Raw genomic sequence first — 212,054 nt, 5'->3', positions numbered from 1 at the left:
ACGGCCCAAACCCACCCAGAACTGCCCGAAAAGAATTCCCTACAGACGGACGAACTGGCTTGATACGCGGATCGGGATTGCATCAACTGTCCTCGACAGTTCGCCTCCGGCGGACCAACTCGAACCGACCTTGTTTTACGGTCCACCCGTATTGCCACCAGCCCGCCGACACTCCGGCCTGCCAGCGCAACACCCCGCCGACTCCCGGCCAGCTGGTCCTGATCCGTCCGCCGCAGGCGAACTCCTCCATCAACAGGTGGCAAGCCAGTTGGTGCATCCCAGGCGGGATCCTTGCCCGTGATCCACACCCGGGTTGGTCCGCCGACGGGTGGGGTCATTTTCGCGGTCTCGTCTGTCCGCCGAAGGCGAACCCCGAACCACAGGTGACGCAAGCCCGTCCGCTGCACACGGCGGTCGACAGCAATCCTGTTGGCAGAGTTCTATCCGCCGCGCACAACAAGGTAACTACAGGGAAAAGTATTGGTGCAAGCCTGTGTGGGTTTGGGCTGTCTCGATTTTGGACTGAGCGGAGCGTGCGTCGGACGGGGGAGCGAAGCAGAGGAGCTCCGGCGTGCGCGGAGGGAGGGAAAAATCGAGACTTCAGGGGCCCAAACCCCGCCCGGAGCGAAGCGGAGGGCAAATTAAACACAGCACGAGCGATTCTTGGAGGAATTGCTCTTGATACCGTTCGCACATCCAGGGTCTTGGCAGTTCGCCTGCGGCGGACTGGCGGGGACGTTGGTCAGCGGGTGTTCCTGTATGGCAGGGACACCCGCTGAGAGGGAGTATGTGGGGAGGGGTTAGCCCGCGCGGTGGGGTTCTATGGCTTTGGGGGCTCCTCGGCGGCGGGCGAAGGCTGGGGATTTTTCCCAGCTGTCGTTCAGGAGGCTGGGGACGTTGTGGTGTTCCATGTTGTCTCGGTGGATGGTTGTTCCGAGGACTGTGACACCGAACAGTACGGTTGCTGCGCAGATGATTCCTGCGAGCATTGCGTACTGTGTGTGGCCGGAGCCGGCGGCCGTCAGGGCCATTGCCAGCGTTGCGAAGGCAACCAGTATGCAAAAGTATCCTGACCAGGCGGCGAACCTGTTCCGCCTGACCCAACCCGGGGTGTTCGGCATACGGAGAGCGTACGCCTGGGGGTGGGTTCGAGACAGGTCTGCGGAGCAGCCTTTGCCGCACTGTGATGCGGTCGCGATAGCATCCAACAGCTTGTCGAATGGAAGAAGCCGGTGGAATTCCGGTGCGGTCGCGCCACTGTGACAGTCAGACCTTCCCGGCAGGCGCCAACCCGTGCTGGGCGCGTAACCCTAGGAAGGCTCGAACCCTGTGATTCTGCTGCTGTCCACGTCCGATACCGATCTGTTGAGTGCTCGCGCGAGCGGGGCTGCCTATCGGCTTGCCAATCCGGCGCGGATCCTCACCGAGGATCTTCCCGGCCTGCTCGAGGACGTCGACCTGATGATCGTGCGTATCCTCGGCGGCAAGCGGGCCTGGGAGGACGGCCTGGAGGCTCTGCGCGCCAGCGGAATCCCGCTGGTGGCTCTGGGGGGTGAGATCGCCCCGGATGCCGAGTTGATGGAATCCTCGACTGTTCCCGGCGGGGTGGCGGCCGACGCCCACAATTATCTGGCCGCGGGCGGGCCCGGGAACCTGCTGCAGTTGCACAACTTTCTGTCCGACACTGTGCTGCTGACCGGGCACGGCTTCGAGCCGCCGGTGGAGATGCCGAGCTGGGGTGAGCTGGAACGCGATTCCCGCCATGGCGCGCGGGCGGCCACTTCGAGCGCGAACAGTGCGGTTGCCGGGGATGTGCCGACGGTGGCGGTCGTGTACTACCGCGCGCAGCATCTGGCGGGGAACACGGGCTATATCGATGCGCTGTGTGCCGCCATCGAGGACAAGGGCGCACGGGCGATTCCGCTGTACTGTGCCTCCCTGCGCACCGCCGAACCCGAACTCCTCGCCAAGCTTCGTGAGGCCGACGCGCTGGTGGTGACCGTGCTCGCCGCGGGCGGCACCAAACCCGCCACCGCCTCGGCGGGTGGCGACGACGAGGCTTGGGATGTGGGCGCTCTCGCCGATCTGGATGTCCCCATCCTGCAAGGGCTCTGCCTGACCAGCGGCCGCGCCCAGTGGGAAGCCAACGACGATGGTCTCTCGCCGCTCGATGTGGCCACTCAGGTCGCTGTTCCGGAGTTCGACGGCCGGATCATCACGGTTCCGTTCTCCTTCAAGGAGTTCGACGCCGACGGGCTGTCCACTTATGTCCCGGATCCCGAACGTGCCGCTCGTGTCGCGGGAATCGCGGTGCGCTACGCCAAACTCCGCCATATTCCGGCCGCCGACAAGCGCATTGCCATCGTTCTGTCGGCGTACCCGACCAAGCACGCGCGCATCGGTAATGCCGTCGGCCTGGACACCCCTGCCAGCGCCATCAAGCTGCTGACCGAAATGCGTGCCGCCGGTTACGATCTCGGTGCCGAGGGTGAGATCCCGGGCTTGGAGCAGGCCGACGGTGACGCGCTCATCCACGCGCTCATCGCGGCAGGTGGCCAGGATCCGGACTGGCTGACCGCCGAACAGTTGGAGGGCAATCCGATACGCATCGGGGCGGACCTGTACTCGGCGTGGTTCGACACCCTGCCCGAGGATCTGCGCGAGGCCGTCGTCGAGGCGTGGGGCCCACCGCCCGGCGAGATGTATGTGGACCGGTCGCAGGACCCCAAGGGCGAAATCGTCATCGCCGCCTTGCGTTTCGGGAATGTCGTGCTCATCGTGCAGCCCCCGCGCGGGTTCGGCGAGAACCCGGTCGCCATCTACCACGACCCGGATCTGCCGCCCTCGCACCACTATCTGGCCGCTTACCGCTGGCTGGCCGCCCCGGAGGGGTTCGCCGCCGACGCCATGGTCCATCTGGGTAAGCACGGCAATCTGGAATGGCTGCCGGGCAAGACGCTCGGCATGTCCGCCTCCTGCGGGACCGACGCCGCCCTCGGCGACCTGCCGCTCATCTACCCGTTCCTGGTGAACGATCCCGGCGAGGGCACCCAGGCCAAGCGCCGCGCCCACGCCACCCTGGTCGACCACCTCATCCCGCCCATGGCGCGCGCCGAAACCTATGGCGACATCTCGCGTCTGGAGCAGTTGCTCGACGAGCACTCGAACATCTCCGCCCTGGACCCGGCCAAGCTGCCCGCCATCCGCCAGCAGATCTGGACGCTCATGCGCGCCGCCAAGATGGACCACGACCTGGGCCTGTCCGAGCGCCCGGAAGAGGACGTCTTCGACGATATGCTCCTGCACGTCGACGGCTGGCTCTGCGAGATCAAGGACGTCCAGATCCGTGATGGCCTGCACATCCTCGGCCAGGCTCCCGCCGGTGAGGCCGAAGTCGACCTCGTGCTGGCCATGCTCCGCGCCCGCCAGCTCTGGGGCGGTGAAACCAACGTTCCCGGCCTGCGAGAAGCCCTCGGTCTCAGCGAATCCGGCGACGAATCCCGCGGCCGCGTCGACGAATTCGAAGCACGCGCCCGCGAACTGGTCGCAGCCATGCAAGAGGTCGACTGGGATGTCCAGTCGATCGACCCGATCACCGAGGCGCTGGTCGGCGGCGCGATGAGCACGTCGAAGAGTTCGGTCGCTGCGAGCGTCACCGGCGACGCGCCGAGCGCCACTGCGGAAAAGACTTCGCCGGAAGCTCTTTCGTCGGCCTCCGCCTCGATGGGGGGCGGCGATGCCACGACAGCGGAGTCCGCTCTGGTCGGGGCCGCCGCCGCTTCCAGCGCCGACGCGAGTACGTCCGAGGCCGAGGCGGCCGCGCAGGCGCCGGAATCCCTCAAGCGTGCGGGCGAGCAGGACTCGGCGCGGCAGGCGCGCCTTACCGCGGTGCGGCAGGTGCTGGGCTTCGCTGCGACCGAGGTGGTGCCGCGGTTGCGGCAGACGGGAGTGGAGGTCGCGCGGATTCTGCATGCGCTCGATGGCGGATTCATTCCGGCGGGGCCGAGTGGGTCGCCGTTGCGCGGGCTGATCAATGTGCTGCCGACGGGGCGCAACTTCTACTCGGTGGATCCGAAGGCGGTGCCGTCGCGGCTGGCGTGGGAAACCGGTCAGGCCATGGCGGATTCGCTGCTGGAGCGGTATCTCGCCGATCACGGGGAGTATCCGCGTTCGGTGGGGTTGTCGGTGTGGGGCACCTCGGCCATGCGGACCTCCGGTGACGATATCGCCGAGGTGTTCGCGCTGCTGGGTGTGCGGCCGGTGTGGGACGAGGCCAGCCGCCGCGTCACGAAGCTGGAGGCCATCGGGCTGGAGGAGCTCGGGCGGCCGCGTATCGATGTGACCGTGCGCATTTCGGGATTCTTCCGGGATGCCTTCCCGCATGTGCTGGCGCTGCTCGACGGTGCGGTGCGGCTGGTCGCGGGGCTCGACGAGCCTGCCGAGTCGAATTACGTTCGCGCGCACACGAATGCGGATCTGGCCGAGCACGGCGACGAACGTCGCGCCACCACACGCATTTTCGGCTCCAAGCCGGGCACCTACGGCGCGGGTCTGTTGCAGCTCATCGATTCCAAGAGCTGGCGCACCGACGACGATCTCGCGCAGGTGTACACCACCTGGGGCAGGTACGCCTACGGCCGCGATCTCGACGGTGCACCGGCGGCCGACGACATGCGCACCGCGTACAAGCGAATCGCGGTGGCGGCCAAGAACACCGACACCCGCGAGCACGATATCGCCGACTCCGACGACTACTTCCAGTACCACGGCGGCATGGTGGCCGCGGTGCGCGCGCTGACCGGCAAGAATCCGGAGGCCTACATCGGCGACAGCACGCGCCCGGACGCCGTGCGCACCCGCACCCTCTCGGAGGAGACCACTCGCGTCTTCCGTGCGCGCGTGGTGAATCCGCGCTGGCTCGAGGCCATGCGCCGACACGGCTACAAGGGCGCGTTCGAAATGGCCGCCACCGTCGACTATCTCTTCGGCTACGACGCCACCACCAATGTGGTCGCCGACTGGATGTACGAGAAGCTCGCCGAGAGCTACGTTTTCGACGATATCAACCGCAAGTTCATGGAGCAGTCGAATCCCTGGGCCCTGCACGGTATTGCGGAACGTTTGCTGGAGGCGGCCGAGCGTAAACTCTGGGAGCAGCCGGAGATCGAAACCCTGGATCGGCTGCGTGAGGTCTACCTGGAGACCGAAGGCGAACTGGAATAAGGGAATTCCTCATTCGGAGCGGGTTCGAGTTGGGTGCGCAGGGGCGTCGCTGACGGTCTTGATCAGGACAAGGGCGGACAACCCCGGTTCAGGGGGCTTCCCTGCGCGCCAACTTAAGAGCATCATAAGAATGGTTCGGCGTCATACTCGGGGAGGCGCCGGGCAAACCCAATCTTGTTATTGGGCCGGAATATTGGAACCCGCATCTCCCCGGTTCGCCGAATAATCGAGTCGTCGCCATTCGACGGATTCGATCGGATACGCCTACTCGTTTTCGGGTGGACCGGCGCTTCGATTGAAGGTAATCGTCATGGGTATCAAGAAGTTTGCGATAGCCGCATTGCTGGTGGCCGCGGGCCTCGGCATTACCACGGCCACGGCGCAGGGTCAGGCCGCGAACGCCGTGCGCGGAATTGATCAAGGGGTCGTCTACACCGCCGGGTGGGCGTCCGATTACAGCAGCGTGAGCACCACGCTCGACAATGGCATCTTCCGGATCACACCGGATGCGGTCGAAGTCGCCGCCCCGAGCGGCGCCGTGATCGCCTCCATCCCCATGGTTCTCGGTGAAGTGCGGCTGGATCCGCGCGTCGACGCCGCCGGGACCACCCTCACCATCGACCGGCCGGCCACCGCACCCGCGGCGACCTCGCCGGAGGCGGTGGTGCTGAAGGATATCGCCTCGGCCGGTCAGATCATTGCCGGCATCGCCATCGGATGCGTGGTCGGCGCCCTCATCGGGCTGATCTTCTTCCTGGTCGGCGCGATTCCTGGTTGCATCATCGGCGCGGTCATCGGCGGCATCATCGCGGCCGAGCAGCGGTAGCGGCGTCGGGCAGTCGATGCGGTCGCGGCGCACCCCGGCGCCGCGGCCGTACGACTGCGGACGTACGCGCGGGCGCGATCGCGGACGGATGTGGGTCCCCGGGCCCCGGCCATACCGTTTTCCGCATGACGTGGAACGACGTGGCGCAGACCACCTTCGCAGCCCTGACCACCTACAAGAAGGACGGCACGGCCGTCGCCACCCCCGTGTGGGTGGCGCCCGACGGCGACCGCATCGTCATCTGGACCATGACCGGCACCTGGAAGGTCAAGCGCATCGCGCGCAATCCGGCGGTGACGCTGCAGGCCTGTGACGGGCGCGGCCGCATCCGCGGAGAGGAGGTGATCACCGGCGCCGCGCGCATCCTCGACGCGGACGGCATCGAGCACGTCCGCGGCGTGGTCGGCCGTAAGTACGGCCTGATCGGCACGCTGGCCATCAAGGCGCACAAGCTCTTTCGCTGAGCGCATCGTTCGGTCGGCATTGCCGTCGTGCCCGATGCGCCCGTATAGCCGCTACGCCGGGGCGATCTCGATGCCGATGGTGCCGCTCTTGCCCCGGCGCAGCACGCTGCCCGTCACCACGAGCAGCCCCTGCAATCCGTAGCGCTTCTTGACCAGCGCGCGCACCCGATCGCTGCCCGCACCGTCGAGGACGGTGGCGGTGCCCTTGACCACCTCACCGTGCGCCTTGCCCCGTACATCGCACGGTTGCAGGGTCACCTGCGGATTGCGGCGAATGCGCTTCACCTTCCAGCTGTCGGTGACCGTCCAGACGTAGAGCCGCCCGGCGTCCAGCGCGGCCCACACGGCGGTCGCGACCGGGGTGCCGTCCTTCTTGAACGTGGTCAGCAGAACGTAATTGGCGGTGCCCACCGGCCCGAAGGGATTGTCCACGCCCGCAGCCTAGCGGTCCCGGCCCGCATCCGCCCACAACGAGTTATGTGCATGTGCGGGTCGAGTCTGGATAGCGCTTCGATTGCCGAAGGCAACCACGAGGAGGCACGCAATGGCCGCTGTATCGATCCCGACCATGTGGGGCGGGAACCTGGCCGAGACGCTCGACTTCTACAAGACGCTCGGTTACACCGTCACCTACGAGCAGACCCGCCCCTACACCTACGGCGCGGTGACTCGTGACGGCTACGACCTTCATTTCGGTCCCACCCCGAAGGACCTGACCGCCGAACAGGCCTATATCGGCTGCCTGGTCCTGCTGGACGAGGTGGAAACCCTGCACGCCGAATTCACCGCCGCCCTGCGCGCGAAGTACGGCCGGATCCCCGCCCGCGGCATTCCCCGCATCACCCGCTTCCGGCCCGGCCAGACCCGATTCACCGTGGTCGACCCGGTCGGCAACTCCGTCATCTACATCCGGCGCGACGAACCGGACCCCGAATACGGCGGCTCGAAGTCCCTGAAGGGCCTGGCCAAGGTTCTCGACAACGCCCGCATCCTGCGCGACTCCAAGAACGACGACAAGGCCGCCGCCCGGGCCGTCGAAGCAGGTCTGCGCCGCCACGGCGCCACCTCCACGCCGGTCCTGCGCGGCCGCGCCCTGGCCGTGCTCGCCGAAATCGCCGCCGCCGCGGAAGACTCCGCCCGCGTCGCCGAAATGATCGGCGAGATAGCGCAACTGGACCTCTCCGCCGAAGATCGCGCCGCCGTCGCCGCCGAACTCCAACTCGTGACCGACCTCCAGCATTGGCTCACCGACATTTGATCCCGCGCGGATGTGAAGCATCGACGACCGGGAACTGGTGGCGGCATTTCGCGAGTAGCCGCCGCCACCAGTTCCCGGTCGTCGCCGTTTCGGATTGGGGGAGGGCGACGCTCCGGGGAGTGGCGGCGGCTCGGATATGGGTGGCGGGCGCTGGATGGGGCGAATGTGGCGTGTTCGAGGGAGTTCGGTGTGCCGCGGTCGCCGCCGTGGCCTTCGGCTGACTGCTGCGGGCGCGCGCCGAGGAGGCCGACGGGCGGGCCGAGCCGTTGGCGCCTATGCGCGTGGCGAAGGGGGCGTTTCGGGTTGCGGGGGCGCGCCCACGATGCGGAGGGCGACGGTGGCGTAGTCGGCGGCGATCTGGTCGGGGGTGCGGTGGTGGGTGGGGTGGTGGGTGGGGTGGTACCAGCGGGCGGTGTCGACGCAGAGGGAGAACAGGGCGATCGCGGTGGTGGTGGGATCGGCTGGGGCCAGGGCGAATTCGCCGGATTCCGCGCCTGCGGCGACCAGATCGCGCAGGATGCGGTGGATATCGTCCTGGATGGCGAGGACCTCGCTGCGGTGGTCGGGGGTGAGGGCCGTCAGGTGGTGCAGGACCACGCGGACTTCGGCGTGGTGGCGGGCATGCCAGGCGGCGAGGTCGGCGATGGTGGCGGACAAGCGGGCGGCGGCGGTGTCGGGGGTGCTGGCCGCGGTTCGGGCGACCTAGTGGGTCGTGCGGATGGACGACTGGGAGATGCGGTGCAGCACTTCCTCTTTGGAGTTGAAGTGCACGTAGAGGCCCGCGGGGGAGAGACCGGCGCGGGCCGCGATATCGCGGGTGGTGGTGGCATGGAAGCCGTATTCGGCGAAGGCGGATACGGCGGCGTGCAGGATGCGATTGCGGCCATCGGGGAAGCGGCGCGGATTCCGCTCCAGGTTCGCCGACGCGGAGAACGGTGCGCCGGTGCCGGTTCCGGGCGTTATGTCGTCGTTTCCCATCGAATCATTATCGCGGGGAGGGGTTTTCGGGCGCGCGACCGGGCCGGGCGGTCGCGCGGACCCCGTGGTGAGCGGCTCAGGCGCGGGTGAGGACCTGCGGGCCGTCGGCGGTGACGGCGACGGTGTGCTCGGAGTGGGCGGTGCGGGAACCGTCGGCGGAGCGGATGGTCCAGCCGTCCGCATCGGTGACGACCCGATCGGTGGTGCGCGCGAACCACGGTTCGATGGCAATGGTCAGGCCGGGCTTCAAGCGGAAAGCGCGGCCCGCCACACCGTCATTGGAGATGTGCGGATCCTCGTGCATGGTGCGGCCCAGGCCGTGGCCGCCGAATTCGGTGTTCACCGGGTAGCCGTGCTCGCGCGCCACGGCGGCGATGGCGGCGGAGATATCGCCGATGCGATTGCCGGGTTGGGCGGCCTCGATGGCGGCGTCGAGGGCGAGTTCGGTGGCGCGCACCAGGCGGACGTCCTCGGGAGCGGCCTCGCCGACGATGACGGTGGTGGCGGAGTCGGCGACCCAGCCGTCGATGCTCACCGCCAGGTCCATGCTCAGCACGTCGCCGTCGCGGAGGTCGTAATCGAACGGAAGTCCGTGCAGCACCGCATCGTTCACCGACAGGCAGATGGTGTTGCGGAAGGGGCCGCGCCCGAAGGAGGGGGAGTAGTCCCAGTAGCACGACACCGCGCCGCGTTCGCGAATCCGTTCGCGCACAAAGGCTTCCAGTTCCAGCAGATTCACCCCGATCTGCGCCTTCGCTCGCAGTTCCGCCAGCACCCCGGCAATGAACCGCCCCGTCACCCGCATGCGCTCGATCCCCGCCGCGGTCTTGAGTTCCACCATTACAACAACCTCCAGTTCGGTATTTTAATACCGACCCTAGCGCCTTGCGGTATTTAAATACCAACCGTAGGCTGACCGCCATGGTTCGCCTCCCCCTGACCCCGGCCCAACTCGAAGCCGGTCGCCGCCTGGGCCGAGCCCTGCGCACCGCCCGTGCCGACCGCGACCTCGCCGAGGTCGCGGCCAGCGCCGGAATCTCCCCCGAAACCCTGCGCAAAATCGAATCGGGCCGCATGCCCACCCCCGCCTTCGGCACCGTCGTAGCCCTCAGCCGCACCCTCGCCATCCCCCTCGACAACCTCGCCGACCACTGGCAGCCCGCCACCCCCGAGGCCCACCGCACCGCCTCCTGAGATCCTCGACCTGCGCGCCACAGCGCTCGGGTCAGTCCACGGTGAGTTCGACCGGGACGGCGATGACATCGACCATTGCGCCGTTGCGGAGCACTGTCACGGGGAGTGAGCGGCCTATGGCGTCGCCGAAGAGTTGGCGTTGGATGCCTTGGGCGTCGCGGACTTCGGTGCGGGCGACGCTCAGGACGAGGTCGCCGCGGCGGAGTCCGGCGCGTTCGGCGGGGCCGCCGCGGACTACTTCGACAATGCGCAGTCCGGCGTCCTGGCCGTGGCGGGCGGCGACGGCGGCGGGCAGGGGAGCGGGGACGCCGACCACGCCGAGATAGGCGCGGCGGACGCGGCCTTCGTTGAGCAGCGTGGTGATGATGCGGCGGGTCGTGGCATTGATGGGAATGGCCAGGCCGAGGCCGATTCCGGCGACGGCGGTATTGATGCCGACCACGCGGCCGCCGGAATCGGCGAGTGCGCCACCGGAATTGCCGGGGTTGAGGGCCGCGTCGGTCTGGATCACGTCCTCGATCACGCGGGTGGTGCGGCGGCTGCCGACCGGAACCGACCGGCCCAGCGCGCTCACCACCCCGGCGGTGACCGACCCGGCCAAGCCGAGCGGACTCCCGACGGCGACCACCAACTGTCCGACGGCGAGGCGATCGGCGTCGCCGAGGACGGCGGCCGCCGGGGCTCCGCCGCGCGCCCGCAGCACCGCCAGATCCGAGAGCGGGTCCACCCCCACCACGTCGAATCGTGACTCCGCACCGTCGGCGAACACCACGACCCCATTGCCGGAGGACCCCACCACGTGCGCATTGGTCAGCAGGAACCCGTCATCGGTGAACACCACCGCAGATCCGCCACCCCGCCGCTGGCCACATGCGGCGTCACCGACCGCGCCACCGCGATCACCGTGCGCGAATACGCATCCAGCGCAGCCGAATCCGGTGGCCCGCCCAGGATCTCCGGCGGCAAGGCATCCGCGGCCCGGCTGTCGGCGCCACTCGCACTCGGGTGCGCACCCATTCCGGCGCGCCCACTCGCATCGTCGGCTCCGGCCGTGCCGCGGGGTCCGGTCGTACCGCCGTTCCCGGCCGGGGAACCTGTCGCGCGGGCCCGTGAATCCGTGGCGTCAGGGGTTTCCCGCCATGCTTCTGCTCTTCGTGAATCTCCGTCGCGCCCGGCATTGTTGCCCGGATTCGGCCGCCGTGCGGCGTCTTCGGGTTGCGCCGTCGACGAGGAGGTTGCGTCGTCGGTCACGACGATCACCCTCCCGATTACATGATTACGTCTGTGAGTCCAGGATGCGCGCGTTCCGGCGTGCCGACAACTGGTTCGCCGACAGCGAAAGGGGTTGGCAGGCGGCGGAAATTCAGGTGAATCGGTAGTGGAGGTGGGTTACTCGGTTGCCGGGGACGATTTCGGGGCCGTCCAGGAGGACGGGGGCATTGTCGAAGTGGCCGAACATGGGGACGCCGTCGCCGAGGAGAACGGGGGCGAGGTCGATGAGCAGTTCGTCGAGGAGTCCGGCTTCCAGGCATTGGCGGGCCATGGCGCCGCCGTTGACGGCGATGGTCTTGTCCCCGGCGATCTGGCGTGCGGTGTCGATGGCCTCTTTGATGCCGCCGGTGGCGAAGGTGAAGGGCGCGTCCGGATGCTCGGCGATCCACTGCTCGGGGATTCGATGCGTCACGACGACGATGGGCTTGTCGAGGGGGTGGATGCCGTTCCATCCGTTGGTGATGTCGAACAGACGGCGGCCGACCACGAGCACGCCCGATGAGTCGACGAGTGCGCGCAGGTAGGCGGCGTCGTCGGCGGTCATGCGGAAGGGCACGTCCGGGTTGGCGCTCGGGTAGTCGACGTCACCGGTCGAGTACCAGGCGAAGAGGTGCTCGAAACCGGTTTCGCCGGGCCCGGCGATATTGCCGTCGAGGGACATGGTGGCGTTCGCGATGACCTTGCTCACGGTGCGCTCCTCCAGGATTCGATGGTCCGCTGGGAGTTGAGACGTGCCGAAGCCGTGAAACTGTTCGCCGCCGATTCGTGTTGTGCCGCTTCCGGCCGAATCAGGTTGCCTGGCTGACCGAGGACATGTGGAAGTCGGGGATGCGAAGTGGGGGCATGGAGGTTCGGGTGAACCAGTCTTTCCATTCGCGGGGGAGGGTGATCTCGCTGCGGCCTGCTTCCGAGACGCGGTGGAGGAGGTCGAGGGGGCTTTCGTTGAAGCGGAAGTTGTTGACGGCGCCTGTTACTTCGCCGTTCTCGACCAGGTACACGCCGTCGCGGGTGAGACCGGTGAGGAGCAGGGTGGCCGGGTCGACTTCGCGGATGTACCAGAGGCAGGTGAGTAGCAGGCCGCGTTCGGTGTTCGCGATCATGTCGGGCAGTGTGGCGTCGGTGCCGCCCGTCATGAGCAGGTTTTCGCCGGGAAGGGTGACGGGGGCGTCGAATTCGGCGGCGGTGGCGCGGGGGTAGACGAGGGATTCGATGACGCCGTCGCGGATCCAGTCGCTGCGTTTGGCGCTCAGGCCGTTGTCGAAGACCGACAGCGCTTCGGAGGAGGACGGGGTGGCCACGAACGGCCGGTACTCCAGGCCGGTCGCGCTCGGATCGGAATAGAGGGTGAGTGGAATATCGGTGAGCCGCTCGCCGATTCGGGTGCCGCCCGCACGGGAGAACGCGGTGTGCCCTTCGTGGGCGCCGCGGCCCTCCATGGTCCAGGCCATGTAGATCATGAGGTCGGCGACGGCCGAGGGCGGCAGCAGCGTTTCGTAGCGTCCGGCGGGCAGTTCGACGCGCCGTTTGCTCCAGTCCAGGCGGCGCGAGAGCTCCGCCAGCAGGCCGGGCACGTCGACATCGGTGAAATCGTAGGTGCCGGTGCCCACCCACGCGCTGGCCAGTTCCGCACCGCTGCCGCGCTTGCCATTGATCTCCACCGATCCGGTGGGCTGCACCCAGCGCCGCCGGATCCCGGTGGAGGTGCCGAGCCAGGTGGAATGCATCTGATGGTGCGCGAACCCGTACAGCTTGTCCGCGCCGTCGAAACCCGGGGCGAGATCGCGGGCCAGATCGGTGAACACAGCGATATCGGTGGTCCCGGGCGCGCCGTCCCAGTCGAGCGCCCAATCCAGGCTGTCCTTGTCGAGGCTGTCCGGATCCAGCAGCGGCATGGCGTCTTTGGCGGGTTCGGCGGTGCGCGCGGCCTCTTCGCTGGCGCGCACCACGGCCTCGATATCGGCCGGATCCACACTGGTGGAGCTGACGCTGCCGACGCGCGCGGCCTGCGGCCCATCCCGGAAGATGGAGACGACCGCCCAGTCCCGGGCCACCGAGGACCCGTTGGTGGTCATGGAATTTCCGGCCCAGCGCAGCGACGCCTCGTGCACGTCGGTGACGATCACCATGGCCTCGTCGGCGCGCGAGGCGGCCAGGGCGGCCGCGACGACCTCGGGGGCGGGGAGCACACTCACCTGTAGTCCTTCCTCACTGCCCGGCTTCGGCGCGGGTATTGAGAACATTGATGCCGCGCACCAGGATCGGCGGGCAGCCGTGCGAGACCGCCGCGACCTGTCCGGGCTGGGCCTTACCGCAGTTGAACGCGCCACCGAGCACCCAGGTGGACGGGCCGCCGACGGCCTCCATGGATCCCCAGAAGTCGGTGGTGGTGGCCTGATAGGCGACATCGCGCAGCTGCCCGGCGAGTTCGCCATTGCGGATGCGGAAGAAGCGCTGGCCGGTGAACTGGAAGTTGTAGCGCTGCATATCGATCGACCAGGACTTGTCGCCGACGATGTAGATGCCGTTCTCCACCCGCGAGATGAGTTCCGCGGTGGAGGTGTCATTGTCCGGATCCGCTTGCAACGACACATTGGCCATGCGCTGGATCGGCACGTGATGCGCGGAGTCGGCGTAGGAGCAGCCATTGGAGCGTTCCAGCCCCAGCCGCGGCGCGAACACGCGATCGAGCTGATAGCCGACGAGGATGCCGTCGCGCACCAGATCCCACTGCTGCCCGGCCACGCCGTCGTCGTCGTAGCCGACGCTGGCCAGGCCGTGCCGCTGGGTGCGGTCACCGGTGACGTGCATGATCGGCGTGCCGTACTTCAGTTTGCCCAGCAGATCCGGGGTGGCGAAGGAGGTTCCGGCATACGCGGATTCATACCCGATGGCGCGGTCGTATTCGGTGGCGTGCCCGATGGATTCGTGAATGGTCAGCCACAGATTGCTCGGATCGATGACCAGGTCCGTCGGCCCCGCCTGCACGCTCGGCGCCTTGACCTTCTCGGCCAGGAATTCCGGCAGCTGCCCGAGTTCGCCCGCCCAGTCCCAGGTTCCGTCCGCTCCGGTGACGTACTCCCAGCCGCGTCCCGCCGGAGCGGCCAGGGTGCGCATGGTCTCGAACACGCCCGCGGACGGATCGACTGCGATGGCCTCCAGCTGCGGATGCAACCGCACCCGCTGCTGGGTGATCCGCGACCCGAACGAGTCGGCGTAGTAGGTCTGCTCCTTGACCTGCAGGACGCTCGCCGTCACATGGTCCACGCCGTCGGCGGCCCGCAGCCGGTCCGAATACTCCAGCAGCAGCGCCACTTTGTCCGGCGTCGGCACCGTGAACGGATCGACCTCGTAGGCCGACACCCACTCCGCACCGTCGTAGCGCGGTTCCGCCGCCAGTTCGACCCGCTCGCGATTCAGGCCCCGCAGCGTCGTCGCCACCGTAACGGCGCGCCGCGCGACCTCGGCCGCCACGTCGGTGGTGAGGTCGGCATGGGAGGCGAATCCCCAGGTGCCGTCGACGATCACGCGCACCGCGAACCCGAGATCGGTACTGTCGCGCACCGATTCGACCCGCCCGTCGCGCAAGCGGATGGACTGTTGCAGCAGTCGATGCACGCGCAGATCGGCATACTCGGCCCCGGCCGCCTTGGCCGCGTTCAAGGCGGCGTCGGCGAGCGCGGCCAGCGGCAGTGCGCGGAACTCGGCGTCCACGACCTTGGTTGTGATGCTCACCCGCTCCACGTTAGGGGGCGATCCACCGAAGGTTCAAGAACACACTCGAGCGGAGTGAAATACATCCCGTGCAATCGCGCACGCGATGCAATATTGCACGAAGTGTGAACCGGCACACCATGAAACGGCGCGCGAGAAGTGCTGGATATGCCGCGTTTCGCCGGGCGGACGCCGTAGGGTCTGCCCGCGTGCCGCCATCCGCTCTCCGCGACCGCAAACGCGAACGTACCCGCCGGGCTCTGCTCGAGGCCGCCGTCGAGATGTTCGAGGACCGAGGCTATGAGGCGACGACCGTCGCCGATATCGCCGCGACCGCCGAGGTCGGCACCAGAACGTTCTTCAACTACTTCGCCTCCAAAGAGGAACTGCTGTTTCCGGAACCGGACGAGCGGGTGACCTCGGCGGTGCGCGCCATCGACTCGCGCCGCCCGGGGGAGCGCCCGGTGGAGGTGCTGCTGCGGGCGCTGCGCGCCGCGGGCGACAATCCCGGAGATCATCTGGGCGACACCCTGGCCGCGCGGATCGCCGTGGTGCGCGCGCAGGTGTCGCGCACCGTGCCCGCGGTGAGGGGACGCGCCGCGCACGCCCAGCTGGCCGCGCAGCAGGAGATCGCCAAGCAGTTGCGCGTGGCCTTTCCCGAGGAACTCGACGAGGTCGGTTCGGCCGCCCTGGTGGGTGCTGTCGTCGGCGCGGTATCGGGTGCGCTGACCGTGCTGTTCCAGGACCCCAAGTGCGTCGAGGATCCGGCAACGTTGCAGCGCCGCATCCAGGAGACGACCAACAAGGTACTGGCGCCGTGGCTTTCGCAGCCGCGGCCGAGCGTGGACGCGGCCCGCGAGGCCGCCCTCGAGGCGCGCCGTCCCGCCGAGCTGCCGGGCCGTCCCGCCACCGAACTGCTCAACCGTCCCGCCGCCGAACTGTCCCGGCGCATGGGCGGCGAGAGCATTCGCCCGATTCAGATCCACCATCTGTCGACCGCGGAACAGCCCCAGCACCGGCACCGGGAGACCGACCACGAGCTAGGCAGGCCCGAAGACGCCCTGGTGTAACCGGATTCGCGGCCGGTCTAGCCGAACTGCTGCCAGCCCAACCGGATCACCATGGCCACCACCACGACCAGCAGCACGATGCGCACGAATCCGGCGCCGCGCGCCAGCGCCATGCGCGAACCCACAATGGATCCGGCGATATTGGCCACCGCCATGGCCAGGCCGAGCGCCCACAGCACATGCCCGGTCGCACCGAGGAAGATCAGCGATCCGAGATTGGATCCGCAGTTGATCACCTTGGCCATGGCTGCCGCCCGCACGAACTCGGTGCCCAGCAGGGTCGCGAAGGTAATGATGAGAAAGGTGCCGGTCCCCGGCCCCAACAGCCCGTCGTACAGGCCGATGACCCCGGCCGCAATACCGATCACATAGATCGTCTTGCGTCGCGTCGGCGGATGCGTGGCCATGGTGACCCCGATGGCGGGCCGCATGGTCACGAAGATCGCCACCCCGACCAGCACCACCATGACGATCGGAATGAACAACTCGCGATCGATGAGCGATACCGCCGCCGACCCGCACCCGGCAACCACCGCCGCGATCAGCGCGGCGGGCAGTAACGCCTTCCACCGCATCGGCACCTTGCGCGCGAATGTCATCACGGCCGCACTCGTCCCCGAGAACGCCGCCAGCTTGTTGGTCCCCAGCGCCGTCGCGGGCGCGACTCCCGGCAACACCACGAACAAGGTCGGCAGAATGATCAACCCGCCCCCGCCGACCACCGCATCGACCCACCCGGCCGCCGTCGCCGCCGTCAACAACACCGCCCAGTCCGCAACGCCCACCACGCGACCCAACCAGACCGCGCACACCCGGAGCAACTCGGTGGTGAGGTCCTCGCGCCCGCACCGCGATTGCGTGATTAGGGTGGTCGTGTGCGCCGGTTCAGTTTGTGGCTGCGGGACAGGCCGCTGGTCTCCGATTCGATGCTGGCGCTGGCCTTGTTCGCCGTCGATGTGCTCGCCATGGGCGAAAGCAAGTCGAAGATCACCTATCTGGTGTTCAGCATTCTGCTGCCGATGCCGATCATCTTCCGGCGCACCTATCCCCGGGCCGCCGCGCTGGCGCTGTTCCTCATCTCCACGGCCGCGACCGTCGTGCACTGGGGGTTCTTCGACGAATCGGTGCATCCGGCGCTGCTGGGGCTGGGGATCATGCTCTACACCCTGGTCGCCTATGTGGGGCGGCGCGAAGGGCTCATCTATTTGGGCGCGCTGTTCATCGACGGGGTGCTGGCGCGGTGGCTGGTCGGTACGCCCGACGGCAACGACATCGCCTTCACCGTACTGTACTACGCGCTGTGCTGGACGCTGGCCGAGTTCATCGGCGCGCGGCACGCCTACGACACCGAGGTGGCGGCGCGACTGGCGGTCGCCGACTACGACCGGGAACGCAGCGCCCATGACGCCGTCGCCGCCGAACGCACCCGCATCGCGCGCGAACTGCACGATGTGGTCGCGCACGCGGTGAGCGTCATCATCGTGCAGGCCGACGGGGCGCGGTACGCGCTGCGGCACGATCCCGATACCGCCGAGAAGGCCATGACCACCATTGCGGGCACCGGCCGCGAAGCGCTGCGCGAGCTGTGCCGCACCGTCGAGCTGCTGCGCAGCGAACACGCACCCGAGGAGCTGCCGCAGCACGGCACCGCGGGCATCGCCAAGCTGATCGACATGATGCGCAGCGCCGGATTGCAGGTGTCGCTCGAACTCAGCGGCGAAATCGATGCCGTCACACCCGAAGTCAGTCTCGGCATTCACCGCATCGTGCAGGAGTCGCTCACCAACACCCTGCGCCACGCCGGTCCCGACCCGCGCGCCGAAGTGCGTGTCGCCCGCCGGGATGCGGACATTCTCATCGAGGTCGTGGATTCCGGCGCAGCCGGTGCGCATCTCCCCGCCGTGCCCGCCGGTCCGGGCAGCCGTATCCCCGGCAGTGGTCTCGGCCTGGTCGGCATGCGCGAGCGCATGGCGGTGCTGGGCGGCACCCTGACCACCGGCCGCCGCCCCGAGGGCGGCTGGTCGGTGCGCGCCACCATCCCGTTGCAGCGAATTCCCGACGAATAACCACTGGACGCGGGCCGATAGGGTGTGGGCTGTGCCGATCACCGTTCTCGTAGTCGACGACCAGGAACTCATGCGCGCCGGATTGAAGATGGTGCTCGGCGCGCATCCGGACATCGAGGTGATCGGCGAGGCCGACAATGGCGCCACCGCCATTACCCGTACCACCGAACTGCGGCCCGATGTGGTCCTCATGGATGTCCGCATGCCCGTCACCGACGGCGTCACCGCCACCGCGGCCATTATCGAATCCGGTTGCGGCAGCCGCGTTCTCGTCATGACCACCTTCGACCTCGACGAACACGCCCTGGGCGCGCTGCGCGCGGGCGCGAGTGGGTTCCTGCTCAAGGACACCCCGCCCGAAGACCTCATCTCCGCTATCCGCAGCGTCGCCGCCGGTGATGCCGTGGTCTCCCCGAAGGTCACCAAGCGCCTGCTCGCTCGCCTCATTGCCGACGATCCCGCCGAGGGCCGCGATCCGTCGGTGCTGGAGGTCCTCACCGCCCGCGAACGCGAGGTCCTCGACCACATTGCGGCGGGCCGATCCAATGCCGAGATCGCGGGCGAGCTGTACCTGTCCGAGGCGACGGTCAAAACCCACGTGGGCCGCGTCCTCACCAAACTGGGTCTGCGCGACCGGGTGCAAGCCGTGGTCCTGGCCTACGAAACCGGCCTGGTCCGCCCCGGCAGCGCCTGAGTTTTGTGTGAGAGATCCCGCATCCGGGAGAAATTCCGCCGCCCGCGGCGTTACCCAGGTAGATCGATCGAAAGGATCGTGTAATGCCTGCCCTGTTGTTCGTCGCCTACTTCGTCGCGGAAATCGCCACCCTGGTGCTGGTCGGCAATGTGATCGGCGTCTTCCCGACCATTCTGCTGCTCATCGCGGGCTCGGCCGCCGGACTGATGCTGGTGCGGTCGCAGGGTCGTCGCGTCTTCGAAGGCTTCCGCAAGGCGGCCCGCGGCGAGATCGAACCGACCACCGACGTCGCCGACGGCGCGTTGGTGACCATCGGCGCGGTCCTCATGTTCGTCCCGGGCCTGCTCACCTCGTCCCTGGGCCTGCTGGCCCTGGCTCCGCCCACCCGCTTCCTGCTGCGCCCGGCCGTCGCCGCCTTCGCGGCCCGCCGCCTCAACCGCGTGGCTACCGCCGTGGGCCCCTTCGGCGCCCGCACTGCCGTCATCGACCCGGACGGCGACATCATCGACGCCACCGTCGTGACGGAGTACTACGACGACGGCCAGGGCACCGCCCATCGCATGATCGACCCGAAGTGATTCCGGCGTAAGTTCTTTCGACGCCGAGGGGCCGGGCACCGCGCAGGTGCCCGGTCCCTCGGCGTTCGGCTAGTCGGCGAGGCGGCGGTAGCGGTGCACGGACAGCGGCAGGAAGATCGCGATCAGCAGCAGGGGCCAGACGACGGCCATGAGCAGTGCGTGCTCGGCGATCCAGGACGGGTCCTCGCCGGTGGGGTTGCCGAACAGTTCGCGGGTGGCGGTGACCGTGGCCGACAAACGATTCCAGGCCGCGATGGCGCCGAGCCAGAGCGGCATGGTGGCGGTGGCGACGAACGGGTTGGCGAGGAAGCCGAGCGGAAATTCGAAGGTGCGCACGGCGGTGACCGCTTCGGGGTTCGAATAGGTGAGCAGGCCGAGGTAGACGCCGATCCACAGGAAGGCGAAGCGGAGCAGTAGGAGCAGGCCCACCGCCGCGAGGGCCGGTCCCGAGCCGCGGTGCGGCTGCCAGCCGACGGCCAGGCCGCAGCCGATGAGCACGAGCAATGTGATGGCGGCGGTGAGCATATCGGCGATGGCCCGGCCCGCCAGGACCGCCGATGCGGCCATCGGCATGGAGCGGAAGCGGTCGGTAATGCCGCGGGCGGCATCGGAGCTCACCGCGACCATGGTGGTGCCGATGCCGAAGACCATGGTCATGGCGAACATGCCGGGCAGCAGGAACTCTCGGTAATCACCGCCGCCGGGGACCGTCATGGCGCCGCCGAGCAGATACCCGAACATGAGCACGATCATGATCGGGAAGAGCAGCGTGTTGGCGATGACGACGCCCGGTTGCCGCCGCCAGTGCGCGAACTCGCGTCCCGCGATGGTGAGCGCGTCGTAGGCGGCCCACGCTGCGCGGCGCGAGCGGGACGGTACTGCGGAATCGATGGTGGCGGTGGCGATCATGCGTGGGCCTCCTCGGCAATGGTCTCGGTCGATGCGCCGGTCAGATGCAGGAAGACCTCGTCGAGCGTCGGTCTGCGCAAGGCGATGTCCTCGACGGGAATCCGGGCATCCCGCAGCGCGTAGGCGATATCGGCCAGCGCGGTCACCGGATCGTCGACCGCCGCGCTGACCCGCCGGGCCGCGAGATCGACCACCGGCTCGCCGCGAAGGTGTTCGCGCAGTAGGGAAGTGGCCGCGCCCAGATCGGCGGCATCGTGGGTCACGAGGTCGATGCGGTCCCCGCCCATCCGCGATTTCAGTTGTGCCGGACTGCCCGTCGCGATCACCCGCCCGTGGTTCATGACCGAGATCCGCGCCGCGAGCTGATCGGCCTCCTCCAGATATTGCGTGGTCAGCAGCACCGTCGTGCCCGTGGCGACGAGATTGCGCACCGCCTGCCACACCTGATTGCGATTGTGCGGATCCAGCCCGGTCGTCGGCTCGTCCAGGAACAGAACCGCAGGAGCCACAAGGAAACTCGCCGCCAGGTCGAGCCGCCGCCGCATGCCGCCGGAGTACTGCTTCACGGGCTTGTCCCCGGTATCGGCCAGCCCGAACCAGTCCAGGAGTTCCCCGGCCCGCCCCCGCGGCCCCGAGGTGACGCGGCCGTCCGAACATCTCCAGGTTCTGCCGTCCCGACAGCACCTCGTCCAATGCCGCGTGCTGCCCCACCAGCCCGATCCGCCCCCGCACCCGCGCGGCCTCGGTGATCGCGTCGAACCCGGCCACTTCCACCCGCCCGGAATCCGGCCGCGCCAGCGTCGCGAGTACCCGCACGGCCGTGGTCTTCCCCGCCCCGTTCGGGCCCAGCAGCCCGTACACCATCCCCTCGGGAACCTCGAGGTCGAACCCGTCCAAGGCCGCGGTCTCGCCGTACCGCTTCCGCACCTGCTCGCACCTGATCACGCTGGTCATCCCCGACTCCAAACTCTGTACTCTGTACGCCAATGGCAATTAGAGTACAAAGTACAGAGTTCTCTCGCCAGTGTGAATGTGTCCCGGAGAGTGCCGTCAGGCAGACTGGGTTGCCGTGAGTACCCAGTTGCTGGTCGGCGGCCGTATCTACAGTTCGAGTAACCCCGATGCCACTGCCATGGCGGTGACCGACGGGACCGTGGTGTGGGTCGGGTTGGAGCGACCGGGACGGGCACTGCATCCGGACGCGGAAGTCATCGACTTGAACGGGGCCTTCGTCGCACCGGCCTTCGTGGATCCGCACGTGCACGTCACCGCGCTGGGGTTGAAACTCACCGGACTCGATCTGGCGCAGGCTCGTTCACTGGGGGAGTGCCTGGAGATGCTGCGCGCGCACGCGGCGAAGCAGCCGGACGGCGCGATTCTGGGCGACGGCTGGGACGAGACCGCCTGGCCGGAGGGACGCTCGCCGACGCTCGCGGAGATCGATGCCGCCGCGCCCGGGCGGATTGTGTATCTGGCTCGCGTGGACGCGCATTCGGCGGTGGTGTCCACCCCTCTGCTGGACGCCGTGCCGGGAATCACGGCGGCACACGGCTTCACGCGCGGCGAACCGGTGCGGGCCGAGGCGCATCACCGGGTGCGGGCGGCGGCCCTGGGGGCCTTGGATTTCACCCAGCGGGAGCGGGCGCGGCAGGCCGCTCTCGATCACGCGGCCGCGAACGGCATTGCCGCCGTGCACGAATGCGCGGGCCCGGAGATCTCCGGCGAGACCGATGTGCGTGAGCTGCTGGAGTTCTCCCACGGCGTGGAGGTGCGCGCCTACTGGGGTCAGGCGGTGCGCACCGCCGACGAGGCCCGCGGCCTGGTGAAGGAACTCGGCGTGCACGCCCTCGGCGGCGACCTGTTCGTGGACGGCTCCATCGGCTCGCGCACCGCCTGGCTGCGCGCGCCCTACGCCGACCGCGACACCACCGGCAATTCCTATATCGATGCCGACACCGTCGCCGCCCACGTCCTCGCCTGCACCGAAGCGGGCATTCAGACCGGCTTCCACGTCATCGGCGACGCCGCCATGGACGCGGTCGTCACCGGCTTCGAACGCGTCGTCGCCGAGGTCGGCGGTCCGGCCTTCGCCGCCCGCGGCCACCGCCTCGAACACGCCGAAATGGTCGATGCCGACCAGATCGCCAAACTCGCCGCATGGGGCGTGATCGCCAGCGTCCAACCCGGTTTCGACGCCACCTGGGGCGGCTCGGACGGCATGTACGCCACCCGCCTGGGCCCCGACCGCGCCGCCACTCTCAACCCCTTCGCCGCGCTCGCCGCGGCCGGGGTCTCCCTGGCCATCGGCTCCGACGCCCCGGTCACCCCCCTCGACCCTTGGGAAGCCGTGCGCGCCGCCGCCAACCATCGCACCCCGGGCCATCAGATCTCCCCCCGCGCCGCCTTCACCGCCGCCACCCGTGGCGCCTGGCGCGCGGGCGGGCTGCGCGACGGTGTGACCGGCACCCTCGTCCCCGGCGCACCCGCCACCTACGCCGTCTGGGAGGCCGACACCCTCGTCGTCGCGGCCGCCGCCGACACCGTCCAGCGCGGGTCCACCGACCCCCGCTCGCGCCTCCCCGGCCTTCCGCCGCTGACCCCGGAGGCCACCCTCCCGCGCTGCCTGCGCACCGTGCATCGTGGGGCCACCATCCATGAAGCCTGAGCCCCTACCCGAAAACCCCGCTCCCGCAACATCGTTGGATTCCCCGACCGAGAACTCCGCTCCCGTGACCCTGCGGGACCGGGTGGCCGGGCATCCGGTGGTCGCGCGTCTGCTGGCGGCGGTTGTCGCGGGGCTGTTGTTGTTCGCGAGTTTTCCGCCGCGGACACTGTGGTTTCTCGCACCGGTCGGGATTGCGATTCTCACGCTCGTGGTGCGTGGAAGTGGGCGGGTGCGTGGGGGATTCGGGTACGGAATTATCGCGGGGCTGGGGTTCTTTCTGCCTTTGCTGCCGTGGACGGGCATTTATGTGGGGTCGGTGCCGTGGCTGGCTTTGTCGGCCGTTTGTGCGGTGTATGTCGGGATTTTCGGGGGGCTGGCGCGGCTGGTGAGCGGACTGCCCGGATGGCCACTGTGGGTGGCGGCGTGCTGGTCGCTGACCGAGTGGATCCGGGCGAGCTTTCCGTTCGGGGGATTCCCTTGGGGGAAGCTGGCTTTCGGACAGTCGGACGGTTGGTATCTGCCCTACGCCATGCTGGGGGGAGCGCCCCTGGTGAGTTTCGTGGTGGCGCTGACCGGGACCGGGCTGGCCGCGCTCGCGGTGTGGTTGCTGGCGATCTTGCGGAGGGAAACCCCCAGATCGGAAGCGCGACATCTCACATCGTGGTACCGGATTGTTGCTGCGGCAATGCTTGTGGCTATAGTTCCCCTCACCGGAGTGATCCTCCGGACCGCGCTGCCCGGCCCGGAGGACGGCAACCGGCCGATCACGGTCGCCGCGATCCAGGGCAGCGTGCCGCGCCTGGGATTGGACTTCAATGCCCAGCGCCGCGCGGTTCTCGACAATCACGTCAAGCGCACCGAGGAACTGGCCGCCGAGGTCGCGGCCGGGCGGGCCCCGCAGCCGGATGTGGTCATCTGGCCGGAGAATTCCTCCGATATCGATCCGCTGCGCAACTCCGACGCCGCCGCGCTCATCACCAAGGCGTCCCGAGACATCAAGGCGCCCATCCTGGTCGGGGCCGTGCTCGTCAACGACGATCGCACCACCACCAACTCCGTCATCGTGTGGAACGGCGCGGACGGGCCGGGGGAGCGGCACGACAAGAAGATCATCCAGCCCTTCGCCGAATATCTGCCGATGCGTTCGTTCTTCCGGCTGTTCTCCGAATACGCCGACCGGGCAGGTTATTTCGTCCCCGGCAATGACGACGGCGTGGTGCACGTCCAGCCCGCCACCGGCGGGGCGGCGGTGCCGATCGGCGTCGCCACCTGTTACGAGGTGGCCTTCGACCGCGCCTTCGAGGACGCCCTGCGCGCGGGCGCGCAGATTCTCACCGTCCCCTCCAATAACGCCACCTTCGGCGATTCGGAGATGACCTTCCAGCAGCTGGCCATGTCGCGGGTGCGCGCGGTGGAGCACGGCCGCGCCGTGGTGGTCTCGGTGACCACCGGCGTGAGCGCCATCATCACCGCCGACGGCGTCATTCAACAACAGACTGAACAGTTTGTTCCGGCGGCCCTGGTCGCGCAGTTGCCGCTGCGGACGGATACGACACTCGCGACACGGATAGGCCCCGCGCCCGAAGCCGTCTTGTGTATTCTTGCCGCGGCTGCCGCTGTGGCGGCGGCGATTCAGCGGCGGGCACGTGTGACGAGGGCCGTCCCGCTCGGGCGACAGTAATTCGCCAGAACGTAGCCGACTCTCCGCTACGTGTCCCGAATGTCCGAGTTTACTGCGGTTCTCTATGCGAATTAAGCGAACATCGTGAAGTTTGCTTTGAAGTAGCTACCTAATACTGCGCTCCGCCAACGTCGTTCGTTGCGGACAACTCGAGATCACCACCGATCCAGTCGGCGGGGTGCTCCGAATCATAGGACGTGGGTCACGTCCTACGGCTCGCGCGTGCGCGAAAGCCGGAGTGGTCCTTCGAAAAGACCACAGTGGTCGGGGTATTTGGGGCTCGGGGAGTTGCGTCAACAGCGGCAGAACGGAGTGATTGATGAGTTCATTGGCCACGGACCGTGTCGACCAATGTTCTTCGGGTGAATTTTCGGCTCAACCTTTCGCGCTCTCGCCCGCGCAATCGGCACTCTGGTACGCCCAACGCATCAGGCCCGACATTCCGCTCACCATCGCGCAGTACGTGGAGATCCACGGTGATCTGGATGTCGGCCGATTGCTGTATGCCATCGAGCGTTTCGGCTCGGAGACCGGGGTCGGGCATGTGCGATTGCTGGAGATCGACGGGGTGCCGCATCAGGTGGTAGATCCGGCCTGGCGGCCCGGCTGGGCGCGCATCGACCTGCGCGACGAGCCGGATCCGCGCGCGGCCGCCCTGGCGTGGATGAACGATCACGCCAGTTCACCCATCGATATGGAGCACGATCCGCTCACCATCAATGTGGTGCTGCGCACCGGGGATTCGGACTACCTCTGGTACATCCGCGGCCACCACATCGTCATCGACGGCTACGGCGCCATGAACGGCACCACCCGCGCGGCCGAGATCTACACGGCCCTGGAGAACCAGACCGAACCCGTTGTCTCCCGCGCCACGCCGCTGGCCACCATCTACGCCGACGAGAACCGCTACGGCGAGACCAGTCGCTGCCGCGCCGACCGCGAATACTGGACCGAACAGCTCGTCGACGTGGCCGAACCGCTGACCCTCTCCAGTGTCGGGGCCATCACCTCCGGTTCGGACGCGGGCCGCCGCAGCGCCACCGCCGTGCTCGGCGAACAGGTCGAGGCCGCCCTCGCGGCGGCCGCGACCACCAACGGCTCCAATACTTCCGCGCTGGTCGTAGCGGCCTTGGCCTGCTACGTCCGCGCGGTCACCGGCACTCAGGACGTGGTGCTGAGCCTGCCGGTCTCGGCGCGCACCACCGTGGCCCTGCGCCGCTCCGCGGGCGTGGTGTCGAATGTGGTGCCCATCCGCGTACGGTTCGGCGGCGCGGCCACCGTCGCCGACACCGTGCGCGCGGTGAAATTGCAGATCACCGGCGCCCTGCGCCATCAGCGCTACCGCAGCGACGACATCCGCCGCGACTCCGGCTACTCCCGCGACGCCCGCGGCGTCTTCGGGCCCATGGTCAATCTCATGCTGTTCCACAGCGAATTGAAGTTCGGCAGCCTGGTCGGCTCGCTCAATGTGCTCTCCACCGGCCCGGTCGAGGACCTGTCCATCAACCTCTACAACGGCGTCGGCAATCGCATTCACATCGACTTCGAGGCCAATCCGCGCCTGTACGGCGATGCCGAGCTGGCCATGCATCACGGCCGGTTCCTCGACTTCCTGGAGCGGTTCCTGCGAGCCTCCCCGCAGGACGTGGTCGGCGATCTGCCGGTGCTCACCGATCTGGAACGCGAACGCGTCCTGCACGAATGGAATTCGACCCAGGTCGCCCGCCAGGAGGGCACCCTGGCCGGTCTGTTCGCCGACCGCGCCGCCATGTGCCCGAGCCGCATCGCGCTCGACTTCGAGGGGCAGACCCTCACCTACGCCGCCTTCGACGAACGCGCCAATCGCCTGGCCCGCGAACTCATCGACCGCGGCGCGGGCCCGGACGCCATTGTCGGCCTGGCCATCCGCCGCAGCCTGGACCTGCTCGTCGGCATGTACGCCATCATGAAGTCGGGCGCGGCCTACCTCCCCATCGATCCGGACCATCCGGCCGATCGCATCGAGGCCATTCTGGAGCAGGCCCGGCCGCTGTGCGTCCTCACCGCGAGCCGCGACCGGCTCGAACTGCCCCGTGCGGCACGCCGATTCGATATCGACACCGCCGAGCTGTCCGAGCGCTCCCGCCGTCCCGTCACCGATGCCGACCGCACCGCCCCGCTGCGCGCCGATCACCTCGCCTACGTCATCTTCACCTCCGGCTCCACCGGCCGCCCCAAGGGCGTCGGCGTCACCCACGCCGCCATTGTCAACCGGCTGCGTTGGATGCAGCACGCCTACCCCCTCGACGGCGGCGATATCGTCCTGCAGAAGACCCCCGCCACCTTCGACGTCTCGGTGTGGGAGTTCTTCTGGCCCTTGCAGATCGGCGCCCGACTGGTCATCGCCACCCCCGACGGGCACCGCGATCCCGGCTACCTGGCCCGGGTCATTGCCGAGAAGGGCTTCACCACCGCGCATTTCGTGCCGTCCATGCTCTCGGTCTTCCTCACCGACACCGATGTCGCGGGCTGCACCGGCCTGTCGCGGGTGTTCTGCTCCGGTGAGGCGCTGCCCGCCGCCACCGTGGCCGAATTCCACGCCGCCCTCGGCAATGGCCCGGACGCACCGCAATTGCACAATCTCTACGGCCCCACCGAGGCCGCCGTCGACGTCACCGCCTGGCACTGCACGCCCGGCGCGACGGATGTACCCATCGGCGCGCCCGTGTGGAACACCCGCACCTATGTCCTCGACGCCCGGCTGCAACCCGTCGCCCCCGGTGTGGTGGGTGAGCTCTATCTCGCGGGCGTCCAGCTGGCCCGCGGCTATCTGGGCCGTCCCGGCCTGAGCGCCGATCGGTTCGTCGCCAACCCCTTCACCCCCGGCACCCGCATGTACCGCACCGGCGATCTGGTGCGCTGGCGCGGCGGCCGCTCCGGCGTCCTGGAATACCTGGGCCGCAGCGATTTCCAGGTCAAGATCCGCGGTCTGCGCATCGAGCTCGGCGAGATCGAGAACGCCCTGCTGTCCGATAAGCGCGTCGCCCGCGCCGTCTGCGTGGCCCGCCGCGGCCGCGGCGGGGACGAGCTCATCGGCTATGCCGTGGCCGCCCCCGGCGCGGGACCCCTGGACACCGCCGAATTGGCCGCCGGGCTGCGTCGCATGCTGCCCGGCTACATGGTCCCGGCCACGCTCATGATGCTCGACGAACTACCGCTGAGCGCCAATGGCAAGGTGGACCGCAAGGCCCTGCCCGATCCCGGCACCGCCGCGCGTCGCCCCGCCCGCCCCGCCGCGGGCCCGCGTACCGAGGCCGAACAGCAGCTCACCGCCATCTTCGCCGAAGTCCTCGGCCTCGACGAGGTCGGCGTCACCGACAGCTTCTTCGACCTCGGCGACAATTCGCTGACCGCCGCCCGCGCCATTGCCCGGGTCAATGCCAGCCTCGGTGTCGCACTCACCATTCGCGACCTGTTCGAATCCACGACCGTCACGGCCCTGGCCGCGCGCGTCGCCAATCCGCTGGCCGAGGCCGCCTCGCCGAAACTCGGTGCGGCACAGCGGCCCGCACACCTGCCGCTGTCGCTGGCACAGCAGCGGCTGTGGATCCTCAACCGCTTCGCCGAGCACGCCGCCGCCTACAACATGCCCCTGGCGGTGGAATTGACTGGGCACCTGGACATTCCGGCGCTGCGGGCCGGTCTGGTGGACGTGCTGGACCTCCACGAGAGCCTGCGCACCACCTTCCCCGACACCCCGGTCGGGCCGGGCCAGGTCGTGCATCCGGCCGCGGAGATCCCGCTCACTCTCGACCCCATCGACGCCACCGACGCCGACGTGCTCGCGCTCGCCGGTGAATTCGCCGGGTACGGTTTCGATCTGCGCAGCCAGGCCCCGATCCGGGTGGCCCTGTACGCCACCGCGCCGGACAAGCACGTCTTCCTGGTGGTGCTGCACCACATCAGCGGCGACGGCTGGTCCATCGCCCCGCTCACCCGCGACATCATGACCGCCGTCGCCGCCCGCGCCGAGGGCCGCGCACCGCGGTGGACGCCGCTGCCGGTGCAGTACGCGGACTTCGCGCTCTGGCAGCGCGAACTGCTCGGCGACGAGGCCGATCCCGCCAGCGCCCTGTCCCGCCAGCTCGCCTACTGGCGCGCCGCCCTGGCCGACCTGCCCGATCAGCTCGACCTCCCGCTGGACCGGCCCCGCCCGCGCCAGCGCTCCACCGACGGCGGCCGCGTCGAGTTCACCATTACCGCCGACACCCGCCGCGCCCTGGCCGCGGTGGCGGCCGACCGCGGCGTCAGCACCTTCATGGTGCTGCACGCGGCGCTCGCGGCCGTCCTTGCGCGCCTGTGCAATACGACCTATATCGCCATCGGCACGCCCATTGCCGGGCGCAGCGATCCGGATCTGGACGATCTGGTCGGCATGTTCGTCAACACCCTCGTACTGCGCACCCGCGTCGATCCGGCCGCCGGATTCGACCGCATACTCGCCGAGGTCCGCGATACCGACCCCAATGCCTTCGCCAATGCCGACGTCCCCTTCGAACGTCTCGTCGAGGTCGTCAACCCGGAACGCTCCGCGGCGCGCCACCCGTTGTTCCAGGTCGTGCTGTCCTACGACAGCACCCCCGAACTGCGCGTGGACCTGCCCGGCGTGCACACCCGCGTCCTGCCCATGGCCGTGGACGTCGCCAAGTTCGACCTGCAACTCACCGTGCACGAACCGGCCGCCGCCGACGACGGTGGGCTGACCGCCGAATTCGGCTATGCCGCCGATGTTTTCGACCACGGCACGGTCGAGGCCATTGCCCGCCGCTTCGGCGCGGTGCTGGCCGCCGCCGTGGCCGACCCCACCGTCCCGGTCGGCGACCTGCCCATCCTGGACACGCGCGAGACCGCCAAACTGGTGCCCATCATGGGCTCGCCCGCCGAGCCCGCCAGCACCCTCGCCCGCCTGCTCACCGATACCGCCGAACGCGTCCCCGATGCCGCGGCCGTGCGCTATCTCGGCCACGACACCAGCTACCGGGAGCTCGACGAACGCTCGAATCGCCTGGCGCGCGTGCTCATCGAGCACGGCGCGGGTCCCGAGGTGGTCGTCGCGGTCGCCCTGCCGCGCAGCCTGGACTCCATCCTGGCCGTGTGGTCGGTCGCCAAGACCGGCGCCGCCTACGTGCCCATCGATCCGGACTACCCGGCCGACCGCATTGCCCACATGCTCGCCGACTCCGGCGCCATGCTCGGTCTCACCACCCCCGAATGCCGTGCGGACCTGCCGGATTGGCCCGGCAACCGGGGACGGCACCGCAGGTCCTATGTGGACTGGCTGCTGCTCGGCTCCACCGAACTGGCCGCGGAATGCGCGCAGTTCCCCGACACCCCGCTGACCGATGCCGACCGGCACCACCCGCTGCGCACCGCCGGACCGGCCTATCTCATCTACACCTCCGGCTCCACCGGCAAACCCAAGGCCGTGGTCGTCACCAATGCGGGCCTGGCCTCGCTGGCGCACGAGCAGATGCACCTGTTCCACGTCACCGATTCCGCACGCACCCTGCACTTCTCGTCCCCGAGCTTCGACGCCTCGGTGCTCGAACTGCTGCTCGGCTTCGCGGCCGGGGCCACCATCGTGGTCGCGCCCGCAGGGATCTTCGGCGGCGCGGAACTGGCCACGCTGCTGCGCGCGGAACAGGTGACCCACGCCTTCGTCACCCTCGCCGCCCTGGCCACCGTGCCGCCGCAGGACCTGCCCGCCCTCGAGGCCGTCATCGTCGGCGGCGAAGCCTGCCCGGAGGATCTGGTCCGGGTATGGACCGATCCGGAATCGCGGCCCGCCCCGGCGGTTCCGCGCCGCATGCACAATATGTACGGCCCGTCCGAGGCCACCGTCGCCGCCACCGCCACCGGACCCATGCTGGCCGGGCAGCCCGTCCCCATCGGCCTGCCCGTGCGCGGTATGCGACTGTTCGTCCTCGACCCGCGCCTGCATCCGGTCCCGCCGGGCGTGGCGGGGGAGCTGTACCTGTCCGGACCCGGTCTGGCCCGCGGCTGCCTGGGCCGCCACGGCCTCACCGCCCAGGCCTTCCCGGCCAATCCACACGGCCGCCGCGGCGAACGCATGTACCGCACCGGCGATCTCGTGGTCGCCGACGGCGCGGGCCAGCTGCGCTTCCTGGGCCGTGCCGACGATCAGATCAAGATCCGCGGCTTCCGCATCGAACTGCGCGAGATCGACCACGTGCTGAAATCGCATCCGGGAGTCACCTTCGCGCTCACCGTCGTCCACAATGACGAACGCGGAATCCCGCGCCTGGTCTCCTATCTCACCGCCGACACCGAGCTCGATATCGCCGCCGTGCTCGATACCGCGCGCGGCCGCCTGCCCGGCTATATGGTGCCCTCGGCGCTGAAGGTGCTCGAGAACCTGCCCGTCACCTCGTCGGGCAAGCTGGACCGCAAGGCCCTGCCCGAACCGGATTTCGTGGCCGTGGCCCCCTCGCGCGCCCCCGAATCAGAGCTGGAACAGCAGGTCGCACAGTTCTTCGGCACCGTGCTGGGCACCCCCGTGCACGGTGCGGAGGACAACTTCTTCCAGATCGGCGGCAATTCGCTGCTCGCAACCCGGCTCACCGCGGCCCTGCACGGGGAATTCTGGGTGGAGCTGCCGGTGCGCGCCGTCTTCGAGGCGCCCACGGTGGCCGGGGTGGCGGCCCGGCTGGCGGAAGCGCCCCGGACGCGACGGGCGGCGCTGGCTGTGCATGCCCCGTGTCCGGAGCGCATCCCACTGTCGCTGCCGCAGCAGCGCCTGTGGTTCCTCAATAGATACTCCCCCGAATCCAGCGCCTACAACATTGCTTTCGTACTTCGGATCGACGGCGATCCGGATGTGGCCGCCTTGCAGGCCGCTCTTGCCGATGTGGTGGAGCGGCACGAGGTGCTGCGCAGCGTCTTCCCCGAGGACGCGCACGGCGCCCGGCAGGTGGTGCTCGAGACCGCCCGCTGCCTGCCGGTGCTGGAGGCCGTGGAAACCGACGATGTCGGCGCCCGCACCACCCTGCGCTCGCTGGCGCGCCGCGGCTTCGACCTGACCCGCGACATTCCGCTGCGAATGACCTTGCTGCGCACCGGGAACCGCCGCCATCTGCTCGGCATCGCACTGCATCACATTGCCGCCGACGGCTGGTCGCTCGGCCCGCTCACCCGCGATCTGGCCGTCGCCTACGCCGCCCGCCTCGGCGGCGTCGCCCCGGCCTGGACGCCACTGCCGGTGCAGTACGCCGACTTTAGCCTGTGGCAGCGCGAGATCGTGGGCCAGGAATCGGATCCGGGCAGCGCCGCCGCCACCCAGATCGCCTACTGGCGCCACGCGCTGGCGGATCTGCCCGAGGAAATGCCGCTGCCCTACGACCGGCCCCGCCCGGCCGAACCCACCCAGCGCGCCGGAACCGTCCGCTTCGAGGTGCCGGAGGAGTTGCAGCGCAAGCTCGACGATATTGGCCGCGCGCACGGCGTCAGCCTGTTCATGATGCTGCGCTCCACCCTGGCCGTCCTGCTGCGCGTGGTCACCGGCGGCCGCGATATCGTCATCGGCACCGCCGTGGCCGGGCGCAGCGACACCCGCCTCGACGAACTGGTCGGCATGTTCGTCAATACGCTGGTACTGCGCTCCGATGTGGACCCCGACCGCAGCTTCGCCGAACTGCTGCAGGCCGACCGCGATACCGAACTCGCCGCCATGGCCAATGCCGAGGTGCCGTTCGAACGCGTGGTGGAGGAATTCGGCAGTGGTACGGGCGGATTGCGGCCCACCCTGCAGGTGGCGCTCACCGTGCAGGACACCCCGCTGCCCGCACTGCAACTTCCCGGATTGGCCCTGCAGGCCGAGGAACTCGATATCGCGCTGGCGAAATTCGACCTCGAACTGCGGGTGCTGCCCGCCGACCGTCATGCCGGGCCCGGCGAGACGGGCGACCGGGTCTTCGAATTCGTCTACGCCGCGGAGCTTTTCGACCAGGACACGGTGCAGACCCTGGCCGAGCGCCTGCTGCTGGTATTCGAGGCGGTGACCGCCGACCCGCGGATGCGCGTCCGCGATATCGACGCCCGCACCGCACACGAACGCGAACTGCTCACCCCCGCCTGGGGTCCCGCCCCGGAACCGCAGTGCAGCCTGGCCGCCTACTTCGCCGCCACCGCGCACCTCAATCCGGAACGGGTCTTCCTGCGCGGCGGCGAGACCGAGCTCAGCTACGAGGCCGCCGACATCTACTCCAACCGGGTGGCCCGCGCGCTCATCGCGCGCGGCCTGGGCCCGGGCGATCGGGTCGCGCTGGGCCTGACCCGGTCGGTGGAATCGGTGCTCGCCATGCTGGCGGTGGCCAAATCCGGCGCTGCGTTCGTACCCATCGATCCGAACTATCCGGCGGATCGGGTGCGGCACATGCTCACCGACTCCGGCTGCCGGGTCGGGGTGAGCATGAGCGAATACGTCGACCGGCTCTACACCGCCGCCGGGGACCACATTATCGAATGGCTGCCCCTCGATAATCCGTCCCTGCTCGACGAATTGGAGGTGCTCGAAGAGGGCCCGATCACCGACGCCGACCGCACCGCCACACTGTGGACCGCGGATCTGGCCTACGTGATCTACACCTCCGGCTCCACCGGCAAGCCCAAGGGCGTCGCCGTCTCGCACGCCGGGCTGTCCAACTTCGCCGACGAGATCCGCGAACGCATGCGGGTGGACCGGGATTCGGTCACCATGCACTTCTCCTCGCCGAGTTTCGACGCCGCCATCTTCGACCTGCTGCTCGCGGTGGGCTCCGGGGCCACCATGGTCATCGTCCCGCCCGATGTCTACGGCGGCGACGAACTGGCCGCGCTCATGGAGAGCGAACAGATCAGCCACACCTTCATGACCCCGGCGGCGCTGGGCACCATCGACCGCGATCAGTGGGCCCTGCCGCACCTGCGCGCCATTACGGTGGGCGGCGAGGCGTGCGGGCCGGAACTGGTGGCGCGCTGGGCGCCCGGGCGCACCATGCTCAATGGCTATGGGCCCACCGAGACCACCGTCGTCATCACCATGGCCCCGCTCACGCCGGGGGAGCCGGTCACCATCGGCACCCTGGCGCGCGGCGCGCGTGCGCTGGTGCTCGACGAGCGGCTGCGGCCGGTCCCGGTCGGGGTGCCCGGCGAACTGTATGTGGGCGGACAGGGTTCGGCGCGCGGCTATTTCGATCGCCTCGGCCTCACCGCGGCCCGCTTCGTCGCCGATCCGTAGGGTCCCGAAGGCGCGCGCATGTACCGCACCGGCGATGTGGTGCGCTGGACCGCGGGTGGGGAACTGGTGTACCTGGGCCGCAGCGACCATCAGGTGAAGGTGCGCGGCTTCCGCATCGAACTCGGCGAGATCGATGCCGTGCTCACCGCGCACCGGTCGATCCGCTTCGCGCACACCGAGGTTCGCGAGATCGCGGGCACCCCGCGCATCGTGTCCTATGTGCAGCTCGCCGACGTGCCCCTGCACGGCATGGTGGGGGAGGCGGCCACCGTGGCCTTCGATCCCGAGGAGCTGCGGGCGCACTGCGCGCAGCACCTGCCCGCGCACATGGTGCCCGGCAGCTTCACCCTGCTCGACCACATTCCGCTCACCCCGGTCGGCAAGCTCGACCGCGATGCACTGCCGCAACCGCAGGCGGTGGTCGCCGTGGTCTCCCGCGATCCGGAGACCGATACCGAGCGCCTGGTCGCCGAGGTCATGGGCGATCTGGTCGGCGCGGGCGCTCTCGGCGCGGACGACAGCTTCTTCGAGGTCGGCGGAAACTCGCTGCTCGCCACCCAATTGGTGGCGCGCCTGGCGGCGGCCACCGGCGTCCGCCTGGAGGTGCGCGCGGTCTTCGCCGCGCCCACCGTCGCCGGGCTCGCGGCCGCCCTCGATACCGGCACCGGCTCGGCCGATCTGCGGCCCGAACCGCGCCGCCGCACCCGCACGCAGCGCATCCCGCTGTCGGTGGCCCAGCGCAGGCTCTGGTTCCTGGAGAAGTTCAATGCCTCCGGCGATACCGGAGAAGCCTTGGGCGCCTACAACATTCCCGTCGCGCTGCGCCTCACCGGGCAGCTCGACGTGGCGGCTCTGCGTGCCGCCCTGCACGCCGTGCAGGCCCGGCACGATACGCTGCGCACCGTCTTCCCCGAGATCGACGGCGAGCCCTGTCAGCACGTCCTGGATCCGAGCGAGGCCGCCGCCTCGCTGCCGCTGCGGACGGTCAGCGCCGCGGATGTGAATATCGAGATCCGCCGGTTGGCCGCGGCCGCTTTCGATCTCAGCTCCATGGCTCCGCTGCGCGCCGCTCTGCTGCGGGTCACCGGAGCCGCCGCCGACGAGCACATCCTCGTGCTCGTGGTGTACCACATCGCCATGGACGGCTGGTCGCTGCAACCCCTGGCGGCAGACGTGGCCGCCGCCTACCGCGCCCACACCGGCGGTGAGGCCCCGCAGTGGCCCGAATTGCCCATCCAGTACGCCGATTACACGATGTGGCAGCAGGACGTCCTCGGCCGCGAGGACGATCCGGAATCGGTCATCAGCCGCCAGCTCGACTACTGGCGGCGCGCCCTCGACGGCATTCCGGAACTCCTCGCGGTGCCCGCCGACCGGCCGCGGCCGCCGGTGCCGAGCTATCGCGGCGGCATCGTCGAATGCGATATCGATTCCTTCACCCACCGCGAACTGCGCAGCCTCGCGGCCGATCACGGCGTCACCATGTTCATGGTGCTGCACGCCGCCCTGGTGGCGCTGCTGCACCGGCTCACCGCCAGCGACGATGTCACCGTCGGCACGCCCATCGCCGGTCGCGGGCATCCGGCCCTGGACCGCATGGTGGGCATGTTCGTCGGAACCCTGGTGCTGCGCACCGAGATCGAGAGCGGCGCCGCCTTCGGCGATCTGCTGCGCACCGTGCGCGATACCGACCTGGAAGCCTTCGCCCACGCCGACGTTCCGTTCGAGCGGCTCGTGGAGGTGCTCAACCCGGTGCGCTCGCAAGCGCACCACCCCATGTTCCAGGTCATGCTGTCGGTGCAGAACCAGCCGCTGCGCGTGCTCGAACTGCCCGGCCTGCGCATCGAGGCCGACGATGCCGATCCGGGCATCGCCAAATTCGATCTGCAGTTCACTTTGACCGAATCCTGGACGCGCAACCGCGAACCCGATGGCATCACCGTCGCCGTCAACTACGCCGCCGACCTGTTCGACGAGGCGACGGCGCAGCGGCTGGCGCGGCGATTCGTACGGCTGCTCGGCGCGGCCGCCGCGAGCCCGGCCACCGCCGTGGGCGATCTGGAACTCCTGGATTCCGTCGAATGGTCGGCCCTGGCGCCCGTGCGCTGCGCCGAGGCCGGGCTGCCCATCACCTTCCCGGAGGTGTTCGAGGCCGCCGCCAACCTCAACCGCCAGGCCGTGGCGGTGCGGGCCGCGGGCACCCAGATCTCCTACGACGCCCTCGACCGCTGGACCAACCGCCTCGCTTGCGTCCTCATCGGCTACGGCGTGGGCCCGGAAACCCTGGTGGCCATGGGCATTCCGCGCTCGGCGGAATCGGTGGCGGTCATGCTGGCCATTGCCAAGGCCGGTGCGGCGTTCGTGCCCGTCGACCTTACCTATCCGGAACAGCGCATCAGCCATATGCTGCTGGATTCCGGTGCGGCCGTGGGTATCACGCTGTCCACGCATCGCGAGCGCATGCCCGACGGCACCAACTGGACCGTGCTGGACGCGCCCTCGTTCCGGCGGCGCGTGCTCACCACCTCCGATGCCCCGATCACCGATGCCGAGCGCATTTCGCCACTGCGCATGGACAATCCGGCCTACGTGATCTACACCTCCGGCTCCACCGGCATCCCCAAGGGCGTGGTCGTCACCCACGGCGGCCTGTCCAACTTCGCCGCCGAAACCGCGCAGCGCTTCGACGTCGGGCCCGGATGCCGCGTCCTGCACTTCGCCACACCGAGTTTCGACGCCGTCATGCTCGACCTGCTCTTCGCGCTCGGCGGCGCGGCCACCCTGGTCATCACCCCGCCCGGCGTGGTGGGCGGCGCGGAACTCGGGCAGGTGTTCATCGAGGAGGGCATCACCCACGCCTTCATCACCACCGCCGCGCTCGGCACCGTCGATCCGACCGGTGTCACCGCGCTGCGGCACATCCTGGTCGGCGGTGAGGCGCTGCCACCGGATCTGGTCACCCGCTGGGCGCCGGGGCGCAAGTTCTACAACGTGTACAGGCCCACCGAAACCACCATCGTCACGGTGATCTCGCAGCCCATGACGCCCGGCTGCCACATAACCATCGGCGGACCCATCCGCGGTGTGGGCGCATCCGTGCTCGACGGGCGGCTGCATCCGGCCCCGGCCGGTGTCACGGGCGAGCTGCACCTGGCCGGTGCGGCCCTGGCCCGCGGTTATCTGCGGCGGCCCGGGCTCACGGCGCAGAAGTTCGTGGCCAATCCGTTCGGCAAGCCCGGCGAACGCATGTACCGCACCGGGGATCTCGTGCGCTGGGTCGAGAAATACGGCCGCACAAGGGATCTGGAGTACGCTGGCCGCACCGACCACCAGGTCAAGATCCGCGGCTTCCGCATCGAGCTGGGCGAGATCGACGCGGCCCTGTCGAAGCACCCGTCGGTGGAGTTCGCCACCACCATCGGACATCGCACCGCCGCCGGATCCACGGCGCTGGTGTCGTATGTGAAACCGCGCACCGGGGCCGCGCCCACCCCGCTGCAGCTGACCACGCACGTGGCGCAGCTGGTGCCCAATTACATGGTCCCGCAATCGATCATGCTGCTGGACCGGGTGCCGCTGTCGCCGGTCGGCAAGGTGGACCGCAAGGCCCTGCCCGAACCGGTCTTCGCGGCCCGCGAGGGCTACCGGGCGCCGTCCGGGCCCATCGAGGAGGCGCTGTGCCGGGCCTTCGCCGATGTCCTCGGCGTCGAACAGGTCGGCGCGGACGACGGATTATTCGAACTGGGCGGCAATTCGCTGCTGGCCACCAAGGTGGTCGCGCACGTGCGCACCGAGGGCATCGACGTGCCCGTGCAGGCCATGTTCGGCGAATCCACCCCGGCCGCCATCGCGGGGCGGCTCGCCGATGTGCACGGGGACGCCGACGCCGCGCTCGCCGCGGCGCTGGGACCGGTGCTGCCGCTGCGGCCCATCCACGAACCCGGGATGCCGCCGCTGTTCTGCATCCACCCGGCCATCGGCCTGTCCTGGTGCTTCGCCGGACTGCTCGCGCAACTGCCGCCCGAGCAGCCGGTGTACGGCTTGCAGGCGCCGCACGTGCACGGCGAGGAAGGTCATCGATCCATTGCCGAAGCCGCGAAATACTATGTGGCACAAATGAAATCGGTGCAGCCGTCGGGACCCTACCATGTGCTCGGCTGGTCGCTGGGCGGGCTCATCGCCCACGAGGTGGCCGTGCAGTTGCAGGAGGCTGGTGACGAGGTGGCACTGCTCGCGCTCATGGACAGCTTCCGGCTGTCGGATGAATGGCTCGACCGCGCCCGCCCCGGAATCGCCGATATCGTCGGCGAATTCGGCAGCGATCTGCTCGGCGACGCCGCCGATATCGACCCGCGCATCAATCTGCACGAAGCCGTGGAGCTGCTGCGCAACCGGCCCGGCGCGTTCGCGGCGCTCACCGCCGAGCACCTCGAGCGCATCTACAGCGGGTTCATCGACGGCGCCATGCTGGCCAATGCCTTCCACCCGCGCATCTTCGACGGCGATCTGCTGTTCTTCACCGCCGCCGAGGACGAGGTGAACCGCGCCGATCCGGAACGCTGTGCGTCCGCCTGGGAACCGCACGTCACCGGCGTCGTGCACGATCAGCTGGTGCGCTGTCGGCACTCGGACATGACCACGCCCGAATCGCTGTCGGTCATCGGCCCGGTGCTGCGAGAGTTCTTGCAGCACAGTGCCGCCCGCGTCGCGCGGGAGGAGGCCCGATGAGCCTCGCGGTGGAGGTCACCGGCCTGGTCAAGTACTACGGCAAGGTGCGGGTGCTGGACGGCATCGACCTGGAGATACCGTCCGGCACCGTCATGGGGCTGCTCGGCCCCAACGGGGCGGGCAAGACCACCACGGTCCGCATTGTCACCACCCTGCTACGCCCGAGCGCGGGCGAGGTCCGGGTCGCGGGCATCGACGTGCTCGAGCATCCGTCGCGCGCCCGCACGCGGCTCGGCCTGTCCGGGCAGTACGCGGCCGTCGACGCCAATCTCACCGGTTTCGAGAATCTGCGCATGGTGGCCCGACTCTACGGCATGAATCAGAAACAGGCCGCCGACCGGGCCTGGGAACTGCTCACCGTCCTCGGCCTCGACCACGCGGCCGGGCGGCGGGCGGGCACCTATTCCGGCGGTATGGCCCGCCGACTGGATCTGGCGGGCGCGCTCGTCTGCCGTCCGCCGGTGGTGGTGCTCGACGAGCCGACCACCGGGCTCGACCCGCGCGGGCGGCTCGATATGTGGCGCGTCATCGGCGAACTCGTCGACGACGGCACCACCGTCCTGCTCACCACGCAATACCTGGAGGAGGCCGACCTCCTCGCCGACCGCATTACCGTCATCGACCGCGGCCGAGTCATCGCGCGCGGCTCCGCCGACGAACTCAAGACCTCCATCGGCGGTGACAAGCTCACCGTCACCCTGGCCGCCGGGCAGGATCCCAAGCCCGCCATGCAGGTCCTATCCGAGGTCGGTATCGGCGAACCCGGGCACGATCCGGGCGCGGACGCGGTGAGCATCGTGGTCGGTGATTCCACCCGCACCATGGTCGAGGCGCTGCGGCGACTGGACGACGCGGGCGTCTGCGTGCTGGACGCCGCGGTGCACCGCCCCAGTCTCGACGACGTATTCCTGTCCCTCACCGGCAAATCCGCCGACTGCAAGTCACCGATGCGCACCACCGATACCGTGCAAGAGGAGATCCTGTCGTGACGACCCTGTCCGCCGAGCCCGCGGCCAGACCGGACCGGACCGCGCGCTCGCGCGCCGAGTCCGCCCTGCTGTTCCCCCGTGTCTTCCGCGACAGCGCCATTGTCGCCTACCGCAATCTGCTCACCATCCTGCGCGTGCCCACCCTGCTGGTGACCGCCACCATCCAGCCCCTCATGTTCGTCTTCCTGTTCGCCTACATCTTCGGCGCCTCCCTGGGCGGCGGCCAGTACCGCGAATTCCTGTTCGCCGGAATCTTCACCCAGACAGTCGCTTTCAATGCCGCCTTCACCACTGTCGGCCTCGCCAACGACTTGCACAAGGACATGATCGACCGCATGCGCACGCTGCCCATGTCGCGCCTGGCCGTCCTCATGGGCCGCACTCTGTCCGACCTGGTGGTGAACATTCTCGCCCTGGCCGTCATGGTCGGCTGCGGCTACGTCGTCGGCTGGCGCATCAATGGCGGAATAGCTGACGCCGCACTGGCATTCGGCGTCATCCTGCTCTTCGCCTTCGCCATGTCCTGGGTGGGCGCCCTCACCGGCCTCATGTCCCCCAGCGTCGAAGTGGCCCAAAGCGCCGGTCTCATCTGGCTCTTCCCCCTCACTTTCATCTCCTCCGCCTTCATCTCCGGCGAGTCGCTGCCCGGCCCCCTGCGCACCATCGCGGAATGGAACCCCATCACCGCCGTCTCGGCCGCAGGCCGCAAACTCTTCGAGAACGGTTCCCCGCCGACCTTCAACCCGGCCCAGGGCTGGCCCGCGGATCACTGCGTGGAGTACCGCGACCATGTGCTCGGTGGGCATCCTGCTCATCGCCGTGCCCTTGGCGCTGCTGCAATACCGCAAGGTCGCCAGCCACTGACCATGCGAATACCGTGCGGCAGCGGCCTTTTCCGGCCGCTGCCGTCCTGCGCTATTCGATCGTTCGGCTCTGTTGCGGAGCCGGGATTTCGGTGCCCGGACGGCTCGGTTGATGTTCGGCGATCCACCTGAGGTTCTCACTCGAGACGATGTGCTCGATGCGCTCGGCCAGGACGGCACGGCGGTCGGCGGTCGAATAGGGATCACCGCCCGCGAGATATCGGGCTTTCTCGGTCTTGAGCGCTTCCGCGGTGGACCGATACAGCAGCCAGTCGGTATGCCACTGGAACAACTGCTGAACTCCCTCCGCGATCACGACGATCGCGGCCAGCCCGGCGGTGAGGACCGGTGGGGCGGACAAGGCGGCGACGGGGACTATTGCTCCCACCGCTATCTGACCGATCTTGGTCCGTTTGTAGAGATGTTGTGCGGCAAGGCTTTTCGTGCTGTACCAAGTGATCTGCTCGAGGAGACGCGCCCAGATCGGGTCGTTCTCGTCCGGGTATCCGGCTCGTTCGGGGTTCATTGTGACCATGCCTCCGCGTCGCACCCAGTGTAGGCACCCTGTGCGGACGCCGACCGGTCTTCCATGAAGGGGAGGGTGCTTCGATAATCTGGGGGTGAACGTTCGGGCGAAGCTGGCGATCGGTGCGGTCGTCGTGACCGCCGCGCTCGCTGTCGTGGTGGGTACGCAGTGGCCGAGGGCGTAGCCTCACGAGGAGGCGTCGATCGGGTGGGAGGCCCAGATCGATCTGCCGATGCCGGTATTCGGTCCCCGGGGAATCGCGATCGCCGCGAATGGCGACGTGTATGTGGCCGAGTACGGTCACATGCAGAAACCTCCCGCGGGCGGGTACACCCCGGAGCGGGTGTCGATCACGGGCCTCGAGCATCCGTACGGTATAGCCGTCGATTCGCAGGGCGGCCTGTACGCCACGGACTACGGAAACGGGCGAATTCTGAAAATGTCTGCGGGCGTTGTGGATCCGGTTGTTCTTACCTTCGCGGACATTGGTGATCGCGATCCGAACGACTCGTCGATTTCGATCTCGGCAGGCGTCGCGGTCGACCGTTCCGGCACTGTGTTCGTCACCGACCCGGAGAGTTCGCGGGTTCTGAAGCTGCCCAGCGGATCCGATACGGCGATCGAGTTGCTGACCGTCGACGGCCTGGGCGCGGCCATCGCGGTGTCGAGCGCGGGGGAGCTGGCCGTCATTTCGCACGGCTCGCCGTCCAGGATTCTGACGTTGCCGGTAGGAGCGACCACCCCGTTCATCACGGTGGTGCCGGAGTCGTTGTCGTTCGGCGCTCTGGCGTTCGATCTCGACGGAAATCTGTTGCTGGCGGATAACACCTGGCTCGACCTCCCGGCGGACGCGGACAATGTCTCGGATTACGACGGCAGGCTCTGGAAGCTGGTGAAAGGCGCGACCGAGCCGGTCCGGCTGCCCTACACCGACCTCGGCGAGATCACCGGTATCGCCGTGGATCCGACCGGCTCGGTGGTCGTCATCGACGGGGACGGAGGCCGCGTGCTGCGGCTGTTGCCCGCACCATGACGGGAGGTCACGGGCAGGTTCGGCGATGGGGGATGCCCTGTATGTACTGCCGCCACTCGGCGGGATCGAGCCCGGACCCGATAGCGGCGCATGCCTGATCGACCGGCCGCCGCAATAGATCGCGCAAGAGAGTCAGATCCCAGGCGATGGCATCGCCCTGGCTGTACCCGACCATGAGTCTGGTGCCATCGGCGGTGAACTGCCCGGCACTCGCGGCATCCACGTCTGCCTCGGCCTCGACCGGCTGACCGAGGAGCGCGGGATGAGCAGGATCGGTGATGTCCCAGATCGCAATTCGGCCGTCGATCCCGAGCCCGGCCAGCAGGCCGCCGGTGGAATCGAAGAACGCCCGAAAGGTTCCGATCCCAGGCCGCAGCAGACCACCGATACGCTGCACATGCGCTGGATCCCGTGCGTCCCACAGCTGTCCGGTCTCATCTCGGGCGGTGGTCACGAGCACACCGGCGGCCGGGGAGTAGGCGATCGCCGCCGAATCGCCAACCTGCGCTTCGCCCAGGCGTACCGGCTTGTCCGGGTCGGTCATATCCCAGGCCACAAGGGTTTGTTGCCCGGCGAACGCGAGTAGTCGGCCGTCCGGATGGAACGCCACGTCCCACACCTGCTGACGGTAGAGGCCGCGTCCCACCCGACGCGGAGCGGTGCGGTCGGCGATATCCCACACCAGCAGTTTGCCGTCGCTGCCCACGGCGAGACGTTCGCCGTCCGGTGAGAATTCGATTGCGCGCACCGCGCCGTTCAACCCGGCCAGGGGCGGGGCAAGTCGGCGCGGGCTGCGCCGATCACCGATATCCCACAGGGAGACGGTGTCGTCCGCGCCGCCGGTCACCAGCGTCCTGCCGTCCGGTGACAGCGCGAGGCAGCTGATCCGGAGGTCGTTCATGAAATCGATGTGCTCGGTGTTCCAGGTCGCGGTTCGGCTGGGCGCGCGATCCGGTCGCACGTCCCACAGATCGACATTGCCGTTGGTACCGCCTACGGCCAGGACCGAACCGTCCGTCGCGACGCCGCAATCACCCGCGACGGCCTCCCCGGTTCCGGCCAACGGTGGCAACTCCATTCGAGGTTGTGCACGAATGCCGTTCGCCCACAAGGTGATTAGGCCATCATCGCTGCCGACGGCGAGTTGCCCGTTCGGCGCGAATTCGAGCACGGCGGCCGCGCCCTCCGGTCCGAAAAGCGGTTCGCCGATGTCGACGGGAGCGCTCGGGTCGGTCAAATCGTAGAGAAAGACCCGGTTGTCGGATTCCGGTGCGGTCGCGAGGGTGCTGCCGTTCCTGGTGAAAGCAATCTGGTCGTACCCCCAGGAATCGTCGATGATCGGTGCGCCCAGGCTGCGCGGGCGCGCCGGATCGCTGATGTCCCAGCGCAGGATGCCCACGGCGAACACATCGATGGCCAGCGTCCGGCCGTCGGCGGAAAAGGCCATCCGCGGCGGAAATCCGACCCTTTCCAAGGTGAGCCCGCCGACTTGCCGGGGTGCACCCGGATCCGTGATATCCCAGAGCGCAACACTTTCCGCAACGGCGGTGATCGCCATCCTGCCATCTTGCGAGAAGGCGACGGTTGGCTGCCGCTCCGCCGCGGGCAGCAATGTCGCTGTCACCCCGGGGCTCGGCGATGTCGCCGAAGCTCCACAGCAGCGTCGCTTGCCCGTCGCCCTTGGTTATCCCGATGGCGGCACCGGGAGCGAACGCCAGCCAGGCATCTTCCGGGACGCCCGGCAGCGCGTACGTCGCGATGGTGCGCTTCTCGGGTTCGCCGAGGTCCCAGGCGAGTAGGCCGCCGAGACCCGTCGCATTCGGCGGACGTCCCGCGCCGGCCAGCAGGGTCCGGCCGTCGGCGGTGAAAGCCGGTGGCGCGCTGTCGCTCACGCCATCGATCGGATCTCCGATGCGGCGCGGACCGGCCGCGCCGGACAGGTCCCACAGCGCGATCGTCCCGCCCTCGTGCTGCACCGCCAGCAAGTGCCCGTCGGGCGAGTGGACCACCCGCCGTACCGAACCCGACCCGTCCAATGTCGCGAGGTATCGCGTCGCCGACAGCGCGTCGATGAGCCAGCGGCGCGCTTCCTCGCTCGGATCGATGCTGTTGGCGGCCACACCCAGCCGCAGCGCCGTGCGCGGATCCGCCTCGCGCAGCCGATCCGCCTGCGCGAGCAACTGTCGTGCGACGGCGCGGTGCTGCTGGGCCACCGCCGTGCACTGCTGGACGACGGCAATGGCGGCGGCGATCAATGCGGCCGTCAGCAGCGTGGACAGCACGACGACGGCCGTGGTGCGGCGACGGCGATCGTGACGGTAGCTCGATTCGAGAAATTGCTGTGCGCGCGTGCTGATCTCGACTCGTTCGGCGACGAGGCGCCGGAATCGGGGCGGCCAGGTCCAGCGCGCGAAGGGAATCGCGCGCATCCGCGCGCCGAGATCGTGCATGGCGGCTTCGAGTCGGAGACCCTCCCAGCGGCGTGCCTTGGGCCGTGGGTCCTCTGCCCATCCGGCCGCGGCGCTCTCGACCTCACGGCGAGCGCGCAGTGCGACCGCGGTCCTCTCGATTTCCGCGTGCAAGGGCGGCCAGTGTTCGAGAAACGCCTCGTGCGCCACGGAAACAACGACCCGCTCGTCCTCGACATCGGTCGTCAGCAGGCGGTGCTCGATGAAGGCATCGATGACGACCGTTGCCGCCGCGGAGAATTCGTCACGGTGCACTTGGCCTCGAACCGGTGTTTTCCCCTCATCGACGGTCACCAATTGCAGCAACGTCGAGATGACCTGTTCCCGCGACAGCCCGGACCCGGCGCTCGCCTCCGCCAGGGCGGCCTCGGCCTGACGCACCAAAGCGCCACGCAAACCACCGATTTCGTGATACCGCTTGCGGGACAGGACGCCACCCCGGGCCACCCCGTCGGCCAGCTGTTCCAACGTGTACGCGAGCAGTGGGAGGCCCGCACCGCCGCCGGTACCGGTGAGCAGGTCCGAGACGAGGCCGTCGTCGAGCCGCAGTCCGGCGACCCGCGCCGGGCCTTCGATCGCGGCCCGGAGTCCGTCGGAGTTCAGCGCGCGCAGCACCTAGGTGTGGCACCGCAGGTCTGAGAACTCGGGGGCGCCGGTGATCTGAGCGAGAAACTCCGGGCGCACGGTGGCGAGCACCTGCACGGGCCCACCGATAGCGGGCGTGAGCAGCGCGGCGAAATCGGCACGGCGCGTAGCGGCCTCCGGCGCGAGCAGCTCCTCGAACTGATCGAGAACCAGCAGCAGTTTGCGATGTGGACTCGGGTCTACCGCGAGGAGCAGTTCGTTCGCCACATCCCCGAGACCGAAGCGCACCAGCCGATCTCGCAGGGTGTCGAGCTGCCACGACAGCCCCACCCGCCGGGCCGTGGCGAGCAGTGTGCGATGCAGTGCTCCGACCGGATCGCGACCCGGCTCGAGGGGTTCGAGTGGCAACCACAGCGGGTCGTCGGCGACGAGCGGAATCACGCCCGCCCGTACCAGGGACGACTTACCGTATCCGGACGGGCCGATGACGAAGAGTATCGACCGCTCCGATCGATGGTTCGGCTGCCGCAGCCGTTCCGCGATTTCGGTGGCCTCCACGGTGCGCCCGAAGAACACACGATGCTGATCGGTGTCGAAGCGCAGCAATCCGGGATAGGGCGACCGATCGTCCGGCCAGCCCCGGCCCCCGCCCACATCGACGGTCCGTAACAGCAGCGTCAGCTTCTCCCGCGCCATCGGCGCATCGGCAGCCGCGTCGGCGTGCTGCACTGCTTTCAGCAGTGGATGGGTGACGCCCTTCGCGACCCGCACCGGCAGCAATCGGCTGCTCCGCTCCTTGGCGATGCTGAGTTCGGCTGCGCACCAAACGGATTGCAGAAAGGCCGGGGTGATGACGCAGACGACAGCGTCCGCCCAGCGCAGTCGTTCGTGGAGCCGCGGCTCCCATTCCTCGCCGACCACGAGCCCGTCCACCGGGTGCAGATCGAGAAATACCTCGTGACCTTCGGCGATCAGCCACCGGCGAATCTCTTGTGCCCATTCCCGATCGGCGCTGGAATGGCTGATGAACACCCTGGCCAACGGTGCCCCCGCGTGAAAGATGAGTTGTGAGGCAACAGTAATACCGCATCAACCCGTGCACGCGAAAGAGGCCCCGCACCGTTCGGTGCGAGGCCCCTGTCCGTCGTTCGCTCTTATCCGCGGCGGCGGTTCTTGAGCAGTTCCATGCGCTCCTGGAGGAGCTCCTCGAGCTCTTCCTTGCTGCGGCGCTCGAGCAGCATGTCCCAATGCGTGCGCGGCGGCTTGACCTTCTTGGGCTCCTGGGTGGTGCCCTCGATCAGTACGCCCTCCTGGCCGTTGCGGCACAGCCAGGTCGGGGGGATCTCGGCGTCATCGGCGAAGGGAACGTCGAATTCCTCGCCATTGTCCGTCCGGTACCGCGCCACCCGACGCGGCGCCAGGTCGTGGTCGCGGTCGGTCTCGTAGCTCACCGCTCCGAGCCGACTGCCCCGGAGTACGCGATCTGCCATGAGTGCGGTCCCTTCTCACCTGTCGGCAACGTCTAGTTCAGTTCAGCGCTTCCGCATCCATCAACGCGCGAGCGCCAGCTGTGGTTCCCGTGGGGAGAACCCTGCCATTCTACCGGCTGGCGGTGAATGGCCTCGTCCGGCGTGCCCCGCCCCCGCAAATCCGAGCAAACGGCTAAGGTCTCCGGTCATGTCGCGACGCCAATCCTGCATGTGGTGCGGGAGGGAGATCACCGAATCCGAGATGGGGCGTCGCCGACGATATTGCCGGCAATCCTGTCGCCAGCGCGCTTACGAACATCGAAACAGCGTGAAGGGCACCGGTATTCCCGAGGACTCGGTGGTACTCAGCGCCCAGGAGGTTGCCGACCTGTCCGATCGCTGGTTCGCCGCCCGCTGCGCGGCCGAGGATGTGGCCACGGCCGTCGCAGAGGGCGCGGACTCCATCGAGCTGGCAGATCTCACCGCGATACTGGTGAAACTGGCGCGCGATGCGGAGCGGCTGCGCTGAGGACGGTCGCACGGTCCCGGCGCGCATAGACCAGGCCGACGCCTGCGGCGGTGACGGCGGCGAGCACCCCGAACGCCATGAGGGTGAGGCCGTCCGGCGCGGTCACCGGCTGACCGCGCAGCGCCTGCCACAGCAGCACGCCCATGAGCCCGGCGACGCCGACGGCGAGGACGGCGATCAGGTCGGCGCGGGTGCGCTCGCTGCGCAGCCACGGCACCCGGGGCGCGAACCGGGCGAGCAGGATGGCCGCCACGATCAGCAGCTGGATGCCGTGAATGCCGAGGAAGTGGGCGATGCGGATATCGCCGCCCGCGGTGCTCCAATGCGTGACCGGCATCCCGGCGACACCGTCGCGCACCAGCGGTTGACCCTCCATGACGGTGTGCCCGGCGGCCAGGGTCACCGGATTGCCGTAGGCGTCGGTGACCTCCTGCTTACCGGTGCCCGGTACCACGATGTAGCCGAAGGCCATGCCCACCACGGCGATACCGAGTCCGGCCTTGATGGCGCGGGCGGTCGGCAGATCGGTGACGCGCTGCCACGAAAGCATCACGGCGATGACGAGATTCGCGCCGAACAACCCCAGCACGCCGGACATGAAGACGTTCTGCCCGATGGTGTTGACCGCATCGGTCTGCATATTGAAATGGCTGAAGGTGCCCCGCACGGCCTGCACGGTGATGAACCCGACGTCCACGATCGCGGTGAGCGCGAACAGGGTGCCCATCCACCAGGTGACCCGCTGCCCGCGGTGCGGGAACGACAGCAGCCAGGCCAGGGTGGCGGTGTAGAGGGTGAAGGCGATGGCGAACTTGAACGGTTTGAGCCACACCGATTCCTGCAACAGCAGGCGATCGTCCACGGCCATGGCGGCCAGGCAGACCACGGTCAGCACGGCCATGGCGGCCGTGGCGGCGAGCAATGGGCGATGCAGCCGTCGGGCGGCGGGAACCAGGGGAGCGGTGGTCATGATCGCGACGCTATGACCGGGTGATCAGACGCCACGTCCCCCGGCGGTGGGGTTCGCACGTAGTACTCGGGTATCAGTCGAGTTGCACGCGGTACCCGGGTCCGGGGGACGTGGCGGTATTCAGTTGATCAGGGTCGCATTCCGGGAACCCCTCATCGATTCCCGGTGCGTGGCAATGGCATCGGTGTCAGTCGACGGGTGCGCCGACATCGACGCCGCGACCGGCCAGCCAGGGCATGGGGTCGATGGGGCCGCCCTCGGTGTGCACCTCGTAGTGCAGGTGCGGACCGGTGGAGTAGCCGCGGCTGCCGACGGTGGCGATGTGATCGCCCGCGCGCACCTGCTGGCCGACCTGCACCAGGATGTCCTGCATGCGGCCGTAGACGCCGATGGTGCCGTCGTCCTGCTGCACGCGCACCCACAGGCCGAATCCCGAGGCCGGGCCCGCTTCGATGACGGTACCGTCGGTGGCGGCCAGGATGGGCGCGCCGAAGCCGTCGGCGAAGTCCAGACCGGCGTGCATGGCGCCCCAGCGCATGCCGAAGCCGGAGCTGAGCGGTCCGGCGACCGGGCGCACGGTCTTGGGGCGGGCCTGCTCGTGCTGCAGGCCGTTGAGGATGTTCAGCACCTCCGGCGGCACGATCTGCGGGATCTGCGCTTCCGGCGGGGTGAAGGCGACGGGCAGCGCGGCGGTGGTGACGGACGGCTCGGCCGGCGCGCCCTGGGCACGCTGATCGGCGGCCGCGAGCACGCTCAGGGAGGCGCTCACGACGGCGGTAACGGCCACAGCACGGGTAGCGGCCGTTCGATACTTACCGCACTTACCGCCGACCTTGAGGTGGCGAGATAACGGAACGGTTACGGGCATGCACCGAATGTATGGGAGCGTGATGGTCGTTTCGAAACCGTTTTGTTACCGTCACAGCGGTACAAAAGCCCAGGTGAAGTATTACAGCTAGATAACGACACGCCGGTAATTTTGTGATGAACTTGGGAAATGCTGAGAAAGGTTGTATTGACCGACATGCCGCCTTGGGGGCACTCTATTTAAGTGCCGACTAACGGAGTGAAGGTGCTGACCGCGCTCGCGGACCCCACCCGCCGCGCGATCTTCGAGGCGCTACCGCAAGGTCCCAGGTCAGTGGGTGATTTGGCGGCCGCGGCGGGCGTGAGCAGCTCGGCGGTCTCGCAACATCTGAAGGTTTTGCGCGGGGCCAAGCTCGTCATGGTGCAACCGTCGGGCAACCACCGGCTCTACTCCCTGGACCCCCGCGGGCTGGCCGACGCCCGCGACTACCTCGAGCAGTTCTGGCCCAGCGCCATTGCCGCCTACTCGGCCGCACTGTTCAGTGCCCGCGCCGATCTCGCGGATATGTAGGACATATATAAGGACGCTCAGCCGACCCGGAGATACGCCTGCTGGGAGCGGCGATCCAATCCCGTACCGGGCCATGGGCGTTTGCGCAGTTGCTTGTCGACCGCGTTGACGACCTCGGGCACGCCGATCTTGAGTAGTCCCGGATCGGGGGCCGCGCCGTCCGGGTCGCCGGTCTGCCCGGCCCACAGCACCGCATGCCGTCCGAGCAGATGCGGGGGCGGCCCGCTGCGGCTGGGCGGGGTCGGGCCGAACAGCAGGACGGTGCGGGTGCCGAAGGCCGTCGCCAGATGCGCGACCCCGGTATCTCCGGACACCACCAGCGCAGCCTCGGCCACCGTCGCGGCCAGTTCGATGAGGTTCTGCTGACCCGCCAGCACCCGATTCGGCGACAGCCCGGCGCGGGCGGCCACCCCGAGCGCGATATCGCGTTCGCTCTCGTCCCCGGTCAGCACCACTTCGCGCCCCAGCACCAGCAGATGCCGCACCACCGCGGCGAACCGATCCGGCGGCCAGCGCCGCGCCGGAGCCCCGGCCCCGATGTGCACGACCACGCAATCGCGGTGACTGGTGGTGGCGACCGGCGGCACCAGCCCGAGATTGCGGCGATCGGCGGTCATACCGTCGGTCTCAAGCAGATGGCACCAGCGGTCCACATCGTGCATATCCGCCTCCCACTCCGGCCCGTCCAGATCCGGGAAGGCGGGATTGCGGTAGGTGAGAATGCGTTCGGGCCGCGTCTTGACCAGCTCCACGATCCCTTCCGCGCCCCCGCTGTGCAGATTGACCGCGAGCGCGGGCGGTACGCCGTCCCAGCGCATGACAATGGGATCGTAGGTGGGCACCATCTCGTCGACCGACGCGATCAGATCCACAATGGGTTTCAGCCGATGCGGCGCGGTAAGCGCGATGTGATCCTCGGGCCGCGCCCTACGCAGCGCACGCAGGGCGGGGACCGCGGTGAGCAGATCACCCAGTCCACGTGCTCGTAGCACGAGTACAACCGCCACCTTGAGATCTCCTAGCCGGTCACACTGCCCACAACGGGACGACCCTCCAAAACCAACAATGGAGGGCCATTGGATGGTGACTACCCGGTGCGCGCACCCACGAAACACGATCTCGGCCCGTCACCGCCGTCCCGGCCCGGCCGTCGGGGCGCCCGGCGGCCGATCTTGGGCGACTCGCCGGAGAAAGTTGTACTACCGGCTGTCGTACGACCGGGGTGATCAACTACGGCGTGCCTCATGGACTTCGTCTACAACCTGATGGTCGTGGCGCATCTGCTCGGTATGGCGGCGGTGGTCGGCGGATATGCCGCCTCCCAGCCGCGGGTGTCGGAACTGATGGTGTGGGGCGCGCGGGCCCAGCTAATCACCGGCATCGTCCTGGTGGGTCTGGCCGAGTCGATCGATTCGCTCGGCAAGGATCCGAATATGACGAAGATCGGCGTGAAACTCGTTGTGTCCGTGGCCGTCGCGGCCTTCGCGGAGATGGGACGGGCCGACGCCAAGCGCGGCAAGGCGGTGCCGTGGATGACCCACGCCGCCGGTGGGCTGGCCATTCTCAACGTGTTCATCGCCGCGCTGTGGACGTGACCGCCGCATAGGTTTTCGCCATTTCGGCGGCGACCGCCGCCTGCCCGGCCATGGTCAGGTGGATGCGGTCGGCTCTGAGCCAGTCGGGGCGCAGGCGCGCCGGATGGTACCAGAATTCGGTGAGGATGGCGTCGTGGCGGGCGGCGACCCGGCGCACGCTGCCGGTGAAGGCCTCGAACAGCGGGCGCAGCGGGAGCAGCGGGCCGGTGGAGGCGTCGGCGAGGGTGAACAGCGACAGCCGCGCACCGGTGGCGGCGACCGCGGCGCACAGCTCGTCGAGGTCGCGTTCGACCAGGGCCAGATCGGCATTCTTGCGGAACAGGTCGTTGCCGCCGCAGGTGACGTGCACCAGATCCGGCTGGAAATCGACCAGGGGCGCGAACTGTTCGGCGGCCACCTCCGGGATGGTCGCCCCCATGCGCCCGGTGTTGTGGTACACCGCATCCGGATGGGCGGCGGTGAGCCAGCGCGCCAGGCGGTGCCCCCACGGGATGGTCTCGTAACCGGGCACCGGATCGCCGATGCCCGCGGCGGTGGAGCCGCCGATAATGGCGAAGCGCCGCCACGGCGCCCCGGCGAGCAGGGCCGCGCCCTCCGAATCCGACAGGCACAGTGGATCATTGGCCTCGGTGCGCGCACCGGTATCGGTCAGCACATCGGTGTCGGTGTGAATATCGTTGTGGCTCATGCGTTGATCTCCTCGCTTCGAACGGGCAGGGCCGCCAGCACGGCGGCCGCGGCCGCGATGCCCGCGCAGACGGCGAACAGGGTGTGGAAGGCGGTGAGCCCGTCGTCCGGATTCGCCGCGAACACCGCGGCCAGAATCGCGACGCCGAGCGCGCCGCCGGATTGGCGGGCGGTGAGGTTCATGCCGATGCCCGCGGCGAACTGCCGCGGCGGCAGCGAGCGCGCGGCCATGGTGGCGAGCACGGTAATGAGAATGCCGATGCCGCTGCCGCCCAGGATTCCGGCGGGCACCCAGGCCGACCAGAACGCCGGGGTGGCGCTCCAGGCGCCGGTGCTCATATAGAGGGTGGAGGCCGCGAACAGCAGTGCGCCCGCCACGGCGAGCCACCGGTGCCAGTGCTCGGGCGCGCGTCCGGCGAGCACGGCCGTCACCATGGCCGCGATGGCGCCGACGGTCATGGCGCCCGCCGAGGTCAGCACCGAATACCCCCAGACCGCGTCGAGCCAGATCGGCCCGGCCAGCAGCCACGCGAACATGGTGGCGCCGAATACGAATGCGACGGCATTGACCAGCGCGTAGCGGTGATGCCGCCACAGTCCGACCGCAATGGCTGGGCGCGGATGCCGCCGCGACCGCCACAGCGCCAGGCCCAGCAGGGCGAGCCCGCCGATCCCGCACGCCAGCGTGCGCCACGAGCCCCAGCCCCACTGCTGCCCCTGGGTGACCGCGGCGACGACCGCGCCGATGCCGAGCCCGGTGGCGGCGGTCCCGATCAGGTCGGGCAGGCCGTCACCGTGGCGCACGTCCTTGCTCGTCAGGCGCCATCCGACCGCGAGCAGCGCGGCCGTGACGGGCACGTTGACCACGAAAACCGAACGCCACCCGAACCATTCGACCAGCGCGCCACCGGCGGCCGGTCCCACGGTGGCGGCGAATCCGCCCGCCGCGGTCCAGGCGGCCATGGCCACGCCGATGTGTTCGGCGGGCGTCACGCTCAGCACCACGCCCAGTCCGGCGGGAATCAGGAAGGCGGCGGTCGCGCCCTGCAGGAAGCGCCCGGCAATGAGCCATTCGGCGCCGGGCGCGAGTCCGCACAGCAGTGAGGTGAGCGCGAATCCGGCCAGGGCATAGAGGAATACGCGGGCGCGACCGAGCGCGTCGGCCAGTTGCCCGGCCGGGGTGAGGAATGCGGCGAAGGCGACGGCGTACCCGCTGACCACCCAGGTGAGGCTGGTCGCGGAGGTGTCCGGGAAGTCGCGGGTGATTTCCGGGAAAGCGATATTGACGACGGACAGATCGAGGAAGGCGACGAAGGCCGCGCCGCAGGCGACCAGCAGTGCGCGCCGGGCGGCGGGGGAGGTGTCGGACGGTGGGACTGCGTCGGTCGCGGCATGCTGCCGCGGCGTCAACTCGGTCATGAAGCGACTTTCGAGCGAAGGATCAGCGAGGCGGAATCAAACTGTACGTACGATCGTTCGTATTGTTGAAAAGTGCGACCGATCGTGCTTTTTTGCAAGGGTCTGGTGCCAAGATGGAGGAGTGACCGAGCCGATGCCTCCCGCCGACGCGCAGATTTCCGATCAGCGCCTGCTCAAGGGCGCCCGCGCTCGCGCCACCATTGCCCGTCACGCCGCCGAGGTCGCCTCCGCCGAGGGGCTGACCGGCCTGAGCCTGCGCCGCCTCGCCGCCGATCTGGGCGTGAGCAAGAGCGGTGTAGCCACGCTCTTCGGCACCAAGGAGAAACTTCAGCTCGCGGCCGTCGAATCAGCCCGCGAGGTCTTCATTCAGCACGTCATCGTCCCCGCCCTGAGCGTGGACAAGGGCATGCCCCGCCTGCGCGCCCTGCTCGACAACTGGTTCGCCTTGCTGGAGAAGGAAATCCGCCGCGCCCAGGACCAGGGCTTCCTCACCGGCCGCGACCCGCACGCCCTGGCCTTCCAATTCGACGCCGTCGTGGCCGCCGCCAATACCGCGGCGCGGATGGGGGAGGACTCCGCCATCGCCACCGCGCGCGGCATTATCGACGCGCTGATCGGGGCGGATGCGTAATCGCTTCGCCGAGTGCAAGTTCGCACTCCGCGCGAGTCTGCATTTTGCGTGGAATGCATGAATGCACGCTGTTCACAGGTGGTTTCACGTGGATCGGGGCGCGTACATGATGAGGGCGACGCCCGCCAGGCAGACGAGGGCGCCGAGGACGTCCCAGCGGTCGGGGCGGAAGCCGTCGACGGCCATGCCCCACAGCAGGGATCCGGCGACGAAGACGCCGCCGTAGGCGGCGAGGATACGGCCGAAGTTGGCATCGGGCTGGAGGGTGGCCACGAAGCCGTAGAGGCCCAGGGCGATGACCCCGGCGCCCATCCAGATCCAGCCGCGGTGTTCGCGGACGCCCTGCCAGACCAGCCAGGCGCCGCCGATCTCGGCGACGGCGGCCAGGGCGAACAGCACGATCGAACGTAGGACCATGATCGATAATCTAGGACCCGGCCGGGCCGCCCCTCGTACGCGACCCGGCCGGATGCCGTCAGCTACCGGCGGAACCGGCTTCGAACAGTTGCTGTCCGAGATATCCGCCCGGCGCGGGGACGCCGGGCGGGATGGCGTACACGGCCGAACCGACCGGTACCGTCCACTGGTTGAGCGCGTCGAACTCGTTGAGCCGCACCTGAACCGGTAGATACTGCGCATCGATATCGCGCTGGAACGCGGCGAACAACAGGCCCGAATTCGACACCTGACCGGGTGGCGGCGGGTCGTCGTAGTTGAAGCCGCGGCGCAGGAACCGCTCACCGTCGTGCTGATGGTGAGCGCGCGCGATATGCGAGGACGGCGGGATGACCGGGATGCCGTACTTGTCGACCGCGGTGAAATCCGGATCGTCGAATTCTCGCTCGCCGCCCAGGGGTGCGCCATTGTCGACGCGGCGGCCGACGGTAATGGCGCGGGCATCGGCGTCGAGCTCGTCCCAGGTATCGAGAATCATCTCGATACGCCGCAACACCATGGAGGTGCCGCCCGCCAGCCACGGCCGGTAGGAGCCGTCGTCCCACACCAGTCGATCGAAATCGATTGTGCCCGGGGCGATATTGACGGTGCCGTCCACCGAGCCCATGAGGTTGCGCATGGTCTGGTCCTTGGACGCATTGCGGAATCCCTGCTGCACCCAGCGCGCCGTGACCAGCGATTTCACATGTTTGGACAGCACGCGCACCGCATGCGAGACGGTGGTCGCCTCGTCCGCGCAGATCTGCAGCATCAGATCGGTGCCGCCGTAGGCCGGATCGAGGCGATCGATCTTCTCGAAGGCGGGCAGCGGTTTCAGCCAATGCGGGCGCTGATTGCTCAGCCCCGCCTTGGCGAACAGCTCCGGCCCGAACCCGACGGTCACCGTGAGCCGGGCCGGGCGCACGGCCAGTTCCGGTTCGGTATCGGCGAGGGCGGGCTTGCCCTGGGTGAGCCGCGCCGCATCATCGGTCCAGATTTTGAGCACGCCGACGATATCGTTCCGGTCGGCGCCGTCGACCAGGTCGTAGCCGACGAAGGCCACATGATCCTGCGGTTCGGTGTCGACGCCCGCCTGATGGTCGCCGTAGAACGCGACGGTCTCGACCGCCGGATCCCGATCGTGCTCGCGATGGGTGAGAGTGGCCGCACCCCAGCCGATTCCGGCCGCCCCGGCCGCGCCCGCCACGGCGGCGCCGGTACCGAGCAGACGCCGCCGGGAGAGCCCCTTGGGATGCGGAGTGACCGGCTCAGCCACCGTGCGCGGCATTGTCGGCGCTGGGCTCGTAATTCTCCTTACCGCCTGCGAAGTCGCGCACCTGCGCGGTCACGGCGGTGGTGGAGCCATCGGAGAAGGTCAGCGTGATAGGCGTTTCCGCGCCCGTGCGCAGCGGCTCCTTCAGTTCCATGAACATGAGATGGTCGGCGCCCGGCTTGAGCGTGGCGGACCCGTGCGCCGGAATGGTGAGCCCACCCTCCTTGGGGCGCATGGTCTTGTCACCGGTGGCCGAATCGGCCACCACCTCATGGATTTCCACGCGCGCCGACACCGGGCTGGACGCCGCGACCAACTGCACGGGGGAGTCGCTGGAGTTCTTCAACTCCCCGAACGCCGCCGACATCCCGCTGTCGGCGGCCTTGATCCACTGATCGTTCATGCTGACGCTGTCGGCCGCCTTGGCGGCATTGGTAGACGAACCGGAATCCGACGAACAGGCGACGGGAAACACGGCGACGGCGGCGAGCGCGGCGACAGCGCCGAGACGGCGGGCGGTGGTGGCCGAACGCAGGCGGCCGAGAACAGACTTGGACACGAATGACTCCGAATCATCGAGAGAGATAGGGAATTCGCTCCGGCCGCGCGACGCAGACGCGCCGCCAGCTAGGCCGGAGTGAGGTGAAGAAAGAGATTCGTGTCCACAGGTGGCCCCCGCCGTCCGATCCCGGGACTCACCAACAGGCGGCGCACCACCGCCCGCTCATCGGTGACCCGGGTGCGCATGGTTCGCGCGGGCGGCAGCGGCGCCAACCCCAGCGCCACGATGAACCGCCGCACGCTGGTGATCGCGCGCCGCATCCCCGCCTCGGCGGCCGAGATGAGCATCGCGCCCACCGGTATCGCCACCAGATGCGCCGCCAGCATGACCGGCGTCACCGCATGATGGTGATGAGTAGGCCCCACCGACAGCGCGCCGTGCCCGATGGCCTGCCCCACCGTCAGCATCCCCATGATCGCGGCGAGCCCGCCCCGCGGCCGCACCCCGGCCACCACCACCCCGATCAACGCGCACGCCGCGAGCAACAGCGCCACCGAAGCCCCACCCGGCGCAGCGGTACCCCCACCCAGCGCATGCGCGAATATAGCGACCGCCCCCGAAGCCGCCCCGACGGCAGCGCCGCGCAGGCGCGCGGTGTGATCCGTCGATGAGCGCACCCGAACATGCTACGACCGCCCGTAGTCGACGCCGCGCCCAGGTCGTATGACTTGCGTAACGCACGATGCGCGCAGTCACGGCCCGGGCCCTGAACAGCGATGTATGCACACGGCCATATGCGCATTAAAGCATGTATTGCTGATGTGTTCACGTTCATCTCACGCGGTGTGCTGGGGTTCGGCTGTTCAGGATGGCGGAAATTCATTGACTCGCAGTGGCATTGCGCTGGGATACTGCCCGGATTTCTCGATGTCGATGTGCTGAGGCCAGCGGTGGCGGAACTGGGCTTGATGTTTCCGTCGGCGCAGGGGTTCCATGACGGCAGCGATCCGCGTCGGGGCCGCTACCTTGGTGACGAGTTCGCCGGGATCGACTGTTTTCCGTTCGCCAGTACCGAGGTCAGCCTGTTGGCGGTGCACGACTCCTTGATCTCGCTTGCTCGGACTCTGCTGGGTGGTGACGAGGTGCGGTTGTCTTCGGCTGAGGCGTGGGCGAAATTCGCGGGGGCGGCCGGTTACGAGCAGGATTTGCATCGGGATTATCTGAATCACACGGTGTTGGTGCCGAATGATGCGGTCGGGTGCCGACAGGTCGAGATGTTCGTGTATCTGGTTGACGTGCCCGAGGATCTGGGGCCGCCGCATCTGGTTTCCAGGACGCACACCGCTCGTGCCGCCGCGGCGCCGAATTGGTTCCCTCGCAAGGATTTCACCGGGTCGGCGGTGGAGGGGGAGGAGAGCAGGTTTCGCGGGGCGGGGCGGCCGGAGTGGTATGAGCACGAGGTTTCCGCGGCTGGGCCTGCGGGCACGGTGGTGGCCTTCGAGGTGGGTACGTTTCATCGCGGTACCGGTATGACTCGGGTCGGCGGAGCTCGTTACACGATGCATCTCGCTTATCGGCCGGTGCACGCCGAGTGGGGTCAACGTCAGGCGTGGGCGGCACGCAGTCATGAGCCTGCGTGGTATCGGTTCGTCGAGCGCGCTGGTCCGCGACAACTCGAGTTGTTCGGGTTCCCGCCTCGCGGGCATCCTTTCTGGACCGCTGACGCGCTGGCCGGGCTGGCATTGCGATATCCGGGTCTGGACCTGACGCCGTGGCGCTCCCGGACCGATACCGATATCGCGCAGGAATGAGCGCGCTGAGCGGCTTACGTTGTCGTTCCGAGCGCTGCCAGCGCGGCTTCGACCGCGGCCGGGCGTAGTTGGTCGTGTGCGGTGTCGGCGAGTTGGAGGCAGCAGTCCTGGATTCCGCCGAATGCCATGATCGCTCGGGCCGATTGGTCGAGGGTGGGGTTCGGTCCGAACACGAGGGTGACCAATCGGCGGCGCCAGTTCAGTGCCGCGTCGATGGGTTCGGGGTCGCCCAGGATCCGCAGCTCGGCGAGGACGAGCATGAGTTTGTCGCGGTGGCGGTAGTGGAAGTCGAAGTAGTCCGCCAGGAGTTCGGGCACGTCCACGCTGTCTCGGCGCTCGTGGCTCGCCACCAGTTCCTCGCCCTCCCGAATCACCGGTTGCACGATGCTGCGCACCAGGTCCTCCCGTGACGAGAAGTGGTAGTAGAGCGCCGGTTTCGTGATTCCGAGACGATTCGCGATCTGTTGCAGGCTGGTGCGCTGCACACCCTGCCGCGCGAACATCTCGAGCGCCACCTCTTGTATGCGCTCGCGAGTGGAAGGTGTTGATCGGGCCACCTGACCACAGTAGCTGACTTACCGGAAGGTAAGTGCTAGGCTTACCTTCCGGTAAGTCAGTTCGCGGCGGAGGCGTCGCCGGCGAACTGAACCGAGCGACCATAGGGGGGCCTGTGGACTCACACGACTTGGCAATCTTCTGGGGCCTGATCACCGTGGGCACCTATCTGCCCGCGCTCACGAGCAGGCAGTTCTACGACGCGTTGTTGCGGGTCAAGGAGAACGAGCAGTTCGTGATCCTGTCCGGGCTGATCAGCCTTGTCACCGGGGCGGCCTCGCTCGCGGTGGAACACCGATGGGAGTGGGGGCTGGTCGGTGTGCTGACCGCGATGGGATGGGTCAATGTGATCAAGGGCTTCGTGCGGTTCTACGAGCTCGGCTTCGCGCGCACCGCGGTCCGCAAGACGAATGATCATGCGGTGGTCGTCTACGTCTATATGGCGCTGGCCTCGGCGTTCGGCTTCTACCTGCTGTACCGCGGTTTCTGGACGTGAGAAGGCGGGTCTCCACACGATCTCCACAATCGGTGCAACCCATCTCCACGCCCACCTCGTAGGGTCACCTGCATGGAACACAGCCAGCAGCGCACCGCGCGGCGGATTCTGGTGGTGGAGGACGAACCCACCATCGCGGAGTCGGTTGCCGCGCGTCTGCGTGCGGAAGGGTTCACGGTGGATCTGGCGCACGACGGGCCCGCGGGGGTGGCGGCGGCCGAGAGTCTGGATCCGGATCTGGTGGTGCTCGATGTCATGCTGCCCGGGTTCGACGGGCTCGAGGTGTGCCGTCGTATTCAGGCTCGGCGTCCGGTGCCGGTGCTCATGTTGACGGCGCGGACCGATGAGACCGATATGCTGGTCGGGCTGGGGGTGGGGGCGGACGACTATCTGACCAAGCCGTTCTCCATGCGGGTGCTGGCCGCCCGGGTGCATGCGCTGCTGCGCCGGGTCGAGCGCACCGCCGAACCGGGTGCGGCGCTGGTCGTGGGTGATCTGCGGATAGATATCGATCAACGGCGGGTGTGGCGCGCGGATGCCGAAACACAGCTCACGCCACTGGAATTCGAGCTGCTCGTGCATCTGGCGCGGCGGCCGCGCACGGTGCTGGCGCGCGAGCGATTACTCAGCGAGGTGTGGGGGTGGGCCGACGCGTCGGGGACCCGCGCGGTCGACTCGCACATCAAAGCGCTGCGCCGCAAACTGGGCGCGGACCTGATCTGCACCGTGCACGGTGTCGGTTACGCCTTGGAGACTCGATGAGGCCGCAACCGGGACGGCGCGCGGTGTGCGAGAACCCGCAGCGGACACGATATCCCGGTGATCGTCGCGCGACGGCCCGGAGCGCGGATCCCGGCGGGCGCGGTTGTGCCACACCGGTCTCGCCGCTGGGCCCGCGCCGTCGCGGTCGCGGAGACGAACGATGAGCGGGCCCGAGCTGATTCCCGCCGACTCGCGGCTGCGCACGCTGGCCGACCGGCTCTCCGCGTGGCTGCCCCGGCCATTGGACCGGGTTCGGTCGATCAAACTGAAGCTGGCCATTCTCATGGTGGGTTCCGGCGCCGCCGCGTTCGGCTATTTCGGCTGGGTCATCGGCTGGCTGCCGCAGCGAACCACCGTCTACGCCATGCTCATCGCGCTGCTGCTGTCGCAGATTCTCGCCCACGGCATGACCCTGCCGCTGCGGCAGATGACCGCCGCCGCCAAACGCATGGCCCAGGGCGATTATTCGCATCGCGTGCGCGCCACCTCCCGTGACGAGGTCGGTCAGCTCGCGGAGGCGTTCAACCAGATGGCCGCCGATCTCGCCGCGGCCGACCAGCAGCGGCGCGACTTCATCGCCAATGTGTCCCATGAATTGCGCACGCCCATCACGGCATTGGGCGCGGTGCTGGAGAACCTGGTCGACGGTGTCGCCGAACCCGATCCGGCAACGCTGCGCACCGCGCTCGCGCAGACCGAGCGCCTGAGCCTGCTGGTGTCGGAACTGCTGGCGCTGTCGAGCATCGAAGCCGGGGCCGTGCGCCTGGACTTGGAAACCACCCCGCTGGAGCCCCTGCTGAAGGAGGTCGTCGCCGAAGCCGAGGTCATGGCCGCCGCCGTCGACCGCCCCGTCCGGTTCACCATTCACCTCGCCGATCCCGGGCTGCTGGTCCGCGCCGACAGCGCCCGCCTGCACCAGGTCCTGCTCAACCTCCTGGACAATGCCACCCGTCACGGTCTGGCCCACGGCGAAGTCCGGATCGAAGCCCACACCCGCCCCGGTCAGGTCGTCATCGAAGTCCAGGACGAAGGCCCCGGCATCCCGCTCGCCGAACGCGCCCGCGTCTTCGAACGGTTCGCCCGCGGCCGCACCACCAATGGCGGCACCGGCCTCGGCCTGGCCATTGCTCGCTGGATAGTCGAACTCCACGGCGGCACCATCGCCGTCGCCGACCCGGGTTCCCGCATCCGAGTAACCCTCCCCACCACCTGAACCGAAGTACAGGCAACCACCTCTCGGCCCATCCGGTCGCCGGGACGGTCCCGCACACCCAAAACGGAGTACCCATGCCCGACACCACGAACCCATCCGAACCCGATAATCCGGCCCCGGCCGCTCGGCCCAAGCGAAAACGCCCGCCGGTCATGCCGATCCAGCGCCTCACGCCCCGTGGCGCGGCCGAGGACGCCGCCGCACCGGCTGCGGCGAATCCGCAAGTCGCGGTGGCCGTCTCGGAGAAGCGCCCGGCACCCTCGGCGACATCGCACGATACCGAAGTACCGGCTGCCAGCGGCAACGGAAACGTCTCCCAGGACCTGTTCGGCCCCGCGCCTTACCCGAGAGCCCCACTGCCACCGCGCGTCCCGCCCCGATCGACGCGTGTGCCCATGCCCCGCGGTGCTCTGCTCGCCACCGTCTTCACAGGCACAGCCGCGGCCGTGTTCATCCCGCTCGACCGCCCCGGCATCGGCTGGGTCCTCGCGGGCCTGGCAACGGTCGGCGCGATATACACGGTGGACCGCATCGCGCGCCGCGCCGCCCGCCCGGCGGCCGAGGCGGACGATGTCATCTCCGCTGAAGCGGTGGGAGGGGCTGCGGCGCCGCCGGTCTCGGAGTCGGGTGTCGAGCCCGTATCGAGGGCGTCGGCCACAGGGGTGGGTGTGACTGGGGCAGGCGGGGATTCGACGTTCTCGGTGCGGCGGTGGGCGCCGGTGTGGTGGACCGTGATCGCGGTGGGGCTGTTGGCGGTGGGCGCCTTCCGGGCGGAGGAGTGGTTGGTCGCGTCGTGCCTGGTGGGGGCTGCCGTGGCCGGATCGCTGGCGGTGGTGCGGCGGTCGGTGTACGGGGTGGTGTTCGACATGGTGGCGGTGCCGGTGTCGGCGGTGCTGGCGGTGCTGGCGGTGCCGTGGGTGTATCGGGGGATGCAGCGGGTGCGGGGGTGGCGGGTGTCGTCGACGCAGCGGGTGGGGTGGTCGGTGCTGGCGACGGTGATCGTGCTGGCGGTGTTCGTGCCATTGCTCGCGGGGGCCGATGCGGTGTTCGCGCGGCTGGTCGAGAGTGTGATTCCGGAGTTCGACGCGGATTCGGTGGTGCGGTGGGGGTTCGTGTTCACCGTGGCGGGGTTGGGCGCGGCGGGGGCGCTGTATCTGCTGGCGGGGCCGCCGCCGGTGGCGGGGGAGACGGAATCGGTTGCGGGGCGGCTGGTTCGGAAGCGCTGGTCGCGGCTGGAGTGGGGGCTGCCGCTGGGCGTGTTGACCGTGGTGTTCGCGGTGTTCGTGGCCACGCAGCTGGCGGTGTTGTTCGGGGGGAACGGGTATGTACAGCGGACGGCGGAGCTGACGTATGCGGAGTACGCCCGGAGCGGGTTCTGGCAGCTGTCGATCGTGAGCATGTTGACGCTGGGCGTGATCGCGGTGGTGCAGGCGTGGGCGGCGCAGGAATCGGCGGGGGATCGGCGGTGGCTGCGGATCGTGGTGGCGGCGGTGAGCGTGCTGACGCTGGTGATCGTGGCCTCGGCACTGCATCGGATGTGGACCTATCAGCAGGCGTACGGGTTCACGGTGCTGCGGCTGCTGGTGGAGGTGTTCGAGGTGTGGATCGGGCTGGTCTATCTGCTGGTGCTGGCCAGTCTGGTGCGGCTGCGCCGGGATTGGGTGCCGCGCGCCGCGGTGGGCGAGGGTGCGGCGACCCTGCTGGGGCTGGCCCTGGTGAATCCGGAGGGGCTCATCGCCGACCGGAATATCGATCGCTGGCTCTCGGGCACGACCGTGGAGGTGGGCACCGGCAGCGGCAGCCGGGAGATCACGCAGGACCTCGATATCGATTACCTGGGTGAGTTGTCCGCCGATGCGCTGCCCGCCGTCGACCGCTTGCCCGAACCGCAGCGCGGGCTGATCGCCGCGGCGATTCGCGACGGCATGTTCGACTCGGACACCTGGCAGGGCTGGAACTGGTCGCGCACGGCCGCGCGCTGAGTTCGGTGGCCGCGCTGCCGTGCGAGCGGCGCGGCCACCGTGCCGAGGCGGGCCCGTCAGCGGCGCAGGCGTTCCAGCAGCCCGAGCGCGGTCGCCAAGGTCGCGTAGACCGAATCGCAGACGTACATGAGGTCGATGAAGAAATCGTCGAATCCGGTGTCGGCGGCGACCTGTTCGATGGTGTCGGCAACCAGGCTCATGTCGGTGCCCGCCGCGACATTCACGCGCACGATCGTGGAGATGGCCTGTGGATCGCGCCCGGCCGTCACGGCGGCTTGGTCGATGACGGCCCGCAGCTGCAGCAACTGCTTGCCCCATCCGGGCGGGCCGGGCACCGGCACCACCGGCAGCCAGCCGTCGCCGCGCCGCCCGATGCGCGCCAGGCCCTCGGCGCTGAACGCGCCCAAGTGAATCGGCGGCCGCGGCCGCTGCACCGGCTTCAATTCGCTGCGATGCTCCGGCACCGTCACGAACCGTCCCCGATATCCGGCCGGATCGGTGGTCCTGATGGCTTCCAGGGCGTCGAGGGTCTCGTCCAGGCGCGCCCCGCGGTGCGTGAACGGCACCCCGGCCGCCTCATACTCCTCCGGCGACCACCCGATCCCGAAGCCCGGCACCAGTCGGCCATTGCTGGCCACATCCAGGGTGGTCAGCGACCGTGCCAGCAGGGCGGGCGGGTGCAGCGGCGCGATCAGCACATTGGTGCCCAGCCGCACCCGCTCGGTGTTCGCCGCGGCCAGCCCGAGCACCAGGAACGGATCCAGCACGAGATTGAACTCGTCGGGAATGGTGTCCTTGCCCGCGTAGCCGACCTTCGGATTGGTGGCCGCGATCAGCCGCTCACCCACCCAGAGGCTGTCCGCACCCGCGCGTTCGAGTTCGCCCGCCAACCGCGCGATCTTCGCGCCTTCGCGTGCCTGCGGACCGTGCTGGGAGAGAGAAGCCGATTTTCACGTCTTCCTGGATACCAGAGGATGTCCCGCGCCCCCGCGGCGGCGGAGCGCGCGGTGATGCACGCATGATGGGATCGTGAGCGAACATAAAGACCGCATGCTGGCTGGCGAGCTCTACCGCGACAACGATCCCGTCCTCGTCGCCGAGCGGCAGCGGTGTCAGCAGCTGCTGGACAAATTCCATGCGACCGGCGCGGGGGAGGACGCGCAACGCCGCACCATCCTGGAGGATCTGCTCGGCGCGATCGGGGAGGGTTCGTGGATCATGCCGCGTTTCCAATGCGACTACGGGTATCTGATTCGCCTGGGCGACAACAGCTTCCTCAACTACGACGCCATTCTCATGGACTGCGCGCCCATCACCATCGGCAATGATGTCTCCATCGGCCCGCGCGCCCAACTGCTGACCGCCTTGCACCCGATGGAGGACCACGAGCTGCGTCGCCAACGCTGGGAAACCGCCGCGCCCATCACGATCGGTGACAATGTGTGGCTGGGTGGCGGAGTGATCGTATGCCCCGGCGTGACCATCGGCGCGAACACCGTTGTGGGCGCGGGCAGCGTCGTCACCAAGGACCTGCCCGAAAAGGTGTTCGCCGCTGGCAATCCCGCCCGCGTCATCCGCACCCTGTGAGTCTCGCGAAAGTCACTGTCCGGCAACGGATCAACGACTGTCACGCTGCACAAGAGCGCGATCCGTTCTCGAGCGCATTGCCGTAGTGACAGGATGCCCGGCGGCCCGCTACCGTCTCAGACAACGCGCCCGCGTGGTGGCGGGCCGCATCGGCAAAGGAGCCGAATCATGGCGCATCCGCACGACTTGTCGTCGACCTCGCCCGCCGCGCGCGGCATTGCCCTCCCGCCGAATGCGCGGTTCCCGCTGCAACCGGTCCGGTATCCGCGTATCCATCTGCATCGCGGCGCCGGAATCGAGTTGAGCGACGGCACGATTCTCTCCGCCGACATCACCCGCCCCGCCGACCGGCACGGCGCACCGGTCACCGATCCGTTGCCCGCCGTCATTACCCTCACGCCGTACAACAAGACGCTGATGACCCGCGCCAATCCGCTCATCAATGTGGTGTCGGCATTCGGGCCGCTGGTCTACCGCGTCGTCCCGCCCTCCTCCCACGGCCGCGCGGGCGGCCGGGAAATGCTGCGCGCCCTCGGCGGCGGTGCGCTGGAATCGGTGCGCGCCAGCCGAACTCTGGTCTCGCGCGGCTATGTGCACGTCGCCGTGGACGTGCACGGCACCGGAACCTCCACCGGTCGTATGGAGATCATGTCCGAGCGCGAGCAGCGCGACCATCTCGAAGTCCTCAACTGGGTGCGTGAGCAGCCGTGGTGCGACGGCGATCTGGCCATGACCGGCATCTCCTACCTGGCCATCACCGCGCTGCAGACCGCCGGGCATCGCCCGCCCGGCCTGAAGGCCGTCTTCGCGCTCGCCGGCTCCGAGGACCCCACCCGCGACATCATTCCCACCGGCGGAGCCCAATCCACGTTCACCCTGGCCTGGTTCGCCGCCGTCAATGGCATGAAGTGGCTGCCGTCGGTGCCCGGCCTGTTGAAATCCGGTGCCGCCCCGCGCTATCTGCGTGATCGCCTGGCCAGTCCTTTCACCCGCCTGTCCGATATCGCCGGAGCCATGGTCGACGACCGGCATCGCGAGCACTACTACAACGACGACGCGCGCGCCCGCCGTCCCGATCTGGAGAACTTCACCGCCGCCACCTGGATCCACGCGGGTTGGCACGATGTGTTCGCCCGCTCCGCGCCAGCCCTGCACCGGCGTCTCCAACTGCCTTCCGGCGCAGCCCAACTCGTGGTCGAGGACAGCTATCACGTCGGCCCCGGCACCGGTTTCGGCAGTCCGGATCACCCGCAGCGCCTCGACGAGCTGCAATGCGCCTTCTTCGACCGCTGGGTGAAGGGCATCGACAATGGCATCGACGCCTATGGGCCGGTCACCGTGCGCCAGCTCGGCGGCGACTGGGTCAGCCGCGACGACTACCCGCATCCCGCCGCCCGCGTGCACACCTGGCAGCTCTCGGCGCACTCCAGCGGGACCGCCCCGCACGCCGCCTCCGACGGCTCTCTCGGCGCGCACCCGGACCGGTACACGCATCGAATTCGCCTGCCCCGCAAGCGCCCCACCATCGCCTCGCAGACCAGCAGCTGGATCCTCATGGGCCTGCCCACCCTGCTCGGCCGCGACTGGTCGGTCGACGACCGCGCCCACGAGGCCGCGGCCGCCACCTTCACCAGCGAGCCCATGCTCGCCGACCTGCTCGTCTCCGGCCCGCTCAACTTGCACCTGCGGGTGGTCACCGGCGGCGCCGACGCCTTCTGGGCCGTCACCGTCTGCGATGTCGGCCCCGACGGCGCCTCCACCGTCATTGCCCGCGGCGCCCTGCGCTCCACCCGCCGCGCCATCAACGAAACCACCAGCGACTACCGCGACGGTGAACTGCTCGTCCCCGACCACCCGCTGACCGCCGAGTCCGTCCTCCCGGTGAAACCCGGTCTCCCACACGATCTCGATATCGACCTCACACCCACCGAAGCGGTCCTGCGCACCGGCCACCGGCTGCGGGTGGCGGTCACGCGTACCAGCTGGCCTCGCTATTTCCTGACCCCGGCCGTCTCCCGCCACATCGAGGACCAGACCATCGTCCTCGACCCCCGCCACCCCAGCCGCCTCACCTTCCTCGCCACGCCGCTGGCCACCGAAATCCCTGGCGAATCCGCCTGATTCGCTATTTCAGGTCGGCGAGGAGATCATCGAGCGCCGTCTCGAGGGCTTCGGCATTGGCGGGCGTGAACCAGGTCGTGCGGATGCGCTCATTGCTGCCGTTGGGCGTCTTGTGATCGGCCGCTAGCCGGTGCAACGACCGGGTCTCGTCGCTCAGCGACCGGCCGACGCCCTGAAAGAGGCTGCGCACGTAGCCATCCGCGTCGTCGGCGGCGATGCCGTGCCCTGCCGCCCAGGAGGCGAGGGTGGCGAGATAGGAGTAATGGGTGGTCAGGGTTCCGGTCAGTGCGGAGAGCACGTTGAAGGCCGCCTCATCCGCCACCGGAAGCGCCCCGCCGAGTCCGTCGAACAGCGAATCCACCACCGGATGCGACGGATAGGTCACCGTGACCGAGCGCCGGTCCCGGATGGCGGGCAAGGGAATCGCCCGCACCAGCGGCGCGTCGGTGCCCAATGTCGCACGCAGGTCGTCGTTCCCGACGCCCGCCATCACATTGATCACGATCTTGTCCGCGCCCACCCGCAGTCCCGCGAGCGCCTCGTGCCGGTCCGCACGCCGCACGGCAATCAACACCAGCTCCGAACGGTCCACCACCTCTTGGTTATCGGCGCACACCCGGACGGCTTCGTATCGCCCGGCCAGTTCCGCGGCCGCCCGGGCACCGCGCGGGGAGAGGAACACCTCCGGCGCGTCGTCGTCTCCACCCAGGAGCCCGTCCACGATCGCCCGCCCGATCTCGCCGACCCCGATAATGCCGATCCGCTTCACTCTCGTGTCCCTCCGTACTGCTCGGTTGTCACGTGCCTCCAGTAGTGTGACTGCCCGGCGCCGGATGCGAAAAGGCCCGCCGCGAATCGCGGCGGGCCTTTCGGGGATGCGGGTCAGCGGGTGAGGGTGGCGGCCTTGTCGGCGAGGTCCAGCAGGGGCTGGGGGAAGATGCCGAGCACCAGGGTGGCCGCCGCGGTCAAGGCGATGACCGTGGTGGTGAGGGTCGGATACACGAGAGTCGGTGGGGTGGTGGGGGGATCGGTGAAGAACATGAGGACGATGACGCGGATGTAGAAGAAGGCGGCAATGGCGCTGGTGACGACGCCGACGATCACCAGGGGTACCGCGCCGCCCGAGGACGCGGCCTCGAAGACCGCGAACTTCGCGATGAAGCCGCTGGTCAGCGGGATGCCCGCCATGGACAGCAGGAACAGGGAGAAGATGCAGGCGAGCCAGGGGGAGCGGCGGCCCATGCCCGCCCAGGCGCGCAGCGCCGTCGCCTCGTCGCCGTTCTCGTCGCGGACGAGGCTCACCACGGCGAAGGCGCCGAGCGTGCCGAGGCCGTAGACCGCCAGATAGAACAGGGTGGAGGACACGCCCGCGTCATTGGCGGCGACCAGGGCGGTGAGAATGAAACCCGCATGCGCGACAGAGGAATACGCCAGCATGCGCTTCATATCGGTCTGCGTGATGGCCAGCACCGCGCCGACCACCATGGTGGCGATGGCGACGGCCGCGAGAATGGGCCGCCAGTCGTCGCGCAGGCCGGGTACCGCGATGTAGAGGATGCGCAGCAGCGCCCCGACCGCCGCGATCTTGGTGGCCGCGGCCATGAAGGCCGTCACCGCGGTGGGCGCGCCCTGGTACACATCGGGCACCCAGGACTGGAACGGCACCGCGCCGATCTTGAAGAGCAGGCCGACCGCCAGCATCGCCACACCGAGAATGGCCAGGGTGTGCGAGTCGGTGGTGTCGCGGGCGACCGCGTCGGCGATACCGGAGAACCGGACGGTCTCGGCATAGCCGTAGAGCAGGGCCATGCCGTAGAGGAAGAACGCCGACGAGAACGCGCCCAGCAGGAAGTATTTCAGCGCCGCTTCCTGGGACAGCAACCGGCGGCGCCGTGCCAGCCCGCACAGCAGATACAGCGGCAGCGAGAGCACCTCGAGCGCGATGAACATGGTCAGCAGGTCGTTGGACGCCGGGAAGAGCATGAGCCCGGCGACCGCGAACAGCATGAGCGGGAAGACCTCGGTGGTGGCGACTCCCGCTCGGGTGGCGGCGATTTCGTCGGAGCTGCCCGGCGTGGCGGCCGCCTGCGGGGTGAACGCGTCCACCCCGCGTGAGGCCGTCAGACTCCAGGTGCCCGGACCTTCCCGGCGAATCGGCATCCGATCCGCGCGGCGTTCGGCGATGAACAGAACACCGAGGATGGAAACCACCAGAATGGCGCCCTGCAGGAACAGGGTCACCCCGTCGATGGCCACCGCGCCGACCGCCGCGGTCGAATTGGTGCCGCGCAATCCGATGACCGCGCCGAGCGCCACACCCATACCGCCCAGCGCCAGAATCACCTGCACCAGATAGCGGGATCGCCTGGGCGCGAACGCTTCCACCAGCACCGCGGCGACCGCGACCCCAAAGACGATGAGCATGGGGGAGAGCTCACGGTATTCGATGGGCGGCGCGGGTACCGCTGCGGCGAGCCGCATATCCGGCGCTGCTGCGGTGAGGATCAGGGGTGCACTCATTTGTGTCCGCCTCCTGGTTGCGTCTGGGCGGCCTCCGGTTGCACCGCGGGCGCCGGATCGTGCTGGCCGATGGTGGTGAGGGTGTGGGCCACGGCCGGATCGATGGTGTCCAGTACGGGTTTCGGATAGAAGCCGAGGAACAGCAGCGCGCCGATGAGCGGCACCACCACCACGAGTTCGCGGGGGAGCAGGTCGTAGAGGCGTTCGTTGCCGGGCTTGACCGGACCGGTCATCATCTGCTGGCACATCCACAGCACGTACAGCGCGGCCAGCACCAGCGCCGACTCGGCGAAGACGGCGGCGACCGGGTAGCGGGTGAATGTGCCGATGAGGACCAGGAATTCACTCACGAACGGCGCCAGCCCGGGCAGCGACAGCGTGGCCAGACCGGCGATGAAGAAGGTTCCGGCCAGCACCGGCGCCACCTTCTGCACCCCGCCGTATTCGGCGATGAGCCGGGTTCCCCTGCGCGACACCAGGAATCCGGCGATGAGGAACAGCGCCGCCGTGGAGATGCCGTGGTTGACCATGTACAGCGTCGCCCCGGTCCCGCCCTGGGTGGTGAGCGCGAAGATGCCCAGAATGATGAACCCGAAGTGCGAGATCGAGGTGTAGGCGATGAGCCGCATGACATCGGTCTGCCCGATGGCCAGCAGCGCGCCGTAGATGATGCCGATCACCGCGAGCACGCTGATCACCGGCGCGTAGTAGGAGGACGAATCCGGGAACAGCAGCAGGCAGTAGCGCAGCATGCCGAAGGTGCCGACCTTGTCCACGATGGCCATCATGAGCACCGCGCTGGCCGGGGTGGCGGCCACGGCGGCATCGGGCAGCCAGGTGTGCAGCGGCCACAGCGGCGCTTTCACCGCGAACGCGAACATGAATCCGAGGAACAGGGCGTTGAGCACCACCGGCCCGGCGCCCAGCTGCCCGGAGTTGGCGGCCTCCATGACGGCCCGGAAATCGAAGGTCCCGTTGCCGTCCTTGCCGAGTCCCTCGCGCGCGGTGAGCACATACAGCCCGATGACCGCCGCCAGCATGATGAGCCCGCCGAACAGGTTGTACAGCAGGAACTTCACCGCCGCCCGCGAGCGCTGCGCTCGGATGGCCGCATCCTCGGCGCGCGGCCCGAAGCCGCCGATGAGGAAGTACATCGGGATGAGCATGACCTCGAAGAACACGTAGAACAGCAGAATGTCCAAGGCCACGAAGGAGATCAGCACCATGGCCTCGACGACCAGGGTGAGCGCCATGTAGTAGTGCGCGACCCGCCGCCCGGAGCCGACCTCCCGCTCGTCCTGCCATCCGGCGAGTATGAGCAACGGCACCAGTCCGGCGGTGAGCAGCACCAGCACCAGCGCGATGCCGTCGAGCCCGAGGGTGTATCCGGCCCCGGAAGCCGGTATCCACTGGTGGGATTCGACGAACTGGTAGTGCTCCCCGCCGGGTTGGAATTCGACGGCGAGTCAGATCCCGACCCCGAGCGTGCCCAGCGAGACCGCCAGCGCGAACGACCGCGCCGCCGTCCGCCACGCGACGGGGAACAGCAGTACCAGCGCGGCTCCGGCCAGCGGAACCACCCACAGCGTTGTCAGCCAGGGAAAGTCACTCAAAACAACCTCACCGCCAGCAGGGCGGCGGCCACCAGGGCCGCGCCGGTGAACATGGACAGGGCGTAGGAGCGCACGAAACCGGTTTGGACACGGCGGATTCGGCCGGACAGTCCGCCGATGACGGCGGCGGTGGTGTTGACCAGTCCGTCGATGCCGCGATTGTCGACGAACACCAGCGAGCGGGTTAGATGCTGGCCCGGCCGCATGAAGGCGGCTTCGTTGAAGTCGTCGCCGTAGAGGTCCTTGCGCGCGGCCTCGGTGAGCGGCGTGCCCGCCAGGGCGACCTTCGGGATCTCGTGGTGCGCGTACTGGTCGTAGGCCACCCACACGCCCGCGGCCACGACGGCCAGGGCGAAGAAGGTGATGGCCCACACCGGGATGATGGGTTCGCCGTGATGGGAGCCGACCACCGGTTCCAGCCAATTCTGCAGTGCCGAACCGTAAGCCAGCAGCCCGCCGGAGGCGACGGACCCGATCGCGAGGAGGATCATGGGCCCGGTCATGGAGGCGGGCGCCTCGTGCGGATGGGTGCCTTCCTTCCAGCGCCGTTCGCCGAAGAAGGTGAACAGCATGACGCGGGTCATGTAGAAGGCAGTGATGCCCGCACCGGCGAGGGCCGCCAATCCGGTGACGATGCCGCCGAATCCGCCGTGCGCGAAGGCCGCTTCGATAATCCGGTCCTTGGAGAAGAAGCCCGCGAAGGGCGGCACTCCGAGGATGGCGAGATAGCCGAATCCGAAGGTGACATAGGTGATCGGCAGCAGCTTGCGCAGTCCGCCGTAGCGCCGCATATCGGTTTCGTCGTCCATGGCGTGCATGACCGAGCCCGCGCCGAGGAACAGTCCGGCCTTGAAGAATCCGTGCGTGAGCAGATGCATGATGGCCGCGGCATAGCCGACCGGTCCGAGACCGGCGGCCAGGATCATGTACCCGATCTGGCTCATGGTCGAGGCGGCGAGGGCCTTCTTGATGTCGTCCTTGGCGCAGCCGATGATCGCGCCGTAGAGCAGCGTGACCGCACCGACCGCCATGACCGCCGCCTGCGCGCCGGGCGCGAGATCGAAGATCGGCCCGGAGCGTGCGATGAGGTACACACCGGCGGTGACCATGGTGGCCGCGTGGATGAGCGCCGACACCGGGGTCGGACCCTCCATGGCGTCGCCGAGCCAGGATTGCAGCGGCACCTGCGCGGACTTGCCGCACGCGCCGAGCAGCAGCAGAAGTCCGATAGCCGTGAGGGTTCCGCTCCCCGCTTGATCGGCCGCCCCGAACACCGTCTGGAAGTCGACGGAACCGAAGGTCGCGAACATGACCATGAGGGCGATGGCGAGTCCCATATCGCCGACGCGGTTGACGATGAACGCCTTCTTGGCCGCCGTGGCGGCCGAGGGCTTGCGGTACCAGAACCCGATGAGCAGGTACGAGGCGAGACCCACGCCCTCCCAGCCCAGGTACAGCACCAGGAAGTTGTCGGCCAGGACGAGCACGAGCATGGCCGACAGGAACAGGTTGAGGTAGGCGAAGAATCGCCGCCGTTCCGGATCATCGGACATGTACCCGATGGAGTAGATGTGGATGAGCGAGCCGACCCCGGTGATCAGCAGCGCGAAGCACATCGACAGCTGATCCAGTTGCAGCGCGAAATCCACCTCGAGCCCGGTCACCGGCACCCAGCTGAACAGGTTGTAGTGCACGGCCCGTTCGGGATCGGCGCGCCCGAGCATCTCGGTGAACGCCCACGCCGCCACCCCGAAGGACGCCAGCGCAATCACGCACCCGAGCAGATGCCCCCACTTGTCGCTGTATTTGCCGAGCAGCAGCAGGAGGACGGCCCCGGCCAGGGGCAGTGCGGGCAGCAGCCACAGCATCATCTGTGCGGTATCCATGTCAGTACCGCAGCAGGTTGGCGTCGTCGACCGAGGTCGAGCGGCGGGCGCGGAAGATGGTCATGATGATGGCCAGGCCGACCACGACCTCGGCGGCGGCGACCACCATGGTGAAGAAGGCGAACACCTGCCCGTCGAGGTTGCCGTGCAGCCGGGCGAAGGTGACGAAGGCCAGGTTCACGGCGTTGAGCATGAGCTCGATGCACATGAATACGACGATCGCATTGCGCCGCACCAGCACCCCGGCCGCGCCGATGGTGAAGAGCAGGGCGGAGAGATACAGATAGTTGTCCGGGTTCACCGCAAGCCTTCCTCGTGGGAGTCGTCGCCGTCCGCGTCATCGCCGGAGTCGTTGTGGCCATTGCCGTTGCCGACCGAGAGCATGGCGGCTTCCTCGTGCGCGCGGTCGCGGCGATGCCGCAGGATGGTGCTGACCGAGAGCTCTTCGAAGGAGCTGTCCGGCAGCCGGGCGGGCGCGTCGACGGCATTGTGGCGGGCGCGTGGGCAGCGGCGTGACCCGCTTGCCCTCGCGGAAGCGCTGTTTGGACAGTTCGCGCTGATCGGTGCGCGGCCCGAACCGTTCGCGGTGGGCGAGCACCATGGCCCCGATGGTGGCGGTGATGAGCAGCGCGCCGGTCAGCTCGAAGGCCCAGATGTATTGCAGGAAGATCAGTTCCGCGAGCGCCCCGATGGTGTTGTCGCCGCCCAGGCCCGGCCCGGTATCGGCGACGTTCGGTGCGGACATGCCGCGCGCGATGGCGGCGATGAGCAGCATGCCGAATCCGACGCCGACAATGAGCACCGCCAGCCGATGCCCGCGCAGCGTCTCCTTGAGCGATTCCGAGGAATCCACGCCGACGAGCATGAGCACGAACAGGAACAGCATCATGACCGCGCCGGTGTAGACGACGATCTGCACGACGCCCAGGAACAGCGCGCTCTGGGCGATGTAGAACACCGACAGCGTGATCATGGTGGCGGCCAGGCACAGTGCCGAGTGCACGGCCTTGCGCGCGCTCACCATGCCCAGCGCCCCGACCACGGCGATGACGGCGAGAATCCAGAACATGACGGCCTCGCCGGTGCCGGTGTGGGTGACCAGTTCCTGCGCCGGTTGCGCCTGATTCGCGAGCGAGTGGACCGTGCTCATGCCTTGGTCCCCCCTTCGGCTCCGGCGAGTTCGCTTGCCGCGCCGGGGACTTCACCGCGGTAGTAGGAGCCCTCGTCCGCACCCGGGTACATGGCGTGCGGCGGCGCGACCATGCCCGGCTCCATGGGGGCGAGGAGGTTCTTCTTCTCGAGAATGAGGTCGGCGCGATTGTCGTCGGCCATCTCGTACTCGTTGGTCATGGTGAGCGCCCGGGTCGGGCAGGCCTCGATGCACAGGCCGCAGCCGATGCAGCGCAGATAGTTGATCTGGTAGACCCGTCCGTACCGCTCACCGGGGGAGAAGCGTTCGGTCTCGGTATTGTCCGCGCCTTCGACATAGATGGCGTCGGCCGGGCAGGCCCACGCGCACAGCTCGCAGCCGATGCACTTCTCGAGTCCGTCGGGATGCCGGTTGAGCTGATGCCGTCCGTGATAGCGCGGCGCGGTCGGCGTCTTCACCTCTGGATACAGCTCGGTGTTCGGCTTCTTGAACATGGTGGCCGCGGTGACCGCGAAGCCGCCCAAGGGTTCCAGCAGACCGGGTTTGGGTCCCTTGGCCGGTGGCTCGGACGGCATGGGCGGCACCGGGAAATCGGAGTACATGGCGGTCGCGTCCGCATCGGGTGCGGCCGCGGTGCGGTCGTCGCCCGCGTGCCCGGACCGCAGCACCAGGCCGATGAGCAAGAGCGCCAACACGATGCCGCCGATGACCATGCCCGGCGTCTGCACGTTCATGCCCTCGTTCTGCAGCACCCGCAGCGTGGCCACGAACATGACCCAGGCCAGGGAGACCGGAATGAGCAGCTTCCAGCCCAGGTTCATGAACTGGTCGTAGCGCATGCGCGGCAGCGTGCCGCGCAGCCAGATGAACACGAACAGGAACGCCCACACCTTGGCGGTGAACCACAGCATGGGCCACCAGCCGGAGTTGGCGCCCGCCCACAGGCTGATCGGGAACGGCGCGTGCCAGCCGCCGAAGAACAGCGTGGTGGCCAGCGCGGAAACCGTTGCCATATTGATGTATTCGGCCATCATGAACATGGCGAACTTGAGCGAGGAGTACTCGGTGTGGAAGCCGCCGACCAGTTCGCCCTCGGACTCGGGCAGGTCGAAGGGCGCGCGGTTGGTCTCGCCGACCATGGACACCGCGTAGATGAGGAACGAGGGCAGCAGCAGGAAGACGTACCAGGTCCCGGACTGTGCGTCCACGATGCCGGAGGTGGACATGGTGCCCGAGAGCAGGAACACCGCCGCGAAGCACAGCGCCATGGCGATCTCGTAGGAGATGACCTGCGCGGTGGAGCGCAGCCCGCCCAGCAGCGGATAGGTGGAGCCCGACGCCCAGCCCGCCAGCACGATGCCGTACACGCCGACCGAGGCCATGGCCAGGATGTAGAGCACGCCGACCGGCATATCGGTGAGCTGCAAGGGCGTGTTCACCCCGAAGATGGACACCTCGGGCCCGAACGGAATGACCGCGAACGCCATGACGGCCGGGATCAGCGAGATCACCGGCGCCAGAATGAAGATCGGCTTGTCCACGATGGCCGGGACGATGTCCTCCTTGAGGAGCATCTTCACGCCGTCGGCAATGGATTGCAGCGACCCGCGCGGGCCGACCCGGTTGGGTCCGACGCGCATCTGCATGTACGCCACGATCTTTCGTTCGGCGTACACCGCGAGCATCGGAATCAGCAGCAGGAAGATGAAGATGCCGATGGATTTGACCACCACCAGCCACCACGGATCGTGGCCGAACATACTCAGATCACTCACGGTGGTCCTCCCGTCGGATGCGCACGAGGTGTCCGGGTGTGGTGCCGAGCTGCACCAGCACGTCGGAGCCAGGGGAATTCATGGGCAGCCACACCACCCGCTGGGGCATCTCGGTAATGACCAAGGGGAGGGTGATCTGGCCGTGATCGTTGCTGACCGTCACCGGATCGCCTGTGGCGGCGCCGATTTCGGCGGCGGTGGCGGGGGACAGGCGCACCACCGGCGGGCGCGCGGTGCCCGCGAGATTGGGTTCGCCGTCCTGCATCTTGCCGCGGTCGAGCAGCATGCGCCACGACGCGAGCAGCGCGGTGCCCGAGGAGGGCAGGGCAATGGGATGCGGCCGGTGTACCGGGGTGGCGGCGGCCGGTCCGTTCCAGGCGCTCAGATCCGCGAGTTCGGCACGGGCGCTGGCCGCATCGGGCAGGCCGAGCGCAATGCCCATCTCCTGCGCGATGGCGTCGAGCACCCGGTACTCGGGCATGGGCGCGGCCTCGCGGCGCACGGTGGCGTCGCGCAGCGCGGCATCGAATTGGCGGTGACGGCCCTCCCAGGTGAGGAAGGTGCCGGTCTTCTCCATGGCGGAGGCGACCGGGAACACCACATCGGCGCGATCGCTGATATCGCTGCGCCGCAACTCCATGCTGACCACGAAACTGGCGGCGTCGATGGCCTGCAAAGCGGCATGCGGATCGGGCATATCGCCGACCTCGACCCCGGCGATGAGCAGTGCGCCCAGCGTCGGCGCGGCGGCCAGAATGGCTCCGGTGTCGCGACCGGGGACGGCCGGGAGGTCCTCGACGCCCCAGGCGTCGCGCACCTGCTGGCGCGCATCGGCATCGGCGACCGGACGGCCGCCGGGCAGCAGCACGGGCAGGGCTCCGGCTTCGAGGGCTCCGCGTTCCCCGGCGCGACGCGGGACCCAGGCCAGCCCGGCCCCGCTCTCGTCGGCGAGGCGCGCGGCGGCCGCGAGCCCGCCGGGAATGCCGCCGAGCCGTTCGCCGACCAGGATGACGGCGTCGGGCTGCCGCAGCATGGCGGCGACGAGTTTGATGTCCTCGTAAGCCAGTGTGCTGGAATCGGTTTCGCCGGTGCGCAGCGCCTCGATGTGATGCGGTTCGGTGCCCGGCGCGGTGGGCAGCAGGGTGCCGGACATGCGCTGCAGACCCCGCGTGGAGTACGGGGCCAGGGAGTAGACGGCGGTCGATCCCTTGCGGGCCGCCTTGCGCAGCCGCAGGTACACCATCGGCGATTCCTCTTCGGGCTCGAACCCGACGAGCAAGACGATGGGCGCGCGTTCCAGGGCCGCGTAATCGACGGTCACGCCCCGGCCCGCGATCTTGGCGGCCAGGAAGTCGGCTTCCTCGGCGGAGTGCTCGCGCGCGCGGAAGTCGATGTCATTGGTGCCCAGGGCGACTCGAGCGAACTTCGAGTACGCGTAGGCGTCCTCGAGGGTGATCCGCCCGCCCAGCAGCACACCGGCATTGCCGTGCGCCGAGGCGAGCCCGCGCGCGGCCGCGGCAATGGCCTCCGACCAGGAGGCGGGTTGCAGGCTGCCGTCCGAGGACCGCACCAGGGGCGTGGTCAGCCGGTCCCGCTCGGTGGCGTAGGTGAAGGCGAATCGCCCCTTGTCGCAGTTCCATTCCTCATTGACCTGCGGATCGTCACCGGCGAGGCGGCGCATGACCTTCCCGCGCCGGTGATCGGTGCGCTGGGCGCAGCCGGAGGCGCAGTGCTCGCACACCGCCGGGCTCGACACCAGGTCGAACGGCCGCGCCCGGAAGCGGTAGGTGCTGCCGGTGAGCGCGCCCACCGGGCACACCTGCACGGTATTGCCGGAGAAGTAGGAGTCGAACGGCTCCCCGTTCGCGATGCCGACCTGTTCGAGCGCGCCGCGATCCATGAGCTCGATGAACGGGTCACCGGCGATCTGCTGGGAGAACCGGGTGCAGCGCGCGCACAGCACGCAGCGTTCCCGATCGAGCAGAATGGCCGAGGACAGCGGAATCGGTTTGGGATAGGTGCGTTTCACCCCGTCGAACGGTGATTCGGCGCGCCCGTTGGACATGGCCTGGTTCTGCAGCGGGCATTCGCCGCCCTTGTCGCACACCGGGCAGTCCAGGGGGTGGTTGATGAGCAGCAGCTCCATCACGCCCTCTTGCGCCTTCTCGGCCACGGGGGAGGTGAGCTGGGTGTGCACCACCATGCCGTCGGCGACCGCCATGGTGCAGGACGCCACCGGCTTGCGCTGGCCTTCCACCTCGACGATGAACTGGCGGCACGCGCCCACCGGATCGAGCAGCGGATGGTCGCAGAAGCGGGGGATCTGAATGCCGACGAGTTCGGCGGCCCGGATCACCAGTGTGCCCGCGGGCACGGAAATCGTTGTGCCGTCGATGATTACGCTCACCATATCGGTGGGCGTGACGCCGCCGCCGGTGGTGGAGTTGGCTGTGGCTGTCATCGCACTCCTTCAGCCCAGGCGGTGGACCGGGCCGGGTCGAACGGGCAGGCGCCGAGGCGGATGTGCTCGGCATACTCGTCGCGGAAGTACTTCAGGGAGGAGAAGATCGGGCTGGCCGCGCCGTCGCCGAGGGCGCAGAAGGATTTGCCGTTGATGTTGTCGGCGATATCGAGCAGCTTGTCCAGATCGGTCTCGTCGCCGTGGCCGTTCTCCAGGCGTTCGAGGAGCTGGACCAGCCAGTAGGTGCCCTCGCGGCAGGGGGTGCACTTGCCGCAGGATTCGTGGGCGTAGAACTCGGTCCAGCGCAGCACCGCGCGCACCACACAGGTGGTGTCGTCGAAGATCTGAAGCGCCTTGGTGCCCAGCATGGATCCGGCGGCGGCCACACCCTCGTAGTCGAGGGCGACGTCGAGATGTTCGGCGGTGAAGATGGGCGTGGAGGAACCGCCCGGGGTCCAGAACTTGAGGGTGTGCCCGGAGCGGACGCCGCCCGCGTATGTCAGCAACTCCCGCAGGGTGATTCCGAGGGGCGCCTCGTATTGTCCGGGTCTCGTCACGTGACCGGAGAGCGAGTACAGGGTGAAGCCCGGCGACTTCTCGGTGCCGAAGGAGCGGAACCAATCCACGCCATTGGCGATGATCGCCGGAACCGACGCAATGGATTCCACATTGTTGACCACGGTCGGGTAGGCGTACAGGCCCGCCACGGCCGGGAACGGGGGACGCAGGCGCGGCTGGCCGCGGCGGCCCTCGAGGGAATCCAGCAGCGCGGTCTCCTCACCGCAGATGTAGGCGCCCGCACCGGCGCGCACCACGATTTCCAGGTTGTAGCCCGAACCCTGGATATTGCGGCCGACATAGTCTGCGGCATACGCCTGTTCGACCGCGGCCTGCAGGCGCCGCAGCACCGGGACGACCTCGCCGCGCACATAGATGAAGGCGTGCGAGGCGCGAATGGCGAAGGCCGCGATGATCACTCCCTCGATGAGGGTGTGCGGGGCGGCCAGCATGAGCGGAATGTCCTTGCAGGTAACGGGTTCCGACTCATCGGCATTGACCACCAGATAGTGCGGCTTCACGGTGCCGTCCGGGCCGGGGCCCTGCGGAATGAAACCCCACTTCATACCGGTCGGGAAGCCCGCGCCGCCGCGACCGCGCAGACCGGAGTCCTTGACGGTGGCGATCACCTCGTCGGGATTCATCTTCAGCGCCTTGGGCAGCGCCCGGTAGCCGCCCTGGCGGCGGTACGCCGCCAGGGTCCAGCCGTCGGGATCGGCCCAGTGCTTGGACAGGACGGGGGTGAGGGCAGTGCTCACTGGGCGCCTCCGTCGGTGGAATCCTGTTCGGCCACATGCAGACCGGCGAGGGTGGCGGGTCCGGCTGCGCCCTCGGTGGCGCCCGGGCGGGCATCCGGGAATCCGGCCAGAATGCGGGCGGTCTCGCGGAAGGTGCACAGTGGAATCCCGCTGCGCGAGCCGGTCACCTGCTCGCCGCGGCGCAGGTCGTCGACCAGTTTGCGCGCGGATTCCGGAGTCTGGTTGTCGAAGAACTCCCAGTTCACCATCATGACCGGCGCGTAGTCGCAGGCGGCGTTGCATTCGATGTGCTCGAGGGTGACCGCGCCGTCGGCGGTCGTCTCCCCGTGCCGAATGCCCAGGTGCTCCTTCAGTTCCGCGAAGATCTGGTCCCCGCCCATGACCGCGCACAGCGTATTGGTGCACACCCCGACGTGGAAGTCGCCGGTGCGGTTGCGCCGGTACATGGAGTAGAAGGTCGCGACCGCGGTCACCTCGGCATTGGTCAATCCGAGCTGCTCGGCGCAGAATTCGATGCCGGTGCCCGACACATAGCCCTCCACCGACTGCACCAGGTGCAGTAGCGGCAGCAGCGCCGAGCGCGAATGCGGATAGCGCTCGATGATCTCGGTGGCTTCGAGCTGCAGCCGGTCGTGCACCTCCTGCGGGTACGGGATCGGCCGGGTCGTCAGGTTCAGCAGAATCTCTGTCATCGGTCGACACCGCCCATCACCGGATCGATACTGGCCACCGCGGCAATGACGTCGGCGACCATGCCGCCCTCGCACATGGCCGCCACCGCTTGCAGATTCGTGAACGACGGGTCGCGGTAGTGCACCCGGTAGGGCCGGGTGCCGCCGTCGCTGATCATGTGCACGCCCAGTTCGCCGCGCGGGGATTCCACCGCCACGTACACCTGGCCGGGCGGCACCCGCAGGCCCTCGGTCACCAGCTTGAAGTGGTGGATGAGGGCTTCCATGGAGGTGCCCATGATCTTGGAGATGTGCTTGGGGGAGTTGCCGAGACCGTCGGGGCCCAGTTCCAGGTCGGCGGGCCAGGCGATCTTCTTGTCCTCCACCATGATCGGGCCGGGGCGCAGCCGGTCCAGGCACTGCTCGACGATCTTGAGCGATTCCTTCATCTCGTTGACGCGAATGAGATAGCGGCCGTAGCAGTCACAGCCGGTATCGGTCATGACGTCGAACTCGTAGGTCTCGTAGCCGCAGTAGGGCTGGGCCTTGCGCAGATCGTGGGGCAGCCCCGTGGAGCGCAGCACCGGGCCGGTGATGCCCAGCGCCATGCAGCCGGTGAGGTCCAGGTACCCGACATTGCGGGTGCGGGCCTTCCAGATGGGGTTCTCGTTGAGCAGCAGCTCCAGATCGCGCAGTCGTTTGGGCATGAGCGCCAACAGGTCCCGGACCTTCTGTTCGCCGTCGTCGGGCAGATCCTGGGAGACGCCGCCGGGGCGGATGTAGGCGTGGTTCATGCGCAGACCGGTAATGGTCTCGAACACGTCGAGGATGAGTTCGCGCTCACGGAAGCCGAACAGCATGGGCGTCAGCGCGCCCAGCTCCATACCGCCGGTGGCCAGGGCCACCAGATGCGAGGAGATGCGGCTGAGTTCCATGAGCATCACGCGAATCACCGTGGCGCGCTCGGGAATATCGTCGGTGATGCCGAGCAGCTTCTCCACGCCCAGGCAGTACGCCGTCTCGTTGAAGAACGGCGAGAGGTAGTCCATGCGGGTGACGAAGGTGGTGCCCTGCACCCAGCTGCGGTATTCGAGATTCTTCTCGATACCGGTGTGCAGATAGCCGATGCCGCAGCGGGCCTCGGTGACGGTCTCGCCCTCGATCTCGAGAATCAGGCGCAGCACCCCGTGCGTGGAGGGGTGCTGGGGGCCCATGTTCACGACGATGCGTTCCTCGGCGACCCCGTCCAGGGTCGCGGAGATCTCGTCCCAGTCGTTGCCGACCAGGGTGACCGTGCGCTCCGGCCGTTCCGAGGTCTCCGACGGGGACTGAATGTCGGTGCCGTTCATTAGGAGTAAGCCCTCCGCTCGTCGTGCGGCGGGATGCGCGCGCCCTTGTACTCGACCGGGATCCCGCCGAGCGGGTAGTCCTTGCGCTGCGGATGCCCGCGCCAGTCGTCGGGCATGGCGATGCGGGTCAGCGAGGGGTGACCGTCGAAGAGGATGCCGAAGAAGTCGTAGGTCTCCCGCTCGTGCCAATCGCAGGTCGGGTACACCGAATACAGCGACGGCAGATGCGGATCGGCATCGGGGACCGACACCTCGAGGCGCACCCGGCGGTTGTGGGTGATGGAGTTCAGGTGATACACCGCGTGCAGTTCACGGCCGGTGTCGTCGGGGTAGTGCGCGCCGCTCACGCCCAGGCACAGCTCGAAGCGCAGGGCCTCGTTGTCGCGCAGCGTCTTCGCCACCAGCGGCAGGTGTTCGCGGCGCACGTGCAGGGTGAGCTCGTCGCGGAAGACCACGATCTTCTCGACGGCGTCGGTGAACCGCACGCCGCCGGTGCTCTCCAGCACGCGGTGCAGGACCGCGACCAGTTCGTCGAAGTAGCCGCCGTACGGGGGCGGGGTGCCGCCGGGCAGGCTGATGGTGCGCACCAGGCGGCCGTAGCCGGAGGTGTCGCCGGTGCCGGAGACGCCGAACATGCCCGTGCGCACGCCGATCACCTCGTCGGCTGGGGCATCGGCTTCCGTTGCGCCGGATGGGTTCTCGGCGGCTTCGGGATCGACCGGCCGATCCCCGTGTTGGTCGTTCACCGTGTCCTCCGGGGGGCTCTCCGTGCCTGCCGGTGTATCGAAGGTCATCGCAGCAGCCCCTTCATCTGAATGGTGGTGGGGCTGGCGAGCGCGGCGGCCTCGGCGGCGTGAACGGCTTCCTCGCGATTGACGCCGAGCGGCATTTCCTGAATCTTCTCGTGCAGCTTGAGAATCGCGTTCAACAGCATCTCCGGCCGCGGCGGGCAGCCGGGCAGGTAGATGTCGACCGGGACGACATGGTCGACGCCCTGCACGATGGCGTAGTTGTTGAACATGCCGCCCGAGGAAGCGCAGACGCCTATGGCCAGCACCCATTTCGGTTCGGTCATCTGGTCGTAGACCTGGCGCAGCACCGGGTCCATCTTCTGGCTCACCCGGCCCGCCACGATCATGAGATCGGCCTGGCGCGGGGAGGCGCGGAACGCCTCCATGCCGAAGCGGGCGATATCGAATCGCCCGCCGCCGGTGGCCATCATCTCGATCGCGCAGCACGCCAAGCCGAATGTGGCGGGCCACAGCGAACTCTTGCGCAGATACCCGGCCAGATCTTCCACCGTGCTCAGCAGGAACCCGCTGGGCAGTTTCTCCTCGAGACCCATATCGGACTACATCTCCCGTGGCTCATCCCCGCCTGCGGGCGGGGAGCTGTATCGAATCCCCTGAGCGCCAATCAGTCCCAGCTGAGTCCGCCTCGTTTCCACTCGTAGGCGTAGGCGACCGAGACATTGAAGATGAACAACGCCATGGCGACCAGCCCGAACACCCCGAGCGAGTCGAAATGCACCGCCCACGGGTAGAGGAACACGATCTCGATGTCGAAGATGATGAACAACATCGCGGTGAGGTAGTACTTCACCGGAAAGCGTTGCCCGGCAGCATTTTCCGGGCCGCCCGCCACGGCGTGCGGGGTCGGCTCGATACCGCATTCGTAGGGCTCGAGCTTGGCCCGGTTGTAGCGCCTGGGGCCGATGAGGGCCGCTAGCCCCACCGAGAACAACCCGAACGCGGCGGCTACCGCGCCGAGCACAAGCGTCGGCACCTCGATATTCACTGCGACAACCCCTCCTGCGAACTGGACGCGTACGGACGGCAGCTGCCGAGGCGGGCCGACATCGTCGTCTGCCGTGCCAGTCACACCCCAGGGCGCCGCTCATCGACGACACGGGACTTCGGGGACTGACGCGGCGGCTCCACTGATACCGATCCCGCGCTCGTGTGAGCTACGGCACAGCCTACAACTCGGACGACAACATACATGACGTTTCGCGGGGGGTGTTTGATCGAATTCGGAACGGTCTTTTATGACCGATTGGACGGAATCGCGAATGTCACGTGACGTCGAATGCCCGTTCCGCGGGCATGTTTACGGCCGGGACCCATGAGGGATCCCGGCCGGAAGAAGAGCGCCTCGGCCGCGGCTCACGCCGCCGAGCGACTCCGGAGCACACCGAGCACCGCATCGGTGAGCCGGATCGGATCGATGGGATGCGAGACCGCCGCATCCGCGCGCGACCAATTGGCCAGCCAGACATCGTCGGGACGGCCGGTGAGCACCACGATGGGCGGGCAGTAGGCGATCTCGTCCTTGAGCTGCTTGGCCAGCCCGAGACCGCCGGTGGGGGCGGATTCGCCGTCCAGGATCAGCAGATCCGGATCGTGCGCGTCCAGGCGCTCGACCACGACCGGACCGGTGGCCACCTCGAGGTATTCGATGGGCGGCAGGTCCGGATGCGGGCGTCTGCCCAGGGCCAGCATGACCTGGCTCCGGGTATCGGCGTCATTGCTGTAGACGAGAACCCGCACCGCGGCGGGACGTTTCGCATCGGCCACGTTCCGCATGCTACGTGCCCGGGTGGTCCCCGCGTGGCAGCTTCGCCCGAACCGGTGCGCGCGTCGCGGCGTCTGCCCGGTGAAACGAGAGGTTCGCGGGCTGCCTCACAAGTTGACGGCAATCGAATACCAAGTCGCGACCGGTACCATCCGGCGAATGAGGGGAGATCTCACGCAACGGCTCATTGCGACCGATGTGTGGACCGATGAGATGGTGGGGGAGGCCGGAATTCCGGTGATCGACGTTCCGCTGGTGAGCGTTGGGAGCGGGATCGGGTCGTTCGCGCTGTTCGACAGGTTGCGCATCTACGGGGTGCCCGCCGCGGCCATGGCGGTGCTGGGGCCGCAGTAGGTGCCGTGGGGGTTCTATGAATATCTGACGCGGGTATCGCAGATTCCGCGCAGGGAAAGGCTGCGCAGCGATTCCACGGGGACGCCGGACAATATCTGGGGATTTCCCAGTTATGCGGTGCGCGAGGCGATTGCCGAGAAGACGCTGAAGCCTTTGTGGAATGTGTTGGTGGAGCCCGTTTTCGCCACCTACTTCACGCCGCGGGCGGGGCAGGTGTTCGTGGCGATGGAGCGCGAATACCATCGCGTGGACTATGCGCGGTCGCTGTACAAGGGGCAGGTGCGGATGGTGCGCAAGCGTCACGGCGGGGGGTACTTCACCATTCTCACACCGCCGGAGGGGGCGGCCGCCACGAAGCGAATCGCGTTCCGCAGCAACTATGTTCACGTCGCCGTCGGGTATCCCGGGCTGCGGCTGCTGCCGGATCTACAGGACTATCGGGAGAAGTACCGGGATCCGACGCGGGTGGTGAACGCCTACGAGCCGCACGAGTACGTGTATCAGGCGCTGCAACGGCGGCCGGGGACCGTCATGGTGCGCGGGGGCGGCATTGTTGCCAGCCGGGTGCTGCAACGGCTCATCGACGATCGGGATCGGCTGCGGCTCAATACCCAGATCCTGCACCTGTTCCGGACCTATGTGGCCGGGGCGCACGGGCCGAGCATCTTCATGCGCCGCCGCGGCGGGCACGGGTGGGCGTATCAGGGCTTCAACTGGCCCAAGGAGACCTGGGGCGGGCAATACAAGCAGCGGCTGCGCAAACTGGAGGGCCGCGAGCGCGCCAACATGCTCAACATCATGGGCGGCACCAATACTCCGATCCGGAAGAACTGGCAGGAACAGCTGAAGCGGGGGCGCACCCAGGGCTGGTATCAGATCATGGTCGGCACCGTGCGCGAGCTGAAACCCGACCGCACCCGCCCGGGGGTGCTGACCACCGTGCTGCCGGACAATCACGCGCCCTTGCCCTTCCAGCAGCCGGACCGCCCCACCGATGTGCACGCCGACTACATCATCGACTGCACCGGTCTGGAAGCCGATATCCGTGAACACCGCCTGCTCGCCGATCTGCTCGATCACACCGGGGCCGGGCGCAATCCGCTGGGGCGCCTCGATGTGGACCGCACCTTCGAACTCATCGGCACCCGCAGCGGGACCGGACGCATCTACGCCGCGGGCAGCGCCACTCTCTGCGGCTACTACGCCGGTGTCGACACCTTCCTCGGACTGCAATACGCCGCTCTGGAAATCTCCGACGATCTGGCCGCCCAGGGTTTCTGCCCGCGTTTCGGCCCGCTGCGTTCGTTGCGCCAGTGGCGCCTGTGGGTGATGAACAAGAAGATCGGTTCCTGACTTCGGCTCACCCGGGCTGCCGAATCCGGCGAGGATTCTGGTGAGCCTCACGCAAGGATGTGCATGACCCCGACACTGAACGGCCGCATACAGACCCGCATCGTGCTCCTCGGCGCCATCGGGCTGCTGGTCGCGTTGCTGATCACGCCCGTGCTGCCCACCGGATCGCTGTCCCTGACCCAGTCCTACCGCGTCACGCTGTCGATCCTGCTCGCGGTCGTCGTGGTCGGGGTAGCGTGGGAACTGCTGTATCACTTCCTGCAGCAATTCCGATGGGAAAAGGACTGGCCCACCCTGTTCGGGCTGGTGACCATCGTCAACGAGGGTCTGCTCATGTGGGTGCTGGTTCGCCACACGACGATCGTGCTACCGCAGCACTTGCGACCATCCCTGTCCGCCTTCGCCATTCATTTCACGGTGACCTGGCTGGCGTTCTGGTTCTTCGTCAACGGTCCGGTCCGGGCGCTGCTGCCGCGCTGGCGCTACAACGGGGGACGCGTCGTATGAGCGCCCGCGCGGAGGTCGTCCCGGGCACCCACCTGGTGGCCCGGGTCGACGGCGTCGTGGTGGTCGTCGCGCACCGGGATGCGGATCCGGTCACCGCGGAGTCGACCTCGATCACGGTGCTGGAGACCCTGCTGCGACTGGTGCGCGAAGCGGCCTCCCGCGAAACCCGGCGCACCGGACGCACTTTCGCCCGCCTGGTCAGCACCTGGCTGATGAGCCGCGACGACGAGGAGCAAGTCGAATTCGGCGTGCTGACTCCCGGCCAGCGCGGCCTGGCCGTCTTCCTGCACGGTCGCGTCACCGCCGTCCTCGACCACGCCGACCGCACCAAGATCCTGCACGGCCGCGACGCCGGTTTCAGCGTGGACCGTGTGGTCACCCCCCATGCCAGCGCGCGCCGCCGCGGTCTTCATCGACGAGGATACCGCGCGCGAGACCCTCCCCGATCCGGGTGTCTGCTCCCTGCGCGACGGCCGCATCCCCGGCGCGGGCGCCGTCCTGTGGCTGCACGAGGCGGACGAAACCCCGCCCGCCGCAGCAACTCCCAAACTCCGCAAACCCCCCCCCCGCCCCGCCGATCCGGCTCCCGCCGCCGATCCCGAAACCGACCAACTCGACAGGCCCCACCAGGTCAACGGCGCGAAGGTCGCCTCCAAAGCCGCGAGCGCCGGTGCCGCCGCGGCCAAAGCCTCCCGCGCGGCCGCCAATCCCGCAGTCCCGCAACGACACCCCACTCCCACCCCCGCCGCGCCCCACGGTGTCACCGTCCGCGGCTTCAAATGCGCCCACCACCACCTCAACGACCCCCGCGTCTCCTTCTGCGCCGTCTGCGGCATCCGCATGGACCAACTCACCTGCGTCCTCACCGAAGGCATCCGCCCACCCCTGGGCGTCCTGCTCCTCGACGACGGCACCTCCTACGTCCTCGACACCGACATCGTCATCGGCCGTGAGCCGGACCGCTCCACCCAGGTCCGCCAAGGCGCCCACCCCATCCGCATCGAAGACGCCTCCGGCGGCATGTCCCGAGTCCACGCCGAAATCCGCCTGATGGACTGGGACGTCACGGTCATCGACCGAGGCTCCGCCAACGGCACCCACATCCGCCCCCCCGAACCACCCCCACTGGATCCGAGCCACCCCCGGCCAACCCGTAATCCTCGACCCCGGCACCCAAATCCTCCTCGGCGGCCGCACCTTCACCTTCGACTCCCAGCACGGCCAGATCGGCTGACCTCAGGGAGAAACGGCACGAGCTCGGGGAAGTAGCTTCGGGATTGCGGGGGAATGGAGGAGGAGGGGACTCGACTCCTTGCCCCTTTAAACATATAGCGCATACCTGGGGTTGCGGCAAGGGGCGGGTCATGCTGCACAATCGCTGGCCGTAGCTGGTTGTGGCTGTGGGAAAGGTGAGGGCGACGTGACCGTACGAGGGTATGACGACGAATTGCAGTCGGAGCGTGAGTACGTGGCCGGGCTCTACACGCGGCTCGATGGCGAGCGGGGGCGGGCGCGGGGGCGGTACAGCGCGGCATTGCGCGGCAGCGACGGGTCGATGCTGCATCGGGATGCCGAGGTGCGGGCGCTGGGCAAAGAGGTGAAGCGGCTGGATGTGGCCGACAACGGGCTGTGCTTCGGGCGGTTGGACAGCGATGCGGGGGAGCGGCTGTATATCGGGCGGATCGGGATCTACGACGATGCGAACGAGTTCGAGCCGTTGCTGCTGGATTGGCGGGCGCCTGCGGCGCGGGCGTTCTACGTGGCCACGGGGGCGTCGCCGGAGGGGATGCATCGGCGGCGGCAATTCCATACGCGGGGGCGGCAATTGGTGGATTTCACCGATGAGATGCTGGGGCGGCCGGGTGGCGACGCGAGCGGGGACGCGGCGCTGCTGGCGGCGGTGAACGCGCCGCGCGGGGAGGGGATGCGCGACATCGTGGCCACGGTGCAGGCCGAGCAGGACGAGATCATCCGGCTCGATCACGCGGGCGTGCTGGTCATCGAGGGCGGGCCCGGCACCGGGAAAACCGTGGTGGCGCTGCACCGGGTGGCGTATCTGATGTACACGCAGCGCGAGCAGATCGAGCGGCACGGGGTGCTGGTGGTGGGGCCGAATCCGGCGTTCATCAGGCATATCAGCCGGGTGCTGCCGTCGCTGGGCGAGTCCGATGTGGTGTTCATGACCACCGGTGACTTCGTGCCGGGGCTGAGCGTGACCGCGGAGGACGCGCCGGAGGCCGCGCGGTTCAAGGGGTCGCTGCGGATTCTGGACGTGCTGAAGGCGGCGGTGGGGGATCGGCAACGGCTGCCGGAGTACCCCCTGGCCATCGAACTGGCGGATGTGACCGCGCGCATCGATGCCGAGATCGCGGAGTGGGCGCGCGACGAGGCGCGGGCAAGTGGGCTGGCGCACAACGACGCTCGCTCGGTATTCGTGGAGGTGCTCACCTGGGCGCTGACCGAACGCGCCATCGCCAAGATCGGGCAGGGCTGGTTGACCCGCTCCGACCGCGACGCCTGGGAGCAGCTGCGCGGCGATCTGCGCGAGGAGCTCGCGGACAATGACGCGTTCACCGCCGCGCTCGACGAACTGTGGCCGATCCTGACACCGCAGACCCTGCTGGCCGATCTGTACACCTCCACCGAACGCCTCGCCGCGGCGGGCGCGGGCGAGGCGCTGTACCGCGCCGACGGCGAGGCCTGGACGGTCTCGGACGTCCCGCTGCTCGACGAGCTGGTCGATCTGCTCGGCCGCGACAAGCCCGTCGACCGCACCGCCGATCAGGAACGCCAGGCCGAGGCCGCCTACGCCGCGGGCGTGCTCGACCTCATGGTCGGCCGCGAAGACCATATGGACGACGAGGACCACCTCTTCGCCACCGACCTGCTCTACGCCGAGGATCTGGCCGAGCGCTTCCTCGAACGCGACACCCGCGAACTCGTGGAACGCGCCACCGCCGACCGTGATTGGACCTACCGCCACGTCGTGGTCGACGAGGCGCAGGAACTGTCGGCCATGGACTGGCGTGTGCTCATGCGCCGCTGCCCAGGCCGCTCCTTCACCATTGTCGGCGATCTCGCCCAGCGCCGTTCCGCGGCGGGCGCGACCGCGTGGGGCGACATGCTCGACACCTACGTCCCCGGCCGCTGGCTCTACCGCGCCCTGACGGTCAACTACCGCACGCCCGCGGAGATCATGGCCGTCGCGGGCCGCGTGCTCACCGAGTTCGCGCCCGGCACCCGGCCGCCGGAATCGGTGCGCTCCTGCGGCGTGCAGCCCTGGTCCCGGCAGGTCACCGAGAGTGAACTGCCCACCGCCATCGAGGAATTCGTCCGAGACGAAGCCGGACGTGAAGGCACCAGCATCGTGATCGGACCGCACGGCGTCCCGGGCACGGTCCCCGCCTCGGAGACCAAGGGCCTCGAATTCGACGCCGTCCTCGTCGTCGATCCGGACCGGATCCTCGCGGACGGCCCGCGCGGCGCGGCCGAACTCTATGTCGCGCTGACCCGAGCCACCCAGCGCCTGGGCGTCCTGCACCGCGGCCCGCTCCCGCAGGCGCTGTCCGGGCTCTCGGACATCGGTGAACCTCGCCCTCGACACCCGCGACTACCAGGCCGCCGTCATCGACTGGCTCGGCACGATCTGACGCTCAGTGCGCCGACCGGGAACTGATGGCGGGGGCTACTCGGGCGATGCCGACACCATTTCCCGGTGATCATCTGCCCAGTTCGGCTTCGGAGCGGCGAGTGCGCTCCTCGCGGTGGAAAGGCTTATGGGACAGGGTGCGGTGCACCATTTCGGTGAGGCTCACGATGTCGAAGACCGGGAGCCCGAGGCGCTGCTGGATGGCATGGCCGTACGGCACCAGGTCGGTGCACTCGATGACCAAGGCGCCCAGGTCCGGGTTGCTTGCGGCCAGTTTCTCCACTGCGCCGAGTACCTCGCTGCCCAGGCGGTCGGCATTCAGGTCCGGACGGCGGCCTTCCAGGATGACCTCCCGGAATTCCGGATAGCCGGACATCCCCGCGACGCAGATCGGAACGGACTCGCCGCCGATTGCCGCGAGATGGCGTGGGGTGAGCGCGGTTTCGTCCGCAACGAGCAGACCGACCCTTTGGTTCGCTGCGAGCATGCGATGCACCATCGGGAGCTGGATCAGGCTCGAGCTGTAGAGGGGGATTCGCACGGCGTCGGCGAGCCGCTGCTGGAACAGCACCAGGAAGCCGCAGGCAGCGGTAATGGCCGCAACGCCTGCGGCTTCCAGTTCGCGCGCCGCATCGATGAACGGGTCGAGCAGTGTGGGATCGGCCTCGGTCACCACCCGGCGCGGAGTAGCACCTCGAACCACCCGGTAGCGCACCGGAAAGCCGAACGTCACCGGATTCCGAATGTGGCCCGGAATCTTGGTGAAAGCCGTGTCGAGGCACAGCACACCGATCGTGATATCCACCGGCCTGCGCCTGTCGCTCTCCGCGGCCATGTCATCCCGCCCGGCCAGGTTGTCCCGCCCGGCCAGGTTGTCCCGCGTGGGGAGGTTGTCTCGCGTGGCCGGGTTGTGCTGCGCGGTCGGGTTGTTTCGGTTGGTCATGTCGTGCCGTCTCAGGTGGGTGTGCCGAAACGGTCCGGCCGCAGGGGATTCGGGTCGGTGGTCGGCTGCTCTCCGGCGAGGAGCTGGGCGGCGAGTTCGCCGGTCGCGGGGGCGAGGCCCATGCCGATATGGCCGTGACCGGCGGCCACGAGGATATTGGCGAGTGCGGCGGCGCGGCCGATGAGCGGGAGGCCGTCGGGGGTGCACGGGCGCAGCCCGCTCCACGTCGCCACGGTCGCCGTATCCTCCAGCGCCGGAAGGTATTCGCGGGCCGCCCCCAGCACGGCCCGCACCCGGTCTGCGGAGGTCTCGGTACTCATTCCGGCCAGTTTGAGCTGGCCGCCGATGCGCAGGCGATCACCGAGCGGCACCATGGCCACGCGGGCTTCGCTCAGTAGCACCGGGCGGGTCGGCGCACTCGGCGGCCGGTCGACGGTGACGGTGTGCCCCTTCACGGGTTGCACCAGCAGGTCCATGCCCGCCATGCGTGCGCATTCGCCCGACCACGCCCCCGCCGCGATAACCACCTGCCCGGGCCGGAGGTCACCGTGAGTAGTGCTGAGCCGCAACACCTTCCGATCCCGCACGGTGAACCCGGTGACCTCGGTGTGCTCGCCGATCTCGACCCCCTCGGCCCTCAGCAACCGGCCGAACTCGAGGAGGAAATCGGGGACATGCAGATAAGCGCCCTCCGGGTTGTAGAGCGCCCCGTGAATGTCGAACCGTGTCTTGGGCTCGAGTTCGTCGAGTTCTCCCGGACCCAGGACCCGCAGCGGCACCCCACCGGCCACCGTGCGCGCCACCGCGCGGCTCGCCTCGGCGAACCCCTCCGCCGATTTGAAAGCCAGCACGATGCCGGGGGATTCGAAGGTCGCGGCAGTGCAGTCCGTGGCACACAGCTCAAGCAGAATCTCCAGGCTGCGCTTCTTCAGCGCGATGAGCGTCCGGAAGCCCGCCGCCGCAGCCTCGGCGGTGCAACTGCGCCGGAAATGCTCCAGCCAGTGCCGCAGCCCGGCATCGGCATCCGGTGTGACACGCCAGGATTCGTCCGCATCGACCGCGCCGGGCACGGCGAGTTCCGCCATGCCCGGGACGGCCAGCGGCGCCGCGCCGTGCGTCCCGACGAAACCGGTGTTTCCGGTCGAACACGACTGCGGGCCGCCCAGCGCGCCGCGCTCGAGCACCGTGACCGTGGCCCCGCGGCAGCGTAGTGCGCGGGCGCACCACAAACCCGCGACCCCGCCGCCGATGACCACGACATCCGGATCCGCCCGCCCGAAGGCGGCCTCCTGGCTCGTCACGATGGCCTAGATGCTGACGAGGAAGAAATTGGTGGGCAGATTCGCCACGACCCGCTCGTAGATCTCGGCCTGCAGGGCGATTCCGGGTTCGGTGAAGGTCCCGGCGGGCGGTTCGGCGAAGCGGATGACCGAGCGTCCGGCGTCGAAAAGCTGTGCGCCGTGCCCGAAGTCGCCGACCAGGGAGGTGCCCGGATCGACCAGCCGGGTGCGGACGATGAAGACGCCGTTGCGTTCGAGATCGTCCATCAGGGTGCCCGCGCCCATGGCCAGGTAGTAGTCGACCGGGTTGATGATCATGCCGTCGGCGGTGCCGCCCATCTGCTCGATCTCATTGCAGGCCCGCAGAATGGTGGAGGCGTACGGTCCGGGCGAGGTCATGCGTTCGATGCCCGGCATGTTCAGGATGCCGCCCTCGCCGCGCAGGATCGTGTGGTTCTCGGCGGTGCACAATCGCACGATCAAGCGGTAGTTGACGAAGGTCTCGGAGGTTTCCGGATCCTCCTACAGCCCATCGGGCACCTGCACCCACGCGGTGGTGGGTAGGAGGTCCGGAATCGGCGATTTGTGGAAGCGGCTGGCCAGCTCACGTCGCACGTCCGCCCCGGCAATGGGCGTGTCCTCCGGGGTGGGCGGGGTTTCGTGCCAATAGAATTGGCGCGGATCCCGGGACAGATCGACGGTGCGCAACATGTTCCGCGCCGGATTGCGGGGTTTGCGCCGGGAACTGGTCAGCGAATCGGTAATGGTGACGTCGTAGTCGACCACCGCGTCCAATCCGTCGCGCACACAGGTTTCCACGAACACGCGTCCGGGCGAGAGTTCCTGTTTGCGGTCCGCGACGACCTGCGCCAGCGTCGATTTGATGGCGTCCGTGTGCAGCATGTCTACTCCTGGGAAACGTAATGCGATGAGGAGGCCCCGAGCACGCTCGAGCCGCCGTCGATGAGCTGGACGGTGCCGGTGATGTACCCGGCCCGGGCGCTGGCCAGAAACGCTGCCGCGGCGGCGATCTCGTCGGGCCGCGCAATGCGCCCGACCGCGGTGTGCGCGCCCACGGCCGCCAGCGCCGCGGCCACGCCCGCGGCCCCGGAGCGCTGTGCCACCACGCGTTCCAGCAGCGGCGTATGCGTGGCGGCGGGGGCGAGGACATTGACGGTCACGCCGTCCCGCCCGGTCTCGGCGGCCAGCGCCTGGGCGAACCGCACGATGGCCGCGCGCGTCACACCCGAAAGCGCCAGCCCGCCAATGGGAACGGCGGCGGTCTCCGAGGCCACGAACAACACCCGCCCCCACCCGGCCGCGCGCAGATGCGGCAGCGCCGTGAGGGCCAGGCCGACCGCGGGCATGAGCACCGTGTCGACGGCCGCCCGGTAGTCCTCGGGCCCGAAGGCCGCGGCCGTACCGGTCGGCGGCGTGCCACCGCCGACGACCACGATGTGCACGGCCCCGAACTCCGCCGCCACCTCCTCGACCCAGCGGGCCGTCGCCGCGGCATCGGTGATATCCACGCCGGTGGCGTGCACGCGGGCGCGCGCCACCTCCTTGACGAGGCGTTCGGCCTCGGCGAGCCGCCCCGGATCACGCGCGCCGAGGGCCACGTGCGCGCCCTCGGCGGCCAGTTCGCGGGCAATGGCCAGGCCGATGCCGCTCGAACCGCCCGCGATCAGCGCGACCTTGTTGGTCAGTCCCAGATCCACTCTCGCTCGGCCCTTTCCATTGCGTCCGAGATAGCCGTAGCGCCAGGCGAGCGGCCAGGACAGCGCGTTGACCGTGCGCTGCGCGGGCATGGGAAGCCCGGTGCGCCAGGAGTCGTCAGTGGGACGGATGAGGGTCTCACCGGTACGGAATCGGTCCGGATTTCCGGTGACCGTGTGATTGGCATGCAACTCGACCGTCCGGCCGCGCATGGGATTGGCCGCCGGATCCGTCCCGCACAATCGCAGCAGCGCGTCGATCGTCCCGGCGGGATCGGCGATGAAGTCCTCGTACCTGACGAAGGTCGACCGCTCGCGATGCCGCCGGGTCAGGGCATGCGCCGCCAGATTGAATCCGGTCCAGTACCCGGTGCTCTTCCCCGGCGGCAGGGCGTAGACGTATTCCTTGGGCTTGCTCCAGGATTGGGCCGTCGCGCGGGCATCGCGCACCAGGTGGACGTAATACGGTGTGATGCCGTCCATATGGTGCAGCAGCGCCGACTCGCCCGGCATCTTCGAGGTGTCCACGATGACGCGGGAATCGCTGCGCTCGGCAATGCCGTGATAGACTCCGGTCATGAGATCGGTGTGCGCCCGCAGATCCGCGTTGTACACGCCGCTGCGCAGCACCCGCCAGGTGTGCCGGGTGCGGACGGCGGCGAGTTGACGCCGGATCACGGTGTCGGCGTGATCTTCCAGGGTCGCGCCCGGCGGTCTGCCGATGGTCAGGATGTGCGACCAGTACGGGCAGTCGACGAGTTTGTGCCCGCAGCCGCACTGTTCGTTCACGCCGCGCCCGGCGGCGTTCTTCCACAGGAAATGCAGTTCGCCGACATGGAAGAATCCGGGAATCTCATTGAGGATATTGCCGATGATGGTGCTGCCGTTGCGGCACCAGCCGGTGATGCACAGGACCGTGATCTGCGGTGTGGCCGTCATCTGCAGACTCCTTTCTCCGCCGGTCGTGAGACCGATTGCTGACCGATCGTGAAGGCCAGTGCCGCGGCGGCCAGCGCACAGCCCGCGGCGGCGAAGAAGACGGCCCGATAGCCGAATCCGGTCGCAATCGCTCCGGTGGCCGGGCCCCACACGAACAGGCCCAGATCCCAGAACGAGGTGTAAGCCCCCAGCGCCGCACCCTGTTTCGCGCCGTCGGTGCGGTTCATGACCATGAGCGCCAGCGACGGATGCAGCAGCGAGAACCCGGCTCCCATGACGATGACGCCGACAATCGCCACGGGCAGATTCGGGGCCCCGGCGATGATCAGCAGCCCGGCCGCCTCACCGATACCGGAGACCGTGGCCACCCGGCGCGGGCTGAGCTTGTCGGGCAGATGGCCGATGAACAGCCGGGTGCCCGCGTAGACCGCGCTGAAGATGCTCAATTGGGCAGCGCCGCGGCGACCTTGCGGACGGCCGCGACGAGATCATCGCAATCGGCGCGGGTGAGGGTGGAGGACAGCGGAATGTCCACCGCCTCACGCAGATACCGGGTGCACCGGGGCAGAAGCTGCTGGACCGCAATGGTTTCCATACCCCGGAACAGTAACCGCCAATTCCAGAACGCCCGGATATTGTGGTCGGAGTCCGAGCCCAGATTGCGCGCCTCGATACCCTCGGCGCGCAGCGCCCGCGTGAACCAGGCCGCCCGCCCGCCGCCGACCCGGAAGATGAACGCCTCGCCGAGATAGGCCCCGGGCGCGACCGGCTGCCGGATGTGGATGCCGTCGACGTCGGCGAGCGCGGCGGCGACGAAGTCGTAATTGGTGTGGAACGCGGCCAGGCGCAAGGGCAGTCGCGCCAGCTCCGAGCGCAACAGGGCCGCGCGGATCTCGTCCATGCGGAAGCTGAGCAGCGGCAGATCCAGATCGGTGGCCAGGGGCGGATCACCGTCGGGGAAATGCCGCCGCAGCCGCCCCTCGTAGGCCCCGGACAGCACTGTGGCGCGCGCGAACAGCGCGCTGTCGTCGGTGACCAGGAACCCGCCCTCACCGCTGTTGAGCGATTTATCCGACTGGGTGCTGAAGGCTCCCGCCAGCCCGAAGGTACCCAGCTTGCGGCCGTCCAGCTCCGCGCCCAGCGCCGGGACGGCGTCCTCGAACACCGGCACGCCCTGCTCGTCGGCGAAGCGCAGCAGTGCCGTCATATCCCCGGCGAAGCCGCGCATGTGCACCACGACGATCGCCTTGATCCGGGGCGTCCACCGGCGGTGCAGATCGGCCACGTCGAGATGCAGATTCTCGTCGACATCGACCAGGAATGGGGTGCATCCGGCCAGCAGAATGGAACTCGGGGTGGCCGCGAAAGTGAATCCGGGACAAGCGATCAGGCTGCCCGTCTCAATTCCGGCGGCCATGATGGCCAATGCCAGCGCCGTGGTGCCGCTCGAGGTCGCCAGCGCGTGCCGGGACCCGAAATACTCGCACAGTTCCGCCTCGAACTGCGCGCACTCCGTTTCCTGCGGCGCCCGGTAGTCGTACCGGAAGTAGAGGTGACTGCGAATGGCGCGTTGGGCGGCCTCCTCGTCTTCGGGGTACACGCACACCGCCCCGCGGTCATAGGTCGGCCACGGTGTTCGCCGTACCGGATCACCACGGTCGATGGCCAAACAACAATCGTCAATCCTACTGTCCGCCATAGCATTTCCTGCCTGACTGCCGATTCGAGACCGGTGCTGCCGCTTGATTTCCGGCAAGGGTGCGCCCCAATTAGTCGCTTGCACAGACGATCTCGACAATTCGGACACGAAAGCGGCACTATTCAAAGCTGTTTCGCAAACGACCGCACATTGGTTGCCGGATTGCCCACAAACACCGTCGTAATACCGGTACCCCGCCTCATCGGGCGCGCGCATTACGGTGGACCAAACGCCGACGAGCGAAAAGGAGCGGTCATGCCTGCTGAAACCGTGGATGCGGTGGTCATCGGAATGGGGCCGGGTGGTGAGCACGCGGCGACGCGGCTGGCCGGGGCCGGACTGTCGGTGGTCGCGGTGGAGGGGCGGCTCGTCGGCGGGGAGTGCCCGTATTTCGCGTGCGTGCCGACCAAGGCCATGGTCCGGGCGGCGGGGGTGCTGGCCGAGGCGCGGCGCGTGGGCGGGCTGGCGGGATCGGCGACGGTGACACCGGAGTGGGGCGTGGTGGCGACGCGCATCCGGGAGGAGATCACCGCCAACTGGGACGATACGGCCGCGGTCGAACGGTTCGAGAAGGCGGGCGGCCGGGTCGTGCGCGGCTGGGGCCGGATCTCCGCACCCGGCGAGGTGACCGTGGCGACGGATGCGGGGGAGCGGGTGTTGCGGGCCGGGCGGGCCATTGTGCTGAATCCCGGTACCGCACCGCTGGTTCCGCCGCTGCCCGGGCTCGCGGACACGCCCTACTGGACGAATCGGGAGGCCGTCGCGGTGCCCGAATCGCTGATCGTGCTGGGCGGCGGGCCGGTGGGCGTGGAGTTCGCCCAGATCTTCGCCCGCTTCGGGGCGCGAGTCACGATCGTCGCCAATCGGCTGGTGCCACAGGACGAACCCGAGGCCGGACGGCTGCTGGCCGAGGTGTTCGCGGCGGAAGGGATCACCGTGCGCGGCGGGCGGGGGACCGCGGTCGCACACGACGGGCAGCGGTTCACCGTCGAACTCGACTCGGGCGAACCGGTGCGCGCACAGCAGGTGCTGGTGGCGACCGGACGGCGAACCAATATCGCGGGCTTGGGAATCGGCGTCCTCGGACTCGACGAGAACGCGAAAACCATTCCCGTCGATGCGCGCATGCGTGTCGCCGACGGCGTATGGGCAGTGGGCGACGTCGCTGGTCAGGGGGCCTTTACGCATGTGTCGATGTATCAGGGCCGGATCGCCGCGCAGGACATCCTGGGCGAACTGGGTGAGCCCGCGCAGTACCGGGCCGTGCCGCGGGTGACGTTCACCGACCCGGAAGTCGGGTCGGTGGGGCTCACCGAGGCCCAGGCCCGGGCCGCCGGTCTGACCGTCCGAACCGCCAGTTTCGACATCCCCGCCTCGACCCGCGGCTGGCTGCACAAATCCGGCAATGCGGGATTCATCAAGCTCGTCGAGGACGCTGACCGGGGCGTTCTGGTCGGCGCCACCTCCATGGGCCCCGACGGCGGCGAAGTGCTCGGCGCGCTGGCCGTCGCGGTGCACGCCCAGGTCCCGACCAGCTCATTGCGCGAGATGATCTTCGCCTACCCCACCTTCCACCGCGCCATCGAGCCTGCTCTCGACGCCCTCGTTTCCGGTTAGACATCGCCGCGTAATCGTTGCTGTTCACCGGCTCGTAAACGGTCCATGCTGATAGGCAGCGGTGATCGGAATCACACAGGTGGTGGACATATGCGAATCTCGGAAATCCTGCGTCGTAAGGCGACCGGCGTCATCACGATCGCACCGGATGCGACGGTGCGCGAACTGCTAAGGGTGCTGGCCACGCACAATGTCGGCGCGGTGGTGGTGTCGCCGGACGGGGTGGAGATGTCGGGCATCGTGTCGGAGCGCGATATCGTGCGCAATCTGCACAGTGACGGGGCGGCGCTGCTGGATGTGCCGGTTTCGGAGATCATGACGGCGACCCTGCACACCTGTTCGCCCGAGGATCGGGTGGAGACGCTCAATCACACGATGACCCGGCACCGGATCCGGCATCTGCCGGTCATGGAGGACGGGCGGATGGTCGGCATCGTCAGCATCGGCGATGTGGTGAAGAGTCAGATCTCCGAACTCGAGACCGATCGCGAGCATCTGGTGCGGTACCTACAGGGCTGAAATGTCGCGGCGGGCCGGTCGGCTCGCGCGGTCCTCGAGCGCATCGGCGAGGGTGTCTGAGCCGGTGGCGATATCGGTCGCGCGCTCGAGGTCCAGGTGCAGGACGAGGTCGGCGCTCGCGGCCGGGCCGTCGTGATGGGTGATGCCGGTGCCGGTGATGACGTAGTGGAATACGCTCTCGCCGATGTGCACGGTGACGGTGCCGGTCGGGACCACCTCGGCGACCGCGCGTCCAAGCGGCAGGGCGAACCAGTGCGCGCGCACCGCATCGGTGGCGCGGCGCTCACCCAGCAGCGGAGTTCCCCAGTCGGACAGGGCATCGAGCACCGCGCGCAATCGTGCACCGGCTGCCGTGAGCTCGTAGACCGCCGTGGAGGCGCGCGGCCCGACCTTGCGGCGGGTCAGAATCCCGTCCCGCTCCAGGTCTTTCAAGCGCGCCGCCAGCATATCGGTGCTGATGCCGGGTAGGTCGGCGAACAGATCGCTGTATCGGCGTGGCCCGGAACACAATTCGCGGACCATCAGCAGGCTCCAGCGGTCGCCGACGAGGTCGAGAGCTCGGCTGACGGCGCAGTAGTGGTCATAGCTTCGGCGTGGCACGCTCCCACTGTAGCCAAGAACTTGGAAATCAAAAGTACAAACTTTGAAAAACAAAGTAGAGTGTCCGGCAACGACTTCGAGAAGAGGATGTTCATGCAGGTCAAGCAGTCGAGCAAGCTGGCGGGAGTGTCGTACGAGATCCGCGGACCGGTGGCCGAGCACACCGCCCGGCTGGAGGCCGAGGGGCATCACGTGGTGAAGCTCAATACCGGCAATCCGCTGACCTTCGGATTCGAGGCGCCAGCGGAAGTCCTGCAGGACATCGTGCGCAACCTGCCCGCCTCGGCCGGATACGTCACCTCCAAGGGCCTGCTGTCCGCGCGCCGCGCCGTGGTGCAGTACTACCAGACCCTGGGCGTGGACGGTGTCGACGTCGAGGATGTCTTCCTGGGCAACGGCGTCTCCGAACTGATCATGATGGCCATGACGGCGCTGTTGGAGAACGGTGACGAAGTACTGGTTCCCGCACCGGATTTCCCGCTGTGGACCGCGGCGACCACCCTCAATGGCGGCCGTGCCGTGCACTATGTGTGTGACGAGGGCTCCGACTGGTTCCCGGATGTGGCCGATATCGAGTCGAAGGTCACCGACCGCACCCGCGCCATCGTGCTCATCAACCCGAACAATCCCACCGGCGCGGTGTATTCGCCCGAGGTGGTGCGCGAGGTTCTCGAAGTGGCGCGCCGCCACAACCTGGTCGTGTTCTCCGACGAGATCTACGACAAGATCCTCTACGACGACCTCGCCCACACCGCGACCGCGGCGCTCGCGCCCGACCTGCTGGTGCTGACCTTCTCCGGACTGTCGAAGTCCTACCGCGCCGCGGGATTCCGTTCCGGCTGGCTGGTCGTCTCCGGGCCGACCCAGCACGCCGAGAACTATCTCGAGGGGCTCACCATGCTCGCGGGTCTGCGGCTGTGCGCGAATGTGCCCGCCCAGCAGGCGATTCAGGCCGCCCTCGGCGGGCATCAGAGCATCTTCGACCTCACCCTGCCCGGCGGGCGGCTGCGCGAACAGCGCGACCGCGCCTTCGAAGCGCTCAATGCACTGCCCGGTATCTCCTGCGTGAAGCCCAAGGGCGCGCTCTACGCGTTCCCGCGCATCGATCTGGACATGTACCCGATCCACAGCGATGAGCAGTTCGTGCTCGATCTGCTGCTCCAGGAGAAGATCCACATCGTCCAGGGCACCGGCTTCAACTGGCCCCGCCCCGACCACTTCCGCATCGTCACCCTCCCGCACGCCGACGATCTGGAAGCCATCATCGAACGCATCGGACGCTTCCTGTCGACCTACCGGCAGTAGGTCAGGGCCGTAATTCCTGGGCCTTGGTCTTGGCACCCTGCACCATGACGTGCCAGGCCTCCGGATCGCCGCGCAGCAGGGCCAGGCCCATATCCTTGATCTGCTCGTAGGTGGCGTGCGGCGGGATCGGCGGGACCTCCGGATCGCAGTGCACGTCGAGCAGGACGGGACCCTCGGCGGCCAGGGCCTGGTTCCAGGCGGGCGCGAGGGCTTCGGGGTCGTCGATCACCAGCGCCGCGAAGCCCGCGCAACGCGCCAGGTCGGCATAGGAGACATCCGGAAGAGTTTGCGACTCTTCGAATTTGGGTGCGCCGCCCATGGCGCGCAGCTCCCAGGTGACCTGGTTCAGGTCGTTGTTGTGGAAGACACACACGATCAGGCGTGGATCCGGCCAGCAGTGCCGGTAGCGGGCGATGGTGAGCAGTTCGGCGAGCCCGTTCATCTGCATCGCTCCGTCGCCGACCAGGGCGACCACCGGCCGGTCCGGATGGGCGAACTTGGCGCCGACGGCGTACGGGACGCCCGGGCCCATGGTCGCCAGGGTGCCCGAAGGCGAGCCGCGCATATCGCCGCGGAAACGCAGGCAGCGGGCGTACCAGTTGGTCGACGAACCCGAATCGGCGGTGACGATGGCATTATCGGGAATGCGCCGGGACAGCTCCCACACCACGCGCATGGGGTTGACCGGTTTCGCGTCCAGCATGGCCTGGTGCTCGACTGCTTCCCACCAGCGGGTGACGTGGCGCTCCACGTCCTCGCGCCACTCCAGATCCCGTTGCGAGCGCAGCAGCGGAATCAGTTCCCGCAGGGTCGCTTTCGCATCGCCGACGAGATTGACCTCGGTCGGGTAGCGGATGCCGATCATGGTGCCATCGAGGTCGATCTGCACGGCGCGGGCCTGGTCCAGATCCGGAAGGAATTGGGTGTAGGGGAAATTGGAGCCGATGATCAGCAGGGTGTCACAGTCGCGCATCAGCTCGTAGCTGGGCCGGCTGCCGAGCAGACCGATGGGTCCGGTGACGAACGGCAGATCGTCGGGCAGCACATCCTTGCCGAGCAGCGCCTTGGCCACCCCGGCGCCGGTGATGTCGGCGACCTGCACGACCTCCTCGCGCGCGCCGCGGGCGCCCTGACCGATGAGTATGGCCACCCGCTTCCCGGCATTGATCACCTCGGCCGCGCGTTCGATCTCGGCGCGCGGCGGGACGGTCGTGGCCGGGAGCGCGCTGGGCGCGCTCGACGGAGCTTGTTTGAACTCGTGCCGGGGCGGCTCGAAGGTCTCCTCCTGTAGATCGGAGGGGATGATCACCGTCGTGGGCGCCCGACGCGTCAGCGCCGTGCGGAAGGCCCGGTCGAGGGCGTTGGGCAACTGGCTGGACACGTTGACCTCGACGAGATAGTCCGAGGCGACATCCTTGAACAGCGCCTGCAGGTCCACCTCCTGCTGATAGCTGCTCCCCATCGCGCTGCTCGCCGTCTGCCCGACAATGGCCACCACCGGCACATGGTCGAGCTTGGCGTCATAGAGACCGTTGAGCAGATGGATCGCGCCCGGACCCGAGGTGGCCAGGCAAACGCCTGCGCGCCCACTGAATTTCGCATACCCGACCGCGGCCAGCGCGGCCGTCTCCTCGTGCCGGGCCTGCACGAACCGCGGCCGATTGTCCGATCGCCCCAGCGCGCCGATCAGACCGTTGATCCCATCGCCGGGATACCCGAAGATCTGCTCGACCCCCCATTCCTGCAACCGCTGCACCACATGATCCGAAACATCCATGGACATTCGCGTCTCCGTTCGCCGCTCGCCAATCCCCTCCCGAGCGGCCTACCCGGTTTCGGAACGATCAACCGCCGCGTAGATGGCCGCCGGACCGGCCTCGAAGAAATCTTTCGAGAAATGTGCGCGGATACGTCGAAGGGATGTGATCGGCTCCGACCAGAGGGTAAAAGCAGCTCACCCACTCGTTAGGAGCAGATCATGTCCACCACCGTCACCACCTACTTCTGGTTCGACGATCAGGCCGAGGAGGCCGCGAATTTCTACACCGCGCTGGTGCCCGATTCGAAGATCACCGACATCACCCGGCTGCCGGACGGGTCGGTCTTCGTCGTATCGCTGGAACTGGCCGGGCATTCGGTGACGCTGCTCAACGGCGGGCCGGGGCACCAGTTCACCGATGCGGCCTCGGTGCAGGTCATCGTCGAGACCCAGGAGGAGGTCGACCGGCTGTGGGCGGCCTTCACCGCGGACGGCGAACCCGGTCCGTGCGGGTGGCTGACCGATAAGTTCGGCGTCAGCTGGCAGATCGTTCCGGCCGGTATGCCCGCCCTCATGAGCGGACGGCCCGAGCAGATCGCGGCGGTCGACGCGGCCTTGCGCACCATGCAGAAGGTCGATCTGACAACGCTGTGGGATGCCTACGAGCGGGCCTGATCGCTCTCGTCGAGCGCATCGATGAGCGTCTCCAAGGACGACAGCAGGTTCTGCCGCTGTCGTCCGTCGAGGCGTTCCATGGCGGCCGCGAAACGCTGGATGCGCGCCGAGGTCAGGCCGGTGACCAGGTCTTTCGCGCTCGGGGTCGCGGAGAGCAGTTGGGCGCGACCGTCTTCCGGGTCGGCGTCGCGGACGATGTAGCCGCCCTTTTCGAGGCTGGTCACCACCCGCGACATGGTCGGGGCGCTGACGCGTTCGATATTCGCCAGATCGCCCAGGCGCATGGGACCCGAGCGGGCCAGGGAGGCCAGGGCCGAGGCCGCGCCCGGGCTGAGCGCACCCAGATCGCCCGAGTGCCGCAACAGGCGCAGCAGGCGGCCGATCGTGTGATACAGCTCGGCGGCCTCGCTGAGCTGGTCGGTGTCGGCGACGCTCACGGTCTGGTCGGCGACGCTCGCGGCCTTCGAGCTCATCGGGTGCACGGCCTCCTGGTCATCGGTCAGATCCCCGCGCGGTCGGCGGCGCGCAGTTCGGCGGTTTCGCCGTGCGCGGGGCCGCTACCGGCGAACCACGAGGCCACCGCGCCGATGAGCATCATAATCGCGGCGCCCAGGAAGACGACCACCAGTCCGGAGTGGAAGGGGCCGGAGATCAAGTGCGGGAAGAACTCCTGCCCGGTCAGGGTTTCGGTGTTCACGCCCGGATGGTCGAGGGTGCCGCTGGGGCCGAGCAGCTCCTCGATCGGGTTGTAACCGAGGAAGGCCGCGAACAAGCTGCCGACCGGAGGCAGCCCCGCCGCCTGTTCGGCGACCGCCGCGGGCACGCCCTCGGTCCGCAGGCCGGAGTTCATGGCCTCGGGCAGCGGGGTGGACAGGCCGACCACCATGAGCGAGAAGAAGATTCCCATGGACAGGGCCATACCGCCATTGAGCAGGGTGGCGCGGATGCCCGAGGCCACACCGCGCTGGGCGGCGGGGACGCTGTTCATCACCTCGGCGGTATTGGGGGAGGTGAACATGCCCGAGCCGAGACCGTTCACCAGCACGATGAGCGCGAAGACCCAGTAGTCGAAGTCGACCGGGATCACCACCAGCAGAACGAAAGTGATCGCCACGATGAGCATGCCCGCCGTGGCGAACGAGCGCGCGCCGTAGCGATCCGACAGCCAGCCCGACGCCGGTCCCGCCGCCAGGAATCCGATCGTCAAGGGCAGCAGATAGATTCCCGCCCACAGCGGCGTGACCTCATAGTCGTAGCCGTGCAGCGGCAGCCAAATGCCCTGCAACCACACGATCAGCATGAATTGCAGCCCGCCGCGTCCGATCGAGGCCATCAATCCCGCGAGATTGCCCAGCCCGAACGCGCGCCGCCGGAACAGCGACAGCTGGAACATCGGCGCCGCCACCCGCGTCTCGATCCAGCAGAACAGGGCGAGCACAGCGAATCCGCCTGCGACGGAACCGATCACCCATGGATTCGTCCACCCCGTATTCGCATCCCCGTACGGCTGAATCCCATAGGTGATCCCCGTGAGCAGCGCGGTGAGCCCCAGCGCGAAGGTGATCGTCCCCGGCCAGTCCAGCTTCCCGGGCGTCCGCGTCCCCACATCGTGCAGCGACCGATACGACCAGACCGCCCCGAGCACCGCGAACGGCACGGTCACCCAGAACACCGCCTTCCAATGCCATTCCGACAGCACCCCGCCGATCACCAGCCCCAGGAACGTACCCGCCACGGCCGCCACCTGATTGATGCCCAGCGCGAACCCGCGCCGTTCGATGGGAAACGCATCGGTGAGGATGGCCGCCGCATTGGCCATCAACATGGACCCGCCGATGCCCTGCACCAGCCGCCACCCGATCAACCACAGCGCCCCGCCGCCCTCGTCGAACGGCACGAACGACAGCGCCACCGCCGACACCGCGAACACCACGAACCCGAGGTTGTAGATCCGCACCCGCCCGTACATGTCCCCGAGCCGCCCGAACAGCACCACCAGCACCGCCGACACCAGCAGGAACCCCATGAGCAGCCACAGCAGATATCCCACGTTCCCGGGCGAGAGCGGATTCAGATGAATCCCCCGGAAGATCGCGGGCAGTGAGATGATCACGATCGACGAGTTGATCGTCACCATGAGCATCCCCAACGTGGTGTTGGACAACGCAATCCACTTGTACCGCGGATGATCATGATCCACCCGCAGTCGGCGGCGAATCGTCTGAACATCCCCGGCATCGAGGTCGGTGGTGACAGTCGAGGCCATGGCGCCTCCCGGAATCGAACAGAAGGAACAGCGCCTCAATATAGTTGCATGTTGCTAACTAACCAACTGGGGGGGTGATCCGAGCGATGAGTTCTGCGCGTCCGGGGCGTCTACACGTCATGAGGAAACTGATCTATACGTTCACCGTGTCCGTCGACGGCTTCATCAACGATCGCCACGGCAGTATCGACTGGACGAATCCGGATGACGAACTGCACCAGTTCCACAACGACAGGTTCCGCGAGATCGACATCTCGCTGCACGGACGTCGGCTCTACGAACTGATGGCCGACTACTGGCCGAAGGTGACGGAGGATGCGCCGCCCATCGAGCGGGAGTTCGCCCGGCTCTGGACGGAGAAGCCCAAGGTCGTGTTCTCCCGGACGCTCACCGAGGTCGGGTGGAACAGCACTCTGGTTCGCAAGAATGCGGTCGAGGAGGTGCGCAGGCTCAAGGAGGCGGGGGACGGCGTGATGGAGGTGGGCGGAGCGGAGCTCGCGAGCTCGCTGCTGCCGCACGGGCTCGTCGACGAGTACTGGCTGTTCAGGTATCCCGTGGTTCTCGGTGGCGGCACGCCGATGTTCCCATTGCTCGACAAGCGAATCCAGCTCCGGCTGGCCGAGAGGAAGCACTTCGACACGGTTGTGCTGGAGCGCTACGTGACCGACTGACTCGGGTTTCGCTGCCTTCCCGTGAATGCGGCGATCGGCACCACCGCTATGGCCAGGACGCCTCCGGCGAGCGCCAGGGCGGGATAGCTGGTGGCGGCGACCATGAGGCCGGAGCCCATACCGCCGGTGGCTCCGGCAATGGCGATGGAGACATCCACCGCGCCTTGGGTTTTGGCGCGGGTGGCGAGGGGGACGGTGTCGGTGATGATGGCGGTTCCAGCGACCAGGCCGAGGTTCCAGCCCAGACCGAGCAGGGCCAAGGCCAGGGAGAGGAGGGCGACCGAATCGTCGGGTGCGGTGGCGGCGAGGATTCCGGCGGCGAGCAGGGTAATGCCGGAGGTGGAGGCCACGGGGAGGCGGCCGTAGCGGTCGGCCAGCCATCCGGTCAGCGGGGAGGGTAGATACATGGCGGCGACGTGGATGGCGATCACCAGGCCGGTGGCCGCGGTGCCGTGGCCGTGGGCGTGCATGTGGATCGGGGTCATGGTCATGATCGCGGCCATGACCAACTGGGTCACAGCCATGACCGAACCGCCCACCAGGACGCCCTTTTCGGAGCCGTTCGACGGCGCGGGCGTCGTCTCGGTGGAGTCGGGTGCCGTGGCGGTATCGCCCAGCCGACGGGCCAGGAGCAGCGGGTCCGGGCGCAGCCACACCGCCAGCACGAGCGCCGCCATCGCATAGGCGACCGCGGCGAGCATGAACGGTCCGGCCAGGTGCGGAATCCCGACGGCCTCGGCGAGCGCGCCGGTCGGGGCCGCCAGGTTCGGGACGACGACGCCACCGAGCGTGGTGGCGACCATGACCGTCGAGACGGCACGCCCACGGTGCGAGGCGGTGGCGAGATCGGCTCCGGCGTAACGGGCTTGGAGGTTGGTCGCGGTGCCTGCGCCGTAGACGAACAGGGACAGGAACAACAGGATCGGATTGTCGAGCACGGCGGCGACCAGCACGCCGATGCTGCCGATCGCGCCGGTGAGATACCCGGCGGCCAGCCCCGGGCGGCGGCCCCGCGACTGCGAGATCCGGCGGTGAACAGCGCGCTCGGCAGTCCGGCCAGCCCCGTGGAGCCGAGCATGTCCTGCGCCAGCAGTGCGCCGACGGTAATGCCCGCCGCCAGCCCCGCGCCGCTGAGAATCTGTGCGGAGACAAGAACTCGCAGGATCCGGCGCTGCGCGTCGGCGGTATCGGGTCCGGTCTCGGAGGCGATGCTGTTTGCGGTGCGGGACACAGGGATTCTTTCGCTGAAACGGCCAACTCTGTGAGGCGAACACGACCCTCATGTTCTACGCTATTCCAAAGAACTTTGGAACAAGCTATTCCAAGACCCATCGGAGAAGCAAGCGTGCATCAGCCGCCGGCCGCAAGGCTGCCCTCTTCGACGAGATCGCCCGCGTCGGCAAGGCTTTGGGCAATGGCCGCTGCCTCCAGATCCTCGACCTCCTGGCCCAGGGCGAACGCACCGTCGAATCCATCGCCACCGCCACCGGAACGAACCTGACCACCGCCTCCGCCAACCTGCAAACCCTCAAATCCAGCGGCCTGGTCGAATCCCGCCGCGACCGCACCCGCCAGTACTACCGCCTCGCAGGCCCCGACGTAGCCCACCTCGCCGACCTCCCCACCACCCACGACATAGTCGCCTACTGCCGCGGCGCCTTCTGCGTCCTGGCCCCCGACGCCATCCGCATCGCCGAAGAGGCGGGCCGCGAGCTCAAACGCCTGGACGAGGGAATGCTCGAGTGGTCCCTGGCCGGTCTCCCTGTCGAAAGCTCCGCTTCCAGCGGCGGCTGACGCGGTCAGTACGAGGTGACGATGTGGCCCGGCGTCCACGTGCCCGAGCGCCGTACCTCTTCGATGGTGAGCTGCGCCGGTCGGGCGTTCGGGTCGAGCGGGATGAACTGCTCGATCGAGCCCCAGTCGCGGTCCCAGTCGTTGTTCAGGTAGGCGGGCAGGGTGCGGGCGGTGAACAGGAGCTGGGTCCAGCCGAGCGGGCCGCCGCCATCGTGGCCTTGCCAGAGGTTGGTGATGGTGGCGTTGTCGCGGTCGGGGAGGATCCGGTAGCGCGGGAGTTCGGCTACGCCCGCGCGGGTGGCGAGGGGATTCTGGCACGGGAAATGCAGTGCCACAGTCCAGTCGAGGAGTACGGGGGTGCGCGAGCCGACCACGGTGTTGAGGGATTTCGTGTGCGGGACCCGCGGCGGCGTCACGGCGAGCCACTGGTCCTTGCCGAGGTCCTTGTCCTCGGCGACGAGTCGCACGACATCGGCGTCCGGCGGGAGCTGATCGAGTGGGACGCGCAGGTTGCGCCAGCTGGGGGAGGGGCCGATATCGATGGGGAGAACGCTGCCCGTCGCCGTCACGGTTCCGTCGGATCGGGTTGTGCCGTATTCGAGTTCGAGGTGCTGGCCGGGATGCGCGATGCCGTCGGAGTCGATGGAGCGGATCCGGCCCGCGACGGCGATCGCAATGATCTGCCCGCGGCTGCCGCCGACCAGTTCCGGCAGCCGGTACCAGCCGGTGGTCAGGGCGGCCGGTGTCTGATCGCCCTCGCGGTAGCTGCCGAGTACGGGTGTGGTCGCCGGATCGAGGCCGAACGGCAGCGCGACCTTGCCGGACCCCGATCCCGCGGACTCGGTGGCGTCGCGGAGTTCGTCCCGGTCGTCGGAGACGGAATTCGCGCGGCCGGTGGTGGATTCGATCTCGTCGGAGGTGAGGACGGGCGCGACGCCGTTCGAGCCGAACCCGAAGGATTCGGTACCGGCGAGCGCTGTACCGGCGGTACCGGTGAGCGGCGGCAGCATCGAGGCGTTGGGGTCGGTCTCGACGAGGACGTCATCGGCCAAACCGCAGCCGCCGCCCCACACGCTGGACAGGTTCGATTCGGCGATCGAGTACGAGGGGTATTGCGTGACTGCGGCTTTGACGAACGATACGACCAGGAACAGCACCATGAGGGCCGCGGTGACCGTCAGCACGGGAATGCGTGCCAGCCGCCCGAATATCGAATCGTCGCGCAGCCGGTAGTGCGGGCGGATATGGAACCACGCCGCAATGCCGAGGGCCAGGACGGACAGACCCGCCGCCACGGTCGACAACCCCGTGCCCGCAATGGTGGGCGGCTTGTCCCACCAGGAGATGCCCCAGGCGGATACGTACCAATATCCGTTGGCCCCGACGCAAGTCAGCGCCAATGCGAAGAACAGCCCGGCGGCGAACAGGGCCCGGTTGCGAACCGGCCGCATGACCCGGGACCCCACCGCCACGGCGGTCAAGGCCGCGACACAGGTGGCCAGCCCGGCGAACACTCCGAACTGATGAGTCCACTTCGTCGGTGAGAACATCATCAATGCCATGGCGGCGACGGTGATACCGACAATGCGGCGCGATGGCCCGGCGGCCGTTCCGGGGATATGCCCGCCGCGGCGCAGCATGGTGACCACGCAGACGGCCAGGCCCAGCAACATGACGAACATGCCGAACCGGCGCGTGAGCCAGCCATCGGAATTGATCTGCAGCAGATACTGATAGCGCAGGAACTCGAAGAACCAGGATTCGCCGGGCGGGATCTGCCCGTGGACATACATGATTTCCCGCACCGACGCGAGCGTCCGATCCGCGAAGACAACCGTCAGGACCACCGTTCCGGCGGCGAGCAGCGGAAGCAATTGCGGCAGATATCCGTCCGTTCGAGCGCGCCGCACGATCATGGCGGTCAGGCTGCGCGCTCCGGCCAGCAGCGCGCCGAGGCAGATCAGGCCCGACGGCGCGGCGATCAGCGTCAGCGCGGCAATGATGACGGCCGCGGCGGCGGGCAGCAAGCGCCTGGTCGCGATGGCGCGCTCGACCGAAACCCAGGTGAGCACAACGCCCATCGCGACGAATGGCTCGGCGCGCAGCCCATTGTTGTACGGCAGACAGAAGGCCAGGAAGATCAGCGCCGCCGTCCATGCGGCCACCGCGTCGTTGCGGACCACGACACCCAATCGGGGAATGATCTCACGACTGACTACCCACCACGTGATGACGGCCGCGGCCAAGGTCGGCAACCGCACCCAGGCGCTCGCGGCGGACACCTGCGTCATCCACGCGATCACGTCGGTGTACGGCGTGTAGAAGGGGCCCTCGTCGACGCTGAACCAGCGGTAGTAGTTCGACATGAAGCCCGAACTTCGTGACCCGCGGGCCATTCCGATGATGTAGCCGTCATCGGAGGTATTGGCCCCGATGACATGCCACACCGCGAGAACGGCGAACACCGTCACATCGGTCGGACGCAGCCGCCACCACCCCGCGGGCAGGAACCGTCGCGCCGTCCGGCCGTCGCGCCGGTCGAGCCGATGCAATGCCGCCAACGAGAGCGCGGTGGCGACCAGACAGAGCGCGATCGCCATCGATTTCAGCGCGGTGGGTGAGGTTGAGAACCGGGAATCGACATCGATGTCCACCCGCAGACTCGCCGGTGCGACACCGGCTCCATCACTGAAGATTCCGACCACCTGGGGACGCACATCCGCGCCGACCGTACTGGTGGAACCGCTGAGCCCGATGGTCGAAACCGTCGCGGCGGTCGATGAGATATCAACGGCGAGTGCACAATCCCGCCCGCGGATCGACTCCAGTGCTGCCGACCACAGCAAGGTGTTGCGCGAGACCACATCGACCCGCCCTGCCTTGTCGGCGGCGTCGGGCACGACCTTGACGGCGAACCCGTAGCGCTCCATCTCGGCCGACTGCCGTGGAATGGTGGAAAAAGCGATTCCGCCCGCACCGGCGAGCTCATCGAGCACCGTGCAGGGCACCTGCGCCGACAACCGCGTCGGCGCATACGTGATCAGCGGCGCCTCAACACTATTCAGCGTTCCATCCTGCGGCCACGCGATCGCCGCGGCCTCTTGTCGCACCGCCAGGAACGGAATAGCCACCGCCAGCACCGCACCCAGCAGCCCGCTGAGTACAGCGATCAGCCGCACCCGATCTCGTCTGTTCCCAGGCCCGATCTCACCCTCGACGGAACGCCGCCCCGCCCACACCACCGTGTCAGCCACGGAGCCCGATCGTAGCCGAATAGTTAGCTCAGGCAATGTGCCTGCGAAACCCTCACTGCCACAATCAGTCCCAACCTGGACCTCGAGGTTGTGCTAGGACGGTGCCGAAGCGTCCGCGTAGGGGAGCCAGGTGTTGCCTGGGGCATGAAAAGGTTCTCGGCAGTATCGATCGGCTGGAATCGCCGCGCTGAGGGTCAGTGTAAGCGAGCGTGGCGGAAGCCCGATCCGGTCAACCCCAGCGCCGCCCCGCACAGCCCGATCACCGCGACCCACACCGCCGGGCGCACCCCGATTCGATCGGCGAGCACCCCGCCCGCCAGGGCGCCGATCACCAGCGCGCCGCGGTTCATGGATCGGATGGTGGCGCTCATCCGGCCGAGCAGCCGATCGGGTGTGACCAGCTGGCGATAGGCCATCTCCAACGGGCTGTCGGTCGCCACGGACAACCAGAACACGAACTGCGCCGCACACAGGAGCACGAATCCGCCGATTCCATTGCGCGCCAATGGCAGCAGCGCATATCCGGCCGGTGCGAGCCAGAGGCACCCGATGACCACGGGGCCGACCTCGAACCGCCGCCCGAGGGGCACCGAGACGAACGACCCGGCGACGGCGCCGAGGCCGCCCACGGCGAGGGTCGATCCGTAGGCGGCGGCGTCGAATCCGAGTTCGCGCACGACGAGGAACGGATAGATCGTGGAGACCATCGAGGTGCAGAAGAACCATGCGTGCGACGACAGGGCCAGCGGCCCGAGCGCGGGGTGCCGGTAGACCCAGCGCACGCCCTCCATGAGCTCGATGCGCAGGTTGCGTCCGGCGGGATCCGGTGGTGGCGTCCGCTCCGTGACACGCAATCGCGCCAGGATGACGCCGGATACGAGATAGGACGACGCGTCGACCAGGATGGCCGTCGGCGGACACAGCAGCTTGATCAGGACACCGGCCACGGCCTGGCCACCGACCTGCGCCACGGCCGCGGACTGTTCGAGGCGCGCATTGGCCTGGGTGAGCAGGCGTGCCGGAACGAGATTCGGGAGGAACGACTGATAGGCGGCGTCGTAGAGGACCGAGATGGTCCCGTAGCCGAGCATCAGCGCGATGAGTAGGGGCATGCCCAGGATGTCGAACGCGGCGGCCAACGGAATCAATGCGAGCAGGACGGCACGCGCCAAGTCGGCGGTCACCAGAATCGGTTGGCGGCGAAGGCGATCCGCGAGTACCCCGGCGATCAATCCGAACAGCAGATAGGGCGCCCACTGTGCGGCACGCAGCGCTCCGAGTTCGACGGTGGTGGCGCTCAAGAGGAGAACCGCCAGCAGTTGCAGGGCCTGCGTGGTGACATAGGTGCCGAACAGCGACACCGTGTCGGCGGTCCAGAACCAGGCGAAATTCCGATTCCCGAGCAGCGGATACCGGGTGGGCCGGTCTACCGATGCCGCCACGCGATACTCCGGTCAGGCCGCGCGGAAGGCTTTGTCGCCGACATGGGCCGGGTCGGTGATGTGGGAGAGGAACAGGCGGGCGGCCGGTGCGGGAGTGCGGGTGGTGACGGCGTGCCAGGGGCGATTGAGGGGAGTGCCTTCGAGGGTGAGGACTTCGAGGTGGTTGTCGGCGAGGTCGGTTTCGATGGCGTCGGAGTGGATGAGGGTGATGCCCAAGCCCTCGCGGGCGGCGGCCAGGGCGGCGCCGTGGGTGCCGAGAGTCAGTGTGGGCGGGCGGATTTGGAGGCGGTCAAAGAGGGACAGGGTGGTGTCGCGGGTGCCGGAGCCCTTGCCGCGCAGGAGCCAGGTGGCCTCGGTGGGGTCGGGCCAGTGGCCGGGGCGCCGACGACGACGAGCTGGCTGGGGCGGCGAGCCCGGGTGACCAGGCCCGCGTCGCGGGGTGGGCGGCCCGCGATGACGAGATCCGTTTCGTGGTGCGTCAATTCGACGAAGAGGACGTCGCGGGGCTGGATGGACAGGCCCAGTTCGATATCGGGATAGCGATTGCGGAAGGAGGCGAGCAGGCGGAGCAGGACGAATTCGCCCGCGGTGGCCACGACGCCGATACGCAACCGACCGGTTTCGGCCGCGCGCACGGCGGCGTGCGCCTCCTTCATGAGCCCGAGTATGCTGCGGCAGTAGTCGGCATAGACACGACCGGCTTCGGTGAGGGCGATGCCGCGACCGGATTTGGCAATGAGTTTGGCGCCCAGTTGTTTTTCGATGTGCGCCACGGCCGCGGAGGCGGCCGCCTCGGTGATGTGGAGTTGAGCGGCGGCGCGGCGGATGCTGCTGTGGCGGGCGACGGCCAGGAAAGTTTCCATGCGGACCGCACTCACGCTACCCATCCAATGACGGTAGCAAACCCGACTAAATGGTTGAGCGAGTCCAGGAACAATCGAATTGTTTGTCGTTAACGCGCCCGTTATCCTGGGAATCGCAAGTGGCCCAACCGGTTCGCAGGAGGAATGATGGCCGATCAGAACGGTGGACGCGGTCGCTGGGATCCGGGCGTGCAGTCGTATGCGTCGATGGGATACTACGCCCCGGACTATCAGTCGAAGGACACCGATGTGCTGGCTGTTTTCCGCGTGACCCCGCAACAGGGCGTGGATCCGGTGGAAGCCTCGGCCGCGGTGGCGGGCGAATCCTCCACGGCCACCTGGACGGTGGTGTGGACCGACCGGTTGACCGCCCACGACCTCTACCAGGGCAAGTGCTATCGCGTGGACGAGGTCCCGGGACGGCCGGGGGAGTACTTCGCCTATGTGGCCTACGATCTCGATCTCTTCGAAGAGGGCTCCATCACCAATCTGACCTCCTCGGTCATCGGCAATGTATTCGGGTTCAAACCATTGAAGGCATTGCGGCTGGAGGATATGCGGATTCCGGTGGCGTATGTCAAGACCTTTCAGGGTCCGGCCCACGGAATCGTTATGGAAAGGGAATATCTCAACAAATACGGTCGGCCGTTCCTGGGCGCCACGGTGAAACCGAAACTGGGGTTGTCGGCCCGCAACTACGGGCGCGTGGTCTACGAAGCCTGTAAGGGTGGACTGGATTTCACCAAGGACGACGAGAACATCAACTCCCAGCCGTTCATGCGCTGGCGTGATCGATACCTGTTCGCCATGGAGGGCGTCAACCGCGCTATCGCCGATACCGGAGAACTGAAGGGCTATTATCTCAATGTCACGGCCGCCGACATGGAGGACATGTACGAGCGCGCCGAGTTCGCCAAATCGCTGGGCAGCGTGATCATCATGATGGACCTGACGGTGGGCTACACCGCCATGCAGTCCATGGCGAAGTGGGCCCGGCGCAACGGCATGCTGCTGCACCTGCACCGCGCGGGACATTCCACCTATACCCGGCAGAAGACGCACGGCGTGAGCTTCCGGGTGCTGGCCAAATGGTGCCGGTTGATCGGCGTGGATCACGTGCACGCCGGTACCGTCATCGGCAAGCTCGAGGGTGGCCCGTACACGGTGAAGGGCTTCTACGACACGTTGCGCGACAACCACATTCCCATGAACCCGCGCAATGGCATCTTCTTCGACCAGGACTGGGCGAGCCTGCCGGGCGTGCTGCCGGTCGCTTCCGGCGGCATCCACGCCGGGCAGATGCATCAACTGCTGGACCTGTTCGCCGACGACGTCTGCCTGCAGTTCGGCGGCGGCACCATCGGCCATCCCATGGGCATCGCCGCGGGCGCGGAAGCCAATCGCGTCGCTCTCGAAGCAGTCGTGAAGGCCCGCAACGAAGGCCGCGATCTGCTCAAGGAAGGCCCGGACGTGCTGCGCCGCGCAGCCGAGCTCTGCCGCCCGCTCGAGGTCGCCCTGAAGGTGTGGGGTGATGTCACCTTCGAGTACACCTCCACCGACGCCCCCGACGCCGTGCCCACCGTCACGCGCTGAGCGCACCGAAATACCAGGAGTACCAATGCATCTGCGCCAGGGCACCTTCTCGCACCTGCCGGAACTCACCGACGCCGATATCGCCGCGCAGGTCCGCTACGCGCTACTGAACAACTGGCCGGTCTCCATCGAGTACACCGACGACCCGCACCCGCGCAATGTCTACTGGGAGATGTGGGGCCTGCCCCTATTCGATCTGGACGAGCCTGACGGCGTGCTCGCCGAGATCGACGCCTGCCGGGCGACGTTCCCGCGCCACTACATTCGCGTCAATGCCTACGACGCCTCCTACGGGCGGCAGTCCACGGCGCTGAGCTTCATCGTGCAGCGCCCGCCCGCCGAACCCGGCTTCCGGATCGACCGCACCGAGTCCGACGACCGGCGGCAGCGCTACGGCTTCCACTCCTACGCACTGGATGACCGTTCAGGTCACCGATACGGCGGCTGAATGGCGTCGAATGTGAGAGGTTTATTGTGAGCACGGAATTCCCCGCGATGCCGGGTGCCCGGGCGCCTGCAACCGGACACTCCGCGAACGGGTTCCATATGCATCGGCCCGGGGCCACGAACCCCGCGCCGGCGCGCGGTACGGCCGCCGACGGTCCCCGACCGGAGGACGCGGCGGCCGACCACCAGGCTCCACTCGCCGAAGACGCGCTGCTCGAGCTGTCCACGGATATCGCCGGTAAGGACGTCGAGGACACGCTCACCCGCCTCGATGCCGAACTGGTCGGTCTGGCCAATGTCAAACGCCGCGTACGGGAAATCGCCGCCCTGCTGCTCATCGACCGCGCCCGTCAGCGCTTCGGCCTGCAAGCCACCCGCCCGACCATGCACATGAGCTTCACCGGCGGCCCGGGCACCGGCAAGACCACCGTCGCCCTGCGCATGGCCGAAATGCTGCACGCCCTCGGCTATATCCGTAAACCCAAGGTGCACACCGTCACCCGCGACGATCTGGTCGGCCAGTTCATCGGCCACACCGCGCCCAAGACCAAGGAAGCCCTCGCCAAAGCCGCCGGGGGCGTCCTGTTCATCGACGAGGCCTACTACCTGTTCCGCCCCGAGAACGAGCGCGACTACGGCCAGGAGGTCATCGAAATCCTGCTCCCGGAAATGGAGAACGACCGCACCAGCCTGGTGGTCATCTTCGCGGGCTATCCCGATCTGATGGAGACCTTCTTCTCCGCCAATCCGGGCCTGTCCTCCCGCGTCGCCCACCATATCGAGTTCCCGGACTACACCCACGCCGAACTCATGGCCATAGCCGAACTCATGGTGCGCCAGGAGAACTTCCGCTTCGACGACGAGGCCGCGCGCGCCTTCTGGGAGTATCTGACGCTGCGCATGACCCGCCCGCGCTTCGCCAATGCCCGCAGTGTGCGCAATGCCCTGGACCGCTGCCGATTGCGCCAGGCCAAACGCCTCGTCGAACTGCACCGCCGGGTGAGCCGGACCGATCTGATCACCCTCACCGACGGCGACGTGTACGGCAGCAGTGTGTTCGCGGATGCCCCGATCGAAGGGGCCTCACCATGAGGAAATGAGAGGGCATATGCCCGAAGGACTGAAGACCCTAACCCGCTACACCATCGAGTCCGAGCATCGCCATCCCGGATCCTCGGGCGAGTTCTCCGCGCTGCTCAACGTGCTCGCCACCGCCACCAAAATCATTGCCAATCAGGTGACCCGGGGCGCCATCGTGGGCTCGCTGGGCGCGGCCGAGGCGGACAATCTGCCGGTCACCGTGCACCGCAAGATGGATGCCATCGCGCACGACATCATGGTGGCCGAAAGCCAGTGGACGGGGCTGCTTTCCGCGCTGGTGTCGGAACAGATGAGCGGATTCCACGCGGTGCCCGCCGAATACCGGCGCGGGAAGTACCTGCTCGCCTTCGATCCGCTGGACGGCTCGAGCAATATCGACGTGAATCTGCCTGTCGGAACGATATTCAGCGTGCTGCGCGCCCCCGAGGACGGGCGCGAATCCTCGGCCGCGGATTTCCTGCAGCCGGGCGTGCAGCAGGTGTGCGCCGGATTCACCCTCTACGGTCCCGCGACCATGCTCGTCATCACCGTGGGCAATGGCGTCGACGGATTCACCCTCGATCGCGAGGTCGGCGCGTTCGTGCTCACCCATCCCCGCATGCGCATTCCGGAGAACACCTCGGGATTCGCCATCAATGCCGCCAACGAGCGCTTCTGGGAACGCTCGGTGCGCCGCTACGTCCACGAATGCCTCGAAGGCGTGGACGGCCCCTGGGAACGGGATTTCAATATGCGCTGGGTCGCCTCCCTGGTGGCCGACACCTTCCACATCCTCACCCGCGGCGGCATGTACCTCTACCCGCGTGACACCCGGCATCCGGGCCGCCCCGGCCGGGTATCGCTGCTGTACGGCGCGAATCCCATCGCCTTCATCGTCGAACAGGCGGGCGGCGCGGCCACCACGGGTCACGCGCGCGTGCTGGAGGCGCATCCGGAGGAACTGCACCAGAAGGTGCCGTTCATCTTCGGCTCCCGCAACGAGGTCGAGCGCATCGTGCGCTATCACGCCGAACCCGACGAAGGCCCGAGTTTCGATGCCTCGCTGTTCGGCTCGCGATCGCTGTTCCGCTCGGCGGGGCGCTGATTCGCGGCGCGTATTCCGTTGTCCGGCAATCGAGGAGGTGCCATGTCGGTCAAAAATCCCGTGGTCGCGATCACCGGGTCGTCCGGTGCGGGGACGACCAGCGTCACGCGGACCTTCCAGGAGATATTCCGCCGCGAGGGAATCAATGCGGTGATCGTGGAAGGGGATTCGTTCCATCGCTACGACCGCAACGAGATGCAACTGGCCATGGCCGAAGCCGAACATACACGGAACCTGCACTTCTCGCACTTCGGGCCGGAGGCGATCCTGCTGAGCGAACTGGAGGCGCTGTTCCGCGACTACGGCGAGACCGGGGTGGGGTCGGTGCGCCGGTACCTGCACGACGAGCAGGAGGCGAAACCCTATGGGCAGCAGCCGGGTACGTTCGCGCCGTGGGAGGAGCTCGCACCGGGCAGTGATCTGCTGTTCTACGAGGGGCTGCACGGTGCGGCGGTGAGCGGGAGCATCGATGTGGCGCGGTACACCGATCTGCTGGTCGGCGTCGTGCCCATCGTCAACCTCGAATGGATTCAGAAGGTGCACCGCGACAAGACCGAACGCGGATACTCCAGCGAGGCGATCATCGACACCATCCCGCGGCGCATGCCCGACTACGTGAAGCACATCTGCCCGCAGTTCTCCCGCACCTACGTCAACTTCCAGCGGGTACCCACCGTCGACACCTCGAATCCGTTCACCGCCAGGACGATTCCCACCGCGGACGAATCCTTCGTGGTCACCCGCTTCGCCGATCCGAAGGTCATCGACTTCCCGTATCTGCTGTCCATGCTGCACGATTCGTTCATGTCGCGGCCCAACAGCATCGTGGTGCCGGGCGGCAAGATGGATCTGGCCATGCAGCTCATCTTCACCCCGCTCATCCTGCGGTTGATGGACAAACGGCCGAAACGCCTGCGCTGAAACGAATCCGGCGGCCGCCCCGAGGGACGGCCGCCGGATCACGGTGCGGGAGTCAGAGCTCCTGCGGCACCTTCTTCGTGCTGCTCTTGACCTGGAAGGCGCTGATGATCTCCATAATGCCGATGAAGATCAGCCACCAGCCCGCGACCAGGGTCAGGGCCACGATCGAGGAGAACGGCACAGCGATCAGCCAGCCGCCGCCGATGATGAGCACGATGCCGAAGAAGATCATCCAGCCCCGGCCCGGCAGGCCGTCCGCCGAGACGCCGGTGATCAGCGAGGCGACACCGCGGAAGATCCAGCTGATGCCGATCCAGATGGCCAGCAGCAGAACCGCGGTGGCCTCGCCGCTGTCGCGCCAATCGTGGAAGCACAGGAAGCCCAGGATCAGCGACAGAATGCCGCTGACGAAGGACAGGATGCGCATTCCCGCGCTGATATGGACGCCGAATGCGGCGATGAGCTGAAAGACACCGGAAACGATGAGATAGACGCCGAACAGCACGCCCGCCACCAGAATGGTCTTCCCGGGCCAGGCCAGGAGCAGGATGCCCAGCACCACCGCGAGGATGCCGGTGAGCAGGATCGACTGCCATGCGCCGCGGGCCAGTGCATGCAGCGGCCCTTCGGTAACTTCCTCTTTGCTGGTTGTCATGAGCGTGAGGATATGCCCAGATAGTGTCGGTTTCGCTTAATTTGCCCGGTGTGGTGCCGAGCTGTGACGGTCCTCAACCGGCATCGGCCTGCCGCCGCTCCTGGCGGCGGACCCAGCGAATATCGGCGCGCCACGTGTAGGCCGCGACCAGGGCCGAGCCCACGACGGCGGCATCGAGCATGAACGGGCCGTCCACCACCAGGCTGACCAGCCCGCCGATCACCGCGCCGAGCGCGAACGAACCGTACTGCACGGCATAGCCGATCCAATCGCGCCAGCTGCCGCCGGACATGTGCCGCTCGATGCCCTGGGCGAGCTTGACCAGGGTGCCGGTCACATACGACACCGGAATCGACACCTCGCCGTTCTTCACGAACGAGGTATTGAGCGCGCCCATGCCGAAGGCCACCAATAGGATTGGCCCCAAACCGATTCCGACGCCCTGCTTCTCCTGGACGAAATCCACGATCACGGCGCAGATGAGCGCGAGGGTGGTGAGCACGGTCGCGCCGTGCGGATGATTGGTCCACAGATGCCTGCGGCAGACCGACGCGATGATCACGCCCGCCACGAAGCAGAGAATGAGCAGCGCGGCGCTGCGGGCCAGGGTGTAGTCGCCGAGGAAGGCGCCGACGGTGGCGCGCTCGGTATTGCCGGTCATGAAGGTGACGAAGTATCCCGCGGAGTGCGCGTAGGCGGCGGCGCCGACGAATCCGGCGAGCATCGACAGGGCGGCGGACAGGCGCGTCTCGAGATCCCAGAAGGGCTCGGTGGGCTCGGTGCCGGTCGATGTCATGGCCCCCAGGCTAGCAATCAATTGGCAAACATTCCGTGTGAGCAATATCCACCCGCCGACCGGGCGCGTATGGGTGCGGTACAGTGCTGATGTTAACCGGAATTCACATCCGATCCGGTAGGCACGAAGAAGGAGCAGCCATGACCTCCGCCGTCATCGTCGACGCCGTCCGCACGCCATCGGGTAAAGGGAAAGCCGGTGTTGGACTGTCGGAAGTGCACCCGGTGACGCTGCTGTCCGGGGTGCTGCAAACCCTCGTCGAGCGCACCGGCATCGACCCTGCCCTGATCGATGATGTGATCGGCGGTTGCGTCACACAGAGCGGTGAGCAGGCGTTCAATATCTCCCGCACCGCGGCCCTGGCCGCCGGATTCCCGGAATCCGTGCCCGCCACCACCGTCGACCGCCAGTGCGGCTCCAGCCAGCAGGCCGCCCACTTCGCCGCCCAGGGCGTTCTCGCCGGGGCCTACGACATCGCCATTGCCTGCGGCGTGGAATCCATGTCCCGCGCGCCCATGTTCTCCAATGCCCAGGGCAAGGACGCCAATCGCGGGCCGCTGGCCCATCGCTACCCGAACGGCCTTGTCCAGCAGGGCATTGCGGCCGAGGTGATCGCCGCCCGCTGGAAGTGCGACCGCGCCGCCCTCGACGAGTTCTCCGCCCGCTCGCACCGCCTGGCCGCCGGCACCGCCGCCGCGGGCGGATTCGACGATGAACTCGTGCCCGCGGGAACCCTGGCCGCCGATGAAACCATCCGGCCCACCACCACGGCCGCGGGCCTGGCCGGTTTGCAGCCCGCCTTCGCCGACGCCGAATTCAAGGCCCGTTTCCCCGAAATCGAATGGTCCATCACCCCCGGCAACTCCTCCCCGCTCACCGACGGCGCCTCGGCCGCGCTCATCATGAGCGAGGAGAAGGCGGCTCAGCTGGGCCTGCGCCCCCGCGCCCGCTTCCATTCCTTCGCCGTGCTCGGCGACGACCCGCTGCTCATGCTCACCGCCGTCATCCCCGCCACCCGCAAGGCGCTCTCGCGCGTCGGCCTCACCATCGATGACATCGACGTCTATGAGGTCAACGAGGCCTTCGCCCCCGTGCCCCTGGTCTGGGCCCACGAATTGGGCGCGGATCCGGCCAAGCTCAACCCGCGCGGCGGCGCGATCGCCCTCGGCCACCCCCTCGGCGCGTCCGGCGGCCGCATCCTGACCACCATGCTCAATCACCTGGAGCAGACCGGCGGGCGCTACGGCCTCATGACCATGTGCGAGGCGGGCGGCCTCGCCAACGCCACCATTATCGAACGGCTCTGACGAAACCGTCGGCCGCACAATCGCTCCGGGCGGTGTGCGGCCGACGGGAAGCCGGGTCGCGCAGCCTGTCGGGGCCACCTCGTAGGGTGAAGCCATGGCACGGGCTACCTGGGACCAGGTCTTCACTTGGCGCATGCGGCAGCAACTCGTCGACCCGCGCGGTGGCGCGAACCCCGTCGAGATCGTGCGGCAGATGTGCGGGGTGCAGGCCCAGGTCACCTCGGCGGCCGAAACCGCTGTGGCGCTGCGGCGCACGAAGGGCGGTCCGGGCGCGGTCGTGAAGGCGCTCGCGGACCGAAAGCTGGTCAAGACCTGGGCGATGCGCGGCACGCTGCACGCCATGACCCCCGATCTGTGGGCGGGCGTGCTGTCACTCATGGCTTCGGCACGCACCTGGGAAAAACCGGTCTGGACCAAGAACTTCGGCGCAACGCCGGACGATATCGCCGCGCTCGTCGCCGCGCTCGGCGATATTCTCGGCAAGGACGCTCTCACCCGCGACGAACTGGTCACCGCGATCGTCGCCGAGCGGCGCTTCCATCACCTCGAGGAACAACTCCGCTCCGGCTGGGGCGCGGTCCTGAAGCCCCTCGCCTGGCAAGGCGCGCTATGCCACGGCCCCGCCCAGGGCAGCACCGTCACCTTCGCCAACCCGGCCCATCTGATCCCCGACTGGCCCGGCACGCCGGATCCCGACGCGGCGGCCCCCACGGTCATCACCGCCTATCTCGCCGCCTACGGCCCGGCCACCCCGGAATCCTTCGACGCCTGGCTCACCCGGAACAGCCTGCGCAAGACCACCATCCGCCGCTGGTTCGCCGAACTGGGCGACCGCATCACCGAAATCGAGATCGAGGGCCGCACCGGCTACCTGCTCACCGAGAACCTCGAGGCGCTCACCGCGACCAAACCCGTTCCCTCGGTGCACCTCCTGGGCCCCTTCGACCAGTACGTCCTTGGCCCCGGCACCGGCGACGAGGCGCTCCTCCCGAAGGTTCACCGCAGCAAGGTGAGCCGGACCGCCGGTTGGATCTCAACCCTGGTCCTCGTGAACGGCCGCATCGCGGGCACCTGGGAAGCCGAAGTCGACGACCTTGTCGTCACTATGTTCGACAGTGCCAAACCCCCACTGGCCCAGCTGAAAACAGAGACGGTGCAGGTAGCCCGCGCCCTCGGTCAACCGGGCCTCGCGCTGCGAACTGCATAAGGTCCGCGATATCAGCGCCTCGCGCAGCCCGTGGCGTGCGTGGAATCAGGCCGGGAGGTGGGGGAGTAGGTCGGGGGTGCGGGCGCCGGGGCCGAGGACGGGGTGGATATCGCGCCCGGCGAGGTGGTCGCCGCACGCGGAGCAGACCGGTTCGATGGTCATGGTGTGGCCGCAGGTGTCGTGGACGGCTTCGACGGGCGGGCCGTCGGGAGCGGCCCAGTCATCGCCCCATTGGCGCATGGCGGTCAGGACCAGCCAGAGGGAACGGCCCTTCCGGGTGAGCTTGTAGTCGTAGCGGACGGGGTTCTCCTGGTACGGGACCTTGTCCATGATGCCTTGGGCGACGAGGTGTTCCAGGCGCTGGGTCAGTACGTTCCTGGCTATGTCCAGGCGGGAGCGGAAGTCGTCGAAGCGGGTCACGCCGAAGAGGGCGTCGCGGACGATCAGCAGGGTCCACCATTCGCCGACCACCTCCAGGCATTGGGCGATGGAGCAGTTCATGTCCTCGAAGCTGGTTCGCCGCATGCCGTTGAGCATAGTCAGTTGCTTCAAAAGACTCACTCGCCTATGGTCCGTTTCATGATGCAACTCACTGGGCGGTCGGTGCGGACGGAGTTCGCACTCGATGCGGTCGGGCCACGGACATGGACGGCGACGGTCGATCCGAGCTGGCGGGGATGGACCGGCCCGCACGGCGGGGTGATCACCGGGCTGCTCGTCGACGTCGCACGGGCGGCGGCGGGTGCGGTGCGGGCGGTCGATATGCGGTTTCTGGGGCGGCCCAGGGATGGGGCGTTCGTCTTCGAACCCTGTGTGCACACCGTCGGGCGGAGTACCACGATCGTCGATGTGACGGCTTATCAGAATCGTGAAGCCGTGGCCGCCGGATCGATCACGCTGGGGCGCACCACTGTCAGCGGTGTCGCGGAGCGTAGTGCCGGTGCGGGCGGTCCCGGCGCGAGCGGCGGGCATGCGCGGGCCGATGGCGCCGGGCTGGACGTCGCGCCGCCCGAGGACTGCGACCTGTTCGCGCTGCCGCCCGAGATCGTGCCCGTGGGAGCGCATTTCGAGATTCGGCCCGCGGCCGGTCCCTTGCCGCTGAGCGGATCCGACCGGGCGTGGATGTGCGCGTGGATCGCGCTGGTGCCGGAACTGGTGACCGATGCGGCGAGTCTCGCGGTGCTGGCCGATGCGCTGCCGCCCACCATCTTTCCGACTCTGACCGTGCCGCTGGCGGTTCCGACCGTCGCCATGTCGCTGTACGCGCACACCGATCTCGCCGTCGCCCCGGCGCAACCGGTGCTGGTCACCGCATCGAACGTATCGACCGGCGGTGGCTGGTCGGTGGACGACGTCGATATCCGCGACCGCGCGGGCAGGCTGCTCGTCCAGGCCCGGCAGACGCGCCGGGTCGTCGGCTGAACTGGGAGAAATCAGTGAATAGCGTTGTTGTGGAAAAGAATCCGCGCACGGTCTCACCTCGCGCGGTACTCGGCATTGTGGCGATCGGGGTGCTGCTGTCGAGTCTGGATCTGTTCATCGTGAATGTCGCGCTGCCGGAGATCGCGGCCGACTTCAGCGGGTCCGAGATCGCCGGACTGTCCTGGGTGCTCAATGCCTACGCCATCGTGTCCGCGGCCCTGCTCGTCCCGGCTGGACGGCTGGGGGACCGGAGCGGGAATCGCACGACGTTTCTGATCGGGCTCGGGGTCTTCGTGCTCGGCTCGGCGCTGTGCGCGCTGGCCTGGAATACCGGTGCGCTGGTGGCGTTCCGGGTGCTCCAGGCGGTGGGCGCAGCCATGCTCACTCCGGCCTCGCTCGCGCTCGTCATGGCCGCGACGCCGCCGGAGCGGCGGGCCATGGCGGTCCGGCTGTGGGTGGCCTTCGGTGGGCTCGGGGCCGCGCTGGGGCCGGTGCTCGGCGGTCTCCTGGTCTAATTGCATTGGCGCTGGGTGTTTCTGGTGAATGTGCCGATCGGGCTGGCGGCGTTGATCGTCGGACTGCGGTTGCTGCCCAATCCGGCGGGTGACGGCGGCAGCCTGCCCGACCTGTTCGGCGCGCTCATGCTGATCGGTTCGGTGGCCGCGTTCATCCTGGCGCTGGTGAAGGGGGAGGACTGGGGGTGGAGCTCGGCGGGCGTGCTCGGCGGATTCGCCGTGGCGGTGGTCCTGGCCGGGGCCTTTATCGTGTCCTCGCGCCGCCATGCCAGCCCGGTGGTCGATCCGGCTCTGCTGCGGCTGCCGAACTTCGCGCTCATGATCGGGAATGCGCTGCTGTTCAATATCGCCTTCGCCGGGATGCTGCTCTCGGGGGTGCTCTGGTCGCAGAACGTGTGGGGATGGTCGGCGCTGCAAACCGGCCTGGCGATCGCCCCCGGTCCGCTGGTGGTGCCGATCGTGGCGGTGCTGGCCGGGCGGCTCATCGGCCGGGCCGGTGCTCGCGGCGGGCGGTCTGGTGTTCGCGGCCGGAATCGTTTGGTGGGCAACGGCTGTCACGCTCACGCCCGACTATGTGGGCGGGCTGCTCGGCGGCATGCTCGTGACCGGGCTCGGCGTCGGGCTCACCATGCCGACCAGCTTCGCGGCCGGGTCGGAGGGGTTGCCGCCGCAGCGATTCGCGACCGGTTCGGCGGTGCCGAGCATGGCGCGGCAGATCGGATTGGCCGTCGGCGTCGCGGTGCTGGTGGCGGTACTGGGCTCGCCCGCGGGACCGGACGCGACTCTCGAAGCATTCCAACGCGGTTGGTATGTGATCGCGGGCGCCGCGGTCCTGGCCGGTGTGGTCGGACTGGCGGCGCGGCTGCCGCGACCGGCCACTGCCGCATGAGTCTCGCGGACCGCACGCCGTCGTCCTGTGACAGGGCGGCGGCGTCCGCACATCCGACTGCGGGTGGGTTCGAGCCCTCGGCGTTCTCAGGGGCGGACTCAGGGGTTGTCCGGATGTCCGGGTCCTCGTGCTGCACCTACCGTCTAAGGATGTGAACTGTACCGGTGCTGATCGTGCTGGCTCTCCTCGCCGCGGCGGGATGTTCGACCACGCCGAGCAGCCCGCCGACGGCCGTGACGACCAGTCCGACCACGGTGTCCGCGAGCACGGTCGACCGGGTGCGCGACGATATCGACGGCCTGACGCGTTCCGGTGTCGCGGGAGCCATCGCGACCATTACCGAGAACGGGCAGACCGTCACCCTCACCTCGGGTGTCGCCGATCGCGCGACGGGAGCGCCGATTCCGCTGTCGCCGCCGCAGGAGGTGCGGGTCGGCAGCATTTCGAAATCGTTCACCGCCGCGATCATCATGCAGCTGGTCGCCGAGGGCCGGGTCCGCTTGGACGAGCCGGTCGACACCTATCTGCCGGGACTGCTGACCGGCGACGGCATCGACGGCCGCAAGATCACTGTGCGCCAGCTGCTTCAGCATCGCAGCGGGCTGCCGGAGTTCAGCGATCTGCCCGAGATCGACGAATACCGCGCCGGAATCGAGGGGCGCACATTCACACCCGGCGAGCTGGTCGCGCTCGCGCTGAGCCGCCCCGCCCAGTTCGCGCCGGGGGAGCGGTACAAGTACACCAACACCAACTACACCGTGGCCGGGATGCTGGTCGAAAAGGTCACCGGCAGACCGTATACCGAGGAACTCGCCGGTCGTATCCTCACCCCGAACCAGCTGACGGGCACCTACCTCCCCGCCGCCGGTGAGCTGGACTTCCGCGGCCCGCACCCATTGGGCTACGCGACCATCGACGGTGTGCGCGTCGATGTGTCCCGCACCGAACCCTCGGTCCCGTGGGCCGCGGGCGCGCTCATCTCGACCGGCAACGACCTCAACCGCTTCTATCTGGCCCTGGTCGCAGGTCGGGTGGTGGCCGAGGCGCAGCTGAAGGAGATGATGACGGCCGAGTCCGAGATCGCGCCCGACAGCCCGCTGCGCTACGGCATGGGCCTGATCACCGGCGAACTATCCTGCGGGGCAGAGTATTTCGGCCACTCCGGCGGAATCTACGGCTACCTCACCCTCTCCGGGGCGACCCGGGACGGCCGCGCGGCCACCATTGCCATGACCGAGAGCCCCGAGGGCGAGCTGGACATGGACGACCTGCTCGGCCACGCACTCTGCCCGTAACCCGGCGTAGCTCTTGCCGTCCACCGGACCTGTTTACTACGTTACGTAGTAATAGGATCGATTGACGGAAATGGAGTGAACGCAATGGATTCCACGCAATGCTGCGTGATCGGCGGCGGCCCCGCCGGGATGATGGCGGGCCTGCTGCTGGCCCGCGCCGGAGTACACGTCACCGTCCTGGAAAAGCATGCCGACTTCCTGCGCGACTTCCGCGGCGACACCGTCCATCCCGCCACCCTCCGCCTGCTAGACCAGCTCGGCCTGGGTGAGCGCTTCGCCCAGCTCCCGCAACGCAAACTCGAGCATATGCAAATGCGGATCGCCGACCGCACCATCACCGTCGCCGATTTCCGCCGCATCCCCGGCCCGCACCGCTACATCGCCATGGTCCCGCAATGGGATTTCCTCGACCTGCTCGCGACCGCCGCCCTCGAACAACCCACCTTCACCCTCCGCCTCTCCGCCGAATTCACCGGCCTGCGACAAGAATCCGGCCGCGTCACCGGCGTCGAATTCCGCAATGCGGACGGCGAAACGGAAGCTCTCTCCACTGATCTCGTCCTAGCCTGCGACGGCCGCGGCTCCGCCGCCGCAGCTGCCGCGGGCCTGCACTAGGAACTCGACGACATGCCCATGGACGTCTGGTGGCTCCGCATCCCGACGACAGGTGCCCCCGCCCGAAACAGCCAGGTCTACGCCCGCTTCGACGCGGGCCGCGCCGCCGTAACCCTGGACCGCGGCGACTACTACCAGACCTCCTACCTGATCCCGAAAGGCTCCGACAAACGCCTGCGCGCCAGAGGAATCGACTGGCTCCGCAACGACCTGGCCACCCTCTTCGACTGGCCCGACGAAACCCTCGCCGCAATCCGCACCTGGGACGACGTCAAACTCCTGAACGTCACAGTAGGCCGCCTCCCCTGCTGGTACACCAACGGCCTCCTCTGCCTGGGCGACGCCGCCCACACCATGTCCCCGGTCGGCGGCGTAGGCGTCAACCTAGCCATCCAAGACGCCGTAGCCGCCGCCCGAATCCTCGCCACCCCCTTGCTATCCGGCGCGGTAACAACCGCCGCCCTAGCAAAAGTCCAACGCCGCCGCCTCCCCACCGCCCTCACCCAACAATCCCAACGCGGCGACCACGACATCCTCCGCCGCTCCCTGAACGGCACCCTGACCAAAGTCCCCACCCCCCTCCGCCTCCTCAACCGAATCCCCGCCCTCTCAGCCCTAACCGCCTACCTAGGCGCCATAGGCCTCCGCCCAGAACCCGCCCCCACCTTCGCCCGCCCCCAACCGTCGCGCAGGTAATGGTGCAGGCAAACGTCGAGTAGCGGGCCGCACCATTACCTTCTCCGCGCTATTGGGGGTGCGAGGTTGGGGAATTGGGGTGGGAGGGAGCGGGATAGTTCGTAAGGCGGCTCGGCTCGATGCATGTGCGCGGGCGCTCGCTGCTCAATGCTGGGCGAATGGTTCGGTTGTCTGCGGGTTCTCCGCGGCTGCGTTGCACGGTGTGCGGTGGTTCGACGAGGAACCCGCCGAGGTGATCGACCGGAATCTGACTCGTCCGCCGCATGGAATCCGGGTGTGGCAGCACGAAATCGATCCCGAGGAGGTGGAATGGCTGCGCGGGATGCGTGTGACGAACCCGGCTCGAACGGCATATGACCTCGGTCGGCGGCTCCCCTTCGGTACGGCGGTCGAGGTGGTCGATGCGATTCGGAATACGACAGGCGTGCCAGCCGATCGGATTGCCGAGATCGCGGACCGGCACAGCCGCGCGCGGCAACCCGGCGCTTCGCGCGGTTCTCGCGGCCTCCGATCCAGGTGCCGAATCTCCCCGCGAGTCCAGAACTCGGCTACTTCTCGTCGCGGCCGGTTTCCCGCGCCCGAAGACCCAGATCCGAGTACGAGGCAATCCCGGGGGCAGGTACTGGTGCAGGGAAATCGCGAGAAGAGCCCTGCACCAGTACCTGCTCGTCGGGTGGTTAGGGTGCGGGGATGCGGATGGAGCGGCGGTTGATCGATACTGTGGCCTGGGTTCGGATTGAAGGTGGGCGGATTCTTTGTGCTCGGCCTGCGGGGAAGGGTGTTTTCTATATCCCGGGTGGGAAGCGGGAAGGGGGCGAATCCGATCTCGAGACGCTTGTGCGGGAGATCAAGGAAGAGCTCACGGTGGCGCTCGTCGAGGAGACTGTCGAGCATGTCGGGACGTATGAGGCGGATATCCCGGGGGCGGTTGTTCGGATGGCCTGTTACAGCGCGGACTACAGCGGGACGCTCGCGGTCAGCAGTGAGATCGAGGAGATCGCCTGGTTCACGTATGCGGATCGGCCGCATGTGCCGCCTGTCGATCAGCTCTTGTTCGATGATCTCGTGGCGGGCGGGATGCTGGCCGAGTAGCGGGAAACCCCAGCGTGCGAGGCTTTTGTTAACGCTTGTAACTAGAACGGGTTGCCCCATCTGATCGATGGCTGGCGTCGATAGTCTGGTTTGAATGTATAACATGTTCTAAAGTGGTGGGCACAAGGTTTCCAGTGCCGGGAATTAGTTAGAGGAGCCCACCACATATGCGTACCGAGATCTGCGACCGCCTCGGCATCGATGTCCCCATCTTCGCCTTCACCCATTGCCGCGATGTCGCGGCCGCGGTCAGCAATGCGGGCGGGCTGGGTGTGCTCGGCGCGGTCGGGTTCACCGCCGAACAGCTCGAGGTCGAGCTCACCTGGCTGGATGAGCACGTGCACGGGGTTTACGGTGTGGACCTGGTCATTCCGTCGAAGTACGAAGGTAAGGGCGTCGACGGGCTGAGCCCGGAGGAGCTGGAAGCCAAACTGGCCGAACTGGTTCCGCAGGGGCATCGCGATTTCGCGGAGAAGCTGCTGAACGACCATAACGTGCCGCATCTGCCGCCGGAGGAGCACCACAATCAGCTGCTCGGCTGGACCGCGACGACGGTCGCCCCGCAGATCGAGGTCATCCTGAAGCATCCGAAGGCGAAGCTGGTCGCGAATGCCCTCGGCACCCCGCCGGATGACGTCATCAAGCAGATCCAGGACTCCGGCCGCCTCATCGGCGCGCTCTGCGGTTCGGTCAAGCACGCGCTGAACCATAAGCGCGCCGGGCTCGACTTCGTCGTCATGCAGGGCACCGAAGGCGGCGGCCACTGCGGGGAGATCTCCTCACTCGTGCTGTGGCCGCAGGTGATCGACGCGATCGGCGATATGCCCGCGCTCGCGGCAGGCGGTATCGGCAATGGCCGTCAGGTCGCGGCTGCCATGGCCATGGGCGCGGCGGGCGCCTGGACCGGATCGCTCTGGCTGACGGTCGAAGAGGCGAATGTGCCTCCGGCACAGATGCAGACCTATATCGATGCGACGAGCCACGACACCGTGCGCTCCCGCTCCTGGACCGGCAAGCCCTGCCGCATGCTCAAGAACGACTGGACCGAGGCCTGGGAGCAGACCGACACCCCGGACCCGCTGCCCATGCCGCTGCAGATGATGGTGGCCCTCGACGACGTCAAGCGCGGCCACCGCTATCCGGAAGCCGCAAAAGACCTGAACTTCAATCCGGTCGGCCAGGTCGTCGGCCTGATGAACAAGGTCGAGCGTTCCGCCGACGTCGTCCAGCGCCTGATCGCCGAATACCTGGAATCCTGCGATCGCCTGAACAAGCTGAACAACGCCTGACCTCTCGCACGGATCGCCACGCCGAACAGCACTGTCGGCGTGGCGATCCTGCGTCGGTGCAGTTCAAAGACCTCAGCAGAGCGGGTATTTGGACCCGGTGAAGCCGCCCTTCAGCAGGCATACCAGGAACTCGACGCCTTCTGCGGAGTAGGTGGCCGACCCGCTCGCGGATCCGCTCTCGTCGATCTGCTCGGCTTCGACCAGCGCGAGGGGTTCCACGTAGGCGGGTGCGGCGAGCACCGCCGCGGGGGCGAACAGGGCTGTCGAAACAGTGAGCGCGGCTAGCAATTTTTGCGAATTTATCGGGCCCTCCATTGTTCTCGATCTTGGCGGGCCTCAGTATGGAGATTGCGTCGCGTTCGCCGACAGACCTGTATTCTCGGGGCCTCGGTGTGAGACCCGTCTCCGAACCGACCGTGCGGCTTGCTGTTTGAGGTAGTGGATTGTGATGGTGGTCGGGATATGTTGCAGAAGAAGCCGTCACGCCGAGGACTGTCCACCATTGCCGGGGTGGTCCTGACCCTGGTCTTGATCGTCGTCTACGTCATTCTCGAACAGCGGGGCGGCGGCGACAGCCGGCAGACCGCCCCGGCCCCCGCCGGAACGCCCGCCGCGGTCGGCAGCGAAGTCACCGCGTCGCTGTCGAAACTGGTTGTCGCACAAGAATTGGCGATGACCGGATACTCCCGCGAAAAGTTCCCGCACTGGGACACGAATAAGGCCGAACACGGATTCGGCCCGGAATACGTGCAGTACGCCAAGTGCACCACCCGCGAGGTGATGATGCTGCGCGACGCCACCGGCCCGGTCGCCCTCGACGCCAAGACCTGCGATCTGAAGGTCGGCAAGGACGGCGGCTGGCTCGACCAGTACGGTGTGCTCGACTCGAAGACCGGGCAACTCAAGCCGTACAAGTTCATTACCGACCCGTCGAGCGTGGACGCCGAGCACATCGTCGCACTCGCCGAGGCCTGGCGCTCCGGCGCAGCCAAGATGGACGAGGACACCCGCCGCCGCATTGCCAACGACGCGGTCAACCTCGTCGCCTCCGATCCGACGCCCAACCGTTCCAAGGGCGATCAGGACGCGGCACACTACTTGCCGCCCGGCGCTTTCCGGTGTGGCTATATCGATCGATACATCAAAATCAAGATAAAATACGGGTTGTCCGTTGATTCCGATGAGCAAACCGCACTGCGTACCGCGGTCAATGACTGTATCGCGCAAGGAGGGTTCAAATAATCGACGTCATCGAGCTCCTCACCGCAACCGCCGTCATGACCCGCGAGGAAGGGACGGTGTCGGGCGAGCTTGATATCGCGGTCGGCGACGATGGCACCGGCCTGGTGCGCTACCGCGATACCGACACCCGGTACACCATAGGCAATCTCGAGGATCGGCCGCCGCTGCTGTGGACCTCGGTCGAGGACCTGGCGGCGGCGATCGCCGCCGCCCAGGGGCTGCGAGACGCCGCCGGAAACCGGATTCCCTTCGAGGCCTGACGCGCGATCAGTGCGCCGAGGCGCGCAGCGATTCCGCGCGCTGCTTGACCGCGGTGGTCATCCCGTCGAAGCCGCGGCTCAGCGCGGCGCCGAGCACTGTGCTCACGACAATGCTGAGCGGTCCCTCCAGCTGGAAGTGCGAGTCGTAGCGAGTCCGCCCGTCGCTCAATGGCGTCAGGGTGTGCGAGCGTTCGCTGCGCAGCACGCCCGGCACCGGTTTCATGCGATAGCTGAATTCCTTGCCCGGCGTGTGCGAGTGGATGAACTCCCGCTGCGTCTTGGGCTTGGAACCGATCAGCCGCACCTGCATATCGATGGGCGCACCCGGTTCCAGCGTGGACGAGCAGGAGGCCACGAAGGGGTTCCACTCCCCGTAGCTGCCGAGGTCGGTGAGCACCTGCCACACCAGCTCCGCGGGTGCGTCGATATCGACGCGGTAATCGAGAACGAAAGCCATGGCGGTCACAATACTGAAACGCGTTCTACGTCCGCACCTGTGACCTAGTTGTCATCCCAAAACGAACGGACGTTCTTGACAGTCGATGAATGAGCGGTGAACATCGAAGTTACGCGGAGGAAATCTCTCCAGTTAGGGAAATCGCTTCTGTAAGGCAGTGTTTCAATGACGCTCACCGCCACTCAGCAACCCGGAGTCGTCTCCCTGCGTGATCCGCGGGCCCACGATTCCGCCCTCACCGGCGCGAAAGCGGCCGCCCTCGCCCGGGCCGCCGCACACGGCATCCCGGTCCTCGACGGCTTCGTACTCACCACGGCCTGGCCCGATCTCGGCAAACCGCCCGAATCCGAATGGCTGCGCCTGACCCGGCACGGACTCAGACCGCTCGTGGTGCGCTCGTCCTCGGTCGCCGAGGATGGCGCCGAGCATTCCATGGCCGGACTGTTCACCTCCGTGCTCGGCGTGCGCGGCTGGGAGAACTTCCGCAGCGCGGTCGCGCAAGTGCGGGCGTCGGCCCTGCACGCGGTGGCCTCCACCGCCGGTTCCGGGCTCGACGGCCCGCTCGCGCTGACCGGCGCTCCCGAGGACATGCCGGGCACGCTCGTACCGCACGGCGCGGCGAATATGGCGGTGCTGGTGCAGCCGTTCCTCCGGGCCGCTTGGGGCGGAGTGCTTTTCACCGCGGACCCGGTCAGCGGGCGGCGGGATCGCATGGTGCTCACCGCGGTCCAGGGCGGGCCCGCCGCAGTGGTCGGCGGGATCGACGCGGGCTGGACCGCGACCCTCACGCGCGGCGCTCGCGTCCGCCGTGTCCTCACCGCGGACGGCGACGAACTCCCGAAGCAGCTGCGCCGCCGAATCGTTCGCATGGCGATCCGCGCCGAGGCGGTCTTCGGCGGGCCACTCGATATCGAATGGGCCATCGATACCGCAGGTCACCCGATCCTGTTGCAAGCGCGCCCCGTCACCGCGCTGCACGGTCCGGGCGAAGGCCCGATCCTCGGCCCCGGCCCCCTCGCCGAAACGTTCCCAGACCCGCTTTCCCCGCTGGAACAAGACCTCTGGCTGACCCCGCTCGACGCGGGGCTTCGCACCGCCCTGTCGCTCTCCGGCACGGCCGCGCCCCAACCCGATCGCCCGCCCGGTCGCCGGTTTCGCGGTAGCGGATCTGCACGCCCTCGGCGCAATCCGCCGCTCCGGCCCGCTGCGCTGGCTCGATCCGCGCCCCGGCGCGCGCCGCCTGGCCGCGGCCGTCCGAGTGGGCCGCCTCACCGCCGCCCTCCCCGAACTGAGCCGCCGCATCTGCGAGCGAGTGGACACCGACCTCGCGGAAGTTCCACGCCTCGAGGACCTCTCGAACGACACCCTCCTGGACCTGCCGCACCACAGCACAACCGCCCTCACCAGCCTGCACGGGTACGAGGCGCTCGCTGGAGTGCTCGACCACGACCGCCGCCCGGCCCCGACGGCGGCGGCCATGGCCCTGACCGCACTGGCCGAGGCCCGCGCGGCCGGTGTGCCGGTCGGCCGGATGATCGAGGAGTATCCGGTCCTGCTCGCCCTGACTCCACCGCGCATCGGCGGAGGAACAACAGAAACACTGACGGCCGCAGCCGATCACGACATCACCGCGCGCACGTCCGGGACACCCGAGATTGCCGCGAGATCCGCTACCGCGCCCGGGGTTCCGATAGGCCAACCGTCGTGGCATCGGCGACTCGACGCCGACCGGGTGACGGCGGAAATCACCGGCGATACGGCCGCAGGACTCGCTGACCAGAACGATTCGGCAGATGAGCGACCCGACGGCAAGGGATCGCGCCCTCGCAACGGGGAAGCGGCCGCGGCGATCACGCCCTCGGAGGACAAGACGACCGACGCAGCGGCAAGCCGTGAAATCGATACTGCGGGAGGTCGATCGCGAGACGGCGACCGGCAGCCGCTCGACGGCAGGTCCTGGCTGATCGCTGCGCGGATGTCGAGCGCGGAAGCGAACGAGGCGTCGCCGGACAATGCGCTGCTCAACGGGAATCACGACAGCCTTGCGGCTCCCGAACGCACGTCGCTCGCCGCTGGTGACGCCGGAATCGTCGGCGGGCAGGTGGATGCGGCTGCTCCGGCAAGCGCGAGGCCGCAGATGCAGCAGTCGCGTTTCGGATTGTCGCGGATGGGTTTTGCCGAGGCGGTGGATCAGGAGGGGTACGGCGAACTCGCGGTGCTCCGGGAGGCGCTGCGCTTGCGGGCGCGGTGGGTGCAGGAACTGAGCGCCCGCGCTGCGGCGGAACTGGGGCGGCGGCTGGCCGATCGCGGGGTGCTCGAGGATGCGACGGATGTGACGTTGCTGCGGTTCGCGGAACTGCGGGCGGCGGTTGTCCGGTGGGTCCTACCCGCCGACCTCGGGGATCGTCGGGGGATCGAAGCGGTTTCGCTGCCGACGATGTTCCGGCTCAGCGCCGAAGGGGTGCCGGTGGCGGCCCTGCGGTCGGGTGGGGCGATGACGCAGGGGGTCGGGGCCGGTGGGGGTACCGGGCGCGGGATCGTGCACATGGGTGATCGGCCGCCGATGGGGTCGGTGCTGGTGGTGCGGCATCTGGATCCGCGGCTGGCGGCGGTGGTGCCGGGGCTCGGCGGGCTCGTCGCCGAGACCGGGAGCCCGCTCAGTCATCTCGCGATTCTGGCGCGCGAGCACGGGGTGCCGACCGTGGTCGGATTCCCGGAGGCGACGCGGCGGCTGCCCGACGGGGCGATGGTGGAGGTCGATGGGCGCACGGGTGAGGTGCGGGTCGTGCCCGAGAGCGAAGGAGGGTTGTCATGATGGCTCGCCGGATCGGGGTGCTGCTGGCGGTCGGTACTGTGATCGCCACGGGGGCATATGTTTTCGTGTACCTGTATCGGTGGGAGTGGAATCGGGCGATTCTCTCGGCGACGCTGTTCATCGCGGCGGAGGTGGCGCTGGCGGCGATGCTGCTCACCAATCGGCTGCGGACCGTGCAGGCCCGCTTGGACGAGAGCGGGGGCGAACGGCATTCGACCGCACGGATTGTGCGGGCGGCCTCGCCGCAACCCCGCGTGACCTTCGACTGGCTGGCGGGACGGCCGGATCGGATGACCGTCTTCGTGCCCGTGCTGCTGGCGGGCGGAGTGCTGCTGACGGGCATCGCGTGTGGGTGGTCGAGCGAGTGGCGCGCGTGACCGCGGGACCTGCGGTGGATCAACGCATTATTTCGGGCCTGGATCGATTGCAGTTGCCCGCCAACGGGTTTCTCGCCCCCGTCGACGATGGAACGCGACTGCTCCGCGGGCCGCTGGTGCGATAGGGGTGATCCGGATGCGCGCGGCGCTGCTGGCGGTGGTGCTCGCGGTCGTCGCGGTCGCGGGCGTGACGGCCATGTCGGATGCCATGAAGTTCCATACCGACAGCGGTGGTCCCGGCAGCCGCAGCGTGATCACCTTCGACGCGAAGGCTCGCACCGGATCACCCGACCAGGACCCCGCATTGCTGCTGTGGCGCGCATGCCGTAGTCACGTCAATAATGTGCGCATCACCGACGGCCCGGTAGAGCACGACGGACTCTGGTCCGTGACAGTCGAACCCGCCCTCGGTACACATACCGAACGCCGCCTGGTCGGATGCCTGCGCGACCTCACCGCCGACGGCATCAGCGGACACCTGGTCGGCGTCGAACGCACCGACTGAGAGCACCGCACCCTCCTCCGGGGCAACCCCCAGCGGAGCGATCCCGCGATCATTCCGCAGACCGATTCCCTTCGCGCGCGGCCCGCCTATCGTCGACCCATGGTGGACGCCGCCCGAATCACGGTGCCCCGCCTGGTGGAACTCGACGCGCTGCGCGGATTCGCCCTCGGCGGAATACTTGTCGTGAACATCACCGTCATGTCCGACCCGGGCGGCTTCCCGGACGGCGCCGCCACCCTCGTCGACGCGGTGTTCCACAACAAGTTCTACGTCCTGTTCTCCTTCCTGTTCGGCTACTCGCTGACCATGCAATTCCGCTCCGCCGCCCGCGACGGCGTCAGCGCGCGTGCCCGCACGGTCCGCCGCTGTCTGGCCCTGATGGCCATCGGCACGGTGCACGCGGTGTTCTTCTTCACCGGCGATGTCCTCTTCGGCTACGGCGTGATCGGCCTGGTTCTCCTGCTGCTCAGCCGATTACGCCCTCGCGCGGCCCTCTGGGTCGCCGGGGTGACGTTCGCTTTCGGCGTCGCCGCCGTCACGATCCTGAGCCTCCTCGACTCGAATACCGGATCGCCCGAACCGGCACGCCGCGACGAACTGCTCGACATCATGCGGGCAGGCTGGGGCCCGGCACTGACCTGGCGCTGGGATCTCTTCGTCGAAAAACTGCCCCTGTACCTGCTCTTCGGCATCGTCAATATCCTGCCCCTTTTCCTGGTCGGTCTGGCCGCCGGAAAAGCCCGCGCACTCGAAGATCCAGCCAGGTACCTGCCATGACTACCCCGTATCCAGTGGCTCGGATTCGCGCTGGGAGCTCCGATTTCCCTCCTGTCCGCCCTGACCCATTGGCCCCTGCTCGCAGGCCCGAGCACCCTGACCGCCCCATTACTGTCCGCGGCCTACGCCGCCACCTTCCTGCGCATCATTCACGGTGATCCGCGGATAGCAGCCGTATTCGCCCCCGCCGGAAAGATCGCCGCAACCACCTACATCACCCAGTCGGTCATCGCGTCCATCATCTTCACCGGCTACGGCTTCGCCTTAGCGGGACGCCTTTCCGACTGGACCGTCCTGTCCATGGCGGCTGTCCTCTACGCGGCCCAACTCGCAGCAGCGCGCACGTGGCTCCGCACCCACCGCCAAGGCCCCATCGAATACCTCCTCCGCCAAGCCACCTACCTCCCCCAGCCGCGGGGTGGGAGGGGTTAGTCCTCTACTGCCAGGGCCTGACGCATGGTCAGGCGGCCTTGGGTTTGCATGAGGGAGCGGCGGTAGATCTTTTCGGCTAGGACGACGATCGCGTAGGTGGTGATCGCCATGATGGTTAGGGAGAGTAGGGGTTCCCACCAGGTGGCTGTGCCGTCGGCTAGGCGGGCGGGCATGGAGACGATCGAGACTATGGGGATGTAGGAGGCGATTACGCGGGCCGTGCCGGAGAGGAAGACGCCTGCGAACAGGACCAGCATGATGAACATCGACAGGGGAGTGGCGGTTGATTGCAGGTCTTCGTTGCGGGTGGAGAGGGCGCCTGCTACGGCCCAGAGGCTGGCTAGGGCTAGGAAGCCTACAACGAAGAAGACTATGAACCAGCCTGCGGCGCCTGCGATTTGGTCGATCTGGTCGGCGCGGCCGGTGGCGGCCAGGCCGATGAGGCCCGCGGCTACGAAGAGGACGAGTTGGGCGAAGGCCATGACGGTGTTGCCGATGACCTTGCCGATGAGGAGTTGGCGCAATGGGATTGCGCTGGCGAGGATTTCGACTATGCGGTTCTGCTTTTCCTCGATGACGCTCTGGGCTATGGACATGCCGAAGAGGACCGAGGCGAGGTAGAAGAGGAAGGCGAAGACTATGGCGACCACCTTGGCCAGGCCGGGGTCCACGGTGGCCTTGTCGAGGAGGTCGTAGGTGACCGTGCCGCCGCGGACGAGTTGTTCGAGGGAGGTGCCCGCGGCGAGCGCATTGTGTTGTAGGGCGAGTTGCTGGGCGGCGGCGGTGATGTAGGTGGCGGCTTCGGTGTTCTTGGCGGACTTGCCCAGCAGGCGCCAGCCGGAATCGGCGGGGAGGAGGCCGATATCGACGGTTTCGTCGCGGACCTGCTGTTCGACAGTTGCCGGATCGGCGACGACATGGGTGGTGAAATCGATGTTCTTGTCGGCGGTGTCGGCGAGCGCACCGGCGGTGTCGATGACCTGACCGGCGGGCGCACCGGGGACCGCGACGTCGATGGTTTCGGTGCGGCCGCTGATGAAACCGCTCAGTGCGAGGGACGCGACGATGGCGATGATGGTGACCAGGGTGGAGATGAGGAAGTTGCGGTCGTGCACCTTCACGGCGATCTCGCGGGCGGCGACTATGCGCCAGACGCCGCCGGGGGCGGATTCCGTTGCGGTGGAAGTCGGCTCGGTCATGCCGTCACCTCTCGATAGATCTCCGCCACGGAGGGGCGCACTTCCGCGAGTTCGCGCACCGAACCGTGTTCGAGTGCGGCGCGCAGCAATTCGTCGGTGGTCGCGCCGTCCAGCTCCAGCAGGGCACGCGCGCCATTGGTTTCGAGCACCCGTATGCCCGCGAACCCGGCGAGCCAGGCCGGATCGCTGCCGAGCACCAGTCGATAGCGCGTCGAATTCGCGGCCCGCAGCTCCTCGACCGAGCCCTGGCCGACCACCGTGCCGCTCGCGAGAATCACCAGTTGATCGCAGAGCCGCTCGACCAGGTCGAGCTGGTGCGAGGAGAACAGCACCGGAACCCCTTGCGCCGCATACTCGCGCAGCAATTCCGCCATCGAGTCGACCGCCACCGGATCCAGCCCGGAGAACGGTTCGTCGAGGATGAGCGCCGCGGGCTCGGCGATCATGGCGGCCGCGATCTGCACGCGCTGCTGATTGCCGAGTGACAGCGACTCCAGCTTGTCCTTGCCGCGCTCGGTGAGATCGAACCGCCGCAACAGCTCACCCGCCCGCACCCGCGCCGCCGCCGCGGACATGCCGCGCAGCCGCGCCAGATACACGAGCTGATCGACCACAGGCTGTTTCGGATACAGCCCGCGCTCCTCGGGCATATACCCGAACGTCCGCCGATCCGCCGCCGTGACCGGCCGCCCGTCCCAGCGCACCTCGCCGCCGTGCACGGCCAGCACGCCCATGATCATCCGCATGGTCGTGGTCTTCCCGGCCCCATTCTCGCCCACGAACCCGGTCAGCGCCCCGGGCGCCACGGTGAACGACACATCGTTCACCGCCACCTGCTCCCCGAACCGGCGCACCAAATGCGCGACTTCCAGCATCGAGCTCTCCTCTCCGTGGTCCCGGATCACGCTACCGACAATCCGCCACCGTACGGGGGAGGCTGTCATCGGGACCGCTGCCGGAAGTACGGCGCGCTGGTCAGGCTCGGAACACCGCACCGTCGACGAGTTGGCGGACGGCGCGTTCCACGCGGGCGGTGTCGCCGGTGATCCACCAATCCTGGATCAGGCCACGCATTCCGGAGACCAACAGGGTGGCTGATGATTCCGGGTCTTCCAGGGTCGGGTCGATGTGGCGGAGCGACTCGGCCAGCGGGGTGACGACCGCTTCGATGGCTTGGGTGGCGAACGGGCGCAGGGGACTGTCCGGAACCGTGGCGGCGCCGAGGACTTGGAGTAGGACTCGGAGGCTGGCGGCGCCGGGGCCGGTGGTGTTCAGGGTGAAGGATTCGAGCAGTCGGGTGCGCAGGGTTTCGAGGTCGTCGATGTCCGCGAAGAGGGCGCCGATATCGGGGCGGTGGGTTTCGAGGGCGGCGACCATCATGGCCTCTTTGGTGCCGAAGTAGTGGATGAGCATGCGGGAGCTGGTGCCCAGGTATTCGGCCAGGGGGCGCAGGGAGACCTCGGCGAGGCAGTGGTCGGCGATGTAGGCGATGACGCCGTCGAGGAGTTCGGCGCGGCGAGCGTGGTCGAGTGGTCGGTGCACGGGTTGACTGTAGCGGGTGCTACAGTTATTCCTTGACGACATGGGTGTAACAACTGCTTCAGAAACTGGGCGCGGCGTCGTGGTCACCGGTATGGCGGCCACCACCTGCCTGGCGGCGGATCTGGACGGCACATGGGCGCGGCTGCTCGCCGGGGAGAGCGGAATCGATGCTCTCGCAGACGATTTCGTCACCGAGTACGAGCTGCCGGTGCGGATCGGCGGCCGCCTCACCGCGCGGCCGGGGGAGCAGCTGACCCGGATCGAACAGCGGCGCATGTCCTTCGTGCAGCAGCTCGCGCTCGTGCTGGGCAGACAGGTGTGGCAGTCCGCGGGGGCTCCCGAGGTCGATCCGGAACGACTGGCGGTTGTGATCGGGACCGGGCTCGGCGGCGGCGACGCGCTGGTGCACGCGGTGGACGTCATGCGCGCGGGCGGCTATCGCAAAGTGCCGCCGCTGACCGTTCCCATGGTCATGCCGAATGGCCCGGCCGCCACCATCGGCCTCGAACTCGGTGCGAAAGCCGGTGTCTACGCACCGATTTCGGCGTGCGCATCCGGCACCGAGGCCATTGCCCACGCCTGGCGGCTCATAGTCACCGGCGAGGCGGACATCGTGGTGGCGGGCGGGGTCGAAGGCCATATGGATGCCGTCCCGATCGCCAGCTTCGCCATGATGCGCGCCCTCAGCACCCGCAATGACGAACCCGCCCGCGCCTCACGGCCTTTCGACCGCGACCGCGACGGTTTCGTCTTCGGCGAGGGCGGCGCGCTGCTGGTCCTGGAATCCGAGCGGCATGCCCGCGCCCGCGGCGCGACCATCGAGGGCCGGGTCCTCGGCGCGGGCATCACCTCCGACGGCTACCACATCACCGGCACCGCGCCCGACGGCGAAGGGGCCGCCCGCGCCATGCGCAAGGCCATCGCCTCGGCGGGCCTGAAATCCATTGATATCCAGCACATCAACGCGCATGCGGCCTCCACTCCCATCGGCGACGCCTCCGAAGCCAAGGCCATCATGTCGGTCGCCCCGGATGCCTCGGTCTACGCCCCGAAGTCGGCGCTCGGCCATTCCATCGGCACGGTGGGCGCGCTGGAAGCGATCCTCACCCTGCGCACCCTGCGCGAACAGCTCGTCCCACCCACGTTGAACTTCGAAAAGCTCGACGAGGATGTCGAATTGGATGTCGTGGCCAATGCTCCGCGCCGCCAGCGCCTGGACTACGCGCTGAGCAATTCCTTCGGGTTCGGCGGCCACAATGTGACCCTGGCGCTGGGCCGCGCCTGATCCGTGCCGCCGCGGCTCTCACCGGATTCGTCCCGGCGCGTGCGGATCAGGGCAGGATGTCGGTTTGGACGCGGGGATCCAATTTCCGCAGCGTATCCGGGCGGTCGGTGAGGCAGGGCCAGTCGCGGCTGACGGCCTCGATGGTGGCATGCCCGGCGGGGATGAGGGCGTCCGCGTCGGGCCGGTCCGCCAGTGCCGCGCCCAGGTGATCGCTGGCCGGGCGGTCCAGGGGCAGGATCACCGTATTCGGGAGATCCAGCAGGACCGAGAGAATGTCGTGCCGTCCGGGGGAGATGAGCGCGCGGGCGGCGGCCAGCGCGGTGGCCGGGATGATGATGGTGTGTCCGGCGTCGGCGGTCGCCCACACCACCGATTGCACATAGGCGACGCGATGGGCCCAGGCGGTCAGTGCTGCCGTATCGAAGACGACGCCACCGAGGGTCGCGCCGACGATGGTCATGCCGCGCCGGCGTGGTCGCCTGCGGCATCCTCCTCGGGTAAGGGGGGCAGACCCTGCACCGCGCGGGCGCGATTGATGAGGTCCAGGGGCGGGCGTCCACCGAAGATCTGCTCGATGCGAGCGAGCGATTCGGCGCGGTTGACCCGGGCCTTGACGGATTCGGCGACGAACGCCGACACGGACTCGATCCGGCCCTTGCGCCGCCAATCGTCCAGGGTGGCGGCTATTTCCTCGGGCACCGATACGGTGATCTTGCGGGTGCGCCGTTCTCTCGCCATACCGAGATAGTAGATGGGTATGGGCGGGTGCCGCGTGACCACATCGTGCGCATCTCGGAGACCGGGATGCGCGCGCGACGTTCGATTCGGGCGTTTCGGATTCGCTTGATCCGAAACTTGCCGGTCACGCGGCGATCCTGGTTCGATACGGTGAGCGTGCGTCCGCAGTCGGCGGGCGCGCCGCAAAACGCCAGCCGAGGGGTCATAACTAGATGGATCAGAGTTCGATCGAGTGGGTCGACGGGACCTTGGTCACCATCGATCAGCGGGTGCTGCCGCAGGAATTGCGGGAGCTGCGAATCACCACGGTCGACCAACTCATCGAGGCCATCAAATCCCTGGCCATTCGCGGCGCCCCGGCGATCGGCGTGTCCGGGGCGTTCGGTGTCGTGATCGCGGCGCTCGCGCACACGACCGACGGCGTGGTCGATACCGCCGCCGTGGAATCGGAAGCCGCGCGCATTGCCGATGCCCGCCCGACCGCCGTCAACTTGGCGTGGGGTGTGCGGCGCGCGCTGGGCAAGCTGCCCGAGGGCGTGGACGCCGTGCTCGCCGAAGCCCAGGAGATGCAGGCCGAGGACGGCCGCGTCAATCTCGCCGCTGCCACCCATGCCGCGGATCTGCTGCAGCAGCTGTGCGGTGAGCGACCGCTGCGCCTGCTCACCCACTGCAATACCGGCCGCCTCGCCACCACCGCGTGGGGCACCGCCATCGGCGCATTGCGCGTGCTGCACCAGCGCGACGCCTTGGCCGAGGTGATCGTGGACGAGACCCGCCCGCTGCTGCAGGGCGCGCGACTGACCGCCTGGGAAATGGCGGAAGCCGGTATCCCGCATCGGCTCACCATCGATTCCGCCGCCGTCTGGGCCATGGCCACCGAACAGGTCGACGCGGTCATTGTCGGCGCGGACCGCATTACCGCCGACGGCTCGGTCGCCAACAAGATCGGCACCTACATGCTGGCCATTGCCGCCAAGCAGCACGGGATCCCGTTCATCGTGGTCGCACCCGAATCCACGCGCGACATCTCCACCGCGCGCGGCGGCGATATCGTGGTCGAGCAGCGCGCCGCCGCCGAGGTCACCGGATTCGGCGGCGTCACAACCGCTCCCGAGGGCACCGCGACCTTCAACCCGGCCTTCGATGTGACCCCACCGGAATTGGTGACCGCCGTGGTGACCGAATTCGGAGTGCTCGTGGATCCGGCCGTCGCCCGGACCGCGACGGATCCGGCCACCCGCACCGATCTTCCCGCCGCCGCGACGATCCGGGCGGGCGCGGAGATCGCCGCGGTGGCGCGCGGGCTGTACGCCAATGGCTGGATGCCGGGTACTGCGGGCAATATCTCGGTGCGCCAGGACGATACGGCCGTGATCACCGCGAGCGGCCTGTCCAAGGGTGAGCTCGCCGCATCCGACATGGTGACCGTCGCGGTCGCGGATTCGACGCCGGTCGATGCGAGCGGTAAGCGGCCGTCGGCGGAGACGACCATTCACACCGCGGTCTACCGGGTGACCGAGGCGGATGCCGTGGTTCATGTGCATCCCCCGCACGCCACCGCGCTCTCGATCGGTGTGGGCGGCGCCGATGTGCGGACCGTGCGCTTCTCCGGGTACGAGCTGATCAAGGGGCTGGGCGGAAATCGCCCGGACGCCATCGAGATTCCGGTGTTCCCCAATCACGCGGACGTGCCGCGGATCGGCGCGGATATCGAGAAGTACCTGACCGAGCATCCCGATGCCCCGCCCGTGCTGTTCATCGCCGGGCACGGAATTACGGCATGGGGTGCGGGTTTGCCGCAGGCGCGTGATCGCGCGGAATACCTCGAGGCCATGTGCCAGCTGGCGATATCGACCGGACGCCGTGAGATTCCGGCGGGCGACAATTAGTTCCGAGGAGGAACCCACTATGACTCTGCTACAGATCATGTCCGACAAGGACTCCGCGGACGTGAAGCTGCGCACCAGCGATGACGCCGTGATTGCCGCCGAGCTGGCCAAGCGCGGCATCGTCTTCGAGCGGTGGCCCGTGCTGGAAGCGCTCACCGCCGCCACCTCGACCGAGGATATTCAGGCCGAGTATGCCGGGCGCATCGAGGAACTCAATGCCGACGGCCGGTACAAGTTCATCGATGTGGCGCGCATCCACCCGGATGACGCCGATCCGGAGTGGCCCGCCAAGGCCGTTGCCGCGCGGACCAAGTTCCTCGACGAGCACCGCCACGCCGAGGACGAGGTGCGCTTCTTCGCCGCCGGGCAGGGCTGTTTCTATCTGCATCTCGGTGACGAGGTCCTGGCAACCGTCTGCACCGCAGGCGATCTCGTCTCGGTGCCCGCGGGCACTCTGCACTGGTTCGATATGGGAACCCGCCCGGAATTCGTGGCCGTGCGCTTCTTCGAGGAAGAGGACGGCTGGATCGGCGACTTCACCGGCGACAAGATCTCCAGCGGCTTCCCGACTCTCGATGAACTGCTGACCGCATGATCAAGGCCGTCGTTCTCGATATCGAGGGCACCACCAGCCCGACCAGTTCGGTGCGGGAGGACCTGTACGGGTACACCCGCGACCGGCTGCCGGGATGGCTGGCCGAAAACCAGTGCGGGGCAGCGGATCCCATTATTGCCGCCACCCGGATCCAGGCCGAGCGCCCGGACGCGGATGCCGCCGAAGTGGCCGATATCCTGATCAACTGGTTGAACACCGATGTCAAGTCCGAGCCGCTCAAGGCGGCCCAGGGCATCATCTGCGCGGAGGGCTTCCGCTCCGGCGCGCTGTTCGGTGAGTTCTTCCCCGATGTGCCGCCGGTGCTGGGCGCCTGGCGCGAATCCGGCCTGGAGCTATACATCTACTCCTCGGGTTCGGTTCGCAACCAGAAGGATTGGTTCGCCTTCGCCCGTGGTGGCGGTCTGTCCCCGCTGCTGAGCGGTCATTTCGACCTGTCGACCGCCGGGCCGAAGCGGGAGGCCTCCTCCTACGAGAAGATCCCGAGCGCCATCGGCGTTCCGGCACAGGACATCCTGTTCCTGTCCGACCACCCCGACGAATTGGACGCCGCCGTCAGCGCGAGCTGGCAGGCCATCGGCGTCACCCGCCCGGGCGAGCCGAACAGCCCCCGGCCCCCGCATCGCTGGATCAGCGACTTCGCCGACGTCGACCCGTCCGGCGACCTGTAATCGCCCGTACGGCAATCACTCTCATTCGGCCCTGGCGCACCGCGCGCCGGGGCCGTATGCGTTCAGTCGCGGGCGGCCCGGTGATCCCGGACGGCGATCACATTGTCGACCAGGCGTTCAGCATCGGTGGCCGGGTTCAGGGGCATGGCGACCAGCGCGCGAATGTAGGCGGGGGACAGGATGAGCTCGGCGATGTCGCGGCTGTCGAGGACCGTGGTGCCGCTGGCGTCCAGGGTGGCCTGGAATTGGCGCATGCGCGGCGCGGTGAATTCCGCCATGTCGATGAGGCCCTGCTCGGCACTGCTCGCTCGGGCCATCGCCCGGAAGAAGGCCCGCTGCCGGGGCTGAGTCAGGTCGGTGAGCATACTCGTGGTCCAGGCGAGCAGGTCCCCGCGCAGATCGCCGGTGGCCGGGACGGGTGAGTTGGCGGTCAGCTCCTCCATGATCGTATCGATGACCAGGCCCTCGACCGTCCGCCACCGGCGATAGATCGTGGCGAGGTGGACGCCGGAACGGGCTGCCACCGCGGCGATTTCGATGGTGCCGTCGGCGGATTCGGCCAGCAGCTGCCGCGTGGCCTCGTGCACCGCCGCCCGGGTGCGGGCGGTGCGGCCGCCTGGGCGCGCCGTTCCTGTCGCTTGTGCCATGACCACAGTCTAACGCGAAACTATTGCAATTAGAGCCGTAGCGGATCTACTGTTAATGCGAATACTTTGCATCAGCAGGCAAGGGGATCGGATCATGGCACGAGCACTCATCGTCGGCGGCGGCATCGCGGGGGACACGCTCGCGCTGTTCCTGGAACGAGACGGCTGGGAGGTGACCGTCGCCGAAATCGCTCCGGCCTTGCGCACCGGCGGCCAGACCGTCGACCTGCGCGGCGACAGCCGCGAGGTGCTCCGGCAAGCCGGGCTCCTCGACCAGGCACGGAATTGCCTTGTGCCGCAGCGCGGCGCGGCGTGGATCGCCGCCGACGAGCGGCGGCTCGCGGAAATGCCGGTAACCGCGTTCGGCGGTCAGGGCCTGGTGTCGAGCGAGGAACTGCTCCGCACCGATCTCGCCCGCATCCTCCACGACGCCATCGGGCCCGGCGTGACGCACCGCTTCGGCGAAACCGTCGAAGCGCTGGAGGATTCGGGGAATCGGGTGCTGGTGCGGTTCCGCGGCGGCGAGTCCGCGGAGTTCGACCTGGTTGTCGGCGCGGACGGCGCGCACTCGCGAGTGCGCGCCCTGCGATTCGGTTCGGAGGAGAACTACCGCAAGCCCCTCGGCCTGGCACACGCCTGGTTCACCCTCGTCGAGGGCCCCAGCACACCGAGACTGGACGGCTGGTTCCTGCTGTACAACACCCCCGGACGCCGCGCGCTCGAGGCCCGCCCGGGTCATCCGGGCCAGCAGGAGATCGGCCTGACCTTCGCCGCCGACACGCTGCCGCCCCGCGGCGACCGCGGCGCCCAGTTCGCCCTGCTGGAACGGACTTTCGCCGATGTCGGCTGGCACGCCCGGGAATTCCTGACCGCGGCCCGCCAAGCCCCCGACTTCGCCCTGGACACCTACGACCAGGTCCACATGCCCCGCTGGCACGACGGCCGCGTGGTCCTCCTCGGCGACAGCGCCTGGTGCGCCAGCCCCCTCAGCGGCCTCGGCACCGCCCTCGCCCTGGGCGGCGCCGCCGAACTGGCCGCAGCTCTCCACGCGGCAGGAGCGCCCGACGATCTGGGCCACCTACCCGACGCACTGACGACATTCGAGGCGGTCATGCGCCCCCGCGCCGCCTCCGCGCAACAACTGCCTCCGGGCCGCGTGGCCGCAGCAGCCCCGAAATCGGCGCTGGGCATCCGATTCAACGCCTGGGTCATGCGCACGGTGCAGTCCCCGCTCCTGCGCCCCGTCATCCGCCGCGCCTTCGCCGCCACCGAACACGGCCGCGCGGCAACGGAAGCCGATGCGGTCCAGTCGAATCTCAAGTAGGCCCGCGCCGCAGCCGGGGTTCTCGACCGCGCCGGATCGGTGGGCTCGTCCCGGCGCGACCCGGTCTGCTGGGTTCGGGCTGCGCAACGGCGACTCCGTTGACGGCACGCGAACCGACTGAGACGATCGGTTGGATCATTTGGGGGAACAATGGCTTTCAGCCGACTCGTCGACATCGGGATCGTGGGTGCGATCAACAGTTCTCTGCTGCTGGTGATCCTCGTCCGCATGGTGGTGGGCCGTCGTACGCGGCCACCCGCCCGGACGGACAGCGCCGGGACGGTCACCGCGCCGCGCGCCGACGCGGTGCTCGTTGCTGCCACCGCCTCTATGGTGATCTACTATCTCGTCTTCGGCGCCTGGGTCATCCGGCCGAGCCTGGCGGGACCTTATCTCGCTGATCCGCGACCGTGGTCCGCCAGCGTGGGAATCGTTCTCGCATTGCTGTCGACGGCGCTGATCGTCTGGGCGTTCACGGTTTTCGCCTCCTGGCGGCTGCGCGCCGAGATCGACGAGAATCATGAACTCATGACGGAGGGACCGTTCGGCCTGGTTCGTCATCCGATCTATACCGGGCTTGTCGGCGTCTACGCGAGCACTCTGTTCGTGGTGCCGACGGTCGGATTCTTGATCGCCGTTGTGCTCATCGCGGTGGTGCACGACTATCGGGCGCGGACCGAGGAAGGTGTGCTGCGCTCGGTGTTCGGCAACCGGTACACGTCCTATATCGGCCACACCAAACGATTCGTCCCCGGCGTCTACTAGGTTCGGCCACAGCGATATCCAACACTCGAGCCCGCTCCGGAGAACTGGAGCGGGCTCGACTGCTATCGGATATGTAGGGGAAGGCTCAGCTGACGACCTTGGCGGCGGCGCGGTCGATGAGGTATTCGACCAGGGGCATGAGGACGTTCTTGCAGGAGCCGCGGTCACGGGCGTCGCACAGGAGGACCGGTATGTGCTCGTCGAGGTCGAGGGCGTCGCGGACCTCGACCGGCGTGTAGAGGGGTGCGCCTTCGAAGCAGTTGACCGCTACGGTGAAGGCGACGCCGCGGCGTTCGAAGAAGTCGATCGCTGCGAAGGAACCTTCCAGGCGGCGGGTGTCGGCCAGGACCACCGCGCCCAGGGCGCCGCGGGCCAATTCGTCCCAGAGGAACCAGAATCGGTCCTGGCCGGGGGTGCCGAACAGGTACAGGACCAGGCTCTGGTCGATGGTGATGCGGCCGAAGTCGAGGGCCACCGTGGTGGTGGTCTTGCCCTCCACGCCGCGCAGATCGTCCACGCCCGCCGAGAGCTCGGTAATGAGCTCTTCGGTGCGCAGCGGGGTGATCTCGCTGATGGTCGACACCATGGTCGTTTTGCCGACGCCGAAACCGCCCGCGATGAGGATCTTCACCGAGGCGGCCAGGGGCCGGGAGTTGTCAAAGTTTTCGGATGCCATCGAGAACTGCTCGCAAAATGTTGAGGTCACCGGGTGTGGTCTCGGGGGAGGCCGGTGCACGGAGGTTGAGGATGCCGTCTGAGATGAGGTCGCCGACAAGGATTTTGGTCACCGCGAGCGGTAGCCGCATGGCGGCCGATACCTCGGCCACCGAGAGCGGGAGCCGGCACAACCGCACGATATCGGTGTATTCCGGCTCGACACGGCGCAGCGGCGGGGCGGCATTGGGCACCACCACCACCGTGAGCATGTCCAGATCGTGCCCCGCGCCCATGGTTCGGCCGCCGGTCCGGGCGTAGGGGCGCACCAACGGACCGGCAGCGTCATCGAACCAATGTTCCCCCGGCCCCGCCATCATGACAGGTGGGGATTGACCTGTCCGGCCAGATGGTGGCGCGGGGTGGTGGACAGATAGGTGCCGACACGCTGCACCGTCAGGTTCATTTCATAGGCGACCATGCCGAGATTGGCCTGCTCGGTCGCCTGCAGGGCGTGACAGGCGTGGCTCCCGGCGGCGGTCACGAACAGCACCGCCCGATCCAGTTCGATGACCGCCTGGCGCACACCGCCACCGTCGAATCGGGCGCCCGCGCTGCGGGCCAGTCCGTAGAGGGTGGAGGACATGGCGCCGAAGTGCTCGGCGTCCTCACGGCTCATGGCGGAGGAACGGCCCAGTAACAGGCCGTCGGTGGAGTGCACAACGGCGTGCCTGACGCCAGCTAGCCGATCGACCAGATCGTCGAGTAGCCAGTTGATGTCACCAGCGTTTGAGGTGGTCACCGTCGCCTTCCTGTCGGTCGGGGAATGGGTTGGACACAGGCTCGGACGCACCGGGATCGGCCCGGCGGCCCTGCCTGGTTCCGTTTTCGATGGCGGACATGAGGTCTCGGGCCTGCTCGGCCGTGCGGGTGGGCTGGGACGAAGTCTCGGGGGACGTCGTGTCCTGCGCCAATTCCGGTGCGAGACTTGCCTGCCGGCGCCTACGCGGGAGCGCGGGCCGGACGTCGGAGCCAGTGTACTGGGCGCGCCGGGATTCTCGAGGCCGGAAACCGATTTCCGGTTGCGGCGCCGGAATGCTCGGCCGGTGTGGCGGATTCGGCTCGGTGGGGGGTTCGTAGGGTTTGGCGGACTCCTCGAACGAGCGGGCCGGGGAGGCGAACGCGTCGAAAGCGGGTGCGGGGGAGTACAGCGGGGTGAGCGGGCGTTCGGGCGCGGTCGGACCGGGCCGGGCCGGGAGCGCGGGAGGGGCGTCGAGCTGGCGCATCTCACCGGTGTGGAACGACTCCGAGGTACGGAACGGCTCTCCCGTAGGGAACGGCTCTGCCGTAGGGAACGACTCCGCCGCATGGAACGACTCGGCCTGCGGCTGCGCCGCAACGGCTTCCAGCTGTTTGGGCACGGCCGGGATCTCCCCGGTGCCCGGGGCGGCCACCGTCAGGCTGGAGGGAATCAGCACGATGGCGCGCACGCCGCCGTAATCGGATTCGGTGAGCCGCACCGAGATGCCATTGCGGACCGCCAGCTGGGCGACCACGAACATGCCGAGGCGGGAATCCTCCGACAGCGTGTTGACGCCGAAATCCGGTGGATTGCGCAGCATCTCGTTGACCCGTTCGAGCTCGGACTCGGGCATGCCCATGCCCTGGTCCACGATCTCCACGGCAATGCCCTTGCCCACCACATTGCCGCGCACCTCGACCTGCGAGGTCGGCGGGGAGAAGTGGGCGGCATTGTCGACCAGTTCGGCCACCAGGTGCACGAGGTCGGCCACGGCGCTGCCCGCCACCGCGATCTCGGGCAGGCGGGTGATCTTCACGCGGGTGTAGTCGAGCGCCTCGCCGACACCCGAGCGCACGACCTCCACCAGCGCCACCGGATTGCGCCACTGCCGACCCGGCTGGCCGCCCGCCAGAATGATCAGGTTCTCGGCATTGCGGCGCTCGCGGGTGGCGAGATGGTCGAGGCGGAAGAAGATTTCGAGCAGGGACGGATCTTCCTGCTTGGATTCGGCGTCGTCGAGCACTTCCAGCTGGCGGTGCACGACCACCTGCGAGCGGTGGGCGATATTGAGGAACACCGCCTTCACGCCCTCCCGGGTGCGGGCCTCGGTGACGGCGGCCTCGACGGCGGCCTCGTGGGCGTGGCTGAAAGCCTTGGCCACCTGGCCGATCTCATCGCTGCCGAAGTCCAGCGGCGGGGTCTCGGCGGCGACGTCGACATCCTTGCCGTCGCGCAGCTGGGTCATGATCTGCGGCAGCCGGTCGTCGGCCAGGGCGAGGGTCTGGTCGCGCAAGCGCTTGAGGCGGCGAATGATTCGGTTGGCCAGCACCAGCGCGACCCCGAACGCCGAGACGGCCACCAGGAACATGCCGCCACCGGCGATGAGGGAGTTGCGGGCGTACTCCTCTCCCGCTTGCTCGGACAGGCCCTGGGCGTGCAGGTTCTGGACGTCCCACAGGGTGAGCAACGCCTGATTGACCTTGCTGACCGTATCCCGCCATTCCGCCTCGGTGAAGGCCAGCGGCACGGGTTTCGGATCCGGGTTGGTGACCGGGTCCAGCGCGCGTGCCATGAGGGAGTTCTCCATCATGATCAGGCGCTGCCAGTTCTGGCCGTTGATGAGGGTGGCGGCATTGATGGTCTCGGCGTCGTCCTCGTCGCGCGCGAGGGCTTCGACGCTGATGCGGTAACCGCCGGTCAGGCGCGCGTATTCGATGCCCAGCTCCGGCGGCAGCGTGCCGTCGTGCAGCAGCACTTCCGCCAATCCCGCGCTGCGGGTCAGCATTTCGGAGGCCGAGATGAGGGTGAGGGTTTCGCCGGTCTCGACGGCGACCTCGGAGCTTGGCGCGGTGATCATGACGACGCTGGTGCCGACCGAGACCAGATCGAGCAGATGGCCGTAGAAGGTGTAGGCGTCCGCGAAGGGCAGCACGCCCGCGTCCACCTGGGTGCGGACGGCCGCCAGCTGCCGGGTCAAGGTCTGGAAGCCGCCGACGTCACCGGTAACCCCTTGCGGCCCCAGGGCTTCCATCTTCGCCGTGATGGGCTCGAGCAGGATGATGGCCGCGTCCATCCGTAATCGGGCTTCGGACAGGGCTTTCGGATTCGGTTCCTCTCCGGCCAGCTGCGCCAGCGTCACCTGCCGCTCGGCCTGGACCGCGTTGACCAATTCCCGGGTGGTCGGGGTGGCATCTTGTAGCGCGGCCCCCCACTCACGTGCGTGATTGCCCTGTGCCACCAGATATCCCGCGCCACCCACGCCGATCACGAGCAGCGCCGCGCTCGGAACCAATGCGATGGCGAGAACACGGGTCCGGACACCGAGCCTCGCTCTGAACATTTGCGCAACGTATCGGGACGTAGGTCACACTCGCCGGTTCGATCCCGTTGAGCGGGAGAGTAATTGACAAGGTGCGCTATGCGTGCACCGGAATGAATCGCGCATCGGCCCGAAAGTGGCGTCGCGGCTCAATCGAATCGCCTGGCCTTCGTGGAAAGGAAGGCGCCGACCCGCTGGACGGTCAGATTCATCTCGTAGGCGACCATGCCCAGATTGGCCTGCGGCCCCGCCTGCAGGGCCAGGCACGCATTCGATCCGGCGGCGGTCACTCACAGCACCGCCCGCTCCAGTTCGATCACGGCCTGCCGGACCCCGCCCCCGTTGAACCGATGCCCCGCACTGCGTGACAACCCGTACAGCGTGGAGGACATGGCCCCGAAGTGCTCCGCTTCCTCGCGGTCCATCCCGGCCGACCGCCCCAGGAGCAAGCCGTCGGTGGAATGCACCACGGCATGGCGGACGCCCGCCAGTTTGTCCACGAGATCGTCGAGTAGCCAGTCGAGGTCACCGGCGGGTGAACTGGTCACCATCACCTTCCTGTCGGTAGTGGTTGGGCGGAGTTCCATCTGGATCGGCCTGCCGACCCTGCCGGGTCCCGATCTCGATGGCGGACATGAGGTCTCGCGCCTGCTCGGCGGTGCGCTGTCCAGGCGCGGGCGGGGCCTCGGTCCCGGCGGGTCCCGGCTCGTGCGCCAATTCCGTTGCGAGATTGGCTTGCCGAGCACGGCGCGGCAGGGCGGGGCGGCTGTCGCCACCGGGCGTGTGCGGGGCGGCATCCGGCTGCGAGCGCGCGACGGGCGGCGCGAGCTGCTGGACCTGGCCGGTATCGGCGCGCGGGAGTGCGGCGGTGGGTGGCGTGTATTCGGCTGTCCTGGAGTCGATGCGGCGGCGCAGGGCCAGTTGTTCGGAGTCGTAGTCGGGACCGGCTTGTGCCCCCGCGATGAGACCGGCGGGAATCAGGACGATGGCGCGGATGCCGCCGTAGTCGGATTCGGCGAGCTTGACAGCGATGCCGTTGCGTTCGGCGAGCAGGGAGACGACGAACAGGCCCAGGCGCGAGTCTTCGGAGAGCGTGGTGACGCCGAAATCGGCGGGGGTGGCGAGCAGGGTATTGAGGCGAGCCAGTTCCGAGCCCGGAATACCCATGCCCTGGTCGCTGATTTCGAGGGCGACGCCGCGGCCGACCGTATGGCCGCTGATCGACACCTGGGACTGGGGCGGGGAGAAGGCCGTGGCATTGTCCATGAGCTCGGCGAGCAGATGGATGAGATCGCCGACTGCCGTCCCGGCGACGAAAGTCTCGGGGAGGCGGCCGGTTCGGACGCGTGTGTAGTCGATGGTCTCGCCGACGGCGCTGCGGACCAGTTCCATCAGGGGGACCGGATTGCGCCATTGGCGGCCCGGGCGGCCACCCGCGAGAATGACCAGGTTCTCGGCATTGCGGCGTTCCCGGGTGGCGAGATGATCGAGGCGGAAGAAGATATCGAGCAGCGCCGGATCCTCTTGCCGGGATTCGGCCTCGTCGAGCAGTTCGAGCTGTTTGTGCACGACCACCTGGCTGCGGTGGGCGATATCGAGGAAGACGGCCTTCACACCCTCGCGGGTGCGGGATTCGGCGAGGGCGAAGGTCTGATCGCGCAAACGCTTGAGGCGGCGGATGATCCGATTGGCCAGCGCCAGCGCGACGAGGATGGCGCCGAGGGCGATCACGAGCATGCCCGCGCCCGCCCACAGCGAATTGCGCGTGGTCTCGGCGGCGGCATCGCTGGCCAGGCGCTGCGCGTGCGCGCTCTGGGACTGCCAGAGATCGGCCAGCGCCCGTTGCGCCAGTGCGGCTTCCATGGCGCCCAGCCGCTGCCAGGCCGCGCCGGTGATGAGCGCCTGCACCGCGGCCATCTGGTCGGTGTCGGTGGTGACGAGCAGGCGTTCGATCCGCGTGCGGTAATAGCCGACCCGGCGAATGAACTCGTCGGACAGCTCGGCGGTGAGGCCGGTATCGGTGGCCAGGGCCGCGCCCAATGCGGTGGCGCGGCTCATGGATTCGAGGCCCTGGAGCACCTCGCTCGCATCCGCCAATTCGGTCGCGGTGGCGGCGTCCGGGGCGGTCTGCTGTGCGATCTCGGTACCGGCGGCCACCAGTTCGGGCATCCGGCTGTAGAAGGCGTAGGCGTCGCCGAGCGGCAGGGTGCCCGCATCGATTCCGGCGCGAATGCCGGTGAGCCTCTCGCCGAGCGCGCTGAAAGCCGCGGTGGCGTCGCCCATTTCGCTCGGGCCGATACTGGCAAGCCGCGATTGCGCCGGGGCGAGCAGGCGCAGCGCATTGTCCAGGCGCAGCCGCGCTGCGGTCAGCTCGCGAATATCGGGTGCGGCGCCGACCGTGTGCCACAGCGAGATCCGGCGTTCGGCCTGGACGGCCTCGATGATCTCGCGGGTGGGCGTGATACCGGCCTGGAGCTCATCGGCCCAGGTGCGGGCCTCGGCGGAGCGATCGACGAGCGCGCCCGCCGCGCCCGCGCCGACGACCACCAACGCCGGGCTCGGCACCAGTGCGATCGCCATAATCCGGATCCGGACACCGAGCCGCCGTCTGAGCATTGCCCGAGGGTAGCTATCCGGCCTCGGAATTCATGGGCCGAGTCCTTTTGAGCAGGAACACATTTGACGCGCGCGGCGGGCATCCGGTAAGCCCGCCCGCGACGCGTCGGATGGGTGGCGAAGGCTATTCGGCCTGCAGGATGGCGAACGGCGCGCCCATCGGATCCTGGAACATGGCCATGCGCCCGATCCCCGGGACGTCCATGACCGGAATCAGCGTGGCGGCACCGGCCTCGGTCGCCCTGGCGGCGGTGGCGTCACAGTCGGTCACACCGAAGTACGGATGCCATTCGGAGAGATTCCCGGCGTCCAGATTGTCCTGGTGCAGTTGCATGATGCCGCCCTGCCCGGTGTCGGCGCCCTCGGCCTCGGGGCTGGAGACGACCGAATAGACCACCTCACCCATGTCCTTGTCGTCGGCATTGCATCCGAATACGGCGCGATAGAAGTCCTTCGCCCCCGGCCCGTCGGTGGTGTAGAGCTCCGTCCAGGACAGCGCGCCCGGTACCCCGGCGACTTCCATGCCGCGGGTCTGCGCCGGTTGCCACACGGCGAATTCGGCGCCGGTCGGATCGGTATAGGCGGCCATGCGCCCGAATTCGAATACGTCGCCCGGCGGCACGCGCACCGCGCCCCCGGCGTCCTCGACGAGCTTGGTGGTGGCGTCCGCATCGGAGGTGTGGAAGTACAGCGTCCATGCCGGTGACGCGCCCTCGTCGGTGAGCGGGCCGATACCGCCCACCATCTTGCCGTCCGACAGGAAGAATCCGTACCCGCCGGACTCCGGTCCCGCGGACTGGACGTCCCAGCCGAACACCTGCCCGTAGAAGGCGACCGAGGCGTCGATATCGGGAGATCCGAGGTCGATCCAGGTGGGAGTGCCCGGAACATAGTTCGTTGTCAACATGGCAGTTCCTCCGGTCAGAGTGATGTGCCAGCGCTTCCTCGAGCCGGCCCGAGCAGCTTGCCCCTTCAAACGGTAGGGGAGCCGGAGGCCGGAGATGTCCTGTTTGCGGGCCGACACGGCGAGTCTCCGGTCCTCACCGTGTCGGCCCGGGGGTGCTTACTGGTGGATGTCGTCGTCCATGCGCTCGCCGAGCCGGTCGCGTTCGTCCGCGGCGGCGGCCAGCACCGACGCGCCTTGCCGCTTGCCGAACTTCCATTCGTTGAACACCAGGTTGAGCAGGACCGCGGCGACCGCGGCGGCGGAGGTGCCGGATTCCAGGACCACGGCGATCTTGGACGGGAAGGCGTGCCAGAACTCCGGGGCCGCAACGGGAATGAGGCCGAATCCGATGCCGACCGCGACGACGATCAGATTGAGATTGTCCTTGTAATCCACCCGGGCGAGGGTGCGGATACCGCTCGCCGCCACCGTGCCGAAGAGCACCAGGCCCGCGCCGCCCAGGACGGGATACGGAATTCCGGCGACAATCGCGCCGACCACCGGGAGCAGGCCGAGCAGCACCAGAATGAGGCCACCGGCCGCCACGGCGAATCGGCTCTTGATTCCGGTCAGCGCCACCAGGCCGACATTCTGTGCGAACGCGCTACAGGTGAAGGATCCGAAAATCGGTGCGGCCGCGGTGGAGAGCATATCGGCGCGCAGACCGTCGGCGACACGGCGGGAATCGACATCGGTCTCCAGGATTTCGCCGATGGTGAGAATGTCGGCGGTCGTCTCGATGAGCGTCACCAGAATGACGATCGTCATGGCGACGATGGCGCCGAGTTCGAATGTCGGGGAACCGAAATACAGCGGTTGCGGCGCCGCGACGAGTGCGGCGTCACCGACATTGGAGAAATCGGCCTTGCCCGCCACGGCGGCGATGACGGTACCGGCCACCAGGCCGATGAGAATCGACAGCCGCTAGATCGCGCCCTGGAACAGGCGGCTGATCGCCAGAATGATCAGCAGTGTCAGACCGGCGAATCCGATATTGCCCATCGAGCCGTACTCGGGATCGGATTGGTTGTTGCCCAGCGCCCATCGGAAGGCGACCGGCATGAGCGACAGGCCGATCACGGTAATGATCGTGCCGGTCACCACCGCGGGAAAGAATCGCACCAACTGCGCGAAGAACGACGACAGCACCAGGCCGATCACACCGGCGACAATGATGGAGCCGAATACCGGGCGGAGTCCGCCGTCGCTGGCGATCGCCACCATGGTCGAGACGCCCGCGAACGAAACGCCCTGCACGATGGGCAATCTGCTGCCGAACGGACCGATGCCGAGCGTCTGCAGCAGGGTGGCGAGACCCGAGACGAACAGCGCCGCGGTGACCAGCAGGGCCATATCCGCGGCGGAGAGCCCGGCCGCGCCGCCGACAATGAGCGGTGGTGCGATCACGCCGCCGTACATGGTCAGAATGTGTTGGGTCCCATAGGCAGCCAGCTGTCCGGGCGAGTGTTTCGCGTCCTCCGGCCGATTCGATTCCGGCTGATTCCGACGCCACTTGACTAATCCCATACCGCGTCCTTCTTCAAGTGCTGGGGATGATTCTCCAGTGCGTGGAAATGTGACAGCCGCCACGGAGTCGTGGCTAGCGTAGGGACCTCTATATTCACGGTCGCTCGATGCCGCACCGTTGGAGGTTCGGCCGGTTGCCGTTAGTGGTTCGTTGGTGGATGCAGAGTCGCACCGCTGAACATCTGTGCAGACAAACAGCACGGGTGATCCGAACCGCGGTCGGCGCGGGGGCTTATCAACCAACCGAGAAGGTGAGAAGACCATGTCCAGCGCCCCCAAATCCGCGCTGAAGCGTGCCGCGATGGCAGCTTCGGCATTCGCGCTCGCGGTCGGCGCGATTCAGCTCGGCACGGCTCCGGCGTACGCCGTGGCGGGCCCGACCTCGAAGTACGAGTGCCGCGATGTGCAAACTCCCGGCAGCCTTTTCCCCGGTGAGGAAGTGGCGTGCACGCTCACGGTGAGCACCGCTGGTAACGACACGTTCACCAATGTGGTTGCCGAGGTGACCATTCCGGCCAGCACGACCTATCAGACCGGCGGCACGCTGCAGGGCACGCAGAAGGTCGTGTTCAATCTGGGTGAGATCACCAAGGCCAAGAGCGGTTCCGCCACGCTGACCGTCATGGTCAACGGCCAGACGCCCGCCAACACCGCCGTTTCCAGTGAGGCCGTGGTCAAGGGCTTCGCGCCGAACGGCGCGTTCGACACCACCGCGGCGTCCAATACGCTCACGACCACCACCACCGGTGCCGGGCAGGGCGGGACGCTGGTGGCCAAGGAGGACCGGGCGTCGGTGAATACCTTCGGCAAGGCCGAGACTCCGATCTCGGATCTGGTCGACGCCCCGGCCGGGGTCACCCCCAAGATCGAACTGGTGACCAGTGCGGAGCCCAAGAAGGGTTACGTCATGTCCTCGATCATCGACAATGGCCAGAAGATCGCTTGGTCAGCGCTGTGCACCGCGACGGCGACCGAGAAGACCGAATCCTTCACCGTCAAGATCACGGCCAATGGCCTGGCGCCCGTCGAGGCGAAGGTGACGGTGCTGCTCGGCAACAATGTGGCGAACCAGGGGCTCGTACAGCCCGCCGACTGCGCGCCCAAGCCCTGATCCCACCGCGCAGCCGTTCCTCGGACAACACGGTCGGTGCGACTCTCCGGAGTCGCGCCGACCGTGTTTCGTTGGTGCGTCCGGATGCGAGAAACCCTGGCGGGCAGCGCAACCCGAGTGGCTGGAAATGTCGATGTCGGCGCTCGCGGTGGCCGATAGCGTCAGCGGGCGACGCCCGGATCCGCGCCAACTCACGGCCTGGCTCCGGCCTCCGGGGTAGATTAGGTGTACTGGAAGTTACTTGTAAGTAGGAGGCGACGATGCCCGTGCCGGCACCCGCGGTGTTCGAACGGTTGAAGACGTTCGCGGCGGTGGACACGACCGAGGAGCGTGATGTCTGCGCGATCACCGAAGTGTTCACCGGCACCACGCTGGGCGCTGTTCCGGTGGGCACGGCAACCGATGTGACCGTCGCCGTCGCCAAAGCGCGCGCCGCTCAAAAGGAACGGGCCGCCCGCCCCGCCAAGGATCGCGCCGCGGTCTTCGAGCGCTATCGTGCGCTGGTGGTGGAGAACCGCGAATACCTCATGGACGTGGTGCAGGCCGAGACCGGCAAGGCGCGCTGGGCGGCTCAGGAAGAGATCATGGGCCTGATCTTCGCGGCCCGCTATTTCTCCCGCGTCGCACCGCAACTGCTGTCCTCGCACAGTGTGCCCGGCGCCTTCCCGATTTTGAACCGTGTTTCGGTGCGCGCGGTGCCCAAGGGCGTGGTCGGCGTGATCGCGCCGTGGAACTATCCGATGCTGCTGTCCATCGGCGACTCCATTCCCGCCCTGCTCGCCGGAAACGGCGTGGTGGTCAAGCCCGACAGCCAGACCCCGTACTCCTCACTGGCCAATGCCGAACTGCTGGCGCGCGCGGGCCTGCCGCGCGACCTGTTCGCCGTGGTCACCGGTCCCGGCACCGTCGTCTGCACGGCCATCGTGGACCAGTGCGACTACCTCATGTTCACCGGCTCCTCGGCCACCGGCCGCACTCTCGCCGAACAGTGCGGCCGCCGCCTCATCGGCTTCTCCGCCGAACTCGGCGGCAAGAACCCCATGATCGTCACCCGCGACGCCAACCTCGACAAGGCCGCCAAAGCCGCGGTGCGCGCCTGCTTCTCCAATGCGGGCCAGCTCTGCATCTCCATCGAACGTCTCTACGTCGACCAGTCGGTCGCCGCCGCCTTCACCGACAAATTCGTAGCCGCGGTCCACGCCGCCAATCTCGGCGCGTCCTACGACTTCTCCGCCGATATCGGCAGCCTCATCTCCGAAGCCCAGCTCGAAACCGTCACCAAACACGTAGCCGACGCCGTCTCCAAGGGCGCGAAAGTCCTGGCCGGTGGCAACCCCCGCCCCGACCTGGGCCCCCTCTTCTTCGAACCCACCGTCCTCACCGATGTCACCGACGCCATGGAATGCGGCCGCAACGAAACCTTCGGCCCCCTCGTCTCCATCTACCCCGTAGCCGACATCGAAGAGGCCATCACCCGCGCCAACGACATCGAATACGGCCTCAACGCCAGCGTCTGGGCCGGTTCCAAATCCGAAGGCGAGCGCATAGCCGAACGCCTCCACGCGGGCACCGTCAACATCGACGAGGGCTACGCCCCCGCCTGGGGCACCACCGGCGCCCCCATGGGCATCTCCGGCATAGGCCGCCGCCACGGCCCCGACGGTCTCCTCAAGTTCACCGAACCCCAAACGGTGGTCGTCACCCGCTTCTTGAATCTCGATGCCCCACCACTGATTTCGCAGGACAAATGGCAGCCCTTCCTCATGGGGGTTGCGCGAGTCATCCGCTTCCTCCCCGGCCGCTGAACCGGCGACACGAGTGAGAACCCCGGCGATGCCACGCCGGGGTTCGGATGTATTTGCGCAGGAAACCGGGCCGAAGTTGCCGAGATCTGGTACACTAGACGTATGGGCGAGTCCATCCCGACCCGGCAGGAGGTCGCCGACAGCCTGGCCCGGCTGCACGTCGATCCCGCGGTCGACCTCGCCGCTGCGCAGGCGGCCGAGGCTGAAGCCCGGCGCCGCTCCCGCGACACCGCCGCATGAACCGAGGCGATGTCTACATCCACGCCCTGACCGTCAGCGACACCCCCTCACCACGCCGTGAGTTGGTGGTCATCGTCTCGGATCAGTCCGTAATAAACTCCCCGTACCAGTGGCTCCAAGGTGCCCCGATCTCGGAAGCGGATCCTGGCCACGCCCTCGCTACCTCCACGTCGCACGGCTGGGCCGACGTACTCGGGAAGAAGCGGTTGTCCGTCCATGGCTGACAACCCAGGTCGGAGCCCTGACGAGTGAGGAAATAGCGGCACTCAACAGGCGTATGAAGATCGCACAAGGCTTGGACGACCCGGAGGACAGCTAGTCCAGCAGGGTTGGGGGAACGCGGAGCAGCCCATTGCGGTGATCGCCCTGGGTGAGCACTGGCCGGGCCAGGATGTGCTGCGACCGGCCGTCGAGGACCGGGTTGGGGGACTACGCGGAGGGAATCGCCATGAGGGTGGCTTGCATGAGGGCCATTGGGCGGGAATCGGTTGTGTCGGAGGTGACTTCGGCTTGGCAGATGGTGAGGGTGCGGCCGGAGCGGATGACCGTGGCTATGGCTTGAAAGCGGTCGCCGACGGCCGGGCTCATGAGGTTGACCTTGAATTCGACGGTGAGGATGTCGTGGTCGAGGGGCTGGAGGGACATGGCGGCGTAGCCGCAGGCGGAGTCGGCGAGGGTGGTGAGGGCGCCTGCGTGGACGAAGCCGTTCTGTTGGCATAGGTCGGCGCGGAACGGGAGTTCGAGGACTACGCGGCCGGGGGCCAGGCTTGCGATGCCGATTCCCAGTGTGGTGAGCAGGGTTTGGCGGGCGATGCTGGCGCGGAGGCGGGCGTCCTGGTCGGGGCTCAGCGTGTCGCTGTCGGTGTCCACCGAGCCATTCTCGCGGGCGGGGCGGCGAAGGTCGTTCCGGGTGCTATTCGGATTCGACGAGGGCGCAGAAGTAGTCGCGGGCTTGGGTGAGGGTCAGGCCGGTGCGGTAGCGGCCGCCGTCGTCGGTAACGGTGCATTCCTTACCGGTGGCGGTCCCGGTGGTGTCGGGGGTCAGGAGTACTTCGGCGGTGACAATGGGGACCAATTGGTCGTCCTCGTAGATCCAGAAGCTGTAGAACGATCCTTTTCCGGCCGGGAGTTTTCCGTCGGTGACGGTGTATCCGGCCTCGGTGGATTCGATTCCGAGACCGTTGAATTCACCGGTTCGCGTGAAGTCGGCGGTCGTGCCGGTGGCGTGGTAGACGGCGTAGGTGACCGAGTAGGCGTAGAGGTCCAGGGGGACGGGGAGTTCGTCGCGGCCGTCGGCGTCGGTGTCCAGCAACTGGGGGATGGACCAGGCGGTGTAGACGTTATGCTCGGTAATCGTTTGCAGGGGAGTGCCATCCGGTGCGATCACATCGATCGTGAGGACACCGGTGCGGCCGGAAATGCCGCGACGCACCTCGAGGTCGGGGCCCGTGGGATCGGCGGATTCGACTCGGCAATCGGGGAGCGGCTCGGCCGAGGTGGTGCGCACGCATACCGGGAGCACACCCTAGACAGGCTCGGGGCTGCCGGTCGGGGTGACGGTGGTCGTCGAAGGCTTTGCGGCCGTGGTCGATTGGTCCGTCACCTCTGACGGCGCGGTCGTACTCGTGGCCGCGCCGGACACCCCGTCACCCGGCACCCCGCTGACGCTGTCACACCCCGAAACACCCAGCACAACAGCAGCAATCACAAACCAGACCGCGGAGTTCCTCCCCATGGCGCAGAGCATAACGGGGCCTGCCCGCGAGTCTCGGCGGGGGGGGGGCGACAGCGCGGCCGGCCCGGAGAAACCGGCCGCGCCATCTCTCATCCGGCTAAGTCCGCGCCGCGCGGTGGGGCGGGAGCCGCTTCCAACGCCGCCGCTTCGGCGTCGGTGAACAACCGAGACCGGATGATGAATCGGACTCCCTCGGGGGCTTCGAGGGAGAAGCCGCCGCCGCGGCCGGGGACCACGTCCACGGTGAGGTGGGTGTGGCGCCAGTATTCGTATTGGTCGGCGCTCATCCAGAACGAGGTGTCGGGGAAGACGCGGCCGAGCAGGACGTCGGCGGCGCCTACCCGGAACTCGCCCAGGGGGTAGCACATTGGCGAGCTGCCGTCGCGGCAGCCGCCGGACTGGTGGAACATGACCGGACCGTGGTGGGTGATCAGTCCCTGCAGGACGTCGGCCGCGGCGTCGGTGATGCCCACGCGGGACACCGAACCCGTTTTCATGCTAATCCTCCAAGTGTGTGATGCGGCAACACGACTCGACTTCAGAAGAATCCGAGCTTCTTGGGGGAGTAGCTGACGAGTAGGTTCTTGGTCTGCTGGTAGTGGTCGAGCATCATCTTGTGGGTCTCGCGGCCGATACCGGACTTCTTGTAACCGCCGAAGGCCGCGTGCGCCGGATAGGCGTGGAAGCAATTGGTCCACACCCGACCGGCTTTGATGGCGCGACCCAGGCGGTAAGCCGCGCCACCATCGCGGGTCCAGACGCCCGCGCCCAGACCGTACAGGGTGTCGTTGGCAATGGTGATCGCTTCGGCCTCACTGTCGAAGCGGGTCACCGCCACCACCGGGCCGAAGATCTCCTCCTGGAAGATCCGCATGTCATTGCGGCCCTCGAAAATGGTCGGCTCGATGTAGTAGCCATTGGGCAGGCCCTCGACCTTGCGCATCTCGCCGCCGGTGAGCACCTTGGCGCCCTCTTTGCGGCCGATATCGATGTAGGACAGGACCTTCTCGTATTGATCGTTGCTGGCCTGCGCGCCGATCATGGTCGAATCGTCGAGCGGATTCCCGCCCTTGATGGCCTTGGTGCGCTCGATGCAGCGGCCGATGAACTCGTCGTAGATGGACGAGTGAATCAGCGCACGCGACGGACAGGTACAGACCTCGCCCTGATTGAGCGCGAACATGACGAACCCTTCGACCGCCTTGTCCAGGAAGTCGTCGTCGGCCGCGGCCACATCCGGCAGGAAGATATTGGGGCTCTTCCCGCCCAGCTCCAGGGTGACCGGAATGATGTTCTCACTGGCGTACTGCATGATGAGCCGCCCGGTGGTGGTCTCACCGGGGAAGGCGACCTTGGCCACGCGCGGACTGGACGCGAGGGGTTTGCCCGCTTCGACGCCGAAACCGTTGACCACATTGAGAACTCCGGGCGGCAGCAGATCGGCGATCATCTCGACGACCAGCAGCAGTGAGGCCGGGGTCTGTTCGGCGGGCTTGATGACGACGCAGTTGCCCACCGCCAGCGCGGGCGCCAGCTTCCAGGCCGCCATGAGAATGGGGAAGTTCCACGGAATGATCTGCCCGACGACGCCGAGCGGTTCGTGGAAATGATACGCGATGGTGTCGGCATCGATTTCGGCCAGTGAACCCTCTTGTGCGCGAATGCATCCCGCGAAGTACTGGAAGTGATCGACGGCCAGCGACAAGTCCGCGGCAAGCGTTTCGCGGACCGGTTTGCCGTTCTCCCACGTCTCCGCGACCGCGAGCTTCTCCAGATTCGCTTCGAGTCGGTCGGCGATGCGGTTGAGAATATTGGCACGCTCGGTCACAGCCGTGGCACCCCACGCGTCGGCGGCGCGGTGGGCGGCCTCGAGGGCCAGATCGATATCGGCGGCGCTGGAACGCGCTACCTCGCAGAAGGTTTCACCGTCGACGGGCAAGGGATTGTCGAAGTACCGGCCCTCTATCGGGGCTTTCCAGTCACCGCCGATGAAGTTGTCATAGCGGCGGGCAAAACTGACAATACTGCCGTCGCTGCCGGGTTTGGCGTAGATCATGGCGCGGCTCCTGATCGCAGACCTGTGGGTGACGGGGGTCACTATGAACCGCGAAGGTTGGCGTATGGTTGGCGCGAGGTTGGTGAAACGTCGGCTAGTCACAGCCTGTGGGTTGCAAGGGGTTACGCGCGCATCGCGGTGTGCAGACGGGCGGTCGCCAAGGCACGCCGACTGTCCCCGTGGGGCAGCAAACGCATGGCGTGCTCGTGGATTTCGATATCGTCCGGGCAGCGCTGCCCGAACCGGAGCGCGTGTTCGGGATTCCGATCGGCCAGCACGGCGGTGCGCAGGCAGACGTCGAGGTGTTCGCGCCACTGCACAATGCCCGGAACATCCGAATCCGGCAGCAGCGGACCGCGATACAGGCGGACGGCGGTGGTCATATCCCCGGCCTCCAGGGCCGCGAGCAGTTCGAGGGCATCGCAGGCCATGGGCTCGGTGAGCATATAGCGACGATCGGCGACCTGGCCGTCGGTGGCGCGGCGCAGCCGGGAGACATCGGCCTTGAGCGTGCTCGACGACACCGACCGCTCGCCGTACACGGCCTCGTGCAAGCGTTCCGGGGTGTACCCCTCGGGTTCCAGGGCCAGCAGGGTGAGGATTTCTAGCTGCCGCGGCCGCATGGCCACCTGCTTGCCTTCCTTGTACAGGCGCGGCACACCCAGGCATTCCAGCCGCGTCCGCGTCCGCGGCCGCGCCTGCTCGGCGTGCAACCGCGCCTCGATGGCGGCGACCAGCGCCCGCACCGTGGTCAGGATCATGGGATGGGAGCGGTCCCAATAGGTCGACAGATCCAGCACGCCCAACTGCCTGCCGTCGGCCGCGCGAATCGGCGCGCAGTAGCAGACCCACCCGTGCAGCGCCTCCACCAGATGTTCGGCGGCCCAGACCGAACTGGGCTGCCCGGTTTGCAGCGACAGCGCCACGCCGCTGGTTCCCATATAGGGTTCGTCCCAGCAGCCGCCCGGCGCCAGATTCACCTGTTCGGCCCGTCGCCGCACAGCGCGATCCCCGCAGCAGAACAGCACGGTGCCCACCTCGTCGGTGACCACCGCGATCATTCCGGCGTCCTCGGTGATGGCGCGCAGCTCGCCCGCCAGTTCGGTGACCGGCGTCCGCAGCGGCGATTCCGCCCAGCGCGAACCCAATTCGTCGCGATCGGTGGCGGGAGCCACGGCACGCCCCGGATCCACCGTGCGCAGTGACCGCTCCCAGGATTCGGCCACCTCGTGGCGCAGCGCGATCTCCTGACCCGGCGGCCGACCGGTGCCCGCCGACCAGCGCGCCCAGACCTTCTCGAGCTCCGCACGCTGCTGGGAGAGAGCGGGCAACTGGGCCATCGTGCAAACTCCTCGCAGCGGTCGATGAATTGCGATAACTCATGATGGCGCGCCCGGCGACCGCGCGGACCGCATTCGATGCACTCGCCGCGTTAATTCGTCCGGCGCTGCTTCGCAGAGTTCGCCGATCGTCATGTTTCCGTCATTACGGACACAACCCGCGCGCACAGTCGAGACGGGGAACGGATTCGACTGGTAGACAAGAACTATGGTGCTCCCGTTCCGCTTCGGTTTGAACATGCTGGCTCCAACCTCCCGCAGCGCGTGGGTCGAGAAATGCCGCCGCGCCGAGCGTCTCGGCTTCGATGTCATCGGCGTGGCCGACCATCTGGGAATGGCGGCCCCGTTCCCCGCGCTCATGCTGGCGGCCGAGGTGACCGAGCGGGTCCGGCTCACCACCTTCCTGCTGAATACCCCGTTCTACAATCCGGTGCTGCTGGCCCGCGATGTCGCCGGACTCGATCAGTTCAGCGGCGGCCGGTTCGAACTGGGTCTCGGCGCGGGCTATGTGCAGTCCGAATTCGAGGCCGCCGGAATGCCGTTCCCATCCGCGGGCCGCCGGGTCGATCACGTCGAACAGACGGTGGCAACCCTGCGCCGCCTCTACGCCGACCCGGAGTACACGCCGTGCCCGGTCCAGCCGGGCGGCCCGCCGCTGCTCATTGCCGCCTGGGGCGAGCGCACCCTGCGCCTGTCCGCCGAGTATGCCCGGACCATCGCCCTGGTCGCAGGCCATACCTCCGACAGCGGTCACATCACCGTCGCCGATTCGATCACCACCGCCAAGAAGGTCGACTACGTGCGCGGCCTGCTCGGTTCCCGCGCCGACACGGTCGAATTCAACCTGCTCGTCCAGGGTCTCGCCGCCCCCGCCGAACGCACCGCCTTCCTGGAGCAGCTCGCCCCGCACATCTCACCGGCCAGCGCGGACGAGCCGGAGGACATCCCGGTCCTGCTGATCGGCACCCCCGAACAACAGGCCGAGACCCTGCGCGCCCGCCGCGAGCGCTACGGATTCAGCTACATCACCGTCAACGAACGCAATCTCGAGAAGTTCGCCCCCCTCATCCCGCTGCTGCGCGGAACCTGAACCCGCGCACCAGCGTTTGATGCCGCCGGATCGAGGCATTCCGTCCAAAACGACGGACTCGACCAGGAGGCATCACATGTCGGGTGCAGTAATGACCCTGATTATCGTGCTGGCGGCGATCGCGGTGCTGGCGCTGCTGGCGGTAGCTCTCATACCGCGCGCACGCAGTCGCCGCTTGCGCGACCGCTTCGGCCCCGAATACGACCGGACGGTCCAGCACGCCCAGAACCGGCGCGTCGCCGAACGCGCACTGACCGAACGCGAAAAGCAGCACAGTCAGCTGGATTTGCGCGATCTGTCCGAGGACGAGAAGCGCCGCTACACCATGCAATGGGCGCAGGTGCAGGAGCAGTTCATCGACGATCCGGTCGCCGCGCTCACCAATGCCGACCACCTCGTCACCGCGGTCATGACCGATCGCGGCTACCCCGCCGAGGACTACGACCAGCAACTGGACATTCTGTCCGTGGAGCACGCCCAACCGCTCGAGCAATACCGGATCGCCCACGACATCACCGGCCGCGCCGGTCAGGGCCAGGTGACCACGGAGGACATGCGCACCGCCATCGTGCACTACCGCGCCCTCTTCGAGGACCTGATGAACGGCCACCGCGCCGAATCCGGCACATCCACCAACTAGACACCCGAGACACCGCCATGAGCATCGAATCCGAACATCCCGAAAATCACCACACCCGAGCCGATTCGCCCGCCGACACCCGGGCAACCGATCCGGCCACGCCGATCGTCACCGACCGGACCGCACCGACCGCCCCCAATCCAGCGGTGACCGATGCGGAGCCGCGGCCGTCCCCGGCGGCCGATTCGGCAGCCGTCGAGCGCGATCGCGGCCGGTTGCTCGCCGAGCATGATCTCGAGCGGCTGCGCGAGCAGTGGCGCGAGGTGCAGACCGGGTTCGTCGACGACCCGCAGGACTGCGTGACCCACGCGGACGAACTCGTCATCGACGCCATCCGGATACTGGCCGACACCTGCGCCCAGCGCCGCCAGGAGATCGAATACCGTTGGTCCAAGGGCGAACACGCCGACACCGAAGACCTGCGCCAGGCCCTGCGCGGCTACCGCGATCTCTTCGATCAGGTCCTCGCCACCGCCTCGGGACGGGCGGGCGGGTAATCGGCACCGATTAATTTCGCGGGCTCGGCCGGTCACCACAGCGAAGCGAAAATCCAATCGAAGGGGTTCGCATGCGCGCAGTGGTATTGCACATGATGGTGTCGGTGGACGGGTTCACCCAGGGGCCGGGGGGAGTGATGGATTGGATCGAGATCGATGATCCGGACTTTCACGAATATCTCGGGGAGTTGCTCGACAGTGTGGACGGGCAGATCTTCGGGCGGGTGTGCTACGAGGAGCTGGGGGAGTACTGGCCGCAGGCGGAGCGGGAGCCCACGGCGCCGGGGGACGAGCTGGCGTCGCGGGTGAACGGGCTTCCGAAATATGTTGTGTCGCACGGGCGGCGGGAGCTGGCGTGGCAGCCCGCGGTGCGGATAGGCGACGATCTCGCCGCGGAGGTGAACGCGCTCAAGGAACGGCCGGGCAAGCCGCTGGTGCTGTTCGGGGGCGCGACCACCGCGCAGGAGTTCCTGCGGCTCGGGCTGGTGGACGAGCTGTCGCTGGCGGTGTTTCCGGTCCTGCTCGGGTTCGGGCAACGCTTCTTCGCGCCGGGACCGCGCAGCGCGCTGCGCCTCGTGCAGGCGCGCGAGTTTCCGAAGTCGGGGGTCGTGCTGCAGCGCTACCGGCGCTGAGGCTCAGTTCGCGGCGGTGGGCGCGACGAACATATAGCTCTTCTCCTCGACGCGCTGATGGATGCGCCAGCCGCCGCCGAGTCGCACGAAGGTGTCGTGATACCACAGGCCGCAGAGCATGAGCCGACTGTGCCCGTCGGACCCGGCGACCAGCATGGGGTTGTGGCACATGGTGCGGGCCGTCGCGTGATCGCCGTCGACGCGGATGGAGGAGTTGCTGATCAGGTGTTGGAAGGCGGAGAAGTTCGGCATGACGGTGGCCAGGAAACTCTTGGTGGACGCGAGGTCGCCCGCCGGGCCACCCATGGCGGTGTAGTCGATATGAGCATCAGGGGTGAAGATTTCGTCCAGCAACTCCCACTGGTGGGTATCCACCGCATGTGAGTAGCGGACCATGAGGTCCTCGATCTCCAGGCGGTCCGAAATCTCCTGCAGGGACAGCATGGTGCCTCCGGGTTGTGCCGATACGTGGGTCGGTGCGCCAGCGTACGGCGAGGCGGGGGCTGATCTTGCGGTTTCCGAAAGATACGGGTATGCAATCGATCTCGTTCAGACCGGTCGCGATTGGTTGATCTTGCGCCCGCGGCGCCCTCGGCACGTCGGAGTAACCCCTGGCTCCCCTCCCCGCCTGGTTCGGGCTACCTTTGAGAGATGATTGTCCGAAATGTCGCAATGATTCCAAATGGGTGGGTAGGGTAGGCAGGAGGATAGGTAGTTTCGATGGAACCGACCGAATTCTTCATGCCCTTCGAGTCGGCGGGACTAAATCCCGCGGAGCTCGAGGCAGAGGCGGCAATGTGGGCCTGGCTCGAGACATTCGAACTGGTCCCGTCGGAGCTCACGCGCCGACGCATGGAACGCACCCGCCCGACGCGAATGTACGCCCTGTGGTGCCCCCGCGCCGGAGTGGACGATCTCGCACTGCTCTCGCAATACACGGCGTGGGCTTTCGCGGTGGACGATCAGTTCGATATCGAAATCCCGGATCCGCGGCGATGTCTGGATACGATCACCGCGCTCAGCGCGGTATTCGACGGTGTGGGGCAAACATCCGGCGTACTAGGTATCGCATTCGCTGATCTGTGGCGGCGGCTGTCGGAGGGCCGCTCGGCGCAATGGAAAGTCAGCGTGGAGGCCGAGATTCGCAGGGACCTACTACACCGAGTCCGTCGGGCGGCTCGCGGGCAATCTGCCCGATCTGCAGACGTATCGGGCGCATCGGCGAGATGGTGTGGCGCTCTTCGTCTTTCTCGATATCAGCGAGATCGCCGAGGGCGTGGACCTCTCGGCCGGGGCGCGGTACGTGCCATCCATGCGCGGGCTGCGCGAGGCCGCGGTGGAGCATATGGGGCTGTTCAACGACGTGCTCTCGGTGGCCTCCGACGAGGCCTCGGGGTGCCTCTACAACTCGGTACTACTGGCCGAGTACCATTACGGCTACGATCGAGCACAGGCCTATGACCTCGTGAACGGGATGCTGACCGAATGCATCCAGCGGATGAACGATGCCCTCGAACGCCTGCCGGTGGAGCTCGACGACGCGGGCATCTCTGGGCGCGATAAGGACGACACTCTCGCTACCGCAACTAATTACACCGTTTACGTACGTGCCAACCTGGACTATCACTATCAGGCCGCGCGTTACACGAGCGCCCCGCTGGAGGCTCTCGAACACGGATTGCCGCTCACTTGAGCAGCGGTCCCCAGGCTGTTGCCGAACTGAAATCCGCAGGCCACCCGATCCTTTCGCTTGCCGATGGGACCATGAGCTACCTGCTACGCATGGCCGCCCGTCTGTCACCGGGTGGTCGGGAGGCCGTGTCCGAAAGTGAACGGGGCCGATTATGCGAGCGTCGAAACACACCAATTCCATAGCGGGACAATGGCATGAGGGGCGGCGACGGTGGGGACTGTCGCGGCCGGCGGTGGCCAATCTGGCCGGGCACAGCGAAACCTGCCCACGGGCAGCAGAATCCGGGCAACCATCCTTCGACGGCCGAATAGAGTGGCTGGCACGCAGGCAGTTAACCGAAGCCAGACAGGCGATAGAACCCGTCCTGCGCTCTGCGGTGGCCTTGCTGGCCGAGCCGCTGGATCGAATGGCGGGCTATCACTTCGGGTGGTGTGACACCGAGGGTGCGGAGATCTCCGGGGTTCAGGGCAAGGCGCTACGCCCGGCACTCACCTTCGCGGCGGCCGCGGCCTGCGGCGGCGGGACCGAGCAGGCCGTGCACGCGGCGGCGGCCGTCGAACTGCTGCACAACTTCTCCCTGGTGCACGACGACGTCATGGACACCGACCCGATGCGGCACGGTCGGCCCACCGTCTGGCGAATCTGGGGCGAAACCAATGCGACACTGCTGGGAGACGCTCTACAGGCATTGGCACTCGGCGTGCTATCGGACGGCGTGCCCGAGGAGGTGACCTCCGAGGCCGTCATCCGGTTGGCGCGCGCCACCGTCACGCTGTGCCGGGGACAGTACGCGGACTGCGCCTTCGAGACCCGCTCCACGGTGAGCATCGACGAGTATCTGGATATGGCGGCGGGCAAGACCGGGGCCTTGCTGGCCTGTGCCTGCGCGCTGGGCGCCCTGTGCGCCGGGGCCGATCACCGGGTGGTGTCGGCCATGCATACCTTCGGGGCCGAACTGGGGCCGGTATTCCAGCTCATCGACGATGCGATCGATATCTGGGGCGATCCGGCCGTGACCGGCAAGCCCGCGCACAGTGATCTGATCCATCGCAAACAGTCGTTCCCGGTGGTGTGCGCCCTCGCCTCCGACACCGGGACCGGCCGTGAGCTCGCGCGGATCTATCAGGCCCGGCATCCGATGACGCCGTCGCGGGCGGCGCGCGCCGCCGACCTCATCGAGGAGGCGGGCGGCCGTCATCGCACCCTGCGCCGCGCCGATGCGGCCCTGCGCTCCGCGCTCGCGGCCCTGCCGCCGGAATTGGCGGTGGGCGATCTGACCGCCCTGGCGCAACTGGTCGCCCACCGCGATCGGTGATCGGTACCGTCACGCCGCGTGTTCGGCATCGAGCCCGAATACGCGGCGGGCATTGCCGGACAGGAACAGCTCCCTGGCCTCGTCGTCGAGGCCGAGATCGTCGATGCCCTTCAGGGCGTGCTCGGGCATGATCATGGGAAAGTTGGTGCCGAACAATACCTTTCGACGACCGTGTGACTTCAGATAGGCGACCAGTTCCGACGGATAGCGGCGGACGGTATAGGCGGATGTGTCGATGTGGACGTTCGGGTACTTGGTCGCGAGCGCGATCATCTCGGTGGTCCACGGGTATCCGATATGACCGCCGACAATGGTGAGCTCCGGGAAGTCGAGCGCGACATCGTCGAGATAGGGGATGGGGCGGCCGGTCTCGGAGGTGCGCAGCGGGCCGGTGTGACCGACCTGCGTGCAGAACGGGATGCCGAGTTCCACGCATTCGGCGTAGAGCGGATAGTAGCGCCGGTCGTTGGGCGGCAGTCCCCACAGCCACGGCACGATCCGCAGCGCGCGCATACCGAGTTCGGTGACGGCCCGGCGCAGTTCCCGGACCGCCGCCACCGGCTTGCGCAGATCGACCGAGGCGACCCCGATCAATCGCCCGCCGGAGTCGGCGGCGAAGCTCGCCGCCTCGTCATTGGAGATCAGCACACCCTCCGGTCCGTACCAGGCGGAAATCAGCGCGGTATCGACACCGGCGGCATCCATGAGGGTGTGTGTCGCCGCGACCGGCGGCTGCTCGGCGGGTAGCGGCGCGCCCCAGCGGCGCAGGGAGTCGAACATATCGTGCTGGACGAGACGCAGCGTGGGGTGCTGCGCCCAGGCATCGATAATGGACACGGTTTCCTCCGTTCGGATCGTCAATGGCCGCGGGTGCGCAGCCAGAGCCTGCTGCCGTCGTCGTCGGTGGTCGCCAGCAACAGCCCGCCGGGCAACTCGGCCGTCCGGGCCTGGGCCGCCTGGACCGGCAGCGAAATCTCGTGCCAGTCGGAACAATTCGATGCGATCGAGGCCAGATGCATCGAACCGTCGAGCTTGTATGCCGTCACGACGCGTTCCTCCTGAGCGAGTACTTGCAGTATGTCGACAGAGCTCGCCGAAGGCCCGGTAACGGCCGCGGCGCCAACGCTCGGCCAGCACAGCACCTGCGCGGGCGTACCCGCCGTCTGACCGAGAACCGTGCAGCCGCTGGAACCACAACCCACCCGCGTCGCCAGCGCATCGCCCCCGGCCAATTCAGCCCGCTGCCAGCCGACCCCATCGGCCGAAGTCCATTCCAGCGGCCGCGGCGCCCCGTCCCGCAACGTATGCCCGACGACCACGAAACCACCCGGCCCGGCAGTCACATCGGCCGTCCCCGTCTGCTCCCCGACCGCCGATGCCAGCACGGGATCATCCGCCCGTTTGGTCCACGTGGCCCCGTCCGTCGACGTCCACACCGCTGCCCCGTACCCATTCGGCCCACCCCACCCGCCGATCAGCAGATCCACACCCCCGACCGCTGCCGCCCCCAGCACCGCAATGGCTCGCGGCCCGCCGAACATCTCCACCACCTGTGGATGCTCCACCAGCCCCCCGGTGCCGCCGCTCCACACTGTCATTCGCGGATTGCTGTGCGCCCCACCGAATGCCTGGCCCAGCACCACGACCCGCTCACCCACCCCCGCCGAAATCAACTCCGCCACAGATCCATAGCCACTCTGCGGAGCAACCTTCACCCCCCGCCACTCACTCCCGTCTCCGGTCACCCAAGCGGCTGGCGCGCGACCTTCCGGCCCCGGCACCGACCCCAGCGCCAGTACGCCTTCCGGTACGCGCGCCATCTCCATCACCCGCGCCCCCTAGGCCGGAACCTCCAACTCCCGCCACTCCGAAACAGGCTCCGCTCCACTGCATCCCGTCACGAAAACCAGGGCCGCTACCGCAACAAGCCACCGCCTCATCCGCCCACTCTGTCAGAACATCGTTGATCGCAGCGGCGATTCGTCGCCACGAATCCGTGAGTGGGCGGACGGCGCATCACAGCGTGCTCAAATATGCCTTCCAGCCACCGTGTTCGGTGATGTCGGCCGCGGTCGAGGTGGCGTCGTGGGTCGCGGTGAAGCCGACGACCGTGCGGCCGTCCTCGAGCTCGATGGCGGTCAGGGCCATGGGGGCGGGGAGGGCGGCGAGGAAGCGGCCCAGGGCGGCTTCGGAGAGGCGGAACAGTTCGCCGCTGATCGGAGCGCCCCGACCCGGGGCGGTGCGGACCAGGCCCGGTTTCGGCGGGGTCGTGTCGAGGGCGGTGAGGCGGTAGGCGTCGGTGGTGCGGACGGCGCCGCGGAAGCGAGCGCCAAGCTCCTCGAACTGCCAGTGCAGCGGCTGATCGCGCAGGTGGGCCCCGAAGACCGCCAGGTCGACGCCGCCGTCGACGAGAAGCGGTGGGGGCGTGACATTCTGGAGATGGGCGGCGATATCGACGGCCACCTGGTCGGCGAAGGCCGGGACCACGAGCATGATGCCGAAGGGCGCGCCGGTGGCGGTGGGGGAGCCGGGGATCGCGAGGGCCGCCATATCCAGGAGATTGCAGAAATTGGTGAAGGTGCCCAGGCGGCGGTTGATGGCCACCGGGTCGCTCCGCACCGCCGCGAGGGTGGGGTGTTCGGTGGTGGTGGGCAGCAGCAGGGCGTCGAAGGGGGCCAGCAGGGCGGCGGCGGCCGAGCGGGTGCGAGCCAGGGTGTCGAGATCGGCCGCGAAATCGGGTCCGGTGGTGTTCGCGGAGGCCGAGATGATCGCCGCCACAGTGGGATCCGCTCCGGCGGTCCGGGAGGCGAGGAATTCGCCGACGGCGGCGTACCGCTCGGCCACGATCGCGCCGTCGTAGAGCAGCAGGGCCGCGTCGAGGAGCGGGTCGATATCGATCGCGTCGATCTTGCAGCCCGCCTCGATGGCCGCATCGACGCTGGCGGCGAACGCCTCACGGTAGGCCGGGCTCAGCAGCGCGAGATTGGCGGGGGCCGGAATCGCCAGGCGCGGCACCTGCGGTGCGGCGAAACGCACATCGGCGGGCCAGGTCCGGCTGCGCGGGTCCCGGGTGTCGGAGCCCGACATGACCGCTGCCGCGCGGGTCGCGAGATCGAGCGTCGCGGCGAACACCGTGACGGCGTCGTAGTCGGCGCAGGCGGGCACCACGCCGTGCGCGGGAATGATCCCCAGTGTCGCCTTGAGGCCGACGAGACCATGGAATGCCGCGGGTACCCGCCCGGATCCCGCGGTGTCGGTGCCGATTCCGATATCGGCGACACCCAGGGCGACGGCGACCGCCGAACCGGAACTCGAACCGCCCGCGACGAGTTCGGGATCGAGGGCATTGCGCACCGCGCCGTACGGGCTGCGGGTGCCGACGAGTCCGGTGGCGAACTGGTCCAGATTGGTCTTGCCCAGCACGATCGCCGCGGCCGCGACGAGCCGCTGCACGGCTACGGCGGTTTCGGTTGGGGTGTAGGTGAATTCGGGGCAGGCGGCGGTGGTCGGCAGCGTCGCGACATCGATATTGTCCTTGACCGCGACGAGCAGTCCGGCCAGCTGCAGGTTTGCTCCGTCGGCGAGGTGCGCCTCGACGGCGGCGGCCTCGGCGAGCACCTCGTCGCGGTCACGCAGGGTGATCCACACTTCGGGCCGGTCGACCTCGGCGATCCGCGCGAAGGCCGCGGTGACGCGTGCGGTGGGGACGGGGAGCGTGCTGGCCTCGGGCTGGCGAGTGGTCATTCAGTCGACTCCGATCACGGCGAGAGGGGTTCCGGGTTCCACTGTGGCACCGGGTGCGGCGAGTACCCGCAGGACGGTGCCGGTGGCCGGACTGGGCACGGGCAGTTCGAGTTTCATGGCTTCCAGCACGGCGACGGGGTCACCGGCGGAGAGTTTGGCGCCGGGTTCGATATTCACGCGCCATACATTGCCGACCATGGGCGCGGTGACCACGGTGGCGTTCGGGGGCAGGTCGGCGAGCAGGTCCGGGCGCGCCTCGACCGGCGGCGGCGCGTCGACGGTGCGGTCGAATTCGCCCGCCGCGCGCCAGGCGCGCTTCTCCGCCTCGAAGGCCGCGGTCTGCCGGGTTTCGAAGGCGGCGATGGCCTCGGCATTGTCGCGCAGCATCCGCTGATGGTCGGCCAGGGCGAAGGTGCCGTCGCTGACCTCGGCGTCGAATCGGCCCGCTCGGGCGGCGGCGCGGAATTCGGTGAGCTGTTCGGGTGTGACGGGCTCCCAGACGATGCGGTCGAGGAAGCGGAACAGCCACGGAGTTCCGTCCTCGAACGGCGCGTGCTGGCGATAGCTCGACCAGATCGGCACGGTGCGCCCGATGAGCTGATAGCCGCCGGGCGACTCCATGCCGTACACGCACAGGTACTTGCCGCCGATGCCGACCGCGTCCGAGGGGGTCCAGGTGCGCGCCGGATTGTATTTGGTCGTCACCAGCCGGTGCCGCGGATCAAGCGGAACCGCCAGGGGCGCAACGAGATACAGATCGCCCAGGCCGAGTACGAGGTATTCGGCGTCGAAGACGGTGCGGCGCACCTCCTCGATGCTGTCGAGCCCGTTGATGCGGCGGATGAATTCCACATTCGACGGCAGCCACGGGGCGGTGTCGCGAATTCCATTGCGGTAGCGGTCGATGGCCTCCGCAATGGAGGGGTCGTCGAACGAGAGCGGCAAACGGATGGTGCGGCTGGGGACGACCAGATCGCCGGTGGCGGGCAGTTGTTCCTCGAGGTCGGCGAGCAGTCCGAGCAGCCGATACTGCGGCAGGACATCGGGATCGAAGTGGATGTGCAGCGATCGCACGCCCGGCGTCACATCGAGAATGCCGGACGGCGCCGCGGCGGCGAGGGCTCGCGGCAGGGCGTGCACCCGCATGCGCAGGCCCAGATCGAGCACCATCTCGCCGTATTCGACGAGAATATTGTCGTCACCACCGCGCAGATACGCCACGGACGGGCGATCCGCGCCAGCGGTGACGGTGCCGAGTACGCCCCGATCACGCAGGGCCGCACCGGTATCGGTGAGCGATCCGGTGGCCCGCTCGCGCAGCGAGCCGCGCAGCGCCGTGGCGGCGTCGTCGCCGACGGGCACGAATCGGATGGAATCACCCGGTCGCACCTGGCCGAGCTTCCAGCGGTGTGCGGAGACCACCGTGAGCGGGCAGGCGAAACCACCGAGGCTCGGGCCGTCGGGGCCGAGCAGGATCGGGGTGTCGCCCGAGACGTTCAAAGCGCCGACGCTGTACGGGTTGTCATGCAGGTTGGACGGGTGCAGTCCGGCCTCACCGCCGTCGGTTCGGGACCACTCGGGCTTCGGGCCCTCCAGGCGGATGCCGGTGCGATTGGCGTGACTGCCGACTCGCCACGACCGGGCGTAGAACTGCGTCATATCGGCGTCGGTGAAGTACGCGGGCGAGGTCTGCGGTCCCTCACCGACGGCCAACTGCCACTCGTGGGTGAACAGCGGCCGCTGCTCCATCGGGACCCGGCCCGGGGTGTGCAATGTATCCGGTTGCGTGGCAGCGATGCCGAGCACATCACCGTCGGCGACCGCCTTGCCGGTGATGCCGCCGAATCCGCCGAGGGTGAAGGTCGAAGCGCTGCCGTGATACAGGGGTGCGTCGATACCCCCGCGAACCGCCAGATAGGTGCGCAGCCCCGCGCCCGACGGCGCGCCGATATCGAGCACCGCGCCCGCGTCGAGGGTGATCGGCTCCCACATCGGCACCGGTTCCCCGTCGACGGTCACCAGGGCCGGTGCGCCGGTGACGCATACGACCGCCGCACCGGCGAATCGAATCCGCGGTCCCTGCAATGTGCATTCCAGGCCGGGAACCCCGGCGGGGTTGCCGACCGCGGTATTGGCCAGCGTGAACGACAGATCGTCCATCGGCCCCGAGGGCGGAATTCCCACCTCCCACAAGCCGATTCGTCCGGGATGATCCTGCACGGTGGTCATCGTCCCGGCCCGCAGCACCTCCATGCGGCGGCTGGACCAGGACAGTTCGGCGAGTGTGCCGGTGATGTGCGCGGCGGCGCGCACGACCGGGGCGGTCGCCGCGGCCCGCAACTGCGGGAGGTTGGTCTGTACGCCATAGATCCGGGTCTCGCCCAGTGCGGAGGTCAACCGTTCGAAGGCGTCCTCGCGGGTCGTTCCGTGCGTGATCACCTTGGCGACCAGCGGATCATAGAACGCGCTCACCTCGGTGCCGGTCCCGATCCAGGTATCGACGCGGGCCTCGGCGGGAAACCGTGCCTCGGTGACCAGTCCGGCGCTGGGCCGGTGATCGTGCCCGGGATCCTCGGCGTAGACCCGCGCCTCGACCGCCCACCCGCGCGGCGCCGGGCCGCTGTCCGGCACGCTGTCGAGCAGGCCGGTGTCGCCACCCGCCAGCCGCAGCATCCACTCCACGAGATCCACTCCGGTAATGGCCTCGGTAACCGGATGTTCCACCTGGAGCCTGGTATTCATCTCCAGGAACGACGCCACCTCGCGCTCGGTGTCGTACACGAATTCGACGGTACCCGCCGAGCGATAGTGGACCGACCGCGCGAGGGCGCGGGAGGTCGCCAGCAGCTCCGCGGTGATCTCCTCGGACAGACCGGGCGCGGGCGCTTCCTCGATCACCTTCTGATTGCGGCGCTGCAGCGAGCAGTCCCGCGTGCCGAGACTGACCACGCGCCCGAGGCCGTCACCGAACAACTGCACCTCGACGTGCCGCGCCCGCGCCACGAAGCGCTCCAGGAACACACCGGCGGAGGAGAAGTTGGCCACGGCCAGGCGCCGCACCCGCTCGAACGCGGCGCGCACCTCATCGGCGTCGAAACACGCCTGCATGCCGATACCGCCGCCGCCTCCCACGGCTTTCACCATGACGGGATAGCCGATCCGGTCGGCTTCGGCCACGGCATGGTGCACCGACTCCAGGACGCCGCTGCCCTGAACGAGCGGCACGCTGACGGCGCGGGCGGCCTCTCGCGCGGTGTGCTTGTCCCCGAATACCCGTAACTGCTCGGGCGTCGGGCCGACGAACACCAGTCCCGCCTCCGCGACGGCCGAGGCGAAATCGGCGTTCTCGGAAAGGAATCCGTATCCGGGATCGATGGCGCCCGCCCCGGAGGCCAGCGCCGCCTCGATCACGAGGTCTTCCCGCAGATACGACTGGGCGGCCGGGCCCGGACCCAGCCGCAGGGCCGCATCGGCCATGCGGACGTGCGCCGCGCCCAGATCGGCATCGGAGTACACCGCCACCGATTTCATCCCGAGGCGCTGCGCGCTGCGCATGATGCGACAGGCGATCTCACCGCGATTGGCAATCAGGACGGTGTCGAAAGTCGAACTCACCAGCTACTCCTGTTCGGTTGCCATGGACATGGCGACAATGGCGCGCGTGACCCGGTCCAGAACGACATCCAGCGATTCGCCGATATGGCGGTGCAGCAGCGTGTAGGCGCGCGGAAGATCTTCGGCCAGTACGGCATTCAGAATCGCGAGGTGCTCCTCGATGGTCACCTCGATGCGGTTGTTGACCATGAAGTCGTACATCCGCACATGGCGGATGCGGGCGTTCACCGCCACCAGCGCCCGCACCAGCTCGCTATTGCCGGACGCGGACAACAGCGCGACGTGGAACTCCTCGTCGACGATCACGAACCCGGGTTCCTGAGCGGGCGGATCGGCCTGCAATGCCAGCCAGCGCTCCCGCTCCAGCTCGAGCAACTCCCGATCGTGCCCGACCCCCGGATTGTCGATGGTGCGCTGAATTCCAGCCAACTCCAACGTGATCCGCAGCTCATACAGATCCCGCACCTTCGGAATGCTCGGCCGCACCGGCGTGAACCCGACCTCCTCCCGCTGCACGAGCCCATCCGCGCACAGCATGGCCAGCGCCTCCCGCGCGGGCGTCCGCGAAATCCCGAACCGAGCCGAAACTTTCGGCTCGGTCAGCCGCTCCCCGAACTTGATCCGCCCGTTCATGAGATCGTCTCGCAAGGCGGCATACACCGTGTCCCGCAGGTGCCCCCCGGCCGCATCCGAACGCGTACCCAATGGTGTCGACATGCCTGTATACGCTATGGACCAGCCATTTCCTCATGATCACATCGCGTAACCAATGAGTTAGCAAGAGCTCACAGGCGCCTGTCGGCCGCCGCTTCTACAATCCTCGGCGTGACGCTCACGCTCGCCGATCTCGTCGGCTATATCGATCGCGACCTCGATTCCGATCTGGCTCGCTGGTTCCCCGATGCGCAACCGGTCCGGATTCCGGCGGAAACACGGTCCATCGCACCGTTTCTCGAAAAGCTGGAGTCTTCGGACGCGACGGCGCTCGCCGCACTCGATCGGCGGGTTCGGTCGGGGGAGATGCCGCAGTTCCTGGATGTCTTCGATTGGTCCTACGGGTTCGACTTCGCCGGAAACGATTGCGGGATTCGGGATTCGGACTACAGCACCGAGCTCACCGACGACGATGTGTACTCGATCGGCGCGGATGGCGGCGGGAATCTGTATGTCGTTCTGACCAATGGGCAAGTGGCCGTGTGGTTTCACGAAGAAGAAGTACTCGAGGGCGGTACTCGCTTCGACAACCTCGACGTCTTCGTGTGGTCCTACGTCCGCTACCGCGCCGTCCGCGCGGGCAGGCTCGACCTCTCCGCCGTGGCAGCGGACTTCCGGGCACTCGGTCAGGATGGCGCCCTGGACCCCGGCCTCGGCCTGCTATCGCTGATGAAATAAGGACAGGTACTGGCGTGGTGGCGAGACGGCGTTAGGTTGGCCACCATGGCATACGAACATGCGCTGGCGTATGTGCTGGGTCTGGAAGGGGCGGCACTGCTGCGGGCCTTTGCCGGTGAGCATGATCGGGCGTTCACCGAGGCGCGGATCGAGGAGATCCGGAAGATCCTGGAGGACGGGACGATCGGCGCCGCCGGGGTGGATGTCGACCATGTGGATGTCGCTGAGGGATATGGCATTTGGGCGGCCGATTACGACCGGCCGGACAATCCGGCGTTCGACTACGACGGGTCGATCGTTCGTGCGGTCGCGGGCAGTGTGCTTGCGGGCGTCGCCCTGGATGTGGCGTGTGGGACCGGGCGGGTGGCGAGCTTGCTGGCCGATTGCGGGCATGCGGTCATCGGCGTGGACCAGATGCCGGAGATGCTCGATATCGCGCGAAAACGATTGCCCGACGGTGACTTCCGGATCGGCACTATCGACCGGGTACCGGTCGGGGACAGTGCGGTAGATATCGCGACATGCTCGTTGGCTTTGAGTCACGTCGCGGATCTGCGCCCCGCCTTCGCGGAATTCGCTCGCGTGCTGCGGCCGGGCGGTCATCTGGTGGTGGCGGATGTGCACCCGGAACAGGTTGCCCGCACCCATGTCCCGACCGTGCACCGCGCGGATGGCACTCCCGCGCGTGTGCGCTCCTACCAGCACCGAACGGGAGACTACCTGCGGGCCGCGCTATCGGCCGGATTCGAGCCTCGCTCCTGCGAGGAGCCGGTCGCGGCGGCAGCCGCGAATTCCGGTGTCCCGATGATGATTCTGTGGCACTTCACCCGGCAAGGTGGGCGGTGATCACCGGCGCGATCCGCGCGGTCAGCGTCGGCAGCGGCTCCGAGGCGACCGGTTCGACCCGCAGGATGTAGCGCAGGTAGGCGATGCCCAGCAGTTGCGCCATCGCGAGATCGATACGCAGTTCCGCGTCCGGGCCGGGCAGGGCCGCGGCGACCTGCGCGTACACCTGGCCTTGAATGAACTGGCGGACCAATGTCGCGGACTCCTCGCGCGTCACGGCACCCCGCAGAATCGCCAGTAGCGGCGCCCGCGATTCCGGTCGATCCCAGGCTTCGAAGAACACCCGGGTCAGGCGCTCCCCGATGCCGCTCGGATCACCCGCGGTGATGCGGGCGGCGATATCGGCCGGTTCGAACGGCCATCCCATGGTCGCGCGGAACAACTCCGCTTTGCTCCCGAAGTAGTGCCTGATCAGCCCGGGGTCAACCCCTGCGGCCGAGGCGATCTCGCGCACTGTCGTCTTCTCGTACCCACCCTCGGCGAACCTGCGCCGCGCGGTGCTCAGCAGCACGTCACGGGTATCGGTCTTACCGGGTCGTCGTCCAATCGGAGGCATAGTGCCAGGAATTCTACGAGCGTTGACTTTCAAACGCGCGCAGCGCTAACCTGGCCTCAGAAATTCCACAACTGAGGAGTTCTTCCGATGCCTACTCCCCGCTGGGTCGCCAAAGCCAACCGCTACGGCATCAACCAGCTCACCCGCTTCATCGCCCCCTGGGCCCCGGGCTGGGCGGTCATAGTCCACCGCGGCCGCAAATCCGGCCGCACCTTCCGCACCCCGCTCTGGGCCTTCCGGCGCGACGGCGGGTATGTCATCGCCCTGACGTACGGGTCCGAATCCGATTGGGTCCGTAATGTTCTCGCCGCCTGCGGCTGGGAGCTCGTAGCCCGCGGTCACCGGTACGAGGCGACGAATCCCGCTGTCTATCGCGATGAAACCGCTTCGGCCATGCCGATGGTGATTCGCTTCATGCTGCGGTACGTGCTCCGGGTGCCGGAATTCCTCAGCATCGACGTGGCTCAGGACGCCGTGCGGACGGACAGGGTCGGATCACCGAAGGTCTTTCGATAGTTCCGGGGGGCGGTGCCGACCTGGCTTGTGAAGTGGTGGCGGAGGGAAACGGCGGATCCGAAGCCGGATTCCTCCGCGACGCGATCTATTGGCAGGTTGGTGGTTTCGAGTAGATGCTGGGCGCGATGGATCCGGGCGCTCAGGAGCCACTGCAGAACAGTTGTCCCGAGCTGTGTTTCGAAGCGGCGCTGGAGAGTTCGGACGCTCGAGCCCGCATTGGCGGCGATTTCGGCCAGGGTGAGCGGGCGAGTCAGGTTGTGCTCGAGCCAGTCCAGCACGGGCTGGAGCGCTGTCGCGTCCTGCGGCGGCTTGTGCTGGGTGATGAATTGGGCTTGGCCGCCGTCGCGTTGGGGCGGTAGCACAATGCGGCGCGCGCATTCGGTGGCGACGGCGGAGCCGTAGTCGCGGCGGATCATATGCAGGCACATGTCCAGACCGGCCGCGGCTCCGGCGGACGTGAGGATCGTGCCGTTGTCGACGAAGAGCACCGCGGGATCGACTTCAATGAGCGGATAGCGCTGGGCCAGTTCGTCGCAGTGCAGCCAGTGGGTAGTGGCGCGGAGACCATCCAGCAGACCGGTGGCCGCCAGCACGAATGCGCCGATACAGATGGAAGCCACCCGGGCGCCCCGGGCCGCCGCCGCGCCGACCGCGTCGATCAGCCGGGGATCCGGATCGAACACGCTGGAGGCGCCCGGAACGATCACGGTGTCCGCCTGCTCGACTGCCTGCAATGGCCATGCGGTCTGCAGGGTGAAGCATTGCTGTCCGGATGCCACGGCGCTTGCCTCGCCGCCGCAGACACGCACTTCGTAGGCGGGGCTGCGAAGACCTGAGCACCTGAGGCCAGGTCGAAGGCATTAACGCCGCTCGAGACGATGATCGCCACCATCCGCATGTCGCAATCCTAGCGAATTTCGACGCCCACGCCTCTGGTTGCCCGTTCATAGCAGGCCCACTATTGGGCAATTGACTAGCTGCTGGACCGAACCACAGGAAGGGAGTGCGAAATGAAGCGAATCATCCTCCACACGGCGGTGATCACCGCAACCGCGCTGGTTGCGCTCGGCCTGAATTCCACCGCGGCGGTGGCGGAGCCCGTACCGAATCCGCCACTGGTGCCACCGGGCTACGCCGGGTCCCATTCCGCCGAGACCGTCGGATACGGCCCGGAGCTGCCGGACGAGGCGGCCGCCGTCGCCTACGGGTTCTTCAATCCGGATGTCGCGCCGCAGGGTGCCAACGACTGGGGTTGTAAGCCCGACGACGCTCACCCTCGCCCTGTGGTTCTCGTGCACGGAACGTGGGCCAATGCCTTTGCCGCCTATTCGTCGATGTCCCCGCAACTCGCACGCGCGGGCTATTGCGTATTCACCTTCAACTTCGGCCGTCCCAATGTCCCCGGCCCCGGACTCGACGCAATCCTGCCCGGCGCCACCGGCGATATCGGGGAGTCGACCAAACAGGTCGTGGCCTTTGTCGACAAGGTGCTCGCCGTCACCGGCGCTGATCAGGTGGATATGGTCGCGCATTCCCAGGGAGGTCTGGAGGCGCGTTCGTACTTGAAGTTCGAGGGCGGCGCGAACCCGGACGATCCCGCGCGGAACAAGGTGAAGCACCTCATTACGTTCGGCGCCACCAATCACGGCACCTCGCTCGACAGCATCGGCACGCTCATCCTGGCCATCCAGAGCCAGCTGCCGCCCGGGGTCGTCGATCTGCACGTGCCGTTCATGCAGGCGTTCGGCGTGGCCGCGATCCAGCAGGTATACGACTCGCCGGTGATCACGAGGCTGAACGAGGGCGGCGATACCGTGCCCGGCGTGGACTACACAATTGTGGGCGACCGCTACGACGAGGTCTCCGCTCCCTTCGACCAGACCTTCTTAACGGCCGGACCCGGCGCCACCGTGAATAACATTGTCCTGCAAGACGGTTGCCCGGAAGACATCTCCGACCACAACTCGATGCTCTTCTCACCCAAAGCGGTGTCCATCGTGTTGAACGCCCTCGACCCGATTGCCCACCCCGACGTGACCTGCGCCCCCAATCCCTGGCTGCTCTGAACCGAGTGATGGAGCCCTCGAGAGGATTTGAACCCCTATCTGCCTGACTCGAAATCAGGTGCGGGGGGAATCAGCCGAATACGCGGGTGCCGCCTACGTAGGTTTGGGTTACGGTGAGGGTGGCGATGTCGGTGGGGGCGATCTGGAACGGATCCTGGTCCAGGACAATGAGATCGGCCAGGTTTCCGGGGCGCAGGCTGCCCGTGTCGTCTAGGTGGTTGATGTGGGCGGAGCCTGCTGTGTAGGCCGCGAGGGCGGTCATTAGGTCGAGGCGTTGGTGGGGGGAGGGGGGAGTTGGGGTGGATGCGGTTGACGGCTACGTGGATGCCTGCGAGGGGGTTGGGGTCGCTGACGGGCCAGTCGCTGCCGCAGCACAGGGTGGCTCCGGCGCGGAGGAGGTCGCCGAAGAGGTATTGGTGGTCGGCTAGGTTGCCGCCCAGGAAGGGGAGGGTGAGGTCGTCGAGTTGGGGTTCGTGGGCGGCCCAGAGGGGTTGGAGGTTGGCGGTCGCGCCGAGGGGGTAGAAGCGGTGGATGTCGTTGGGGTGCATGACTTGCAGGTGGGCCAGGTGGTGGCGGTTGCCGCGTTGGCCATTGGCGTGCAGGGCGGCTTCGACGGCGTTCAGGGCTTCCCGAACGGCGCGGTCGCCGAGGGCGTGGAAGTGGACTTGGAAGTCGTGGGTGTCGAGTTCGGTGACGTAGTCGCGCAGGGCTTCCGGGTCGACGAAGCTGAGGCCGCTGTTGGTGGTGCAGCAGCCTTTGTGGTCCTTGTAGGGCTCGGTCATGGCGGCGGTGAAGTTCTCGGCCACGCCGTCCTGCATGATCTTGACGGTGTCCAGGCGGAAACGTCCGGCGCTGAATTCCTTGCGGCGCAGCAGCATTGCGGTGATCCGCTCGGCGTCGTGGTCGCGGTCCCACCATTGCGCGCCGACCACGCGGGCGGTGAGCAGGCCGCGGGCGGCGGCGGTGTGGTAGGTGGCGGCGTGGTCCATGGGGCCGCCGTCGGCGGTGACGATGGCCTCCTGCCAGGCGGTGATACCCAGGGAATGCAGGCGCGTCTGCGCGCGCAGGAGCCCGGCGAGGCGCTCCTCGGGCGTGATCGGCGGGACGATGCGCTCGACCAGGTGCATGGCTCCCTCCTGGAGCATGCCGACCGGTGCGCCATCGGTCTCGCGTTCGATGCGGCCGTCGCTCGGATCGGGCGTATCGGCGGTGAGACCGGCCAGGTCGAGCGCGCGGGTATTGGCCCACGCACCGTGATGGTCGCGGTTCACCAGATAGACCGGGCGGTCGCCGACCACGGCGTCGAGCTGCTGCCGGGTCGGGATGCCGCCCGGAAAGCTCTCCATCGACCAGCCGCTGCCGGTGATCCATTCCCGCTCCGGATGCGCCGCGGCATAGGCGGCGATCCGGCGCAGGTACTCGCCGAGATCGGTGGTCCCGGTGAGATCGCATTCGCCCATTTCGATGCCCGCCGAGGCGGCGTGCACGTGGGCGTCCTGGAACCCAGGCAGCAGGGCGCGCCCGGCCAGATCCACGACTTCCGTCGCGGGCCCGATGTATTCGCGCACCTCGGCATGCCCCACCGCGGCAATACGGTCGCCGGTGACCGCGAGCGCCGTGGCGCGGGTACGGGCCGAATCCATGGTGAGCACGCTGCCGCCGGTGAAGACGAGATCGGCGTAGGACATTCAGTTACTCCTGACAACGGTGGTGGGGGGCAACTCCGCGGTGGGCGACGATTCGATTGTGCCTGGCTCGCCCGCGACCAGGGTTCCGCGCGCGGGGCGCGCGAAGTACGGGGATTTGCGGACCCATTTGGCCCAAGCGCCGACCGCGAGACCGGACAGCACCATGAATGCGGGCACCGACAGCACGAACCAGCCGTTCTCCGCCGCGACCTCGTAGTGGTCGGCGCTGGTCCAATACGTCCAGCACAGGTACCCGGCGAGCGCGAAGAGCATGGCCGCGCCGAGAACCGGCAGGACCACCGCCGTCAGCGCCGCGCGCGGGGTCGTGCGCACCAGGCCGCGGAATCGGGCGGCCGCCGCGAGCGCCGTCGATCCGTAATAGAGGGCGACAATGATGCCGATGGCGCTCACCGTCGCGTTGATCAGGTCGGGAACCGTCGGAATCGCCAGGGCCACAACGCAAACCAGCAGCCCGAGCCCACCGAGCGCCAGCGTGCCCGCGGCCGGGGTGCCGTACCGGGGATGCACGCGCGACCATACCGGACCCAGCGTGCGGTCCCGGCTCATGGCGAACATGCCGCGCACCGTGGGCAGTACACCGGCCTGCAGCGAGGCCACGGTGGAGAAGGTCAACGCGATCATCGGCAACAGCGTCAACGGCGACGTCGCCAGCGCCTCACCGAAGTACACCAGCCCTTCCGCGCCGTGTCCCGCCAGCTCGTCGAACGGCAGTACGCGCTGGAATGCGAAGGAGGCCATCAGGAACAGTCCCAGGGCGAGCAGCATCGTGGTCGCCCCCGCCCGCCCTGCGGTGCGGCTGTCGTGGCACTCCTCGCTCATGCTGAAGGCGGCATCGAAACCCCAGTAGCAGAAGACCGCCGTCACCATGCCCTGCGCGAACGCCGCGGCCGACGGGATATCGAATGGATTCAGCCAGTCCAAGCTGAACGGCTGCGACCCCGCGACCAGGCCGTAACCGCAGAACCCCAGCAGCACAAGGTATTCGAAGACGAGCAGCACACGCTGAAACTTCGCGGCCAGGCCCACGCCCACGGCCGCGGTGAGCACGGCCGCCACCAGCAACGCCAGGCCGACAAGCGTCGATTGCAAGGTCGATTCCGGCAGCAGCTCCAGCCCGCCGATCCGCTCCAGCCCAATCTGTCCCGCCAGCGCCAGCAGCGCCGACCCGGTGACGGTGGTGGTGTAGGCGAGGAACAGCACCATGCTGAAGGTCATCACCCAGCCGCACAGAAATCCGAGCCAGGGATTCAACGACCGCCCCACCCACACATAGGTGCTGCCCGCATTGGGTTCGACCCGATTCAGCCGGGCATACGCGCCCGCGATGCACGCCACCGGAACAATGGCCAGCGCCATGATGATCGGCAGATGCAGCCCGACAATGGCGGCGGTGAGCCCGAGCCCGATTCCGATACTGGTGGTCACCGCGGTGGTTGAGGCGGCGATCACGACGTTGTCGAGTACGCCGAGGGATCTTCGCATATCTGTCGCCATGAGCTTCAACTTCCGGATATTGCCGTTTCGGTTAGCACATGAGAAATGCCGACGTATCTTTAGGTCAATACTGTTGACATAAGGTGCCCCGCATGACCGACCAACGCAGCCCCGGCGCTCCCCGCCGTCGACGCCGCCCCAGCAAACAGGGAGCCATCCTTTCCGAGGAGTTGATCGTCGACACCGCACTGCGCCTGATGAAAGAGCATGGTGCGGGCGGCCTTTCGGTCCGCCGCCTGGGCGCGGCGCTGGGTGCGGACCCGACCGCGCTCTACCGCTACTTCACCGGCACCGACGATCTCCTGCTCGCCATGGCCGATCAGCTCATCGGCCGCGCGAACGCGGGCTGGACGCCCTCGGGCGATTGGCGCGCGGATCTGCGCGCCATCGGCCTCCGCATACGCGACAGCTATCTCGATTGCCCCCAGGTCGCGCTGCTCATCATGTACCGCACCACCGGCCGCAGGCACGAGGCCGCCTCCATCGACACCATTCTGGGAGTGCTACGCGGCGCGGGCTTTCCGGACGGCGAGGCCGTGCGCCTATATCACGTACTGGTCGAACAGGGCATGGCCTATGCCGCCCAGCACGCCTGCTGGGCGGCGCTGCCGCCGGACGCAAAACAGGCCGACTACGCGATCTGGGACGAGACCTATCCGGCGCTCCCCGCCGACACCCATCCGAATCTGACCGCCGTCGCCACGCTGCTGCAGCCCGAAATGCGCCGTAACTCCTACGATTACGCCCTGGAGTTGTTCCTCGACGCGGCCGCCGCCCGGTTGCTGACGCTGCGCCCCGGCAAATCCCGGGCACGCCGACTGAGATGACCCGGAGCGCGGGATCCACGGCCGGTCAACGCGACCAGATATTCCAGGTGCCGCGCAGGTTCGTACAGCGACCGGACTTCCGCAACGTCGGAATCAGCTGTGTGAAGTAGCCTTTGGGCTCACACTTGTCATCACAGTTCTCGTGGAGCTTCAGCCCGTGCTCGGCGGCATCGAGGTTCATGATCGGATAGTCCGGAACTTCGTGGCTCACATAAGGGCTCACAATGCCTACCTGGTTCGAAGGGGAACACCCGATGGCCACCGGGCTGGCTACAGAAGTACGCCCGCCCCGGGGTGGGTGGGGGTTCCGCGGTGAGGAAAACGCGTAGTAAGTCCCAGGCTTTCAGAACGGCTGGTTCCAAATTTCGGCCCCTTCGGTAGTGAGGCTAAGAGAATGGCTGGATCGACCCTCGCGAGCAGGGCACTCGGACGGCTGCTGGCCCAGTACCGCAAGCGCGCCGGATTGACCGTGTACGCCGCGGCCCAGGTCGTGGAAACCTCGCAGCAGACCCTCGGGCGGGTCCAGGACGGGGTCAAATCCAAAGTGCCGCAACTGTGGATCAATGCCTTGGCGGATGCGTACGGGGTCGGCGACGATGAGCGCCGGGTGCTCATCGGGCTGGCCCAGGAGCTTTCCTCGTCGCAGAAGAACTGGTGGCGTGCGTACGCGGACGAGATGAATCCGGGTTTCGACCACTACATGGGGCTCGAGCAGGCGGCCCGCAAGTACTCGGCCTGGCGAGTCACTGTGGTTCCCGGCCTGCTGCAAACCGTCGAATACCGTCGTGCGATCACCTGGACGGAATCGCCTGGCATGCCACCGGACCAGGTGAACAAGCGATTGGACATGGCAGTTGGACGCCAGGCTCGCATACGGGACACGGGATATACAGTCGATGTCATTCTCTCGGAATCCGTTCTTCGCGATCGGATCGGCGGTCCAGGGGTGATGGCAGACCAACTTCGGAGGCTTGCCGAAGACGGAACCAAGCCGAACGTATCGGTCCGTGTGGTCCCCTTCGAGTCACCCGGACATCTCGGCTCTCTCGTGGGATCGTTTGTGCTGCTGGAGTTTCCGAAACTGCCGTCGACCGGATTGATCGAACCGCCGGTAGTCTTCGTGGAAGGATATGCGGGCGATCTCTACCTCGAACGCGAGGGCGAGGTGAAGCGGTATCGAGAGGCGTTGGCCGAGATCAGCCGGGTAGCGTTGAGCGAGGACGCAAGCAGGCAGCTCGTGCTGTCGATAGCCAAGGAGTACGGCGAGTGAAGATCGACCTGTACGGATACCAGTGGTTCAAGTCCAGCCGTAGCACCAGTTCGGGCGGCGAATGCGTGGAAGCAGCACATCTGCGCGGCGGAAAGGTCGGCGTGCGTGACTCCAAACTCGGCGGAGCGAGCCCGATCCTGATCTTCGATGGATCGGTGTGGGACGGGTTCGTGAACGCTTTGGCGGCGGGTGATTTCGACCTTTAGATTCGATCTGAAACACACTGGGCAGTTGAACTTATTCCCTTGGTATCCACCTGCTCTTCAGCGTCGGACGGGATAGAGCAGTTCGAAGACGGTACCGGCGACGGGTTTGGGCTCGGTTTGCGGATGCCAGACATGGCCTGCCGAGGTGTCGGTGACGAGGTAATCGGCTTCGGTGCCGGGGACGTGGTCGAGGACGCCTTCGCAGTGCGGGCCGCCGGTGGCGTTCACCTTCGGGAGGTCCTCGGGGTAGTGGTAGGGCTCTCCGGCGGGCATCAGGCTGGCGTTGAAGAAGACCGCGGCATCGGGGCCGCCGCCGAAGAGGTAGGCGATGAGTGGCATGTTCGTGCCGAGGCCCGCGATGGTGCAGTTGACGGCCGAGCGGTACTCGTGGAGGGTTTCCGAAGTCGGGCGCAGCAGGCGCAAGGCTTCGACGAGCGGTGATTCGGTCTCGGCGAGAATCGGCGTGGCGGTATCGGCCAGGCCGATAAGGTTGGCCAGCAGGGCATCGATACGCGGCTGGGAATCGACCAGTGCGGCGGCGGTGACGGCGGCATTGTCGTTGGTGCGCAACAGGTTCGGGAGGGTATCGCTGTACAAGCCCGTAACCGCGGTCGTGGATCGCAAGTCGTGCCGCAGGGCGGGCAGGGCAGGGTTGAGCTCGCGCAGCACGGTGTCGCTGTCGACCAGGAGCCCGCCCAGTCGGTCGCCGCGGCCCTCCAGCGCCGCGCCGATGGCTTGCAGGGTGGCATTGAGCTTTTCGGGCTCGACCTGCACGAGGACATCCGAAAGATGCTGGAAAAGCGTGTTGAACTCCACGATCACATTCGAAACCGGAATTACCGCACCGGGTTTCAAGGACTCCCGGGACGGCTGCGCGGGCACGGTGAAGTCGATGTACTTCGCGCCGAACACCGTGCTCGAATGGATGTCCACGGAGACATTGGCGGGCACCAGCTTCAATGACTCCGGATCGATATCCAGCACGACCAGCGCACCGGTCGCGGTGTTCTCGACGGCGGCCACCCGCCCGATCTCCACCCCGCGGACTTTCACCTTGGCATCCGGATTCAGCACCAGACCGCTGCGGGGCGCCGCCACGGTCACCCGCGCGGTGTCCTCGAATCTGCCCGCGAAGCTCATCAGGCACAGCGTGATCACCGTCGCGATCACGGCCACCAGTCCGCGCCCCGCCGATCTGACGACCAGCTTGTGCTCGAGCGGATGTCTCGAAAACCGCTGCCACCACCGTCGGAATACCATCTGCGCCCCCGTCTCGCCATAGCGCATCGAGTTCGAATGTGATCCGGGTCAATGGATTAGACCATGCCCGGACACGTGTCCGGGTTGGATTTCAGAAGGCCGGGGCGCACCGCTGTCACCGGAGTCCGGGCCGAGGTAGTAGAAAAGGGTGTCCCGCAACTACCGAACGGAGAGGCCAAGTCATGGCGACCTCTACAGCGCGTGCCCAGATCGGTGTCACCGGCCTGGCGGTGATGGGCAGCAATATCGCCCGCAACTTCGCCAAGCACGGCTACACCGTGGCGCTGCACAACCGCAGCGTCGGCAAGACCGACGCGCTGATCGCCGAGCACGGCGGTGACGGCGACTTCGTGCGCACCGAGACCATCGAGGAATTCGTCGCCGCGCTGGAGAAGCCGCGCCGGGTGCTCATCATGGTCAAGGCGGGCGACGCCACCGATGCCGTCATCGAAGAGCTGGCCGACGCCATGGAGCCGGGCGATATCATCATCGACGGCGGCAATGCCCTCTACACCGACACCATTCGCCGTGAGAAGGCCATGGCTGAGCGCGGGCTGAACTTCGTCGGCGCGGGCATCTCCGGCGGCGAGGAGGGCGCGCTCAATGGCCCGGCCATCATGCCGGGCGGGCCCAAGGAGTCCTACGAATCGCTGGGCCCGCTGCTGGAATCCATTGCGGCCCAGGTCGACGGCACCCCGTGCTGCACCCATATCGGCCCCGACGGCTCCGGCCACTTCGTCAAGATGGTGCACAACGGCATCGAATACGCCGATATGCAGCTCATCGGCGAGGCCTACCACCTGTTCCGCGACGCCCTGGGCTTCGACGCCAAGCAGATCGCGGACGTGTTCACCCAGTGGAACTCCGGCGAGCTGGAGTCCTACCTGGTCGAGATCACCGCCGAGGTGCTGAACCAGGTCGACGCCAAGACCGGCAAGCCGCTCGTGGACGTGATCGTCGACGCCGCCGAGCAGAAGGGCACCGGCCGCTGGACCGTCAAGTCGGCGCTGGATCTGGGCATCCCGGTCACCGGCATCGCCGAGGCCGTCTTCGCCCGCGCCCTGTCCGGTTCGCGCGCCCAGCGCAAGGCCGCCCAGGGCCTGGCCTCCGGCGTGCTGGCCGCCAAGCCCACCGATATCGCGGAGTTCACCGAGGCGATTCGCCAGGCCCTCTACGCGTCGAAGATCGTCGCCTACGCCCAGGGCTTCGACCAGATCGCCGCCGGTTCGGCCGAATACGACTGGGACCTCAACCCCGGTGATATGGCCACCATCTGGCGCGGCGGCTGCATCATCCGCGCCCGCTTCCTCAACCGCATCAAGGAGGCCTACGAGCAGGATCCGGCCCTCCCGTCGCTCATCCTGGCCCCCTACTTCCGCGAGGCCATCGAGACCGCCATCGACAGCTGGCGCCGCGTCGTCTCCACCGCCACCCTGCTGGGCATCCCGGTCCCCGCCTTCGCCTCCTCCCTGTCCTACTACGACGCGCTGCGCGCCGAACGCCTCCCCGCCGCCCTCACCCAGGGCCAGCGCGACTTCTTCGGCGCACACACCTACGAGCGCATCGACGCCGAAGGCAAGTACCACACCCTGTGGAGCGGCGACCGCAGCGAAATCTCGGCCTAGCCAAAGGTTCCGAACCTCCGAGTACGAAAGGCCCCGGCTCCCCGAGCCGGGGCTTTTTCGTGCCCGGACCCGAAACGCGTTGGCGCGCCCGCGAAGATCCTTCTACTGAGGCGAGATCTATTGTCCGGCAGTCGATCTCAACTCGTTTCTTCTCGATTGCGCCCAATCCCCGGCCGCCCGAGCGCATGATGAATGTGCTCCTTGCGCGAAAGGTAAGGGAACCAATGAGTATGGATCTGTCGATGGAGCGAATTCCCTCTCGGACCGGGGTTTTGCGCTCGGCGAAACAAACCCATCCGGAGTCGGTGGAGCGGCTCGTGGGTGACTATCTGTACGGCACCGACAGTGCCCCTGAATCGCAGGAGGAGCGGAGCCCACTGCTGGAGGTTCTCGAGGTGCAGCTGGAGAAGGGGCTCGCGGGCGGCGATACGGCCGCCCTGCTCGATGTGCACCGCAGCGCGTACGCGATCTACGAGACGCTGCTCGGCCACCCCTTCGGCGCCGGTGCTCGTCACGAACGCAGTAGCTGGTTCAACGCGTTTCGCCGGATCTTCGAGGACCGCGTGCTGAATGCCGATATCGAAACCATCGCGGACCGGCTCCCGTCGGCGGCGGACGCGGCCCGGCCCGAGTTCGTCCGCGATTGGATGCTGGCGGCGGCCCACGAGCGCAGCGCGCTCGACAGCGCGGTGGAGACCTATCTGGCCGAGCGGGCCACCGCGGACGAATTGGCCCGGTTCATCGAAGCCAACGGCTACCTCAACTACCGCTTCTACGACGTCCTGGCGCTGAGCCAGACGCATTTCATGGAGACGGTGAAGAACCAGATCAGCCATCATCTGTGGGAAGAGTGCGGCGAGGGGAACCCGCTGATGTCGCACACCGTGCTGTTCACGCGCAGTCTCCGGAAACTCCGGTTGGAACTGCCCGCGGTGCCGCCGTGGGAGGACTGGCGTCCCTATGCGGGGTACAACGTACATTTCGTCCTCGCGTTCAACAGGCGTCACTACTTCAAGGTGCTCGGCGGTCTCGCCATGCCGGAACTCTTCGGTTCCGGCCGGGACGCCGCCGTCGTCGCCGGTCTGCAGCGGTGCGGTTTCGCTCTGCACCAGGACTTCGAGTTCTTCTTCAACCACATGGAGGCCGACGCCGAACACGGCCCGGAATGGCTCGACGGTGTGGTGCTGCCGGTCGTGGCGGCCGAGCCGGAGGCCGGTCACGAACTGATCGTCGGCGGGGCGATACGGATGCTGGCGATGCGCCGGTACAACGAATACCTCGCACTCCGGCTCGGAGTCACCGAAGGCGCTGTCACCGACCATGAGTGACGAATCCGGCGCGGCCGTCCTCGCGCACGGCGTCGCCGCGTATCGCGAAGTCCTGCGCGAACGACTCGTGGCGGCCTATGCCCTGGGCAGCCTGGCCCATGGCGGATTCGCTCCCGAGGTCAGCGATGTGGATCTGGCATTGATCCTCGACGGCAGGTCACCGGCGGACCGGCCGACCATCGAGCGCGTGCGCGACGAGGTGCATGCGCGCGGCGGGCTGTACGGTCGCCTGTCGGTGTTCTGGAGCTCCGCGGTCGCGCTGGCGGACAACCGCGGTGACGGCAGGTTCCCGGCCATCGACCGGCTGGATCTCGCCGAGCACGGAAAGCTGCTGTACGGCAAGGACATCGCGGCGGATCTCCCACGTCCCGGCGCGGCCGAACTGATCGGGGACAGCGCGCGATCCGCGCTGGAGTTCTTCGCCACCGATCAGGTCGTCGACACATTCCGCGATCCCCACCGGCTGGTCGGTGATCGTCTCTGGCTGACCAAGATAGTTCTGCTTCCCGTGCGGTTTCTCCACACGGCCCGGACCGGCCGTGTCGAGGCCACCGACAAGGCGGCGGAGCGCTATCTGACCGCCGCGCGGCCCGTGGCCGGTGAACTGGTCGGGGCGGCGATGCGCTGGCGCAACGGGGAAGCGTTCGACGAGGACGACGCCGTGCTCCTGCTCCGCGCCCACCTCGTTCCGCTGTATACGCACTACACCGACTCCCTGCTCGCGGAAAGTCTGTCCCTGGCGGGCGATTCGGGCCTCGTCGCGGGCTTCGAGGAGTGGCGGGCTCGGCTGCGACAGTGACCGTTCGGCCGGGCTACCAGGCGCCGACGAAGAGTTCGAGGACCGCCAGGGACACCGCGCCGAGCAGCGCGACGATCAGGCCCACGGCGAGGGTCAGCACACGGGCCTGCCTCGGGTCGCGGGAGAAGCGGGCGGTGAGGTAACTGCCTGCGGCGCCGAGGATTCCGAGTACGAACGCGCCGCCGAGCAGGAGGTAGAACAGGCTTCCGATGGCGGCCGCGGGGGCGCCGGGGAGGCCGTAGACGTAGTCCGAGAGCGGGACGGGGAATCGGTAGAGGGTGGCGACGATCGCCGCTGCGAAAGGGGCCGCGACGATGGCGGCGAGGGAGCCCCACAGGGCTTCTTTCCAGGCGACGGGTTTCGAAGGGGCGGGTGTCCACGGGTGCTGCGGAGCATGCGACATGCTCCGCAGCGTAGGCGGGTGCGGGCGGGCCGGGCATGGCGGAAACACCCATGTCGGCCGGTAGAAATACTCGGATCCCGGTCAGTCCCAATGGTCGATCTTGAGATCGTCGGGGCTGGGAGCGCCCTTGCCGGTTTCGAGGAGTTGTTTGAGGCTCACCAGGTAGGTCGCCCATTTGGTGCTGCAGTGGTGCATGAAGTCCACGGGCTCCTTCCAGTCCTGATGCTTGAACAGCACGGTGGTGTAATCGCCGGACTGGGAAAGGTTCCAGTCGATGTGGGTGCCGATCCACTCCTCGGGGCCGTCGATCACCTCCCACAGCACGTGGCTGCCCGGTGCGAGCTCGCGGACCTTCATATCGAATCCGCCTGCGGGGAAGCGGAATCGGAGCTCGCCGCCGACCTCCTCGCCCTTGCCGGTGGTGTCGGTGGTCCACCAGCTCGCCAGACCCGCGGGGCTGGCGAGCGCGGTGTAGACCTCGGACGCGGGGGTTTTGATGCCGACCTTGTGCAGGATGTCAACCATTGTCGTTGTCTCTCTCCGGAGTTGCTGTGGCGCGCTGAATGGCCTCGGCAATGCTCTTGATGCGGCGCAGCCTGGCATCCCAGGCCGCCCCGACCGAGGACAGTTGTGCGACGGCACGCGCGAGTTGCGCCTCGTCCACGCGGTACCTCTTTTCCCGACCGGCGGGCGCGGCATGCACCAGGCCTACGCGGTCGAGGACGCCGAGATGTTTGGCGATGGCCTGCCGGGTCACCGGCAGTTGCTCGCTGAGCGTGGTGGCCGTGCCATCGCCGGCCGCCAGGAGCAGGTCGAGCATCCGCCGACGGGTCGGGTCGCCGATGGCGGACCACAGATCGTCGTCGACAAGGGTGCTCATCGGGTCGACACCAGCCGGGCGATGTACTCGCCGAGCCGGGGGACGAAGGTGTCCCAGCCGCTGATGTGCTCGCGGTACATCTCCTCGAGCTGCGCGGCCTCCCAGCCTCGCTCGCGCCACCCGCTTTCGGTCAGCCGGATCCGGGTGCCCGCGCCGACCGGTGTGAGCTCGAAGGTGACCAGCAGCGATTTCGCATCGTCGGCGACCGTGCTGTCCGGATAGCACCAGCGGAAGGAGAACAAGCACGGCGGATCGACCTCCACCACGATCATGCCCTCGACATCCACGCGATCGCCCCAGACCAGTTCGCCGACCGCCCCGGGCTTCGACTCGAAGGAGGCGTCGTCGGACCACCATTCCTTGATGTGCTCGGGCTTGCTGACGACCTCGAACACCACATCGGGGGAGGCGTCGACATGAATCTCACGTTCGATGCTGCCGTATTCTATGCTCGTAATCCTTCCAAGAAGTGCAACCGTTTGTTGCACATCACGGTAGCCGGATGCGCGGCGAAGCGCAACCATTGGTTGCTTATGGAGAGGAAGGCCAGGTCAGGCGAGCTGCCGACGGCGGTGATCGGCCACGTGCACCCGCGTCGAGCAGCGGGTGGAGCAGAAGCGGCGGCGGCCGTTGCGGGAGGTGTCGACGAAGACGATGTCGCAGCCCGCGCGGGCGCAGCGGCCGATGCGGGCCGGATCCTCGCAGAAGAGGGCGGCCAGGCCGAAGGCGGTGTACGCCTTCACTCGTTCGTCCACGGGCGCGGTTTCGTCGGAATAGTGCAGGTGCGGCCCGCGGCCGTCATGGGTGGAGATGTAGGGGCGACTGGTGGTTTTCGCCAGCAGCGCATTGAGCAGTTCGACCGACGGCTGCGCGAAGACCGCGTCGAGTTCCCTTATCCAGGAACGGAGTTCGGCATCCTGGCGGGCGTCGACGGGACCCAGTGGCTTGTAATCCGATTCGGCCAGCAGCTGTCCGAGGTCCTCATCCGGACCGGCGTTCACCAGGCGGGTGGCCAATTCCGCCGCGACGCCCCCGTAAGGGTTGAAATGCACTAGCTCATTACATCAGGGTGGAGCCATGTCCGCTACCTGCCCCGCCTGCTCCTGGTCCGAACCGGCGCTCGTCTCCGCCCACGGCACCGTTCGCTACTTGCGCTGTGTGTGCGGCAAGTGGCTGATTCAGGACAGCGAGGTGGTGCTGGCCACCGCGGGCAGCAGCGCGTTCGGTGACGCGCACGGCGAAACCCGCAGTGGCGCAGGGGAGTTCAACTGAGTGTCGGTGCTACGGCACGACCTGCACGATATCGCCCGGATTCAGGTGGTAGAAGGTGCGCTCCGCGCCTTCGGGAGTCATGCGGATGCAGCCGTGCGACTGTTCCTGGATCGGCCCGATGTGGGTGGCGATATCGCCGTCGAAGAACACCGCCCACTTCATCGGCACGTGGTGCAGGGTGCTCCAGTGGTCCTCGCGCTTGAAGTCGACATCGAAGGTGCCCACATTGGTGCGGTAGCCGGGCCTGCCGTGTGAGATCGGGGTCGGGCCGTAGACGACCCGCCCGTCCTCCATGAGCCAGCCCTCATTGGTCGACAGCCGCAGGCAGAACCGCGCCTCCGACGAGCACGGGGCGATGACCGGCGGCGCCGGGGCGGGCGGAATGATGGCCGGGACGCCCGGGATGTCGGGACCGCCCGGCCACAGGGGTTCGGCCTGCACCGGGCCCGCAGTGGCGAAGCCCGCGGCCGTGACACCCGCGAGGATCGCGAGGCGCCCCGCCCAGGTACGAGTGTGTTTACTGCCCATGACGCGTCCAGCCTTTCGATCGGCAGAACTTCGGAGACGTTCAATCATACTGCCCAGCAGTCGGTTTTGCGATCGATCCGATCGCCGACGGGCATTTCGATCGAGAACTGTGATCAACGCGAGCCGTCGTGTACAGGGCGCTCGACAAAAGTAAGTAAATGAGCCATTCCCGTCAGGATTTCGTCAAAATGATCAGAACGATTTAAATGGCGCATATGGAGTCACTTTTCGTGATCAGTGCGATTGCCGTCACTGCCCTATCCACCCGACATGCCCGAATTTCCTGAGCTATACCCATATTGGTTAATGGCAGGTTACTTCCACCTGAAAGTTTCATATCTCGGATAGCTAGCCGTGCGAACGAGTTGTACTGTCCGATCATCGCAACGCAGCGATTCTCGAATCCCCACATCCACCGGGCAATGAAGTGATCGCGACCACTTCCGAAAACCCTTGCCGTGGTTCGCAATGAGTGCGAGTCTGCGGTTCGCCCGGCACCTCTCCAAAAGTACATCTCTTCTGATAGGTGGTCGAAATGGCCGATCTGTTGGTGAACGAGTTCCACGGCGATATTCGCACCTGGTCCGCACCGCATTGGAGCGCGCACGACCTGATCGCCGCAAAACGAGGACGGACCGTCTCGGTCGTTCTCCCGGCGCTGAACGAGGAAGCCACGGTGGCCGATGTCGTCCACGCGGTGCGCTCCCTCCCTCCCGGTCTGGTCGACGAATTGATCGTCATGGATTCCGGATCCACCGATGCCACGATGCGCGTCGCCGCCGCTGCCGGCGCGACCGTGGTGAGCCGCGAAGCGGTATTGCCCGAGCACCCGCCCGTCCCGGGCAAGGGCGAGGTGCTCTGGCGATCCCTGGCGGTGGCCTCCGGCGACATCGTGATGTTCATGGATTCCGATCTCATCGATCCCGATCCGCAATTCGTCCCCAAACTCATCGGGCCGCTGCTGCTGGATGAATCCCTGGTCTTCAGCAAGGCCTATTACCGCCGCCCATTACTGGTCGGCGAAACCTTCGACGAATCCGGCGGCGGCCGGGTGACCGAACTCGTGGCGCGGCCGTTGCTGGCGGCGCTGCGGCCTGGACTGCGGCATGTGGTGCAACCCCTCGGCGGGGAATACGCCGCGACCCGGGAGGCGCTCGAACGCCTCTGCTTCGCACCGCATTACGGCGTAGAAATCGGTCTGCTGATCGATGTGTACGACCGCTATGGCGCCTCGGCTATCGGGCAGGTGGACCTTGGTGTGCGTAAACACCGCAATCGGCCGCTGCACGAATTGGGCGTCATGAGTCGCCAAATCATGGCCACGGCGCTGGAACGGTGCGGACTGCCCGATTCCGGCGCGGGCATCGTCCAGTTCCCGCTGGGCGCCGAAGGTTTCGCGCCGCGCGAATCCGACTTGCATACCGAGCATCGGCCGCCGATGAATTCGCTGCTGCGGATCGCGTCCTGAAAACCGCTCTGGAAAAAGCAAGGAGGAAATAGATCATGATGCAGAGCGGGCTCATCGACGACTGGCGCCCCAAGGGCGGCCGGTTGACGATCATCCGTCCCACCGAGAACGCGCGCGCCGCGGCCATCCGCGCACGCGCCGATGCCACACCACCGTCGTTCCAGCAGGACGCCTATCTGGAAATGGCCCGGACCGCCAAGCAGACGGGCGGGCGCTTCGACCGGTTGATCCTGTGCGCGTTCACGCTCACGGGTGAACCCGATATCGCGGCGCTGGTCCGCGCCACCACCGCCGTCGTGCGCCGCCACGACGCCTTTCACAGCTGGTTCGAAATCGACGGCGATCTCCACATCCAGCGGCGCGTGCTGGAGGCCGACGATATCGATCTCGTCGCCGATTCCTGGGGTGAGATCGACGGCTTGCTGATCAGCCGCATTCTGCAGCGGGTGACGCCCGGCCCGACCAGCTGGGATTGCTTCACCTTCGCGATCACGGATCACGGCGGCTCCTTCACCGTGGTGGTGGCCTGCGATCACCTCAATACCGATGCCGTTTCCGGCGGCATCATCAGCGGTGAACTCGTGCAGCTGTATTTCGATCCCACCGCCGCCACCCGACTGGCGGAAGTCCCGGTGGCCAGCTATCGGGAGTACTGCCAACGCGAGCGCGCCGAAGCCGCGCGGCTCGTGGAGCAGTCGCCGCAGATCACGCAGTGGGCGGAGCGCATCCGGGCCAATGGCGGCCGGTTGCCCAGTTTCCCGCTGGCGCTGCAGGATCCCGAGTCGACGGTGTCCGCCTCGGCGGCCTCGGATCGGCGGGTCCTGTTGTCCGGCCCCGCGGCCGACGCATTCGAGGACGAATGCGCCCGGGCGGGCGTGCGATTGGTGTCCGGCGTCTTCGCCGCGGCCGCCTATGCCGACTACGAGCTGTCGGGTCGCACCAGCTATTTCAATCTCTCGCCGAAGAACACTCGCGCCGGTGCGGCCGAGCAACGCACGGTCGGCTGGTACGCCAGCCTGATTCCGATCGCCTTCGACTTCGATCCCGCGGAAGGCTTCGCCGCGACGGCGCAGCGCGCCGATGCGGCCTTCTCCTCCGGGAAATGGCTGTCCAATGTCTCCCTGCATCGCGTCGTCGAATTGCTGGAGGAGCACGAGGGATTCCATGTGCGGCGCGGCTGGGTGGCGCCCATGCTGTCGTTCCTGGATTTGCGGAAACTGCCCGGCGCCGAGCTGTTCTCCGCACTCGATTTCTCGTTCTTCGGCAGCCGGGGCACCTCCGAGGAGGTGTACACGTGGGTGCAGCGCACCGACGATATGATCTGGGCGGCTTCGCTGTTCCCGGACACCCCGCTCGCGGGCGGCGCGATGACGCGCTACTGCGATGTACTGACCCGGGTCATGGAATCCATCGCGCATTCCGGAACCGGTCCGCTCTCCCGCGACGTCGCGTAACGGACCATTCGTGAGCGCACTCGACATTCCCCTGGAAACCCCGCGTCCCACACGGAATTCCACGGTGTGGGCCGGGGTGGCGGCGGTGTTCATCGCCGTATTCATGCAAATGGTCGACGCGACGATCGTGACCGTCGCGATTCCGGATATCGTCCGCGATCTCGGGGCCAGTTCGGCCGAATCATCGCTCATGCTGACCGGTTACACCGTCGCCCTGGCGTGCGCGCTGTTGCCGAGTGCGCGCCTGGGGATGCGCTGGGGCCGCGGCGGCTTCTTCACCGCCGCGCTCGCGGTGTTCGTCGCGGCCTCGGTGCTGTGAGGCTTGGCCCCGACTCCGCTCGCGCTCATTGCCGCGCGCGTGCTGCAAGGAGCCGCGGCCGGGGCGGTATCGGCGCAACCGATCGCCATTATCAGCGCCCGGTTCGCCGATACCGCGCGCCGCAATCTCGCCTTCGCGCTCTACGGCGCGACCGCGGGCACCGCGGCCATGCTGGGACCGCTCATCGGCGGCGTGCTGCTGGGCGCGAATCCCCTGGACCTGTCCTGGCGTTCGATCTTCCTGGTGAATCTGATTCCCGGCGCGGTGGCGCTGGCGTTGGCCGCCCGGCATCTGCGGGGCACGGTGGTGCGCGAGCGGTGCGCCCTCGACGCGGTGGGCGCGGTGCTGGCCACGGCAGGGCTGTTCCTGCTCATCTACGGGCTCTCCATCGGCCGCGAACACCGATGGTCGCCACCGATTCTGGCCATGCTGGCGGCCTCGGCGGTGATCTTCGCGGGTTTCGTCGTCCACGAGCGCCGGGTGGCGGCGCGCGGCGGGTCCCCGCTGATCGATCCCGGATTGTTCGCCGCGCCACGATTTCTCGGCTGGATCCTGCCCTGCCTGGTGGTGTACGGCGTGTTCGGCGCCTACCTGTTCACCATGTCGGTCTCGCTCCAGTTCGGGCTCGGCTACAGTGCCTTGCGCACGGGAGTGGCGACGCTGCCGTTCTCGGCGGGCGCGGTCATCGGCGCGCTGTCCGCGCCCCGATTGGCGGGCCTGCTCGGCAACCGGTTGATCGGCATCGGCACCGTCCTGTTCGGTGTCCTGCTCATCGGCTGGCTCCTGGCCCTGGAACCCTCACCCGCCACCCTGTCGTGGCCGGTGCTGTTCGTCCCGCTGATCCTCGGCGGCCTGGGTGTTGGCGCGGCGGCCGCGCGCTTGCAGATCGCGGTGGTGGCGGCCGTTCCGCCGAAATTCATCGATTCCGCCTCCGGCCTGGTGCCCACCGCCCAGCAGGTCGGAAACTCCCTCGGCGTGGCGCTGATCGGCATCCTGTTCTTCCACGCCATCGCGGTCGCGGCCCCGGCGGCGGTCAGCCAGGAGCGTGACCAACTCCAATGCGAGACCACCGCCATCACCCCCTTCGCCCCGACCATCGCCAATGAGTTCGCCCGGTGCGCGACCCTGCAACTGCAATCGCCCACCCCCGAGCGCACTCCCGACGGCTGTGACCACTCCGGTGCGTCACAACAGCAACCCGGCGCCGCCAAGGTCGCCGAGCAGGTGACCCCGACGGTTCAGGCCGCCGCGCAACGTCTCTCGGGCACGGCCACCGTCACCGCCTTCCGGGTGACGGTGGCCGTCCTGCTCGTGCTCGTCTCCCTGACGAGCCTCCCGCTGCTGATTCGACGCCGAAAGCGCAGCGGCGCTTCGTAATCGCGGAGCCTGTCATTCCGGCGTGCCGTCTCGTCGGACAGGTGTAGGCATCCCGACGACAGGAGCGAACGATGGAAGCACGAATGAATCTGTTCGAGAACCCGATGGCGGCCAAATCCCTGAAGTACCTCGCCTCGGCGGGCAAGGTGGTCGCGGATTCGACCGTGCCCTATGCGACGCAGGAGTTGATGCGCATGCGGGCCAGCCAGATCAATGGCTGCGGATTCTGTCTCGATATGCACACCAAGGAGGCCGCGCATGCGGGCGAGAATGCGCTGCGGCTCAATCTGGTCGCGGTCTGGCGTGAGGCGACGGTGTTCACCGAGGCCGAGCGGGCCGCGCTGGCACTGACCGAGCAGGGGACCCGGATCGCCGATGCGTCCGGCGGGGTCACCGACGAGGTGTGGGCCGATGTCGTCAGGCATTACGACGCGGATCAGATCAGCGCGATGGTGGTGCTCATCGCCAATATCAACGCCTTCAACCGGGTCAATGTGATCACCCGGCAGATCGGTGGTGAGTACCGGGTCGGCCAGTTCGGGTAGCGAGACTCCACCCGGGAGCGGCGGGGCTGTACTACCGTCGGGTGGATGCTGCCATGGTCTGCGGAACTTGCCGGACGACTCGACGAACACGTTTTCGACAGTGCGCTGCTGCGGGACAACCCGCTGAAGGACCCGCACGAGCGTCCGCTCTGGGTGTATGTGCCGCCGGGATACGACGAGGACGAGGATCGCCGGTACTCGGTTGTCTATGTGATCCAAGGGTATTCGGGGCATGTGCAGATGTGGCGGAACCGTATGCCGTTCCGCCGCCCGTTCATCGAAACCGCGGACGAGGTGTTCGCCACGGCGGCGGCGCCGCCCGCCATCCTCGTCTACGTGGACGCGTGGACGGCCTACGGCGGCAGTCAGTTCGTCGATTCGTCCGGGACCGGGCTCTACCACTCCTACCTGTGCGAGGAGATCGTACCGTGGGTGGACGCCAACTATCGCACGCGCGCCGATCGGGATCATCGCGCCATCATGGGTAAGAGCAGCGGCGGATTCGGGGCGATGATCACGCCCATGCTGCGGCCGGATCTGTTCGGGGCCTTGGCCACTCATGCCGGTGACGCGCTCTACGAGTTCTGCTACATTCCCGAATTCGCTACTGCCGTACGGCATTTGCGGCAGTACGACGGGGATATCGAGCGCTGGTGGGAGGAATTTCAAGGGCGCGTGTCGTTCACCAGGCCCGAGGACGAGGATCTGCTCACTCTCTACGGCGTCGCGGCCTGCTTCTCGCCCGCGGTGGACGGGCGGCCGCAATTGCCGTTCGACACCGACACCGGGGTGCTGATACCCGAGGTGTGGCAGCGGTGGCTGTCCTGGGATCCGGTGCGCATGGTACCCGGCCACGCCGAGGCGTTGCGGTCGATGCGGGCGATCTGGATCGACGGCGGTACCCGGGACGAGTGGTATCTCGATATCGGCGCGAAGGCGTTCCGCAATGCGCTGCTGTCCAGCGAGGTGGAGCCGGAGACCATTCATTTCGAGTTGTTCGACGCCGGGCACGGCGGTATCGACTACCGGTATCCGATGTCGCTGGCGTGGCTGGTGCGTCGGCTTGAGCACGCCGGATCATGATGCGGGGCACCGCGTCCCGGCCGGTGGCGCGGTGCCGTCGCGCAGGTAGGCGTTGACCGTGCGATCCACGCACGCATCGACGCCGCCGTACGCGCCGTGACCGTCACCGCGATAGGTGAGCAGCACGCCCGAGGCCAGCGACTCGGCCAGCTCGGTGACCCAGGAGTAGAGCGCTTGCGGGTCACCGGTATTGCCGATGAGCAGGATCGGGGCCGCACCCGTCCCGTCGATGCGGTCGCGGCCCACGCCGTACACCGGCCAGTGCGCGCATTCGACCAGACGCAGCGCGGTGAGCTCGCCGAAACGCGGTGACGCGCGGGCGAAGTCGGGCAATAGGGCGTGGACCTGGTCGGTGGTGTAGCTGTCCGGATAGTCGGCGCAGTTGGCGGCCGTATTGATGGCGGTGAAGTTGTTGTCAGTGCCGTCGGCGCGGCGGCCTGCGAAAACGTCGGCGTAACCGATGAGTGCACTGCCGTCGCCCGCATACGCCTCGGCGAGTGCCGTACTCAGGTGCGGCCACGTCTCGGGCGCGGCGATGCCGAGGCCGACGGCCGCGAGAGCCGTTGCGCGGGTGAGCGGTTCGCCGCGATCGGTCGGCGCCGGTGCGGAATCGAGGCGGGAGAGGAATGCGTCGAACCCTTCCAGGGCCGCCGTGCCGGAGTCGCCGAGCGGGCAGGATCCGGCGCTCACGCAGCATTCGAGGAATCGGCGCAAGGCGCGCTCGCTGCCCTTGGACTGGTCGAGCAGGCTCTGTCGGAAAGTGCGTAGGGGCGTTCCCGGAGCATCCAGGACCATCCGGCCGACGCGCTGCGGGAACAGGGTGGCGTAGGCCGCGCCCAATTGACCGCCGTAGGAGACGCCGAGAAAGTTCAAGCGCTCGTCGCCGACCGCGTCGCGAATGAGGTCGAGATCGCGGGCCGAATCGAACAGCCCGATGCGCGGCAATAGGGAACCGGAGCCCGTGACGCAGGATTCGGCGAACTCGCGGCTGGTGTCGTCCAGGGCCGCCCATTCCGCATCGGTGCGTGGAACCCGGTCCGGCAGGGGCGCTTCCGCGCATCGCACGGCCGTGCTGCGGCCGACGCCGCGCGGATCCCAGGACACCAGATCGTAGCGATCCAGCACCCCGCCCAATCGTCCGGCCATCCCGAGCACCGTGTCGAATCCGGACCCACCGGGTCCGCCCGGGTTGTAGACCAGCGATCCGATCCGCCGCGCCGGATCGGCCGTCCGGGTCCGGATGAGCGCGAGTTCGATGGTCCCGCCCTCCGGATTCCCATGGTCCAGGGGTGCGGTGATGGTCGTGCACTCCCAGATTCGTTCGCCGTCGCTCACGCCGGTGCACGGCGACCACGCCGGTGGCGGCGGGCCCACGGGCGTGGTGCTCACCGGTTGACCTGTGCACGCGGCGACCACCAGGACGCTCACCGAGGCCAGCCCATACCGCAGCCCGATTCGCACAGCACTCCTTCTCCCTGCCCGGAGTAGGTCTCGCTGGGAACCGTTCGAGTATGCGCGGCCCGCCGCGCCGGGCACGTCGCCCGGCGGAGGGAATCGCGGTCATCCTCGAGAACGATCCGTCAGCGCGGCCGCGACAGCAGCGACTGCGCGACGACGAGGCAGCCGAGCATCAGCACGGCCAGGCCGATCACCCGGAATCCGGTGTCCGCGGCCGTGACGAATGCGCCGATGACCTCGGACGAGCGATCGGGGGTCGTGGCGGCGAGCGCCTGGGCCACCGTGTGCGGATCGTGGCTCGCGCGGATATCGGCGGGCAGGGCGTCGGCGAAGCGGGCGGTCAGAATGGTGCCGATGACGGCTACGCCCAAAGCGCTGCCGAATTCGCGCGTGGTGGCCTGCAATCCGGTGCCGACCCCGGCCTGCGCCGCGGGCAGCGATCCCGCGATCACCCCGGAGAGGGTCGGAAGAGCCAGTGTCACACCGATTCCGGTGACGACCAGCCAGGCGGCGTAGACCGCGTAGGGCGTGTCCGCGCCCGTGGTGGACAGCCCGAGCAGCCCGCCGCCGACGAACAGGAAGGCCAGGGCGGTGGTGGCGTCCAGTCCGATGCGCTGCGACAGGCGTGCCACGTACCGCGCGCCGAGAATGATCGGCACGGTCAGCGGGATGATGCCGAGACCGGTCTGCAGGACGCCGAATCCCTTGCCGTACTGCAGGAACGAGGCATTGACGTAGAACAGGGCGAACATGCCGAAGAAGACCGTGGTCATGCCCAGGCAGGCGCTGCGCAGCGCGGGAATGCGGAGCAGCCGGGGATCGAGCAGCGGGTGCTCGACTTTCAGCTCGACGAGCGTCAACGCCGCGAAAAGGACTGCCGCGCTGACGAACCCGGTGACCACGAGGGCGCTGCCCCAGCCCGCTTCCGGACCGTCGACAATGCCGAGCAGCAGGGCGAAGGACGCGGCGACGAGCAGCCAGCGCCACGATCCGCTCGCGAGCACCGCCCCGCCGCCCACATTGCCGACGACCCCGCCGATTCCGGTCATGGCGGCCCAGGCCGCGATGGTCGCGCCCTTGCGTTCGGCGGGCACCGCGTGGAGCAGGATGGCGAGGGTATTGGGCAGCACCGCCGCCGCGCCGACTCCGGTGATCGCCCGGCCCGCGAGCAGGACGGGCACGGTCGGGGCCACCGCCGAGAGCAGCGCCCCCGCCGCGAACAAGGCCAGCCCGGTGAGCAGAACGCCCTTGCGGGCGAAGCGGTCTCCCGCGGCGCCGCCCGGAATCACCAGGCAGGCGAAGCAGATCACATAGGTGTCGACGATCCAGATCAAGGCGGACGCGGAGGGACGCAGATCGCTCGCGGCGAGCATGGGCACGGCGAGATTGACGGCGGCGACCATGCCGACCACGAGGCCGACGCAGGCGCACATGACGGCGAGCAGGCTGCGCTGGGCGACCGGGTGGGCGGGCCGCGCGCGTGACTCGGGGAACGGGGTACGGATCAGACCATTTCGTGGCATGGAGGAGACGGTATGGACGTGCTGATTCTTCGTGCCACGCAACTTTGACAAGGATTTCTTGCATAGGATGCAACTATGCGTGAGCTCGACCTGAATCTCCTGCGCGTCTTCGACGCACTGCTCCAGGAGGGCAGCGTCACGGCGGCGGCCGAACGCCTGCACCTGTCCATCCCGGCCACCAGCCGCGCCCTGGGCAGGCTGCGCCGCGCCATGGACGACCCGATCCTGGTGCGCGCCGGACGCGGTATGGCCCCGACGCCGTTCGCGCTGCGCACCGCGCCCCGGGTGCGGTCGCTGCTGGACGAGGCGGCGGCCTTGATCAGCGCCGATCGGGAGATCCTCATGGCGGAACTGAAGCGCACCTTCACGATTCGCATCAACGACGGTGTCGCCGCAACCCTCGCCACGGCTGCGGTCGAGGCCGTGGCGGCCGTCGCGCCGCAGGTCACGCTGCGGTTCGTGGCCGAGGGCAGCGAGAGCGCCGAGGCCCTGCGGGACGGTTCGGTCGATCTCGACATCGGTGCGGGTGATGTCGCCGCCCCGGATATCCGCAGCGCCACGCTGTACCGCGAACAGGTGGTCGCCATCGTGCGCGCGGACAGTGCGCTGGGTCGCGGTCGCCGTCCGACGTTGCGGCAGTTGTGCACCCAGCCGCATGTGTCGGCCTCGCGCCGCGGGCGTGCCCGCGGCCCACTCGACGATGCGCTCGAGGCGGCGGGCCTGCAACGGCGGATTGCCGCCGTCGTCCCCACCTCCGCGGTCGCCATTCTGCTGGTCGCCGCAGGAGATTACGTGGGCCTGGTGCCGCGACGACTGGCCGAACAGTACGGACCGGTGCTCGGCATCCGCTGGTTCCCGGTCCCGGTCGATCTGCCGGAGGTCGAGATCCGATTGCTCTGGCATGCGCGCCTGGACGCCGACCCGGCCCAGCGCTGGCTGCGCGAGACGATTCGCGCGGCGTTCGGCACCGGGAATCCGGCCGCGGGCAACTGAGCGTTCACCCGCCGTTCGCGCGGCGAAAACCTTGTGACACAAGGCAATACATGCGCCTAGACTGCGCGAGCGCAGCCGTGGACAGAGGAGGCCGCGATGACCGATGCGCGCACCGCCGGGAAAGCTCGCGTCCCGCACCGGAACCGGCGGCCCGAACGGCGCGTCACGCTGTGGCTGACGGGCGTGGCACTGGCGCTGGGTGCGTTCCAGATGGTCCTGCTGCCCGTGATCTTGCTGCCGCGCGACGCGGCCTGGGGTTGGCTGCTGCTGCCCCTGGCGCTGCTGACCACCCCGTTCTGGTCGGTGATCCACGAATCCATTCACGGCACGCTCACCGGGCGGCGCGGGCTCAACGATCGGTGCGGGCGGGCCCTGGCCGTGCTGTACGGGTCGCCGTTCACACTGCTCAAGACCGGGCATCTGCTGCATCACCGCTACAGCCGCACCCGGGAGCGCACCGAGATCTACGATCCCGCCACCTCCAGCTGGGCGAAGACCGCGCCCGGGTACTACCTGCGGCTGTTCGGCGGACTGTATCTCCTGGAGGCCGCCGCGGTGGTGCTCGCCGTGCTGCCCGCCGCCGCACTGCGCGCGCTGGGCCGCCGCTTGGATTCGCCCGATACCGTGACGGGACCACTGTTCGAACGGATCGCGCAACCCGGTGTGCTGCGGCAGTTCCGCATCGACGCGGCGGCCATCATCGCGCTGTATGCCGGTGCACTGCTCGCCTACGGTGCGCACGCCTGGATGCTGCTGGCCGCCATCGGCGGGCGGGCGGTGATCATCTCGGTGTCCGACAATGCCTATCACTACGGGACCGATCTCGACGCGCCCTTGGAAGCGCTGAATCTGCGGTTGCCACGGGGGCTGGAGCGGTTCGCACTCAGTTTCAACCTGCACGGCGTGCATCATCGCCATCCCGGCCTGCGCTGGTACGAACTGCGCGGCGCGTTCCTCGCCGAGGACGGGCGCTACGACCTGGGCTGGTTAGGTGCGGCGGCGCGGCAGCTGCGGGGTCCGATCGAACTGCCCTAGCGATCGATACCCGGTGGGTGCGGGTGAGTGGGAAGCTATAGGCGGGGACCTCATTCACAGCTTTGCCATACCCGAGGGGTGGGAGCTATGCCGGTAATGAACGACGAGGTGGAGGTACTGATAGTCGGCGGGGGGCCGGTCGGGCTCACCGCGCGCATCCTGCTGGAACGCTGGGGCGTCCGGGTGCTGCTGGTCGAGAAACACCGTGAGCTGCCGCCGTTCCGGCGCTCCCGGCTGGTGAACATGCGCTCGATGGAGATCTTTCGCAGGCTCGGGATCGCCGCGGAGATCACGCGCCGCGGGTTCGCGCCGGAATTCGGCCGCGTCCGATTCCGGGACACGCTCCAGGACGGCGACTACGCCACCGCGGCGATGATCGGGATCAATGCGCCGATCCCCGAGAGTCCGGAGATCGGCGTGGTCACCTCGCAGGATCGGCTGGAGCCGATCCTGCTCGGGGCGGCGGAGGCGCCGGTGCGGTTCGGGGTGGAGCTCACCGAGCTGAGCGAGGACGCCGAGGGCGTGGCGGCCGTCCTCACCGATCTCGACGATGGCGTGCGGTCCCGGGTGCGCGCCCGGTACGTGCTCGCCGCCGATGGCGCGAATTCCACCGTCCGCGAGCAATTGGGCATCGGCGCGAGTGGTCCGGGCGCTATCGGTCGTTTCACCACCGTGGTCTTCGACGCCGAACTGCACGACTGGGCCGCCGCACAGCCCGCGGGGCTGTACATGACCACGCGGGGCACGTTCGCGCCGCTGTATCCCGAAGGCGGGTGGGCCTGGTTCTCCCGCGCGCCCGAGGATCCGGCGAGCGCCGATTGGGCGGCCCTGGTATCGCGCGCGCTCGGCCCGGATATCGCGGCGAAACCCGAGGTGCTGCGGGTTCAGCACTGGGTGATGAACGCCTTCGTCGCCGACCGTTTCACAGACGGGCGGATCCTGCTGGCCGGTGATGCCGCACATGCCGTCCCGGTGTTCGGCGGGCTCGGCATGAACGCGGGCCTGTCTGATGTGCACAATCTGTGCTGGAAACTGGCGGGCGTGCTGCACGGCTGGGCCGCGCCGGGGTTGCTGGAAACCTATGAGACGGAACGACTTCCGGTCGCGCAGCAGACGCTGCGGCAGGCGGTGGCGAATGCGCAGCTCGCGCTGCGGGTCCAGGCCGAACGCCGGGAGCACCGGCGCTACGACGCGGCGGGGGAGGAGATCGAGCCGCCGTGGGCCAACCAGTTCTCCGACCAGCGCGGGCTGCTGCTCGGCGTCACCTACAGCTCGGCCGCCGTGCTGCCCGACGGCGACAGCCCGGCCGCCGCGGCCACGAAGCCCGGACGCCGTCTGCCGCACCGGTGGCTCACCGCCGAACGGTCCACTCTCGACGAACTCGGTGAATGGTTCACGCTGCTCACCGCGGACCCCGCGCACTGGGAGCCCGGCGGCGGCGTCCGCTGGCCGGTGCGCATCGAGGCGCTACCGGTCGTGCACGCCACGCACTGGGGCCTCGGCGCGCGGGGCGCGCTGCTCGTGCGGCCCGACGATCACATTGCCGCCCGCTGGCTCGACCCGCACGCCGGGGACTACACCCTGCGCGATGCGCTGGCCACGCTCACCGGCGGACCCGTATCGTACTGACGCGCAACCGGATTCGATGACTCACCATTCGGCGAAGGAACCGTCCCTGCGCTGCCAGATCGGATTGCGCCAGCGATGGCCGATCGCGGCGGCGCGCGCGACCGCCCGCTCGTCGACGAGGATCCCCAGCCCCGGTTCGCGCAGCAGCCCGACGTAGCCGTCCCGGTAGTCGAAAACCGCCGGGTCGACGAGATAGTCGAGCAGATCGGAGCCGGTGTTGTAGTGGATGCCGAGGCTCTGTTCCTGAATGAGCAGATTCGGGGTCGCGAAGCCCAGCTGGAGGCTGGCGGCGAGCGCGATGGGACCCAGGGGACAGTGCGGGGCGAGCGCGATATCGCGGGCCTCTGCGGCCGCGGCGATGCGGCGGACCTCCGAGATACCACCGGCGTGCGAGAGGTCGGGCTGGATGACGGCGACGCCCTGGGCGAGGACGGGGGCGAAGTCCCAGCGTTAGTAGAGGCGTTCGCTGGTCGCGATGGGAATGGCGGTGGCGCTGGTGATTTCGCCGATGCGGTCGCTGACCTCGGGAACCAGGGGTTCTTCCACGAACAGCGGGAGGTGAGGCTCGAGCAGGGGGAGGACCCGGCGTGCCATGGCGACGGACAGGCGGCCGTGGAAGTCGACGGCGATATCGAACTCGTCGCCGACCGCCGTGCGCACGGCGGCGACCCGGTCGGCAATGGCGGTGGTCGCGCGCGGGGTGTCGATGGGGTCCAGTTCGGCGGAGGCGTTCATCTTGATGGCGGTGAAGCCCTGGGATTTCCGTTCGAGGGCCGCGGCCGCGACATCGTCGGGGCGATCGCCGCCGATCCAGCTGTAGACGCGAATGCGTTCGCGGACCGCGCCGCCCAGCAACTGCCACACCGGGACGCCGAGCGCCTTGCCGGTGATATCCCACAGGGCCTGATCGATGCCCGCGACGGCGCTCGACAAGATCGGCCCGCCGCGGTAGAAGCCGCCCTTGGTGAGGGCCTGCCAGTGCGCCTCGATGCTCATCGGATCCTTGCCGACGAGGTAGTCCGCCAGTTCTGCGACGGCGGCGGCCACCGTCTGGGCGCGGCCCTCGACGACCGGTTCGCCCCAGCCGGTGATTCCCTCGTCGGTGTCGATGCGCAGAAAACACCAGCGCGGCGCGACGAGGTAGGTGGTCAATGCGGTGATCTTCACCGGGATTCCTTTCGTACGCTCCAGCCGCCGTCCACCACGAGATTGGCACCGGTAATGAAGGAGGCGTCGTCGGAGGCGAGGAAGGCGACCGCGGCGGCCACCTCGTCGGGATCGCCGAGCCGATCCAGAACCGTTGCCCGCGCGGACAATTCCCGTCCCTCGGCATCGACGTCATCCCAGACGGGGGTGAGGATCGGGCCGGGCAGTACGGCATTGAACCGCACCCGGGAGCGCCCGTACTCGACCGCGAGCTGCCGGACCAGGGCGGTGAGCCCGCCCTTGGCCGCGGCGTAGACCGGGTAGCCGGGCAGCCCGAATTCCGCGTGCACGCTCGAGATGGCGACCACATTGCCGCGCTGTGCGCGCAGGTCGTCGATGAACGCGCGCACGCCCAGGAACAGCGGCGTGAGATTGACCGCCAGCCCCTCCTCCCACTGCCACAGGGACAGCTCGTGCGCGGGAATCACGGCCTGCCGAGAGGCATTGCTGCACATGAAGTCCAAGCGCCCGTGCCGCTCGCGCACGAAGTCCCGCAGCGCCGCCCACGAGTCCTCCTGCGACACATCACACCAGCGGTACTCGGCCTGGCCACCGGCCGCGCGGATCTTCGCCGCGACCTCGGGCCCGGCGGTCTCGTCGATATCGGCGATCACGATCGTCGCGCCCTCGGCGGCCAGCCGCCGCGCCGTGGCGGCCCCGATCCCGGAGGCCGCACCGGTGACCACCGCAATCCTGTCGGTCAGCCGACTCATGCTCTTCCCCTTCGTCATCATCGCTGAACATCGGCCCCGTCGAGCAGCCCGAGCTTGTGCCGGAACGGCAACCCCGCCCAGTCACCCGGCACCGAGACCACGAACGCGCCACAGATGGTGGCCAACCGCAGCCGCTCCCGCGCCGATGCGCCGTCGAGCAGCCCGGCGAGATACCCGGCGACGAAAGCGTCACCCGCCCCGACCGGATCGACACTGGTCACCG

General features: G+C 67.9%; 184 protein-coding genes, 18 pseudogenes and 1 riboswitch (1 of these 203 only partly in view). Of the genes and pseudogenes, 96 read left to right on the top strand and 106 right to left on the bottom strand.

Translation table 11 applies throughout. The features are described 5' to 3' along the window. Nucleotides 1-1,212 precede the first annotated feature (1,212 nt). Nucleotides 1,213-1,283: riboswitch (adenosylcobalamin-variant (AdoCbl-variant) riboswitch) on the top strand. Between the two features lie 76 nt (nucleotides 1,284-1,359). The 3 genes and pseudogenes from cobN to NC4_RS16395 form a co-directional block, all read left to right on the top strand. Further along, nucleotides 1,360-5,223, top strand: a pseudogene (cobN, locus tag NC4_RS16405) (cobaltochelatase subunit CobN); the annotation flags it as partial. A gap of 310 nt (nucleotides 5,224-5,533) precedes the next feature. After that, complete coding sequence (locus tag NC4_RS16400) at nucleotides 5,534-6,049, top strand: DUF8020 domain-containing protein (RefSeq protein ID WP_067538685.1); 516 nt, start codon at nucleotides 5,534-5,536, stop codon at nucleotides 6,047-6,049. A 125-nt stretch (nucleotides 6,050-6,174) separates the two neighbouring features. Continuing rightward, complete coding sequence (locus tag NC4_RS16395; RefSeq protein ID WP_067538682.1) at nucleotides 6,175-6,513, top strand: PPOX class F420-dependent oxidoreductase; 339 nt, start codon at nucleotides 6,175-6,177, stop codon at nucleotides 6,511-6,513. A 51-nt stretch (nucleotides 6,514-6,564) separates the two neighbouring features. Here NC4_RS16395 and NC4_RS16390 read toward each other — a convergent pair whose 3' ends face one another. Then, nucleotides 6,565-6,945, bottom strand: a complete 381-nt coding sequence (locus NC4_RS16390; protein ID WP_067538679.1) for a PPOX class F420-dependent oxidoreductase — start codon at nucleotides 6,943-6,945, stop codon at nucleotides 6,565-6,567. Between the two features lie 112 nt (nucleotides 6,946-7,057). Here NC4_RS16390 and NC4_RS16385 point away from each other — a divergent pair, with 112 nt between their 5' ends. Continuing rightward, nucleotides 7,058-7,771, top strand: a complete 714-nt coding sequence (locus NC4_RS16385; RefSeq protein WP_067538676.1) for a DUF8817 family protein — start codon at nucleotides 7,058-7,060, stop codon at nucleotides 7,769-7,771. A gap of 273 nt (nucleotides 7,772-8,044) precedes the next feature. On the opposite strand, the pseudogene NC4_RS39070 reads toward NC4_RS16385, so the two are convergent. The 3 genes and pseudogenes from NC4_RS39070 to map all read right to left on the bottom strand — a co-directional run. Further along, nucleotides 8,045-8,434, bottom strand: a pseudogene (locus NC4_RS39070) (TetR-type transcription factor C-terminal domain-containing protein); the annotation flags it as partial. A gap of 39 nt (nucleotides 8,435-8,473) precedes the next feature. Next, nucleotides 8,474-8,749 carry a helix-turn-helix domain-containing protein gene (locus NC4_RS41060; RefSeq protein ID WP_084529215.1) on the bottom strand — a complete coding sequence of 92 codons (276 nt, stop codon included), beginning with the start codon at nucleotides 8,747-8,749 and terminating at the stop codon, nucleotides 8,474-8,476. Between the two features lie 76 nt (nucleotides 8,750-8,825). Continuing rightward, entirely contained in the window at nucleotides 8,826-9,590 is a 765-nt protein-coding gene (gene map, locus NC4_RS16375; RefSeq protein ID WP_067538672.1) for a type I methionyl aminopeptidase, read from the bottom strand. 80 nt (nucleotides 9,591-9,670) lie between these two features. Between map and NC4_RS16370 the strand changes: the two genes are divergently transcribed. Next, nucleotides 9,671-9,943: a helix-turn-helix transcriptional regulator gene (locus NC4_RS16370; RefSeq protein WP_067538670.1), complete on the top strand. Its 273-nt coding sequence runs from the start codon at nucleotides 9,671-9,673 to the stop codon at nucleotides 9,941-9,943. A gap of 31 nt (nucleotides 9,944-9,974) precedes the next feature. On the opposite strand, the pseudogene NC4_RS16365 reads toward NC4_RS16370, so the two are convergent. The 4 genes and pseudogenes from NC4_RS16365 to NC4_RS16350 all read right to left on the bottom strand — a co-directional run bounded on the left by NC4_RS16365 (nucleotide 9,975) and on the right by NC4_RS16350 (nucleotide 14,947). Then, a pseudogene (locus NC4_RS16365) lies at nucleotides 9,975-10,909 on the bottom strand (S1C family serine protease). 397 nt (nucleotides 10,910-11,306) lie between these two features. Beyond that, complete coding sequence (locus NC4_RS16360; RefSeq protein WP_067538667.1) at nucleotides 11,307-11,903, bottom strand: dihydrofolate reductase family protein; 597 nt, start codon at nucleotides 11,901-11,903, stop codon at nucleotides 11,307-11,309. A 100-nt stretch (nucleotides 11,904-12,003) separates the two neighbouring features. Then, nucleotides 12,004-13,401, bottom strand: coding sequence for a TldD/PmbA family protein (locus NC4_RS16355; RefSeq protein WP_067538795.1), 1,398 nt, complete (start codon nucleotides 13,399-13,401; stop codon nucleotides 12,004-12,006). Nucleotides 13,402-13,420: 19 nt separating this feature from the next. Beyond that, nucleotides 13,421-14,947: a TldD/PmbA family protein gene (locus NC4_RS16350; RefSeq protein WP_067538794.1), complete on the bottom strand. Its 1,527-nt coding sequence runs from the start codon at nucleotides 14,945-14,947 to the stop codon at nucleotides 13,421-13,423. Nucleotides 14,948-15,135: 188 nt separating this feature from the next. Between NC4_RS16350 and NC4_RS39060 the strand changes: the two genes are divergently transcribed. Continuing rightward, nucleotides 15,136-15,996 carry a TetR/AcrR family transcriptional regulator gene (locus NC4_RS39060; protein ID WP_245721725.1) on the top strand — a complete coding sequence of 287 codons (861 nt, stop codon included), beginning with the start codon at nucleotides 15,136-15,138 and terminating at the stop codon, nucleotides 15,994-15,996. Between the two features lie 17 nt (nucleotides 15,997-16,013). Here the strand turns inward: NC4_RS39060 and NC4_RS16340 are convergent, their stop codons facing one another. Beyond that, nucleotides 16,014-16,781, bottom strand: coding sequence for a TSUP family transporter (locus NC4_RS16340; protein WP_067538792.1), 768 nt, complete (start codon nucleotides 16,779-16,781; stop codon nucleotides 16,014-16,016). A 90-nt stretch (nucleotides 16,782-16,871) separates the two neighbouring features. On the opposite strand from NC4_RS16340, the gene NC4_RS16335 reads away from it, so the two are divergent. The 3 genes from NC4_RS16335 (at nucleotide 16,872) to NC4_RS16325 (ending at nucleotide 19,334) form a co-directional block, all read left to right on the top strand. Continuing rightward, on the top strand, nucleotides 16,872-18,062 hold the full coding sequence (locus NC4_RS16335; RefSeq protein ID WP_067538664.1) for a sensor histidine kinase: 1,191 nt from the start codon (nucleotides 16,872-16,874) through the stop codon (nucleotides 18,060-18,062). 31 nt (nucleotides 18,063-18,093) lie between these two features. Continuing rightward, a complete protein-coding gene (locus NC4_RS16330) occupies nucleotides 18,094-18,756 on the top strand; it encodes a response regulator (protein ID WP_067538661.1) in 663 nt (220 codons plus the stop codon). Between the two features lie 83 nt (nucleotides 18,757-18,839). Next, the gene (locus NC4_RS16325; RefSeq protein ID WP_067538658.1) at nucleotides 18,840-19,334 is read left to right on the top strand and encodes an FxsA family protein; all 495 of its coding nucleotides are present in this window, start codon (nucleotides 18,840-18,842) and stop codon (nucleotides 19,332-19,334) included. A gap of 69 nt (nucleotides 19,335-19,403) precedes the next feature. Here NC4_RS16325 and NC4_RS16320 read toward each other — a convergent pair whose 3' ends face one another. From NC4_RS16320 to NC4_RS42695, 3 genes and pseudogenes are all read right to left on the bottom strand, one after another. After that, nucleotides 19,404-20,243, bottom strand: coding sequence for an ABC transporter permease (locus tag NC4_RS16320; protein WP_067538656.1), 840 nt, complete (start codon nucleotides 20,241-20,243; stop codon nucleotides 19,404-19,406). Then, a complete protein-coding gene (locus NC4_RS44665; RefSeq protein ID WP_369690757.1) occupies nucleotides 20,240-20,788 on the bottom strand; it encodes an ATP-binding protein DrrA1-3 family domain-containing protein in 549 nt (182 codons plus the stop codon). Before NC4_RS44665 ends, NC4_RS16320 begins: the two co-directional genes overlap by 4 nt. Then, nucleotides 20,774-21,107, bottom strand: a pseudogene (locus NC4_RS42695) (ATP-binding cassette domain-containing protein); the annotation flags it as partial. The pseudogene NC4_RS42695 and the gene NC4_RS44665, both read right to left, overlap by 15 nt. On the opposite strand from NC4_RS42695, the gene NC4_RS42690 reads away from it, so the two are divergent. The 7 genes and pseudogenes from NC4_RS42690 (at nucleotide 20,989) to NC4_RS16290 (ending at nucleotide 40,447) form a co-directional block, all read left to right on the top strand. Continuing rightward, complete coding sequence (locus tag NC4_RS42690) at nucleotides 20,989-21,240, top strand: hypothetical protein (protein ID WP_245721731.1); 252 nt, start codon at nucleotides 20,989-20,991, stop codon at nucleotides 21,238-21,240. The pseudogene NC4_RS42695 and the gene NC4_RS42690 sit on opposite strands and share 119 nt — an antisense overlap. 72 nt (nucleotides 21,241-21,312) lie before the next feature. Next, on the top strand, nucleotides 21,313-22,908 hold the full coding sequence (locus tag NC4_RS16310) for an amidohydrolase (protein WP_218021176.1): 1,596 nt from the start codon (nucleotides 21,313-21,315) through the stop codon (nucleotides 22,906-22,908). A gap of 64 nt (nucleotides 22,909-22,972) precedes the next feature. After that, a complete protein-coding gene (lnt, locus tag NC4_RS16305; protein ID WP_439957509.1) occupies nucleotides 22,973-24,589 on the top strand; it encodes an apolipoprotein N-acyltransferase in 1,617 nt (538 codons plus the stop codon). A gap of 319 nt (nucleotides 24,590-24,908) precedes the next feature. Further along, nucleotides 24,909-33,866: a non-ribosomal peptide synthetase gene (locus tag NC4_RS16300; RefSeq protein ID WP_245721724.1), complete on the top strand. Its 8,958-nt coding sequence runs from the start codon at nucleotides 24,909-24,911 to the stop codon at nucleotides 33,864-33,866. Nucleotides 33,867-33,884: 18 nt separating this feature from the next. Then, complete coding sequence (locus NC4_RS42685; RefSeq protein WP_245721723.1) at nucleotides 33,885-38,594, top strand: non-ribosomal peptide synthetase; 4,710 nt, start codon at nucleotides 33,885-33,887, stop codon at nucleotides 38,592-38,594. Further along, entirely contained in the window at nucleotides 38,591-39,583 is a 993-nt protein-coding gene (locus NC4_RS16295; protein ID WP_067538650.1) for an ATP-binding cassette domain-containing protein, read from the top strand. Before NC4_RS42685 ends, NC4_RS16295 begins: the two co-directional genes overlap by 4 nt. Before the next feature lie 65 nt (nucleotides 39,584-39,648). After that, nucleotides 39,649-40,447: pseudogene (locus tag NC4_RS16290) on the top strand (ABC transporter permease). A 51-nt stretch (nucleotides 40,448-40,498) separates the two neighbouring features. On the opposite strand, the gene NC4_RS16285 reads toward NC4_RS16290, so the two are convergent. After that, on the bottom strand, nucleotides 40,499-40,972 hold the full coding sequence (locus NC4_RS16285) for a DUF4231 domain-containing protein (protein ID WP_169814816.1): 474 nt from the start codon (nucleotides 40,970-40,972) through the stop codon (nucleotides 40,499-40,501). Nucleotides 40,973-41,204: 232 nt separating this feature from the next. Here NC4_RS16285 and NC4_RS16280 point away from each other — a divergent pair, with 232 nt between their 5' ends. Then, nucleotides 41,205-42,005 (top strand): NHL repeat-containing protein, encoded by an 801-nt coding sequence (locus tag NC4_RS16280; protein ID WP_067538645.1) that lies wholly within the window; start codon nucleotides 41,205-41,207, stop codon nucleotides 42,003-42,005. A 7-nt stretch (nucleotides 42,006-42,012) separates the two neighbouring features. On the opposite strand, the gene NC4_RS16275 is transcribed toward NC4_RS16280, so the two are convergent. The 3 genes and pseudogenes from NC4_RS16275 to NC4_RS16260 all read right to left on the bottom strand — a co-directional run bounded on the left by NC4_RS16275 (nucleotide 42,013) and on the right by NC4_RS16260 (nucleotide 46,548). Next, nucleotides 42,013-43,083 carry a WD40 repeat domain-containing protein gene (locus NC4_RS16275; protein WP_218021175.1) on the bottom strand — a complete coding sequence of 357 codons (1,071 nt, stop codon included), beginning with the start codon at nucleotides 43,081-43,083 and terminating at the stop codon, nucleotides 42,013-42,015. 46 nt (nucleotides 43,084-43,129) lie between these two features. Continuing rightward, a pseudogene (locus tag NC4_RS41635) lies at nucleotides 43,130-46,090 on the bottom strand (nSTAND1 domain-containing NTPase). A 122-nt stretch (nucleotides 46,091-46,212) separates the two neighbouring features. Beyond that, nucleotides 46,213-46,548 carry an RNA polymerase-binding protein RbpA gene (locus tag NC4_RS16260; RefSeq protein WP_067538637.1) on the bottom strand — a complete coding sequence of 112 codons (336 nt, stop codon included), beginning with the start codon at nucleotides 46,546-46,548 and terminating at the stop codon, nucleotides 46,213-46,215. 187 nt (nucleotides 46,549-46,735) lie between these two features. Here NC4_RS16260 and NC4_RS16255 point away from each other — a divergent pair, with 187 nt between their 5' ends. Next, the gene (locus NC4_RS16255) at nucleotides 46,736-47,056 is read left to right on the top strand and encodes a hypothetical protein (RefSeq protein WP_174566857.1); all 321 of its coding nucleotides are present in this window, start codon (nucleotides 46,736-46,738) and stop codon (nucleotides 47,054-47,056) included. Here NC4_RS16255 and NC4_RS16250 read toward each other — a convergent pair. Together NC4_RS16250 and NC4_RS16245 are read right to left on the bottom strand one after the other, a co-directional pair. Next, nucleotides 47,007-48,026 (bottom strand): hypothetical protein, encoded by a 1,020-nt coding sequence (locus NC4_RS16250; protein WP_067538633.1) that lies wholly within the window; start codon nucleotides 48,024-48,026, stop codon nucleotides 47,007-47,009. The genes NC4_RS16255 and NC4_RS16250 overlap by 50 nt on opposite strands. Before the next feature lie 187 nt (nucleotides 48,027-48,213). Then, on the bottom strand, nucleotides 48,214-48,894 hold the full coding sequence (locus NC4_RS16245; protein WP_084529201.1) for a M23 family metallopeptidase: 681 nt from the start codon (nucleotides 48,892-48,894) through the stop codon (nucleotides 48,214-48,216). Nucleotides 48,895-49,077: 183 nt separating this feature from the next. Here NC4_RS16245 and NC4_RS16240 point away from each other — a divergent pair, with 183 nt between their 5' ends. Further along, nucleotides 49,078-49,404 carry an ArsR/SmtB family transcription factor gene (locus NC4_RS16240; RefSeq protein WP_067538629.1) on the top strand — a complete coding sequence of 109 codons (327 nt, stop codon included), beginning with the start codon at nucleotides 49,078-49,080 and terminating at the stop codon, nucleotides 49,402-49,404. A gap of 17 nt (nucleotides 49,405-49,421) precedes the next feature. Here the strand turns inward: NC4_RS16240 and NC4_RS16235 are convergent, their stop codons facing one another. Further along, nucleotides 49,422-50,411, bottom strand: coding sequence for a glycosyltransferase family 9 protein (locus tag NC4_RS16235; RefSeq protein WP_067538628.1), 990 nt, complete (start codon nucleotides 50,409-50,411; stop codon nucleotides 49,422-49,424). Between the two features lie 237 nt (nucleotides 50,412-50,648). Between NC4_RS16235 and NC4_RS16230 the strand changes: the two genes are divergently transcribed. Beyond that, nucleotides 50,649-50,999 (top strand): hypothetical protein, encoded by a 351-nt coding sequence (locus tag NC4_RS16230; protein ID WP_067538625.1) that lies wholly within the window; start codon nucleotides 50,649-50,651, stop codon nucleotides 50,997-50,999. Here NC4_RS16230 and NC4_RS16225 read toward each other — a convergent pair. Continuing rightward, the gene (locus NC4_RS16225; RefSeq protein ID WP_067538622.1) at nucleotides 50,977-51,687 is read right to left on the bottom strand and encodes an SGNH/GDSL hydrolase family protein; all 711 of its coding nucleotides are present in this window, start codon (nucleotides 51,685-51,687) and stop codon (nucleotides 50,977-50,979) included. The two genes, NC4_RS16230 and NC4_RS16225, sit on opposite strands and share 23 nt — an antisense overlap. Continuing rightward, nucleotides 51,684-53,105, bottom strand: coding sequence for an MFS transporter (locus NC4_RS16220; RefSeq protein WP_067538619.1), 1,422 nt, complete (start codon nucleotides 53,103-53,105; stop codon nucleotides 51,684-51,686). The genes NC4_RS16225 and NC4_RS16220 overlap by 4 nt, the downstream gene beginning before the upstream one ends. A gap of 133 nt (nucleotides 53,106-53,238) precedes the next feature. Here NC4_RS16220 and NC4_RS16215 point away from each other — a divergent pair, with 133 nt between their 5' ends. Continuing rightward, a complete protein-coding gene (locus NC4_RS16215; RefSeq protein WP_067538789.1) occupies nucleotides 53,239-53,736 on the top strand; it encodes a TetR/AcrR family transcriptional regulator in 498 nt (165 codons plus the stop codon). Between the two features lie 84 nt (nucleotides 53,737-53,820). On the opposite strand, the gene NC4_RS16210 is transcribed toward NC4_RS16215, so the two are convergent. The 4 genes from NC4_RS16210 to NC4_RS16195 form a co-directional block, all read right to left on the bottom strand. Next, nucleotides 53,821-54,153, bottom strand: coding sequence for a YnfA family protein (locus tag NC4_RS16210; protein ID WP_218021173.1), 333 nt, complete (start codon nucleotides 54,151-54,153; stop codon nucleotides 53,821-53,823). 58 nt (nucleotides 54,154-54,211) lie between these two features. Next, entirely contained in the window at nucleotides 54,212-55,447 is a 1,236-nt protein-coding gene (locus NC4_RS16205; RefSeq protein ID WP_245721722.1) for a Dyp-type peroxidase, read from the bottom strand. Continuing rightward, nucleotides 55,440-56,003, bottom strand: coding sequence for a copper chaperone PCu(A)C (locus NC4_RS16200; RefSeq protein WP_245721721.1), 564 nt, complete (start codon nucleotides 56,001-56,003; stop codon nucleotides 55,440-55,442). Before NC4_RS16200 ends, NC4_RS16205 begins: the two co-directional genes overlap by 8 nt. A gap of 68 nt (nucleotides 56,004-56,071) precedes the next feature. After that, entirely contained in the window at nucleotides 56,072-56,500 is a 429-nt protein-coding gene (locus NC4_RS16195) for a hypothetical protein (RefSeq protein WP_245721720.1), read from the bottom strand. A 267-nt stretch (nucleotides 56,501-56,767) separates the two neighbouring features. Between NC4_RS16195 and NC4_RS16190 the strand changes: the two genes are divergently transcribed. Further along, nucleotides 56,768-57,757, top strand: a complete 990-nt coding sequence (locus tag NC4_RS16190; RefSeq protein ID WP_157554788.1) for a phytanoyl-CoA dioxygenase family protein — start codon at nucleotides 56,768-56,770, stop codon at nucleotides 57,755-57,757. A gap of 14 nt (nucleotides 57,758-57,771) precedes the next feature. Here the strand turns inward: NC4_RS16190 and NC4_RS16185 are convergent, their stop codons facing one another. Beyond that, a complete protein-coding gene (locus NC4_RS16185; RefSeq protein ID WP_281186297.1) occupies nucleotides 57,772-58,314 on the bottom strand; it encodes a TetR/AcrR family transcriptional regulator in 543 nt (180 codons plus the stop codon). Between the two features lie 128 nt (nucleotides 58,315-58,442). On the opposite strand from NC4_RS16185, the gene NC4_RS16180 reads away from it, so the two are divergent. The 4 genes from NC4_RS16180 (at nucleotide 58,443) to NC4_RS16165 (ending at nucleotide 62,765) form a co-directional block, all read left to right on the top strand. Continuing rightward, a complete protein-coding gene (locus NC4_RS16180; RefSeq protein WP_157554786.1) occupies nucleotides 58,443-58,808 on the top strand; it encodes a hypothetical protein in 366 nt (121 codons plus the stop codon). A gap of 72 nt (nucleotides 58,809-58,880) precedes the next feature. Next, nucleotides 58,881-59,570 carry a response regulator gene (locus NC4_RS16175; protein WP_157554784.1) on the top strand — a complete coding sequence of 230 codons (690 nt, stop codon included), beginning with the start codon at nucleotides 58,881-58,883 and terminating at the stop codon, nucleotides 59,568-59,570. A gap of 283 nt (nucleotides 59,571-59,853) precedes the next feature. Beyond that, the gene (locus tag NC4_RS16170; RefSeq protein ID WP_245721729.1) at nucleotides 59,854-60,783 is read left to right on the top strand and encodes a HAMP domain-containing sensor histidine kinase; all 930 of its coding nucleotides are present in this window, start codon (nucleotides 59,854-59,856) and stop codon (nucleotides 60,781-60,783) included. A gap of 74 nt (nucleotides 60,784-60,857) precedes the next feature. Continuing rightward, a complete protein-coding gene (locus NC4_RS16165; RefSeq protein WP_245721719.1) occupies nucleotides 60,858-62,765 on the top strand; it encodes a DUF4153 domain-containing protein in 1,908 nt (635 codons plus the stop codon). A 56-nt stretch (nucleotides 62,766-62,821) separates the two neighbouring features. Here the strand turns inward: NC4_RS16165 and NC4_RS16160 are convergent. Next, nucleotides 62,822-63,667, bottom strand: a pseudogene (locus NC4_RS16160) (TIGR03619 family F420-dependent LLM class oxidoreductase); the annotation flags it as partial. Nucleotides 63,668-63,794: 127 nt separating this feature from the next. Here NC4_RS16160 and NC4_RS16155 point away from each other — a divergent pair. Beyond that, nucleotides 63,795-64,352 (top strand): sugar O-acetyltransferase, encoded by a 558-nt coding sequence (locus tag NC4_RS16155; protein ID WP_067538608.1) that lies wholly within the window; start codon nucleotides 63,795-63,797, stop codon nucleotides 64,350-64,352. A gap of 168 nt (nucleotides 64,353-64,520) precedes the next feature. Continuing rightward, on the top strand, nucleotides 64,521-66,473 hold the full coding sequence (locus tag NC4_RS16150) for a CocE/NonD family hydrolase (RefSeq protein ID WP_169814813.1): 1,953 nt from the start codon (nucleotides 64,521-64,523) through the stop codon (nucleotides 66,471-66,473). Between the two features lie 4 nt (nucleotides 66,474-66,477). Here the strand turns inward: NC4_RS16150 and NC4_RS16145 are convergent, their stop codons facing one another. From NC4_RS16145 to NC4_RS16075, 15 genes and pseudogenes are all read right to left on the bottom strand, one after another. Further along, the gene (locus NC4_RS16145; protein ID WP_067538605.1) at nucleotides 66,478-67,242 is read right to left on the bottom strand and encodes an NAD(P)-binding domain-containing protein; all 765 of its coding nucleotides are present in this window, start codon (nucleotides 67,240-67,242) and stop codon (nucleotides 66,478-66,480) included. Between the two features lie 113 nt (nucleotides 67,243-67,355). Further along, nucleotides 67,356-68,993 carry an NADH-quinone oxidoreductase subunit NuoN gene (nuoN, locus tag NC4_RS16140; RefSeq protein WP_067538603.1) on the bottom strand — a complete coding sequence of 546 codons (1,638 nt, stop codon included), beginning with the start codon at nucleotides 68,991-68,993 and terminating at the stop codon, nucleotides 67,356-67,358. Next, nucleotides 68,990-70,606 (bottom strand): annotated as a pseudogene (locus NC4_RS16135) (NADH-quinone oxidoreductase subunit M). The gene nuoN and the pseudogene NC4_RS16135 overlap by 4 nt, the downstream one beginning before the upstream one ends. Then, nucleotides 70,603-72,474 (bottom strand): NADH-quinone oxidoreductase subunit L, encoded by a 1,872-nt coding sequence (gene nuoL / locus NC4_RS16130; protein ID WP_174566858.1) that lies wholly within the window; start codon nucleotides 72,472-72,474, stop codon nucleotides 70,603-70,605. Before nuoL ends, NC4_RS16135 begins: the two are co-directional and overlap by 4 nt. Before the next feature lie 19 nt (nucleotides 72,475-72,493). Further along, the gene (gene nuoK / locus NC4_RS16125; protein WP_067538598.1) at nucleotides 72,494-72,793 is read right to left on the bottom strand and encodes an NADH-quinone oxidoreductase subunit NuoK; all 300 of its coding nucleotides are present in this window, start codon (nucleotides 72,791-72,793) and stop codon (nucleotides 72,494-72,496) included. After that, nucleotides 72,790-73,642 (bottom strand): annotated as a pseudogene (locus NC4_RS16120) (NADH-quinone oxidoreductase subunit J). The gene nuoK and the pseudogene NC4_RS16120 overlap by 4 nt, the downstream one beginning before the upstream one ends. Next, complete coding sequence (nuoH, locus tag NC4_RS16115; protein WP_067538595.1) at nucleotides 73,639-75,402, bottom strand: NADH-quinone oxidoreductase subunit NuoH; 1,764 nt, start codon at nucleotides 75,400-75,402, stop codon at nucleotides 73,639-73,641. The pseudogene NC4_RS16120 and the gene nuoH overlap by 4 nt, the downstream one beginning before the upstream one ends. 7 nt (nucleotides 75,403-75,409) lie before the next feature. Beyond that, a complete protein-coding gene (locus NC4_RS16110; RefSeq protein ID WP_067538593.1) occupies nucleotides 75,410-77,878 on the bottom strand; it encodes an NADH-quinone oxidoreductase subunit G in 2,469 nt (822 codons plus the stop codon). Next, a complete protein-coding gene (gene nuoF, locus NC4_RS16105) occupies nucleotides 77,875-79,194 on the bottom strand; it encodes an NADH-quinone oxidoreductase subunit NuoF (protein ID WP_067538590.1) in 1,320 nt (439 codons plus the stop codon). Before nuoF ends, NC4_RS16110 begins: the two co-directional genes overlap by 4 nt. Further along, nucleotides 79,191-79,886 carry an NADH-quinone oxidoreductase subunit NuoE gene (gene nuoE, locus NC4_RS16100; protein ID WP_067538587.1) on the bottom strand — a complete coding sequence of 232 codons (696 nt, stop codon included), beginning with the start codon at nucleotides 79,884-79,886 and terminating at the stop codon, nucleotides 79,191-79,193. The genes nuoF and nuoE overlap by 4 nt, the downstream gene beginning before the upstream one ends. Continuing rightward, nucleotides 79,883-81,214 (bottom strand): NADH dehydrogenase (quinone) subunit D, encoded by a 1,332-nt coding sequence (gene nuoD / locus NC4_RS16095; protein WP_067538584.1) that lies wholly within the window; start codon nucleotides 81,212-81,214, stop codon nucleotides 79,883-79,885. The genes nuoE and nuoD overlap by 4 nt, the downstream gene beginning before the upstream one ends. Further along, nucleotides 81,214-81,960, bottom strand: a complete 747-nt coding sequence (locus NC4_RS16090) for an NADH-quinone oxidoreductase subunit C (RefSeq protein ID WP_067538764.1) — start codon at nucleotides 81,958-81,960, stop codon at nucleotides 81,214-81,216. Before NC4_RS16090 ends, nuoD begins: the two co-directional genes overlap by 1 nt. A 44-nt stretch (nucleotides 81,961-82,004) precedes the next feature. Further along, nucleotides 82,005-82,559, bottom strand: a complete 555-nt coding sequence (locus tag NC4_RS16085) for a NuoB/complex I 20 kDa subunit family protein (RefSeq protein WP_067538581.1) — start codon at nucleotides 82,557-82,559, stop codon at nucleotides 82,005-82,007. Between the two features lie 71 nt (nucleotides 82,560-82,630). After that, on the bottom strand, nucleotides 82,631-83,011 hold the full coding sequence (locus NC4_RS16080) for an NADH-quinone oxidoreductase subunit A (protein WP_067538578.1): 381 nt from the start codon (nucleotides 83,009-83,011) through the stop codon (nucleotides 82,631-82,633). Nucleotides 83,012-83,379: 368 nt separating this feature from the next. Beyond that, entirely contained in the window at nucleotides 83,380-83,799 is a 420-nt protein-coding gene (locus NC4_RS16075; RefSeq protein WP_067538575.1) for an Rv3143 family two-component system response regulator, read from the bottom strand. A 148-nt stretch (nucleotides 83,800-83,947) separates the two neighbouring features. On the opposite strand from NC4_RS16075, the pseudogene NC4_RS16070 reads away from it, so the two are divergent. Both NC4_RS16070 and NC4_RS16065 read left to right on the top strand, forming a co-directional pair. Next, a pseudogene (locus tag NC4_RS16070) lies at nucleotides 83,948-85,495 on the top strand (hypothetical protein). Between the two features lie 63 nt (nucleotides 85,496-85,558). After that, the gene (locus tag NC4_RS16065) at nucleotides 85,559-86,002 is read left to right on the top strand and encodes a hypothetical protein (protein WP_067538762.1); all 444 of its coding nucleotides are present in this window, start codon (nucleotides 85,559-85,561) and stop codon (nucleotides 86,000-86,002) included. Here the strand turns inward: NC4_RS16065 and NC4_RS16060 are convergent. Further along, nucleotides 85,978-86,415, bottom strand: a complete 438-nt coding sequence (locus tag NC4_RS16060) for a hypothetical protein (RefSeq protein WP_067538572.1) — start codon at nucleotides 86,413-86,415, stop codon at nucleotides 85,978-85,980. The genes NC4_RS16065 and NC4_RS16060 overlap by 25 nt on opposite strands. Between NC4_RS16060 and NC4_RS39045 the strand changes: the two genes are divergently transcribed. Then, nucleotides 86,387-87,271 (top strand): FHA domain-containing protein, encoded by an 885-nt coding sequence (locus NC4_RS39045; RefSeq protein WP_084529191.1) that lies wholly within the window; start codon nucleotides 86,387-86,389, stop codon nucleotides 87,269-87,271. The two genes, NC4_RS16060 and NC4_RS39045, sit on opposite strands and share 29 nt — an antisense overlap. Nucleotides 87,272-87,422: 151 nt before the next feature. Continuing rightward, a complete protein-coding gene (helR, locus tag NC4_RS16050) occupies nucleotides 87,423-89,678 on the top strand; it encodes an RNA polymerase recycling motor ATPase HelR (protein ID WP_174566856.1) in 2,256 nt (751 codons plus the stop codon). 43 nt (nucleotides 89,679-89,721) lie between these two features. Here helR and NC4_RS16045 read toward each other — a convergent pair whose 3' ends face one another. The 7 genes and pseudogenes from NC4_RS16045 to NC4_RS16015 form a co-directional block, all read right to left on the bottom strand. Next, nucleotides 89,722-90,594, bottom strand: a complete 873-nt coding sequence (locus NC4_RS16045) for an aspartate/glutamate racemase family protein (protein WP_245721716.1) — start codon at nucleotides 90,592-90,594, stop codon at nucleotides 89,722-89,724. A gap of 11 nt (nucleotides 90,595-90,605) precedes the next feature. Next, nucleotides 90,606-91,895: an NAD(P)/FAD-dependent oxidoreductase gene (locus NC4_RS16040; protein ID WP_067538565.1), complete on the bottom strand. Its 1,290-nt coding sequence runs from the start codon at nucleotides 91,893-91,895 to the stop codon at nucleotides 90,606-90,608. A 6-nt stretch (nucleotides 91,896-91,901) separates the two neighbouring features. Then, a pseudogene (locus NC4_RS41630) lies at nucleotides 91,902-92,384 on the bottom strand (family 3 encapsulin nanocompartment shell protein); the annotation flags it as partial. A gap of 12 nt (nucleotides 92,385-92,396) precedes the next feature. Beyond that, nucleotides 92,397-92,777 carry a hypothetical protein gene (locus tag NC4_RS41625; RefSeq protein WP_218021169.1) on the bottom strand — a complete coding sequence of 127 codons (381 nt, stop codon included), beginning with the start codon at nucleotides 92,775-92,777 and terminating at the stop codon, nucleotides 92,397-92,399. Nucleotides 92,778-92,779: 2 nt separating this feature from the next. Then, nucleotides 92,780-94,528: an SDR family oxidoreductase gene (locus tag NC4_RS42680; protein ID WP_245721715.1), complete on the bottom strand. Its 1,749-nt coding sequence runs from the start codon at nucleotides 94,526-94,528 to the stop codon at nucleotides 92,780-92,782. Next, nucleotides 94,525-94,974, bottom strand: coding sequence for an MFS transporter (locus tag NC4_RS16020; protein WP_084529187.1), 450 nt, complete (start codon nucleotides 94,972-94,974; stop codon nucleotides 94,525-94,527). Before NC4_RS16020 ends, NC4_RS42680 begins: the two co-directional genes overlap by 4 nt. Continuing rightward, nucleotides 94,971-96,197: a DegT/DnrJ/EryC1/StrS family aminotransferase gene (locus tag NC4_RS16015; RefSeq protein ID WP_245721714.1), complete on the bottom strand. Its 1,227-nt coding sequence runs from the start codon at nucleotides 96,195-96,197 to the stop codon at nucleotides 94,971-94,973. Before NC4_RS16015 ends, NC4_RS16020 begins: the two co-directional genes overlap by 4 nt. A gap of 285 nt (nucleotides 96,198-96,482) precedes the next feature. Between NC4_RS16015 and NC4_RS16010 the strand changes: the two genes are divergently transcribed. Both NC4_RS16010 and NC4_RS16005 read left to right on the top strand, forming a co-directional pair. Further along, nucleotides 96,483-97,844 carry a dihydrolipoyl dehydrogenase family protein gene (locus tag NC4_RS16010; RefSeq protein WP_067538559.1) on the top strand — a complete coding sequence of 454 codons (1,362 nt, stop codon included), beginning with the start codon at nucleotides 96,483-96,485 and terminating at the stop codon, nucleotides 97,842-97,844. Nucleotides 97,845-97,934: 90 nt separating this feature from the next. After that, nucleotides 97,935-98,363: a CBS domain-containing protein gene (locus NC4_RS16005; protein WP_067538557.1), complete on the top strand. Its 429-nt coding sequence runs from the start codon at nucleotides 97,935-97,937 to the stop codon at nucleotides 98,361-98,363. Here NC4_RS16005 and NC4_RS16000 read toward each other — a convergent pair. Further along, nucleotides 98,352-98,963 carry a winged helix-turn-helix transcriptional regulator gene (locus NC4_RS16000; protein WP_067538554.1) on the bottom strand — a complete coding sequence of 204 codons (612 nt, stop codon included), beginning with the start codon at nucleotides 98,961-98,963 and terminating at the stop codon, nucleotides 98,352-98,354. The genes NC4_RS16005 and NC4_RS16000 overlap by 12 nt on opposite strands. A 93-nt stretch (nucleotides 98,964-99,056) precedes the next feature. On the opposite strand from NC4_RS16000, the gene NC4_RS15995 reads away from it, so the two are divergent. Then, nucleotides 99,057-100,268, top strand: a complete 1,212-nt coding sequence (locus NC4_RS15995) for a pyridoxal phosphate-dependent aminotransferase (RefSeq protein ID WP_067538755.1) — start codon at nucleotides 99,057-99,059, stop codon at nucleotides 100,266-100,268. 1 nt (nucleotide 100,269) lies between these two features. Here the strand turns inward: NC4_RS15995 and NC4_RS15990 are convergent, their stop codons facing one another. Beyond that, nucleotides 100,270-102,051 carry a thiamine pyrophosphate-requiring protein gene (locus NC4_RS15990; RefSeq protein WP_067538544.1) on the bottom strand — a complete coding sequence of 594 codons (1,782 nt, stop codon included), beginning with the start codon at nucleotides 102,049-102,051 and terminating at the stop codon, nucleotides 100,270-100,272. Between the two features lie 195 nt (nucleotides 102,052-102,246). On the opposite strand from NC4_RS15990, the gene NC4_RS15985 reads away from it, so the two are divergent. After that, complete coding sequence (locus NC4_RS15985; RefSeq protein WP_067538541.1) at nucleotides 102,247-102,702, top strand: VOC family protein; 456 nt, start codon at nucleotides 102,247-102,249, stop codon at nucleotides 102,700-102,702. Here the strand turns inward: NC4_RS15985 and NC4_RS15980 are convergent. Together NC4_RS15980 and NC4_RS15975 are read right to left on the bottom strand one after the other, a co-directional pair. Further along, complete coding sequence (locus NC4_RS15980; protein WP_067538538.1) at nucleotides 102,687-103,175, bottom strand: MarR family winged helix-turn-helix transcriptional regulator; 489 nt, start codon at nucleotides 103,173-103,175, stop codon at nucleotides 102,687-102,689. The two genes, NC4_RS15985 and NC4_RS15980, sit on opposite strands and share 16 nt — an antisense overlap. A 26-nt stretch (nucleotides 103,176-103,201) precedes the next feature. Continuing rightward, entirely contained in the window at nucleotides 103,202-104,968 is a 1,767-nt protein-coding gene (locus NC4_RS15975; RefSeq protein WP_067538535.1) for an MFS transporter, read from the bottom strand. Between the two features lie 119 nt (nucleotides 104,969-105,087). Here NC4_RS15975 and NC4_RS15970 point away from each other — a divergent pair, with 119 nt between their 5' ends. Further along, complete coding sequence (locus NC4_RS15970) at nucleotides 105,088-105,639, top strand: dihydrofolate reductase family protein (protein ID WP_067538533.1); 552 nt, start codon at nucleotides 105,088-105,090, stop codon at nucleotides 105,637-105,639. Here the strand turns inward: NC4_RS15970 and NC4_RS15965 are convergent. Further along, nucleotides 105,624-106,922 carry an MFS transporter gene (locus tag NC4_RS15965; RefSeq protein ID WP_369690755.1) on the bottom strand — a complete coding sequence of 433 codons (1,299 nt, stop codon included), beginning with the start codon at nucleotides 106,920-106,922 and terminating at the stop codon, nucleotides 105,624-105,626. The genes NC4_RS15970 and NC4_RS15965 overlap by 16 nt on opposite strands. Between NC4_RS15965 and NC4_RS15960 the strand changes: the two genes are divergently transcribed. Then, nucleotides 106,921-107,433, top strand: a complete 513-nt coding sequence (locus tag NC4_RS15960) for an ArsR/SmtB family transcription factor (protein ID WP_084529185.1) — start codon at nucleotides 106,921-106,923, stop codon at nucleotides 107,431-107,433. The two genes, NC4_RS15965 and NC4_RS15960, sit on opposite strands and share 2 nt — an antisense overlap. A 5-nt stretch (nucleotides 107,434-107,438) precedes the next feature. Here the strand turns inward: NC4_RS15960 and NC4_RS15955 are convergent, their stop codons facing one another. The 3 genes and pseudogenes from NC4_RS15955 to NC4_RS15945 form a co-directional block, all read right to left on the bottom strand. Beyond that, nucleotides 107,439-110,687: an arabinosyltransferase domain-containing protein gene (locus NC4_RS15955; protein ID WP_245721713.1), complete on the bottom strand. Its 3,249-nt coding sequence runs from the start codon at nucleotides 110,685-110,687 to the stop codon at nucleotides 107,439-107,441. Between the two features lie 194 nt (nucleotides 110,688-110,881). Then, nucleotides 110,882-112,129, bottom strand: a complete 1,248-nt coding sequence (locus tag NC4_RS15950) for an MFS transporter (RefSeq protein ID WP_218021168.1) — start codon at nucleotides 112,127-112,129, stop codon at nucleotides 110,882-110,884. A 12-nt stretch (nucleotides 112,130-112,141) separates the two neighbouring features. Next, nucleotides 112,142-112,992: pseudogene (locus tag NC4_RS15945) on the bottom strand (LysR family transcriptional regulator). A 144-nt stretch (nucleotides 112,993-113,136) separates the two neighbouring features. On the opposite strand from NC4_RS15945, the gene NC4_RS15940 reads away from it, so the two are divergent. From NC4_RS15940 to NC4_RS15920, 5 genes are all read left to right on the top strand, one after another. Next, on the top strand, nucleotides 113,137-114,585 hold the full coding sequence (locus NC4_RS15940; protein WP_245721712.1) for a form I ribulose bisphosphate carboxylase large subunit: 1,449 nt from the start codon (nucleotides 113,137-113,139) through the stop codon (nucleotides 114,583-114,585). Nucleotides 114,586-114,610: 25 nt separating this feature from the next. Beyond that, a complete protein-coding gene (locus tag NC4_RS15935) occupies nucleotides 114,611-115,033 on the top strand; it encodes a ribulose bisphosphate carboxylase small subunit (protein ID WP_067538527.1) in 423 nt (140 codons plus the stop codon). Nucleotides 115,034-115,131: 98 nt separating this feature from the next. Continuing rightward, complete coding sequence (locus NC4_RS15930) at nucleotides 115,132-116,124, top strand: AAA family ATPase (RefSeq protein WP_157554780.1); 993 nt, start codon at nucleotides 115,132-115,134, stop codon at nucleotides 116,122-116,124. Nucleotides 116,125-116,140: 16 nt separating this feature from the next. Next, nucleotides 116,141-117,217, top strand: a complete 1,077-nt coding sequence (locus tag NC4_RS15925; protein ID WP_067538524.1) for a class 1 fructose-bisphosphatase — start codon at nucleotides 116,141-116,143, stop codon at nucleotides 117,215-117,217. 42 nt (nucleotides 117,218-117,259) lie between these two features. After that, entirely contained in the window at nucleotides 117,260-118,138 is an 879-nt protein-coding gene (locus NC4_RS15920) for a phosphoribulokinase (RefSeq protein WP_067538521.1), read from the top strand. 52 nt (nucleotides 118,139-118,190) lie between these two features. On the opposite strand, the gene NC4_RS15915 is transcribed toward NC4_RS15920, so the two are convergent. Continuing rightward, nucleotides 118,191-118,793 (bottom strand): HdeD family acid-resistance protein, encoded by a 603-nt coding sequence (locus NC4_RS15915; protein ID WP_067538518.1) that lies wholly within the window; start codon nucleotides 118,791-118,793, stop codon nucleotides 118,191-118,193. Between the two features lie 73 nt (nucleotides 118,794-118,866). Next, the gene (locus tag NC4_RS15910; RefSeq protein ID WP_067538514.1) at nucleotides 118,867-119,589 is read right to left on the bottom strand and encodes a YoaK family protein; all 723 of its coding nucleotides are present in this window, start codon (nucleotides 119,587-119,589) and stop codon (nucleotides 118,867-118,869) included. A 140-nt stretch (nucleotides 119,590-119,729) separates the two neighbouring features. On the opposite strand from NC4_RS15910, the gene NC4_RS15905 reads away from it, so the two are divergent. After that, on the top strand, nucleotides 119,730-120,896 hold the full coding sequence (locus tag NC4_RS15905) for a thiolase family protein (protein ID WP_067538511.1): 1,167 nt from the start codon (nucleotides 119,730-119,732) through the stop codon (nucleotides 120,894-120,896). Nucleotides 120,897-120,990: 94 nt separating this feature from the next. Further along, nucleotides 120,991-122,103, top strand: a complete 1,113-nt coding sequence (locus NC4_RS15900; RefSeq protein WP_067538508.1) for a winged helix DNA-binding domain-containing protein — start codon at nucleotides 120,991-120,993, stop codon at nucleotides 122,101-122,103. A gap of 45 nt (nucleotides 122,104-122,148) precedes the next feature. Here the strand turns inward: NC4_RS15900 and NC4_RS15895 are convergent, their stop codons facing one another. After that, nucleotides 122,149-122,628 carry a winged helix-turn-helix transcriptional regulator gene (locus NC4_RS15895; RefSeq protein WP_067538744.1) on the bottom strand — a complete coding sequence of 160 codons (480 nt, stop codon included), beginning with the start codon at nucleotides 122,626-122,628 and terminating at the stop codon, nucleotides 122,149-122,151. Nucleotides 122,629-122,682: 54 nt separating this feature from the next. On the opposite strand from NC4_RS15895, the gene NC4_RS15890 reads away from it, so the two are divergent. Together NC4_RS15890 and NC4_RS42675 are read left to right on the top strand one after the other, a co-directional pair. Next, nucleotides 122,683-123,525 carry a thioesterase family protein gene (locus NC4_RS15890; RefSeq protein WP_067538742.1) on the top strand — a complete coding sequence of 281 codons (843 nt, stop codon included), beginning with the start codon at nucleotides 122,683-122,685 and terminating at the stop codon, nucleotides 123,523-123,525. A 14-nt stretch (nucleotides 123,526-123,539) separates the two neighbouring features. Then, nucleotides 123,540-124,040, top strand: a complete 501-nt coding sequence (locus tag NC4_RS42675; protein ID WP_245721711.1) for an MFS transporter — start codon at nucleotides 123,540-123,542, stop codon at nucleotides 124,038-124,040. Here NC4_RS42675 and NC4_RS42670 read toward each other — a convergent pair. Then, on the bottom strand, nucleotides 124,037-124,525 hold the full coding sequence (locus NC4_RS42670) for a hypothetical protein (protein ID WP_245721710.1): 489 nt from the start codon (nucleotides 124,523-124,525) through the stop codon (nucleotides 124,037-124,039). The two genes, NC4_RS42675 and NC4_RS42670, sit on opposite strands and share 4 nt — an antisense overlap. An 11-nt stretch (nucleotides 124,526-124,536) precedes the next feature. Between NC4_RS42670 and NC4_RS42665 the strand changes: the two genes are divergently transcribed. From NC4_RS42665 to NC4_RS15860, 6 genes and pseudogenes are all read left to right on the top strand, one after another. Then, the gene (locus NC4_RS42665; protein ID WP_245721709.1) at nucleotides 124,537-124,929 is read left to right on the top strand and encodes an MFS transporter; all 393 of its coding nucleotides are present in this window, start codon (nucleotides 124,537-124,539) and stop codon (nucleotides 124,927-124,929) included. Nucleotides 124,930-125,093: 164 nt separating this feature from the next. Then, nucleotides 125,094-126,224 carry a serine hydrolase domain-containing protein gene (locus tag NC4_RS15880; RefSeq protein WP_157554778.1) on the top strand — a complete coding sequence of 377 codons (1,131 nt, stop codon included), beginning with the start codon at nucleotides 125,094-125,096 and terminating at the stop codon, nucleotides 126,222-126,224. 84 nt (nucleotides 126,225-126,308) lie between these two features. Further along, a pseudogene (locus tag NC4_RS15875) lies at nucleotides 126,309-127,535 on the top strand (FAD-dependent oxidoreductase). 58 nt (nucleotides 127,536-127,593) lie between these two features. Then, the gene (locus tag NC4_RS45290) at nucleotides 127,594-128,247 is read left to right on the top strand and encodes a type IV toxin-antitoxin system AbiEi family antitoxin (RefSeq protein ID WP_501193515.1); all 654 of its coding nucleotides are present in this window, start codon (nucleotides 127,594-127,596) and stop codon (nucleotides 128,245-128,247) included. Continuing rightward, on the top strand, nucleotides 128,226-128,627 hold the full coding sequence (locus NC4_RS15865; RefSeq protein WP_218021162.1) for an NUDIX hydrolase: 402 nt from the start codon (nucleotides 128,226-128,228) through the stop codon (nucleotides 128,625-128,627). The genes NC4_RS45290 and NC4_RS15865 overlap by 22 nt, the downstream gene beginning before the upstream one ends. 167 nt (nucleotides 128,628-128,794) lie before the next feature. Further along, complete coding sequence (locus tag NC4_RS15860; RefSeq protein WP_067538502.1) at nucleotides 128,795-129,916, top strand: NAD(P)H-dependent flavin oxidoreductase; 1,122 nt, start codon at nucleotides 128,795-128,797, stop codon at nucleotides 129,914-129,916. Between the two features lie 72 nt (nucleotides 129,917-129,988). On the opposite strand, the gene NC4_RS40245 is transcribed toward NC4_RS15860, so the two are convergent. Then, a complete protein-coding gene (locus NC4_RS40245; RefSeq protein ID WP_157554776.1) occupies nucleotides 129,989-130,204 on the bottom strand; it encodes a hypothetical protein in 216 nt (71 codons plus the stop codon). A 174-nt stretch (nucleotides 130,205-130,378) separates the two neighbouring features. Between NC4_RS40245 and NC4_RS15855 the strand changes: the two genes are divergently transcribed. Both NC4_RS15855 and NC4_RS15850 read left to right on the top strand, forming a co-directional pair. Further along, the gene (locus NC4_RS15855; protein WP_067538497.1) at nucleotides 130,379-131,158 is read left to right on the top strand and encodes an HNH endonuclease family protein; all 780 of its coding nucleotides are present in this window, start codon (nucleotides 130,379-130,381) and stop codon (nucleotides 131,156-131,158) included. A gap of 56 nt (nucleotides 131,159-131,214) precedes the next feature. After that, nucleotides 131,215-131,418, top strand: coding sequence for a hypothetical protein (locus tag NC4_RS15850; RefSeq protein ID WP_245721708.1), 204 nt, complete (start codon nucleotides 131,215-131,217; stop codon nucleotides 131,416-131,418). A gap of 7 nt (nucleotides 131,419-131,425) precedes the next feature. Here the strand turns inward: NC4_RS15850 and NC4_RS15845 are convergent, their stop codons facing one another. Beyond that, a complete protein-coding gene (locus NC4_RS15845) occupies nucleotides 131,426-131,875 on the bottom strand; it encodes an SRPBCC domain-containing protein (RefSeq protein WP_067538734.1) in 450 nt (149 codons plus the stop codon). Between the two features lie 165 nt (nucleotides 131,876-132,040). Here NC4_RS15845 and NC4_RS44660 point away from each other — a divergent pair. From NC4_RS44660 to NC4_RS44655, 7 genes and pseudogenes are all read left to right on the top strand, one after another. Beyond that, nucleotides 132,041-132,577 (top strand): annotated as a pseudogene (locus tag NC4_RS44660) (PEP/pyruvate-binding domain-containing protein); the annotation flags it as partial. 556 nt (nucleotides 132,578-133,133) lie between these two features. Further along, nucleotides 133,134-134,690: a PEP-utilizing enzyme gene (locus NC4_RS15835; RefSeq protein ID WP_067538489.1), complete on the top strand. Its 1,557-nt coding sequence runs from the start codon at nucleotides 133,134-133,136 to the stop codon at nucleotides 134,688-134,690. Next, complete coding sequence (locus NC4_RS15830) at nucleotides 134,687-135,067, top strand: hypothetical protein (RefSeq protein ID WP_157554772.1); 381 nt, start codon at nucleotides 134,687-134,689, stop codon at nucleotides 135,065-135,067. Before NC4_RS15835 ends, NC4_RS15830 begins: the two co-directional genes overlap by 4 nt. Further along, nucleotides 135,064-135,192 (top strand): hypothetical protein, encoded by a 129-nt coding sequence (locus tag NC4_RS43970; protein ID WP_281186296.1) that lies wholly within the window; start codon nucleotides 135,064-135,066, stop codon nucleotides 135,190-135,192. The genes NC4_RS15830 and NC4_RS43970 overlap by 4 nt, the downstream gene beginning before the upstream one ends. A gap of 11 nt (nucleotides 135,193-135,203) precedes the next feature. Next, on the top strand, nucleotides 135,204-135,572 hold the full coding sequence (locus tag NC4_RS15825; RefSeq protein ID WP_157554770.1) for a hypothetical protein: 369 nt from the start codon (nucleotides 135,204-135,206) through the stop codon (nucleotides 135,570-135,572). Between the two features lie 99 nt (nucleotides 135,573-135,671). Continuing rightward, nucleotides 135,672-136,349 carry a DUF418 domain-containing protein gene (locus NC4_RS39035; RefSeq protein ID WP_084529179.1) on the top strand — a complete coding sequence of 226 codons (678 nt, stop codon included), beginning with the start codon at nucleotides 135,672-135,674 and terminating at the stop codon, nucleotides 136,347-136,349. Between the two features lie 9 nt (nucleotides 136,350-136,358). Then, nucleotides 136,359-136,781, top strand: coding sequence for a DUF418 domain-containing protein (locus NC4_RS44655; protein ID WP_084529177.1), 423 nt, complete (start codon nucleotides 136,359-136,361; stop codon nucleotides 136,779-136,781). On the opposite strand, the gene NC4_RS15815 is transcribed toward NC4_RS44655, so the two are convergent. The 3 genes from NC4_RS15815 to NC4_RS15805 form a co-directional block, all read right to left on the bottom strand. Then, the gene (locus NC4_RS15815) at nucleotides 136,778-137,980 is read right to left on the bottom strand and encodes an ABC transporter permease (RefSeq protein WP_067538478.1); all 1,203 of its coding nucleotides are present in this window, start codon (nucleotides 137,978-137,980) and stop codon (nucleotides 136,778-136,780) included. The two genes, NC4_RS44655 and NC4_RS15815, sit on opposite strands and share 4 nt — an antisense overlap. After that, nucleotides 137,977-138,855, bottom strand: a complete 879-nt coding sequence (locus NC4_RS15810; protein WP_067538476.1) for an ABC transporter ATP-binding protein — start codon at nucleotides 138,853-138,855, stop codon at nucleotides 137,977-137,979. The genes NC4_RS15815 and NC4_RS15810 overlap by 4 nt, the downstream gene beginning before the upstream one ends. Before the next feature lie 100 nt (nucleotides 138,856-138,955). After that, nucleotides 138,956-139,522 carry a TetR/AcrR family transcriptional regulator gene (locus tag NC4_RS15805; protein WP_067538473.1) on the bottom strand — a complete coding sequence of 189 codons (567 nt, stop codon included), beginning with the start codon at nucleotides 139,520-139,522 and terminating at the stop codon, nucleotides 138,956-138,958. 40 nt (nucleotides 139,523-139,562) lie between these two features. Here NC4_RS15805 and NC4_RS15800 point away from each other — a divergent pair, with 40 nt between their 5' ends. Beyond that, complete coding sequence (locus NC4_RS15800; RefSeq protein ID WP_067538471.1) at nucleotides 139,563-140,807, top strand: KasA/KasB family beta-ketoacyl-ACP synthase; 1,245 nt, start codon at nucleotides 139,563-139,565, stop codon at nucleotides 140,805-140,807. Between the two features lie 46 nt (nucleotides 140,808-140,853). On the opposite strand, the gene NC4_RS15795 is transcribed toward NC4_RS15800, so the two are convergent. Together NC4_RS15795 and NC4_RS15790 are read right to left on the bottom strand one after the other, a co-directional pair. Continuing rightward, complete coding sequence (locus NC4_RS15795) at nucleotides 140,854-141,267, bottom strand: hypothetical protein (protein WP_067538468.1); 414 nt, start codon at nucleotides 141,265-141,267, stop codon at nucleotides 140,854-140,856. Then, a complete protein-coding gene (locus tag NC4_RS15790) occupies nucleotides 141,264-141,545 on the bottom strand; it encodes a ribbon-helix-helix domain-containing protein (protein WP_157554768.1) in 282 nt (93 codons plus the stop codon). The genes NC4_RS15795 and NC4_RS15790 overlap by 4 nt, the downstream gene beginning before the upstream one ends. A 212-nt stretch (nucleotides 141,546-141,757) precedes the next feature. On the opposite strand from NC4_RS15790, the gene NC4_RS15785 reads away from it, so the two are divergent. The 3 genes from NC4_RS15785 to mtnC are packed head-to-tail and all read left to right on the top strand — an operon-like array spanning nucleotide 141,758 to nucleotide 144,718. Next, nucleotides 141,758-143,434 (top strand): bifunctional S-methyl-5-thioribose-1-phosphate isomerase/methylthioribulose 1-phosphate dehydratase, encoded by a 1,677-nt coding sequence (locus tag NC4_RS15785; protein ID WP_067538462.1) that lies wholly within the window; start codon nucleotides 141,758-141,760, stop codon nucleotides 143,432-143,434. A 19-nt stretch (nucleotides 143,435-143,453) separates the two neighbouring features. Beyond that, on the top strand, nucleotides 143,454-144,029 hold the full coding sequence (locus tag NC4_RS15780) for a 1,2-dihydroxy-3-keto-5-methylthiopentene dioxygenase (protein ID WP_067538459.1): 576 nt from the start codon (nucleotides 143,454-143,456) through the stop codon (nucleotides 144,027-144,029). Then, nucleotides 144,026-144,718: an acireductone synthase gene (mtnC, locus tag NC4_RS15775; protein ID WP_067538455.1), complete on the top strand. Its 693-nt coding sequence runs from the start codon at nucleotides 144,026-144,028 to the stop codon at nucleotides 144,716-144,718. The genes NC4_RS15780 and mtnC overlap by 4 nt, the downstream gene beginning before the upstream one ends. Before the next feature lie 62 nt (nucleotides 144,719-144,780). On the opposite strand, the gene NC4_RS15770 is transcribed toward mtnC, so the two are convergent. Next, the gene (locus tag NC4_RS15770; protein WP_067538450.1) at nucleotides 144,781-145,365 is read right to left on the bottom strand and encodes a TetR-like C-terminal domain-containing protein; all 585 of its coding nucleotides are present in this window, start codon (nucleotides 145,363-145,365) and stop codon (nucleotides 144,781-144,783) included. Between the two features lie 94 nt (nucleotides 145,366-145,459). On the opposite strand from NC4_RS15770, the gene NC4_RS15765 reads away from it, so the two are divergent. Beyond that, nucleotides 145,460-146,689: an FAD-dependent monooxygenase gene (locus NC4_RS15765; RefSeq protein ID WP_067538445.1), complete on the top strand. Its 1,230-nt coding sequence runs from the start codon at nucleotides 145,460-145,462 to the stop codon at nucleotides 146,687-146,689. Between the two features lie 150 nt (nucleotides 146,690-146,839). Then, nucleotides 146,840-147,454 (top strand): methyltransferase family protein, encoded by a 615-nt coding sequence (locus NC4_RS15760; protein ID WP_067538441.1) that lies wholly within the window; start codon nucleotides 146,840-146,842, stop codon nucleotides 147,452-147,454. Nucleotides 147,455-147,539: 85 nt separating this feature from the next. On the opposite strand, the gene NC4_RS15755 is transcribed toward NC4_RS15760, so the two are convergent. From NC4_RS15755 to NC4_RS15720, 8 genes and pseudogenes are all read right to left on the bottom strand, one after another. Then, nucleotides 147,540-148,130: a GTP-binding protein gene (locus tag NC4_RS15755; RefSeq protein WP_067538438.1), complete on the bottom strand. Its 591-nt coding sequence runs from the start codon at nucleotides 148,128-148,130 to the stop codon at nucleotides 147,540-147,542. Further along, on the bottom strand, nucleotides 148,111-148,485 hold the full coding sequence (locus NC4_RS15750; RefSeq protein ID WP_067538435.1) for a DUF742 domain-containing protein: 375 nt from the start codon (nucleotides 148,483-148,485) through the stop codon (nucleotides 148,111-148,113). The genes NC4_RS15755 and NC4_RS15750 overlap by 20 nt, the downstream gene beginning before the upstream one ends. Next, on the bottom strand, nucleotides 148,485-148,910 hold the full coding sequence (locus NC4_RS15745) for a roadblock/LC7 domain-containing protein (protein WP_067538432.1): 426 nt from the start codon (nucleotides 148,908-148,910) through the stop codon (nucleotides 148,485-148,487). Before NC4_RS15745 ends, NC4_RS15750 begins: the two co-directional genes overlap by 1 nt. Continuing rightward, nucleotides 148,888-151,470, bottom strand: a complete 2,583-nt coding sequence (locus NC4_RS15740; protein WP_067538430.1) for a sensor histidine kinase — start codon at nucleotides 151,468-151,470, stop codon at nucleotides 148,888-148,890. Before NC4_RS15740 ends, NC4_RS15745 begins: the two co-directional genes overlap by 23 nt. A gap of 128 nt (nucleotides 151,471-151,598) precedes the next feature. Next, nucleotides 151,599-151,997, bottom strand: a pseudogene (locus NC4_RS15735) (roadblock/LC7 domain-containing protein). Then, the gene (locus NC4_RS15730) at nucleotides 151,975-154,065 is read right to left on the bottom strand and encodes a nitrate- and nitrite sensing domain-containing protein (protein ID WP_067538427.1); all 2,091 of its coding nucleotides are present in this window, start codon (nucleotides 154,063-154,065) and stop codon (nucleotides 151,975-151,977) included. Before NC4_RS15730 ends, NC4_RS15735 begins: the two are co-directional and overlap by 23 nt. A gap of 124 nt (nucleotides 154,066-154,189) precedes the next feature. Further along, nucleotides 154,190-154,972: a VOC family protein gene (locus tag NC4_RS15725; protein WP_067538421.1), complete on the bottom strand. Its 783-nt coding sequence runs from the start codon at nucleotides 154,970-154,972 to the stop codon at nucleotides 154,190-154,192. A gap of 156 nt (nucleotides 154,973-155,128) precedes the next feature. Further along, a pseudogene (locus NC4_RS15720) lies at nucleotides 155,129-156,538 on the bottom strand (nucleobase:cation symporter-2 family protein). Nucleotides 156,539-156,800: 262 nt separating this feature from the next. Here NC4_RS15720 and NC4_RS15715 point away from each other — a divergent pair. The 3 genes from NC4_RS15715 to NC4_RS40240 all read left to right on the top strand — a co-directional run bounded on the left by NC4_RS15715 (nucleotide 156,801) and on the right by NC4_RS40240 (nucleotide 159,694). Beyond that, the gene (locus NC4_RS15715) at nucleotides 156,801-157,649 is read left to right on the top strand and encodes a DUF11 domain-containing protein (protein WP_067538415.1); all 849 of its coding nucleotides are present in this window, start codon (nucleotides 156,801-156,803) and stop codon (nucleotides 157,647-157,649) included. A 260-nt stretch (nucleotides 157,650-157,909) separates the two neighbouring features. Next, the gene (locus NC4_RS15710) at nucleotides 157,910-159,454 is read left to right on the top strand and encodes a succinic semialdehyde dehydrogenase (RefSeq protein WP_067538408.1); all 1,545 of its coding nucleotides are present in this window, start codon (nucleotides 157,910-157,912) and stop codon (nucleotides 159,452-159,454) included. Nucleotides 159,455-159,556: 102 nt separating this feature from the next. After that, entirely contained in the window at nucleotides 159,557-159,694 is a 138-nt protein-coding gene (locus NC4_RS40240; protein WP_157554766.1) for a hypothetical protein, read from the top strand. 429 nt (nucleotides 159,695-160,123) lie between these two features. On the opposite strand, the gene NC4_RS15705 is transcribed toward NC4_RS40240, so the two are convergent. From NC4_RS15705 to NC4_RS15685, 5 genes are all read right to left on the bottom strand, one after another. Next, a complete protein-coding gene (locus tag NC4_RS15705; protein WP_067538403.1) occupies nucleotides 160,124-160,564 on the bottom strand; it encodes a PaaI family thioesterase in 441 nt (146 codons plus the stop codon). 43 nt (nucleotides 160,565-160,607) lie between these two features. After that, complete coding sequence (locus NC4_RS15700) at nucleotides 160,608-161,201, bottom strand: hypothetical protein (protein WP_157554764.1); 594 nt, start codon at nucleotides 161,199-161,201, stop codon at nucleotides 160,608-160,610. Nucleotides 161,202-161,518: 317 nt separating this feature from the next. Beyond that, entirely contained in the window at nucleotides 161,519-161,926 is a 408-nt protein-coding gene (locus NC4_RS15695) for a DUF779 domain-containing protein (protein ID WP_067538391.1), read from the bottom strand. Between the two features lie 41 nt (nucleotides 161,927-161,967). Next, entirely contained in the window at nucleotides 161,968-163,485 is a 1,518-nt protein-coding gene (gene exaC, locus NC4_RS15690; protein ID WP_067538387.1) for an acetaldehyde dehydrogenase ExaC, read from the bottom strand. Nucleotides 163,486-163,607: 122 nt separating this feature from the next. Beyond that, nucleotides 163,608-164,825 carry a transcriptional regulator gene (locus NC4_RS15685; protein ID WP_067538379.1) on the bottom strand — a complete coding sequence of 406 codons (1,218 nt, stop codon included), beginning with the start codon at nucleotides 164,823-164,825 and terminating at the stop codon, nucleotides 163,608-163,610. Nucleotides 164,826-165,063: 238 nt separating this feature from the next. Here NC4_RS15685 and NC4_RS15680 point away from each other — a divergent pair, with 238 nt between their 5' ends. The 4 genes from NC4_RS15680 to NC4_RS15665 all read left to right on the top strand — a co-directional run bounded on the left by NC4_RS15680 (nucleotide 165,064) and on the right by NC4_RS15665 (nucleotide 167,684). After that, nucleotides 165,064-165,915, top strand: a complete 852-nt coding sequence (locus tag NC4_RS15680) for a TIGR03621 family F420-dependent LLM class oxidoreductase (protein ID WP_245721707.1) — start codon at nucleotides 165,064-165,066, stop codon at nucleotides 165,913-165,915. A gap of 76 nt (nucleotides 165,916-165,991) precedes the next feature. Continuing rightward, nucleotides 165,992-166,555 (top strand): hypothetical protein, encoded by a 564-nt coding sequence (locus NC4_RS15675; RefSeq protein ID WP_067538367.1) that lies wholly within the window; start codon nucleotides 165,992-165,994, stop codon nucleotides 166,553-166,555. A 17-nt stretch (nucleotides 166,556-166,572) separates the two neighbouring features. Further along, nucleotides 166,573-167,052: a hypothetical protein gene (locus NC4_RS15670; protein ID WP_084529173.1), complete on the top strand. Its 480-nt coding sequence runs from the start codon at nucleotides 166,573-166,575 to the stop codon at nucleotides 167,050-167,052. Between the two features lie 71 nt (nucleotides 167,053-167,123). Beyond that, entirely contained in the window at nucleotides 167,124-167,684 is a 561-nt protein-coding gene (locus NC4_RS15665) for a dihydrofolate reductase family protein (protein ID WP_067538361.1), read from the top strand. Between the two features lie 3 nt (nucleotides 167,685-167,687). Here NC4_RS15665 and NC4_RS15660 read toward each other — a convergent pair whose 3' ends face one another. After that, nucleotides 167,688-168,128 carry a nuclear transport factor 2 family protein gene (locus tag NC4_RS15660; RefSeq protein WP_067538356.1) on the bottom strand — a complete coding sequence of 147 codons (441 nt, stop codon included), beginning with the start codon at nucleotides 168,126-168,128 and terminating at the stop codon, nucleotides 167,688-167,690. Nucleotides 168,129-168,759: 631 nt separating this feature from the next. Between NC4_RS15660 and NC4_RS15655 the strand changes: the two genes are divergently transcribed. Together NC4_RS15655 and NC4_RS15650 are read left to right on the top strand one after the other, a co-directional pair. Beyond that, complete coding sequence (locus NC4_RS15655; protein WP_369690756.1) at nucleotides 168,760-169,377, top strand: terpene synthase family protein; 618 nt, start codon at nucleotides 168,760-168,762, stop codon at nucleotides 169,375-169,377. A 376-nt stretch (nucleotides 169,378-169,753) separates the two neighbouring features. Continuing rightward, nucleotides 169,754-170,692 (top strand): polyprenyl synthetase family protein, encoded by a 939-nt coding sequence (locus NC4_RS15650; RefSeq protein ID WP_245721706.1) that lies wholly within the window; start codon nucleotides 169,754-169,756, stop codon nucleotides 170,690-170,692. A gap of 9 nt (nucleotides 170,693-170,701) precedes the next feature. On the opposite strand, the gene NC4_RS15645 is transcribed toward NC4_RS15650, so the two are convergent. The 5 genes from NC4_RS15645 to NC4_RS15625 all read right to left on the bottom strand — a co-directional run bounded on the left by NC4_RS15645 (nucleotide 170,702) and on the right by NC4_RS15625 (nucleotide 178,768). Beyond that, nucleotides 170,702-171,472 carry an amidohydrolase family protein gene (locus NC4_RS15645; protein WP_218021183.1) on the bottom strand — a complete coding sequence of 257 codons (771 nt, stop codon included), beginning with the start codon at nucleotides 171,470-171,472 and terminating at the stop codon, nucleotides 170,702-170,704. Nucleotides 171,473-171,549: 77 nt separating this feature from the next. Continuing rightward, complete coding sequence (locus NC4_RS15640; RefSeq protein WP_067538349.1) at nucleotides 171,550-172,374, bottom strand: hypothetical protein; 825 nt, start codon at nucleotides 172,372-172,374, stop codon at nucleotides 171,550-171,552. Nucleotides 172,375-172,708: 334 nt separating this feature from the next. Continuing rightward, nucleotides 172,709-174,436, bottom strand: coding sequence for an allophanate hydrolase (gene atzF, locus NC4_RS15635; RefSeq protein ID WP_067538346.1), 1,728 nt, complete (start codon nucleotides 174,434-174,436; stop codon nucleotides 172,709-172,711). Next, nucleotides 174,437-177,991: an urea carboxylase gene (uca, locus tag NC4_RS15630; RefSeq protein WP_245721727.1), complete on the bottom strand. Its 3,555-nt coding sequence runs from the start codon at nucleotides 177,989-177,991 to the stop codon at nucleotides 174,437-174,439. It abuts the gene before it with no gap. 63 nt (nucleotides 177,992-178,054) lie between these two features. Further along, nucleotides 178,055-178,768 (bottom strand): GntR family transcriptional regulator, encoded by a 714-nt coding sequence (locus tag NC4_RS15625; protein ID WP_067538340.1) that lies wholly within the window; start codon nucleotides 178,766-178,768, stop codon nucleotides 178,055-178,057. A 108-nt stretch (nucleotides 178,769-178,876) separates the two neighbouring features. On the opposite strand from NC4_RS15625, the gene NC4_RS15620 reads away from it, so the two are divergent. Both NC4_RS15620 and NC4_RS15615 read left to right on the top strand, forming a co-directional pair. Continuing rightward, entirely contained in the window at nucleotides 178,877-179,443 is a 567-nt protein-coding gene (locus NC4_RS15620; RefSeq protein ID WP_067538337.1) for a hypothetical protein, read from the top strand. Nucleotides 179,444-179,488: 45 nt separating this feature from the next. Next, entirely contained in the window at nucleotides 179,489-180,289 is an 801-nt protein-coding gene (locus tag NC4_RS15615) for a class I SAM-dependent methyltransferase (protein WP_067538728.1), read from the top strand. Here NC4_RS15615 and NC4_RS15610 read toward each other — a convergent pair. After that, nucleotides 180,267-180,845, bottom strand: a complete 579-nt coding sequence (locus tag NC4_RS15610) for a TetR/AcrR family transcriptional regulator (RefSeq protein WP_067538334.1) — start codon at nucleotides 180,843-180,845, stop codon at nucleotides 180,267-180,269. The two genes, NC4_RS15615 and NC4_RS15610, sit on opposite strands and share 23 nt — an antisense overlap. Before the next feature lie 87 nt (nucleotides 180,846-180,932). Between NC4_RS15610 and NC4_RS15605 the strand changes: the two genes are divergently transcribed. Beyond that, nucleotides 180,933-181,361 carry a nitroreductase family deazaflavin-dependent oxidoreductase gene (locus NC4_RS15605; RefSeq protein WP_067538331.1) on the top strand — a complete coding sequence of 143 codons (429 nt, stop codon included), beginning with the start codon at nucleotides 180,933-180,935 and terminating at the stop codon, nucleotides 181,359-181,361. On the opposite strand, the gene NC4_RS15600 is transcribed toward NC4_RS15605, so the two are convergent. Beyond that, a complete protein-coding gene (locus NC4_RS15600) occupies nucleotides 181,310-182,140 on the bottom strand; it encodes a GlxA family transcriptional regulator (RefSeq protein WP_245721705.1) in 831 nt (276 codons plus the stop codon). The genes NC4_RS15605 and NC4_RS15600 overlap by 52 nt on opposite strands. Nucleotides 182,141-182,371: 231 nt before the next feature. Here NC4_RS15600 and NC4_RS15595 point away from each other — a divergent pair, with 231 nt between their 5' ends. Continuing rightward, entirely contained in the window at nucleotides 182,372-183,427 is a 1,056-nt protein-coding gene (locus NC4_RS15595) for an esterase/lipase family protein (RefSeq protein ID WP_067538328.1), read from the top strand. 35 nt (nucleotides 183,428-183,462) lie between these two features. Here NC4_RS15595 and NC4_RS15590 read toward each other — a convergent pair whose 3' ends face one another. Together NC4_RS15590 and NC4_RS15585 are read right to left on the bottom strand one after the other, a co-directional pair. Further along, complete coding sequence (locus NC4_RS15590; RefSeq protein ID WP_439957506.1) at nucleotides 183,463-185,115, bottom strand: amidohydrolase; 1,653 nt, start codon at nucleotides 185,113-185,115, stop codon at nucleotides 183,463-183,465. Continuing rightward, nucleotides 185,116-186,618, bottom strand: coding sequence for an APC family permease (locus tag NC4_RS15585; protein ID WP_245721704.1), 1,503 nt, complete (start codon nucleotides 186,616-186,618; stop codon nucleotides 185,116-185,118). It abuts the gene before it with no gap. Nucleotides 186,619-186,722: 104 nt separating this feature from the next. Here NC4_RS15585 and NC4_RS15580 point away from each other — a divergent pair, with 104 nt between their 5' ends. After that, nucleotides 186,723-187,457: a TetR/AcrR family transcriptional regulator gene (locus NC4_RS15580; protein ID WP_067538323.1), complete on the top strand. Its 735-nt coding sequence runs from the start codon at nucleotides 186,723-186,725 to the stop codon at nucleotides 187,455-187,457. 25 nt (nucleotides 187,458-187,482) lie between these two features. Here the strand turns inward: NC4_RS15580 and NC4_RS15575 are convergent, their stop codons facing one another. Next, the gene (locus tag NC4_RS15575) at nucleotides 187,483-187,668 is read right to left on the bottom strand and encodes a hypothetical protein (protein ID WP_067538321.1); all 186 of its coding nucleotides are present in this window, start codon (nucleotides 187,666-187,668) and stop codon (nucleotides 187,483-187,485) included. Nucleotides 187,669-187,851: 183 nt separating this feature from the next. Here NC4_RS15575 and NC4_RS15570 point away from each other — a divergent pair, with 183 nt between their 5' ends. Then, nucleotides 187,852-188,727 (top strand): helix-turn-helix domain-containing protein, encoded by an 876-nt coding sequence (locus tag NC4_RS15570; protein WP_067538317.1) that lies wholly within the window; start codon nucleotides 187,852-187,854, stop codon nucleotides 188,725-188,727. After that, nucleotides 188,724-188,933 carry a DUF397 domain-containing protein gene (locus NC4_RS15565; RefSeq protein ID WP_067538314.1) on the top strand — a complete coding sequence of 70 codons (210 nt, stop codon included), beginning with the start codon at nucleotides 188,724-188,726 and terminating at the stop codon, nucleotides 188,931-188,933. The genes NC4_RS15570 and NC4_RS15565 overlap by 4 nt, the downstream gene beginning before the upstream one ends. A gap of 57 nt (nucleotides 188,934-188,990) precedes the next feature. Here the strand turns inward: NC4_RS15565 and NC4_RS15560 are convergent, their stop codons facing one another. Beyond that, a complete protein-coding gene (locus tag NC4_RS15560; protein WP_169814812.1) occupies nucleotides 188,991-190,109 on the bottom strand; it encodes an MCE family protein in 1,119 nt (372 codons plus the stop codon). A gap of 266 nt (nucleotides 190,110-190,375) precedes the next feature. On the opposite strand from NC4_RS15560, the gene gnd reads away from it, so the two are divergent. From gnd to NC4_RS15545, 3 genes are all read left to right on the top strand, one after another. After that, entirely contained in the window at nucleotides 190,376-191,818 is a 1,443-nt protein-coding gene (gnd, locus tag NC4_RS15555; RefSeq protein ID WP_067538311.1) for an NADP-dependent phosphogluconate dehydrogenase, read from the top strand. 317 nt (nucleotides 191,819-192,135) lie between these two features. Continuing rightward, a complete protein-coding gene (locus NC4_RS15550; RefSeq protein WP_169814811.1) occupies nucleotides 192,136-193,146 on the top strand; it encodes an iron-containing redox enzyme family protein in 1,011 nt (336 codons plus the stop codon). Further along, the gene (locus NC4_RS15545) at nucleotides 193,139-193,945 is read left to right on the top strand and encodes a hypothetical protein (protein ID WP_067538306.1); all 807 of its coding nucleotides are present in this window, start codon (nucleotides 193,139-193,141) and stop codon (nucleotides 193,943-193,945) included. Before NC4_RS15550 ends, NC4_RS15545 begins: the two co-directional genes overlap by 8 nt. Before the next feature lie 13 nt (nucleotides 193,946-193,958). On the opposite strand, the gene NC4_RS15540 is transcribed toward NC4_RS15545, so the two are convergent. The 5 genes from NC4_RS15540 to NC4_RS15520 all read right to left on the bottom strand — a co-directional run bounded on the left by NC4_RS15540 (nucleotide 193,959) and on the right by NC4_RS15520 (nucleotide 196,280). Then, nucleotides 193,959-194,348, bottom strand: coding sequence for a hypothetical protein (locus NC4_RS15540; RefSeq protein WP_067538302.1), 390 nt, complete (start codon nucleotides 194,346-194,348; stop codon nucleotides 193,959-193,961). A gap of 81 nt (nucleotides 194,349-194,429) precedes the next feature. Next, nucleotides 194,430-194,873 (bottom strand): SRPBCC family protein, encoded by a 444-nt coding sequence (locus NC4_RS15535; RefSeq protein ID WP_067538300.1) that lies wholly within the window; start codon nucleotides 194,871-194,873, stop codon nucleotides 194,430-194,432. Beyond that, nucleotides 194,866-195,228 (bottom strand): ArsR/SmtB family transcription factor, encoded by a 363-nt coding sequence (locus tag NC4_RS15530; RefSeq protein ID WP_067538297.1) that lies wholly within the window; start codon nucleotides 195,226-195,228, stop codon nucleotides 194,866-194,868. Before NC4_RS15530 ends, NC4_RS15535 begins: the two co-directional genes overlap by 8 nt. Further along, a complete protein-coding gene (locus NC4_RS15525; protein WP_281186294.1) occupies nucleotides 195,225-195,716 on the bottom strand; it encodes an SRPBCC domain-containing protein in 492 nt (163 codons plus the stop codon). Before NC4_RS15525 ends, NC4_RS15530 begins: the two co-directional genes overlap by 4 nt. 63 nt (nucleotides 195,717-195,779) lie before the next feature. Beyond that, complete coding sequence (locus NC4_RS15520) at nucleotides 195,780-196,280, bottom strand: CGNR zinc finger domain-containing protein (protein WP_067538294.1); 501 nt, start codon at nucleotides 196,278-196,280, stop codon at nucleotides 195,780-195,782. Nucleotides 196,281-196,305: 25 nt separating this feature from the next. Here NC4_RS15520 and NC4_RS15515 point away from each other — a divergent pair, with 25 nt between their 5' ends. Next, nucleotides 196,306-196,500: a hypothetical protein gene (locus tag NC4_RS15515; protein ID WP_084529165.1), complete on the top strand. Its 195-nt coding sequence runs from the start codon at nucleotides 196,306-196,308 to the stop codon at nucleotides 196,498-196,500. Nucleotides 196,501-196,509: 9 nt separating this feature from the next. Here the strand turns inward: NC4_RS15515 and NC4_RS15510 are convergent, their stop codons facing one another. Then, nucleotides 196,510-197,028, bottom strand: a complete 519-nt coding sequence (locus tag NC4_RS15510) for a L,D-transpeptidase (RefSeq protein WP_067538274.1) — start codon at nucleotides 197,026-197,028, stop codon at nucleotides 196,510-196,512. Between the two features lie 535 nt (nucleotides 197,029-197,563). On the opposite strand from NC4_RS15510, the gene NC4_RS15505 reads away from it, so the two are divergent. The 5 genes and pseudogenes from NC4_RS15505 (at nucleotide 197,564) to NC4_RS15485 (ending at nucleotide 203,274) form a co-directional block, all read left to right on the top strand. Then, on the top strand, nucleotides 197,564-198,496 hold the full coding sequence (locus NC4_RS15505; RefSeq protein WP_067538272.1) for a glucosyl-3-phosphoglycerate synthase: 933 nt from the start codon (nucleotides 197,564-197,566) through the stop codon (nucleotides 198,494-198,496). 35 nt (nucleotides 198,497-198,531) lie between these two features. Further along, on the top strand, nucleotides 198,532-199,950 hold the full coding sequence (locus NC4_RS15500) for a condensation domain-containing protein (RefSeq protein WP_067538270.1): 1,419 nt from the start codon (nucleotides 198,532-198,534) through the stop codon (nucleotides 199,948-199,950). Between the two features lie 10 nt (nucleotides 199,951-199,960). Next, nucleotides 199,961-201,646, top strand: a pseudogene (locus NC4_RS15495) (MFS transporter). Nucleotides 201,647-201,717: 71 nt separating this feature from the next. Beyond that, nucleotides 201,718-202,191: a carboxymuconolactone decarboxylase family protein gene (locus NC4_RS15490; protein ID WP_067538268.1), complete on the top strand. Its 474-nt coding sequence runs from the start codon at nucleotides 201,718-201,720 to the stop codon at nucleotides 202,189-202,191. Nucleotides 202,192-202,236: 45 nt separating this feature from the next. Next, entirely contained in the window at nucleotides 202,237-203,274 is a 1,038-nt protein-coding gene (locus NC4_RS15485) for an alpha/beta hydrolase (protein ID WP_067538266.1), read from the top strand. On the opposite strand, the gene NC4_RS15480 is transcribed toward NC4_RS15485, so the two are convergent. Together NC4_RS15480 and NC4_RS15475 are read right to left on the bottom strand one after the other, a co-directional pair. Beyond that, on the bottom strand, nucleotides 203,269-204,735 hold the full coding sequence (locus tag NC4_RS15480) for an alpha/beta hydrolase (protein WP_067538263.1): 1,467 nt from the start codon (nucleotides 204,733-204,735) through the stop codon (nucleotides 203,269-203,271). The two genes, NC4_RS15485 and NC4_RS15480, sit on opposite strands and share 6 nt — an antisense overlap. 119 nt (nucleotides 204,736-204,854) lie before the next feature. Beyond that, nucleotides 204,855-206,255, bottom strand: a complete 1,401-nt coding sequence (locus NC4_RS15475; RefSeq protein ID WP_067538261.1) for an MFS transporter — start codon at nucleotides 206,253-206,255, stop codon at nucleotides 204,855-204,857. Between the two features lie 75 nt (nucleotides 206,256-206,330). Here NC4_RS15475 and NC4_RS15470 point away from each other — a divergent pair, with 75 nt between their 5' ends. The 3 genes from NC4_RS15470 to NC4_RS15460 all read left to right on the top strand — a co-directional run bounded on the left by NC4_RS15470 (nucleotide 206,331) and on the right by NC4_RS15460 (nucleotide 209,912). Then, on the top strand, nucleotides 206,331-207,248 hold the full coding sequence (locus NC4_RS15470; protein ID WP_067538258.1) for a LysR family transcriptional regulator: 918 nt from the start codon (nucleotides 206,331-206,333) through the stop codon (nucleotides 207,246-207,248). A 96-nt stretch (nucleotides 207,249-207,344) separates the two neighbouring features. Next, nucleotides 207,345-208,283: a fatty acid desaturase gene (locus tag NC4_RS15465; RefSeq protein ID WP_067538254.1), complete on the top strand. Its 939-nt coding sequence runs from the start codon at nucleotides 207,345-207,347 to the stop codon at nucleotides 208,281-208,283. Nucleotides 208,284-208,379: 96 nt separating this feature from the next. After that, nucleotides 208,380-209,912, top strand: coding sequence for an FAD-dependent monooxygenase (locus NC4_RS15460; RefSeq protein WP_218021161.1), 1,533 nt, complete (start codon nucleotides 208,380-208,382; stop codon nucleotides 209,910-209,912). Nucleotides 209,913-209,933: 21 nt separating this feature from the next. Here NC4_RS15460 and dgoD read toward each other — a convergent pair. The 3 genes and pseudogenes from dgoD to NC4_RS15445 all read right to left on the bottom strand — a co-directional run. Continuing rightward, a pseudogene (dgoD, locus tag NC4_RS15455) lies at nucleotides 209,934-211,079 on the bottom strand (galactonate dehydratase). Continuing rightward, on the bottom strand, nucleotides 211,076-211,831 hold the full coding sequence (locus tag NC4_RS15450) for an SDR family NAD(P)-dependent oxidoreductase (RefSeq protein ID WP_067538721.1): 756 nt from the start codon (nucleotides 211,829-211,831) through the stop codon (nucleotides 211,076-211,078). The pseudogene dgoD and the gene NC4_RS15450 overlap by 4 nt, the downstream one beginning before the upstream one ends. Before the next feature lie 17 nt (nucleotides 211,832-211,848). After that, nucleotides 211,849-212,054 carry the end of a sugar kinase gene (locus tag NC4_RS15445; RefSeq protein WP_067538250.1) on the bottom strand. Its footprint extends 739 nt past the window's final position, so only the last 206 of its 945 coding nucleotides appear in the window; its start codon lies off the right edge, out of view — the gene reads right to left on this strand; it ends in the stop codon at nucleotides 211,849-211,851.

It is taken from the genome of Nocardia crassostreae, assembly GCF_001613405.1.
In the GTDB taxonomy this organism is placed as follows: domain Bacteria; phylum Actinomycetota; class Actinomycetes; order Mycobacteriales; family Mycobacteriaceae; genus Nocardia; species Nocardia crassostreae.
The sequence above is the reverse complement of the archived record's forward strand: the minus strand, read 5'-3'. Positions and strand labels throughout refer to the sequence as shown.

Coding starts and splice junctions, on each gene's coding strand:
- NC4_RS16175 (WP_157554784.1), top strand. CDS start 58,881: ATGGAACACAGCCAGCAGCGCACCGCGCGGCGGATTCTGGTGGTGGAG.
- NC4_RS15985 (WP_067538541.1), top strand. CDS start 102,247: ATGTCCACCACCGTCACCACCTACTTCTGGTTCGACGATCAGGCCGAG.
- NC4_RS16170 (WP_245721729.1), top strand. CDS start 59,854: ATGGTGGGTTCCGGCGCCGCCGCGTTCGGCTATTTCGGCTGGGTCATC.
- mtnC (WP_067538455.1), top strand. CDS start 144,026: ATGATCAAGGCCGTCGTTCTCGATATCGAGGGCACCACCAGCCCGACC.
- NC4_RS16255 (WP_174566857.1), top strand. CDS start 46,736: ATGTCGCGACGCCAATCCTGCATGTGGTGCGGGAGGGAGATCACCGAA.
- NC4_RS15665 (WP_067538361.1), top strand. CDS start 167,124: ATGCGCGCAGTGGTATTGCACATGATGGTGTCGGTGGACGGGTTCACC.
- NC4_RS16110 (WP_067538593.1), bottom strand. CDS start 77,878: ATGACAGCCACAGCCAACTCCACCACCGGCGGCGGCGTCACGCCCACC.
- NC4_RS15505 (WP_067538272.1), top strand. CDS start 197,564: ATGGCCGATCTGTTGGTGAACGAGTTCCACGGCGATATTCGCACCTGG.
- NC4_RS15770 (WP_067538450.1), bottom strand. CDS start 145,365: ATGGCACAAGCGACAGGAACGGCGCGCCCAGGCGGCCGCACCGCCCGC.
- NC4_RS15710 (WP_067538408.1), top strand. CDS start 157,910: ATGCCCGTGCCGGCACCCGCGGTGTTCGAACGGTTGAAGACGTTCGCG.
- NC4_RS16215 (WP_067538789.1), top strand. CDS start 53,239: ATGCCTCCCGCCGACGCGCAGATTTCCGATCAGCGCCTGCTCAAGGGC.
- NC4_RS16085 (WP_067538581.1), bottom strand. CDS start 82,559: ATGGGTCTCGAGGAGAAACTGCCCAGCGGGTTCCTGCTGAGCACGGTG.
- nuoH (WP_067538595.1), bottom strand. CDS start 75,402: ATGTTCGGCCACGATCCGTGGTGGCTGGTGGTGGTCAAATCCATCGGC.
- NC4_RS16400 (WP_067538685.1), top strand. CDS start 5,534: ATGGGTATCAAGAAGTTTGCGATAGCCGCATTGCTGGTGGCCGCGGGC.
- exaC (WP_067538387.1), bottom strand. CDS start 163,485: ATGATCTACGCCAAACCCGGCAGCGACGGCAGTATTGTCAGTTTTGCC.
- NC4_RS15895 (WP_067538744.1), bottom strand. CDS start 122,628: ATGCGGCGAACCAGCTTCGAGGACATGAACTGCTCCATCGCCCAATGC.
- NC4_RS42685 (WP_245721723.1), top strand. CDS start 33,885: ATGTACCGCACCGGCGATGTGGTGCGCTGGACCGCGGGTGGGGAACTG.
- NC4_RS15610 (WP_067538334.1), bottom strand. CDS start 180,845: ATGCCTCCGATTGGACGACGACCCGGTAAGACCGATACCCGTGACGTG.
- NC4_RS16395 (WP_067538682.1), top strand. CDS start 6,175: ATGACGTGGAACGACGTGGCGCAGACCACCTTCGCAGCCCTGACCACC.
- NC4_RS15855 (WP_067538497.1), top strand. CDS start 130,379: ATGTTGCAGAAGAAGCCGTCACGCCGAGGACTGTCCACCATTGCCGGG.
- NC4_RS15940 (WP_245721712.1), top strand. CDS start 113,137: ATGATGGCCGATCAGAACGGTGGACGCGGTCGCTGGGATCCGGGCGTG.
- NC4_RS15845 (WP_067538734.1), bottom strand. CDS start 131,875: ATGGCTTTCGTTCTCGATTACCGCGTCGATATCGACGCACCCGCGGAG.
- NC4_RS15530 (WP_067538297.1), bottom strand. CDS start 195,228: ATGAGCACCCTTGTCGACGACGATCTGTGGTCCGCCATCGGCGACCCG.
- NC4_RS15795 (WP_067538468.1), bottom strand. CDS start 141,267: ATGACCATCGTCGGCGCGACCCTCGGTGGCGTCGTCTTCGATACGGCA.
- NC4_RS16165 (WP_245721719.1), top strand. CDS start 60,858: ATGCCCGACACCACGAACCCATCCGAACCCGATAATCCGGCCCCGGCC.
- map (WP_067538672.1), bottom strand. CDS start 9,590: ATGGTGGAACTCAAGACCGCGGCGGGGATCGAGCGCATGCGGGTGACG.
- NC4_RS15890 (WP_067538742.1), top strand. CDS start 122,683: ATGATGCAACTCACTGGGCGGTCGGTGCGGACGGAGTTCGCACTCGAT.
- NC4_RS15465 (WP_067538254.1), top strand. CDS start 207,345: ATGACCGATGCGCGCACCGCCGGGAAAGCTCGCGTCCCGCACCGGAAC.
- NC4_RS16245 (WP_084529201.1), bottom strand. CDS start 48,894: ATGCCCGTAACCGTTCCGTTATCTCGCCACCTCAAGGTCGGCGGTAAG.
- NC4_RS16280 (WP_067538645.1), top strand. CDS start 41,205: ATGCCGGTATTCGGTCCCCGGGGAATCGCGATCGCCGCGAATGGCGAC.
- NC4_RS15995 (WP_067538755.1), top strand. CDS start 99,057: ATGCAGGTCAAGCAGTCGAGCAAGCTGGCGGGAGTGTCGTACGAGATC.
- NC4_RS41625 (WP_218021169.1), bottom strand. CDS start 92,777: ATGCTGCACACGGACGCCATCAAATCGACGCTGGCGCAGGTCGTCGCG.
- NC4_RS15595 (WP_067538328.1), top strand. CDS start 182,372: ATGAAGCGAATCATCCTCCACACGGCGGTGATCACCGCAACCGCGCTG.
- NC4_RS15590 (WP_439957506.1), bottom strand. CDS start 185,115: ATGTCCTACGCCGATCTCGTCTTCACCGGCGGCAGCGTGCTCACCATG.
- NC4_RS15625 (WP_067538340.1), bottom strand. CDS start 178,768: ATGTCGACACCATTGGGTACGCGTTCGGATGCGGCCGGGGGGCACCTG.
- NC4_RS15545 (WP_067538306.1), top strand. CDS start 193,139: ATGAGTGACGAATCCGGCGCGGCCGTCCTCGCGCACGGCGTCGCCGCG.
- NC4_RS15485 (WP_067538266.1), top strand. CDS start 202,237: ATGCTGCCATGGTCTGCGGAACTTGCCGGACGACTCGACGAACACGTT.
- NC4_RS15980 (WP_067538538.1), bottom strand. CDS start 103,175: ATGAGCTCGAAGGCCGCGAGCGTCGCCGACCAGACCGTGAGCGTCGCC.
- NC4_RS16045 (WP_245721716.1), bottom strand. CDS start 90,594: ATGACCAACCGAAACAACCCGACCGCGCAGCACAACCCGGCCACGCGA.
- NC4_RS39035 (WP_084529179.1), top strand. CDS start 135,672: ATGGTGGACGCCGCCCGAATCACGGTGCCCCGCCTGGTGGAACTCGAC.
- NC4_RS15810 (WP_067538476.1), bottom strand. CDS start 138,855: ATGCTGGAAGTCGCGCATTTGGTGCGCCGGTTCGGGGAGCAGGTGGCG.
- NC4_RS15725 (WP_067538421.1), bottom strand. CDS start 154,972: ATGTTGACAACGAACTATGTTCCGGGCACTCCCACCTGGATCGACCTC.
- NC4_RS15825 (WP_157554770.1), top strand. CDS start 135,204: ATGCGCGCGGCGCTGCTGGCGGTGGTGCTCGCGGTCGTCGCGGTCGCG.
- NC4_RS15715 (WP_067538415.1), top strand. CDS start 156,801: ATGTCCAGCGCCCCCAAATCCGCGCTGAAGCGTGCCGCGATGGCAGCT.
- NC4_RS15645 (WP_218021183.1), bottom strand. CDS start 171,472: ATGTTCGACTCCCTGCGCCGCTGGGGCGCGCCGCTACCCGCCGAGCAG.
- NC4_RS15680 (WP_245721707.1), top strand. CDS start 165,064: ATGCTGGCTCCAACCTCCCGCAGCGCGTGGGTCGAGAAATGCCGCCGC.
- NC4_RS16260 (WP_067538637.1), bottom strand. CDS start 46,548: ATGGCAGATCGCGTACTCCGGGGCAGTCGGCTCGGAGCGGTGAGCTAC.
- NC4_RS16210 (WP_218021173.1), bottom strand. CDS start 54,153: ATGGTCCTACGTTCGATCGTGCTGTTCGCCCTGGCCGCCGTCGCCGAG.
- NC4_RS16325 (WP_067538658.1), top strand. CDS start 18,840: ATGCCTGCCCTGTTGTTCGTCGCCTACTTCGTCGCGGAAATCGCCACC.
- NC4_RS15675 (WP_067538367.1), top strand. CDS start 165,992: ATGTCGGGTGCAGTAATGACCCTGATTATCGTGCTGGCGGCGATCGCG.
- NC4_RS16220 (WP_067538619.1), bottom strand. CDS start 53,105: ATGACCGAGTTGACGCCGCGGCAGCATGCCGCGACCGACGCAGTCCCA.
- NC4_RS15460 (WP_218021161.1), top strand. CDS start 208,380: ATGAACGACGAGGTGGAGGTACTGATAGTCGGCGGGGGGCCGGTCGGG.
- atzF (WP_067538346.1), bottom strand. CDS start 174,436: ATGACCACTCGCCAGCCCGAGGCCAGCACGCTCCCCGTCCCCACCGCA.
- NC4_RS39045 (WP_084529191.1), top strand. CDS start 86,387: ATGCCAGCGCGCGCCGCCGCGGTCTTCATCGACGAGGATACCGCGCGC.
- uca (WP_245721727.1), bottom strand. CDS start 177,991: ATGCGCAGCGCGCAGCGCCTCGGGATGAAATCGGTGGCGGTGTACTCC.
- NC4_RS16005 (WP_067538557.1), top strand. CDS start 97,935: ATGCGAATCTCGGAAATCCTGCGTCGTAAGGCGACCGGCGTCATCACG.
- NC4_RS42670 (WP_245721710.1), bottom strand. CDS start 124,525: ATGAGCCGCCCGGCCAGCACCGCCACGATCGGCACCACCAGCGGACCG.
- NC4_RS15930 (WP_157554780.1), top strand. CDS start 115,132: ATGCATCGGCCCGGGGCCACGAACCCCGCGCCGGCGCGCGGTACGGCC.
- NC4_RS16275 (WP_218021175.1), bottom strand. CDS start 43,083: ATGGAGTTGCCACCGTTGGCCGGAACCGGGGAGGCCGTCGCGGGTGAT.
- NC4_RS15515 (WP_084529165.1), top strand. CDS start 196,306: ATGTCCGCTACCTGCCCCGCCTGCTCCTGGTCCGAACCGGCGCTCGTC.
- NC4_RS15750 (WP_067538435.1), bottom strand. CDS start 148,485: ATGGCGGGGCCGGGGGAACATTGGTTCGATGACGCTGCCGGTCCGTTG.
- NC4_RS16300 (WP_245721724.1), top strand. CDS start 24,909: ATGAGTTCATTGGCCACGGACCGTGTCGACCAATGTTCTTCGGGTGAA.
- NC4_RS15490 (WP_067538268.1), top strand. CDS start 201,718: ATGGAAGCACGAATGAATCTGTTCGAGAACCCGATGGCGGCCAAATCC.
- NC4_RS15615 (WP_067538728.1), top strand. CDS start 179,489: ATGGCATACGAACATGCGCTGGCGTATGTGCTGGGTCTGGAAGGGGCG.
- NC4_RS15935 (WP_067538527.1), top strand. CDS start 114,611: ATGCATCTGCGCCAGGGCACCTTCTCGCACCTGCCGGAACTCACCGAC.
- NC4_RS16065 (WP_067538762.1), top strand. CDS start 85,559: ATGACCCCGACACTGAACGGCCGCATACAGACCCGCATCGTGCTCCTC.
- NC4_RS15900 (WP_067538508.1), top strand. CDS start 120,991: ATGGCACGGGCTACCTGGGACCAGGTCTTCACTTGGCGCATGCGGCAG.
- nuoL (WP_174566858.1), bottom strand. CDS start 72,474: ATGCTGTGGCTGCTGCCCGCACTGCCCCTGGCCGGGGCCGTCCTCCTG.
- NC4_RS15815 (WP_067538478.1), bottom strand. CDS start 137,980: ATGACCGAGCCGACTTCCACCGCAACGGAATCCGCCCCCGGCGGCGTC.
- NC4_RS40240 (WP_157554766.1), top strand. CDS start 159,557: ATGGGCGAGTCCATCCCGACCCGGCAGGAGGTCGCCGACAGCCTGGCC.
- NC4_RS15475 (WP_067538261.1), bottom strand. CDS start 206,255: ATGCCACGAAATGGTCTGATCCGTACCCCGTTCCCCGAGTCACGCGCG.
- nuoN (WP_067538603.1), bottom strand. CDS start 68,993: ATGAGTGCACCCCTGATCCTCACCGCAGCAGCGCCGGATATGCGGCTC.
- nuoE (WP_067538587.1), bottom strand. CDS start 79,886: ATGACAGAGATTCTGCTGAACCTGACGACCCGGCCGATCCCGTACCCG.
- NC4_RS16075 (WP_067538575.1), bottom strand. CDS start 83,799: ATGCGGAACGTGGCCGATGCGAAACGTCCCGCCGCGGTGCGGGTTCTC.
- NC4_RS15790 (WP_157554768.1), bottom strand. CDS start 141,545: ATGGCGAGAGAACGGCGCACCCGCAAGATCACCGTATCGGTGCCCGAG.
- NC4_RS15990 (WP_067538544.1), bottom strand. CDS start 102,051: ATGTCCATGGATGTTTCGGATCATGTGGTGCAGCGGTTGCAGGAATGG.
- NC4_RS15800 (WP_067538471.1), top strand. CDS start 139,563: ATGGGTGTAACAACTGCTTCAGAAACTGGGCGCGGCGTCGTGGTCACC.
- NC4_RS15765 (WP_067538445.1), top strand. CDS start 145,460: ATGGCACGAGCACTCATCGTCGGCGGCGGCATCGCGGGGGACACGCTC.
- NC4_RS15970 (WP_067538533.1), top strand. CDS start 105,088: ATGAGGAAACTGATCTATACGTTCACCGTGTCCGTCGACGGCTTCATC.
- NC4_RS15865 (WP_218021162.1), top strand. CDS start 128,226: ATGCGGATGGAGCGGCGGTTGATCGATACTGTGGCCTGGGTTCGGATT.
- NC4_RS16010 (WP_067538559.1), top strand. CDS start 96,483: ATGCCTGCTGAAACCGTGGATGCGGTGGTCATCGGAATGGGGCCGGGT.
- NC4_RS15685 (WP_067538379.1), bottom strand. CDS start 164,825: ATGGCCCAGTTGCCCGCTCTCTCCCAGCAGCGTGCGGAGCTCGAGAAG.
- NC4_RS15780 (WP_067538459.1), top strand. CDS start 143,454: ATGACTCTGCTACAGATCATGTCCGACAAGGACTCCGCGGACGTGAAG.
- NC4_RS16285 (WP_169814816.1), bottom strand. CDS start 40,972: ATGAACCCCGAACGAGCCGGATACCCGGACGAGAACGACCCGATCTGG.
- NC4_RS15965 (WP_369690755.1), bottom strand. CDS start 106,922: ATGAGGGTCGTGTTCGCCTCACAGAGTTGGCCGTTTCAGCGAAAGAAT.
- NC4_RS15905 (WP_067538511.1), top strand. CDS start 119,730: ATGACCTCCGCCGTCATCGTCGACGCCGTCCGCACGCCATCGGGTAAA.
- NC4_RS15585 (WP_245721704.1), bottom strand. CDS start 186,618: ATGCGAAGATCCCTCGGCGTACTCGACAACGTCGTGATCGCCGCCTCA.
- NC4_RS15660 (WP_067538356.1), bottom strand. CDS start 168,128: ATGCTGTCCCTGCAGGAGATTTCGGACCGCCTGGAGATCGAGGACCTC.
- NC4_RS16370 (WP_067538670.1), top strand. CDS start 9,671: ATGGTTCGCCTCCCCCTGACCCCGGCCCAACTCGAAGCCGGTCGCCGC.
- NC4_RS15570 (WP_067538317.1), top strand. CDS start 187,852: ATGGCTGGATCGACCCTCGCGAGCAGGGCACTCGGACGGCTGCTGGCC.
- NC4_RS15925 (WP_067538524.1), top strand. CDS start 116,141: ATGCCCGAAGGACTGAAGACCCTAACCCGCTACACCATCGAGTCCGAG.
- NC4_RS15540 (WP_067538302.1), bottom strand. CDS start 194,348: ATGTCGCATGCTCCGCAGCACCCGTGGACACCCGCCCCTTCGAAACCC.
- gnd (WP_067538311.1), top strand. CDS start 190,376: ATGGCGACCTCTACAGCGCGTGCCCAGATCGGTGTCACCGGCCTGGCG.
- NC4_RS41060 (WP_084529215.1), bottom strand. CDS start 8,749: ATGGGAAACGACGACATAACGCCCGGAACCGGCACCGGCGCACCGTTC.
- NC4_RS15755 (WP_067538438.1), bottom strand. CDS start 148,130: ATGGCATCCGAAAACTTTGACAACTCCCGGCCCCTGGCCGCCTCGGTG.
- NC4_RS15535 (WP_067538300.1), bottom strand. CDS start 194,873: ATGGTTGACATCCTGCACAAGGTCGGCATCAAAACCCCCGCGTCCGAG.
- NC4_RS15785 (WP_067538462.1), top strand. CDS start 141,758: ATGGATCAGAGTTCGATCGAGTGGGTCGACGGGACCTTGGTCACCATC.
- NC4_RS15975 (WP_067538535.1), bottom strand. CDS start 104,968: ATGGCCTCGACTGTCACCACCGACCTCGATGCCGGGGATGTTCAGACG.
- NC4_RS15960 (WP_084529185.1), top strand. CDS start 106,921: ATGTTCTACGCTATTCCAAAGAACTTTGGAACAAGCTATTCCAAGACC.
- nuoD (WP_067538584.1), bottom strand. CDS start 81,214: ATGAACGGCACCGACATTCAGTCCCCGTCGGAGACCTCGGAACGGCCG.
- NC4_RS15510 (WP_067538274.1), bottom strand. CDS start 197,028: ATGGGCAGTAAACACACTCGTACCTGGGCGGGGCGCCTCGCGATCCTC.
- NC4_RS15860 (WP_067538502.1), top strand. CDS start 128,795: ATGCGTACCGAGATCTGCGACCGCCTCGGCATCGATGTCCCCATCTTC.
- NC4_RS16225 (WP_067538622.1), bottom strand. CDS start 51,687: ATGAGCCACAACGATATTCACACCGACACCGATGTGCTGACCGATACC.
- NC4_RS16150 (WP_169814813.1), top strand. CDS start 64,521: ATGGCGCATCCGCACGACTTGTCGTCGACCTCGCCCGCCGCGCGCGGC.
- NC4_RS15830 (WP_157554772.1), top strand. CDS start 134,687: ATGATGGCTCGCCGGATCGGGGTGCTGCTGGCGGTCGGTACTGTGATC.
- NC4_RS15470 (WP_067538258.1), top strand. CDS start 206,331: ATGCGTGAGCTCGACCTGAATCTCCTGCGCGTCTTCGACGCACTGCTC.
- NC4_RS15500 (WP_067538270.1), top strand. CDS start 198,532: ATGATGCAGAGCGGGCTCATCGACGACTGGCGCCCCAAGGGCGGCCGG.
- NC4_RS16295 (WP_067538650.1), top strand. CDS start 38,591: ATGAGCCTCGCGGTGGAGGTCACCGGCCTGGTCAAGTACTACGGCAAG.
- NC4_RS15695 (WP_067538391.1), bottom strand. CDS start 161,926: ATGAAAACGGGTTCGGTGTCCCGCGTGGGCATCACCGACGCCGCGGCC.
- NC4_RS16320 (WP_067538656.1), bottom strand. CDS start 20,243: ATGATCGCCACCGCCACCATCGATTCCGCAGTACCGTCCCGCTCGCGC.
- NC4_RS16060 (WP_067538572.1), bottom strand. CDS start 86,415: ATGAAGACCGCGGCGGCGCGCGCTGGCATGGGGGGTGACCACACGGTC.
- NC4_RS15605 (WP_067538331.1), top strand. CDS start 180,933: ATGCCTACTCCCCGCTGGGTCGCCAAAGCCAACCGCTACGGCATCAAC.
- NC4_RS15920 (WP_067538521.1), top strand. CDS start 117,260: ATGTCGGTCAAAAATCCCGTGGTCGCGATCACCGGGTCGTCCGGTGCG.
- NC4_RS15760 (WP_067538441.1), top strand. CDS start 146,840: ATGGCTTTCAGCCGACTCGTCGACATCGGGATCGTGGGTGCGATCAAC.
- NC4_RS15580 (WP_067538323.1), top strand. CDS start 186,723: ATGACCGACCAACGCAGCCCCGGCGCTCCCCGCCGTCGACGCCGCCCC.
- NC4_RS15915 (WP_067538518.1), bottom strand. CDS start 118,793: ATGACAACCAGCAAAGAGGAAGTTACCGAAGGGCCGCTGCATGCACTG.
- NC4_RS15450 (WP_067538721.1), bottom strand. CDS start 211,831: ATGAGTCGGCTGACCGACAGGATTGCGGTGGTCACCGGTGCGGCCTCC.
- NC4_RS16230 (WP_067538625.1), top strand. CDS start 50,649: ATGGACTTCGTCTACAACCTGATGGTCGTGGCGCATCTGCTCGGTATG.
- NC4_RS15910 (WP_067538514.1), bottom strand. CDS start 119,589: ATGACATCGACCGGCACCGAGCCCACCGAGCCCTTCTGGGATCTCGAG.
- NC4_RS15670 (WP_084529173.1), top strand. CDS start 166,573: ATGAGCATCGAATCCGAACATCCCGAAAATCACCACACCCGAGCCGAT.
- NC4_RS42680 (WP_245721715.1), bottom strand. CDS start 94,528: ATGACGGCCACACCGCAGATCACGGTCCTGTGCATCACCGGCTGGTGC.
- NC4_RS44665 (WP_369690757.1), bottom strand. CDS start 20,788: ATGCGGCGGCGGCTCGACCTGGCGGCGAGTTTCCTTGTGGCTCCTGCG.
- NC4_RS15740 (WP_067538430.1), bottom strand. CDS start 151,470: ATGTTCAGAGCGAGGCTCGGTGTCCGGACCCGTGTTCTCGCCATCGCA.
- NC4_RS16385 (WP_067538676.1), top strand. CDS start 7,058: ATGGCCGCTGTATCGATCCCGACCATGTGGGGCGGGAACCTGGCCGAG.
- NC4_RS15730 (WP_067538427.1), bottom strand. CDS start 154,065: ATGCTCAGACGGCGGCTCGGTGTCCGGATCCGGATTATGGCGATCGCA.
- NC4_RS16250 (WP_067538633.1), bottom strand. CDS start 48,026: ATGACCACCGCTCCCCTGGTTCCCGCCGCCCGACGGCTGCATCGCCCA.